At 38.7% G+C, this 197,743-nt stretch carries 181 protein-coding genes, 2 tRNA genes, 1 other RNA gene, 3 pseudogenes and 1 riboswitch; of the genes and pseudogenes, 150 read left to right on the top strand and 37 right to left on the bottom strand.

Annotated elements, in window-relative coordinates:
• Window positions 1–1,194 precede the first annotated feature (1,194 nt).
• The 10 genes from A5849_RS09450 to purB all read left to right on the top strand — a co-directional run bounded on the left by A5849_RS09450 (window position 1,195) and on the right by purB (window position 11,759).
• On the top strand, window positions 1,195–2,481 hold the full coding sequence (locus tag A5849_RS09450; RefSeq protein ID WP_086310058.1) for an ABC transporter substrate-binding protein: 1,287 nt from the start codon (window positions 1,195–1,197) through the stop codon (window positions 2,479–2,481).
• 15 nt (window positions 2,482–2,496) lie between these two features.
• Window positions 2,497–3,384: a carbohydrate ABC transporter permease gene (locus A5849_RS09445; RefSeq protein WP_002313850.1), complete on the top strand. Its 888-nt coding sequence runs from the start codon at window positions 2,497–2,499 to the stop codon at window positions 3,382–3,384.
• A gap of 16 nt (window positions 3,385–3,400) precedes the next feature.
• The gene (locus tag A5849_RS09440) at window positions 3,401–4,237 is read left to right on the top strand and encodes a carbohydrate ABC transporter permease (RefSeq protein ID WP_002292245.1); all 837 of its coding nucleotides are present in this window, start codon (window positions 3,401–3,403) and stop codon (window positions 4,235–4,237) included.
• A 2-nt stretch (window positions 4,238–4,239) separates the two neighbouring features.
• Window positions 4,240–4,863 carry a hypothetical protein gene (locus A5849_RS09435; RefSeq protein ID WP_002309497.1) on the top strand — a complete coding sequence of 208 codons (624 nt, stop codon included), beginning with the start codon at window positions 4,240–4,242 and terminating at the stop codon, window positions 4,861–4,863.
• On the top strand, window positions 4,860–6,152 hold the full coding sequence (locus A5849_RS09430; RefSeq protein ID WP_002309496.1) for a Gfo/Idh/MocA family protein: 1,293 nt from the start codon (window positions 4,860–4,862) through the stop codon (window positions 6,150–6,152). The genes A5849_RS09435 and A5849_RS09430 overlap by 4 nt, the downstream gene beginning before the upstream one ends.
• A gap of 356 nt (window positions 6,153–6,508) precedes the next feature.
• A riboswitch (purine riboswitch) is annotated at window positions 6,509–6,606 on the top strand.
• 114 nt (window positions 6,607–6,720) lie between these two features.
• Window positions 6,721–7,302, top strand: coding sequence for a xanthine phosphoribosyltransferase (locus A5849_RS09425; RefSeq protein WP_002292242.1), 582 nt, complete (start codon window positions 6,721–6,723; stop codon window positions 7,300–7,302).
• Between the two features lie 2 nt (window positions 7,303–7,304).
• The gene (locus tag A5849_RS09420; protein ID WP_002292241.1) at window positions 7,305–8,612 is read left to right on the top strand and encodes a nucleobase:cation symporter-2 family protein; all 1,308 of its coding nucleotides are present in this window, start codon (window positions 7,305–7,307) and stop codon (window positions 8,610–8,612) included.
• 233 nt (window positions 8,613–8,845) lie between these two features.
• Window positions 8,846–9,334, top strand: a complete 489-nt coding sequence (purE, locus tag A5849_RS09410; RefSeq protein ID WP_002309494.1) for a 5-(carboxyamino)imidazole ribonucleotide mutase — start codon at window positions 8,846–8,848, stop codon at window positions 9,332–9,334.
• The gene (gene purK, locus A5849_RS09405) at window positions 9,327–10,451 is read left to right on the top strand and encodes a 5-(carboxyamino)imidazole ribonucleotide synthase (protein WP_002309493.1); all 1,125 of its coding nucleotides are present in this window, start codon (window positions 9,327–9,329) and stop codon (window positions 10,449–10,451) included. Before purE ends, purK begins: the two co-directional genes overlap by 8 nt.
• A gap of 12 nt (window positions 10,452–10,463) precedes the next feature.
• Window positions 10,464–11,759 carry an adenylosuccinate lyase gene (gene purB, locus A5849_RS09400; RefSeq protein WP_002306865.1) on the top strand — a complete coding sequence of 432 codons (1,296 nt, stop codon included), beginning with the start codon at window positions 10,464–10,466 and terminating at the stop codon, window positions 11,757–11,759.
• Window positions 11,760–11,916: 157 nt separating this feature from the next.
• Here purB and A5849_RS09395 read toward each other — a convergent pair whose 3' ends face one another.
• Window positions 11,917–12,294: a hypothetical protein gene (locus tag A5849_RS09395; RefSeq protein ID WP_002309492.1), complete on the bottom strand. Its 378-nt coding sequence runs from the start codon at window positions 12,292–12,294 to the stop codon at window positions 11,917–11,919.
• Window positions 12,295–12,549: 255 nt separating this feature from the next.
• Here A5849_RS09395 and purC point away from each other — a divergent pair, with 255 nt between their 5' ends.
• The 10 genes from purC (at window position 12,550) to A5849_RS09345 (ending at window position 23,361) form a co-directional block, all read left to right on the top strand.
• Window positions 12,550–13,278, top strand: coding sequence for a phosphoribosylaminoimidazolesuccinocarboxamide synthase (gene purC, locus A5849_RS09390; protein WP_002309491.1), 729 nt, complete (start codon window positions 12,550–12,552; stop codon window positions 13,276–13,278).
• Complete coding sequence (purS, locus tag A5849_RS09385) at window positions 13,278–13,532, top strand: phosphoribosylformylglycinamidine synthase subunit PurS (RefSeq protein ID WP_002309490.1); 255 nt, start codon at window positions 13,278–13,280, stop codon at window positions 13,530–13,532. The genes purC and purS overlap by 1 nt, the downstream gene beginning before the upstream one ends.
• Before the next feature lies 1 nt (window position 13,533).
• Window positions 13,534–14,205, top strand: a complete 672-nt coding sequence (gene purQ, locus A5849_RS09380; protein WP_002335014.1) for a phosphoribosylformylglycinamidine synthase subunit PurQ — start codon at window positions 13,534–13,536, stop codon at window positions 14,203–14,205.
• Window positions 14,206–16,428, top strand: a complete 2,223-nt coding sequence (gene purL / locus A5849_RS09375; protein WP_002309483.1) for a phosphoribosylformylglycinamidine synthase subunit PurL — start codon at window positions 14,206–14,208, stop codon at window positions 16,426–16,428.
• Complete coding sequence (purF, locus tag A5849_RS09370) at window positions 16,413–17,852, top strand: amidophosphoribosyltransferase (RefSeq protein WP_002309482.1); 1,440 nt, start codon at window positions 16,413–16,415, stop codon at window positions 17,850–17,852. Before purL ends, purF begins: the two co-directional genes overlap by 16 nt.
• Before the next feature lie 22 nt (window positions 17,853–17,874).
• Complete coding sequence (purM, locus tag A5849_RS09365; RefSeq protein WP_002309480.1) at window positions 17,875–18,927, top strand: phosphoribosylformylglycinamidine cyclo-ligase; 1,053 nt, start codon at window positions 17,875–17,877, stop codon at window positions 18,925–18,927.
• The gene (gene purN / locus A5849_RS09360) at window positions 18,924–19,502 is read left to right on the top strand and encodes a phosphoribosylglycinamide formyltransferase (protein ID WP_002309479.1); all 579 of its coding nucleotides are present in this window, start codon (window positions 18,924–18,926) and stop codon (window positions 19,500–19,502) included. The genes purM and purN overlap by 4 nt, the downstream gene beginning before the upstream one ends.
• A complete protein-coding gene (gene purH / locus A5849_RS09355) occupies window positions 19,499–21,034 on the top strand; it encodes a bifunctional phosphoribosylaminoimidazolecarboxamide formyltransferase/IMP cyclohydrolase (RefSeq protein WP_002313842.1) in 1,536 nt (511 codons plus the stop codon). The genes purN and purH overlap by 4 nt, the downstream gene beginning before the upstream one ends.
• Before the next feature lie 15 nt (window positions 21,035–21,049).
• Complete coding sequence (purD, locus tag A5849_RS09350; RefSeq protein WP_002309475.1) at window positions 21,050–22,324, top strand: phosphoribosylamine--glycine ligase; 1,275 nt, start codon at window positions 21,050–21,052, stop codon at window positions 22,322–22,324.
• A 122-nt stretch (window positions 22,325–22,446) separates the two neighbouring features.
• Window positions 22,447–23,361 (top strand): aldo/keto reductase family oxidoreductase, encoded by a 915-nt coding sequence (locus A5849_RS09345; RefSeq protein ID WP_002309474.1) that lies wholly within the window; start codon window positions 22,447–22,449, stop codon window positions 23,359–23,361.
• A gap of 131 nt (window positions 23,362–23,492) precedes the next feature.
• Here the strand turns inward: A5849_RS09345 and A5849_RS09340 are convergent.
• From A5849_RS09340 to A5849_RS09325, 3 genes and pseudogenes are all read right to left on the bottom strand, one after another.
• Window positions 23,493–25,057: pseudogene (locus A5849_RS09340) on the bottom strand (response regulator).
• Window positions 25,050–26,501, bottom strand: coding sequence for a sensor histidine kinase (locus A5849_RS09330; protein ID WP_002345067.1), 1,452 nt, complete (start codon window positions 26,499–26,501; stop codon window positions 25,050–25,052). Before A5849_RS09330 ends, A5849_RS09340 begins: the two are co-directional and overlap by 8 nt.
• A 13-nt stretch (window positions 26,502–26,514) precedes the next feature.
• A complete protein-coding gene (locus A5849_RS09325) occupies window positions 26,515–27,531 on the bottom strand; it encodes an ABC transporter substrate-binding protein (protein ID WP_002344171.1) in 1,017 nt (338 codons plus the stop codon).
• Between the two features lie 219 nt (window positions 27,532–27,750).
• Between A5849_RS09325 and chvE the strand changes: the two genes are divergently transcribed.
• From chvE to mmsB, 3 genes are read left to right on the top strand one after another with little or no spacing between them, the layout of a single operon-like run.
• A complete protein-coding gene (gene chvE, locus A5849_RS09320) occupies window positions 27,751–28,839 on the top strand; it encodes a multiple monosaccharide ABC transporter substrate-binding protein (RefSeq protein WP_002313837.1) in 1,089 nt (362 codons plus the stop codon).
• 53 nt (window positions 28,840–28,892) lie between these two features.
• Window positions 28,893–30,419, top strand: a complete 1,527-nt coding sequence (gene mmsA, locus A5849_RS09315; protein WP_002313836.1) for a multiple monosaccharide ABC transporter ATP-binding protein — start codon at window positions 28,893–28,895, stop codon at window positions 30,417–30,419.
• A 1-nt stretch (window position 30,420) separates the two neighbouring features.
• Window positions 30,421–31,626, top strand: a complete 1,206-nt coding sequence (mmsB, locus tag A5849_RS09310) for a multiple monosaccharide ABC transporter permease (protein WP_002344173.1) — start codon at window positions 30,421–30,423, stop codon at window positions 31,624–31,626.
• 195 nt (window positions 31,627–31,821) lie between these two features.
• Here the strand turns inward: mmsB and A5849_RS09305 are convergent.
• Window positions 31,822–33,040 (bottom strand): annotated as a pseudogene (locus A5849_RS09305) (IS110 family transposase).
• Window positions 33,041–33,495: 455 nt separating this feature from the next.
• Between A5849_RS09305 and guaC the strand changes: the two are divergent.
• The 24 genes from guaC to holA all read left to right on the top strand — a co-directional run bounded on the left by guaC (window position 33,496) and on the right by holA (window position 61,923).
• Window positions 33,496–34,473: a GMP reductase gene (guaC, locus tag A5849_RS09300; RefSeq protein ID WP_002309467.1), complete on the top strand. Its 978-nt coding sequence runs from the start codon at window positions 33,496–33,498 to the stop codon at window positions 34,471–34,473.
• Between the two features lie 134 nt (window positions 34,474–34,607).
• On the top strand, window positions 34,608–36,032 hold the full coding sequence (locus A5849_RS09295; protein ID WP_002344174.1) for a PLP-dependent aminotransferase family protein: 1,425 nt from the start codon (window positions 34,608–34,610) through the stop codon (window positions 36,030–36,032).
• 461 nt (window positions 36,033–36,493) lie between these two features.
• A complete protein-coding gene (pdhA, locus tag A5849_RS09285; protein ID WP_002309462.1) occupies window positions 36,494–37,603 on the top strand; it encodes a pyruvate dehydrogenase (acetyl-transferring) E1 component subunit alpha in 1,110 nt (369 codons plus the stop codon).
• Window positions 37,604–37,605: 2 nt separating this feature from the next.
• Window positions 37,606–38,583 (top strand): alpha-ketoacid dehydrogenase subunit beta, encoded by a 978-nt coding sequence (locus A5849_RS09280; RefSeq protein WP_002292208.1) that lies wholly within the window; start codon window positions 37,606–37,608, stop codon window positions 38,581–38,583.
• A 24-nt stretch (window positions 38,584–38,607) separates the two neighbouring features.
• Entirely contained in the window at window positions 38,608–40,251 is a 1,644-nt protein-coding gene (locus A5849_RS09275; RefSeq protein WP_002309460.1) for a dihydrolipoyllysine-residue acetyltransferase, read from the top strand.
• 7 nt (window positions 40,252–40,258) lie between these two features.
• On the top strand, window positions 40,259–41,665 hold the full coding sequence (gene lpdA, locus A5849_RS09270; protein WP_002289686.1) for a dihydrolipoyl dehydrogenase: 1,407 nt from the start codon (window positions 40,259–40,261) through the stop codon (window positions 41,663–41,665).
• 162 nt (window positions 41,666–41,827) lie between these two features.
• Window positions 41,828–42,430, top strand: coding sequence for a hypothetical protein (locus A5849_RS09260; protein ID WP_002309457.1), 603 nt, complete (start codon window positions 41,828–41,830; stop codon window positions 42,428–42,430).
• A gap of 200 nt (window positions 42,431–42,630) precedes the next feature.
• The gene (locus tag A5849_RS09255) at window positions 42,631–42,906 is read left to right on the top strand and encodes a UPF0223 family protein (RefSeq protein WP_002292206.1); all 276 of its coding nucleotides are present in this window, start codon (window positions 42,631–42,633) and stop codon (window positions 42,904–42,906) included.
• A 5-nt stretch (window positions 42,907–42,911) separates the two neighbouring features.
• Complete coding sequence (locus tag A5849_RS09250; protein ID WP_002309455.1) at window positions 42,912–43,679, top strand: inositol monophosphatase family protein; 768 nt, start codon at window positions 42,912–42,914, stop codon at window positions 43,677–43,679.
• A 166-nt stretch (window positions 43,680–43,845) separates the two neighbouring features.
• Window positions 43,846–45,675 carry a translational GTPase TypA gene (gene typA, locus A5849_RS09245; RefSeq protein WP_002292204.1) on the top strand — a complete coding sequence of 610 codons (1,830 nt, stop codon included), beginning with the start codon at window positions 43,846–43,848 and terminating at the stop codon, window positions 45,673–45,675.
• A gap of 258 nt (window positions 45,676–45,933) precedes the next feature.
• The gene (gene recQ / locus A5849_RS09240; protein WP_002345069.1) at window positions 45,934–47,733 is read left to right on the top strand and encodes a DNA helicase RecQ; all 1,800 of its coding nucleotides are present in this window, start codon (window positions 45,934–45,936) and stop codon (window positions 47,731–47,733) included.
• An 85-nt stretch (window positions 47,734–47,818) separates the two neighbouring features.
• On the top strand, window positions 47,819–48,121 hold the full coding sequence (locus A5849_RS09235) for a YlaN family protein (RefSeq protein WP_002292202.1): 303 nt from the start codon (window positions 47,819–47,821) through the stop codon (window positions 48,119–48,121).
• A 2-nt stretch (window positions 48,122–48,123) separates the two neighbouring features.
• Window positions 48,124–49,287, top strand: coding sequence for an FtsW/RodA/SpoVE family cell cycle protein (locus tag A5849_RS09230; protein ID WP_002309450.1), 1,164 nt, complete (start codon window positions 48,124–48,126; stop codon window positions 49,285–49,287).
• A gap of 25 nt (window positions 49,288–49,312) precedes the next feature.
• A complete protein-coding gene (locus A5849_RS09225; RefSeq protein ID WP_002309449.1) occupies window positions 49,313–52,741 on the top strand; it encodes a pyruvate carboxylase in 3,429 nt (1,142 codons plus the stop codon).
• Window positions 52,742–52,761: 20 nt separating this feature from the next.
• A complete protein-coding gene (locus A5849_RS09220) occupies window positions 52,762–53,886 on the top strand; it encodes a CAP-associated domain-containing protein (RefSeq protein WP_002309448.1) in 1,125 nt (374 codons plus the stop codon).
• The gene (locus A5849_RS09215; RefSeq protein WP_002309447.1) at window positions 53,867–54,307 is read left to right on the top strand and encodes a YlbF family regulator; all 441 of its coding nucleotides are present in this window, start codon (window positions 53,867–53,869) and stop codon (window positions 54,305–54,307) included. Before A5849_RS09220 ends, A5849_RS09215 begins: the two co-directional genes overlap by 20 nt.
• Window positions 54,297–54,635: a YlbG family protein gene (locus A5849_RS09210; protein ID WP_002309446.1), complete on the top strand. Its 339-nt coding sequence runs from the start codon at window positions 54,297–54,299 to the stop codon at window positions 54,633–54,635. The genes A5849_RS09215 and A5849_RS09210 overlap by 11 nt, the downstream gene beginning before the upstream one ends.
• A 130-nt stretch (window positions 54,636–54,765) precedes the next feature.
• Window positions 54,766–55,323 carry a 16S rRNA (guanine(966)-N(2))-methyltransferase RsmD gene (gene rsmD / locus A5849_RS09205; protein WP_002309445.1) on the top strand — a complete coding sequence of 186 codons (558 nt, stop codon included), beginning with the start codon at window positions 54,766–54,768 and terminating at the stop codon, window positions 55,321–55,323.
• Window positions 55,323–55,814, top strand: a complete 492-nt coding sequence (gene coaD, locus A5849_RS09200) for a pantetheine-phosphate adenylyltransferase (protein WP_002309444.1) — start codon at window positions 55,323–55,325, stop codon at window positions 55,812–55,814. Before rsmD ends, coaD begins: the two co-directional genes overlap by 1 nt.
• Window positions 55,804–56,847 (top strand): SepM family pheromone-processing serine protease, encoded by a 1,044-nt coding sequence (locus A5849_RS09195; protein ID WP_002309443.1) that lies wholly within the window; start codon window positions 55,804–55,806, stop codon window positions 56,845–56,847. Before coaD ends, A5849_RS09195 begins: the two co-directional genes overlap by 11 nt.
• 429 nt (window positions 56,848–57,276) lie before the next feature.
• Window positions 57,277–57,855 carry a helix-hairpin-helix domain-containing protein gene (locus tag A5849_RS09190; protein WP_241694611.1) on the top strand — a complete coding sequence of 193 codons (579 nt, stop codon included), beginning with the start codon at window positions 57,277–57,279 and terminating at the stop codon, window positions 57,853–57,855.
• 179 nt (window positions 57,856–58,034) lie between these two features.
• Window positions 58,035–58,574, top strand: a complete 540-nt coding sequence (locus tag A5849_RS09185) for a ComE operon protein 2 (protein WP_002309439.1) — start codon at window positions 58,035–58,037, stop codon at window positions 58,572–58,574.
• Window positions 58,567–60,840: a DNA internalization-related competence protein ComEC/Rec2 gene (locus A5849_RS09180; protein WP_086310055.1), complete on the top strand. Its 2,274-nt coding sequence runs from the start codon at window positions 58,567–58,569 to the stop codon at window positions 60,838–60,840. Before A5849_RS09185 ends, A5849_RS09180 begins: the two co-directional genes overlap by 8 nt.
• Before the next feature lie 36 nt (window positions 60,841–60,876).
• Window positions 60,877–61,923, top strand: coding sequence for a DNA polymerase III subunit delta (gene holA, locus A5849_RS09175; RefSeq protein WP_002335668.1), 1,047 nt, complete (start codon window positions 60,877–60,879; stop codon window positions 61,921–61,923).
• An 87-nt stretch (window positions 61,924–62,010) separates the two neighbouring features.
• Here holA and rpsT read toward each other — a convergent pair whose 3' ends face one another.
• From rpsT to A5849_RS09140, 8 genes are all read right to left on the bottom strand, one after another.
• Window positions 62,011–62,265, bottom strand: a complete 255-nt coding sequence (rpsT, locus tag A5849_RS09170) for a 30S ribosomal protein S20 (protein WP_002292188.1) — start codon at window positions 62,263–62,265, stop codon at window positions 62,011–62,013.
• Window positions 62,266–62,664: 399 nt separating this feature from the next.
• A complete protein-coding gene (locus tag A5849_RS09165; RefSeq protein WP_002289125.1) occupies window positions 62,665–62,934 on the bottom strand; it encodes a hypothetical protein in 270 nt (89 codons plus the stop codon).
• 244 nt (window positions 62,935–63,178) lie between these two features.
• Entirely contained in the window at window positions 63,179–63,307 is a 129-nt protein-coding gene (locus A5849_RS15225) for a hypothetical protein (protein ID WP_002292186.1), read from the bottom strand.
• Between the two features lie 80 nt (window positions 63,308–63,387).
• Window positions 63,388–63,843 carry a DUF441 domain-containing protein gene (locus A5849_RS09160; protein ID WP_002292185.1) on the bottom strand — a complete coding sequence of 152 codons (456 nt, stop codon included), beginning with the start codon at window positions 63,841–63,843 and terminating at the stop codon, window positions 63,388–63,390.
• A 136-nt stretch (window positions 63,844–63,979) separates the two neighbouring features.
• Window positions 63,980–65,908 carry a heavy metal translocating P-type ATPase gene (locus A5849_RS09155; protein WP_086310054.1) on the bottom strand — a complete coding sequence of 643 codons (1,929 nt, stop codon included), beginning with the start codon at window positions 65,906–65,908 and terminating at the stop codon, window positions 63,980–63,982.
• A gap of 196 nt (window positions 65,909–66,104) precedes the next feature.
• Entirely contained in the window at window positions 66,105–66,938 is an 834-nt protein-coding gene (locus A5849_RS09150; protein WP_002309434.1) for an undecaprenyl-diphosphate phosphatase, read from the bottom strand.
• A gap of 191 nt (window positions 66,939–67,129) precedes the next feature.
• Window positions 67,130–67,834 (bottom strand): histidine phosphatase family protein, encoded by a 705-nt coding sequence (locus tag A5849_RS09145; RefSeq protein WP_002309433.1) that lies wholly within the window; start codon window positions 67,832–67,834, stop codon window positions 67,130–67,132.
• A gap of 23 nt (window positions 67,835–67,857) precedes the next feature.
• Window positions 67,858–68,484, bottom strand: a complete 627-nt coding sequence (locus tag A5849_RS09140) for an MBL fold metallo-hydrolase (protein ID WP_002292180.1) — start codon at window positions 68,482–68,484, stop codon at window positions 67,858–67,860.
• Window positions 68,485–68,811: 327 nt separating this feature from the next.
• On the opposite strand from A5849_RS09140, the gene A5849_RS09135 reads away from it, so the two are divergent.
• Window positions 68,812–71,187 (top strand): ATP-dependent DNA helicase, encoded by a 2,376-nt coding sequence (locus A5849_RS09135; RefSeq protein ID WP_002345073.1) that lies wholly within the window; start codon window positions 68,812–68,814, stop codon window positions 71,185–71,187.
• Between the two features lie 24 nt (window positions 71,188–71,211).
• On the opposite strand, the gene A5849_RS09130 is transcribed toward A5849_RS09135, so the two are convergent.
• Window positions 71,212–71,703, bottom strand: a complete 492-nt coding sequence (locus tag A5849_RS09130; protein WP_086310053.1) for a YajQ family cyclic di-GMP-binding protein — start codon at window positions 71,701–71,703, stop codon at window positions 71,212–71,214.
• A gap of 184 nt (window positions 71,704–71,887) precedes the next feature.
• Between A5849_RS09130 and A5849_RS09125 the strand changes: the two genes are divergently transcribed.
• Window positions 71,888–72,808 carry a YitT family protein gene (locus tag A5849_RS09125; protein ID WP_002316215.1) on the top strand — a complete coding sequence of 307 codons (921 nt, stop codon included), beginning with the start codon at window positions 71,888–71,890 and terminating at the stop codon, window positions 72,806–72,808.
• A 151-nt stretch (window positions 72,809–72,959) separates the two neighbouring features.
• Window positions 72,960–73,304 carry a metal-sulfur cluster assembly factor gene (locus A5849_RS09120; RefSeq protein WP_002292174.1) on the top strand — a complete coding sequence of 115 codons (345 nt, stop codon included), beginning with the start codon at window positions 72,960–72,962 and terminating at the stop codon, window positions 73,302–73,304.
• Window positions 73,305–73,492: 188 nt separating this feature from the next.
• On the opposite strand, the gene A5849_RS09115 is transcribed toward A5849_RS09120, so the two are convergent.
• Window positions 73,493–73,993, bottom strand: a complete 501-nt coding sequence (locus A5849_RS09115) for a GNAT family N-acetyltransferase (protein WP_002292172.1) — start codon at window positions 73,991–73,993, stop codon at window positions 73,493–73,495.
• A 295-nt stretch (window positions 73,994–74,288) separates the two neighbouring features.
• On the opposite strand from A5849_RS09115, the gene A5849_RS09110 reads away from it, so the two are divergent.
• Complete coding sequence (locus tag A5849_RS09110) at window positions 74,289–75,809, top strand: hypothetical protein (RefSeq protein WP_002309428.1); 1,521 nt, start codon at window positions 74,289–74,291, stop codon at window positions 75,807–75,809.
• A gap of 21 nt (window positions 75,810–75,830) precedes the next feature.
• Window positions 75,831–75,914: transfer RNA gene (locus tag A5849_RS09105), tRNA-Leu, on the top strand.
• Window positions 75,915–76,139: 225 nt separating this feature from the next.
• Here A5849_RS09105 and A5849_RS09100 read toward each other — a convergent pair.
• Window positions 76,140–76,766 (bottom strand): LysM peptidoglycan-binding domain-containing protein, encoded by a 627-nt coding sequence (locus tag A5849_RS09100; protein WP_002310878.1) that lies wholly within the window; start codon window positions 76,764–76,766, stop codon window positions 76,140–76,142.
• Between the two features lie 334 nt (window positions 76,767–77,100).
• On the opposite strand from A5849_RS09100, the gene A5849_RS09095 reads away from it, so the two are divergent.
• The 3 genes from A5849_RS09095 (at window position 77,101) to A5849_RS09085 (ending at window position 78,212) form a co-directional block, all read left to right on the top strand.
• Complete coding sequence (locus A5849_RS09095) at window positions 77,101–77,535, top strand: universal stress protein (protein ID WP_002292929.1); 435 nt, start codon at window positions 77,101–77,103, stop codon at window positions 77,533–77,535.
• Between the two features lie 22 nt (window positions 77,536–77,557).
• Window positions 77,558–77,878 (top strand): hypothetical protein, encoded by a 321-nt coding sequence (locus A5849_RS09090; RefSeq protein ID WP_002292931.1) that lies wholly within the window; start codon window positions 77,558–77,560, stop codon window positions 77,876–77,878.
• Between the two features lie 142 nt (window positions 77,879–78,020).
• Window positions 78,021–78,212, top strand: coding sequence for a hypothetical protein (locus A5849_RS09085; protein WP_002292933.1), 192 nt, complete (start codon window positions 78,021–78,023; stop codon window positions 78,210–78,212).
• Window positions 78,213–78,281: 69 nt separating this feature from the next.
• Here A5849_RS09085 and A5849_RS09080 read toward each other — a convergent pair whose 3' ends face one another.
• Window positions 78,282–78,539 (bottom strand): hypothetical protein, encoded by a 258-nt coding sequence (locus A5849_RS09080; protein WP_002292934.1) that lies wholly within the window; start codon window positions 78,537–78,539, stop codon window positions 78,282–78,284.
• A 157-nt stretch (window positions 78,540–78,696) separates the two neighbouring features.
• On the opposite strand from A5849_RS09080, the gene A5849_RS09075 reads away from it, so the two are divergent.
• Both A5849_RS09075 and A5849_RS09070 read left to right on the top strand, forming a co-directional pair.
• Complete coding sequence (locus A5849_RS09075; protein ID WP_002292935.1) at window positions 78,697–78,960, top strand: hypothetical protein; 264 nt, start codon at window positions 78,697–78,699, stop codon at window positions 78,958–78,960.
• A gap of 23 nt (window positions 78,961–78,983) precedes the next feature.
• Entirely contained in the window at window positions 78,984–79,172 is a 189-nt protein-coding gene (locus tag A5849_RS09070) for a hypothetical protein (RefSeq protein ID WP_002288067.1), read from the top strand.
• A gap of 154 nt (window positions 79,173–79,326) precedes the next feature.
• On the opposite strand, the gene A5849_RS09065 is transcribed toward A5849_RS09070, so the two are convergent.
• Window positions 79,327–79,515 carry a hypothetical protein gene (locus A5849_RS09065; protein ID WP_002292937.1) on the bottom strand — a complete coding sequence of 63 codons (189 nt, stop codon included), beginning with the start codon at window positions 79,513–79,515 and terminating at the stop codon, window positions 79,327–79,329.
• A 215-nt stretch (window positions 79,516–79,730) separates the two neighbouring features.
• On the opposite strand from A5849_RS09065, the gene A5849_RS09060 reads away from it, so the two are divergent.
• Complete coding sequence (locus A5849_RS09060; protein WP_002292938.1) at window positions 79,731–80,102, top strand: YxeA family protein; 372 nt, start codon at window positions 79,731–79,733, stop codon at window positions 80,100–80,102.
• Between the two features lie 147 nt (window positions 80,103–80,249).
• Here the strand turns inward: A5849_RS09060 and A5849_RS09055 are convergent.
• The 3 genes from A5849_RS09055 to A5849_RS09045 form a co-directional block, all read right to left on the bottom strand.
• Window positions 80,250–80,322 (bottom strand) — tRNA-Gln (locus A5849_RS09055).
• A 45-nt stretch (window positions 80,323–80,367) separates the two neighbouring features.
• Window positions 80,368–80,796, bottom strand: a complete 429-nt coding sequence (locus A5849_RS09050) for a hypothetical protein (protein ID WP_002292939.1) — start codon at window positions 80,794–80,796, stop codon at window positions 80,368–80,370.
• Window positions 80,797–80,855: 59 nt separating this feature from the next.
• On the bottom strand, window positions 80,856–81,614 hold the full coding sequence (locus A5849_RS09045; RefSeq protein WP_002292940.1) for a C39 family peptidase: 759 nt from the start codon (window positions 81,612–81,614) through the stop codon (window positions 80,856–80,858).
• A 294-nt stretch (window positions 81,615–81,908) separates the two neighbouring features.
• Here A5849_RS09045 and A5849_RS09040 point away from each other — a divergent pair, with 294 nt between their 5' ends.
• Together A5849_RS09040 and A5849_RS09035 are read left to right on the top strand one after the other, a co-directional pair.
• Window positions 81,909–82,106 carry a hypothetical protein gene (locus tag A5849_RS09040; RefSeq protein ID WP_002288059.1) on the top strand — a complete coding sequence of 66 codons (198 nt, stop codon included), beginning with the start codon at window positions 81,909–81,911 and terminating at the stop codon, window positions 82,104–82,106.
• Window positions 82,107–82,211: 105 nt separating this feature from the next.
• The gene (locus A5849_RS09035; protein ID WP_002292941.1) at window positions 82,212–82,694 is read left to right on the top strand and encodes a hypothetical protein; all 483 of its coding nucleotides are present in this window, start codon (window positions 82,212–82,214) and stop codon (window positions 82,692–82,694) included.
• 55 nt (window positions 82,695–82,749) lie between these two features.
• On the opposite strand, the gene A5849_RS09030 is transcribed toward A5849_RS09035, so the two are convergent.
• Window positions 82,750–83,346, bottom strand: a complete 597-nt coding sequence (locus tag A5849_RS09030; RefSeq protein ID WP_002309425.1) for a nitroreductase family protein — start codon at window positions 83,344–83,346, stop codon at window positions 82,750–82,752.
• 386 nt (window positions 83,347–83,732) lie between these two features.
• Between A5849_RS09030 and A5849_RS09025 the strand changes: the two genes are divergently transcribed.
• The 8 genes from A5849_RS09025 (at window position 83,733) to A5849_RS14965 (ending at window position 97,894) form a co-directional block, all read left to right on the top strand.
• The gene (locus tag A5849_RS09025) at window positions 83,733–85,199 is read left to right on the top strand and encodes a peptide MFS transporter (RefSeq protein ID WP_002309423.1); all 1,467 of its coding nucleotides are present in this window, start codon (window positions 83,733–83,735) and stop codon (window positions 85,197–85,199) included.
• A 180-nt stretch (window positions 85,200–85,379) separates the two neighbouring features.
• Window positions 85,380–88,907, top strand: a complete 3,528-nt coding sequence (locus tag A5849_RS09020; protein ID WP_002309421.1) for a PD-(D/E)XK nuclease family protein — start codon at window positions 85,380–85,382, stop codon at window positions 88,905–88,907.
• Window positions 88,904–92,626 carry a helicase-exonuclease AddAB subunit AddA gene (gene addA / locus A5849_RS09015; RefSeq protein WP_002313817.1) on the top strand — a complete coding sequence of 1,241 codons (3,723 nt, stop codon included), beginning with the start codon at window positions 88,904–88,906 and terminating at the stop codon, window positions 92,624–92,626. The genes A5849_RS09020 and addA overlap by 4 nt, the downstream gene beginning before the upstream one ends.
• A gap of 68 nt (window positions 92,627–92,694) precedes the next feature.
• Window positions 92,695–93,036, top strand: coding sequence for a helix-turn-helix domain-containing protein (locus A5849_RS09010; protein WP_002292948.1), 342 nt, complete (start codon window positions 92,695–92,697; stop codon window positions 93,034–93,036).
• A gap of 310 nt (window positions 93,037–93,346) precedes the next feature.
• Window positions 93,347–94,390: a phenylalanine--tRNA ligase subunit alpha gene (gene pheS, locus A5849_RS09005; RefSeq protein WP_002292949.1), complete on the top strand. Its 1,044-nt coding sequence runs from the start codon at window positions 93,347–93,349 to the stop codon at window positions 94,388–94,390.
• Between the two features lie 4 nt (window positions 94,391–94,394).
• Complete coding sequence (gene pheT / locus A5849_RS09000) at window positions 94,395–96,815, top strand: phenylalanine--tRNA ligase subunit beta (protein WP_002309416.1); 2,421 nt, start codon at window positions 94,395–94,397, stop codon at window positions 96,813–96,815.
• 500 nt (window positions 96,816–97,315) lie between these two features.
• Window positions 97,316–97,450, top strand: a complete 135-nt coding sequence (locus tag A5849_RS15220) for a hypothetical protein (RefSeq protein ID WP_002292952.1) — start codon at window positions 97,316–97,318, stop codon at window positions 97,448–97,450.
• Between the two features lie 270 nt (window positions 97,451–97,720).
• Window positions 97,721–97,894 (top strand): hypothetical protein, encoded by a 174-nt coding sequence (locus A5849_RS14965; protein WP_002309415.1) that lies wholly within the window; start codon window positions 97,721–97,723, stop codon window positions 97,892–97,894.
• Window positions 97,895–98,058: 164 nt separating this feature from the next.
• On the opposite strand, the gene trpS is transcribed toward A5849_RS14965, so the two are convergent.
• Window positions 98,059–99,069: a tryptophan--tRNA ligase gene (trpS, locus tag A5849_RS08995; RefSeq protein WP_002309414.1), complete on the bottom strand. Its 1,011-nt coding sequence runs from the start codon at window positions 99,067–99,069 to the stop codon at window positions 98,059–98,061.
• Window positions 99,070–99,322: 253 nt separating this feature from the next.
• Here trpS and A5849_RS08990 point away from each other — a divergent pair, with 253 nt between their 5' ends.
• The 8 genes from A5849_RS08990 to cbpB all read left to right on the top strand — a co-directional run bounded on the left by A5849_RS08990 (window position 99,323) and on the right by cbpB (window position 105,686).
• Entirely contained in the window at window positions 99,323–100,060 is a 738-nt protein-coding gene (locus A5849_RS08990; RefSeq protein ID WP_002309413.1) for an amino acid ABC transporter ATP-binding protein, read from the top strand.
• A 13-nt stretch (window positions 100,061–100,073) separates the two neighbouring features.
• Window positions 100,074–100,889: a transporter substrate-binding domain-containing protein gene (locus tag A5849_RS08985; protein ID WP_002309411.1), complete on the top strand. Its 816-nt coding sequence runs from the start codon at window positions 100,074–100,076 to the stop codon at window positions 100,887–100,889.
• A 12-nt stretch (window positions 100,890–100,901) separates the two neighbouring features.
• Entirely contained in the window at window positions 100,902–101,549 is a 648-nt protein-coding gene (locus A5849_RS08980) for an amino acid ABC transporter permease (protein WP_086310052.1), read from the top strand.
• A 15-nt stretch (window positions 101,550–101,564) separates the two neighbouring features.
• Window positions 101,565–102,221, top strand: coding sequence for an amino acid ABC transporter permease (locus A5849_RS08975; protein WP_002309409.1), 657 nt, complete (start codon window positions 101,565–101,567; stop codon window positions 102,219–102,221).
• Between the two features lie 160 nt (window positions 102,222–102,381).
• Window positions 102,382–103,215: a glutamate racemase gene (gene racE / locus A5849_RS08970; RefSeq protein WP_002316225.1), complete on the top strand. Its 834-nt coding sequence runs from the start codon at window positions 102,382–102,384 to the stop codon at window positions 103,213–103,215.
• Complete coding sequence (gene rph / locus A5849_RS08965; protein WP_002309406.1) at window positions 103,205–104,560, top strand: ribonuclease PH; 1,356 nt, start codon at window positions 103,205–103,207, stop codon at window positions 104,558–104,560. The genes racE and rph overlap by 11 nt, the downstream gene beginning before the upstream one ends.
• The gene (locus A5849_RS08960) at window positions 104,561–105,079 is read left to right on the top strand and encodes a metallophosphoesterase (RefSeq protein WP_002309405.1); all 519 of its coding nucleotides are present in this window, start codon (window positions 104,561–104,563) and stop codon (window positions 105,077–105,079) included.
• Between the two features lie 106 nt (window positions 105,080–105,185).
• Complete coding sequence (cbpB, locus tag A5849_RS08955) at window positions 105,186–105,686, top strand: cyclic-di-AMP-binding protein CbpB (RefSeq protein ID WP_002309404.1); 501 nt, start codon at window positions 105,186–105,188, stop codon at window positions 105,684–105,686.
• A 279-nt stretch (window positions 105,687–105,965) separates the two neighbouring features.
• Here cbpB and A5849_RS08950 read toward each other — a convergent pair whose 3' ends face one another.
• On the bottom strand, window positions 105,966–106,886 hold the full coding sequence (locus tag A5849_RS08950) for a mechanosensitive ion channel family protein (RefSeq protein WP_002345079.1): 921 nt from the start codon (window positions 106,884–106,886) through the stop codon (window positions 105,966–105,968).
• A 125-nt stretch (window positions 106,887–107,011) separates the two neighbouring features.
• On the opposite strand from A5849_RS08950, the gene A5849_RS08940 reads away from it, so the two are divergent.
• The gene (locus A5849_RS08940) at window positions 107,012–108,064 is read left to right on the top strand and encodes a branched-chain amino acid aminotransferase (RefSeq protein WP_002316226.1); all 1,053 of its coding nucleotides are present in this window, start codon (window positions 107,012–107,014) and stop codon (window positions 108,062–108,064) included.
• A gap of 110 nt (window positions 108,065–108,174) precedes the next feature.
• On the opposite strand, the gene fabI is transcribed toward A5849_RS08940, so the two are convergent.
• Window positions 108,175–108,930 (bottom strand): enoyl-ACP reductase FabI, encoded by a 756-nt coding sequence (gene fabI, locus A5849_RS08935; RefSeq protein ID WP_086310051.1) that lies wholly within the window; start codon window positions 108,928–108,930, stop codon window positions 108,175–108,177.
• A gap of 175 nt (window positions 108,931–109,105) precedes the next feature.
• Between fabI and fabZ the strand changes: the two genes are divergently transcribed.
• Window positions 109,106–109,546, top strand: coding sequence for a 3-hydroxyacyl-ACP dehydratase FabZ (fabZ, locus tag A5849_RS08930; protein ID WP_002309395.1), 441 nt, complete (start codon window positions 109,106–109,108; stop codon window positions 109,544–109,546).
• 125 nt (window positions 109,547–109,671) lie between these two features.
• Here the strand turns inward: fabZ and A5849_RS08925 are convergent, their stop codons facing one another.
• Entirely contained in the window at window positions 109,672–110,424 is a 753-nt protein-coding gene (locus tag A5849_RS08925; protein ID WP_002313811.1) for a peptidylprolyl isomerase, read from the bottom strand.
• A 188-nt stretch (window positions 110,425–110,612) separates the two neighbouring features.
• On the opposite strand from A5849_RS08925, the gene A5849_RS08920 reads away from it, so the two are divergent.
• Both A5849_RS08920 and A5849_RS08915 read left to right on the top strand, forming a co-directional pair.
• Window positions 110,613–111,707: a DUF871 domain-containing protein gene (locus A5849_RS08920; protein WP_002309391.1), complete on the top strand. Its 1,095-nt coding sequence runs from the start codon at window positions 110,613–110,615 to the stop codon at window positions 111,705–111,707.
• A gap of 162 nt (window positions 111,708–111,869) precedes the next feature.
• Window positions 111,870–112,805, top strand: a complete 936-nt coding sequence (locus A5849_RS08915; RefSeq protein ID WP_002309389.1) for an alpha/beta hydrolase — start codon at window positions 111,870–111,872, stop codon at window positions 112,803–112,805.
• Between the two features lie 85 nt (window positions 112,806–112,890).
• Here A5849_RS08915 and gap read toward each other — a convergent pair whose 3' ends face one another.
• Window positions 112,891–113,901: a type I glyceraldehyde-3-phosphate dehydrogenase gene (gap, locus tag A5849_RS08910; RefSeq protein ID WP_002309387.1), complete on the bottom strand. Its 1,011-nt coding sequence runs from the start codon at window positions 113,899–113,901 to the stop codon at window positions 112,891–112,893.
• A gap of 288 nt (window positions 113,902–114,189) precedes the next feature.
• Between gap and obgE the strand changes: the two genes are divergently transcribed.
• The 7 genes from obgE to A5849_RS08875 all read left to right on the top strand — a co-directional run bounded on the left by obgE (window position 114,190) and on the right by A5849_RS08875 (window position 121,585).
• Entirely contained in the window at window positions 114,190–115,503 is a 1,314-nt protein-coding gene (gene obgE / locus A5849_RS08905) for a GTPase ObgE (protein WP_002313807.1), read from the top strand.
• Between the two features lie 164 nt (window positions 115,504–115,667).
• Entirely contained in the window at window positions 115,668–116,255 is a 588-nt protein-coding gene (locus tag A5849_RS08900) for a hypothetical protein (protein WP_002309384.1), read from the top strand.
• A 194-nt stretch (window positions 116,256–116,449) separates the two neighbouring features.
• Window positions 116,450–117,391: a ribonuclease Z gene (gene rnz / locus A5849_RS08895; RefSeq protein WP_002313806.1), complete on the top strand. Its 942-nt coding sequence runs from the start codon at window positions 116,450–116,452 to the stop codon at window positions 117,389–117,391.
• Window positions 117,388–118,176 carry an SDR family oxidoreductase gene (locus tag A5849_RS08890; protein WP_002309381.1) on the top strand — a complete coding sequence of 263 codons (789 nt, stop codon included), beginning with the start codon at window positions 117,388–117,390 and terminating at the stop codon, window positions 118,174–118,176. Before rnz ends, A5849_RS08890 begins: the two co-directional genes overlap by 4 nt.
• Window positions 118,177–118,620, top strand: a complete 444-nt coding sequence (locus tag A5849_RS08885; protein WP_002309380.1) for a lipopolysaccharide assembly protein LapA domain-containing protein — start codon at window positions 118,177–118,179, stop codon at window positions 118,618–118,620. It begins immediately after the preceding gene.
• Between the two features lie 141 nt (window positions 118,621–118,761).
• Window positions 118,762–121,059 carry a single-stranded-DNA-specific exonuclease RecJ gene (gene recJ / locus A5849_RS08880; RefSeq protein WP_086310050.1) on the top strand — a complete coding sequence of 766 codons (2,298 nt, stop codon included), beginning with the start codon at window positions 118,762–118,764 and terminating at the stop codon, window positions 121,057–121,059.
• Window positions 121,060–121,072: 13 nt separating this feature from the next.
• On the top strand, window positions 121,073–121,585 hold the full coding sequence (locus A5849_RS08875) for an adenine phosphoribosyltransferase (RefSeq protein ID WP_002295813.1): 513 nt from the start codon (window positions 121,073–121,075) through the stop codon (window positions 121,583–121,585).
• Between the two features lie 221 nt (window positions 121,586–121,806).
• Here the strand turns inward: A5849_RS08875 and A5849_RS08870 are convergent, their stop codons facing one another.
• Window positions 121,807–122,025, bottom strand: a complete 219-nt coding sequence (locus A5849_RS08870) for a hypothetical protein (protein WP_002297436.1) — start codon at window positions 122,023–122,025, stop codon at window positions 121,807–121,809.
• A gap of 177 nt (window positions 122,026–122,202) precedes the next feature.
• Window positions 122,203–122,826 (bottom strand): transcriptional repressor LexA, encoded by a 624-nt coding sequence (lexA, locus tag A5849_RS08865; RefSeq protein ID WP_002309378.1) that lies wholly within the window; start codon window positions 122,824–122,826, stop codon window positions 122,203–122,205.
• A 146-nt stretch (window positions 122,827–122,972) separates the two neighbouring features.
• Here lexA and A5849_RS08860 point away from each other — a divergent pair, with 146 nt between their 5' ends.
• From A5849_RS08860 to A5849_RS08825, 8 genes are all read left to right on the top strand, one after another.
• Entirely contained in the window at window positions 122,973–123,224 is a 252-nt protein-coding gene (locus A5849_RS08860; RefSeq protein ID WP_002309377.1) for a DUF896 family protein, read from the top strand.
• Between the two features lie 101 nt (window positions 123,225–123,325).
• Complete coding sequence (tkt, locus tag A5849_RS08855; protein ID WP_002313803.1) at window positions 123,326–125,323, top strand: transketolase; 1,998 nt, start codon at window positions 123,326–123,328, stop codon at window positions 125,321–125,323.
• Window positions 125,324–125,569: 246 nt separating this feature from the next.
• On the top strand, window positions 125,570–126,463 hold the full coding sequence (locus tag A5849_RS08850; protein WP_002309375.1) for a glucosaminidase domain-containing protein: 894 nt from the start codon (window positions 125,570–125,572) through the stop codon (window positions 126,461–126,463).
• A gap of 141 nt (window positions 126,464–126,604) precedes the next feature.
• A complete protein-coding gene (cysK, locus tag A5849_RS08845; RefSeq protein ID WP_002309374.1) occupies window positions 126,605–127,531 on the top strand; it encodes a cysteine synthase A in 927 nt (308 codons plus the stop codon).
• 240 nt (window positions 127,532–127,771) lie between these two features.
• Window positions 127,772–128,218, top strand: a complete 447-nt coding sequence (locus tag A5849_RS08840) for a Fur family transcriptional regulator (RefSeq protein ID WP_002289542.1) — start codon at window positions 127,772–127,774, stop codon at window positions 128,216–128,218.
• A gap of 270 nt (window positions 128,219–128,488) precedes the next feature.
• Window positions 128,489–129,841, top strand: coding sequence for an NADH oxidase (locus tag A5849_RS08835; protein ID WP_002309372.1), 1,353 nt, complete (start codon window positions 128,489–128,491; stop codon window positions 129,839–129,841).
• Window positions 129,842–130,073: 232 nt separating this feature from the next.
• Window positions 130,074–130,361, top strand: coding sequence for a DUF5960 family protein (locus A5849_RS08830; RefSeq protein ID WP_002309371.1), 288 nt, complete (start codon window positions 130,074–130,076; stop codon window positions 130,359–130,361).
• 149 nt (window positions 130,362–130,510) lie between these two features.
• Window positions 130,511–130,954: a MarR family winged helix-turn-helix transcriptional regulator gene (locus A5849_RS08825; RefSeq protein WP_002335036.1), complete on the top strand. Its 444-nt coding sequence runs from the start codon at window positions 130,511–130,513 to the stop codon at window positions 130,952–130,954.
• Window positions 130,955–130,956: 2 nt separating this feature from the next.
• Here A5849_RS08825 and A5849_RS08820 read toward each other — a convergent pair whose 3' ends face one another.
• Window positions 130,957–132,144, bottom strand: coding sequence for a tetracycline resistance MFS efflux pump (locus A5849_RS08820; RefSeq protein ID WP_002309367.1), 1,188 nt, complete (start codon window positions 132,142–132,144; stop codon window positions 130,957–130,959).
• A gap of 267 nt (window positions 132,145–132,411) precedes the next feature.
• Between A5849_RS08820 and A5849_RS08815 the strand changes: the two genes are divergently transcribed.
• Both A5849_RS08815 and nth read left to right on the top strand, forming a co-directional pair.
• Window positions 132,412–133,110 carry a DnaD domain-containing protein gene (locus A5849_RS08815; RefSeq protein ID WP_002309366.1) on the top strand — a complete coding sequence of 233 codons (699 nt, stop codon included), beginning with the start codon at window positions 132,412–132,414 and terminating at the stop codon, window positions 133,108–133,110.
• Window positions 133,111–133,116: 6 nt separating this feature from the next.
• Window positions 133,117–133,794 (top strand): endonuclease III, encoded by a 678-nt coding sequence (gene nth, locus A5849_RS08810; RefSeq protein WP_002309365.1) that lies wholly within the window; start codon window positions 133,117–133,119, stop codon window positions 133,792–133,794.
• 16 nt (window positions 133,795–133,810) lie between these two features.
• Here the strand turns inward: nth and A5849_RS08805 are convergent, their stop codons facing one another.
• Both A5849_RS08805 and recU read right to left on the bottom strand, forming a co-directional pair.
• Window positions 133,811–136,186 carry a PBP1A family penicillin-binding protein gene (locus A5849_RS08805; protein ID WP_002309364.1) on the bottom strand — a complete coding sequence of 792 codons (2,376 nt, stop codon included), beginning with the start codon at window positions 136,184–136,186 and terminating at the stop codon, window positions 133,811–133,813.
• Window positions 136,176–136,823 (bottom strand): Holliday junction resolvase RecU, encoded by a 648-nt coding sequence (gene recU, locus A5849_RS08800; protein ID WP_002309362.1) that lies wholly within the window; start codon window positions 136,821–136,823, stop codon window positions 136,176–136,178. Before recU ends, A5849_RS08805 begins: the two co-directional genes overlap by 11 nt.
• Window positions 136,824–136,886: 63 nt before the next feature.
• On the opposite strand from recU, the gene A5849_RS08795 reads away from it, so the two are divergent.
• The 11 genes from A5849_RS08795 (at window position 136,887) to A5849_RS08745 (ending at window position 149,378) form a co-directional block, all read left to right on the top strand.
• Window positions 136,887–137,426: a DUF1273 domain-containing protein gene (locus A5849_RS08795; protein ID WP_002309361.1), complete on the top strand. Its 540-nt coding sequence runs from the start codon at window positions 136,887–136,889 to the stop codon at window positions 137,424–137,426.
• A gap of 89 nt (window positions 137,427–137,515) precedes the next feature.
• Entirely contained in the window at window positions 137,516–137,935 is a 420-nt protein-coding gene (gene gpsB / locus A5849_RS08790) for a cell division regulator GpsB (RefSeq protein WP_002309359.1), read from the top strand.
• Between the two features lie 21 nt (window positions 137,936–137,956).
• Window positions 137,957–138,324: RNase P RNA component class B (rnpB, locus tag A5849_RS08785), an RNA gene on the top strand.
• A gap of 157 nt (window positions 138,325–138,481) precedes the next feature.
• Window positions 138,482–139,648, top strand: coding sequence for a class I SAM-dependent RNA methyltransferase (locus A5849_RS08780; protein ID WP_002309357.1), 1,167 nt, complete (start codon window positions 138,482–138,484; stop codon window positions 139,646–139,648).
• 45 nt (window positions 139,649–139,693) lie between these two features.
• Complete coding sequence (locus A5849_RS08775) at window positions 139,694–141,190, top strand: carboxypeptidase M32 (RefSeq protein WP_002309354.1); 1,497 nt, start codon at window positions 139,694–139,696, stop codon at window positions 141,188–141,190.
• A gap of 80 nt (window positions 141,191–141,270) precedes the next feature.
• Window positions 141,271–141,954, top strand: coding sequence for an HD domain-containing protein (locus A5849_RS08770; protein WP_002313797.1), 684 nt, complete (start codon window positions 141,271–141,273; stop codon window positions 141,952–141,954).
• Between the two features lie 495 nt (window positions 141,955–142,449).
• A complete protein-coding gene (locus A5849_RS08765) occupies window positions 142,450–143,640 on the top strand; it encodes a glycine C-acetyltransferase (protein WP_002335037.1) in 1,191 nt (396 codons plus the stop codon).
• A 101-nt stretch (window positions 143,641–143,741) separates the two neighbouring features.
• Window positions 143,742–144,695 carry an L-threonine 3-dehydrogenase gene (locus A5849_RS08760; protein WP_002309349.1) on the top strand — a complete coding sequence of 318 codons (954 nt, stop codon included), beginning with the start codon at window positions 143,742–143,744 and terminating at the stop codon, window positions 144,693–144,695.
• A 63-nt stretch (window positions 144,696–144,758) separates the two neighbouring features.
• Entirely contained in the window at window positions 144,759–146,108 is a 1,350-nt protein-coding gene (locus A5849_RS08755) for an APC family permease (protein ID WP_086310049.1), read from the top strand.
• An 89-nt stretch (window positions 146,109–146,197) separates the two neighbouring features.
• Window positions 146,198–147,616: a dipeptidase PepV gene (gene pepV / locus A5849_RS08750; protein WP_002345087.1), complete on the top strand. Its 1,419-nt coding sequence runs from the start codon at window positions 146,198–146,200 to the stop codon at window positions 147,614–147,616.
• Window positions 147,617–147,836: 220 nt separating this feature from the next.
• On the top strand, window positions 147,837–149,378 hold the full coding sequence (locus tag A5849_RS08745) for an AbgT family transporter (protein WP_002309345.1): 1,542 nt from the start codon (window positions 147,837–147,839) through the stop codon (window positions 149,376–149,378).
• Between the two features lie 39 nt (window positions 149,379–149,417).
• Here the strand turns inward: A5849_RS08745 and A5849_RS08740 are convergent, their stop codons facing one another.
• Window positions 149,418–149,741, bottom strand: coding sequence for a hypothetical protein (locus A5849_RS08740; protein ID WP_002309344.1), 324 nt, complete (start codon window positions 149,739–149,741; stop codon window positions 149,418–149,420).
• A 128-nt stretch (window positions 149,742–149,869) separates the two neighbouring features.
• On the opposite strand from A5849_RS08740, the gene A5849_RS08735 reads away from it, so the two are divergent.
• Window positions 149,870–151,033 (top strand): VanZ family protein, encoded by a 1,164-nt coding sequence (locus A5849_RS08735; protein ID WP_002309342.1) that lies wholly within the window; start codon window positions 149,870–149,872, stop codon window positions 151,031–151,033.
• A 69-nt stretch (window positions 151,034–151,102) separates the two neighbouring features.
• Window positions 151,103–152,452 carry a DEAD/DEAH box helicase gene (locus A5849_RS08730; RefSeq protein ID WP_002309341.1) on the top strand — a complete coding sequence of 450 codons (1,350 nt, stop codon included), beginning with the start codon at window positions 151,103–151,105 and terminating at the stop codon, window positions 152,450–152,452.
• A 44-nt stretch (window positions 152,453–152,496) separates the two neighbouring features.
• On the opposite strand, the gene A5849_RS08725 is transcribed toward A5849_RS08730, so the two are convergent.
• Window positions 152,497–152,928: a GNAT family N-acetyltransferase gene (locus A5849_RS08725; RefSeq protein ID WP_002309339.1), complete on the bottom strand. Its 432-nt coding sequence runs from the start codon at window positions 152,926–152,928 to the stop codon at window positions 152,497–152,499.
• Window positions 152,929–153,318: 390 nt separating this feature from the next.
• Here A5849_RS08725 and alaS point away from each other — a divergent pair, with 390 nt between their 5' ends.
• The 3 genes from alaS to A5849_RS08710 all read left to right on the top strand — a co-directional run bounded on the left by alaS (window position 153,319) and on the right by A5849_RS08710 (window position 158,034).
• On the top strand, window positions 153,319–155,961 hold the full coding sequence (gene alaS, locus A5849_RS08720; RefSeq protein WP_002313789.1) for an alanine--tRNA ligase: 2,643 nt from the start codon (window positions 153,319–153,321) through the stop codon (window positions 155,959–155,961).
• 205 nt (window positions 155,962–156,166) lie between these two features.
• On the top strand, window positions 156,167–156,763 hold the full coding sequence (locus A5849_RS08715; RefSeq protein ID WP_002309336.1) for an ECF transporter S component: 597 nt from the start codon (window positions 156,167–156,169) through the stop codon (window positions 156,761–156,763).
• Between the two features lie 122 nt (window positions 156,764–156,885).
• The gene (locus A5849_RS08710; protein ID WP_002309334.1) at window positions 156,886–158,034 is read left to right on the top strand and encodes a cation diffusion facilitator family transporter; all 1,149 of its coding nucleotides are present in this window, start codon (window positions 156,886–156,888) and stop codon (window positions 158,032–158,034) included.
• Window positions 158,035–158,080: 46 nt separating this feature from the next.
• Here the strand turns inward: A5849_RS08710 and A5849_RS08705 are convergent, their stop codons facing one another.
• On the bottom strand, window positions 158,081–158,485 hold the full coding sequence (locus A5849_RS08705) for a ribonuclease HI family protein (protein WP_002309332.1): 405 nt from the start codon (window positions 158,483–158,485) through the stop codon (window positions 158,081–158,083).
• A 78-nt stretch (window positions 158,486–158,563) separates the two neighbouring features.
• Here A5849_RS08705 and A5849_RS08700 point away from each other — a divergent pair, with 78 nt between their 5' ends.
• A complete protein-coding gene (locus A5849_RS08700; RefSeq protein WP_002309331.1) occupies window positions 158,564–159,013 on the top strand; it encodes an EbsA family protein in 450 nt (149 codons plus the stop codon).
• Window positions 159,014–159,116: 103 nt separating this feature from the next.
• On the opposite strand, the gene A5849_RS08695 is transcribed toward A5849_RS08700, so the two are convergent.
• The gene (locus A5849_RS08695) at window positions 159,117–159,347 is read right to left on the bottom strand and encodes a cold-shock protein (RefSeq protein ID WP_002309330.1); all 231 of its coding nucleotides are present in this window, start codon (window positions 159,345–159,347) and stop codon (window positions 159,117–159,119) included.
• A gap of 182 nt (window positions 159,348–159,529) precedes the next feature.
• Here A5849_RS08695 and A5849_RS08690 point away from each other — a divergent pair, with 182 nt between their 5' ends.
• The 26 genes and pseudogenes from A5849_RS08690 to A5849_RS08570 all read left to right on the top strand — a co-directional run bounded on the left by A5849_RS08690 (window position 159,530) and on the right by A5849_RS08570 (window position 185,653).
• A complete protein-coding gene (locus A5849_RS08690) occupies window positions 159,530–161,200 on the top strand; it encodes a formate--tetrahydrofolate ligase (RefSeq protein WP_002329182.1) in 1,671 nt (556 codons plus the stop codon).
• 173 nt (window positions 161,201–161,373) lie between these two features.
• Window positions 161,374–161,760: a hypothetical protein gene (locus tag A5849_RS08685; protein WP_086310048.1), complete on the top strand. Its 387-nt coding sequence runs from the start codon at window positions 161,374–161,376 to the stop codon at window positions 161,758–161,760.
• Window positions 161,747–162,445, top strand: coding sequence for a CBS domain-containing protein (locus A5849_RS08680; protein WP_002309327.1), 699 nt, complete (start codon window positions 161,747–161,749; stop codon window positions 162,443–162,445). The genes A5849_RS08685 and A5849_RS08680 overlap by 14 nt, the downstream gene beginning before the upstream one ends.
• A gap of 4 nt (window positions 162,446–162,449) precedes the next feature.
• A complete protein-coding gene (gene lspA, locus A5849_RS08675; protein ID WP_002309326.1) occupies window positions 162,450–162,914 on the top strand; it encodes a signal peptidase II in 465 nt (154 codons plus the stop codon).
• On the top strand, window positions 162,911–163,822 hold the full coding sequence (locus A5849_RS08670) for an RluA family pseudouridine synthase (protein WP_002309325.1): 912 nt from the start codon (window positions 162,911–162,913) through the stop codon (window positions 163,820–163,822). The genes lspA and A5849_RS08670 overlap by 4 nt, the downstream gene beginning before the upstream one ends.
• A gap of 235 nt (window positions 163,823–164,057) precedes the next feature.
• Window positions 164,058–164,597, top strand: coding sequence for a bifunctional pyr operon transcriptional regulator/uracil phosphoribosyltransferase PyrR (pyrR, locus tag A5849_RS08665; RefSeq protein ID WP_002295862.1), 540 nt, complete (start codon window positions 164,058–164,060; stop codon window positions 164,595–164,597).
• 13 nt (window positions 164,598–164,610) lie between these two features.
• On the top strand, window positions 164,611–165,894 hold the full coding sequence (locus A5849_RS08660) for a solute carrier family 23 protein (RefSeq protein WP_086310047.1): 1,284 nt from the start codon (window positions 164,611–164,613) through the stop codon (window positions 165,892–165,894).
• A 12-nt stretch (window positions 165,895–165,906) separates the two neighbouring features.
• Window positions 165,907–166,833 (top strand): aspartate carbamoyltransferase catalytic subunit, encoded by a 927-nt coding sequence (locus tag A5849_RS08655; RefSeq protein ID WP_002309323.1) that lies wholly within the window; start codon window positions 165,907–165,909, stop codon window positions 166,831–166,833.
• An 18-nt stretch (window positions 166,834–166,851) separates the two neighbouring features.
• Window positions 166,852–168,132, top strand: coding sequence for a dihydroorotase (locus A5849_RS08650; protein ID WP_002313786.1), 1,281 nt, complete (start codon window positions 166,852–166,854; stop codon window positions 168,130–168,132).
• 4 nt (window positions 168,133–168,136) lie between these two features.
• Window positions 168,137–169,213 carry a carbamoyl phosphate synthase small subunit gene (locus A5849_RS08645; RefSeq protein WP_002309321.1) on the top strand — a complete coding sequence of 359 codons (1,077 nt, stop codon included), beginning with the start codon at window positions 168,137–168,139 and terminating at the stop codon, window positions 169,211–169,213.
• 4 nt (window positions 169,214–169,217) lie between these two features.
• Window positions 169,218–172,403 carry a carbamoyl-phosphate synthase large subunit gene (gene carB, locus A5849_RS08640; protein ID WP_002309319.1) on the top strand — a complete coding sequence of 1,062 codons (3,186 nt, stop codon included), beginning with the start codon at window positions 169,218–169,220 and terminating at the stop codon, window positions 172,401–172,403.
• Window positions 172,404–172,456: 53 nt separating this feature from the next.
• Window positions 172,457–173,233 carry a dihydroorotate dehydrogenase electron transfer subunit gene (locus A5849_RS08635; RefSeq protein WP_002309317.1) on the top strand — a complete coding sequence of 259 codons (777 nt, stop codon included), beginning with the start codon at window positions 172,457–172,459 and terminating at the stop codon, window positions 173,231–173,233.
• Window positions 173,230–174,162: a dihydroorotate dehydrogenase gene (locus A5849_RS08630; protein ID WP_086310046.1), complete on the top strand. Its 933-nt coding sequence runs from the start codon at window positions 173,230–173,232 to the stop codon at window positions 174,160–174,162. The genes A5849_RS08635 and A5849_RS08630 overlap by 4 nt, the downstream gene beginning before the upstream one ends.
• Window positions 174,159–174,872 (top strand): annotated as a pseudogene (pyrF, locus tag A5849_RS15215) (orotidine-5'-phosphate decarboxylase); the annotation flags it as partial. The gene A5849_RS08630 and the pseudogene pyrF, both read left to right, overlap by 4 nt.
• A gap of 9 nt (window positions 174,873–174,881) precedes the next feature.
• Window positions 174,882–175,511 carry an orotate phosphoribosyltransferase gene (gene pyrE / locus A5849_RS15210; RefSeq protein WP_029680876.1) on the top strand — a complete coding sequence of 210 codons (630 nt, stop codon included), beginning with the start codon at window positions 174,882–174,884 and terminating at the stop codon, window positions 175,509–175,511.
• A 452-nt stretch (window positions 175,512–175,963) separates the two neighbouring features.
• Entirely contained in the window at window positions 175,964–176,380 is a 417-nt protein-coding gene (locus A5849_RS08620) for a PTS sugar transporter subunit IIA (protein ID WP_002309312.1), read from the top strand.
• The gene (locus tag A5849_RS08615) at window positions 176,377–176,847 is read left to right on the top strand and encodes a PTS sugar transporter subunit IIB (RefSeq protein WP_002309310.1); all 471 of its coding nucleotides are present in this window, start codon (window positions 176,377–176,379) and stop codon (window positions 176,845–176,847) included. The genes A5849_RS08620 and A5849_RS08615 overlap by 4 nt, the downstream gene beginning before the upstream one ends.
• Window positions 176,848–176,866: 19 nt before the next feature.
• The gene (locus A5849_RS08610) at window positions 176,867–177,646 is read left to right on the top strand and encodes a PTS sugar transporter subunit IIC (protein WP_002313784.1); all 780 of its coding nucleotides are present in this window, start codon (window positions 176,867–176,869) and stop codon (window positions 177,644–177,646) included.
• Between the two features lie 14 nt (window positions 177,647–177,660).
• Complete coding sequence (locus A5849_RS08605) at window positions 177,661–178,473, top strand: PTS system mannose/fructose/sorbose family transporter subunit IID (RefSeq protein ID WP_002309306.1); 813 nt, start codon at window positions 177,661–177,663, stop codon at window positions 178,471–178,473.
• Between the two features lie 52 nt (window positions 178,474–178,525).
• Window positions 178,526–179,503, top strand: a complete 978-nt coding sequence (locus A5849_RS08600; RefSeq protein ID WP_002313783.1) for an SIS domain-containing protein — start codon at window positions 178,526–178,528, stop codon at window positions 179,501–179,503.
• 105 nt (window positions 179,504–179,608) lie between these two features.
• Window positions 179,609–182,338 (top strand): sigma 54-interacting transcriptional regulator, encoded by a 2,730-nt coding sequence (locus A5849_RS08595; RefSeq protein WP_086310091.1) that lies wholly within the window; start codon window positions 179,609–179,611, stop codon window positions 182,336–182,338.
• A gap of 11 nt (window positions 182,339–182,349) precedes the next feature.
• A complete protein-coding gene (locus tag A5849_RS08590) occupies window positions 182,350–182,985 on the top strand; it encodes an HAD family phosphatase (RefSeq protein WP_002309302.1) in 636 nt (211 codons plus the stop codon).
• Window positions 182,986–183,061: 76 nt separating this feature from the next.
• The gene (locus A5849_RS15340) at window positions 183,062–183,340 is read left to right on the top strand and encodes a hypothetical protein (protein WP_073490441.1); all 279 of its coding nucleotides are present in this window, start codon (window positions 183,062–183,064) and stop codon (window positions 183,338–183,340) included.
• A 37-nt stretch (window positions 183,341–183,377) separates the two neighbouring features.
• Window positions 183,378–184,019, top strand: a complete 642-nt coding sequence (locus tag A5849_RS08580; RefSeq protein WP_002288886.1) for a YfbR-like 5'-deoxynucleotidase — start codon at window positions 183,378–183,380, stop codon at window positions 184,017–184,019.
• Window positions 184,020–184,061: 42 nt separating this feature from the next.
• Window positions 184,062–184,754: a carbonic anhydrase family protein gene (locus A5849_RS08575; protein ID WP_002316248.1), complete on the top strand. Its 693-nt coding sequence runs from the start codon at window positions 184,062–184,064 to the stop codon at window positions 184,752–184,754.
• On the top strand, window positions 184,751–185,653 hold the full coding sequence (locus tag A5849_RS08570; protein ID WP_002309299.1) for a LysR family transcriptional regulator: 903 nt from the start codon (window positions 184,751–184,753) through the stop codon (window positions 185,651–185,653). Before A5849_RS08575 ends, A5849_RS08570 begins: the two co-directional genes overlap by 4 nt.
• Window positions 185,654–185,834: 181 nt before the next feature.
• On the opposite strand, the gene efbA is transcribed toward A5849_RS08570, so the two are convergent.
• On the bottom strand, window positions 185,835–187,541 hold the full coding sequence (gene efbA / locus A5849_RS08565) for a fibronectin-binding protein EfbA (RefSeq protein ID WP_002313779.1): 1,707 nt from the start codon (window positions 187,539–187,541) through the stop codon (window positions 185,835–185,837).
• 188 nt (window positions 187,542–187,729) lie between these two features.
• Between efbA and A5849_RS08555 the strand changes: the two genes are divergently transcribed.
• From A5849_RS08555 to A5849_RS08510, 10 genes are all read left to right on the top strand, one after another.
• Window positions 187,730–188,353, top strand: coding sequence for a hypothetical protein (locus A5849_RS08555; protein ID WP_002309297.1), 624 nt, complete (start codon window positions 187,730–187,732; stop codon window positions 188,351–188,353).
• 448 nt (window positions 188,354–188,801) lie between these two features.
• Complete coding sequence (gene trpX / locus A5849_RS08550) at window positions 188,802–189,851, top strand: tryptophan ABC transporter substrate-binding protein (protein WP_002309296.1); 1,050 nt, start codon at window positions 188,802–188,804, stop codon at window positions 189,849–189,851.
• Window positions 189,848–190,729, top strand: a complete 882-nt coding sequence (locus A5849_RS08545; RefSeq protein ID WP_002309295.1) for an ABC transporter permease — start codon at window positions 189,848–189,850, stop codon at window positions 190,727–190,729. The genes trpX and A5849_RS08545 overlap by 4 nt, the downstream gene beginning before the upstream one ends.
• A 2-nt stretch (window positions 190,730–190,731) precedes the next feature.
• Entirely contained in the window at window positions 190,732–191,502 is a 771-nt protein-coding gene (locus A5849_RS08540) for an ABC transporter ATP-binding protein (protein ID WP_002309294.1), read from the top strand.
• Between the two features lie 279 nt (window positions 191,503–191,781).
• Window positions 191,782–192,636, top strand: a complete 855-nt coding sequence (aroE, locus tag A5849_RS08535; RefSeq protein ID WP_002309292.1) for a shikimate dehydrogenase — start codon at window positions 191,782–191,784, stop codon at window positions 192,634–192,636.
• 177 nt (window positions 192,637–192,813) lie between these two features.
• Window positions 192,814–193,977 carry an LCP family protein gene (locus A5849_RS08530; RefSeq protein ID WP_002313776.1) on the top strand — a complete coding sequence of 388 codons (1,164 nt, stop codon included), beginning with the start codon at window positions 192,814–192,816 and terminating at the stop codon, window positions 193,975–193,977.
• Between the two features lie 118 nt (window positions 193,978–194,095).
• Window positions 194,096–194,506: a VOC family protein gene (locus A5849_RS08525; RefSeq protein WP_002299733.1), complete on the top strand. Its 411-nt coding sequence runs from the start codon at window positions 194,096–194,098 to the stop codon at window positions 194,504–194,506.
• Window positions 194,507–194,680: 174 nt separating this feature from the next.
• Window positions 194,681–196,909, top strand: a complete 2,229-nt coding sequence (gene topB / locus A5849_RS08520; RefSeq protein ID WP_047929963.1) for a type IA DNA topoisomerase — start codon at window positions 194,681–194,683, stop codon at window positions 196,907–196,909.
• Window positions 196,910–197,079: 170 nt separating this feature from the next.
• Window positions 197,080–197,364 (top strand): hypothetical protein, encoded by a 285-nt coding sequence (locus A5849_RS08515; RefSeq protein WP_002313773.1) that lies wholly within the window; start codon window positions 197,080–197,082, stop codon window positions 197,362–197,364.
• Between the two features lie 169 nt (window positions 197,365–197,533).
• The coding region (locus tag A5849_RS08510) for an AbrB/MazE/SpoVT family DNA-binding domain-containing protein (protein WP_086310045.1) at window positions 197,534–197,743 on the top strand (210 nt) is incomplete at its 3' end.

Raw genomic sequence — 197,743 nt, 5'->3', positions numbered from 1 at the left:
TCCTACACCTCTACTTCCATTGACATTTTTCAATATACTGTATTCTTATACAGTATATATTTATAAAATCCTCTTTTTTAAAGGCGAATAAAAACCAAGGCTTGCCTTTTTGTTCTGCCTAGGATGAACAACTCAATACTTTCAAGGAAAATTAGATAGTGCTGATTTTTTTCCATTGCTACAAATGCTTCTTGCTTCAATGATGGGAGGATAATTGCGCAAAGAAAAAGGATATCAGACAACCGTCCAATATCCTTGACATAGCTAAATAAGCGTGCCACTCTGCGTATATTATTCCCTAAAAAATCAGAAAAAATAACTAGTAATTCTGTATGAAATTAGGTACAATATACACGTTGATGCACAAGCATTGACTATGGCAACTTGATTGGTCAGTTCCCGCTGACTTTTCAAGCCCCGGTGATTTAGCTGCTACTAAATTGCCGGGTGCCTTTTTTAGTTTTTATTCGTTTTTCATTCTATAGAAAGCGCTTCAATAAATCAAGACATTTTTTTGTTAGAATGCTAATAATAACCTGTCTCTTATACACATCTAGATGTGTATAAGAGACAGGTACTATTTGTTCAGAATTCAAAAAAAGAGAAATTTTTTTGTTTTTTTATCTGTAATGTACATAAGAATAGTTAAAATCTTTTGTTATTATTAGCATTCTAACAAAAAAATGTCTTGATTTATTGAAGCGCTTTCTATAGAATGAAAAACGAATAAAAACTAAAAAAGGCACCCGGCAATTTAGTAGCAGCTAAATCACCGGGGCTTGAAAAGTCAGCGGGAACTGACCAATCAAGTTGCCATAGTCAATGCTTGTGCATCAACGTGTATATTGTACCTAATTTCATACAGAATTACTAGTTATTTTTTCTGATTTTTTAGGGAATAATATACGCAGAGTGGCACGCTTATTTAGCTATGTCAAGGATATTGGACGGTTGTCTGATATCCTTTTTCTTTGCGCAATTATCCTCCCATCATTGAAGCAAGAAGCATTTGTAGCAATGGAAAAAAATCAGCACTATCTAATTTTCCTTGAAAGTATTGAGTTGTTCATCCTAGGCAGAACAAAAAGGCAAGCCTTGGTTTTTATTCGCCTTTAAAAAAGAGGATTTTATAAATATATACTGTATAAGAATACAGTATATTGAAAAATGTCAATGGAAGTAGAGGTGTAGGAAATGAAGAAAAAAATGAGAATCATCTTAGCATTAAGTGTTATATTATTATTCTTGACGGCTTGTGGGCAAGAAGAGGACGACGAAAAAATTACGTTGAACATGGCTTGGTGGGGTTCACAAGTTCGACACGATGCAACGGTAAAAGTAATCGAGCTTTACGAAGAAAAAAATCCTCATGTGACGATCGAGTATGAATTCTATGATTATGAAGGATATTACACAAAATTAGGTACGCTAGCAGCATCAAATGATATCTGGGATATTTTTCAATTAAATAATCAATTTCCTCAATACATCAATCAGATTGAACCATTAGATGAATATGTGGAAAAAGGGATAATTGATGTTTCTAATGCGGATGAATCCTATTTGGCAACGACGATTTACGACGGGCAATTAGTTGGACTGTCCAACGGGGTGAACTCGTTTGCGATTGCTTACAATAAAAATATATTTGAACAATTAGGTATCCCTGAACCTGCTTCCAATTGGACATGGGAAGAATTTGAACAAATCAGCTATCAAATTACTGAAGAATTAGGGATTTATGCTATTTCAAGGTTCGAAGATTTTATAGCTGGCTGTATTATTCAAATACCGCAAGTTGAGAAAGGATTGAATTTTTATAATCAGGAGGATTTATCTAACAGTTTGGGATTCGAAAATCCGGATTATTTAACAGATTTTTTCCAGCTGCGTAAAAATCTGGTAGACAAAGGTGCCCATCCAGAACCGGGTGGTGGAGCTGCAAGTACGACAGATCTGTCTTTTCAGGCAGTTAGAGATAGCGAAGCAGCGATGGTTTTTCTATCAAGTAACCAGTTGACAGAAATTTTGTCAGGCGCTCCTGAAGATATGGAAATTCGATTGATTAATCCTCCTCGCAGAAAAGCAGATGGAGAATCTGGTATTCCATTACGTTCTTCGCAAATGCTGAGTATGGCAAAAAATTCAGCACACAAAGAAGAAGCGGCTAAATTTATTGATTTCTTCCAAAACAGTGAAGAAGCCAATGAGATTTTAAAAGGAGAACGCGGTGTACCAATCATGTCCAATATTCGAGAACAACTCGCTCAGACAGATGATACAACTTTACAAGCGACATTCGACTATTTAGAAATGATATCCGATATGGACAACGGTGAAGTAAATGTTTTTGATAGCGCTTTAAATCCAGAAATCCAAGATCAATACAATCTTTTAGTAGAAAAAGTTATCTATGAAGAAATGACGGTAGAAGAAGCAGCAGAGAGTTTTTATGAGTTTGCTTCAAACGTTCTGGAATAGTAACAGGAGGAAAGCATGAAAAAAGAAAAACTAAAACGATTCATGAATCAAGATAACGTGGTCGGTTACGTATTTGCTTCTCCATTTATTCTAGGATTTCTATTGATAACGGTAATACCGATGATCTTGTCTCTTTATTATTCGTTTACCGATTATCGGCTGGGGAATCCAGTCTCATGGATCGGCTTGGATAATTATATAAAAATGCTAAGTGATGCTCGTTTTTTGAACTCCATCCGAGTCACTTTTCTCTATGTATTCGCCTCTGTGCCTGTGAAACTGATCTTTGGTCTATTGATTGCTTATCTTTTAACGAGAAATATCAAAGGGACGACTTTCTTTCGTTCTTTGTATTATGTACCTAGTTTGATTGGCGGCAGTATTTCTATTGCTCTAGTGTGGCGAGAATTATTTTCTAAAAATGGATTAGTGAATATTTTTCTAGAACGCCTAGGCGCACCAGCACTTTCCTGGTTTGGCGATCAAAAATTGGTCATGATCCCTCTTGTTTTGATGTCTGCTTGGCAATTCGGTTCGGCAATGATCATCTTTGCTGCAGGTATCAAAGAGATCCCAGCCTCGTATTATGAAGCGGCAGAGATCGATGGAGCGAATAAATGGCAGTCGTTTTACAAGATCACGCTACCTCTTCTTTCGCCAATCATTTTGTATAACTTAGTCATGCAGACGATTGCAGCGTTTATGACTTTCACGCAAGCGTTCATCATTACCCAAGGTGGTCCGAATGATGCCACGAACTTTTATGCTCTTTATGTGTATAACCAAGCATTCTCTTTTAATTCTATGGGGTATGCTAGTGCTATTTCGTGGATCATGCTGTTGATCATGGGTGCTGTCACCTTTCTGATTTTTAAATCATCAAAAAAATGGGTCGTTGTGTGAACGGGGGGAGGAAAAAATGAATAAAACAGTAATGAAATGGTTCCAGTACGGGTTTATTTTGCTATTAGGTCTAGTCATGATTTATCCAGTCTTGTGGATGATTGCCGGTTCTTTTAAAACGGATCAAGAGATTCTGAGTGGTTCACTGAATTTGATTCCAGAAACTTTTCGATGGGAAAATTACGCAGAAGGATGGGCAGGTTTTGCTGGAATCTCATTTTTCACGTTCTTTAAGAATTCGTTTGTCATTTCTGCGGTATCAACGATTGGGACAGTGCTGAGCTCGACTTGTATTGCTTACGCATTATCGAGGATCGATTTCAAAGGAAAAAGGTTTTGGTTCGTCGTCATGTTAGTAACGATGATGATTCCTGCACAAGTGATTTTGATTCCGCAGTTTATTATTTACAATCGGCTAAATTTGGTTGGTACGTATGTGCCGCTGATTTTACCGCACTTTTTTGGACAAGCATTTTTTATTTATCAGATCATGCAATTCATGGTCGGCATCCCTAAAGAGTTAGATGAATCTGCGATTATTGACGGATGCAGCAAATATAGTGTCTTTACCAAAATTATTTTTCCTTTGCTAAAACCTTCGATCATCACCACGATTATTATCCAGTTTTATTGGAAATGGGATGATTTTATGGGACCGCTGATCTATTTGAACAAGCCGAGATCTTATACCGTATCGATTGCCATCAAATTATTTGCAGATGCTGGATCTAGCACGACTTACGCCAGTATGTTTGCGATGTCTACGCTGTCTCTGCTGCCGGTTTTTTTGATTTTCTTATTCTTCAATAAATATCTCGTCCAAGGAATCAGTACAAGCGGCTTGAAAGGCTGAAGATGAAAAAGCCAATAGAGGAGATGTTTCTTTACAAGATCAACTACTATTTCTGTCGGATTTTTTTAACCAGTCTTATCAGTCATGGTCTTTTCGCTTTTTTCCTAGGATGTTTTTTCACTTTAGGATTAACGCTTTCTGCTCATGTTGTCTATCTGATTTATTTTTTGATGATGTATCCTGCTTATTATCTATCTGCCCATTATTTGGCGGAAAAGAAGGTAGGTTGGCGGAAAGAAAAAATCAAAAGGTCATGTTTCATTGTTGCGTTGTTTCAGCTGTTCGTTCTTATTTTTGCAGCTGATTGGTATTTGTTCATAGAAAAGGCTGATGCTTGGTATCTGATTCCTTTTCTATTGTGTCTGTTGCTTTTTGTATCCCATGGTTTTTTTAGTACGCTAATTGATGTCTGCAAAGAAGAGAAAGCAGATAGTCTTATTTATTTGATCAAAAGAAATATCTGGCTGTTGTCAAAAAACGTCAAAGGGTTTCTGTGGTATTTCTGTCTTTTGTATGGGCTGTTTTGGTGTATACAATATGATCTGTTACTTACTGCATTGTTGTATCCCGGACTGCCGTTTGTCACAGCATGCTGGTTAAAAGAAAAGGAGAATGAGTTCAAATGAAGAAAAAATATGTACAAGTCGGTCTTGGCGGAAGAGCTCGCTTTTTTTATGAGGCAATTGCCTCTACGTATCATCGAACTTGTGAACTGGTCGGTTTTTGTGATGTGTCTCAAACAAGAATGGATTATGCAAATCGAGTACTTGTGAATAAGTATGGACAGAAGAAAGTAAAGACATGTATGCCATCGCAATTTGAACAGCTACTGGATGATGTACGGCCAGATGAAGTCATTATCACGTCAGTAGATCGAACGCATCATGATTATATCATCCGTGCAATGAGAAAAGGGTATGATGTTATTTGCGAAAAACCTCTGACTATTGATGAGGAAAAAGCGCAAGAAATAATAACTGTTCAAAAACAAACGGGAAGGAATCTGCGAGTCACTTTCAATTATCGTTATGCGCCATATCACACGAAGATAAAGGAACTGCTGGAAAAAGACATAATCGGCGATGTTTTCTCTATCCACTTTGAATGGTTGCTGAATACGCAGCACGGGGCAGATTATTTCAGAAGATGGCATCGAAATAAACACAATAGTGGCGGACTTCTCGTGCACAAATCTACCCATCATTTTGATCTGGTGAACTTTTGGTTGAGTAGCCAGCCAAAAAAGGTATTCGCATTTGGTGGATTGAATTTTTATGGAATGCATAATGCGGAAAAACGCGGAGTAGAAACATTTTACAGTCGATGCTATGGAAGCGAACTAGCCAAAAATGATCCATTTGCTATAGATCTATCAGCCAATGAGGAATTACGAGAAATGTATTTGGAAGCAGAAGAAGACAGTGGATACATTCGTGATCGCAGTGTATTTTCCGATGATATTTCTATTGAAGATACGTTAGGAGTGACGGTCAAATACGAGACCGGTACGATATTGACGTATTCGCTAAATGCGTATATGCCGTGGGAAGGATTCAATGTTTCTTTTAATGGCAGCAAAGGACGGATCGAAATGAAAGTGATCGAAAAGTCCTATATCAACGCTGGTGGAGATAAAAAAGATGAGGGAGCAGCCGTTCTTCAGTCCATCCAGGTCTATCCGATGTTCGGTAAACCCTATGAGGTAATCGTTGAACAAGAAGCAGGTGGACATGGCGGAGGAGATCCACGTTTGTTGGATGATCTATTTGGCGAAGTAAAGGAAGAAGATCCGTGGAATCGAGCAGCAACTCACGTAGATGGTATCCTGTCGATTTTGACAGGAATCGCAGCGAATCACTCTATTGCTTCAGGAAAAGCAGTGGCGATTGACGAACTTGTCAACTTCAAGGAATAAGAAAGAATTTACGAAAATTATTTCCTGTACGTTATAAATCTGTGCGCTATTGCCGTAGATTGTCTTTGGAACACTATTTATTCGAAAAAGGGGTTGTGACACGTTTTTTTTCACAATCCTTTTTGTGTGAAATAGAATTTTTGGATAAATGAAAATAAAAATAACTATTTAAACCCGAACAAAAAAGAGTAATGCATTAAAAAACATTAGATTTTACAAAAAAATAAGTAAACCACGTTGTCAGTTTCAGAAAGTAGTGTTAGACTATTTTCAATATTTGAAACAACATTCTTTATTCAAATATGTCAAACTGCCTTCACGTGCAAAACAGTTGCAAGAAAATGATTTTACACTATTATTAGTTTTACATACCTACTTATATATCGTCATAATATGGATGACAGTTTCTAGCCAGTACCGTAAATGCTGGACTATAAGTAAAAGATTGGCTATTTCACCCTTCTTTTCTTATGATAAAGTGGAGGGTGTTTTTCTTTAACAGAAACATAGTAGGTTTTTGCACAAAAGCGGTTTTTTGGTATTAATAAATGATAAAGGAGCAAATAAAGTGAAAGAATTAGTTGAACGTATTCAAAAAGACGGACGTATATTAGGCGAGGGCGTACTAAAAGTCGACAGTTTCGTCACTCACCAAGTAGACCCTGTATTGATGGAACAAATGGGGCAACGGTTTGCAGAAGTATTTAAAGAACAAGGAATCACGAAAGTTGTGACCATTGAAGCTTCTGGGATCGCACCAGCTTTATTTGCTGCAAAAGAATTAGGTGTTCCAATGATCTTCGCCAGAAAAGCCAAAAGCTTGACGATGGATGAAGAATTATTGACGGCTTCTGTTTATTCTTTTACGAAACAAGTGACAAGTACGATTTCTATTTCTCGTAAATTCTTATCTTCAGAAGATAAAGTATTGATTATTGACGATTTCTTGGCAAACGGACAAGCGGCAAAAGGATTGATTGAATTATGCCAGCAAGCTGGAGCTCAAGTAGAAGGAATTGGGATCGTCATTGAAAAGTCTTTCCAAGATGGACGTCAGTTGCTTGAAGAAATGGGATTGAGAGTCGTTTCTCTTGCACGTATCGCTTCCTTGACGAATGGACAAGTTGAGTTTCTTGAGGAGGACGCATAATCGTGGAAAAAGAAACACAAAATGGAAAAGCCGCGGTTTTAGGGCTGCAGCATCTGTTAGCGATGTATGCAGGAGCAGTAGCGGTGCCTCTTTTGATCGGTACAGGACTAGGCTTTAATCAAGAACAGATGACTTACTTGATTTCAATTGATATCTTTATGTGTGGATTAGCAACATTATTGCAATTGACCGTTAACCGATTTTTCGGAATTGGCTTGCCTGTTGTTTTAGGATGTGCGATCCAAGCAGTAGCTCCGCTGATCTTGATCGGAACTAATGAAGGAGTAGGAGCTATTTATGGATCTATTATCGCTTCAGGTATCTTTGTTGTGTTAGTTTCAGGTATCTTTTCTAAAATCAAGAAATTATTCCCGCCTTTAGTAACAGGAACGGTTATCACCGTTATTGGTTTGACATTGATTCCAGTAGCAATTGAAAAAATGGGTGGCGGTAATGCAACAGCGGCTGATTTTGGTGACAAAACAAATCTACTACTTGCATTTGTGACGATTCTCCTCATTGTAGGTGTGCAAATGTTGGCAAAAGGGTTCATTCGTTCCATCGCGGTATTGATTGGTTTAGTCGGTGGAAGCATCTTAGCTGCTTTCATGGGAATGATCGATCTGAGTGCGATTGGAGATGCACCATTGTTCCATGTCCCACAACCCTTTTATTTTGGTAAGCCAACTTTTGATGTATGGTCGATTTTACTGATGATCATCATTTCTATGGTCAGTATGGTAGAATCAACGGGTGTATATTTTGCGCTTGGGGACATTACTGGAAAGAATGTTGGAGAAGAAGAATTGAAAAAAGGATATCGTGCAGAAGGACTTGCCGTTATCTTAGGCGGTATTTTCAATACATTCCCTTACACAGGCTTTTCTCAAAATGTCGGATTGGTTCAACTTTCGGGAATCAAAACGAGAAAACCTATTTACTTCTCTGCGTTCTTCTTGATTGTTTTAGGATTATTCCCTAAAATTGGTGCGTTAGCACAAATCATTCCTGAGCCGGTACTTGGTGGAGGAATGTTAGTCATGTTCGGGATGGTGGCAGTCCAAGGAATCCGTATGCTGTTGGAAGTTGATTTCAGTAATGATAAAAATCTATTGATTGTTGCTGTTTCTGTTGGATTTGGGCTAGGTTTCAATATTACGCCGACACTATTCAGTCAAATGCCTCAAACATTGCAAATGTTCACTGGCAATGGCATCGTAATGAGTAGTATTACGGCTATCATATTGAATCTGATCTTTAATGGTTTAAAAAAAGATGAAGAAATAGTAGAAGAAGCCTTCAAAAAATAATGAAGTAAAAGAAAAGTTGCGAAACCAGCGTTTTGAGTGAATATCGAGGGTCAGCTGTTTGAATACCATTTATACTAAAAAAAGGATGTGACATCACTTTTGTCACGTCCTTTTTTATGTATTGGATAAACACGAACAATAAAATGGTTTTCTTTATCAATATTCGAAATTTCTTTGACATCAAAAAATACGATTGTTAAAATATGGATGTAGAAAAACTGGGAGGAAAAACAATGACAGCAAAAATCTCTGTGATCATGGGGAGTACTTCAGATTGGGAAACAATGAAAGAAGCATGTCAAATATTGGAAGAATTCGGTGTGTCTTATGAAAAAAAAGTCGTTTCTGCTCATCGCACACCAGATTTGATGTTTGAATATGCACAAGGTGCTCGAGAAAAAGGAATCAAAATCATTATTGCAGGAGCAGGTGGAGCCGCCCATCTACCGGGGATGGTTGCGGCAAAAACAACTTTGCCGGTTATCGGCGTACCGGTCCAATCACGAACATTAAATGGTTTAGATTCGCTTCTGTCGATTGTTCAAATGCCTGGAGGCGTGCCTGTGGCTACTACGGCAATCGGAAAAGCTGGAGCAATTAATGCTGGACTACTTGCGATACAGATGCTTTCCATGTATGATTTAGAATTGGAGGCTAAATTGGCTGAAAGACGTTCAATGTTGGCTAAAACTGTTATAGAAAGTAGTGATCAACTTGGTTAAACCTTTGTTGCCTGGTTCAACGATCGGGATCGTCGGCGGCGGTCAATTAGGTCGTATGATGGCGATTAGTGCAAAAGAAATGGGCTTTAAAGTAGGTGTGCTGGATCCTGTAAGTGATTGTCCAGCCGCACAAGTTGCAGATTGGCACATTGAAAGTGTCTATGATGACACCTTTGCGCTGAAAGAGCTTGCTAGAAGAACAGATGTCATTACCTATGAATTTGAAAATGTCAGTGTAGAGGCGCTAAATGCGATCTTACCCATGTCATTTATTCCTCAAGGGACAGACTTGCTTGCGATTACGCAAGACCGCCTATTGGAAAAATCTTTTTTGGAAACGAACAACATCGTGATTGCTCCTTATGCAACGATCGTCAGTCCGACAGATATCCAAGATGCGATTGACGGGATCGGTTATCCCTGCGTTTTGAAAACCACTCGAGGCGGTTATGATGGCAAGGGGCAGTATGTTTTGAAAAGTCGTGCAGACTTGGCCCCTGCAATGGATCTTTTAAGAGAAGGAACCTGTGTTTTAGAAGCATGGATCCCATTTGAAAAAGAGATTTCGATCATGGTAGCAGGAAATGGACAAGGAGATTTCACAACTTTTCCGGTCGTGGAAAATATCCATCGAAACAACATTCTGCACGAAACGATTGCTCCAGCTGCGATTGATCAGGATGTGATCGAGGAGGCTGAGCGTATTGCCCGTGTGATTGCAGAAGCAGTAAGTCTTTCAGGTGCTCTAGGGGTAGAAATGTTCTTAACAAAAACAGGCGGGTTATATGTGAATGAATTAGCCCCTCGTCCTCACAATTCTGGGCATTATTCTATCGAAGCTTGTTCTATGAGTCAGTTCGATGCCCATATTCGAGGTATTTGCGGCTGGCCATTAGGAGAAAAAGTGCGTCTGACAAGCAATGCAGTGATGGTCAATGTTTTGGGAGAACAACTGTTGGAAAGCTATCGCTTGATTGAGAATAAGCCAGACTGGCAATTCCATTTCTATGGAAAAAAACAAGCGAAAAAAGGTCGCAAGATGGGACATATCACTATCTTGACAGAAGACATCCAGCAAACGCTGGAAGAAATCAAACAAACGAATATTTGGGATTAGAGGAGAAAAAACATGTTAGAACGTTATACACGCCCTGAAATGGGGAATATCTGGACGGAAGAGAACAAATACCGTGCGTGGCTCGAAGTCGAGATTTTAGCAGATGAAGCTTGGGCAGAACTTGGTGAAATCCCACAAGAAGATGTGAAAAAAATCCGTGAACATGCATCATTTGATATCGATCGGATCTTGGAAATCGAAAAATCAACACGCCATGATGTCGTTGCTTTTACACGAGCAGTTTCTGAAACATTGGGAGAAGAAAGAAAATGGGTCCATTATGGTCTAACAAGTACGGATGTCGTAGATACTGCTTATGGCTATCTCATCAAGCAAGCAAATGATATATTACGGGAAGACCTGAAACGTTTTACAGAAATCATTGGCGAAAAAGCAAAAGAACACAAATATACAGTGATGATGGGTCGAACACACGGTGTCCATGCTGAACCAACTACTTTTGGATTGAAACTTGCCACATGGTATTCAGAAATGAAACGGAACATCGAACGATTCGAACATGCGGCAAAAGGAGTAGAAGCAGGAAAAATCTCAGGAGCAGTGGGGACGTTCGCAAATATCCCGCCATTTATTGAAGAGTATGTATGTAAACAATTGGGAATCCGTCCGCAAGAAATCTCTACTCAAGTTCTCCCTCGGGATCTACATGCTGAATATTTCTCAGCGATGGCGCTTATTGCTACAAGTATTGAACGCTTTGCAACAGAGATACGCGGATTGCAAAAGTCTGAAACACGTGAAGTAGAAGAGTTTTTTGCGAAAGGTCAAAAAGGTTCTTCTGCTATGCCACACAAAAGGAATCCAATCGGTTCAGAAAATATGGCTGGTCTAGCCAGAGTGGTGCGCGGACACATGGTCACTGCCTATGAAAATGTCACATTATGGCATGAAAGAGATATTTCTCATTCTTCAGCAGAGCGAATCATCTTGCCTGATACCACGATTTTATTGAATTACATGTTAAATCGTTTTGGCAATATCGTTAAAAATCTAACGGTCTTTCCTGAAAACATGAAGCGGAATATGTCTGCAACATTTGGTTTGATTTATAGCCAACGCGTTATGCTGAAATTGATCGATAAGGGAATGACAAGAGAAGAAGCTTATGATCTTGTTCAGCCAAAAACTGCGTATGCTTGGGACAACCAAGTTCAGTTCCGCCCGCTGTTAGAAGAAGATCCGACCATCACATCGGTCTTATCTAAAGAAGAAATAGACGATGCCTTTGATTATCATCATCATTTGAAAAACGTTGACGTGATATTCAAACGAGTAGGTTTGGAATAAAGAAGAGTGAGTTGCAAAATTTAATTAAAATAGAATAGCAAAAATAACCAAAAAAGAAGCAGATCCGTTAGCGGTTCTGCTTCTTTTAGTTTATTATGTTTTCTTATCAATGATAGGAATAAAGCGACTACCTCTTTATATACAAAAAATAGAGGAATTAAGCGTAAATGGCTTGGCTATTATAACTAAAATGCTGGTTATGGAGATGTTGCAGCAAATTTTCGAGAAAAGTATATTCCATCTCTTGTCCATTAAATAAGATCTGGATACGATAGTGATTTTTGAAAAGTTTCTGCTCGTGGATCTGACTGATTAAAAGTTCGCCTTTGTGTTCTGTTCGATAACGAAAAGTCCTTTTACGGCATTCAGCGCAACGCTTAGCTGCTCGGCGGATTTTCCGAAAGGTATAAAAACTAGTATCTTTATTGCATAAATAAACGTCTTTGATCGACAACAAATCATTATATAGACAGGAACGTTCTTCAGCCGTTAACTCTGATAAAAAAAGCTGACCTTGTTTTATTGCATCTTCCATCGGCAAGTGCCTCCTCGATCCAGTTATCCAAATTTTTAGTTAATTTTAATATACCATCATTATATATAAATGTAAACGCTTGTTGATGAGGGGGATTTTGTACTCACAACAAAACACGAACATTAAAAGAATCTAATGCCTTTAATGTACATATTTATATTGATTTCTAAAAAGATGATTGTTAAAATTCAAAGTGAAAACACGAACAAAAATCGTTGTATTTGCTTTGAATGTAAATAAAAAGGAGAGTCGGACATGGAGAAAAAAGAACTTCTGTACGAAGGGAAAGCCAAAAAATTATATCTTACCTCTGATGAAAACTTGATTTGGGTAGAATACTTAGATCAGGCGACTGCGTTGAATGGCGCGAGGAAAGATCAGATAAGTGGGAAAGGAGAATTGAATAATAAAATCACAAGTACGATTTTCCGCTATCTGACCCAGCGAGGAATAAAAAATCATTTTATTGAACAATTATCTAAAACCGAACAATTAGTAAAAAAAGTACAAATCATCCCTCTGGAAGTGGTGATCCGAAATATTGCAGCAGGAAGTTTCTCAAAACGTCTAGGTGTTCCTGAAGGCAAAAAATTAATCAAGCCAATCGTTGAATTCTACTATAAGGATGATCAGTTGGATGATCCGTTTGTCAATGAAGAGCATATCTATTACTTGCAACTGGCAAAACCGGAAGAAATCAGTGAGCTGAAAACCCAAGCATTAGCTATCAATAAAATTTTGATCGAATTATTCGCTAAGGTTGGTCTGGTTTTAGTAGATTTCAAGCTAGAGTTTGGTCGGTCGAATGAAAAAATATTACTTGCGGACGAAGTAACACCGGATACTTGCCGATTATGGGATGAACATACGAATGAACATATGGACAAAGACGTTTACCGCAGAGGCTTAGGTAATCTGATTCCAGTCTATCAAGAAGTATATAACCGTCTATCGGAACTAACTGAAGAAAAGGAGCGAGTATGATGTATTTCGTAAAAGTTTATGTAACCTATAAAGATTCAGTATTAGATCCTCAAGGAGAAGCAGTAAAAAAAGCAGTCCATCGTATGGGATATGAAACAATCGAAGATATCCGTATCGGAAAATACTTTGAGATACAACTTGCTGATACAGAAGAACCAATCGATACAGTGATTGAAACGATTTGTGATAAGTTGCTTGCAAATGTAAATATGGAAACATACCGATATGAAATCAAAAAAATGGAGGAAGTATAACATGAAATTTGCGGTCATCGTTTTTCCAGGTTCAAATTGTGACGCAGATATGTTATGGGCAGTTCGCGAGATCATGGGCGCTGATGCCGAATTTGTACGGCATGATGAGTCCTCTTTAGAAGGATTTGATGGGGTTTTACTGCCGGGAGGATTCTCCTATGGTGACTATTTGAGATGTGGTGCGATTGCTCGGTTTTCTACAATCATGGAAGAAGTGGTTCGTTTTGCTGAAGAAGGGAAACCCGTATTCGGTACATGTAATGGATTCCAGATATTGACAGAAGCTGGACTGTTGCCAGGTGTACTGAGACGAAATGAGTCTTTGCATTTTATTTGTAAAACTGTACCATTGAAAGTCAATCCTAAGACGGCCTTTACTTCAGAATATGAAGCAGATGAAATAATCTCTCTTCCAGTTGCTCATGGGGAAGGAAATTATTTCTGTGACGAAGAAACACTTGAAGACCTAAAGGAAAATAATCAGATCGTCTTTACTTATAATGACAACATCAACGGCAGCGTGGAAAACATTGCAGGGATTACGAATAAAGCGGGGAATGTGTTAGGAATGATGCCTCATCCAGAACGTGCAGTAGAAGACTTGCTAGGATCAGAAGATGGGAAACGATTCTTTGCTTCCATTTTAAAAAACTTCGGAAAGGTGACCGTATAGATGAAAACATTGAATGAACCGACAGCTGAAGAGATCAAGAAAAAAAAAATCTATGCCGAATGGGGATTGACTGATGAAGAATATCGAATGATCGAAGAAGATATCTTAGGAAGAATGCCTAATTATACGGAAACTGGACTGTTTTCTGTTATGTGGAGCGAACATTGTTCCTATAAAAATTCTAAACCGGTTCTACGCAAATTTCCTACTAGTGGACCTCATGTCTTGCAAGGCCCTGGAGAAGGCGCAGGCATCGTCGACATCGGTGATGGACTAGCAGTTGTCTTCAAAGCAGAAAGTCACAACCATCCCTCAGCCGTGGAGCCTTATGAAGGAGCTGCGACAGGAGTTGGCGGAATCATCAGAGATATTTTCAGCATGGGTGCTCGTCCAATTGCGTTGCTAGATTCATTGAGATTCGGCGAATTAGATAATCCAAGAACAAAATATTTACTAGAAGAAGTAGTTGCAGGTATCGGCGGATACGGCAATTGTATCGGCATACCGACTGTAGGTGGCGAAATTGCATTTGATCCTTGTTATGAAGGAAATCCATTAGTCAATGCAATGTGTGTAGGTTTGATTGAACACAAAGATATCCAGAAAGGGCAAGCTGCTGGTGTCGGCAATTCGATCATGTATGTAGGAGCAAAAACAGGTCGCGACGGCATCCACGGCGCAACTTTTGCCTCAGAAGAATTTAGTCAAGAAGAAGAACAGCAACGTTCTGCTGTACAAGTAGGGGATCCTTTTATGGAAAAGCTACTGCTTGAAGCGTGTTTGGAATTAATCTTGCATCATTCGGATTCTCTAGTAGGTATACAGGATATGGGAGCAGCAGGACTTGTTTCATCTAGTGCGGAAATGGCTTCAAAAGCTGGTTCAGGACTTATATTGACATTAGACGAAGTCCCACAAAGAGAAACTGGAATGACGCCTTATGAAATGATGCTATCCGAATCACAAGAACGGATGTTGATTTGTGTCAAATCAGGAGAGGAGGAAAAAATCCAAGAACTATTTCAGAAGTATGATCTAGATGCAGTCACTATCGGTAAAGTAACAGACGACGGGCAATATCGTCTATATCATCAAGGGAAAGAAGTAGCGAATCTGCCAGTCGATGCGCTGGCTGAAGATGCGCCAGTCTATCATAAAGAGATGAAAGAACCAGCTCGAATCGCAGATTTTCAGCAGTTGGCTCCTTATCAGCCGGTTATTGAAGAACCTGGACAAGTATTGCTTGATCTGTTGCAACAACCGACGATTGCTTCGAAACGTTCAATCTACGAAACTTATGATTCACAAGTACAAACCAATACAGTGGTCTGTCCAGGAAGCGATGCGGCTGTGATGAGAGTCAGAGGGACGAATAAAGCATTAGCGATGACCACAGACTGCAACGCTCGCTATCTCTATTTGGATCCAAAAGTCGGAGGACAAATAGCAGTGGCAGAAGCAGCTAGAAATATCATTGCTAGCGGTGGTAGACCCTTGGCGATCACCGACTGCCTGAACTATGGTTCTCCTGATAAACCAGAAGTTTTTTGGGAATTATCGACTTCAGCTGACGGCATTGCTGCTGCGTGTGAAACGTTAGGAACTCCTGTTATTTCAGGAAATGTCTCTTTATATAATGAAACGGACGGTCAAGCAATCTATCCAACACCGATGATCGGTATGGTCGGATTGATCGAGGAACATGAACATATCACTACTCAAGAATTCAAAAAATCAGGGGATCTAATCTATATATTAGGCAAGACGTTTGCAGATTTTGATGGCAGTGAATTACAAAAGATGCAGCTTGGAAGAATCGAAGGGGTGATTCGAAACTTTGATCTAGCCGTTGAAAAGAAAAACCAGGAGTTAGTATTGACAGCCATCCAAAATGGATTGATTGAAAGTGCCCATGACTGTTCAGAAGGTGGTTTGGCAATTGCACTGGCAGAATCAGCTTTCAAATATCAGTTAGGTTTATCTGTGCAGTTTGGCTTGCCCTCTGCTCAATTGTTTGCAGAAACTCAATCAAGGTTTGTATTGACAGTTGCACCGGAAAACCAGACACGATTCGAAGAAATGATGGGAGATGCTGCTGTTTTAGCAGGTAAGGTGACGGATGAAGCGATAATCGAAATATCAGCAACTGACGGTCAAATCAAAATAGAAACAGCAGTAGCAAGAAAGTGCTGGGAGGATGCAATCGTATGTCTTATGAAGTGAAGAGTTTAAATGAAGAATGCGGAATCTTCGGTGTTTGGGGTCATCCAGACGCCGCTAGTGTGGCATACTTCGGGCTCCATAGTCTTCAGCATCGAGGACAAGAAGGTGCGGGTATCGTGTCCAATGATCGAGGGAAACTCATGGGTCATCGAGATCTGGGTCTACTTTCTGAGGTATTCAAAGATCAAAGAAAATTGCAGCAGTTAACAGGAGAAGCTGCAATCGGACATGTACGTTATGCAACAGCAGGCAATGGAAGTGTGGACAATATTCAGCCTTTTCTATTCAAATTTCATGATCAGTCGATCGGCTTAGCGCATAATGGTAACTTGATCAATGCTCGCTCCCTTAGAAAAGAGTTAGAGGAAAATGGGGCAATCTTCCATTCCAACTCCGATACGGAGATATTGATGCATTTGATCCGACGAAGTGAAGAAACAGATTTTTTAAATAAATTGAAAAGTGCTTTAAATGAAGTCAAAGGTGGCTTTGCCTATTTATTAATGACGGAAACGGCAATGATTGCCGCTTTGGACCCGAATGGTTTTCGTCCATTAGCAATCGGACAAATGAAAAACGGAGCATACGTGATTGCCTCGGAAACTTGTGCATTAGAAGTTATTGGGGCACGTTTTATAAGAGATGTCCAGCCTGGTGAGATAGTGATCATCAATGACGAAGGAATCCAGATTGATTGCTTTACGAAGGACACGCAGCTTTCTATTTGTTCGATGGAATATATCTATTTTGCCAGACCGGATTCAAATATCGCAGGGATCAATGTGCATACTGCCCGGAAAAATATGGGACGGAATTTAGCGAAAGAATCGCCAGTAAAAGCAGACATGGTCGTTGGTGTACCTAATTCTTCTTTGTCAGCCGCAAGTGGTTATGCAGAAGCTAGCGGTATCCCTTATGAAATTGGATTAGTAAAAAATCAATACATTGCCCGAACATTTATCCAGCCGACGCCAGAGCTAAGAGAGCAAGGTGTCCGAATGAAATTATCTGCTGTACGCGGGGTAGTGGAAGGGAAAAAGGTGATCATGGTTGATGATTCGATCGTTCGGGGCACGACAAGCAGACGGATCGTCCATCTTTTGAAAGAAGCAGGAGCAAAAGAAGTACATGTGAGGATTGCTTCTCCTCCTTTGAAATATCCATGTTTTTATGGGATTGATATTCAAACGCGTAAAGAACTCATTGCGGCCAATCATACGATTGATGAAATCAAAGAATGTATCGGTGCCGATTCTTTAGGTTTTTTAAGTGAAGAGGGTCTAATCGAATCGATCGGTCTGGAAAAAGATGCCCCGTATTCAGGATTGTGTATGGCTTATTTCAACGGAGATTATCCGACACCGTTATATGACTATGAAGAAAAATATCAGGAATCACTAAAAGAAAAAGTATCGTTCTTTTAAAAGCAGATCAAGAAGGGAGCATATGAAGCCAATGGCAAATGCATACGCAAAAGCTGGCGTAGATGTCGAAGCTGGATATGAAGTAGTAGAACGGATCAAGAAGCATGTCAAAAAAACGGAACGATTAGGTGTGATGGGCGCTATAGGAGGATTCGGCGGCTGTTTCGATTTATCGGTCTTTCAATTAAAAGAGCCAGTCCTTGTTTCGGGGACCGATGGTGTAGGGACGAAATTAGCAGTAGCAATCGAAGCGGACAAACACGACACGATCGGAATTGACTGCGTAGCGATGTGTGTCAATGATATCTTAGCACAAGGCGCAGAGCCGTTGTATTTCTTAGACTACTTAGCAACGGGGAAAAATGATCCGACACGTTTAGAAAATGTAGTAAAAGGTGTAGCGGATGGGTGTGTTCAAGGAAATATGGCACTGATTGGCGGAGAGACAGCTGAAATGCCCGGTATGTACTCTGGAAATGATTATGATCTAGCCGGATTTGCTGTAGGGATAGCTGAAAAATCTCAATTATTGACAGGAGAAACAATCAACCCAGGAGACGTGTTGCTTGGAATAGCATCTAGCGGAATCCATTCAAATGGGTACTCTCTTGTTCGCAAAATTTTCTTTGAGCAGCAGCAGTTTTCTTTATCATCAAAACTGCCAGAATTGAAAAAAACACTTGGCGAAGTATTACTTGAACCAACGAAAATCTATGTTTCTTCCTTGCTTCCCCTAATCAAAGAAAAGAAAATCAAAGGAGCTGCACATATCACCGGTGGAGGGTTTGTAGAAAATATCCCGCGAATGTTACCAGAATCTATGGCTGCTGAAATCAAACTTGGCACATGGCCGATTCTTCCGATCTTCGGCTGTTTACAAAAATATGGTGAGATTCCTATGATGGAGATGTATGAAATATTCAATATGGGCATTGGGATGGTCTTAGCAGTCGAGGAAGCAAAAGTAAAAGAAATCGTACACGAGATTGAGCAAGCTGGCGAAAAAGTTTATGAAATCGGGAAAGTGATCGCCAAAGAAAAACATCGTGTGGTGTTTACAGGAGAAGAACGATGAGAATCGCTGTTTTTGCTTCTGGAAACGGAAGCAACTTTCAAGCGCTAGCCGATTATTTATCAAAAAAAGGATTGGAAGCTTCGATTGACTGGTTGTTTTGTGATCAGCCTGCAGCATATGTTTTGAAACGTGCAGTCGCATTGGATGTACCGGCAGATTGTTTTTCACCTAAAGAATTTGAATCCAAAAAAGAGTATGAAGAAGCGATTTTGCATAAATTGAAAGAAAAAAAGATCGATTTGATTGTACTAGCTGGATACATGCGAATCATTGGACCAGTATTGCTGGAAAATTATGATAAAAGAATCATCAATATCCATCCATCTCTTTTACCTGCATTCCCTGGTTTGCATGGCATTCGTGATGCATTTGAAGCTGGAGTAAAAGAAACGGGTGTCACAATTCATTATATCGACCAAGGTGTAGATACTGGACCAATCATCCGACAGGAAAAAGTGAGGATCGAACAGGAGGACACGTTCGATTCTTTAGAAGAAAAAATCCATAGAGTAGAACATCGAATCTATCCAGAAGTGATTAGTGAAATTATTGAAAATGGAGGCTATCTGAAATGACAAGAGCATTGATCAGTGTATCAGATAAAACTGGGATTGTAGCATTTGCCCAAGGTTTGATTGAACAAGGAGTAGAAATCATTTCAACAGGAGGAACAAAGCATGCATTGGATCAAGCTGGAATCAAAACGCTTTCGATCGAAGAAGTGACAGGGTTTCCTGAAATGATGGATGGTCGTGTCAAAACACTTCATCCTAAAATCCATGGTGGTCTTTTAGGGAGACGCGATCTCCCTAGCCACATGGAGGCAATGGAGACGGAAAATATCCAACCAATCGACTTTGTTTGTGTCAATTTATATCCTTTCAAAGAAACGATTATGAAACAAGATGTCGAAATAGCAGAAGCTATTGAAAACATTGATATCGGTGGTCCTAGTATGCTCCGTAGTGCAGCAAAAAACCATGAATTTGTCACCGCTGTTGTTGATCCATCTGACTATGAAGAGGTACTTTCAGAATTACGTCAGTATGGGCATACTTCGCTTTCTTTCAGACAAAAACTAGCGGCAAAAGTCTTTCGTCATACTGCTGCATATGATGCACTGATCGCTCAATACTTAACGGATTGGGTGGAAGAAAAAGAACCGGAAAAATTGACACTTACGTATGAACGAAAACAAACTCTTCGTTACGGTGAAAATAGTCATCAAGCCGCTGCCTTTTATCAGTCCGCTCTTCTGGAAAAATATTCGATCGCAGCAGCAAAACAACTCCATGGGAAAGAACTTTCTTATAATAATATCCGTGATGCGGATGCTGCGTTACGGATCATGAAGGAATATGACGAGCCAACGGTAGTCGCCTTGAAACACATGAATCCTTGCGGTATTGGGTCAGCATCTACGATTTTAGAAGCGTGGGAAGCAGCATATGAAGCAGATCCTGTTTCAATCTTTGGTGGGATCATCGTTTTGAATCGAGAAGTAGATCTGCCAACAGCAGAACAGATGCATAAGCTGTTTCTAGAAATCATCATTGCCCCTTCTTATACACAAGAAGCTTTGGAATTACTGCAAAAAAAGAAAAACATCCGATTACTGACAATAGACTTTGCGCAAGAAGAAAGTCAAAATCGAGAAGAAACGGTCTCAGTCTTAGGTGGACTTCTTGTACAAGATCAAGATCTGGCAATGGAAAACGAAGAAGCGTGGAAAGTCGTGACAAAACGTAAGCCAACTCCAGCAGAAGTAAAAGCATTGGCGTTTGCTTGGAAAGCTGTCAAACATGTGAAATCTAATGCGATCGTGCTGGCAAACGAACGTCAGACAGTAGGAATCGGAGCCGGTCAGATGAATCGAGTCGGTTCAGTAAAAATTGCGATTGAACAAGCGCAAGAGAAAATGGAAGGTGCAGTTTTAGCTAGCGATGCTTATTTCCCAATGGATGATTCAGTTGAATATGCAGCCAAACATGGTATAAAAGCAATCATTCAGCCAGGCGGAAGTATCAAAGATCAAGATTCTATTGATATGGCGAATAAATACGATCTAGCAATGGTCTTTACTGATGTTCGGCATTTTAGACATTAGAGAGGAGTCGGATAAATGAACATTTTGGTGATCGGTGCAGGTGGTCGTGAACATGCAATAAGTAAAAAACTTTTAGACAGTCCGAAGGTGGATACTGTGTATTGTGCGCCAGGAAATCCTGGAATGGCAAAGGATGGCATCAATTGTGTCGCTATCAGTGATCAAGATCATTCAGCATTAATTCATTTTGTTAAGAAAGAGGCTATTGATTGGAGTATCGTTGGTCCTGAAGTTCCTTTATTAAATGGAATCGTCGATGATTTTATGGCGGAAGGATTGAAAATCTTCGGTCCGACAAAAGCAGCAGCTCTGATCGAAGGTTCGAAAAGTTTTGCTAAACAATTGATGGAGACGTATCAAATCCCGACAGCTAAATCCAGAAGTTTTGAATGTTACGAAAAAGCAGCAGCGTATATCAAAGAAAACGGTGCGCCAATCGTAGTGAAAGCGGATGGCTTAGCAGCTGGAAAAGGTGTAGTCGTGGCTACAACAGTGAAGGAAGCGCTGGATGCGGCAGAACAAATGTTGAACCAGCATCGATTTGGGAACAGCAGCAAAAAAATCGTCGTAGAAGAGTTTTTGGCAGGAGAAGAATTCTCCCTTTTGGCGTTTGTCCGTGATACCAAGGTGTATCCGATGGTCATTTCGCAAGATCATAAGCGGGCATTTGATAACGATAAAGGGCCAAATACAGGGGGGATGGGAGCTTATTCACCAGTACCGCAAATTCCAAAAAAGATGATTGAAAAAGCTGTGGAAGAAGTTTTGAAACCAGCGGCTTTAGGAATGAAAGAACTAGGACGCTCTTTCACGGGTGTTTTATATGCGGGTTTAATTGCTACGAAGGAAGGACCAAAAGTGATCGAATTTAATGCTCGTTTCGGTGATCCTGAAACGCAAGTCGTTCTTTCTCGGTTGAAGAGTGACTTTGCGCAAGTAATCGATGATTTATTAGAGAATCGTGCAGTAGAGTTAAAGTGGCAGCAAGAAGGATACAATGTAGGTGTTGTGGTGGCAGCTGCCGGTTACCCCGAAGAATATGAGACAGGAATGGTTCTACCAGATTTTCTGGAAGAAGAGCTTTCTGTTTACTATGCTGGAGTTTCCTCAAATAACGGCAAACTAGTTGGAGCAGGAGGTCGTCTTTATTTAGTAGAAGCATATGGTGAGACGATCAAAGAAGCACAGGAAAAAATCTACACCGCGTTAATGGATAAAACGACAGATGGAACGTTTTATCGTACAGATATTGGAGAAAAAGCTGCCAATAGCGAATTGGTCGTGAAGTAAATCAGCTGCTTCCATTTATAAAAAAATACAACAAATATAGTCGGAAGTGTCGATTTTAGTGAAGCCTTTTCATAAAGAGTGTGGTACGCTTTTGTTGTGTATATAAATAAGGAGGAGTTCAGATGAAAAAAATTCAATTAGGTACTTCTGACCAGAAAGTAGCTGCAGTGATCTTAGGCTGTATGCGTATCAACAATGCGGAAGATCCAGTAAAAGTGATTGAGACAGCTTATGAAAACGGCATTGATTTTTTTGACCATGCAGATATTTATGGGAACGGTGAATGTGAAGAAATCTTTGCAGATGCTCTAGCAAAAACATCAATCAAACGAGAAGATCTTTTTATTCAAACAAAATGTGGAATCGTTCCAGGTGTGATGTTTGATTTTTCTAAAAAACATATCATTGAATCTGTGGAAAAAAGTTTGACCCGTCTGAAAATGGATTATGTGGATGCTTTACTTCTTCATCGTCCAGATACATTGGTAGAACCAGAAGAGGTAGCTGAAGCATTTGATGAATTGGAACGATCAGGTAAAGTCCGTTATTTTGGTGTCAGCAATCAAAAACCAATGCAAATCGAATTGCTGAAAAAATATGTTCGTCAACCATTAGTAGCTAATCAGCTGCAATTTGGCTTGAAACATACTGGAATGATCGATCAAGGGATTCATGTCAATATGACAGATGAAGCAAGTATCGACCATGATGGTAGTGTACTTGATTATTCCCGTTTGCATGATATGACGATCCAAGCGTGGTCGCCATACCAGTATGGATTTTTTGAAGGTGTATTTATCGGGAACGAAAAATTCCCTGAATTAAACCAAACATTAGAAGAACTAGCAGCTAAATATCAAACGACACCAACTGGCTTGGCTTCTGCTTGGATTTTGCGCCATCCAGCCAATATGCAAGTAATCGCCGGTACGATGAACGTAGGGCGAATCAAGGAAATCGCTCAAGCATCAGAAATTAATATGTCTCGGGAAGATTGGTACGAATTGTACCGTGCTGCTGGAAACATTTTACCTTAAAAGTTGTCATGCAGGTGAACGGTGCGATCAATTAAAAAGGCGGAATATCTTGAAAGCTATTTTCAGCTTCGAGATATTCCATCTTTTTTTAATTACAACGGGAAAGAGTATCACTGTACGGATTTTATTTATTATTTATTTTTGTTTTCAAGGAAAATCTGTGTCCGATATTCTTTTGGGGAAATCCCTTGTTTTTTCTTAAATAAATAACTGAAATAGTTAGGGTCATTATAACCAATCTCAAAAGCAATATCTGAGATACGATAGTCTGATTGCTGTAATAATTTTTTTGCTAATTCGATTCTTTGTTCTGTCAGATAATCGATGAATGTTTGGTTAAACGATTGAGAAAAAATCGTACTGAAATGAGAGGGGCTTAATGCAACTTGTTGAGCGACCCAAGTTAAGGACATATCTGGATCGGTAAAATTTTCTTTGATAAAATCCAATGCATGGTTCAAAATTGGCTGATATTTGTTCCTTGAAGGCTGTGAGGGCAGAGCAGTTAAGAAAGAAATGAACATATAAACAGTCGAACGGTAAAGCGAATCGTCGGCGCTGATTGCTAAGCGTTGACTGGTGGATGTGCAATGAACCATTTCTTGCGGGATTTCCTTTTCTTTCAGGCAGACATGCTGGAGTAGCTTAGTCAAGACAAATAAACGATATAATCGTGTTCGAGTTGGTGTGCCTTGTGGTTTCGTCAAGTGTTCGATGTACTTAGATACTTCGTTTTTCGATAATGAAGACAAATCAAGTGAGAGATCAAAGTAAAAGACAGAATCAACTGGAAGTTTCGCTTCTTTAATCAAATCCTCATAGCTGATAATTTGATCTTTAAGGGAACTGGCAGTTTCAAGTATCATCTGCGTGATCTCGAAAGATGCAGGTAATTCGCTGATTCTTTCTGCGACAGGACCGATGGCGACAGAAAAATTATTTTTTTGTCCCTTCTCTAATTCATGGACCAACGTTTGGGCTACCTGATAACTGGTCTCGATTACATTTTCTTCAAGAGGATCAACTATTAAAAATTTAATGAATCGCGAGGAAACAGCAGAAAAAATCACTTGTTGATTCTCCCTAAATAAAAACTTCAAATAATCACTGAGATGAGCGTAATCTTCAAAGTCTGTACTGACTTGGTTTGCTGCTAATAATACGGTCATTTTTTTCCCTGCTAAAGAGCGATTGAAAGATTCAGCAAGTTTCAATGTTTCACTGATTGTAAGTGAGCCTTTGAACAAACCGTTCAAGAAATGATTTTTTTCAATTCGAAAACAAGGTCAGAAGAAGGGAGCGTTTCTTTTTGCTGCAAGTCTAAAGCAGTCACTGCTTTTTCTATTGCTTGTTTCAATTCGTTGCTTTTAATTGGTTTAAGTAGATAATCATCTGCCTGTACTTGGATTGCCCCTTTCATATAATCGAAATCGTCGAATCCGCTAATAAATATGAGGCGAGTCCAAGGAAGCAGTTTCCTTGCTTCTTTTGAAAAAGTCAAACCGTCCATGAATGGCATTTGGATATCAGTCAGAATGATATCGGGCTGTAAGTCGATAATCGAAGACAGTGCCATCTCACCATCTCCAGCTTCCCCGACATATGTGATTGGATAATATGAACCAAGGGCAGTTATTTGTTCCCGTAAGTTATTGCGAATGAGGTATTCGTCTTCGATGATAAAAACTTTATACATATTTGTTTCCTCCAATTGTTTTGGGAGATATAGGAATCGTCAGTGTGACAGTTGTCCCTTCTCGGTATTTGCTGTCAATCGTGATAGGTTTTTGATTATTTCCGTAATAGAGAAGGAGACGCTTGTTTACGTTGTAAAGCCCGTAGCCGATACTGAAATCTGAATCGATCCCTTTGGCTAACTCTTTACGTATTTCTGCTAGTTTTTCTGCAGGAATGCCAATACCGTTGTCTATGACTTTGAATTGGATCATTTCGTCGATTTTGCATGCAGTAATACGAATAAATCCTTTGTGACGAACATACTTTGTTCCATGGTACACAGCATTTTCGATCAATGGTTGCAAAATCATCTTTAAAATAGAAACAGGAAAAAGTGTTTCTGGTATATCGATCTTATAGTCAAGCATATGTCTATATCTTATTTTTAAAATGACCAAATAATCATTGATATGGCTGATTTCCTTTTCAAGAGGAATCCAGTCTTGTCCTTTGCTTAAAGACGTACGAAAAAAGCCGGAAAGTGCATGGGTCATAGTCAGAGCTTCTTCAAAGCAGTCTTGTTCGATCAAAGAAATGATGGCATCCAAACTGTTATAAATAAAATGGGGAGTAATCTGAGCTTGCAATACACGAACTTCACTTTGTGCTAAATGGTATTGTTTCAAAGCGTTTTCCCGTAAAGACTGGTTTAGTTCTTCCGCCATTTTGTTCATACTAGCGGTAAGTGTCTGTAGTTCTTGTGTTTCTGGCATGTTTAAACGAAATCCAAGATTTCCTGAAGAAAGCTGTTCGGACATTGTGATCAGCTGATTGATCGGCTCTTGGACCTTTTGTTCTAAAAAGCGACGATTCTTTTTCGCATAGAAAAAAATAGTACTAAGAACCCCCAATTCTACTATTGTTAATAAAATGAGTGAGCGGACAAGCGTCGTATTTTTTTGACTTGCTAAGTCGATTTCCACACGAACAAAGTCCTGTAAAATATCTGACAGTAGTTGAGTGACAGAATCTACCTGATTGATGATCTGTTCATTGGTATCCATAAAATCTTCTGCCAAGATATGATGAATGAGCTCAGTTTGATAATCTTCCAATGTATCGATCGTACGTAACGATACATCTAACGTACTAATTTCTTTAAGTGTATTGGTATTATTTTTGATCTCTCGAATGTCATTCCTAAGTTCTTCTAGGATATTTTCCTTATTGAACTCATCTACGGTTACTTGGCCAGAAATCAAGTCCCACATACTTTCCAAAACTTTTTGATCAACCTTCAAAGCAATTGCATCTGCTTTTTGGATATTTGCGATCGTCTGTTGATAAATCAAAAGCTGTTGCGAATATAACAGTATGCTCAGTAGCAAAGGGATAACAGCAAATAGAAGCATGGCTTTGTTTGCTTGGGCAAAAATCTGTTTTATGCTTAAATTTTTTGTCATGATACTTCTCCAGTCAATAATTTCTGGTTGGGATATTAGCTATATTCTGTTGGGAAAAGACAGTCTCGGAAATAAAAATATCTTTAGGTAGTGTTTTTCCTGTTTGAAGATTTCCAAAATAACGAGTAACGGTATTGGCTACATACCAGCCGACATCAGGTTTACACTCGACTACGCAATTGACGATTCCTGAGCGTAGATTCTCGATCATATCTTCTTGTCCATCAATCGTTACAATGATCAAATCTTCTCCAGGTTTGATTGATGTTTCTTTTATCGCAGCTAAAGCACCGTGAGTCATTTCATCACTATGGCTGTATAATACATCGATTTTGGATAAATCATTTGTTTCTAAATATCGTTTCATCTGGTCTTTTCCTTTCATCCGAATAAAATCACCGACAATTCGGTGAACAATAGTCATTGGAGGTTTATGGTCAATAGTTCCATCTTTTTTTAGGGTTGGTTTACGATTGATTGATTCCAAAAATCCTTCGGAGCGTAGCTTGGTCGGTGTGGAGTTCTCTGAACCAGCAAGTTCTAGGATTCTGATTTCCTGTTTCTTTGAATTTGTGAAGTGATTGCTGACAAATAAACCCGCCCGATTTCCTTCTGCTTTGAAACTGGGGCCGATGTGGGTGACGAAAAGCTCGGGATCATTCGTTTGAATATGTCTGTCGACAAGTATGACAGGGATCTCTGCTCGCTTTGCTTCTTTTAATACAGAGTCCCACCCGGATTCTTGCAATGGAGTAAAAATGATCATATCCACTTTATAGGCAATAAATGTCCGTATATCTTGGATTTGCCGTTCCTGATTCATGTAGCCATTTCGGTAGAGAACTTGGTAATCTTCTTTTTCAAGCGCAGTGATAATTGATTCAGTATGCTTTTTCCGCCAGCTACTCTCCGTTCCTGATTGCGAAAAACCAACGACTAGTGGGTCAGGTGCTTCCTTTGTATTAGGTGTACACCCCATCATTTGGTAAGCGATTACAATAAGGGCTAAAAAAAATAAAACACGTTTCACTTTAGATCACTCCATCTGGATTTGTTAGTACTATCTTATCAGATAAAGGAGAAAATCAAAGTCAAAAGGAATTAATCGAAAAAAATCCAAGAAACTTAAAAAAATCCAAGACAAAAAAAGAACACCTAAAAAATTTAAAGTAAATCCCATAAAAAAATCAATGTTAACGCTTTCTTTATTAGCTATACTCGGTGTATCAATTGAAATGGGGGATAAAAAATGAAAAACAAATTTAGAAAGATTCTTGGGAGTATCGCTATTTTGACCGCAAGCATTCTATTAAGTGCGTGTGGCAATTCAGGATCTGCAGATGATAGTACGGGGTATGTAGGAATCGCTATGCCGACCAAATCAGCAGAAAGATGGATCGCTGATGGGAACAACATGGTCTCAGAATTAGAAAAACTGGGTTATAAAACAGATCTTCAATACGGAGAAGATAAAGTAGAAAATCAAGTAGCGCAAATCGAAAATATGATTACAAAAGGGGTAGATACACTTGTGATTGCTTCTATCGATGGTTCAGCTTTAACTGATGTGTTAGCTAAAGCAAAAGAAGCAGATATCAAGGTAATCGCCTATGATCGTTTACTGATGAATTCAGAAAATGTCGATTACTACGCGACTTTTGATAATTTTGGAGTAGGTGTATCGCAAGCAGCTTATATTGAAGAGCACTTAGGATTGAAAGAAGGAAAAGGGCCATTCACGATTGAATTATTTGGTGGCTCGCCTGACGACAACAATGCACTAATTAATTACAACGGAGTGATGTCTGTTTTACAACCATATATGGACAACGGTCAGTTGATCGTGCCATCTGGACAGACGAGTTTCAGTCAAATCGCTACGCTTCGCTGGGATGGTTCTACGGCGCAAGCAAGGATGGATAATCTGTTAAGCGCAAATTATACTGACCAAACATTGGATGCTGTTTTGTCGCCATATGATCCAATAAGTTTAGGAATCATTTCGTCATTAAAAGGCGTGGGGTATGGGAGTGAAAGTAAACCTTTACCTGTGATTACTGGACAAGATGCGACAGTTGCTGGCGTCAAATCGATCATTGCCGGGGAACAAACACAAACGATCTTTAAAGACACACGTATCTTAGCAAAAAATACGATTGAAATGATCAAAGCAATCAGTGATGGAGAAGAGGTTCCGGTCAATGATACTGAAACTTATGATAATGGGGTGAAAACTGTTCCTACGTATTTAGCAAATACAGTATCTGTCGATAAAGATAATTATCAAGCAGAGCTGATCGACACAGATTATTATAAAGAATCCGATCTGAAAAATTGAGAGGAACCAAACAAGGAACTAAAGAGATCTAAGTCAGAGAGAGGATAAGAATTATGGCGGATTGTATTTTAAAAATGGCAGATATCACCAAAAAATTTTCTGGAATCCGAGCGTTAGATTGCGTGAATCTGATGATTGAACGTGGGGAAATCCATGCATTGTGCGGAGAAAACGGAGCGGGAAAATCAACATTGATGAATGTCTTGAGCGGCTTGTATCCATATGGCTCCTATGACGGGGAAATCTTTTATGATGGAAAGCTGTGTCAATTCAAAGATTTGAAAGATAGTGAAGAAAAAGGCATCGTCATCATTCATCAAGAATTAGCACTAAGTCCTTATCTTTCAGTAAAAGAGAATATTTTTCTCGGAAATGAACAAGCAGAAAGAGGCGTGATTGATTGGGAACTGACAGAAAAGAAAACGTATGAATTGCTGAACAAAGTCGGTTTGTCTATCGACCCGAATCTTCTAGTATCCCAGATTGGCGTAGGGCAACAGCAACTAGTTGAAATAGCTAAAGCATTATCAAAATCCGTCCGTCTATTGATTTTGGATGAGCCTACCGCTGCATTGAATGAAGAAGAAAGCGCGAATTTGCTGAGATTGATCCGAGAGCTGAAAGAGCAGGGTGTAACCTCCATCATTATTTCACATAAGCTGAATGAAATCGTGGATATCGCAGATCGAATCACTATTTTACGGGATGGACAGACGATTGAGACGCTAGAAAATGAAATGATCAGCGAAGAGCGTATTATTCGCGGGATGGTGGGCAGAGATTTAGTTGATCGTTATCCTGAAAGAAAACCGGATATTGGAGAAGTTTATTTTAAAGTAGAAGACTGGACGGTCTATCACCCTCTTGATCAGGAGCGAATCATAAACGACCATATCAACTTGCATTTGAAAAAAGGAGAGATTGTAGGAATAGCTGGGCTGATGGGAGCGGGCAGAACTGAATTCGCTATGAGTCTATTTGGACATTCTTATGGAAGCAAGATATCCGGACGTATATTAAAGGAAGGGGCAGAGATATCAGTTAAGACCGTTCCTTCAGCCATTGCAAACGGACTCGCTTATGTCTCGGAGGACCGAAAATCTTTAGGACTGAATCTGCTGATGGATATTCGGGAAAACGTGACGCTGAGCAGTTTGGATAAAATAAGTCAAAAAGGAGTATTAGATAAAGAAAAAGAAGTAACTGAGGCAGAAAATTTCCGGAAAAAGATGCGTATAAAAACAAACTCCATCCATCAAATTGTCAGTAGTCTTAGTGGTGGGAATCAACAAAAAGTCGTTTTATCCAAGTGGCTGATGACACAACCCGATATTCTTTTTTTAGATGAGCCAACCCGTGGGATAGACGTTGGGGCAAAATACGAGATCTACACGATTATCGAAGAAATGGCAGCAAATGGCAAAGCTGTCTGTCTTATCTCTTCTGAACTTCCTGAAATCTTAGGAATGTGTGATCGGATCTATACGATGAACGAAGGACGTATTACAGGAGAAGTCTCGCGAGAAGAGGCAGATCAGGAAGTCTTGATGAAATTAATGACGAAAGAAGAGGTGGGGTAAGTTGGAACAAGCAAAAAATCTTACGGATAAAAAAGAGAAAAAACTAAATTTGAAAAGTAGAGCAGCTGATCTTTTTGGTCGCTACAGCATGGTGATCATTTTAGCGGGACTACTTATTGCGTTTCAATTGATGACAGATGGTATTTTCTGGCGTCCATTGAATATAACTAACCTTGTTTTGCAAAATAGTCATATATTAGTACTAGCTGCAGGGATGTTATTAGTTGTGCTCTTAGGTCATGTGGATTTGTCGGTAGGGTCAGTGATGGCGTTTGTTGGTGCAATTGCGGGCATGATGATGGTCAATCGCCAAATGAACCCGTGGGTGACAGTCATCACATGTCTTGCAGTAGGCGGGCTGATCGGCGCATGGCAAGGTTTTTGGGTAGCTTATGCTGGGATACCGGCGTTTATCGTGACTTTAGCAGGATTGCTGATGTTTCGTGGACTGACACAAGTTGTTCTAGGAGGCCAATCTCTGGCACCTTTTCCAGCTGTTTTCCAAAAAATGTCTACGGGTTATTTACCAGACTTAAGCGAAGGAAGTAGCCTTCACTTCTTGACATTGATTTTAGGAATGATCATCACCATCGTGTTAGTTGTTGGACAATGGCGAACAAGAAATCGTCGGAAAAATCATTTATTTGAAGTGGAATCTCCAACAGCTTTCTTGGTAAAGGCGGTATTTACAGCAGTCGTTGTACTAGGGATAACTTATATCTTTGCCTCTTATCAAGGATATCCGATCATTTTGATCATTCTCGGTTTGATCGTCGCAGCATATGGGTTTTTGACAAATAAAACAGTAGCAGGTCGCCAGATTTATGCGACGGGCGGAAATCGAAAAGCGGCTGAACTATCAGGAATCAAAACAAAGCGGATCACGTTCTGGGTTTTCGTCAACATGGGAGTCATGGCAGCTTTAGCTGGATTAGTTTTAGCAGCTCGGTTAAATGCGGCGACACCTCAAGCGGGTACTTCGATGGAACTAGATGCGATGGCGGCAGTATATTTTGGTGGTGCTTCGACATCTGGCGGCATCGGAACGATTATGGGGGCGATTGTCGGTGGCTTGGTCATGGGTGTATTGAACAATGGCATGTCGATTTTAGGCGTTGGGGTAGATTGGCAGCAGGCGATCAAAGGGTTGATCTTGCTTTTAGCCGTTGTATTAGACTTGTATAACAAGAAAAAACGGACAACGTAGGAGAACATCGTTTATTCAGAAAAAAGACTGTGACAAGACATTTGTCACAGCCTTTTTCCTACGATTAGTCAAGTAAAAGGTGCAAGAAAAATAGCTCGTAAACGAAAGCGACAAAATCAAGGCACACCAAATAAAGCCCCGTTCGTAAAAAATTTTCGATCTGGGCAAAGAAGTGGTATACTGTAAGTGGTTTAGTTAATGGTCCACTGAGACCGCGTACGCATAGTCGTACTCTGTATGTGCCCTAACTATAGCGTGCATACATTTCAGAAGCTTGTTCATACAAGCAACTGTGGCAACCTTATCTTTCTTAGGGATAGGTTGCTTTTTTAATTTGTAGTAATAATCGACAATATGATTAGGAGCTGCGCGTTGCTGGCGAATCATATTTCGAATGGTGAAGAAAATAATTTTCCGTGCTTTGGGATTACCACGCTTATTGATGCGGTCTTGGCCAGTATACTTACCTGAATGATACCGTCGGATGTCGATTCCGACAAAGGCATTCAATTGTTTATGGGTTTTAAATCGTGTGATATCTCCTAATTCACCGAGCAATAAAGCGGCTGTGAGTGCGCCAATCCCAGGGAACGTTTGGTACAACAAAAAGCAAGGAGAGCCTTCGGCTTTTTTGATCATTTGTGTCGCCAGTGCTTTTTTTTGTTCGAGTAAATCTTGGAGAAGTTCGGCGTAATAGATCGTTTTTTGACAGTGGATACTGTCTTTTTTCAACAGCTGGATAGGCACACTGTGCATAGTGGATGATTTGATCTGCCTTTTGCTCGGCACGATTCGCGGAGATTTTTTTCCGTGTTTCGTTGATCAGTTTATTTTTTATTTTTGTCCGAGTAGATGCCAATACAAAATCTGGATGGGGAAAAAGACGGATCAATGTCAATGCGTAAGGGGTCAGCCTGTTTGAAAAGAACTGTTCAAGCTCTGGAAAAGTCAATTGAAGGCAGTTGTGTAAATCCATGCGCAGACGAGTGATTTTCTTCTCAATTTCTTGATAAAAACGGGCTAAATCGCGCATCTCTAAGTAAAAATTGCTTTGTACTTCTTTTGGCTGACGTTGATTTTTAAGATGAGTCTGTGCGAGCCGGTGGGCATCCGATTTATCTGTTTTCCAACTGCGTAAGGTGCTTTCTTCCATCTGTTTTTTCGCCTCTAACGGGTTTAACAAACAGTAAGAAAAGTGATGATCTTGAAAGAACTTTTCGACTGGTCTGGAATAAATCCCCGTTGCTTCAAAAACAATCAATGGACGTTCAGGCAAGTGCTGGATCTCTTCGAGTAATGCATGAAATCCTCTTTGAGTGTGTTCGATCTCGTCTTCAAATAAGCAGGTGTCGTCTTTGTATAGGACACTGTAGATGTGTCCCATTGAAACATCTAATGCAAGAATGTAAGGCATTTGTTTTCCTCCTTTTTAAGTTTTGAAAGAACTTTACTGCTTCATTTCGATTCCAATTTCCTATACACGGGCTCATGGCCCCAACATACGTAAACCTGATTCTAAAATGACAGTAAAGAAGTTCGGTTTTTGATAGGGACTCGTAGTCCTCAAGGCTTTGTTCGAACTTTCTTTCACTCTTCACTATAATCTAAAAATAGAAAATAGAGGAGAACATCATTCGTCAATGATGTTCCCCTCTAATCTTAGTATGTTTTTCGCTAAAAGCGAACATTCATTGCTTCGTTTGTATAGACTAAAAATAATGTATGTTTTTTTACCATTCGTATAAATTCTCTTTTTGCTCTTGATTTTTTCGCTTAATTGAGTTAAATTACATAGGGCGCTAAAAAAAGCCCTGATTAAATTAATAATGTTCGTGTTTTGCTGGATGTGAACATCAGGAGGATAATGTAATGAAAGTATTTGATTACGAAGATATTCAATTAATTCCTAATAAATGTATCGTAAATAGCCGTTCTGAATGTGATACAACGGTCACATTAGGTAAACATACATTCAAAATGCCAGTAGTGCCTGCCAACATGCAGACGATTATTGATGAAACGATTGCAGAATTCTTAGCGGAAAATGGTTATTTCTATATCATGCATCGGTTTGATGAAGCAGCCCGAATTCCGTTTATCAAAAAAATGAAAAAGCGCGGATTGATTACCTCAATCAGTGTTGGCGTCAAGAAAGAGGAATATTCCTTTATAGAGAAGTTGGCAGAAGAATCGCTAAATCCTGATTATATCACTATCGACATCGCACATGGACATGCTAACTCAGTTATTGATATGATCCAGCATATTAAAAAATATTTGCCTGAAACTTTTGTGATTGCCGGTAATGTTGGTACACCGGAAGCCGTCCGTGAATTGGAAAATGCGGGTGCAGATGCAACAAAAGTCGGGATTGGTCCAGGAAAAGTATGTATTACAAAAATCAAGACAGGCTTTGGAACTGGAGGCTGGCAACTGGCCGCTCTTAGATGGTGTGCGAAAGCAGCTCGCAAGCCGATCATCGCTGACGGTGGGATCAGAACACATGGCGATATTGCAAAATCTGTCCGTTTTGGAGCGACAATGGTTATGATTGGCTCATTGTTTGCCGGTCACGAGGAATCTCCTGGCGAAACAAAAGTCGAAAACGGAATTGTATATAAAGAATACTTTGGTTCTGCTTCAGAATTCCAAAAAGGTGAAAAACGAAATGTTGAAGGAAAGAAAATCTGGATCCAACATAAAGGATCTTTGAAAGATACACTAGTGGAAATGCAACAAGACCTTCAGTCATCTATTTCATATGCTGGAGGAAGAGATCTGGAATCCATTCGGAAAGTTGATTATGTCATCGTGAAAAATTCGATTTTTAATGGAGATACGATCTAAATAATGAGTAAAATATCAGCGGAAGGTTCATAACAGAACCTTCCGTTTTTTATGTTTTGCAAAAAAAGCTTTTCTTTTTTCTCGTAAATTCGGTAAAATCAATAGAAAGAATGGACAACAGAAAAGAGAGGACTATGTGGGGAAAAGTAGAGAAAAAACAAGGACCGATTTATCGTCAAATCATGGAACAGATCATGAGAGAAATCGAAAGTGGAAGAATCAATCCTGGAGATCAACTTGAATCGGAACGAAAACTAGGGCAATTTTTTGGTGTAAATCGTTCCACCGTTGTTCATGCATTGGAAGAACTTAGAGAGCTTGGCGTATTAACAAGTAAACGTGGCAGCGGTTGGTTCGTCAATCAGACTGAATGGGGGAAATTCGCCGTTCCAAGAATCGATTGGCGACGAATGATCTCACCTCGCTATGAACAGACGGATTGGTATGAACAAAAAATAAAAGAAGCAAAGCAGAGCCAAAAAACATTGTTCCTTGACTTATATGCGAGTGAGATGCCAGATGAGCTTTTGCCGAATTTTGAGTTTCCTTCTTATTCTCTTGAAGAAATCTTAGCGGAAGAAAAAGAAATGGATCTTTTAGGCTATACTCCGTTACGTAACAAAATCAAACAGTATTTGGAAAGTAAATTTGAACTGACCTTTTCCCTAAACCAGCTTCTGGTGACTGGTGGTGGTCAGCAAGCAATCTTTTTGATCTTACAAACGATTCTTTCTGCTGGAGAGGGGATAGCTGTAGAGTCACCTTCTTTTTTTTACCGATTACCTCTTTTCAAAGCTTCAGGAACGCGTTTATTTGGGATACCGATGGATGAAGAAGGGATCGACTTAGAAAAACTGAAAGAATCGATCCATAAAAATAAATTGAAAGCAGTGCTGATCAACCCCAATTTTCAAAACCCTACAGGAAAAGTGATGAGTCAAAAGCGACGAGAAAAGCTAGTAGAATTGTGTCGGCAGTATCGGCTTCCAATTATTGAAGACGATGTATTTACGGACCTTTCATTTCTAAACCAAGATGAAGTTCTTCCTATACGAACGATTGATCCGGATAATGTATTATATGTCGGTTCGTTATCTAGAATTTTAGGAAAAACAACGAAAATCGGTTGGTTGATCGGACCAGAGGCCTTTATCTCGCAACTAGCTAAAGCGCAAGAAATGATGGAGTTTTCGATGAACATCCTTACACAAATCACGGCCGCTAATATATTTGATGAAGCAATTGATTTGAAAATGTTGGATGTAAGAAAAAAATTGAAAGAAAAAAGCCAACTGATAAGCATTTGGGCGGAGTCTCAATCGTTTTTCAAGCTTCATTCGATTTTAGGTGGTTATTATGCTTGGATCACTTGGGATGGAAAAAAGCTGGACCCTCAACTAGCAGAAAAAGTAGTAGATTTGGGTCTAGGAATCGCACCAAGTCTACTTTTTGGGCAAGATATAAATGGAATCAGAATCAATTACAGTCGTCTAGATGAAGCCAACATATCGTTGTTTTATTCAAAGATGAAAATTTTAGAACAGTGGTTAACAGAATAATTTCACAAAGTAAAAAGATTAAAGAATATAACAGCTGGGATTTAAATTTCCGGCTGTTTCTTTTTTTTTCGTAAAAAGAAGACGAGGCAAAGTATTAGAGAAAAATACACTCTTTGTATAGCCATTCACGATGTCTTAAGAAAATAAATAGTTGCAGCAAAACTGTATAACACCAGCGTTTCTAAATAGAAACAGATCATTGTAAGTTTGATTAGAAAATAGAAAAAACACAGCCTAAATATAAAACGCTTTCCTAATTGTGATTATATTCACTAAAGCTGTTAATATGCGGATTGACATAATTTCCTTTCATCGTGAAAATTTGTGCTTTTAGCTTGTATTTCTCATAAATCCATGATAATTTATTAATGAAGACGGTTAAATAGTGATACAGTTTTATTCGCTGTTTCAATCGCAGAATGAAGAGATTTTCTTATAGATGAGAGAGGAATGTGTGACAAATGGCAAACAAAAAAGCACCGATCGACTTCCAAGCACTGCTAGATGAAGTCAATGCAGATTTCCCAGTATATCAAGCACTTGATCAAGATGGAAACGTAGTTAACAAAGATTTAGTACCTGATTTATCCGATGATGAACTCGTTGAATTAATGACTCACATGGTATGGTCTCGTGTATTAGACCAACGTTCCACAGCGCTGAACCGCCAAGGACGCCTAGGCTTTTTTGCACCAACTGCAGGACAAGAGGCAAGTCAGCTGGCCAGCGCGTATGCATTTGATAAAGAAGATGTTCTTCTTCCAGGTTATCGAGATGTCCCTCAACTAGTAAAACATGGTTTACCTTTATCCCAAGCATTTTTATGGTCTAGAGGACATGCTGCAGGTAATTCTTATCCAGAAGAATTGAAAGCTCTACCACCACAAATCATCATCGGTGCACAATATGTACAAGCAGCCGGTGTTGCATTAGGTTTGAAGAAACGCAACAAGAAAAATGTTGTCTTCACTTATACTGGTGATGGCGGTTCATCACAAGGTGATTTTTACGAAGCAATCAATTTCGCTGGCGCTTACCATGCAAATGCTGTGTTTTATATCCAAAACAACGGGTATGCGATCTCTACACCTCGTGAAAAACAAACCGCAGCAAAAACACTTGCACAAAAAGCTGTCGCAGCTGGGATTCCAGGTATTCAAGTCGATGGAATGGATCCGCTTGCAGTGTATACTGTATCTAAAATGGCACGGGAATGGGCGATCAGCGGAAATGGACCAGTCCTAATCGAAACACTGACTTATCGTTACGGACCCCATACACTATCTGGGGACGATCCAACACGCTACCGTACAAAAGACACAGATGACGAATGGCAGAGAAAAGATCCATTGATCCGCTTCCGTAAATATCTGACGGAAAAAGGACTTTGGTCTGAAGAAAAAGAAGAACAAGTGATTGAAGCAACTAAAGAAGAAATCAAAGCAGCTATCGCAGAAGCCGACAAAGTTCCAAAACAAAAGGTTTCAGATTTCTTGAAAAACATGTTCGAAGTATCTCCACAATCAATCAAAGAACAAATTGCAATTTATGAAGCGAAGGAGTCGAAATAATCATGGCACAAAAAACAATGATCCAAGCAATCACCGATGCCTTAGCACTTGAACTAGAAAATGACGAGAATGTCGTTGTTTTTGGTGAAGATGTTGGGAAAAACGGAGGAGTTTTCCGGGCAACTGAAGGATTGCAGGAAAAATTCGGAGAAGACCGAGTATTCGATACTCCTTTAGCTGAATCTGGAATCGCAGGGTTGAGTTTTGGGCTTGCGTTGGAAGGATTTCGTCCAGTTCCTGAAATCCAATTCTTTGGTTTTATTTTCGAAGCAATGGATGAAGTAGTAGCTCAAATGGCTCGTACAAGATATCGAATGAGCGGTACTAGAAATCTACCAATCACGATCCGTTCACCATTTGGTGGCGGTGTTCATACACCAGAACTGCATTCAGATAATTTAGAAGGTTTGATTGCCCAGTCTCCTGGTATTCGAGTAGTGATCCCATCAAATCCTTACGATGCAAAAGGACTATTGATTTCTTCTATTAGAAGTAACGATCCAGTTGTTTTCCTAGAACACATGAAACTATATCGCTCATTCCGAGAAGAAGTGCCGGATGAAGCTTACGAAGTTCCTTTGGACAAAGCAGCAGTTACTCGTGAAGGAACAGATGTATCTGTTATCACATACGGGGCAATGGTGCGTGAAGCAATCAAAGCAGCAGATAATCTTGCAAAAGAAAATATCTCTGTTGAAATCATTGATCTTCGTACAGTTGCGCCATTAGATGTAGAAACGATCATTCAATCCGTGGAAAAAACGGGTCGCGTAGTCGTTGTCCAAGAAGCACAACGACAAGCGGGTGTTGCTGCGCAAGTAGTTTCTGAGATCTCAGAACGCGCTATCCTTTCATTAGAAGCCCCAATCGGACGAGTTTCTGCACCTGATACAGTCTTCCCGTTTGGTCAAGCAGAAAATGTTTGGTTGCCAAACGCAAAAGATATCGAAGACAAAGTAAAAGAAATCGCGGAATTTTAAGAAAAGAAGGGACGAAACAAAGTCATGGCTTATCAATTTAAATTGCCGGATATCGGTGAAGGAATTGCAGAAGGTGAAATCGTCAAATGGTTCGTCAAACCAGGAGATACGATTAATGAAGATGATACATTATTAGAAGTTCAAAACGACAAATCAGTAGAAGAAATCCCCTCACCTGTAACAGGAACGGTTAAAAATGTCATTGTTCCAGAAGGTACAGTAGCAAATGTTGGGGATGTATTGGTAGAAATCGATGCACCAGGACACGAAGACAATGAAGGGGACAGTGGTGTAGCCGCAGAATCCCAAACTCCAGCTAACCCGGCTGCTGAACCAACTGTTGATACAGAATCAGCTGGATCGTCAAGCGAAGGAGTCTTCCAATTCAAGTTACCGGATATCGGTGAAGGAATTGCAGAAGGTGAAATCGTCAAATGGTTCGTCAAACCAGGAGATACAATCAATGAAGATGATACATTATTAGAAGTTCAAAACGACAAATCAGTAGAAGAAATCCCGTCACCCGTAACCGGGACAGTTAAAAACGTGATTGTCCCAGAAGGCACAGTAGCAAATGTTGGGGACGTGTTAGTAGAAATCGATGCTCCTGGACACAATGGTGCACCATCAACTAGTGCGCCATCAGCTGAAGCACCAAAAGAAAAAGTGGAAACATCAGGTTCAGCAAGTGTCGTTGAAGCTGCCGATCCCAATAAACGTGTATTGGCTATGCCATCTGTTCGTCAATTTGCCCGCGAAAAAGATGTAGATATCTCACAAGTAACTGCAACTGGAAAAGGTGGCAGAGTAACAAAAGAGGACATCGAAAACTTCTTGACAGGTGGTCCAAGCAGTGCACCAGCGAAATCAGAAGCGCCAGAAGCGGCAGCGCCGAAAGAAGCAGCTGCTGCAGCAGAAAGCAAACCAGCTGCAACAGCAAAACCATTCAAGTCCAACTTAGGAGATTTGGAAGAACGTGTAGCAATGACACCAACACGTAAAGCTATTGCTAAAGCAATGGTCAACAGTAAGCATACAGCTCCACACGTGACATTGCATGATGAAGTAGAAGTGTCTAAACTATGGGATAACCGGAAACGATTTAAAGAAGTTGCTGCTGCAAATGGTACGAAACTTACTTTCTTGCCATATGTCGTGAAAGCTTTAACAGCGACTGTGAAGAAATACCCAGTATTGAATGCATCTATCGACGATGCAAACCAAGAAATCGTTTATAAACATTACTACAATATCGGTATTGCAACTGATACGGATCACGGACTATATGTACCAAATGTGAAAGATGCAGACCGCAAAGGAATGTTTGCTATTGCAGACGAAATCAATGAGAAAGCAAAATTAGCTCATGACGGCAAACTATCTGCAGAAGATATGCGCAATGGAACGATTACGATCAGCAATATCGGATCTGTAGGTGGCGGTTGGTTTACACCAGTCATCAACTATCCAGAAGTAGCTATTTTAGGTGTAGGAACGATTGCACAACAACCAATCGTAAATGCTGAAGGCGAAATCGTTGTCGGTCGTGTGATGAAACTGTCATTAAGTTTCGATCACCGTATCGTAGATGGAGCAACTGCGCAACAAGCAATGAATAATATCAAACGTCTTTTAGCTGATCCAGAGCTATTAATGATGGAAGGATGATAAACAAATGGTAGTTGGAGATTTTGCTGTAGAATTAGATACAGTTGTAATCGGTGCGGGACCTGGTGGCTATGTAGCTGCCATCCGCGCTGCTGAAATGGGACAAAAAGTAGCAATCATTGAAAGAGAGTATATTGGCGGTGTTTGTTTGAACGTCGGCTGTATTCCTTCAAAAGCACTGATAGCTGCAGGACACCATTATCAAGAGTCACTAGATTCTGAAATGTTTGGAGTAACTAGTGAAAATGTCAAACTAGATTTTGCGAAAACACAAGAATGGAAAGAAAACAAAGTTGTTCATACGTTGACTTCTGGTGTTGGTTTCCTATTAAAAAAACATAAGGTTGAAACAATCGAAGGAGAAGCGTTCTTCGTAGATGATCACACACTACGCGTCATTCATCCAGATTCAGCTCAAACTTATTCGTTCAATAACGCAATCATCGCAACAGGTTCCCGTCCAATCGAGATTCCAGGATTTAAGTTCGGAGGACGTGTGTTAGATTCTACTGGCGGATTAGCATTGAAAGAAGTGCCTAAGAAATTTGTGATCATCGGTGGCGGTGTGATTGGTGCCGAATTGGGCGGAGCGTACGCAAACTTAGGAGCAGAAGTAACGATCCTTGAAGGCTCACCACAAATTTTACCAACTTACGAAAAAGATTTAGTAAAATTAGTAGAAGATGATTTCAAGAAAAAAGGCGTAACAGTCGTAACGAATGCAATGGCGAAAGAAGCAGTCGATAACGGCGACAGCGTGACAGTGAAATATGCAGTGGATGGGAAAGAAGAATCCGTTACTGCTGATTATGTGATGGTCACTGTAGGTCGTCGTCCGAATACGGATGATATGGGCTTAGAACAAGCAGGCGTCGAAGTAGGAGAACGAGGATTGATCACGGTAGATAAACAAGGACGTACGAACGTACCTAATATCTATGCCATCGGTGATATCGTTCCAGGGGCGGCATTAGCACACAAAGCCAGTTATGAAGCAAAAATCGCTGCTGAAGCAATCTCTGGCAAAAAAGTAGCTGTAGATTATAAAGCAATGCCGGCAGTAGCCTTTACTGATCCTGAATTGGCTTCTGTAGGTATGACGATCAAAGAAGCAAAAGATGCTGGTATCGAAGCAAAAGCATATAAATTCCCATTTTCAGGGAACGGTCGAGCATTATCGCTTGGTAAAACAGAAGGATTCATCCGTCTAGTTACGACGATTGAAGATAACGTGCTGATTGGTGCACAAATCGGGGGAGTCGGTGCAAGCGATATGGTTTCTGAATTAGCTTTAGCAATCGAATCAGGAATGAATGCTGAAGATATCGCCTTGACGATTCATCCGCATCCATCTCTTGGCGAAATCGTCATGGATGCTTCGGAATTAGCATTAGGCTTGCCAATTCATATTTGATTTGAATAATATAGGCGAAACGCAACTGAGAAATCAGTTGCGTTTTTTTCTTTTTCTGGAAAATAATGGTACGTATTTTTATTACATAAACTGATATCATAAAAAATAAACAGAAATATTTGAGTAATGTAATCCATCAAATGGGAAAGAAGGAAGTTAGAAATGAAAATTCCAGGAACTGAGGTAGGCGCAAGCATCCAAATTGACCCATCGTTATCACTTGATCAACAACCACAAATAGAACAGATTAGACAATTGATTCGTAGAACTGAAGAGCGCTTCTTTGATCATTTGTCTGATTTGTTTGACGCAGATTCCGAGAAATACGCAAAGATTGAAACTATCATGCTCCGAAATGCTAATATCGATGGACCTTCTTTGCTCGAGGTACTTGAGCGTAAAGGTAAAGGAATTGAACGAAGCCAAGTAGTATTTGCAGATGATTCTGAATTGATTTGGTATAAAAAAAATACGATTATAGCGCTTAGAGAACAATCTGATATAGAAGCAAGTAATACATTATGGGAAACATACGCTAAAAATCAAGATCATACCCTTCGTGAAATCATGAACCCTAGCTTTGATAAACTTATCAATGAAGAAAAAATTTTTATAAATAATGGAGTACAAGAAAGGCTAAGAAGGAAAGCAGAACGTCAAATGGAAGAAAAAAACAAAAACGGCCAGACAATCCGAGTGATTAACTCTCAATTACTCGCCAAGAGTAGAAAAACAAGCAATCTTACACGTGATCATCTAAGATAAATCAAGTTTTTTTGGAATTAATACGAAGAAACTTAATAATAGATAAGAATGATAAAAAGGAGTAAGTTTTCAGTCTCCTTTTTTATTTCTTTTTTTATTATCAATAATTTAATTATGTAAACTTGTGATACGACTACTTCTTGGTTTATTACCGTCTCCTATGCTACACTAAAGAAGAATATGAAATAGGAGAGTTGAAGATGCAAGAATATCAGTATCCACTTGATTTAGACTGGACAACAGATGAAATGGTCATTGTAATGAAGATGTGGGAAGATTTGGAACGTGCGAACGAAAAAGGGATAAACAATGAAGCTTTTTTGAAGACCTATCAGCAGTTCAAAACAGTTGTCAAATCCATCGGAGAAGAAAAACGATTGGGTCGGGAATTTGAGAAAGCTTCCGGGTACTCCTTATATCGTACAGTGCAGCAAGCAAAAAAAAATCCAAACAAAACTTTGAGAATGAACGGGTGAGATAAATGGAACAGATGATTGATCATATCAAATCATGGCTTGAAGAAGCTGGTGAGAAAATCCAATCTTCTCAACAAACATTAACGATCTCGCAAAAATCAAATCGAACGGATTTAGTGACAAATGTTGACCGTAACATCCAGAATTTTCTAATCGAAAAAATCCATTCCTATGATTCAGAGGCGAAAATATTGGCAGAAGAAGAAGGGTATAATCAACTAGCAGATCTTGATGGAAGAGTCTTTATCATTGATCCTATTGATGGCACATTGAATTTCGTGATTGAAGGGGAAAATTTTTGTATCATGCTCGCTGTTTATGAATCCGGCGTTGGAAAACTTGGTTTCATTTATGACGTCATGAGAAATGAGCTTTTTTGGGGTGGAAAAGGAATAGGTGTTTACAAAAATGATAGACCAATGCCTAAACCAGCAAATAAATCTTTATCAGAAGGCTTACTTGGTGTGAATAGCTATCTTTTCGGTCATAATAAATATGGAATCCGAGAGATTGCGGAAAGCAGCATGGGAACACGTATGTACGGGTGTGCAGGTCTTGAACTAGCCGCAATCTTGAAAGGAAACCATATTGCTTACATTTCGAACCTCAGCCCTTGGGATTATGCAGCGGGAAATGTCTTATTGGAAGAGTTTGGTATGGTAACAAGCGGTCTTTTTGGCACTCCATTGACCTTTGATAAAAGGGAATACTATTTAGCAGGGACTCCTTGTGCATATGCAGAAATCGCAGACCTTTTGAAAAAAGAAGGCTGAAAAAAGGTAGAAAACATTCACAAAGATGATAAAAACGGGCAAAAGATTAATTTTCTCGAAAAAATGAAAACATTTTACTATATTTCATGAAAAAAGTCTGCTATAATTAGCAGTCGAGTAAAATTTGCCCTGTCATAAAGAACCAATAAAAAAGGAGTTAGTTACATTGAATTATAGAAACGATATCCGTAACGTCGCAATTATTGCCCACGTTGACCACGGAAAAACAACATTAGTTGATGAACTGTTAAAACAATCAGATACATTAGACGCACATACACAATTGCAAGAACGTGCGATGGACTCAAATGCGCTAGAAAAAGAACGTGGTATCACGATTTTAGCCAAAAACACAGCTGTAGACTATAAAGGAATTCGCGTAAATATCATGGATACTCCAGGACACGCGGACTTCGGTGGCGAAGTAGAACGGATCATGAAAATGGTTGACGGCGTCGTGTTGGTCGTAGATGCATATGAAGGAACAATGCCTCAAACACGTTTTGTATTGAAAAAAGCATTGGAACAACATATCACACCAATCGTTGTCGTAAACAAGATTGACAAACCTTCTGCTCGTCCTGAGCATGTCGTTGATGAAGTACTTGAACTATTCATCGAATTGGGAGCAGATGATGATCAGTTAGACTTTCCTGTGATTTATGCGTCTGCACTGAATGGTACGTCAAGCTTATCAGACGACCCTGCAGATCAAGAACCAACAATGGCACCTATTTTTGACACGATCATTGAAAAAATTCCTGCTCCTGTCGATAATAGCGACGAACCATTACAATTCCAAGTTTCATTACTTGACTACAACGATTATGTAGGTCGTATCGGAATCGGACGTGTATTTAGAGGAACAATCAAAGTAGGCGACCAAGTAGCATTAATTAAATTAGACGGAACAGTTAAGAAATTCCGTGTAACGAAATTATTTGGTTTCTTTGGACTAAAACGTCTAGAGATTCAAGAAGCAAAAGCTGGAGACTTGATTGCTGTCTCAGGTATGGAAGACATCTTTGTCGGTGAAACAGTTACTCCTGTGGATCATCAAGATGCGTTACCTATCCTTCACATTGACGAACCAACATTGCAAATGACTTTCTTAGTTAATAATTCACCATTTGCCGGTCGAGAAGGTAAATATGTAACTGCTCGTAAAATTGAAGAACGTTTGATGGCAGAACTTCAAACAGATGTATCTTTACGAGTTGAACCAACAAACTCTCCAGATGCTTGGACTGTTTCTGGTCGTGGAGAATTGCATTTGTCTATCTTGATTGAAAACATGCGTCGTGAAGGATACGAATTGCAAGTATCTCGTCCAGAAGTTATTGAAAAAGAAATCGACGGTGTAAAATGCGAACCGTTTGAACGCGTACAAATCGACACACCAGAAGAATACATGGGTAGTGTCATCGAATCCTTGAGCTTACGTAAAGGTGAAATGCAAGATATGGTCCATACAGGAAACGGACAAATCCGTTTGACATTCTTGACCCCTGCCCGTGGTTTGATCGGTTATTCAACTGAATTCCTTTCAATGACACGCGGTTACGGAATTATGAACCATACTTTTGATCAATATTTGCCAATGCTTCCTGGTCAAATCGGTGGACGTCACCAAGGTGCGCTTGTTTCAATCGATACCGGTAAAGCAACGACCTATTCTATCATGAGTATCGAAGAACGCGGTACAGTCTTCGTAGAACCAGGTACAGAAGTATATGAAGGAATGATTATCGGAGAAAACAGCCGTGATAATGATTTGACTGTCAACATCACGAAAGCAAAACAAATGACAAATGTACGGTCTGCTACTAAAGACCAAACATCTGTTATCAAAAAACCAAAACAATTGACGTTGGAAGAATCTTTGGAATTCTTGAATGATGATGAATATTGCGAAGTAACACCAGAAAGCATTCGCTTGAGAAAACAAATTTTAGAGAAAAATGCTCGTGAAAAAGCATCTAAAAAGAAAAAATAATCTGTAAAAGGATGAAGAGAGAAACCAGCTTGTTATAAAAAATAGCTGGTTTCTTTTTTTGTCCAACTCATTTCTGTGGAGAAGTCATCGTTGTCAATGGACATAAATTCAGAAAATACGCCAAAAGACATTTTAAAGACTTTTAAAGAACTTAACTCCGATGTGTTTTTGTTTCATATCGCACTTATGTTTCACGAGAGGGCCGACTTGTCCTTCGGTGAAAACCGAAGTAAAATGGCAAGGGAAAGGAGCGGGAAGATGAACGACTTATTAAAACAATACTTTGGTTATGATAAGTTTAGACCTGGTCAAAAAGAAATTATCCAGAAAGTCATTGATCAGGAAAATGTATTAGGGATCATGCCTACCGGAAGTGGGAAATCAATCTGTTACCAGCTTCCATCTTTACTATTAGATGGGCTTACTGTGGTTGTATCCCCTTTGATCTCTCTGATGAAGGATCAGGTGGATGCAGCAAATCAATTAGGTATACCCGCCACTTTTATCAATAGCTCGTTAGATGGTTACGAAACAGCTAGGCGCTTCCAAGAAATCGATAGGCAGCAGTATCGTTTACTTTATATTGCTCCAGAACGTTTTATCATGCCGGATTTCATTCAAGCGATGAATCGATGGAACGTCTGTATGATTGCCATTGACGAGGCGCATTGTATCTCTCAGTGGGGGCATGATTTCCGTCCAAGTTATTTACAAATGGCGAAACAGCTAAATCAACTGCCAAATCGACCTGTTATTGTTGCACTGACAGCTACAGCAACTATACAAGTAGCCGCTGACATAAAACGACTTTTAAAAATCCCTGACGGCAATCACATCCAGACTGGTTTTGAACGGGAAAATCTCCGCTTTCAAGTAGTGAAAGACCAAAAAAAAGAACAGTATCTAGTCGAGTATTTGAAAATTAACAAAAATCAATCTGGTATTATTTATGCAGCGACGAGAAAAGAAGTAGACCGAATCTATCATTTGCTTAAAAAATTTGGATTTTCTATAGGCAGATATCATGGTGGCCTAAATGAGAATGAACGAACGGCAATGCAAGAGGCCTTTTTATACGATCGCTTACAGCTAATCGCAGCGACCAATGCATTCGGCATGGGCATAAATAAAAGCAATGTCCGTTTTGTTATCCATTATCAAATCCCTGGCTCTCTAGAAGCATACTATCAGGAAGCTGGTCGTGCGGGAAGAGATGGTCTTTCCAGTGAAGCCATCCTGCTTTTCGCTCCTCAAGATACTCAGGTCCAAAAGTTTTTTATCCAGCAGTCCCAAAGAGAAGAGGAGCAAAAGCAAAAAGAATATGAAAAATTAAAAGCGATGACAGAATACGCGTATATAGAATCCTGTCTTCAGCAATACATCCTAAACTATTTTGGCGAGACAAGCAGTCCGTGCAATCGTTGTGGTAACTGTTTAGATGATAGAGAAATAGTAGAAGTAACGACACAAGCACAGATGGTCCTTTCTTGTTTGAAACGTATGGGGGAGAATTATGGCAAGCAGATGCTAATGAAAGTCTTAGCAGGATCGAAAGAACAAAAGCTGCGAGCCTTAGGGTTTGAACGTTTATCTACCTATGGACTGATGAAAAATCAATCGCAAAAAGAAACGATGCAGTTGATTGAATATTTGATATCGAATGGCTATCTTCTGACCGTTGATGGAGAATATCCTATCTTGAAAGTAACAGAAAGAGGGATCCAAGTATTAAAAGGACAAGAAGCTGTTTATCGAAAGGAACCCAAGAAAGTCCAGCAGCTGTCGGATGAAGAGACCGATACACTATTTGAAGTTTTGCGGGAACTTCGAACGGATCTAGCATCAGAAGCAGGCGTTCCCCCGTATGTCGTATTTTCAGATTCCACCTTGAAAGAAATGAGCCGAATACGTCCATCAAGCAGACTGGAGATGCTTCAGATAAAGGGAGTTGGTCAAAGCAAGCTTGATAAATACGGAGAAGCCTTTTTATCTCGGATAAAAAATATGGATCCTAATGTTCTGGATAAGCAAGAAGGACCATTACGTAAAAATGAATAAAAACAACTGGTTAAATCTGTTTTTTTGCTCCCTATGAAAATGAAATATGTTATAATTGAGGAATTAGAACGGGAGGTAAGCACAGATGGATTCTTTGTCGAAAAAACTTGCGATCCAAGTATTAAATGATGAAGCAGAACGGATCAAACGATTAATCCGAAACCAAAATAACAGTCTCTGTATCTCGCAATGCAAAGCCTTCGAAGAAGTGGTAGATACACAGATGTACGGTTTCTCCCAGCAAGTCGGGTTTGCTGTTCGTATAGGAGTAATCGAAAAAAACGAGGGGCAGCTGATGTTAAGTGAGCTGGAACGAGAATTGAATCAGTTATACAGTGAGGTTTACCAAGAAAATTATGATAAAAAAGAAGTTGGCAAGGAGGAATAGACTTGCCTAAGAAAGTAAAAAAAAGGCATCTATTAGACTATAGTATCTTGATTCCCTATTTGATTTTATGTGTTTTGGGTTTGATCATGGTATATAGTTCTACGTCGTATCTATTATTAGAAAACGGACAAAATCCGTCCGCATCAGTCATTAACCAAAGTATTTTTTGGGTGCTCAGCTTGATTGCTATCGCACTACTCTACAAAATGAAAACAGATGTTTTGAAAAACCAGCGTTTAATCATGGCAGCCATCGCAGTTTTGACGATTTTGCTGCTAATCGTTGTGTTTTTCGGTAAAGAAATCAATGGTGCAAAAGGTTGGCTTCAAATTGCAGGATTTTCGATCCAACCTGCCGAATACCTAAAGATTATTTCTATCTGGTATCTGTCTCTGACTTTATCAAAAAGGCAAAACAGTGTACAAAAAGATTTCCTAGGGACTGTAAAACGTCCACTTGCAATGGTTATCGGACTGACTGCTTTGGTCGCTATCCTTCCCGATTTTGGGAATGCGGCAGTTATCTTTTTGATTATTTTGGTTCTGCTTTTAGCCAGCGGAGTCAATTATGTGTATACTTTGATTGTAGGAGTAGGCGGTTTTTGTTTAAGTACTTTTACGATCTGGCTAATCAATATTACAAACGGAAAAATCTTGCCTGGGCGTTTACAGTATATCTATAATCGCTTTGCTATTTACCAAAATCCTTTCTCGGATGAATTAAATAAAGGCCATCAATTAGTTAACGGCTACTATGCCATGTTCAATGGCGGGTTATTTGGCAGAGGGTTAGGTAACAGTATCCAGAAAAAGGGATTTTTACAAGAAGCACAAACCGATTTTATCTATGCAATCGTAGTGGAAGAGCTCGGAGTGATTATGGGGATTTTGATATTAGCGTTGCTATTCTTTATGATCGTGCGCATTATTCTTGTAGGGATTCGTTCAAGAGATCCGTTCAATTCGCTTTTGTGCATTGGGATCGGCGCAATGTTTTTGATCCAAGTGTTTGTCAATCTGGGAGGAATCACTGGTGTCATTCCTCTGACAGGGATTACATTCCCATTCTTAAGTCAAGGAGGATCCAGTTTGCTGATGCTTTCGATCTGTGTCGGCTTTGTCCTTAACATTAGTGCGGATGAAAAACGCAAGAGCTTAGGTTTATAATAAAAAAAGATGTAGGAGTGGTTCGATGAAAAAAGTTTTAGTTGCTAACAGGGGTGAAATCGCTGTACGTGTATTTCGTGCTTGTACAGAATTAGGAATTAAAACTGTTGGAATCTATGCAGAAGAAGATGAATATTCCGTACACCGTTTTAAAGCGGACGAAGCATATTTAGTAGGACAAGGAAAAAAACCGATTGATGCGTACCTAGATATTGAAGGAATCATCTCGATCGCGAAAGAATGCGGGGCTGATGCCATTCATCCTGGTTATGGTCTTTTATCGGAAAACTTGAATTTTGCGCAACGGTGCGAGGAAGAGGGCATCACTTTTGTTGGACCCAAACTGCATCATTTGGATATTTTTGGAGATAAAATCAAAGCAAAAGCTGCAGCCATCGAAGCAGGAATTGCCTCAATTCCAGGTACAGATGGTCCAATCGCTTCTGTAGACGATGCATTGGAATTTGCTGAACGATTCGGTTATCCGATTATGATCAAGGCAGCTCTAGGCGGCGGAGGTCGCGGAATGCGTGTGGCTCATGATGAAAAGAGTGCAAGAGAAGGTTACGAACGTGCAAAAAGCGAAGCAAAAGCTGCCTTTGGTAGCGATGAAGTGTATGTTGAAAAATACATCGCCAATCCTAAGCATATCGAAGTACAGATTCTTGGTGACACACATGGAAACGTCATCCATCTTTTCGAAAGAGACTGTTCTGTTCAGCGTCGCCACCAAAAAGTAGTAGAAGTAGCGCCTTGTGTCTCTATGAACGAACAGCAACGTCAAAAAATTTGTCAGGCAGCTGTCCAATTGATGAAACATGTTGGTTATGTCAATGCGGGTACGGTAGAATTTCTTGTTGAAGGAGATGATTTTTACTTTATCGAAGTCAATCCTCGCGTCCAAGTGGAACATACGATCACAGAAATGATTACAGATATTGATATCGTGACAACGCAACTATTGATTGCCCAAGGGCTAGATTTGCATAAAGAAATCGGATTGCCTCAGCAAGAAGAAATCAAATTGAATGGGTCAGCTATTCAATGCCGAATCACTACGGAAGACCCGTTGAATAACTTTTTACCAGACACAGGAAAAATCGATACGTATCGTTCACCTGGCGGATTTGGCGTACGTCTGGATGTAGGGAATGCTTACGCTGGCTATGTGGTGACGCCGTATTTTGATTCATTGTTAGTAAAAGTATGTACGCATGGCGCTACTTTTGAAACAGCCATTCAGAAAATGGAACGTTGCTTGAAAGAATTCAGGATCCGTGGAGTAAAAACAAATATTCCATTTATGCTAAATGTCATCACACATCCTGAATTCCAATCAGGAAATGCAAAAACAACTTTTATCGATAGTACAACAACATTATTTGAATTTCCTCGACTACGAGACCGCGGAAATAAAACGATGAAATATATCGGTGAAATTACTGTCAATGGTTTTCCAGGTATCGAAAGTGGCGAAAAACCATTTTATGAAGAACCACGTATGCCTAAAGATCTAATCACAAGAACTGATTACGTAACGGCTAAGAACGTATTAGATGCAAATGGTGCCGATGCTTTGGTCGAATGGATCAAAGGACAGGAAAATTTATTGTTGACGGATACGACATTTAGAGACGCCCATCAAAGTCTGCTAGCAACTCGTGTTCGGACAAAGGATTTCAAGCAGATTGCACGCTTAACGGGAGAAGGTCTTCCTGAACTCTTTTCAAGTGAGATGTGGGGGGGAGCAACATTTGATGTGGCTTACCGCTTTTTGAATGAAGATCCTTGGCAACGATTGAGAAAAATCCGTTCTTTAATGCCTAATACATTGCTGCAAATGCTTTTCAGGGGATCAAATGCCGTTGGGTATTCTAATTATCCTGACAATGTACTGGTGGAATTTGTCAAAGAAGCAGCAGCACAAGGGATTGATGTTTTCCGAATCTTTGATAGTCTGAACTGGACTCCTCAAATGGAAAAAAGTATCCAAGCTGTACGGGATACTGGTAAAATCGCAGAGGCAGCTATCTGCTATACCGGCGATATCAACGATCCAAGCCGAGCAAAATACAATGTTCAGTATTATAAAGACATGGCAAAAGAACTAGAACAACTGGGTGCGCATATCATTGCAATCAAAGATATGGCTGGATTGCTTAAACCGCAAGCAGCTTATCGCTTGATTAGTGAATTGAAAGAAACGACGGATCTGCCAATCCATCTGCATACTCATGATACTAGTGGAAACGGGATTATCACTTATTCCGCTGCTTCAAAAGCAGGAGTAGATATCGTTGACGTAGCAATGAGTGCAATGAGTGGGAACACGAGTCAGCCTAGCATGAGCAGCTTGTATTATGCGCTGGTCAATGGGCCACGGCTGCCAGAAATCACAATTGAAAATGCACAGAAATTGAACCATTATTGGGAAGATGTGCGTATGTATTACAAACCATTTGAAAATGGCTTGAATGCTCCTGAAACAGAAGTATATATGCATGAGATGCCAGGAGGACAGTATTCGAATCTGCAGCAGCAGGCAAAAGCTGTCGGACTAGGTCATCGCTGGGATGAAATCAAACAAATGTACCATACTGTCAATTTGATGTTTGGCGATATCGTTAAAGTAACTCCATCATCTAAAGTCGTAGGAGATATGGCACTATTCATGGTCCAAAATGATCTCACAGAAGAAGACATCTATGAAAAAGGCGAAACACTAAGTTTCCCTGAATCTGTAGTAACTTTCTTCCAAGGAGAACTAGGGCAACCAGTCGGCGGATTTCCTGAAAAACTGCAAAAGATCATTCTTAAGGGCAGACCCGCGTTGAGTGAACGTCCAGGTCTGTTGGCGAAATCAGTCGATTTCAACGAAGTGAAAAAAGAATTGGCAGAAAAAATCGGCTATGAACCAAAACAAGACGAAGTATTAAGTTATTTGATGTATCCGCAAGTCTTTTTGGACTATCAAAAAGCGTACAATCAATTTGGCGATGTTACATTACTGGATACACCAACATTCTTCCAAGGGATACGTTTAGGTGAAACAATCAATGTACAAATCGAACGTGGAAAAACGCTTATCATTCGTTTAGATGAAATCGGAGAACCCGATATCGAAGGAAATCGCGTACTGTTCTTCAATTTGAATGGGCAAAGACGTGAAATCACTATCAAAGATAATTCAATCATCAGTACGGTCCAAACTCGATTGAAAGCTGAACCAACAAATCGAGAACAAATCGGAGCAACGATGTCTGGTTCTGTGCTTGATGTATTAGTGAAAAAAGGGGATAACGTCAAAAAAGGCGACACGTTGATGATTACTGAAGCAATGAAAATGGAAACAGCCATCGAAGCACGTTTTGACGGAGAAGTCGCACATGTATATGTATCTTCAGGAGACACGATTTCATCTGGCGACCTTTTGATTGAAGTGACTGAAAAATAATAAGTGAAAGGTGGGGAAATATGAAAAGACTGGGTTTGTTTTGGCTGATTCTGCTATTAGTTATTGCGGCATTCTATATGGAACCAGTCTTGTTCCCGCCAAAACTTGAAGTGAAGGAAAACTCTGATCAACAACTCTCAAATCAAATGACAACGTGGAAATACCAGGAGCTTAAAGCAACTGGTTTTTCTACTTATATTGGAAAACCGATCGAACAGCTAGAAAAAGATTTTGGACCATCCTATGATCGATTAACTAGTGGGTTTGGTTTTGAAACAAGATATTATGAAAACAAAGCCAGTCATCTCACTTTTGAAGTGAATGTCCAAGATAGCATGGTCACAACTGTTAAAGTACTGCAAACAGGACCTGCTGATATCACGCCGTTTTATTTAGGGATGACGATGCAGGACCTAACAAAGCTCACGACTATCTATACTAATTTCACTTTTGAGTATCATGACACAGAAGTTGGAATCGAACTGATGGAAGAGGATATGAATTATCGTCCACTGATTGCTTTTGATAACGACACTTTTGCTATTTTGTTTTTTGATCAAACAACTAACGGTCTGTTTTCAGTTGTATATTTAGATAAAGATAGTCTTTTGAAACTTTTACCGTATCAAGTGTTTGGTGAAGGTCTCCCACATTATGAAGCAGATAAATCGGCTGACTGGGAATCGATCAATCGCGGTAAAGAACGAAAAAGTACGACTTTACTAAACATGCTTAGAAGAGAAGACGAACTTCCTATATACAACCAACCACTTGCCTTTCAAAACCACAGTCGGCTGCTGCTACATGATTTCTTGACAAAGCCTGAAGAAATCTTGTCAGACGAACGTATGGCTGATTGGCAAAAATCGCTAGGTAGTGGACAAACGATAACGAAATTTTCCTTGACGAATGATGAATTGGAGAAGTTAATCAGTAAACAGAAATTAGAAAATACTAGTGGACTGTTTATTCATCCAGCAATCGACGCTACTTTTTCGTTTTTATATTGGTACAGCGATCCATATAATCATGACCGCTTTATGGATCCGGGAACGGATTCATTAGGCATTGCTTTTTCTAAAGAAAATATGTTAGTCTTATTGCAAGAAGAAAACGGAGAAAGTAGTGATAGCAGTGATCGTTAATGAAGAGCTGTTTCAACTGGAGGATCAATGCCTCCGAGTCGCTGAAATGATAAAAAAGAGTAAAACGATGGCTTCTTATTTCAAACATAAACAATCAATGAAAGCATCTGCAGAAGTCTGCCAATTAAAAGAAGCGTTCCTGTCGCAGAAAAAGGTGTTTGAAAATGTAGCGGCATACGGTGAATATGCACCTGATTACCGTGAAAAAAAACGTGCTCTTCGAAAAGCAAAAAGACAGCTTGATCTGAATGAGCATGTCGCAGCTTTTAGGTATAGTGAAACACAGTTACAAAGTCTGTTGGATCAAATTGTCCAAGCACTTGCTGAAGAAGTTTCTAATGAAATCAAGATAGATGCAGGTAGTCCGTTCTTTGAAACGAAAAAACACTTTGGATGCGGAGGGAATTGTCATGCAAGTTGACAATAGTGAATTTGAAATAATAAAACGACGCGGGCTGATCGTATGGGTCTACAGCTTAAAACAATTAAAGAATCTAAAAAAGTTCGGCTTGTTGCATTATGTCTCAAGAAAAATGAAATATGTCGTTCTTTACTTGAATGAAGAGACATTTGAAGAGACAGAAGAACGAATCCGTAAATTACATTTTGTTCGAAACGTAGAACGTTCTTACCGACCAGATATCGAAATGAATTTTGCTGATAAAATAGGTAATAAAACGGTATTAAAAGAAGAAGGTTTCGAAATCGAAGAGCTGAATACAGAAATCCGATTAGCTGAACATCTTTAAAAATCTCTTATGAGCAGTTTTTTAATAGAAAAATAACTTGGACAACTATCAAAAATTGATCATTGTCCAAGTATTTTTTTGTCTTTTTTTTGGTATACTAGTACCAGTACCATTTCTAAGGAGTGAGTAGATGCGGATAATATCAGGAAATTATGGCGGACGCCGCTTAAAAAGTTTAGCAGGGGCGAATACCAGACCAACTACAGATAAAGTAAAAGAATCCATATTCAATATGATTGGACCCTATTTTGATGGAGAGACAGTATTGGATCTGTTTGCAGGAAGCGGAGGTTTAGCTATCGAAGCCGTATCCAGAGGCTGTAGTCATGCAGTATGCGTAGACAAAAATTACCAAGCGCTAAAAATCATTAAAGAAAACATCGAGATTACGAAAGAACCAGAGAAGTTTACCACAATAAAACTTGATGCGGACAAAGCAATCGAACGGCTAGCAACAGAGAAACAACAATTTGATTACTTGTTTCTTGATCCGCCGTATGCAAAACAAAAAATCATTGATCAAATCCATAAAATGGAAGAACTGGGACTTTTTTCTAAAACCGCAGTTATCGTATGCGAAACGGATAAAACAGTCGAATTGCCAGAATCTGTGGCTGGATTTCATCAAATAAGAAAACAGATTTATGGCATAACAGCTGTGACTATCTATAGAAAAGAGGGAAAATGATGAAACGTGCATTATTCCCAGGAAGTTTTGATCCTTTTACAAAAGGACACTTAGATACAGTGGAGCGTGCGGCTAAATTATTCGATGAGGTGGTAATTGGTGTTTTTATCAATACTTCAAAGAACAGTTTGTTTCCTCCAGAAGAAAGAATGACATTGATTGCAAAAGCTGTGGCACATCTTCCTAATGTAAAAGTCATACATCAGGAAAATCAATTGACAGTGGAAACGGCAAAAGAAATCGGCGCGGATGCCTTGGTCAGAGGAATACGGAGTATCAAAGACTTCGAATATGAACGAGAAATCGCTCAGATGAACCATCATCTAAACGAGGAATTGGAAACGGTGTTCTTATTGGCAAAACCAGAATATAGCCATGTCAGTTCCAGTATTTTAAAAGAAGTACTGCACTTTGGTGGAGACGTGAGCAGTTATTTACCGCCAGTTATCAACGAAGCTCTAGCTGGAAAGCGTGAATCAAATGAAAGCTAAACAATGGTTCAAAACAGTACTGATTATCATATTTGGAATGTTGATCATCGGATTTGTAGTAGTTCCTCTGCCATATTATGTGGAATCACCAGGAGCAACGATTGATCTGAAAGAATTAATTACAGTCAATGACAAAGAAGACAAAGGTTCTGGCTCTTTCTCTCTTACATCCGTCGGTATCAGGCAAGCTACCGGATTTTTGGCTCTAAAGGCTAAACTAGCCCCCTTTGAAGAATTGATTAGTAAAGAAGAATTGACTGGTGGGGCAACAAATGAAGAATATAATCAAATGCAACAGTATTATATGGATTCTTCCCAAAACGCAGCAATCGAACAAGCGTTGAAGCTTGCAGGCAAGCCTTATAAAATGGAATTCAAAGGCGTATATGTCATGAGCGTAGAGAAGACATCGAACTTTTTTGGCAAGCTTTCAGTAGGAGATACAGTAACAAAAGTAGACGGCAAAAGCTTTCAAAGTACAGAAGCATTTATGGATTATGTAAAAAGCCAAAAAGTTGGACAAACAATCGAAATCAGTTATTTGCATAATGGTGAAGAAAAAACAGCTTCTGGTGATCTGATTGAGTTGCCAACAGATAAAAAGGCAGGAATAGGCATCACACTTACTGATCATACAGAGATCGAATCAGATACAGATGTTCGCATTAATTCTGGCTCTATTGGTGGGCCGTCAGCAGGATTGATGTTCACTTTAGAAATCTATGAACAGGTCACTGGTAAAAATTTGCGACATGGTAAGCAAATTGCCGGAACTGGAACGATCAACAGCGAAGGAGAAGTCGGCCGAATCGGAGGAATCGATAAAAAAGTAGCAAGCGCGGATAAAGCCGGTGTAGAGATTTTCTTTGCACCAGATGATACGATCTCAGACGATGTTAAGAAAGAATATCCTGAAATAAAAACCAACTATGAAGAAGCAAAAGCCGCTGCCAAAAAATTGAATTCCTCTATGAAAATCGTACCAGTAAAAACAGTACAAGATGCGCTTGACTATCTAGAGAAAATGAAATGAACCAACTAAAAAAATTGTGAAAAAGCTACTCTGTATCAAGTAATAAGAATAGCTACGCAAAAACAGCTTCTCCTCTTTTGTTTGGATTTATTTACTGCAGATGCAAGCTTTTGAGCTAATTGACTACTATTTATTTTGAATAAGGGATTGTGACATATTTTCTGTCACAATCCTTTTTTTTCGTCAAAATATCTTTCTGCTAAAAAAAAAGAAAAAATTGACGTAATTAGATGTTGAAGGGACGATTTTGTCAGAGCACATTGTTTCTTCGATTTCAAATGAAAGGAGAAATGAATGGTTTTTACTGATCATTCTTTGTAAAAAGAAATAATGATAGAAAAAATCAACAAGAAAATACTCACCTCCCCTAAGTTAATCGTTTTTATGTCTACGGTAGTTCTTATTTTTTGTATAGTCAGTGGTTTTTTATTGTCAAATCTGTTATTTCATAGAGAACCAGAAGAAATCGCTGCAAAAGAAATACTTTCTCCATTTAGTTCCAGTGAAGAAAATCAATTGCCTGAAGGAAATACTGTAGAAGAGGATGCTCGTCCAAAGGTTATGTATACCGATATCAAAGGAAGTGTGAAGGAGCCTGGTATCTATTCATTTTCTTCAGAAGAACGGGTCTATGATGTACTAAAGCGCGCAGGAGGATTATTAGAAGAAGCGGATAGCGATCGAATCAACTTTTCTGCGAAGATAGAAGATCAGCAAGTCCTATATATCCCTGCTGTAGGTGAAGAGCTGCCGGAACATCTTAATCAGTCAGCATCCCCCGAAGGAAAACAGTCTACAGCAGATACCGAGCCTTCAAAAATAAATATCAATACAGCCAGTCCCTCAGAACTCCAGCAGATTCCTGGGATCGGATCAGTCAAGGCGCAAGAAATCATTCGATTTAGAGAAGAAAACGGATCATTCCAGAAAGTGGAAGACTTGCAGGAGATCTCTGGTATCGGTGAAAAGACAGTTGAAAAACTAAAAAACTTCGTTACAATTAAATAGAATGATTCAGAACCAACTGAAAAGAGCAATAAATGGAGGCTAATGGATGACGGACTTCATTTCGGCAGTGAAGCATATGCTCTTTTGTCAGACATGATGATTCGGTATATTTAAAGAATATTTTGTTTAAGCAATGGAGTGCTTTTTTGACCAACTTGAAAAAACGGAGGAATGTAACCATGTTAGAAAAATCTTCAAAACCATGCGATACGAACAAAGAAAAAATTACTGATAAGACTCAAAACAAACGCATTCCCTGGGACCAGTATTTTATGGCTCAGGCGGTATTGTTATCTTTACGCAGCACGTGTACACGTTTAGAAGTAGGAGCGACACTTGTTAGGGAAAAACGGATCATTGCTGGCGGCTATAATGGAGCAGTCAGTGGAGATGTCCACTGCATAGATGAAGGCTGCTATATTGTAGATGGACACTGTTTGCGAACGATCCATGCAGAGATGAACGCGCTGCTACAGTGCGCGAAACTCGGTATCCCGACGGAAGGTTCGGAAATCTATGTCACGCATTTTCCATGTTTAGCTTGTACAAAAGCTTTGCTGCAAGCTGGTGTTAAAGGAATCAATTATCTCCATGACTATCGAAATGATCCGTATGCTCAAGCGTTGATTGAACAATTAGGCATATCTGTACACCAAGTTGCTTTAGACTCGCAGCATTTTTCAAAACTTCAAAATGAATTAACAGGAAAACATGTCTAGCGTTTTAGAAAGGCATGTTCGAAATCGGTTGATTTTTCCGGCAATTACGTCGATGATTATTTGTTTGTTGTATGATACGGACAATTGGATTTATCGTTTGTTTCTTGCCGGAATTTTTTTGTGGTTTTCGCTAAAAGAAGGACGTTTTATCGCGTACTTCTGTATTGTGGGTAGCATAATGGTATCCGTTTCTTATAAGCTACAAGAATATTCATTTTTAGAGGAAAAAGAAACAGCTACGCAAGTGACTTTATCTACAGATACGATTCGTGCGAATGGCAGTTTTTTGACAATGGAAGGAAGATTGTCAGAGAGTAAACAGAAGGTACAGCTTTCTTATCAAGTAAACACCGAAGAGGAATTGAAAACTTGGCTTGGATTCCGAGGGAAGGGGATAGAATTGACAGCTGAAGGCGAGTTTATTTCTCCCGAAAAAAAGCGAAATCCTTATACTTTTGACCAAGAAGCTTACTTCAGGAACCATAGAATCTCTGGTCGATTCCAAATTCAAAGGGTCGAAAAAATCACTATACAAAATCATTGGCGAAATTGGCTCCAGAGAAAAAGAGGTGCTTTTATTTCTTTTGTCCAATCTGAATTTCCGCAAAAAACAAGTGTATATATCAATTCTTTATTATGGGGCTATAAAGATTCAGGTTTCAGAGAATCAGAAGAAATTTTTAGGGAGAGTGGTTTGCTGCATCTATTCAGCCTATTGGGATTACACATCCAATTTTATTTAGGGTGGCTGTATTATTTGTTTCGACGTATCGGATGGCCACTGCACGTCAGCATCATTCCGTTGAGTCTGCTAACTATCTGTTATGTTTCTCTTGCAGGCAGTTCTATTTCTGTCTTGCGTGCTAGTCTGTTGTTTTTATTGCGGTTGCTAGTCAAATTATTGAATAAACGTTACTCCTCTATGGACTTATTTGCGGTTGTCTTTTGGCTTCTTTTGCTATTTGATCCTCGATTTCTTTTTCATGCGGGCGGGCAGCTTAGTTTTTTCATGAGTTTTTTGTTTATCCTGATTTCTTTTGATGGAGATTGGATGAAAAAAACGGCTTCTCATGTCCTATTTACCATGATCACGATGCCGTTGATTGTATGGCATTTTTATGAGTGGCCTCTTTTAGGCAGTCTTTTTACATTACTGGTTGCACCAGTATTCAAGTTTCTTTTTCTTCCTAGTGTGTTCTTTCTGACGCTTTTCAATCGCTGGTTGCCGAGAACCTTACTTTTGCTGATAGAAGAGGGACTGATCTTGTTTGAACGAATGATCGATTCGTTTTCAGGATCGACTCTTGTTATAGGGCGTCTACCTCTTGTGCTATCAGGGGTATATATTTTCGGATTACTGATTTGTATGGATAGATTGAACGAGCAGCCGATGAAACTCTTGTTTTATGTTGGTCTGTTTTCTTTGATGCTATTGACTTTGCCATTTTTACGTTTTTCTTCAACGATCGCTTTTATCGATGTTGGTCAAGGAGATAGTATCTTTTTGCAAAGTCCTTTTCGAAAAGAAACGATTTTGATTGATACGGGGGGGAAGTTACACTTTGAAAGGGAAAAGTGGGCGCAAGGTATTGCACGACCTCCTGCTGAAAGGAATATCGTTCCATACCTAAAAGGACAGGGAATAAGTGTGATCGATAAACTCATCTTGACACACGACGATACGGATCATGTGGGAGAATTGTCCACATTATCTCAGCATTTCACCATCAAAAAAATTTATATTGGCTGGGGCGCTGGACGAAATGAACCGTTGCGAAGGCATTTAACAGAAGCTCAAAAAAATGGCACTAAAATCATTGAAGTCAAACATGGCGACAGGATCAAAGGCTATTATGATCTTTATGTATTGACCCCTTTTGAAAAGGGAGAAGGAAGAAATGAAGATTCAATTGGTTTATGGACGGAATATAACAATAGCCGTTTTTTGTTTTTAGGTGATTTGAATCAAGCGATGGAAGAACAGTTGCTTTCTATTTATCCTAATTTGAAAGCCGACGTAGTCAAATTAGGTCACCACGGTAGCCGCACATCAAGTAATACGGATTTTCTTTCCCGTATTGAAGCGAAACATGGAATTATATCCTGCGGAGTAAATAATCGTTATGGTCACCCTCACAGCGAAGTATTGGAGGCACTAGAAGAAAATCAGATAAGAACATGGCGAACCGATCAGCAAGGAATGATCACCTATCGCTGGCATCCAGTTTTTCATCCTCATGGTCTAGTGGAAACAATGATAGACTAGTAATTCTCATCTTCTCATGGTAGGATAATTTTGAAAGTGGTGAGTAATTTGAGTATACAAGCAGAGTTACAAAAAATACGTAAAGAAAAACTTGCATCTTGTTACTTGATCTTAGGAACAGAAAAGTTTCTCCAAGATCAAGTTCGGGCAGAAATAGTTAAAAAAATCAAATTAGAGGGCGAAGATGATTTAAATTTTTTAAGTTTTGATATGGAAAATGCAAGTTTAGAGGAGGTAGTGGCTGAAGCAGAGACATTGCCGTTTTTCGGAGATCAACGATTAGTATTTGTGGAGAACCCATATTTTTTAACAGGTGAGAAAGTAAACAATGGGATCGAACAAAATACTGATTTACTGACAGCTTATTTGAAAGAACCACTAGAATCGACTGTATTAGTATTTTTTGCACCATATGAAAAGTTGGATGAACGGAAAAAAGTAACGAAACAATTGAAAAAAACAGCAACCATCATCAACGTCCAACAGTTGAATGAAAAAGAAGTACGTCAATATCTGATGAATACCTTAGAGAACTCCTCCATCAAAATGGAACGCAACGCCATTGATTTATTCTTGCGGTTGACTGACTTAGATTTATCCAAAATGATGAGAGAGTTACAGAAATTAATTCTTTATGGACAAAATCAACAGCAGATCACTGTTCGAGAAGTAGAACAATTAGTTCCTAAAACATTGGAACATAATATTTTTGACATGACCCAATATATTTTAAAAGGGAAGACAGAACAAGCCTTGCGTTTATATGAAGATTTAGTCATGCAAGGGGAGGAAACAATCAAAATCAATGCGATTTTACTTTCTCAATTACGTTTGTTTTTACAGACAAAATTTCTTGTAAAGATTGGCTATCAGCAGGCCAATATTGCAGAAACATTAAAAATCCATCCTTACCGTGTAAAACTTGCCATGCAAGAAGTAAGGAAATTCGATGAACAGTTGCTAGTACAATTATTTGATCAATTAGTCGAAATGGATTATCAAATCAAAACGGGGCAAATCGAAAAAGAATTAAGTTTTCAACTTTTCGTTTTGCGCACAGGGCAGTTGTTGAGAAATCGATAGGAAGAAAGAAGAAGCCAAAAGCATGCAAGAATACCGGATGCTTTTGGTTTTTTTGACAAATAAAAAAACCGGCCGAAGCCGATTCTTTTACTTAGCGATTTTTTTGCTTAAACGAGATTTGTCGCGGTTAGCTTTGTTTTTGTGGATTAGACCTTTTGATTCAGCCATATCAATAGCTTTAACAGCTTCTTTATATAACGCATCTACGTTGTCAGCACCTGAAGCTACAGCATCTTCAAATTTTTTGATTGCAGTACGCATAGCGCTTGTTTGAGATGAATTTTTCACATTAGCGTTTTCGCTTGTACGAACACGTTTGATTGCAGATTCAATGTTTGGCATTAGTTTCACCTCCGATAACTTAAGTTCTTACGCGTGTGACCGCATAATTCAACATTCATTATTATACCTAAAGGCAGCGCGCTTTGCAATATGAACATGACAAGTTTTTTTCCTTAACAGTCTTTTATTTAAACTTTTTTATCAGTAAGAACAGATAAATCAAGCTGAAAAAATCAAAAAGACGCTATTGTGGGAGGCAATAGCGTCAAACCAAACTAGATTTTTATTTATCTATTTAAACAAAGATTGAATGGGAATGTTTGGTACTAAGTCATTATATAACAAAGAGAACCGTTTGCAAAGTTTTTTTTGAAAAGGGATACGATTCCCTATTGTTCTTTGTTTTTCTATTAAGAAACTGCAGTTATTTTATAACCAGTCACCTTTGATCGGTAAAGGTTATTCTGGTGTACCGATTATTTTAATATATTCATCAATATTTTTTATCAACATTTTTTTAATGACTAACTGATTTCGACGGTTCCATTTGCCACTTACTTCCAGTACATATTTATTTAGTGGCAAACGTAAGATGTACTTTGCCAAATAGCGATCTTTAAGCAGTCCATTGATCACACGGTCCTCAAGCTGCAAGTTGATTCCAGTCAGCATCATTGGCTGTTCTTGTAAAACATACGTATCAATTAAAAGACCTTCAAAAGTTTCCACAAGCGTCTTCCTTTCTTTCCAAAGTAACCTGAAAACAGGTACTGTTTCTTCCATTTTGATATTCGTTAAAGCGGATGCAATCATTCCTTCTTTTGTCCACTGTAATCTAGTATAACAAAAAAGAGGAGAAGAGCCAAAAAGAAAAAAGTGCATCGATTTCAATAGGGAATCTCATTCGCTCGCTCCTTGTTTAAAAAAAGCTCCTGCATCGCAGGAGCATCCCTATATCATTCTAATAGGTCAATCAAAAAGCAGTATCTAACACATTTTGTATCAAATCAGGAAATAAAAGATAAGCTAAGCCCAGAATCAAAAGTACCGCTAAAAGAAACCAGCCAATTGTTCCTATGAAATACTTCAATTTTTCGAACATTGTATCACCTCGTTGTCAGTATATCACGGATCAGTAAATTGGGGGTATTAAGAATCTCCTAAAAATAGGCAAAATTTGATCTATTTTCCTAAAGCAAATACTTGTAAGATACAATAAGTAATGCCAGAAGCAATGACTGGTCCGGCGGCGATTCCTCTTAAGAAGACAACACCTAAAATCGTGCCAAAAACAAGCGCAACAGTGATTTGCGGATCAGAAGCAATCAATCCTACGCCCTTGGAAGATAAGACAGCCACTAGCCCACCGCAAAAAACAGCTACCCAGCCGATAGGGGATTTAAAGGCTTCTAATAAATCACGTAGACCGATTTCTCCTGTTGCGATAGGGATCAGAATAGCTGCAGTGATGATCGTCACACCAATATTGATTCCTTTGCCTTGAAGCCAAGGGAAAAAGGAACGGGAGGTTGGTATGAGCTTCATAATCAACACAAAAGCTGCCGCTAACATCAGACTTTGATTCTTAGCTAAAATTGCTACAAGTAAAATAATTCCTAAAAAAAGCCAACTTTCCATAAAATATATTCCTCACTTTCTTCGAAACAATCATAACATCTTTTTGGAAAGTTGCAAAAGTAGGAATTCATCCTTCAAGACCTATTCATAAGCTGTTTTTTTCATAAAATAAATAAAATTATAAAAAACACTTCGTTTATTTGACAGAAGACAGCCGCGCTTTGTATAGTGGACAAGACTTACATTTTTTTGAAGAATCAGAAAGAGCAGGTAAAGGTCTTAGTAAACGCAAGCCATTCAGAATAACCAATATTGTGCTTCCTTCGTGTCCTACAACTCCAAGAGGTAGATTTAAAAATTGCAGGAAGTTAGAAGCAATCAACAAGAGAATAACAAGAATCGAAAAAATAATATTTTGTTTGATGATCCGCCGCATTTTTAAAGACAGCCGATGACTGTAGACAAATTTATCTAAGTCATTTTTCATTAAGACGATGTCTGCGATATCCATAGCGGCGTCTGTTCCTTGTCCCATAGCGATACCTAATGAAGCAGCTGCTAAAGCAGGCGCATCATTGACTCCATCACCAACCATCGCATTTACTTGGTAAAGTTCATTTTCTTTTTTGACTAGTTGTGTTTTTTCTTCCGGAGTACAGCTTGCATAGTAATGTTCGATCCCTACTTGTTCAGCAATAGCCTTTGCTGTGCCAGAATGGTCGCCAGTTATCATACTTGTATGGATGTTTTGGGATTTAAAGTAAGAAATCACCTGTTGGGCATTTGCTTTTGGAATATCCAACAGACCTAAAACAGCGATTAACTGTTGATCTTTAGACAGATAGATTACAGTTTTTCCTTGATTTTCTAAACGTTCGATCATTTCCTCAATCTCTTTGCTGATTCTCATCGTCTCAGGATCATAAGCGTGTTTGCCAACTTTCCATTGCGCACCTAAATAGGTAGTTTGTAATCCAAAACCAGTAATTTCTTCTATTGATAGGGATTGGATTGCTTCGGGTATTGTGCAATCGAAATATTGTAAAATCGCATGAGCAAGAGGGTGTGTCGTTTTTTGTTCCATAGCAACAAGAAGTTGTTGTGCCAAATCCTTCTCATCAAAGAAAAAGCTGTCAGTCACAACTGGTTTTCCTTTAGTGAGTGTTCCTGTTTTATCAAAGGCAATCGCTTTTAATTCAGAAAGCTTCTCTAAATGAATCCCGCCTTTGATTAGAATCCCATTTTTTGCAGAATTTGAAAGAGCAGCTAGAGAAGCAGGAGTAGCAGATGCGACAAGCGCACAAGGAGAAGCCACGACTAGTAATACCATTCCTCGATAAAAGCTTTCATCCCAACTCCAACCTAAGAAAAAGTGGGGGAGAAGGATCATTAGAGGCACAGCAAGCAAAATCAATTTTACATAATTGTTTTCGATCCGTTCGATAAATGAAGCTGTTTGAGTTGGCGTATTCTGTGCTTCTTCCACTAATTGGATAATCTTAGCAAAGACGGTTTCGGCACTCGTTTTTGTTACTCGAATCGTAATGGGATTTCCTTGATTCAGCGTTCCTGCAAACATCTCATCTCCTAAATATTTTTCTACAGGTACAGATTCACCGCTTAATGCAGACTCATCGATCGTTGCCTGTGTGCTTTCTAAACAACCATCGATCGGAACAGCCGCTCCTTTAGCGACGAACACCAAGTCATCCACCTTTAATTGCGAAACATCTACTTCTTGCATTTGTCCGTTTTCTTTTAGTAACTGAGCTTTTTGTGGTTGAAGATTCATCAAAGAGGTAATTTCTTTTTGACTTTTATTGGTCGTGTATTCCTCTAATGCACCGCTTAAACAAAAGATGAATGTCAACATTGCTCCCTCAAAGTAATTACCAATCAAACAGGCACCGATAGTAGCTAAAGCCATCAATAAGTCCACATTCAGTGTTCGGTCATTCCACAATTCTTTCAAGCCTTCCGATGTTTGTTTGTATCCACCGATGATAATAGCGCTGATATAAAAAAGTGGGGTGATGGTAAGAGAGAATCGGTCGAAAATAAAACCGGCAATTATAAATAAAAGACAGCCAATTGTTGCTGCAAAAGCTTTTTTCTGATTAGTCATCGTTATCAGTCCTCCTTGTCAAAACAAGGATAGCATAATAACAATGTAATTGATAATAAAAACAGATAAATGAGAACGATAATGGTTATCAGATGGCTATGAAGCTTTATATAGTTTTTATTGTTTATAATAATTATCATTAAAGAAAATAAAAAACCAGAACATTTCTCATACAAGAGAAGTGTTCTGGTTTTTCTTACATTGCGATAAACCAATAACCAATTAAAATGATACCAAGGATAATACGATACCAGCCAAAAGCGGTAAAGTCGTTTTTCTTCAAATAACTTAATAAGAATTTAATAGCTAAGACAGAAACCACAAAAGATACGAATGTTCCTACAAGAAGAACAACAGTTTCTTCCATTTTGAATGAGTTCCCTTCAGCTAAATATTTGACGATCTTCAAGCCGCTTGCGCCAAACATGACAGGAATCCCTAAGAAAAATGAGAATTCTGTAGCGACAAAACGCGAAGCGCCAATCAAGATAGCTCCTAGGATCGTTGCACCAGAACGGGATGTTCCGGGAACAAGTGCCAAGACTTGGAATAACCCAACAAGAAGAGCTGCTTGGTACGTAAAGTCATTCAGCGAAGTCCAACGAGGTGTTTTGTTTTTGTTACGTTTTTCGACAATAATAAAGGCAATACCGTAAACGATCAAAACAATGGCAACGGGTAAGAACTTGTGGAAATTTGCTTCTAACCAATCATCCAAAGGCAAACCAATGATGATGGCTGGTATACAAGCAACGATCACTTTAAACCAAAGTGTCCAAGTATCTTTTTTTTCTATCGTTGATTTACTTGGAGAAAAGGGGTTTAATTTGTGAAAATAAAGAACGACGACAGCTAAGATCGCCCCTAATTGGATAACGACATTGAACATCGACATAAACTGTGAACTGGCATCCAGTTTGATGAATTCATCTGCTAGGATCAGATGACCAGTACTACTGATGGGCAGCCATTCCGTTATTCCTTCAATAATACCGAGAATCACTGCTTTGATAATATTTGCAAAAAACATAAATTCCTTCCTTCCCAATTAAGATACATCTTATAGTATACCGTTATTTTTTGATAAACCCAATCTGTTTTTTAATATTAAGAAAAACTTGAGAAATGAAGCAGATAAGAATACGAAGAGAAAAAAAGAAGACAAAGCCCTCGTTCAGACTTTGCCTTTTATGATTCTCTGTTAAAAATTAAAATATCCCATCATAAAAACGAGTTTCGACTATGTGCTTTCCCGTTTTCGATATAAGACGTATCGTTGATACCAAGGATAGAAAATCGACCGTTTGCATAAGTAACCTTTGTTACACTGCCATTTAAAAGACCAGCACGAACAGGCTGTTTAGGATCGATCAGATTAAGCAAGAAGGCAATCGTCAAACCATGTGATACGACTAAAACATTTCCGCCGCCGTTTTTTTCGCAGTGATGGGCGATATCTTCAAATCCTGTCCACACACGATCTCGTAATGTTTCATAAGTTTCTGCCCATCCAGCCGTATCCAAATTGTATACAGCATTGGCAATTTGTTCAAAAGAAACTTCTGTGGTGAACATTTCATCATATGTTTTAAAATTCAATACGCGAGGGATCACACCCCACATTTCCATGTCATAGCCGCCTTCAAGAGACCCGAAGCACCATTCTCTGATCCGTTTCTCGATAAAATAAGGAATTTCTTTTCCCTTAGAATGTTCTCCTAGAATAATACGGGCAGTTTCGATCGCCCGACCACTGTCACTAGAATAAGCAAAAGAAAAGTCGACATCTTTTAACCCGCGCCCTAAATAATGGATGCCTTCTTGTCCTTGTTTTGTGAGTGGCGTATCACACCAGCCTTGTACGCGTTCGATTGTATTGAACATCGTTTTTCCATGCCGTACGATATAAAGTGTAGTTTCTGTCATTTTATTCTCCTCCTAAATCATTTTTAACGATTGAAAAAAGGATTTGTCCTTTTTTCCTGTTCAATCGTTGTTGCATCACCATGTCCTGGATAGACTGCAAATTCATCAGGTAAAACAAACAGCTGGGTCCGAATACTGTGAAGTAATTGTTCTAAATTTCCTGTATACAGATCGGTTCTACCGATGCTTCCTCTAAATAGGGCGTCGCCAGAAACGACAAAATCATCAAAAATAAAGCTAACGCTTCCGATGGAGTGCCCTGGAGTAGGGACCACACGAAAAGACATGTTTCCTAAAGTATAAGTTTTCATTTCAAATTCATATTCTGCAGGCGAGACAATAATATCAGCAATATCATCATGTCGTCCGAGTCCAGAAAGGTTCAAAATCGGATCACCTAGCCATTTTTGTTCTAGTGGGCTGACATACACCGGGATTTGATAATATGCGCGTAAGGGTTCTACTGCACCAATATGATCATAGTGGGTATGGGTAAGTAAAATCGCTACCGGTTGTTGGTTTGTTTTTTTGATTTCTTGTTTGATTTGTTCCGCATCTTCTCCAGGGTCAATGATCAAAAGTGCTTCTTCGTTGTAGACCAAATAACAGTTTTCTTCAATCATTCCTGTTTTTAATCTTTCGATATGCATGTGCATTCCTCCTTGATAGCCAAAACTTCTTTCATCCATTAGTATAACGCATTCATTGCTAGGAAACAAAAACAGGTACTTATTTCTCTTTACTTATCTGAATTATCAGACTATATGAAAAGTATTTGGATATTCTAAAGAGAAGGAAAGTAAGTTTTCATAGCATTTTAATATGTCCTTGTTACATTAGACCCATCCAAAAATCCAAATTCTATATCCTATATCCCTGCCTAATCAGCAGGGTGTTTTTTTTTATGCTTGAAAAGAGAGCTCTTTTTGCTAAACTAGGCTTTTTCAGGTAATCTTAGAGAGAAAGAGGTGGTGGAAATGATCAAACAGTCAAAAATATCTGTGCGGCACTTAGTAGAGTTTATTTTGCGACGTGGAAGTATCGACAATCGTAAAAAAAGTAGCCATACTGCATTAGAAGGAGCAAGAATCCACCGCAAGCTCCAAAAAGATGCGGGAGAAGACTATGAAAAAGAAGTTTTTTTAAAAACAACAGTTCCATTAGATGAATATCACCTGATCGTTGAAGGCCGTGCAGACGGTATTTTCAAAAGAGACGGTATTTATTATATAGATGAAATCAAAACCTCCGAACCACGATTTGAAGATTTAGAACCAGAACAAGTGGAACTTTTCTTTCATCAAGCAAGGGTATACGCCTATATCTATAGTCAAGAGCATGATTTACAAGAAATAAATCTGCAGTTGACTTACTTTCAGACGGCAGAAGAAGTGATTACGAGAAAGGTCGAACATCAGACAAGAGAGCAGTTAGAAATTTTTTTTAAAAAACTGACTGAAGATTATAAAGAATGGCTTGTTTTTCAAGAAAACTGGCGTACTATACGCAATGCCTCTTTGATGGCTTTGAAATTCCCCCATGATGAGTATAGGAAAGGCCAGCGTGAACTAGCAGTAGCTGCTTATAAAACAATCCGTACGAAACAGAAATTGTTTGTAGAAGCACCTACCGGAACTGGAAAAACAATCTCTACGTTATTCCCCGCTTTGAAAGCTGTAGGGGAAGAAGAGGGAGAAAAGATTTTTTATCTAACGGCCAAAACAATAACTAGACAAGTAGCTGAAGATGCCATGACAGCATTAAAAGATACTGGAGCTGAAATAAAAAGTGTCACTTTGACGGCTAAAGATAAGATCTGCTTTTTAGATGAGACGACCTGTAATCCAGATCAGTGCCCGTATGCCAATGGTTATTACAATCGTATCAACGAAGGATTATGGGATCTTTTGAATCATGAGAATCAGATCACTCGAGAAGTCATCGAAACTTATGCAAGGAAGCATACACTTTGTCCTTTCGAACTATCATTAGATGTCAGTATCTGGTGCGACGTGATCATTGGGGATTACAATTATTTGTTTGATCCCACTGTTTATTTAAGACGTTTTTTTGAAGATGAAAAAAACGAGGATTATCTGTTTTTGATTGATGAGGCACATAATTTGGTGAATCGTTCCCGAGAGATGTATTCGGCAGAACTATCTTATGAAAAAACGAAACGAAGTAAGGAAGCTATACCAAAGGAATTCAAAAAACTCCATCGTCGTTTCAACAAACTATTGAAAGAATTTGATTCGATCCGAGAAATAGCAAAAGAAGATCATTGGGATTATCATCATCAAAAAGCACCGGCTGAATCTTTAGTAAAGGCAGGTTATCAATTAAGCGAAAAAATCAAAGAATGGCTAGCAGAATTTCCTGAGCATCCATCACAAGAACAATTGCTTCCTTATTATTTTGATTTGCTTCATTTTTTGAAGGTCAGTGAATTTTATGATGATCACTATGAAACAACGGTCGAAAAAACGTATCGCGATCTGATAGTAAAAGAGTTTTGTATTGATCCAAGCTTGTTTCTTGAGCAGTCGTTGGATAAAGGAAGAAGCAGTATCCTTTTTTCTGCGAGTTTTTCACCCCTATCTTATTATCAGGAAACACTGGGCGGACAAAAAAGTCTCGCTTACAAACTGCCGAGTCCTTTTCCAGAAGGAAACCAGCAAGTTTTCATCGCAAATTACTTAGAGACGACTTATCGAAAAAGGGAACAAAGTCTGGCACAATTAGTTGAGACAATCCATGCTTTTGCTGATGGAAAGGTCGGAAATTATTTCGTTTTCTTTCCTTCTTATCAATATTTAGACCTTGCGGCGGAAGCATTCAAACAGCAATATCCTGACAGCGATGTGCTGATTCAAGAAACGGACATGAATGAAGAAGAACGCGAACGATTTTTAGCAAAATTCCAATCAGATCCCGATGAAACATTGATAGGATTTTGTGTACTTGGTGGGATTTTTTCAGAAGGAATCGATTTGAGAGGGAACCGATTGATCGGCAGTATGATTGTAGGTGTAGGTTTGCCGCAGATGAATCATGAGCAGGAACTGATCAAATCATATTATGATGAGAAGGAACACCTTGGATTTGCTTACGCTTATCAGCTTCCTGGAATGAACAAAGTCTTGCAAGCTGGTGGTCGAGTGATTCGTGGCATGGCGGATCAAGGAATCGTGGTATTGGCAGATCAACGATTTGCTCGTTTTTCTTATCGACATTTATTCCCACAACATTGGCAAACAGCAAGAGAAGTACGAAGTGTTGGAGAATTGGAAGAAGGAATACAGCGTTTTTGGTCATCCAAAGAAGCAGTAAATCAAAAAAACGAGGGATGACAGATGTCAGCCTCGTTTTTTTCATTAACGATAGTTAGTGAATTGCAACTCGATTGGTAAGTCAAGTTTACGTAATAAAGCAATCACAGCTTGAAGATCATCACGGTTTTTACCTGTCACTCTAATCTGATCTTCTTGGATTTGTGCTTTTACTTTCAGTTTTTCATTTTTGATAGCTGTAGTGATTTTTTTCGCGTTTTCACGATCGATTCCGTTGACAAGATCGGCAGTTTGACGAGCTTTGCCACCTAGCGCGTGTTCCGATTCGGAAAAATGGATATTTTTGATTGGCACATTTCTTTTGATCAACTTACCAAATAATACATCTTTGATCTGTTCGATTTTGAAATCATCATCGCTCAAGACAACTAGATTGCTGTTCTCTAATTTGATTTCTATCGTAGAATCCTTGAAGTCAAATCGATTAGTCAATTCTTTTGTTGTTTGCTGAATCGCATTTTTTACTTCTTCTGTATTGACTTCTGATACAATGTCGAAGCTAGCATCTTTTGCCATAAGAACCCTCCTGATATACGTATAAGTTTACTATACATCTATCTTATCATAGGAATGGGGCAGATTCTTACTTGTTTGCTAAAATTCTTCTCATTTGAGTTCGAAGTATTTTATTTTAATAGATAAACTGTTATTCTTACATTTGGAATAACAAAGTAGAGGAGAGGTGCTTGTGAGCAAAATTATGACTGCGTATCATAAAAATGAAAGATTAAAAAAAATAGTGGTTATTTTGATAACCGGATTGACCGCTGCGGTCGCTTTAAATTATTTTTTGATTCCAGCCAATGTCTTTTCTGCAGGGATGAATGGGATCGCTCAAATCATTTCCTCGCTTTTATATGAATGGTTTCATATCAAGGTAGACACAGGAACATTTATTTTTATTTTGAATATCCCTGTGTTTGTATTAGGGTTCCTCAAAGTAGGAAAACGAGCAACGATCCTTAGTTTTGTGAACGTTGTATGCGTATCAGTGATGACGATGCTACTTCCAGTCGGACAGATCACTGATAATATTTTGATGAATGCCTTAGTAGGCGGTGTTTTATTAGGTCTTGGCGTAGGGTTATCTTTAAAAATGGGCTTTACAACTGGGGGAATGGACATCATCTCTCTTGTGCTTTCACAAACAACTGGAAAAACAGTCGGAAATTACATGCTGATTCTAAATGGGATCATTGTAGTCATCGCAGGCTTCTTCTTTAACTGGGAAAGTGCCTTGTATACGATTATTTCCATTTATGCAATGACTCAAGTGATTGATGCCATCCATACGAGTCATCAAAAAGTAACAGCGATGATCGTGACCGTCAAACCGGAAGAGGTAACAGAAGAACTAGCGAAACGGATGGTACGTGGAATGACATTGCTTCCGTCTGTCGGTGGCTATTCAAAAAAACAAGGAAATATGATCATGATGGTCATCACCCGCTATGAAATGTATGATCTTGATCAGATCGTTCATGAAATCGACGACGATGCATTTATCAATATTTTACCAACTCATTCAGTATTTGGCCGATTTGCAAATGAAAACGAACAAAAAATGTATCGAACAACAGGTGTGTTGCCAGAAATAAAAAATCGTTCACAAAAAAAATGAGGAATCAGTTTTATTTAGAATGAATTTAATGTATTCCATCTAATAAGGACATTTTATAAATTTAAACGAGAATCTTCCTTCTAAATTCTCATTTACAAGTAGTTAAAAAAAGAGTATGATAAATAAAAATCGTGTTAAGGAGTGTCGTACGATGAGCGAAGCAAACCAAGAACGGTCTGCGCAAGAAATAGAACTGATCAAAGAACGTATTCTTGCTGCCTTGGAAATGGTGATCGATCCTGAATTAGGAATCGATATTGTCAACTTAGGCTTGATTTATGATATAGAATTCAATCCTGAAAACGGAGAAACAGTCATCAAAATGACGCTAACAACTATGGGCTGTCCACTAGCCGATATTTTAACAGAATCTATCCATGACGCATTGAAAGAAGTACCAGAAGTAACGAAAGCAGAAGTAAAACTTGTCTGGTATCCCGCATGGACGACCGATAAGATGAGCCGTTATGCACGGATTGCGTTGGGGATTCGATAGGGATCTTGACTGACTAGCTATGAGAAGCAAATAGTAAAAACAAAAAACCTTTTATCCTTTCTAGAAGAAAAGAGATAAGAGGTTTTTTTGTTTATAAAATTTTGTCTGCTATATTAGAAGTTAATCAAATAAATGTGTTCTATTGATAAAGGACATTCAAATCTCTTTTCTTTTGCCATCCATATTTTTTACATCAATTTGATTTTCGTATAGTATTCTTTCTCATCTTCACGATAAATCGTGGCCCCATTTTTTTGCTGCGCCTTAAGACTGCCAAGATTTTTTTTATTTACAGACAAAAGTGCCTCATCGATGCCGATTTTTTTTGCCTCTTGTAGTACTAATGCTAAACCTTGTGTTGCATATCCTTTTTTACGATAGTCAGGGGAGATGCCGTAACCGATATGGCCAGCGCCGTTTCTTAATGATTCGTTCAGTTTATGGCGCAGATTAAAAATTCCTACATACTCATGTCCATCATTTTCCAAAATAAAGACGGTTGCGGGAACGTAATTCTCAGGAAGATCAATACCTAAAGAAGTGTTTTCGCATTTTTTTACATAATCTAAAAATTCAGCAAGTGTATAGCCATAAGCACTGTTGATAAATCCATTCTCGTTTGGTCCGAAGCTAGTTTGCAGCCGATAAGCTTTCTCCAAATCTGCTTCCCATAGTTTGATCAATTTCATCGAATCCGCCTCTTCCTAAGTAAACATATTTTTTCTACTATAGCACTATTTTGGCGAATAGCCATTCTTATTTTTATTTTTTTGTGATGTATCGTATTAAGAATAATTTAACAAAATAAATGATTGCAGATTTTTGTTATTTATTGTATTGTTTTTATAATAGATGAATCCTCGTTATCTTTTAAAAATGATCTTATTGATTGATATTGAAAGTTCAAGATAAATTGAATTTTTAATAAATGTGTTATTTAAAGTTTTTTCGTCCGTTGCTTATGATCACTAGAAAGGAGATCTCGTGAACTACTTTAGCGGTTATAAAAGAATTCCAGAAGGATGGCGGCAAACAGAAGCAAAAAATGATCAGTATCAAAATGAAAGAAGAAGACAGTTGTTGGAGAAAATGCAGCAAAAACAGCTGAATCGAGAGAAAAAGAAGAACAAAGAAACGAAGAAAAAGCAGCAAAATAAAATAGCTACCGATCCCAGAATCGTTCGTTTAAACAATGAAATGAATCAATTGAAGCAAGAATTGAGTAAAGCAAAAAAACAAGTAGCTACTGTGAGCAAGAAAAGAAGAGAGGACAAGAAACACATCAGAGAGCTGTCACAGCAACTCGAACGACAGCACCAACAAGCAAAAGTAGAAAAAGAAGAGATGAGACAAAAAGCCATCGAACAGCAGAGGAAAACAGAACTATTGTATCAAAAATTAGAAGAAGTGGGCTGGGATACAGATAATCACGCACTTCAGGAACTCCAAAAACGTAACCAGATCATCATTTATTTGCTGCAAAAAAATAGCCAAATGCAACATTATCTAGAGAGAATACATAAAGCGTCAGATTTATTAAAGAAAAGAAATGATCGACTGAACAAGAAATTAGAAAAGCTTTCAAATAGAAATGCTACGTATCTGAAAATCATGGAGAAGAAAAAACAAGAACTGCAACAGTTGTATAAAGTCAACCAGCGACAAACAGAACAATTAGCAAAGAAAAAACAAAACTTCGTACAAGCAGCTCCTCAAGATCTGATCCATGCATTGATCCAACAGTTAGATACCCAATCATTTTATAAGTTCAATCAGCTGAACAAGCTGTTCAATAGGTATCAATGGATCTTTGAACAACAAGCGAATAATTTGCAGTATCAAGAAACAAATATTTTTTATGGTTTTGTAGAAATAGAAGAGGACAACATTTATTTCTATGAGGTCAATACGGAGCAAAGAAGACCACTGATAGTAGAAGAGAGCTTTAAACGCAAAGATCTTTTAACAGATGGCATAGCAGTACGAGTACATCAAAAAATAGTAGACGGTCCAGTATATCTAAGGTATTGCTATCCTATCGTTGAACAGAATAAATCAAAAAGAAGAAGCGACAAATATCTAAAGAAAACAAGACAAAAATCTAAACAGTCAAGTAAAAAGCAATTGAGCATAGACGCTGAAAAGTGGGCATCATCACTCAAAATTGCTGTGATCGGGAACAAACAAATAAAAGGATTCGTAAAAGGATTGCAGAAATATGTAGGAGCTGTCGAAAGAATCGATGCATATGAGTACGGGGAGAAAGCACTATTTGAAAGAATCCGTGCTGTTGACTATGTCTATGTTTGCATCGACAGCGTCCCGCATCATGTGACCAATTTTCTGAAAAGTGAAATTGAGCTTATGGAAAAAACAGAATTTTTTTATCGCCCTTCAATAGATGATGGAGTTATTCGGATGAACTATTTGTATTGGTTGCAAGAGGGGAAACGCGTAGAGAAAAAAAAGAACAAAAAATATGTTCTTGACAAAAAACAAATGTAATCCTAAACTAGAACATATGATGCGGCTATGGCGGAATTGGCAGACGCGCTAGCTTCAGGCGCTAGTGAGGGCGACCTCGTGGAAGTTCGAATCTTCTTAGCCGCATAATTTTTATATATACTGAGAAAAGATGTCGAGGGAGAGATCCCATCGGTATTTTTTTATAAAATCTGATATAAAATAGATTTCGGTAAGAAAGTCATAGAAGTAATAGATGAGCAAAAAACTCGCTCTGATGTGACAAAACAACTCAAAAAGAGGCCATGCGATGTATTCTTTCGCATGGCCTCTTCCTATTTTGAATGTGTTTAAACGTTCAAATAATGAATCTTAGTACCAACCGTTTGCTTCCCAGAATGCTTTCGCAGCTTCCCAAGAACCATAACGTGAAGCAACATATTGTTCTGCCACTTTTTCTTGGTTCGCAGCAGAGTAATCACCATTCAAGTAAGAAGAATCTAATTGGTAACGTCCGATGTAACGTCCGTTCGTTGCTGTGTAAGAACCGCTTGATTCTTTTTGTGCGATCCATTCTTTTGCAGCATTCGTGCTTGTTGCCGTTGTTTCTGTTGTAGCAGATTGTGTTTCAGCAACAGGGGCTGCTTGTGTTTCCGTTTGAACCGTTTCTTGTACAACAGGTTGTTCAGCTTGAACAGGTTCAGCTTGGACTGGTGCTTCTTGAACGGCTGCTTGAGGTTCAGCAGCTGCTTGTGTAGAGCCTTCTGTTGGAATCGTTAATTGTTGTCCTGAGTAGATCAGGTTAATGTCAGAAATTGAATTTGATTCTGCAATGGCATTGATCAAGGAGTTGTCACCAACGTATTTTTGAGAAATCGTTGATAGAGTATCACCTGATTGAACGGTATAAGCTTCGTCCGCATGAGCAGTCGTTCCCATGAAGAATGCAGCGCCGGCAGCCAAAGTTGTTCCAAAAAGTAAAGTTTTAAGTGATGTCATGAAAAATCTCCTTTATTCGTTAAAAAGTTTTATTTGTTGTGTTCAACGAGGAATACTTTAACACGTGAAAATATTTCATAGGTAAAAGAAGCATGACAATTTATGACAAATCCACGTTTTTTGTAACAGAATGATGTTCATCTCATGTGAAAAATGATGAGGAAATTCACATAATGCAGAAATAATAGGTTTAGAACAAGAGTTCTGATGAGAACAGAAATGTATAAATAACTTGAAAAAAATTGCTATTAATCATCATTTTATTTACACATTGCGTATATTTTTTGTATTTTTGCTTGAGATGTTACAATAAAAGAAAAAGGAGGCGGTTCCAATGAGTAAGAGATACCAGAACATCATGGTAGCAGTTGACGGATCAAGACAATCGATCAAAGCGTTCGCTGAAGCCCTTGACTTAGCAAAGGACAATGAAGCCCACTTATTTATCGTGTCAATCATCAACAAAGTTGAGCTGACCCATAGTGCCTATGCCTTTTCAAAAATCTATGCAGATGAAAAACAAAGAACAGAAGTAGCCATGCTGAAAAAAATCAATGATGCCAAAGAGTTCGGTATTGCTGAGATCCATGCAATAGTTGAAACTGGAGATCCAAGAAATTTGATTGCCAATGTCATCCCTGGACAAGAAAATATTGATTTGATTGTTATGGGAGCGACAGGAAAAGGAGCGATACAACAAGCACTAGTAGGATCGACCGCTTCTTATGTCGTTTCACATGCCCCTTGCAGTGTATTGGTTGTGAAGTAATTAGATAAGGGAGGAATAGAAAATGGTTCGCCCTCAAGAAGTTCGTGCACCAAAAGAAAAAATAGAAATTTTAGCAATTATTGAAGACGGCACACAAACAAAAAAAGGATACTCGATTGCTTTAATAAAGTGGAAAGGAAAAAAAGGTGTTGCTGTAAGGTGGGATGGAGATAATCAACAAGACAAAGGATTCCCAATCACTGCGAACGGCTACCATCCAGCGTGGTTTGTTCTGCCTGATAAATTTACAGAATTATACAGCTATGATTATGCGAAAACCGTCACATCCCTCAAAGCATTAGACAAATTAGCAGAAGAGCAGCATAAAATGGATGAAAAATAAAAAAGACGAACCAATCAGTCTTTAGAAAACTGACTGGTTCGAGGAGTAAAAAATGAAAAAAGGTTATTTGGGATGAATATAGAATAATGCGTATAGCTTAAATCAAACTTAAAGCCATAAAAAAGGCAAGAGGGTGAGGTAAATGGAAGCAGGAAAAGTTTTACAGGAAGTAAAAGTATTATGTGCAGATAAAAAATATGAAGAAGCAAAAAGTCTGATTGAAAAGAACAAAGAAAATTTGGAAGAAAAATATCCGATTGCACAAGAATTTGTAGAATTAAAACAAGGAACGCTTCTTCACCGATTCAAACATTTTTTTGGTATCACAGAATAGAAAAAAACGATTAAAGATACAGCAAATCTCTGCTGATCTTTAATCGTTTTCTTTTGAAACTGCTAGGATTCAATTCTGATTTTTATATAAAAAATAAATCCAAATGATTAGAAAAACTACTGCAAGCGTCAATTCGATGATGTGTATCACTAATACAGATGTTGTTTCCCAATGTCTAAAAGAAAAAATCTGATAAGTAAAATATACGGCAGGTAAAGAGGCCAGTAAAACTGAAAACTTCTTTTTCGTCCATTTTATGTAATAGAAAAGAATGCTTAGCATAATAAAAAAAGGAATATAAAAAACAAACTGACCGATCGCAATCATACTATTGCCTCCAATAAATAAAGTCCAAGATACAAAATAACACTTTGTGCGTGAAGGCGCAAGCAGCTCTATGGATTTATCCAGTAAAATATGTATTGTTTTTGAATTTATAGGGGAAAATTGCTATAATCAAAGTGAAAGAAGGAGTGGAATTTTCATGGATCATGTAGTGTTAGAAATCGATTTGCATTTAATCAATAATATTCGGGTGATTTACTATGTTGTAAGCAATAGTGTCGAACAACGTGTACTGACGAATAAAATCAATGGTATTTTAGCAAAGAAAGACGTTCACCGATTCAATAACGGTGAAGGTAGTTATTATAGTATCCCAGTAGAAAAAATCATTTATACGACAGTCAAAGTCAGAGAAGATCTGGATACTAAAAAGGCATATGAACCTATTTTTACAACTTATTGATTAACAGCAAATGGAGGAAAAAAATGAATCCATATGAACAACTTATCCAAGATTTGATTGATGGAAAAATCGAAAAAATTGATGTAAAAAGAGAAGAATTGATGGCTTTTCGAGAAGCATGGCTGAAATTGGAGAATCGTAAATATGTGGTAGGAAAAGCATCGCTGAACGGCAATGTGACTTATCATTATGATCCAACACGCTTATTTTAGTAAGGATGATTCAGAAAGAAGAAGGGACTGTGACAAAAATCGTGTCACAGTCCCTTCTTCTGGACAAACGGTGTTCAAGAGACAGCCTATCGGCAATAAGGCTGAACGTCTCTTTCACAACTTCTGATTCCCGGTGTTCCAGAAATGAAAATTCCTACTTATTAAATAGATTTTTGAATTTGTCTTTCACACTGTCGATATTTACGTCTTTTAGAAGATTTTGTGCTTTCTCTTTGTAAGGACCTAGTTGTTCTTTATGTTCTTCGATAAATCGTTTTGCGCCGTCGAAGTTGCCGCCTTTTATCATTTCCTTGACTTTTTGAAATAATTCTTCTTGATTCATTTTGAACACATCCTTTGCCATCAACTTGATTTTTTAACATGGATAAAGTGAGAAAAACTACATTATCCACACCTCCATAATATCAAATAACGATCATTTTTACTAAAAAAACACTTGTTTCTCGCTTCTAAAGTAGGAGAAAAATCTCCAACTTAGGTCGGATGGAATTTTTCTAATTGCCCCATATACTGAATATATAACAAGGAGGTAGAAAGATGAAAGTGATTAAATATTTGATAGGATTGGCGGCGATTAGTGGTATTTTGCTATTTGGACTGAAATACTATACTGAAGGAAGTTACGGGGAAATCCCTGGTATACTTGATCAACTAAATCCATTAGTTGAAAAAGGTGAGGTCTATGTAAAAACACAAAAACCAGAGGAAGTAAATGAACATGGAACGGCAAGGTATGTTCAAAAAGCTGCTAATGTCGATGGAGAAGAGCGTACAATTGAATTTAATGGACTTTCTGTGTTAAAAGAAAATCATTATTTGAAAATCAGCAATAAAGGAGCGCACATAGAAACGTATGAAGAAGTTCCTAGAGAAAAAGTTCCGGAAAAAGCATTAGCAATTATTGGCTAAATTTACTGTATGAGTGCTACAGATTTAATTGTTAATTATAATAAAATTATGTAAACTATATAATAAATAATAAAAATATTCCAAAAACCCCTGAAAAAAGATTAATCTTTTTTCAGGGGTTCATTTTTTATCAACAAGTCCATCAAATTGGGATGGCAGGGTTCGAACCTACAATTGCTTGATTCAGAGTCAAGTGCCTTACCAGTTTGGCTACATCCCATTTATTCAACAAAATAATCATAGCACTTTTCTAAAAAAACGCAAGTTATTTTTCTTGATCAGATAGTTGTTGTTTTACTCGTAAAAGGCGGCGCACCAGTTTCTTTTCCAATCCAGCAGGAAGGGCAATCCGCTCTGCTACTGACAAGACGGAGTCAAGCAAGTGATATTCTTTGACAGGTTCATTCATGATATGGTAAATGTTTGCTAAACGTTCGATATATTCAAAATGGGTGTACTCCGTTCGAGCGATCAGAAATTTTAATAAATCGATTGCTTTTCCATACTCTTGGTCTCCATAATAGACAAGAGCTTGACGATACAGTTTGATTTCTAGTTCATTGAGGGTAGCAGGTCTGCACCGTTCGTTCCACTCATTAATAGAAACTTTACCTTGAACATTTCCTTTGCGGTCACGGACAAAAATAATCGGAATTTCATTTGGATCCATTTTTTTATGAGTGAATTTTTCCATTATCTGTGCTCCCTTCAAAGGTTCGGTATCTAGAGTATAAGGGATTTTTACTTTAATTACTAGCTTTTCTCCAAAGTTAGCATTTGTCCACCCATTGCAGTGAAAATAGCCGAAAAATCATTGATCGGTACTGCTCGATTTTTTACGCCATAGGGGTCGTTGACGTAAATATTTTCTTTGTCGTATCCAGTGACTACACAAGCATGAACAAGTGGAGTGACTCTTACTTCTCCGTTGTTTGTTGTCCAAGTCATAAAATCAGTTTCATCAGGGACTTCAAAATTGATAGTCACGGAAGTCCATACAGGATTTCCTTTAGATAGAGCTTTTTTGATATCATCTAGTTGAGCGTCTGTTTTTGGAAAAGTATGATAATCCGTTTGGACGATTTGTTGAGCAAGAGAGGCAACAGGAGGGACATAGACGCCCATAGCCCAGTCTCCGCCACTGATATCTCCAACAAATCCTTCATTAGGATCGCCGTGAGTCCCGTCTGCATTGAAAACAAGGACGTAATCCAATTGTTCAGCTAACTGGTTTTTAGTCGTTTCATAACCATAAAAAGATAAAAGCATGGAAAGCGAAGTGACCTCGCAGCCATTTTCTAGAGAAGGAGAGTCAAACTGGCTCTCTAATGGAACATCTAGCAAAACTTCTGCTTTCTCTTTTGTCTTTTTCGTTTTTTGTGTTGAACTTTTTTGTGTAGTATTCATTGTATGTTCTGGAGAATGGATATGTAGGTAATAACTTGTACCGCTTAATAAAAGAGTAGCTGTACCTCCTAGAAACAATAGTTTTTTAAATGTTTTTTTCTTCATTGGAAATCTCCCTTTTCAGCTGTTTATCTTTCCTATTATAAGTGTATTTTTATTAGGAAGGGAAGTATTTTATTTAAATATGTAAGAAATAATCAGTTTTTGAGGAATATTATTTATTATTCTAGAAAAAATTCTTCTAGATACAACAGCTGTTTTAATTGTGAAAACGAAAACAGTACGCTATAATGCCTGTAAGGTTGATTTTTGACTGTAAACAAAAAATCAAATAATTAAATCTCCAAAAAATAGCAGTTGTAATATGGAGAAAAGTTCCAGCAGTTTAGGAGGATTTTGATGACGGAAGAAATGATTAATTTAGGAGAACAATATGCATGCAAACCAATTGGCTTTACAAAAACGGTCATTGGTGAAGTTGTATCAAAAATGACAAACTGTGCCGTGGTCAAAGTTGCCCAATGTGCTGCAGAGGATCAAGAGTTATTAGATGAAAAAGCAAGCATGGTTGTTGCAAAATATGATACATTTGAATAAAGAAAATAATTGGACGTGCGGCGTGCTGCAAGTCCAATTTCTTTGAGAAGGTAAATCAGTATTCTTTTCCTGTTTTCAGGAGAAGAAAAAGCGAGGCGAGTTGTCATGGTAACATTTTTTACGGTTCTATTGTTTTTATTCGTTGTTGTTATGTTCTTATTTCTTTGGCTGGTTCGAAAAGAAATTATTTATCGGACTGTTCGGAATCGATGGGTTTACTTGGTCATACCATTCTTAGTAGTACTAGTCGTTTGGTACACACTCATCAGTCAGCCTACAGCAGATGAATTGGCAAAAGGGATTTTGTCAGCGATGATTTTTATTAGTTTTTTGTTGGACAGTCGAGGAATTACAGAAGAAGGGCTTGTCTTGAATAGCTTTGATAAAAAAGGTGTTCCTTTTTCTGAAATCAATAAAATCGTGTTGTACCAACCAAAAGGTTCTAAAATTGTAAAAATGAATTTTTTCCGAAACGGATGGCGGGGACCAATGCTGAAATTTTCTGCATCATTAGAAGAATTAGTTCCATTTTTGTCCCAACGCTTGAACGATGAGGCGGAGATTGATATTATGATCGATCCAGAATAAAAAACAGAGGTTACGACAAGATGTTTGTCACAACCTCTGTTTTTTTCAAGTAAAATTATCCGAATACACGGAAGCGATCTGCATCGTTCATATATTCTTTTTCCCCAGCTGGTGTTTCTGGTGAACCGAATACTAATTGTGAACGTAGTTTCCAGTTTGAAGGGATATTCCATTCTTTTGCAACTGCTTCGTCAATAACTGGGTTGTAATGTTGCAAGTTTGCGCCCAATCCTTTATCAACTAATGCTACCCAAGTGTTCGCTGTTGCGATTCCGTTTGATTGTTCTGACCAATCTGGGAAGTTGTCTGCATATAATTCAAATTGTTCTTGTAGACCTTTTACCACGTCAGTATCTTTGAAGAATAATACTGTACCATAACCATTTTTGAAACCAGCTAATTTGTTTTGTGTATTTGGAAAAGCTTCTGCTGGAGTCAATGGGCGAAGTGCTTCTTCAGTGATTTCCCAAAGTTTTTCATGTGCATCTCCGAAAAGAATAACTGCGCGTGTTGATTGAGCATTGAAAGCAGTTGGGCTTTCTTTAATTGCTTCTTTGATCAAAGCTGTCAATTCTTCATTAGAAAGTGAAACGTTACGTCCTAGATGATAGATTGAACGGCGGTTTTTTAAAGTGTCAGTAAAAGTTGTCATATTAAAATTTCTCCTTTGATTTGCGTTTTGCATTTTTTTAATTGATTACGAAATGAAGTATATCATCTTACAAAAAGTAAGTAAATAGATATGCTCACAAAAAATAAGCGAAGTTCAAAAAACAATTTTGATAAGGGAAATCGTTAGAAAAGGATTTCCTTGGTTATCGCTTTCATTGTTGTGTTTGAGGAATTTTTGCTTATTTGAAAAAAACGTCTGATATATAATTATTAAATCTCTATCTTCTTTTTTTTATGATATTGCCATTAAAAATTACTTGTTTTTATAGAAAATTAGTTTATATTTCTTAAATAAGTTTTTTAGTTAAATTTTTCGGTAAAGATGTATAATATTTTCTGAAAATTTAAAGAATTGGGGTATAGATTATGGAAAAACAGCAAGACAAGGGCTTCTTCGGGCAGCCGAAGGGATTGTCAACTTTGTTCTTCACTGAGATGTGGGAACGATTTAGTTATTATGGTATGCGTGCATTACTTATCTATTATATGTACGATACAGTTGCCAACGGGGGACTTGGATTACCACGAGCAACAGCATTAGCTATCATGTCGATATACGGATCTCTGATCTACATGTCTAGTATCGTCGGCGGATGGGTATCTGACCGAGTGTTAGGAGCAAAACGCACTGTATTCTTTGGTGGAGTCTTCATTATGCTTGGACACATCGTCTTGGCTTTACCATTTGGTGTAAGTACATTATTTGTTTCAATGGCATTGATCATTATTGGAACCGCCTTTTTGAAACCGAACGTTTCTGGCATGGTCGGACATCTTTATTCAAAGACTGATTTGCGAAGAGATGCAGGATTTTCGATTTTTTACATGGGTGTCAACTTAGGGGCGTTATTAGCACCACTAATCGTTGGGACAATCGGTCAAGAATATAACTACCATTTAGGGTTCTCTTTAGCTGCTATTGGGATGTTCTTTGGATTATTACAATACATCATCCAAGGGCGCAAGACATTAGACGGAGTGGGTACAACACCACCGAATCCTTTGACAACTGAAGAACGTAAAGGATTCATCCGTAACTTGATCATCGCACTTGTTGTTATCGTTGCAGTATTCGGTGGCGCACAATTAACTGGTCATTTGACAATCGACTTTTTTGTCAATACAATCAGTGTATTAGGGATTATCTTACCGTTGTATTACTTTATCAAAATGTTGACTTCAAAAGATGTAACTGCTGAAGAAAAACCAAGAGTATGGGCGTATATCCCATTATTCCTTGCAGCAATCATTTTCTGGTCATTACAAGAACAAGGTTCATCTATCTTAGCTTTATTTGCTAGTGAACGTACGCAATCTACACTATTTGGTGTGACGATCCAAGCAAGCTGGTATCAATCATTGAATCCGATTTTCATCTTTATTTTGACGCCGGTATTCGTAACAATGTGGACAAAACTTGGCAAACGCCAACCATCTACAGTAGTGAAATTCTCTCTTGGTCTTTTGTTTGCAGGATTATCATACTTACTATTGATGTTGCCAGGTATGCTTTACGGAACAAGTGGAAAAGTAAGTCCATTGTGGTTGTTGGGAAGTTTCTTCATCGTGGTTATTGCTGAATTGTGTCTTTCACCAGTTGGTTTGTCTGTGACAACGAAATTAGCACCACGAGCATTTGAATCACAAACAATCGCTATTTGGTTCTTAGCTGATGCTTCTTCACAAGCAATCAATGCACAAATTGCACGCTTCTACACACCAGGAACAGAATCTGCCTACTTCGGTATTATCGGTGCAGTAGCAATCGTCGGTGGTATCTTGCTATTTACTGTGAAAGAACCAATCAAAAAACTAATGGGATCTATCCATTAATCAACTCATGAAAAGACAGGAATTGCTTATTTGTAGCGATTCCTGTCTTTTTGCGTATACTCAAAAAAGATAGAAATATCAGAACCATAAAAGTATATAATTTGAAGAATATAGAACAAATGTTCAGTATTTTTTGATATAATAAAGAAGCACCGTATCATGTGTTGAAGGAGGAAAAGCATGTCTTTACAATTTATTCTTGGAAACGGGAAAAAAGATCACCGTCAAGTCTTGATTGACGAAGCATCAGCTTGGCTCGACCAAGATGCAAGCAACCAAGTATTTTTCCTTGTTCCCAATTACAGCAAATTCGAACAGGAACAAGAAATTTTAGCGGAGATGCGAAGAAGAAGCGGGAAAAAAGCTTTCAGCACAACAAATGTTCAAGTATTCAGTTTTTACCGTCTGGCTTGGTATTTGCTGCAACAGACAACCCTTCTTACAGGAAATGAATTATCAGAATCCGGATCTGCGATGATCTTGCGACAGATTTTAGAAAAACATGAGGAAGAATTAACGATCTTTCGCGGAGAAATCAATAAAAGAGGATTTATTCGCCAATTGCAAGAACTCTATAGTGAGTTGCGCACAGGGAATATTCAACCGGAAGACTTGATGCTTTTATTTGGTGATTCACCGAATGCAGAAGACCAGCAACTTAAAATGAAAGACTTGAAGCTGATTTTTTCAGCTTATGACAGCGAATTGACCGAACGTGCACTATCAAATGAAGATGCACTGGCTATACTAGCAAATTATATGCAGACACAAGATTTCACCAACGTCCAATTTATCGTCAGCGGTTTTTCCCGAATCAATGGGCAAGAGTATCAATTACTGCAGGCAATGATGGAAAAGGGGCAATTAGTTGTCGATTTATTGTTGGATCGTCCTTATACAGCGGATCTTCCAGAAGTACTTACGCTCTTTCATGAGACTGGAAAGCTTTATTTCCGTCTTTTTCAAAGTGCGAGAGAACGGAAAGTTCCTATATTAGTAGATCGTTTTGCGCCAGAGCAGAATCGTCCGACAGAGCTTCAGTTGCTGCAAACGATGTGGGAAGAGACTTCCAGCCAAAAGAAAGCAACCGTCCGCAAATTAGGGGAACAAGAGGCTCTCCATTTGTGGGAAGCTGAAAATCCAACTGAGGAAGTCCGACAGCTAGCTGTTGAAATCAGACGGCTAGTCAGTGAAGAAAACTACCGTTATCGTGATATCCAAGTACTGACAAAAAATATGTCCTTATATGGAAATATTCTTCGACCAATCTTTCAAGAAATGGCGATTCCTTTTTATATCGATGAAGAACAAATGATGGAAAATCATCCGCTGATTGAATGGGTCAACAGTCTGTTCGCTCTTGACCGATATTCTTATCGACTAAGTGATATTATGCGTTTTTTCAAGACGGAATTGTTCCTATCGATGGAAACAGAAACCGAACTGGATGAATGGAAACAAGAACGAGATGAATTCAGGAAAAAATTGGACATCACAGAAAATGTTGCACTTGCTTATAATTATCAAGGCACTTACTGGACGCGTGAAAAAGACTGGCAGTTTGTGGCGTATGATTTTGAAGCAGAACAGATTGAAGACGTACAGTATCTGGAAGAACAGTCAAATACGATTAGACGATTATTTCAGAAATCTGTACCTGCATTTTTTAAAAAAATAAAGAAAAGTAAAACAGGTCAAGCGGCCGCAAATGTTTTTTATCAATTTTTGATTCAAAGTGGTGTACAGCAACAATTATTGTTTTGGCGTAATCAGGAAGTAGACAGAGGAAACTTAGAAGCGGCAAGAAACCATGAGCAGACATGGGGAGCGCTGATTGATCTGCTGGATGAATATGTAGTCATTTATGGTGAATCGGCTTTTGACTGGTCTCTGTTCCAAGAAATCATTACGAGTGGTCTCGAAAATCTAAGTTATGGTAAAATCCCTACCGCAATCGACCAAGTGCGAATCAACCGTTTGGAATTAGTTCGACCGAATCAAGCTGCCGTCACTTTTGCATTAGGTTTGAATGATCAAGTGTTTCCAGACCGTAAAGAAACAAAAGGATTGTTGTCCAGTGAAGAACGAGAAGTATTAAATCAAGCTTTGCCAGATGGACAGTTTTTATTCGACCCATCAAAAGAAAGTATCTCTTTTGAGCCTTTCCAAGCCTACCTTGTTTTTCTTTCCGGAACGGATCGATTATATCTTAGCTATGCACAAAGCTATGACACAGATGGTTCACTGAAGATGTCTCCTTATTTGCGCAGAATCACAGAATATTTATCAGTTCCCGTCGAGAGAAAAGAGCATTTGACAATCGAAAGCGATCCTGATTGTTATGTAGGAACTTACAGAAGCGGAATCAATACAGTCAATAGGATTTATCGATTAGCTTTAGATGAAAAGAAACCTGTACCAAAACATTGGCAAAAGCTCAAAGAATTAGTACTGAATTCCTCATGGCGCAATTTTGCTTTACAAATCTTTGAAAGTCAGGAACATTTGAATGTGCCTGTTTCGATGCCAGAAAAAATGGCGGAAGAGCTTTATGGAAAAGAAATTTATACTTCGATTTCACGTATGGAGAATTTTTATAATTGTGAATACAAATACTTCATGCAATTTGGGTTGAAATTGAAAGAACGAACTGTTTATGGTTTGACTCCAGCAGCAACAGGTGATTTTTATCATGAATCATTGGATCGTTTCTTCAAGCTACTGTTTTCAAACCAATTATCCTTAGTGAATATGACCGATGCGCAGCGTAAAGACTTTACTGAAAAAGTGCTGCAAGAAGTGTTCGGAGAACTTCGGTTTGAGATATTGGATAGTTCCGCAAGAATGAACTATATCCGCTATCAGTTAGGACAGACGATCCAAAAAGTAGCATGGGCTTTGCAAAAACAGAGCAAAAATACGGGCATGCATCCTCTTCAGACGGAGATTTTATTTGGTCAGATTGCTGGAGCAAAAGGTATCACAGGTCTGGAATTACCGTTGAGTAATGGTGGAAAACTCCACGTTCGAGGAAAAATCGATCGGATCGATGTAGCTTCTGAACAAGAAGATACTTGGTTAAGCGTTATTGATTACAAATCTAGTGGACGTTCATTCGATGTCACAGAAGCTTATTATGGCATGGCTATGCAATTATTGACGTATCTGGACGTAGCATTGATGGATGCGGTACGTTTGACTGGAAAGGCGGCTGTTAAACCAGCAGGATCATATTATTTACATGTTCATAATCCTGTATTGACGGAGACCGATGATGTAGAGAAGAATACATTGAAAAAATTTAGTTATGATGGCGTTTTTGTCGATGATCCCGCTCTTTTAGAAGTACTAGATCATTCACTGGAAGCAAAAGAACAATCACTGATCTATCCAGTGAAAAAAAATGCGAAAGATGAATACCAAAAAGGTAGTTTCAGCAAAGATAAATTTTTCACGGAAGAAGAACTGCAACTGTTCATGGCGCATAATCGGGAAAATATGCGGTTAGCTGGAGATGCAATCACTTCCGGAGAAATCAAACTGAACCCAGCTTATAAAGATAAACAGCGAATTGCCTGTGAATTTTGTCCATTCAGAAGCATCTGTACGTTTGATGTGATGCTGAAAGAAAATAATTACCACCGTCTGGAGAAAATAGATAAGGAAGAAGCACTGCGCAGAATATTGAAAAGGAGTGAAGAAGAGTGAATCAAATTCCTTTAAAACCGCAAAATGAACGATTTACAGATGATCAGTGGCAGGCGATTTTCGATCAAGGAGATAATTTGTTAGTCTCTGCGTCTGCCGGATCAGGTAAAACTACAGTGCTTGTTCGAAGAGTGATTGAAAAATTAAAAATGGGTTTTGATATCGATGAATTACTGATTGTGACATTTACTGAAGCAGCTGCAAGAGAAATGAAAGAAAGAATTCAAGAGGCATTGCAAGAAGCGGTCAACAGCGAAAGCGACCCTGTACGAAGACAGCATTTTACTAAGCAGTTAGTTTTATTGCCCACAGCGAATATCTCAACCTTACATGCTTTTTGTCTAACAGTTATTCGACGTTATTATTACTTAATTGATATTGATCCGGTCTTTCGCATGTTAACAGATGAAACAGAAACGATCTTGATGAAGGAGGATGTGTGGGACGAGCTGAGAGAAGCACTTTATGCAGAAAATGATGAACGATTTTTCCAATTAACAATGAATTTTTCTAATGATCGTTCAGATGACGGCTTGACGAATCTGGTATTTTCGCTTTATGAGTTTGCCCGTGCCAACCCTGACCCCAAAAAATGGCTAGAACAGTTAAGCGCTAATTATCGTTTGACTGAGGGGCTAGCGAAATCTCGATTATATCAAGAACAAATCCGTCCTTTAGTTTTGGCAGATGTATACCAATGTGTACAATTATATGAACAGATGACTCAGTTAGCACAAGGTGAAGGATTAGAAAAAATGCATGAGCAAGTAGCTGGAGAACAACAGCAGATCAAAAATATCTATGAAGCTTTCTCGCAAGATCGGTTAGAAGATGCTTATGCTAGTTTGGAACAACTGACTTTTTCAACTTTTAAGAGCAGTCGTAAAGCAGAATTGAAAGAAATATCCAATGAAGTCAAGGGCATGAGGGATAAAGCAAAAAAATTGATTCAGCAGATAAGTAAAAGTTACTTTCCTGTTTCACCAAGCCAAATGGAAGAATTAACGGAAAAAGCACTACCGTTAGTCGAAGAAATGACAAAAGTCACGCAAAGCTTTATGGACGGTTTCAGTATGCGTAAACGGGAAAAAGGCGTATTGGACTTCAATGATCTGGAACATCTAGCGTTGCAGATTCTCACAGAAAAAACGAAAGATGCATGGCTGCCAAGTGAAGCTTCAAAACATTATCGAAAAAAATTCAAAGAAGTAATGGTAGATGAATATCAAGACGTGAACCAATTACAAGAAGCCATTTTATACTGGCTAAGAGAACCTGATGATACAAAAGGAAATATGTTCATGGTTGGGGATGTCAAACAATCCATTTATTCTTTCCGTTTAGCAGATCCTAGTTTATTTATCGGGAAATACGAGAATTTTTCAAAGAAAGAAGGCGGACGTCGGATCGTTTTGGCTGAGAACTTCCGCTCTAGAAAAGAAGTCCTTTCTTTTACGAATCTTATTTTTGAACAACTAATGGATCCAGCAGTTGGTCAAATCAATTATGACGAAGCAGCCAAACTGATACAGGGATTTTCAGACTTTCCAGAGAATGAACAGTTTGAGCCAGAAATCATGATCTATGAAAAAGAACAGGAAGAATCAGAGATCGAGATTCCCACTGACGATATACTGGAGGACAAAACAGAAGGCGAACTTTTTATGACAGGACTGAAGATTCGTCAATTGATTGATTCTTCCTTTATGATTTATGATAAAAAATCAAAGAAAGATCGTCCGATAGAATACAGAGACATTGTTCTCTTGACACCTACAAAAAAGAACAACTTAACAATTTTAGAGATTTTCAAAACATTGGATATTCCTTTGGAGATGAATGATGCTCAAAATTATTTTCAAGCGACAGAAATTCGCACGATGATCTCGTTGCTACAATTAATTGACAATCCCTATCAAGATATTCCGCTTGCAGCTGTATTGCGTTCGCCAGTCGTGGGTTTGATTGAACCAGAATTAGCAAGTATCCGATTAGCCGACCGTGCACATACTTACTATGATGCTGTGCTTGCTTATCAAGCATCAAACGAAGATGAATTAGCGGTTAAGCTGGAACATTTTGGCAAACAACTAGATCATTGGCGAGAACTTGCTCGCCGTTCTTCGATCACTGACTTACTATGGGATATCTATTATGAGACGGGATATCTAGAGTATGTGGTCGGTCTGCCAGCAGGGGCACAGAGACAAGCCAATCTTTATGCATTGGTCGATCGTGCCAAAGCATACGAGCAAAGTTCTTTCAGAGGATTATATCAGTTCGTGCGTTTCATTGAAAAAATGCAAGAAAAAGACAAAGACTTAGCAGAACCAGTCATTTCAATAGAAGATAATGCTGTTCGCGTAATGACGATCCACGCAAGTAAAGGCTTGGAATTTCCAGTTGTATTTTTGTTAGATATGACGAAAGAATTCAACTTACAAGACTTACGCAATCGGTATGCTTTTGAAGAAAAACTTGGAGCAGGTATTCGCTATATGGATCCTGAAACACGGGTACTGTATGATACGTTACCATTTCAAGCCATCAAATTGGCAAAGCAAAACAAATTGTTATCGGAAGAAATGCGTAAATTGTATGTAGGATTGACTCGGGCAGAACAAAAGCTTTTCATTGTCGGTTCCTATAAAAATAAAGAGCAAATGATCCAAACATGGTCTGAAGCAGCTGATCATGAGGAGTTGGTTTTTGATCCTGAGCTACGTTTGAAGGGCAGAAGCAGCTTGATGAATTGGATTGGTTACGGATTGATCCGTCATCCTGAAATGCAGAAATACTTAGAGGAAGAAGTTTCGACTTCTCTCCTTCAATATTCAAATGCACAGTTTTCCATTTCATGGATGAATCAGCAATCAATCATTGAACAAAGACAGTTGCTTGCTGAAAAAGAACTGGTTAACTTAGATCAGCAGGTGAAAGAAAAGGAAACTGTATTAGCAGATTCGTTACAAAAACGTCTAGCCTATGAATATCCTTATCAGGCTTCTTCGCAAACCACAAGTTATCAATCTGTATCTGAGATCAAACGATTATTCGAAGATCCAGATGATACACAAGAATCACGTTTGACTCTGGAAAGTAGTCAGACAAAGGCAGCATCTCGTCAATTCCGTTATACGCAAGAACAACTAGCAGAACCAAAATTTTTACAAAAAGATCGGCAAGTGTCGGCAGCTGCTGTTGGAACAGCTACCCATGCTTTATTGCAATTGCTGCCATTAGAGATGCCAACTACAGAGAGCATCAATCAAAAGTTGCAGGAATTAGTAAAGAAACGTTTAATAGACGAAAAGGTCGCAAAAAAAGTAGATGTTTCTTCTATTATATGGTTCTTTCAAACAGAACTTGGGCAACAGTTGATTGCCAACAAAGAAAACGTAAAACGGGAACAACCTTTTTCCATGCTGCTTTCTGCTGATGAAGTATTTCAAGACTATCCAAATCAGGAAGATGAGCTATTGATCCACGGAATCGTCGATGGATACTTAGAAGAAAAAGATCATCTCCATATCTATGATTTTAAAACAGATTTCATTTTACATCCGGATGATCCAGCAGAAATAGACGCAATCGTCCAAAAATATCAGGGACAGCTAAGACTTTACCAACAAGCAATGACAGAAGCACTGAATAAACCTGTAGAAAATGTTTTCCTAATTTTACTTCGAGTGAAACGAATCATAAACATTAATAAATAATTATAATTGAGCAAACTTGACTTATATTTTGTAAGGATTATGCTATACTCTGGGAAGAGGTGAGTATGATGGAGCTAACACAGACAGAATTCGTTTTGTGTCCTAAATTTGAAAAAACGTTCTCTATTTTAGGAAAAAAATGGAACGGATTGATTATCGATGTACTACTCGAAAATGGTCCGCAACGCTTTGTCGAGCTTGCGGCAAAAATCCCGATGGTTAGTGATCGGGTATTGGTCGAACGCTTGAAGGAATTGGAAAAAGAAGGAATAGTCACTCGAAACATTGCCTGTAGTGAAAAAAGCCGTTCAGAATATCTCTTGACTGAAAAAGGAGCAGACTTGCAAAAAGCAATGCGTCAAATACAAGTTTGGAGCGAAAAATGGGTCACAGAGGAAGAATGCGGTTGATTTTGTAAAAAAAATCTTGTAAACTATAGTCCATACGAATAAGTAAAAGAACGATGACGAAAAAGAGTAGTTTGGCTAAACCAGTTCAGGGAGATCTGTCACAGACTGAAAACAGGTCCTGTGTTTGAAAAATGAAGTTCACTTTCCGAGTTCGTCTGATCATTATCAGACCGGCAACTGTCGTTAACGAAGTAAGAGTGCGATGTAAGTTTATTTATCGCAAATTAGGATGGTAACGCGAAGACCTCGTTCCTTAACAGGAATGAGGTCTTTTTGTTTTGTATTTGGAATTTAAAGGAGGAACAAGCACATGTCTTTACAAGCACAATTAGAGAGCTTGAAAGAAGAAACAATCGTCAAAATCACGGCGGCACAAGATTTAAAAGAATTAAATCAAATACGTGTTGAAACGTTAGGAAAAAAAGGACCGATCACAGAAGTATTGCGTGGGATGAAAGATCTAAGTCCAGAAGAACGTCCAAAAGTCGGAAGTTTCGCAAATGAGATCCGAGACCTTTTGACAGAAGAAATAGAGCGAAAAAAACAAGTGTTAGAAGAAGAAGCGTTAAATGCGGCTTTGGCAAAAGAAACAGTAGACGTGACATTGCCTGGTAGAAAAGTAAAGCATGGTACACGTCATATCGTGACACAAATCATGGAAGAAATTGAAGATATTTTTGTAGGTATGGGGTATCAGATCGTGGAAGGTTACGAAGTAGAGTCTGACCATTACAATTTCGAACGGATGAACCTGCCAAAAGACCATCCGGCAAGGGACATGCAAGATACTTTCTATATTTCAGACGAGATATTGATTCGGACACATACTTCACCAGTCCAAGCACGGACAATGGAAAAGCATGATTTCTCTAAGGGTGCTCTACGAATGATCTCGCCTGGAAAAGTTTTCCGCAGAGATACAGATGATGCGACCCACAGCCATCAGTTCCATCAAATTGAAGGGCTAGTTGTTGATAAAAACATCACGATGGGCGATCTTAAAGGAACATTAGAAGTCGTAATGAAAAAAATGTTTGGGGAAGATCGTGAAATCCGTTTGCGTCCAAGTTATTTCCCATTTACGGAGCCATCAGTAGAAGTAGATGTCAGTTGTTTCAAATGTGGTGGTGCCGGTTGTAACGTATGTAAATACACTGGATGGATCGAGATTTTAGGAGCTGGCATGGTGCACCCGAATGTGTTGAAGATGTCAGGAATCGATCCAGAAGAATATTCAGGCTTTGCTTTCGGCCTTGGACCAGACCGCGTAGCTATGTTGCGGTATGGAGTGAATGATATCCGTAATTTCTATCAAAATGACTTACGTTTCTTAAGTCAGTTCAAGGGGGAGTAAGAAGATGTTAGTTTCATATAAATGGCTTAATCGTTATTTGGATTTATCGAATGTAACACCAAAAGAATTAGCGGATAAAATGTCTGTAACAGGAATCGAAGTCGAGGGAATCACGGTTCCAGAAGAAGGCTTGAAAAAAATCGTTGTCGGTGAAGTCAAGGAATGTGTACCACATCCAGATTCCGATCACCTTTCTATTTGTCAAGTCGATATTGGCGAAGACGAACTGTCTCAAATCGTTTGTGGAGCGCCTAATGTGAAGGTCGGAATCAAAGTGATTGTTGCGCTTCCTAACTCACGGATTGCTGGAAATGTGAAGATCAAAAAAGGGAAAATGCGTGGTCAAGTATCAAATGGCATGATTTGCTCGTTACAAGAAATTGGCTATTCAGACAGTGTTATACCGAAAGAATACGCTGAAGGTATCTATTATATGCCACAAGAAGCTGTAAATGGCGATCCAGTTTTTTCTTATTTAGATATGGATGATTCGATCATTGAATTGTCTATCACACCAAATCGTGCAGATGCATTGTCAATGCGTGGCGTAGCTTATGAAGTTGGAGCAATCTATCGTCAGACGCCTACATTCGATGACGAGAAATTAGTAGAATCATCACAACTTGCTAGCGATAAGATCCAAGTGACAGTTGAAGATAAAGAAGTCGTTCCTGCCTATCAAATCCGCATCATTGAAGGAGTAAGAATCCAACCAAGTCCTCAATGGCTGCAAAATCTTTTGATGAATGAAGGCATCCGCCCAATCAACAATGTAGTAGATGTGACGAACTATATTTTGCTTTTATTCGGACAACCACTACATGCATTTGACTACGACAAATTGAAATCAAACGAGATCCTTGTCCGACATGCAAAAGAAAATGAGACATTAGTCACGTTAGATGGAGAATCTCGGAAATTGACAACTGACAATCTTGTCATCACTAATGGCAAAGAACCAGTTGCTTTAGCTGGTGTCATGGGTGGATTAGATTCAGAGATCACGAATGAAACAACAACAGTGGCACTGGAATCTGCTTTGTTTGATCCAATTTCGATCCGTCGTACAGCAAAACAATTTAATTTGCGTAGCGAATCTTCTGCACGCTTTGAAAAAGGGATCAACCATGCAACTGTTGGAGAAGCCAGTGAGGTTGCTGCAGCAATGATCGTTTCTCTTGCAGGTGGGGAAGTTCTACAAGGCGCGGTCAAAGGTTCAGAGATTAAAGCAGAAGACGTATCAGTGAAGATTTCACTTGAACGCATCAATCAATATTTAGGAACATCTCTTGTCGTTAAAGAAGTAAATGAGATTTTTGAAGCACTTGGATTTGGCTATGAAGAAAAGGATCATGTTTATTCCGTAGTCGTACCACCAAGACGCTGGGATATCCAAATCGAAGCAGACATTATCGAAGAAGTTGCTCGTATTTATGGATACGACCAGTTGCCATCCACACTTCCAAGTGGAGAAACGGTTGCTGGAAGCTTGTCAAAAGAACAAGAAACTACTCGTAAAATTCGTACAATCTTTGAAGGAAGCGGATTGAGCGAAGCAATCAGTTATGCATTGACAACAGAAGAAAAATCAAGACAGTTTGTTATAAAAGAAAGTAATATTACACGTTTGGACTGGCCAATGAGCGAAGAACGTTCTGTATTACGAATGAATTTGATCAGCGGACTATTAGATGATATCAGTTATAACACTGCTCGAAAAAATACAGAGATTGCTTTATATGAAATCGGTCGGGTATTCTTCCAAGAAAATGATCCGCGCGCACATCTGCCACAAGAAGTAAAACATGCAGCAATCGCTATTTCTGGTGTTTGGGAAGAAAAAGATTGGCAGACGAAAGCACAAAACGTAGACTTTTTCACCATCAAAGGTCTTTTAGAAAACTTATTTGAACAACTAGGTATCCATGAAGATATCCATTATCAAACAGTGACAGAAATAAAAGAAATGCATCCTGGAAGAACTGCTGCGATTTACCTTGGCGAACAATTTATCGGTTTTGTCGGTCAAGTGCATCCGACAATTGCCAAAAGTTATGATATTCCAGAAACATATGTAGCTGAGTTTGATTTATCTGCTGTAGTGGAAGCTGCTCAAAAAGGAATCGTTTTTGAAGCAGTGACAAAATTCCCAGCAGTCAGCCGGGATATCGCTTTGCTTGTAAAAGAAACTGTGACAAATCAGGAATTAACAGAAGTTATCGATTCTGCTGCCGGAAGATTTTTAACAGATATCCAATTATTTGATGTCTATCAAGGAGAAAACATCGAAAAAGGACATAAATCCATGGCTTATAGCCTGACATTCGTCAATCCTGAAGCAACATTGACAGATGAAGAAATCAATAAAGCAATGGATAAGGTAACAAAAGCTTTGACAGAAACGCTTGGAGCAAGTATTCGTTAAAAGTTAGAAGCAAAATAGTTATCAGTCGTCCATGCTTTTGAAAATGTTTTTTTAAAAACACTTTATATAGAGTAGATACTTGAGCAGATCCATCTTCGGTTCTGCTCTTTTTTATTTTTCAGGTAGATTCCATAAATTTCTAAAATCAGAAAAATAGGTAGTTATCGAGCCGTCGTATTCACAGTGAAAGACTATCAATAACACGGCTATGTAAGTATGAAAAAAAGAGAAGATGAAATTGAAAAGGGAGAGTTTTATTACACAAGTAATTAGATTTTAAATGAACAGGAAAATCATTATTTTTATCGCTAATTTTCAAAGAACAGTTTTGGCTATATACTAATAAGAGGTTTATTGGATAAGAAATCATGACATTTAATCTGCTGAATATGGAAAAATGACCGAGGTGGTAATCCCAACCATTTTTTCTTAGTGTATCATTAATTGAATTTCAGACGTTTTGCACATGGCTACTTCAGAGATTAAAGGAGGTGGTAGTGGTGTTCATGTTAGTTGTTCTTGGTCTTTTATTAATAATCGTTGGTATTCAACTTAGAAGAGGCAAATGGTATGGAATAGTTGCTGGGAATACTTTTAAAGATAAACCGATTGAAGTTCAAAAAAAGGTGCATTAGGAGCTTCATCTATTGCTTTTTTTGTAGGAGGCTTTTTACTAATCGTTTATATTTTAATGTTTTTTGATATTCAAACTAGATTTTTAATCATTCTAGTAATTGTAATAGCGATAGTATATTCTTTGTTTACCTTATATAAATATCTTAAACACTTCATTAAATATGGAGAATAAAGGAACTATTTAGTAAGAAAAGAAATAGTAGAAAATCTATAAAAAACTACCAATAAAAACGAGGGGGACACAGCTTTTGGCCCTTCTTTGACGACAGTTGAACAAAATATCCGCACTTGAAAAAGGGAATGTCACTGAAGCTGTGGTCGCCACTCAGCCGATCAATGAATACGAAGATGCATTGAAAAAACTGATCAACTGTGAAAAGCAGTATACGACACTTCTTGAAGAAACCACTCAAGTGATCGACAAACAAGTCGTCACGGACTAAGAACTGGCCAATTATTTCAACTAAAGTGAAAGTCTCTGATTCTGATTTTGAACATCAAAAAACCGAACGATAGAGAGCGTACGCATGCAAGTAAGCAGCTACTCAACTATTGTTCGGTTTTTTGAGTTTGGTAATGATGTCACTAAGATGGATTCACCGGTGTATTAATGGAAGTAATTGATCCCCATTGCTGATTTTACTTCAGAAAGTGTTTGTGCAGCTACTTTAGCAGCTTCTTCACTACCTTTACGTAAGATTTCCATAACAGCTGAAGGATCTTTTTCCAATTCTTCTCGGCGCGCGCGGATCGGTGCAAATTCAGCTTCCAATACATCAATGAGGTATCGTTTGATCTTTACATCACCAAGTCCGCCGCGGCGGTAATGAGCTTTCATTTCTTCAATTGCTTCTTTATCTGTTCCGAATACATCCAAGTAGGTGAAGACCATATTCCCTTCTACTTGTCCAGGGTCTTGTACATGGATGTGGTTTGGATCAGTATACATACTCATGACTTTTTTCTTTAAGACATCGGCAGGATCGGAGATATAAATACCGTTTCCTAACGATTTACTCATTTTGCCATTTCCATCGATTCCAGGTAATCTACCCATTCCTTTTGGTGGGAATACGCCTTTTGGTTCCACCAAGACTTCACCATATGTATGATTGAAGCTTTGTACAATTTCCTGTGTCTGCTCTAGCATTGGTTTTTGATCCTCGCCAACAGGAACGAGATTCGCTTTGAATGCAGTGATATCTGCTGCTTGAGAAACAGGATAGATAAAAAATCCTGTAGGCACGCTTTCACCGAATTTCTTTTGTTCGATTTCTGTTTTGACAGTCGGATTGCGACGAACGCGTCCTACGCTGACCAAGTTCAAATAATACATGGTTAACTCAGCTAATTCCGGAATTTGTGATTGGATAAATAAAGTAGATTTTGCAGGATCTAATCCCACGGCTAAATAGTCTAAAGCAACTTGCAAGACATTGGATGAAACCTTCTCAGGATTTTTAGCATTATCGGTCAGTGCTTGCATGTCAGCAATCATGACAAACAGTTGGTTGTCTTCATCTGCTTGCATAGCCACTCGGGTTTTTAGAGAACCGACGTAATGCCCTAAATGCAGCTTCCCAGTTGGTCGATCTCCCGTTAAAATAATATTTTTCAAAAAAGACACCTCTTTACGATTTGTAAGTCTGAGCACTTAATATCTTACCGTTTTTCCTGACAAGAAACAACAGTTCCTAAGGAAAAAACAAGGAAAGAGGATAAAATAACTAATAGATTAGAAATGAAAGAAATATTTATGGGAGAATAAACGTTCTAAGAAACTTTACAAATTACTAAACTATCAGATATAATGTATTTTATTATACATCTTTAAAAGAAATCTTACTAAATAATAATGGGAGTGTAATTCTATGGCAATGATTAAATTTGATCACGTGGATAAATATTATGGCAAGTTCCACGCATTAAAAAATATCAATCTCGAATTCGAGAAAGGAGAAGTTGTCGTTGTCATTGGTCCTTCTGGTTCAGGAAAGAGCACGATGCTTCGCTGTATCAATGGATTAGAGACGATTTCTTCAGGCAAGCTACTAATTAATGATGCTGACTTGCATGATAAAAGGACAAAATTGACAGAAGTCCGAAAGAATATCGGCATGGTTTTCCAGCATTTCAATTTGTATCCTAATAAAACCGTTCTGGAAAATATTACATTAGCACCAATCAAAGTGTTAAAGCAAGACCAGGCAACTGCAATCAAAAACGCGGAGAAATTTCTGAAAACTGTCAATATGTTAGATAAGAAAGATTCTTATCCTTCCATGTTATCCGGTGGACAACAGCAACGGGTGGCAATCGCAAGAGGTTTAGCGATGAATCCTGAGATGCTCCTGTTTGATGAACCTACTTCTGCTTTGGATCCGGAAATGATTGGTGATGTATTGGACGTCATGAAAAAATTGGCGCATGATGGTATGTCAATGATTGTCGTGACGCATGAAATGGGCTTTGCCAAAGAAGTTGCGGATCGTGTCATCTTCATGGCTGACGGAGAAGTATTGGAAGATAGCAGAAATGTGAGAGACTTTTTCGAAAATCCAAATGAAGTCCGAGCACAACAATTTATCAGTAAAGTTATCAATCATTGATAGGAGGAAAAAGATGCGCAGGTTTAAAAAGATACGCCTGATTTTCCTTTTAGGCATTGCTTTTCTTGCACTAGCCGGATGTAAAGGAAATGGGTTGGCAAATGAAGATATTTTAGAGCGAAGCAAATCTACCAATGAAATCATCTGGGGTGTCAAATATGATACTCGATTATTTGGAATGATGGATATTGAGAGCAGAACCGTACAAGGGTTTGATGTAGATATTGCAAAAGCTATCACTGAAAAGATCCTTGGTGAAAATGGAAAAGCGGAATTTGTTGAAGTCACTTCTAAAACGCGGATCCCGTTATTGAAAAACGGAAACATCGATGCAATCATTGCGACGATGACGATCACAGATGAACGAAAAAAACAAGTCGATTTTTCAGATGTCTATTTCGATGCTGGCCAAGCTTTGTTGGTAAAGAAGGGAAGCCAAATTAAAAGTGTAGATGATTTGAATGCTTCTACAACAGTTCTAGCAGTCAAAGGTTCTACGTCGGCTGCGAATATCCGACAGCATGCACCAGATGCAAACATTCTGGAATTGGAAAATTATGCAGAAGCATTTACTGCCTTACAATCTGGCCAGGGAGATGCGATGACTACGGATAATGCGATCTTGTTAGGGATTGCAGATGAAAATCCAGAGTACGAATTAGTCGGCGGAACGTTTACTAATGAACCTTATGGAATTGCAATCAACAAAGGACAAGAAAACTTCTTGAAAGCTGTTAACCAGGCGCTAGAGGAAATGCATGCAGATGGCACATACGATAAAATCTATCAAAAATGGTTTCCAAATGAAACTGAAGGAAAAGTAGAGTAAGGGGGAGAGGCAATGAGCGAATTGATACAGACTTATGGACCAATCTTTGTCGACGGGTTCAATATCACATTGTTTTCGAGTGTCTTAGCACTTGTGTTTAGTTTGATTATCGGAACGTTGATGGCAATCTTCCAATTATCAAAGAATAAAGTAGTGAGTACCTTAGCAAAGGCATATGTAGAATTTTTTAGAAACATTCCATTATTGATTATCGTGATGTTTTTTTATGTTGTCGTACCGATTTATTGGTTTAATCTAGACGGATTTCAAGCTGGGACGATTGGATTGACTATCTATACATCCGCTTTTATTGCTGAAACGGTACGTTCAGGGATTCAAACCGTACCAAAAGGCCAAACAGAAGCAGGATTGTCTTCTGGATTTACCTATTCAGAAATTATGCGTTATATTGTTTTGCCGCAAGCATTCAAAATCGTTATTCCGCCATTAGGCAACCAATTTATTAATCTTGTGAAAAACTCGTCTATTTTAGCAATCGTAGCTGGTTTGGATTTGATGTATCAAGGAGACTTGATCGCCAGTGAAACATTCAATACCTTCGATACGTATATCATCGTTGGGTTATTTTACTTAGTTATCACGCTGCCGTTATCTTACTTAATGGTTTATCTTGAGAAAAAATGGGCGGTTCGTTCATAGAAGGAGGGGAAATACATGGATTTTAGCGGCGCTTTTTCATGGATGAATGTCCGTTTTTTATTGGAAGGATTAAAGGTTACTGTTGAAGTTTCATTGTTTTCGATCATTTTCAGTTTCTTGATTGGTGGTCTGGCAGGTGTGATTCGTTTTGCGAACATCCCTTTCTTGTCCAAAATCCTTGGTATTGTGATCGATATCATACGAAATCTTCCATTATTATTGATCATTTTCTTCACTTATTTTGCCTTGCCTCAGATTGGTATTCAGATGAACATCTTCTGGTCCGCTGTTGCAGCATTGACGATCTTTGAATCAGCTATGCTGTCGGAGATTTTCCGAGCAGGACTTAATGCTGTTCCGAAAGGGCAGATGGAGGCAGGATTGTCAACAGGACTGACTTATGTAGAAACGATGCGGACGATCGTCTTGCCGCAAGCATTCAAATCAATGATTCCGGCAATTGTGAGCCAATTGATTTCACTGATCAAAGATACTTCATTAGCAGTAATCATTTCTTTACCTGAACTTTCTCATCAAGCACGTATTATTTATGGACAGAATACCAATTATGTGCTTCCGATGTTCATCATCATGACACTTATGTATTTCGTGGTGTGTTACGCGCTTTCTCTGCTTTCCGGTTACTTGGAAAAGAGACGGTACAGTTATTAATAGATGATTCTTTTAGCGGTTGTGGCAGACTAAAGTCACAACCGCTTTTCCTCTTTCCATTCGAAAAAAGAGAGTTTGATTGTTTTAAGCAAGTGAGAGCACTTGAAAATTCAGGCTAAAAAGTACACAATAGGGAGGATAGAATTTATTGAAAAAAAGGATGATACGATTGACAGATAATCGCCCTATCGGATTTATTGATTCAGGTGTCGGCGGCTTGACTGTAGTAAAAGAAGCCCTGAAACAATTACCGAATGAAAATATTTTATTTGTAGGAGACACAGCACGCTGCCCATATGGCCCTAGACCCGCGGAACAGGTAATCCAGTATACTTGGGAAATGACGGATTATCTGGTGGAGCAAGGAATCAAGATGCTAGTGATTGCTTGCAATACCGCAACTGCGGTTGCTTTAGAAGAAATCAAAGCTGCTCTTTCTATTCCAGTCATCGGTGTGATCCTTCCCGGTACAAGAGCGGCAGTAAAAAAAACACAAAATAAACAAGTTGGCATTATCGGTACGATTGGTACGGTAAAAAGTCAAGCTTATGAAAAAGCATTGAAAGAGAAAGTGCCAGAATTGACTGTGACAAGTCTTGCTTGTCCCAAATTTGTTTCAGTTGTCGAAAGTAATGAATACCATTCATCTGTGGCAAAAAAAATCGTGGCAGAAACATTAGCTCCGTTAACGACTAAAAAAATCGATACATTGATTTTGGGATGCACCCATTATCCATTATTACGCCCCATCATTCAAAATGTAGTGGGTGAAAATGTTCAACTGATCGATTCTGGAGCAGAAACAGTAGGTGAAGTATCTATGCTACTCGATTATTTCAATTTGAGCAATTCACCGCAAAATGGACGGACATTATGTCAGTTTTATACAACAGGATCTGCTAAACTTTTCCAAGAAATAGCCGAAGACTGGCTTGGAATCGGACACCTAAATGTAGATCATATTGAATTAGGAGGAAATAAGGATGCGTCATGACGGGAGAAAAGCCCAAGAGCTTCGTAAACTGGAGCTTCAAACAAATGTTTTCAAATATCCAGAGGGATCGGTTGTGATCCGTTTTGGTGATACAACAGTTATTTGTTCTGCAACAGTAGAGGATTCTGTACCGCCCTTTTTGAGAGAAACAGGAACAGGGTGGGTAACTGCTGAATACAGTATGCTACCTCGAGCAACGAGTACGAGAAATCGTAGAGAAAGCAGCAAAGGGAAACTTTCTGGTAGAACAATGGAAATCCAGCGTCTTATTGGTCGCTCCTTGCGTGCAGTAATAGACTTGGAAAAGCTGGGAGAGCGTAGTATCATCATAGACTGCGATGTGATCCAAGCGGATGGCGGAACTAGAACAGCTAGCATCACTGGGGCATTCGTCGCGTTGAGACTAGCAATTGAAAAGCTTTTAAGAGAAAAGGAATTGTCAGAAGATCCAATTAAAGAGCATCTTGCTGCAGTTAGCGTAGGGATCTTGCCGGATGGGACTTGCGTGACAGATTTGGACTATCAAGAAGATTCCGCAGCACTTGTAGATATGAATCTCGTGATGACAGAATCAGGAAAATTCGTGGAGATTCAAGGAACTGGAGAAGAAGCAACGTTTGATGGAGAACAGTTGAATGAAATGCTCTTTTTTGGAAAAAACGCGATTGAAGATTTGATCAAAGAGCAAAAACATGCTTTGCTAACAGAATTTGCTCAAGATAATGAGCGGATAGAAGAAACAAAAACAATCATCATTGCGACAAGAAATCCAGGAAAAGCAGAAGAGTTTCGAAATATGTTCAAAGAAGCGGGATATCATGTAAAAACATTACTTGACTATCCTGAATTGCCAGATGTAGAAGAAACTGGCAGCACATTTGAAGAAAATGCCCGATTAAAAGCAGAAACGATTGCACAATTACTTGATCAACCAGTCTTAGCAGATGATTCAGGTTTGAAAGTGGATGCATTAGGCGGTATGCCAGGAATCTATTCTGCACGTTTTGCAGGGGAACAAAAAAGTGATGCGGGGAATAACGCCAAATTATTATATGAATTGACAGATGTACCAGATGAAAAAAGAACAGCACAATTCCATTGTACACTAGTATTCGCGGCACCAAAAAAAGATAGCCTTGTAGTAGAAGCGGAATGGCCCGGTCGAGTAGCCCGTATACCATCTGGCGAAAACGGCTTTGGGTATGATCCTTTATTTATCCCAGAAGGTAAGAAACAAACAGCAGCAGAATTATCGAGCGAAGAAAAAAACAAGATCAGTCATCGGGCTCAAGCAATGAAAAAATTGAGTGCCGAGTGGAAACAATGGCTGGAAGGAGAGAGATAGATGCGGTATTTAGTAGTAAGTGATAATCATGGGGACAGAGATATCCTCGTTGACTTAGTAGATCGCTATCGTTCTGAAGTGGATATCTTTTTCCATTGTGGTGATTCGGAATTAGAAGCTTCTGACCCATTATGGGATACATTCCAAGTGGTTCAAGGTAATTGTGATTATGGACCAGGATTCGAACAGAAAAAAGTGATCCAAACTGGTCAGGATACAGTATTCATGACTCATGGTCATTTATCGAATGTCCGATTTGGTTTGACACAGTTAGCAATCGAAGCTCGAGCTGCAAATGCCGATATGGTGTTTTTTGGTCATACCCATCAAATAGGCTGTGAGATGGATCAGAAAATCCTATTTTTGAATCCTGGAAGCATTTCTCAACCTAGAGGCCCGATCCAAATCCCATCATATGCTCTTATTGAAAGTTTAGATGACCAAATTTCTGTTCAATACTATAACCGTGCCCATCAGGCAGTTGAAGAGTTGGCCTTTTCTTTTTCGAGAGAGCGCTGAATAAAAAAACTCTAATTTTTAATAAAAATAAGCTTTATTTTGTGAATTTTGCATCCGGTTTCGGTAAAATAGTAGTGTTGAATGAAATAGAAATGGAGGCCATCAGATGATTGGACCTATAGTAAGAGAAATGCTGCTGGAAAATCAGGAAACGTTTTTGATTCCTGCAGAAAATGTGGCAAATGTTATGTATCATCATCCATTATCCCATGGTTTACTTGTCTTATCGAAGGTCGGTTATTCCAAAATTCCTGTATTAGGAAAAGATGATCACTTTGTAGGACTAGTAAGTTTATCAGATGTGGTCAATAAAATGATTGACTTGCAAACAATCAGCATGGATCCCTTAGAAGGACTAACAGTTGCTGATGTAACAGAAACGGATGTTCCGACGATTGATGAAAATTGGGAACTAGAAGAAGTACTCCATTTGTTAGTTGATTCGCCTTTTTTACCGGTTGTCACAGAAGAACGGGTTTTCAAAGGAATCATCACAAGGAAAGAGCTGCTTAAAGCCGTAAACTTCATGGTGCATGAATTAGAACGTCGCAATATATTGTCTCCAAAAATCGAAGAATTAAAAGAACAAATCGATATTGTGAGCTAAAGAACGAGAAACTGAAAGATAATCAAAAAATAAGTAGAAACAAAAGCGTACCAGTTTTGACTTTATCTTGAAAAAGAGGCTGGGACAGAAGCGTTTAACTCCAAGAAATAAAAAGGAATTCACGAAAATTACTTTTCGAATTTTTGTGAATTTCAGCTTATTTCCGAAGGATTTACTTCTACTTCCGCCGTTTATACGTGTTTAGAGCGTGGGACAAAAGTGTTCTTTACTTTTGTCCCACGCTCTTTTTAGTGAGATCCGTTGCATCGTTTGACCAAATTATTTTCCGACAGCAATTGGACTGTTCGGAATCGTGAACCCAGAAGCTGTCAATTCTTTGACATAGGAGCTCAAAAACTCTTCTTTTAAGGCATATTGTTTTCCGTTCAATGCGTAGCAGACCGTACGAATAGCAAAATTACTATTACCAAGATCCACTAAACCAAATATGGAAGGTTCAGTTTGAAGCTCTTCTTGGTATTTTTCAGCTAATGTATGATTTACTCGATCAATGATCTCATAGATTTTGTCATATCCTTCTTCAGGAACGATCCGGATATCTAAAAGTACTTGCATATTTGCACGAGAAAGATTGCTGATCGTGGTGATGTTTCGATTCGGGATGAAATGGACAGTACCATCCGTTGCTTTTAGCTGAAGGGTACGGATACCAACAGATACGACGGTTCCTTCAATCGTTAAGTTTGATAACTTGATGTAGTCTCCAACATCCATCTGTTGTTCCATGATAATAAAAAATCCGGTAATAACATCACTCATGAACCCTTGGGCACCAAGACCGATCGCCACACCTGCAATTCCGGCACCAGCCAAAAGTGATCCGATCGGTACACCGATAGCAGATAAAATTGCATAGATAAAGAAGAAACCAAGGGTATAATGAAAAATAGTATTTAAAAGACTATGTAAAGTCTTTAAGCGGCTCTCGTTTAGAATGGCTTTTTTAGAATACTGATTAAAAGACTTATCAATCAGATATTTTCCCACACGGTGAAGAATCCAAAAAAGGATGATCAAAAAAACCAGATATAAACTTTTTTGGATAAAGGCAGCCAAAATAGCGTCCCAATCAATCCCGTCCCAAAACCGCTGAAACGCATTTACTTTGCTGACAGCTTGATCTGTCAATGTCTCGCCAGAAGAGTCTGTCGTACCGGCAGTTGCTAATAATGAAAACATAAAATCCTCTTTTCTAAAATTTGATTCTTTCTGTATTGTACCAAGAAGTTTTCAAAAAAGGAAATAGCAAAAATAACTATAATGAAGGAAAAAAGCTGAAAATAAAATGACAAACAATATGGATAATGATAAAATGTGGAGAAAATAACGAAGGTGGTAAATATATGCAAATCGATTGGAATAATTTAGGATTTTCTTATATCAAAACTCCTTGGCGTTTCATTGCCAAATGGAAAGACGGACAATGGGAAGAAGGGGAATTGACAGAAGATAATTACCTGACGATTCATGAAGGCTCTCCAGCGCTTCATTATGGTCAGCAATGTTTTGAAGGTCTAAAAGCTTATCGTCGAAAAGACGGGAAGGTCAATCTCTTTCGACCTGAACAAAATAGTCGTCGGATGAATCAAAGTGCTAGACGCTTGCTGATGCCGATGGTCCCTGAAAAAATGTTCGTTGATGCTGTTAAGCAAGTGGTAAAAGCAAATGAAGCTTTCGTGCCTCCGTATGGAACAGGCGCTACATTATACTTGCGTCCTTTACTGATTGGGGTCGGTGAAAACATCGGTGTCCATCCTGCTCCAGAATACTTATTTGTCGTCTTCTGTACGCCAGTAGGAGCGTATTTCAAAGGTGGGCTAAAACCAACGAACTTTATTGTATCTGATTACGATCGTGCTGCTCCTAAGGGAACTGGCGCAGCAAAAGTCGGCGGAAATTACGCAGCAAGTTTACTTCCAGGAACAGAAGCAAAAGAACTGGATTACTCAGATTGTGTTTATCTTGATCCAGCCACACACACGAAAATCGAAGAAGTAGGGGCAGCAAATTTCTTTGGGATTACGAAAGACGGAAAATTCATCACCCCGCAATCGCCATCTATCTTACCAAGTATCACGAAATATTCTTTGCTGCAATTAGCTGAAGAACGACTAGGACTTCAAGCAATAGAAGGAGATATTTTCATTGATGATCTAGATCAATTTGCAGAAGCTGGTGCATGTGGTACAGCGGCTGTTATTTCTCCAATCGGCGGGATTTATCACAATAACAACCTGCATGTATTTTATAGCGAAACGGAAGTAGGACCAGTAACCAAGCGGTTGTATGATGAATTGACAGGTATTCAATTCGGGGACATAGAAGCACCAGAAGGCTGGATTGAAGTCGTGGAATAATTTCAAAGTAATAAGTTGAAAAAACGTAAAAAAGAAAAAATCAGGAAGAGACTTTAAAAAGTTTTTTCCTGATTTTTATATGTTTTACTTTAAAGAATGCAACAAAAGGGTTATGAAAGATGGACACCTTTGTCAACGTAGATAATATCACCGATGATTCCGCTGGAAAGAGGACTAATCAAGAAAGCACAAACATTACCGACTTCTTTGATCGTTACACCTTGCTGATCAGGCGTACGAGATTCAGATAACTGGATCAGTTTTTGATAGTCTTTAACCCCTGTAACAGCTAATGTTTTGATTGCTCCAGCTGAAATACCATTGACTCGGATGCCTTTAGGTGAAAATTCAGCTGCCAAATAACGGATAGCTGCTTCAAGAGAAGCTTTCGCGATACCCATCATGTTATAATTCGGGATTGCGCGCTCTGAACCTAGATAAGTCATGCTAACGATTCCGCTATTTGGTGCAAGAAACGGTTGTGCGTATTTTGATACAGCAATCAAAGAGTAGCTACTGATATCTTGAGCTAATTGATAGCCGTCTCTGGAAATATCAGACACATTTCCAGACAATTCTTCTTTGTTGGCGTAAGCAACTGCATGGACAAGGCCGTGGATCTCTCCAGCATATTCACCGATGGCATTCATTGCTTTTTCGATGCTTTCGTCGCTAGAAACATCACATTCTACAGTGAATGCTTCTTCGCCGACCAATTTGACTAATGATTTTTTCATTCGTTCATTTTGGTAAGTATAGATAATCTCTGCCCCTTGTTTCAACATTGCTTCAGCGCACCCCCAAGCAATGCTTTTTTTGTTAGCGACGCCCATGATGACGATTTTTTTTCCTTCTAGAAATGACATAATGACTCTCCTTTGTTTCTGATAAAAATTTGATAGTCGTAAAAAATAGAAAATAATAGCTAAAATAACTTCTTGATTTCTTAAATTAAAAAAAGATTGCTAAATATTTAGGAATATGATACTTTGATAGTCAAAGTAATGAAAATGGCAATTGCCTGAAAGAAGGAGTTTAGTTATGTCTTACGTATTATCTGCTACTGAAGTAATGGACTTGATCCCTAATCGTTATCCTATTTGTTATATTGATTATGTAGATACATTAGAACCAGGAAAAAAGATCGTGGCGACAAAAAATGTAACGATCAATGAAGATTTTTTCCAAGGTCACTTTCCTGACAATCCAGTGATGCCGGGTGCGTTGATCCTAGAAACACTGGCACAAGCAGGTTCGATTCTTATCCTAAAATCAGAAGAGTTCCTAGGAAAACGAGCTTATATAGGTGGAATCAATAAGGCCAAATTCCGTCAAAAAGTTGTTCCAGGAGATGTACTGAAATGTCATTTTGAAATCACCAAAATGAAGGGGTCAGTCGGTACAGCGTTATCTGCAGCATATGTAGATGATAAAAAAGTCTGTGAGTGTGAATTCACGTTCATCGTCAACCAAAATGCTTGATCATAAAAAAGTTGTTATAGAAAAATAGAAGGATGCTTACCTGCTTTTTTATGTAAAAAGAAGACGTCTGAATCTAGCACATTTTGTCATATTTGCTAGATTCAGACGTTATTTTTATGTTCTGTTTATTTTGCTTCTTGCAGTATATTGATTTTATCAATTTTTACTTCTTCTTTTGGTTTGTCTGAACTATCTGTTTCGACATTTGCAATAGCATCCACGACATCCATTCCTTCAATCACTTGACCGAAGACAGTGTACTGACCATCAAGGGAAGGATAACCGCCGTTTTTATAAGCATCGATAATCGCTTGAGGGTAATCATCTTTTAAAAGACCATCATGCATGTCATCTGAATTTTGAACGATAAAGAACTGGCTGCCGTTACTATTAGGATCTTGTGAGCGAGCCATAGATAACGCACCTCTTATATTGTAAAGGTGGTTGTTAATCTCTGTCTCAAATCCTTCTCCCCAAATGCTTTCGCCTCCAGTGCCATCGCCTTTAGGATCGCCGCCTTGGATCATGAAATCTTTGATGACGCGGTGAAAAGTCAAGCCATTATAGTAACCATCTTTTGCGTGTGTCATAAAGTTTTCAACTGCTTTAGGTGCATATTCAGGGAATAATTTGATTTTGATTGTGCCTTTATTTGTCACCATTTCGACCAAATCTTCATTTTCAGCTACATCTTTCGTCAATTGTGGCAATTCCAATGCATTCAAATCGACACTACTGGCAGTTGTACTTTCCGCAGTGGATGTACTCTTTGAACTTTCAGCGGATGAACTAGGAGAAGTCGTACTGTTTGCGGAACAACCAGCAAACAATAATGCTGCAGCTAAACTAATACTTAAAATAACTTTATTTTTCTTCATAACTATTCCTTTCCAATTTACTATTTTGTTATCTTTAATGATAACAAAATAGAGGAGAAATACCTACTTAAATTATTGGAATTTATCATTTATTTTAAAAGAAAAAGAAAAGGTGTAGACCATTTGTCTTGTCTTTGCTATAATGTAAGTGGATACAAAAACGAAAAGATGCAGGAGGAAATGGTAATATGGGAAAATTAGGAATCTCGATTTATCCAGAACGATCAACATTTGAAAAGGACAAAGCGTACTTGGATTTAGCTCATAAGTATGGGTATAAACGGGTTTTTACCAGTTTACTGCAAATCAACGACGACAAAGAAAAAGTTCTTTCAGAATTTAAAGAAGTAGTTGATTATGCGAATAGCCTAGGCATGGAAGTAATGGTGGATATCAATCCAGCGTTATTTGAACAGTTGGAGATTTCTTACGATGACTTATCTTTTTTCCATAAGATGGGTGCCTATGGAGTTCGCTTAGATATCGGGTTCACCGGAGCAGAAGAAGCAAAAATGACGCGTAATCCTTTCGGTATCAAAATCGAGATCAATATGAGTTCGGGCACGAATTATGTTGACAACATCATGAGTTATTCGCCAAACACGGATAATTTATTAGGTTCTCATAATTTTTATCCTCATCGATATTCTGGTTTAGGCTACGACCATTTTGTTTTTTGTTCAGAAAAATTTAGAAAATATAATTTGAATACGATGGCGTTCGTCAATTCGCAATCCGCTGAGTTTGGCCCTTGGCCTACACAAGATGGCTTGTGCACACTAGAAGACCACCGAGACCTTGAGATTGCTACACAAGTGAAGCATTTGATCCTTACAGGGCTGATTGATGATATTTCTATTGGAAATGCGTATGCAAGCGAAGAAGAATTGAAAGAAATGGCAGAAGCTTTTAATGCAGATTATCCAACATTGAAAGTAGATACGGAAGAAGGGATTACAGAAAACGAACGAATCTGCTTATTTGACAACCTCCACAGTTATCGAGGAGATCGCTCAGAGTATATCCTTCGTTCGACGATGACTCGTGTATATTATAAAGAAAAAGATTTTCCACCTCATAATACGCGAGATATGCATCATGGTGATGTGCTGATTGATAATGATGGGTATGGTCAATATAAGGGAGAAACACAAATCGCCTTGAAGGACATGAAAAATGACGGACGGGTCAATGTTGTAGGAAGAATTTCTGATGACGAACTGTTCCTCCTTGACTTTTTGAAACCTTGGTCAAGCTTTAAATTAATTGAAAATAAAAAATAGATAATGAGTTGCTGCAGAAATAATCCGCTAGAAATAGCCAGTTATTTCTGCTTTTTTATTTTGTTTTTTTATAGGTTATAAAAATGAACATTGCATAGTAGAGATTCTTTGATTATACTAATTCAAGGTTAGATGAAAAAAGAGAAATGAGATGGATAATTTATGAAACTTTGGATGAAAATCCTTCTAGGCGTTGCCCTAGTTCTAATCGTTGCGCTATTGTTTGCAGGGAATTATTTTTATAATTATGCTGTCGTGCCGTCTGAGAAAGACTTTTTAGATGAAGATACACCAGGTACAACACAGACATCCAAAGAAACGGAGGCACATAAGTGGTTTAGTTCAAAAGAGAACCGAAGCAATTGGACAATCACTTCGAAAGACGGTCTGAAATTATCAGCGATTTATCTTCCTGCTGAAACGAAAAGTGAAAAAACAGCTCTAGTTGCTCATGGCTACATGGGAGATGCTGAAACGATGACCAATTATGCAAAGATGTTCCATGATATGGGCTACAATGTCCTTGTTCCTGATGCAAGAGGGCATGGAAAAAGCGAAGGGGATTATATTGGATTTGGATGGCCAGAGCGTAAAGACTATGTGCAGTGGATCAACAAAGTGTTAGAAGAAAATGGAAACTCGCAAGAAATCGTTCTGTATGGTGTCAGCATGGGGGCAGCAACTGTCATGATGACTAGCGGAGAAAAATTACCAAATAACGTAAAAGCAATTATTGAAGATTGCGGTTATTCTTCTGTCCATGATGAGCTTGCGTATCAGCTAGACGATATGTTTAGTCTTCCAGCATTTCCGCTTATGCAAGTAACGAGTCTAGTGACAAAAGTCCGTGCCGGCTACTTTTTCGGTGAGGCAAGTGCAGTGGATCAATTGAAGAAAAACCAGCGTCCAATGCTATTTATACATGGAGACGCAGACACATTTGTACCATTTGAAATGTTGGATAAGGTCTATCGTGCAACGAAGGGACCAAAAGAAAAGTATGTTGTAAAAGGAGCCGAGCATGCGGAAGCATACAAGACAGATCCTGAAAAGTATCAGCAAGTAGTCCAACAGTTTTTAAGCCAATATGTTCATTGAACTAGTTTAAATGCAAAAGGATAAAAAGAAACAAGCCTTTGACTAGACCCAGTCAAAGGCTTGTTTTATTGTTTGATTTATTAAATTACAAGTTAGCGAATTTTTCTAGTAAGCGAATCATTTGGCAAGTGAATCCGTACTCATTGTCATACCATGCAACAGTTTTGACAAGTTGGAAATCGCCAGCAGTTGTTACTTCTGTTTGGGTTGGGTCAAAGATCGAACCTTGAGTTGTGCCAATGACATCGCTAGAAACGATTTGACGGTCATCATACCCAAATGAAGGATTGTCAACTGTGTGTTTTTTGATTGCTTCATTTACTTGATCAGCAGTTACTTTGGTTTTCAATACTGAAACTAATTCAGTTAATGAACCATCAACGACTGGAACACGTTGCGCATGTCCTTGTAATTTTCCTTGTAACTCAGGGATAACTAAGCCGATTGCTTTTGCAGCACCAGTAGAATGTGGAATAGTGTTGTCAGCAGCTGAACGAGCAGCACGTAAATTACCGCCTCTTACTGGTCCATCTAACAGCATTTGGGTTGAAGTGTAGGCATGGACTGTTGTCATTGTACCAACTTCGATCCCAAATTCATTATTCAAGAAATAAGCCATAGGTGCTAAACAGTTTGTTGTACATGAACCTGCTGAGATGATTCGGTCGTTTTCATCTAATGTATCATCATTGACGTTATAGACGATGGTTTTCATTGCACCAGCTGGGGCAGAAATAACTACTCGTTTGACACCAGCATCTAAATGTGCTTTTGCTTTTTCTTCAGATGTATAAAAACCAGTACATTCTAGTACGATATCTACACCGTTTTCTTTTACCCAAGGGATTTTGCTTGCGTCGGGTTCTGCATAAACACGCGTTGCTTCGCCATCCACTACGATTGAGTCTTCTGTTGCAGTAACTGTGCCAGGATAAGTACCGTGAGTAGAGTCAAATTGCAATAATTGTGCCAACATAGTTGGACTTGTTAAGTCGTTGATTGCTACTACTTCAATATCATCTGATACTTCTTTGATGCGGCGGAAAGCCAGACGGCCGATACGCCCAAATCCGTTAATACCTACTTTTACTGTCATATCAAAAGTTCCTCCTTTATTAGGGGTGCTATGAAACGGCATCCTCAATTAATACAATTAATACACTGTTATTCTGCTACGCAAAGCATATTTTGTCAAAAAATTATACTCGATAGCAGAAAAATGGTTGGAAACCTTACCAAATAATAAAAAAAGAAGAAGGCAATCAATCTTTTTGCTGAAATGATAGACAAAAACAGATTTCACCGATAAAATAAGGAAGACTTTTGTTTATTGTGGAAATTCAGGCAGTCAAATAAATAAATTGAATAATAGGAGGACTTAATTATGTCCATGTTTTTAGATCAAGTAACGATCGATGTGAAAGCTGGCAAGGGCGGAGACGGAATGGTTGCATTTCGTCGCGAAAAATACGTTCCTGACGGCGGACCGGCTGGTGGAGACGGTGGTCGTGGCGGTGATGTCATCTTGGTCGTCGATGAAGGTTTGCGTACATTGATGGACTTTCGTTTTAATCGCCATTTCAAAGCGCAGCCAGGTGAAAATGGAATGAGTAAAGGGATGCACGGCCGTGGTTCAGAAGATACCTATGTGAAAGTACCGCAAGGAACCACTGTCCGAGATGCAGAGACTGGTGCTCTTTTAGGAGACTTAATTGAAAATGGTCAAACACTAGTTGTGGCGAAAGGGGGACGTGGCGGACGAGGAAATATTCGGTTTGCCTCTCCTCGGAACCCTGCACCGGAAATTGCTGAAAACGGGGAACCAGGACAAGAACGAAAAATCGAACTGGAATTGAAAGTATTGGCAGACGTTGGGCTTGTAGGCTTTCCATCTGTTGGAAAATCGACTTTGCTATCTGTGATTTCATCTGCTCGTCCAAAGATCGGCGCTTATCATTTCACGACACTAGTCCCTAACTTGGGAATGGTTACTACAAGTGATGGCAGAAGTTTTGCCGCAGCAGACTTGCCAGGGTTGATTGAAGGAGCTTCGCAAGGTGTTGGGCTAGGTACACAATTCCTTCGTCATATCGAAAGAACGCGAGTTATTTTACATGTGATCGATATGAGTGGGATGGAAGGACGAGATCCTTACGAAGACTATCTTGCCATCAACAAAGAATTATCTACTTACAACTTACGCTTGTTAGAGCGTCCGCAAATCATCGTGGCTAACAAAATGGATATGCCGGATGCACAGGAAAACCTAGTGAAATTCAAAGAACAGCTGAACAAGGAAAAAGAAGACGAATTCGCTGATGATATCCCAGTATTTCCAATTTCTGGAGTGACTCGACAAGGATTGGATGCGTTATTGAATGCTACAGCAGACTTGTTAGAAGTAACGCCAGAATTCCCATTGTACGAGGAAGAACTGGAAGAAGAAACTGTACACTATGGATTCAATCCAGAAGGTCCTGAGTTCCAGATCAATCGTGATTCAGATGCAACGTGGATCTTATCCGGTGAGAAGATCGAAAAATTATTCCAAATGACGAATTTCGATCATGATGAAACGGTAATGCGTTTTGCTCGTCAATTACGTGGTATGGGTGTGGATGAGGCACTTCGAGCACGTGGGGCGAAAGATGGCGACCTTGTCCGTATCGGTGAATTTGAATTTGAATTTGTCGAATAGGCAAACAAATAAAAACAAATACCAAAAAATATAGATTCAAATCTAAGGGGAGTATGGCTGAGGCCATTCTCCTTTTTTATTAGGTAGAAAAGAGTGCTTTTCTTTTCTTATTTTACAATTAAAGGTAAAATAAATAACAAGAAGGTATGAAAGGGGCGTTTTCAATGAGCAAGCGAGTAATCATTTTAAATTTTCAAGTAGAAAGCCAAGCATATCAGGCATTTTCAGAAATCAAAAAACTCCATGCTGTTCGTTCGATCAAAGGAGAACAGATGGCCGTTGTCAGCCATGATCCCAATGGAACCCATCAATTCAAAATAGAAGATTTTATCGACTTTACTGGTAATAACAAATCTTCTACTGGTGGGTTGATTGGTATGTTGGTTGGCGTATTAGGTGGGCCGCTAGGGATTCTATTAGGATGGTTTGCTGGAGGGATGATCGGTGCGACACAAGATGCAAAAGAAATAAAAGATGCTCAGACTGTGTTCGACTTTGTAGGAAATAAAATCGGTGAAGGAGCTACAGGACTGATTTTGATTGCGGATGAAGAAGACAATCGTCCATTGAATCAATTAGTGATGATGGAATTAGGCGGAGAAATCACCCGTTTGGATTATGAAGATGTCGAAAAAGATGTGCATGATGCGAAGGAAGCCGAAAAGCAGGCGAAAGAAGCTGCCCAAAAGACTTGGGAGGACAAACATCCGCAATCTTCCGATGACAATGAGAGTTCCGAATCTTCAAATTAATAAAAACAGCAGAGAATCTCAAAAGGATTCGCTGCTGTTTTTACAATGGAGTTTAAAGGAGTTTAAAGGAGTTTAAAGAAAACGTTATCACAGAAGAACATTATTTTTATTTGAAGCCTTTCTCGACTTACGGTTGATTATCCTATCTTTTTCCCCTAAAATTAAAGAGGAACTTAAAGAAAGTCAGGTAGATTATGGAATTACAATTTTTAGGAACAGGCGCAGGTGTTCCTGCAAAACATAGAAATGTGACAAGCATAGCATTGAAACTTTTAGACGAACGTAATGAAGTTTGGTTATTCGACTGTGGTGAAGGCACGCAAATGCAGATTTTGCGAACGACTATCCGTCCGAGAAAAATCGGAAAAATTTTCATTACACATTTACACGGCGATCATATTTTTGGGCTTCCCGGACTCATCAGCAGCCGTTCATTTCAAGGTGGGGATACGCCATTAGAGATTTACGGGCCAAAAGGGATAGAGGAATACATAAAAGTCTCTTTAGGCATTTCGCAAACACGGTTAAGTTATCCGCTGAAATTCATCGAGTTAAATGAAACAGACCCGATTTTTACTGATCAGCAATTTTCTGTTTATGCAAAAAAACTAAATCATGGAATCGACAGTTTCGGTTATCGTGTGGTTGAACATGATCATAAAGGAGAATTGCAGGTGGATCGTCTGAAAGAATTAGGCATTCCTGCTGGACCACTGTACGGCAAGCTAAAGCAAGGGGAAACGATCCAACTAGAAGATGGTCGGACGATCAATGGAAAAGATTTCGTAGGCCCAAATAAAAAAGGGCGGATCGTGACTATTTTGGGGGACACGAGAAAAACACATAATTCTGTTGTGCTTGCGGAAAACAGTGATATTCTGGTACATGAAAGCACATTTAATAAAGATGAAGCAAGAATGGCGCATAACTATTTCCATTCCACGACTCATCAAGCTGCTGAAGTAGCAAAAGAAGCGCAGGCAAAACGGTTGTTGCTTACTCATATCAGTGCAAGATATTTAGGAAAAGCAGCTCTAGAGCTTGAAAAAGAAGCAAAAGAAGTGTTTGAAAACACAACGATCATGAAAGATTTTGATAGCATTGAGATACCATTTCGTGAGGAGGATGAGGCATGAATTTAGAAGATAAAGTTGTTTTAGTAACAGGTAGTTCAGGTGGTCTAGGCGCGCAAATCTGTTATGAAGCAGCAAAGCAAGGAGCAATCGTTATAAGTTGCGCACGAAGAATGGCATTTGTAGAAGGTGTCAGAGACGAGTGCAGACGCTTGAGTGGCAAAGAGGCTTATGCTTTCAAAGTAGACGTCAGCGATCCTTATAGTGTGGATGAACTATATGAAAAAGTAATGGAAGAAGTTGGACGTGTCGATATTCTGGTAAACAATGCTGGTTTTGGTATTTTCGAGGACTTCCTTACATTCGATCTCGGAAAAGCGTACGATATGTTTGAAGTCAATATCTTAGGAATGATGGTTTTGACACAAAAATTTGCGATCAATATGGCAGAAAGAAGACAAGGACATATTATTAATATCGCCTCAATGGCTGGGAAAATGGCAACTGCAAAATCAACGGTTTATTCTGCCACGAAATTTGCAGTCCTTGGCTTTTCCAACGCCTTGCGATTAGAATTGAAACCACTTGGTGTAGCTGTTACGACAGTAAATCCAGGTCCAATCGAGACAGATTTCTTTGACAAGGCTGATCCAAGCGGAAGCTATTTGGAAAAAGTCGGGCAAATCGTTTTAGAACCTACTAAGTTGGCAAAAATGATTGTCCGCAATATGAGACATCCAAAACGGGAAATCAATCAACCGTTTATTTTAGAAGTTGCATCAAAATTTTATACGCTGTTTCCAACGATTGGTGATTATTTAGCCAGCGGAATTTTTAACAAAAAGTAGGTGGAGGAATTGAAAAAGCAAAGCAATGTGATTCTTGGATTTATCTTAGTTTTGATTATTGTTCTTTTTGCTGTATTGAACAATAAAAATGTCCCTGTAAGTTTTGGCTTCACTTCCTTTTCTGCACCGTTGATCTTAGTGATCATCGGTTCTGCGCTGATTGGTGCACTGATCGTATTCTTGACTGCTTCGGCAACACTATGGCAGCAAAAAAAGCAAATCAAGCAGCTGACTCAGGAAATATCAGAATACCAAACAGATCTGCAAAAGAAAATTGAAGAAGCAAAAGAAGAACAGCAACGCGAGTTTAGAAACGAACGCGCGGAGTTGGAAGCTGCTTACCAGGCGGAATTACAAGCGAAAACAACACAAATCAGTCAATTGAAAGCGCCGGAAGAACAAAAAACGCAAGTACCAAAACAAAGCTTCAATTATTTTGACTAATAGCGATATTTCATAAATGGTCGTATAAAAGATCGGGTCCTGCTGAACATCAGTCTAGCGGATCTGATCTATTTTTATTCTTTCTTTCTGCTTTTTTTTGCTGATTTCCTTTGCTATAATAACTAAGTTAGGAGTGAGAAAGTGAGACAAGCAAATTTTGATTGGAAGTTAAGCGAGACAGAGCCTTCTGAATCCTTTCTCCAAATGATCCGTGAACTGAAATTATCTCCATTTGTCGGTAAGTTACTGTGGCAAAGAGGTTACCATGAGGAAGAGGATATCAACCGATTTTTACATCCAAAGGAACAAGAACTACATGATCCGTATCTGATGCACGATATGGATAAAGCAATCAGTCGAATACAAAAAGCTGTAATCAGTGGAGAAAAAATCCTCGTTTACGGTGATTATGATGCAGACGGAATCACCAGTGCAACGGTAATGAAAGAAACACTGGAATTACTTGGCGCAGAAGTAGAAGTATTTTTGCCAAATCGATTTGAGCACGGGTATGGACCAAATCGATCGGTATACCAAGAAAAGATCGAAAAAGGCATCCAGTTGATTATCACTGTTGATAACGGGGTAGCAGGAAATGATGCAGTAGCATATGCTCAGCAAGCTGGTGTAGACGTGATCATTACAGACCATCACGAACTACCTGAGAAATTACCAGACGCCTATGCGATTGTTCATCCTCGTCATCCAGCGGGGCAATATCCATTTCCAGATCTGGCAGGAGTCGGAGTAGCATTCAAAGTAGCTTCTGCATTGTTGGAAGAACCACCTGCAGAATTTTTGGATTTAGTAGCGATAGGAACAATCGCCGATTTAGTTTCATTGACTGATGAGAATCGAATCCTTGTTTCATTAGGAATCGATGCCATCCATCATTCAGAACGGATAGGACTTCAGGCACTGTTTGAAGAAAGCGGCATAAAAATGAGGGATGCAGACGAAACAACGATCGGCTTTTCGATTGCGCCCAGACTAAATGCCATTGGTCGAATGGGTGACCCGCGACCTGCCGTTTCATTGCTTGCAACGTTTGACGAAGAAGAGGCATCCATTCAAGCAAAAAAATTGAATGAAATCAATGAAGAAAGAAAAGCAATCGTAGAGCAGATAACAGAAGAAGCATTAGCAATGGTCAATAAGGAGAATCATATCCATCTATTGGTAAACCGAGGATGGCATGAAGGTGTTTTAGGTATTGTTGCAGGAAAAATAATGAACGAAACTGGTAAACCAACGCTTGTTCTTACTTTAAAAGAAGACGGATCAGCTAAAGGTTCTGGACGTAGTGTTGAAGCCTTGAACCTTTTTGAAATGCTTGACCAGATGCGGGATCTATTTACTTATTTTGGAGGACATCATGCAGCAGTCGGGTTAACGATGCCAAGTGAAAATGTCACAATACTACAGGAGAAGATGAACCAATATATAGTCGATCGTCAAATCGATTTGACAAGAGGACCTGAATTAAGAATTGATGAAGTGCTACTTCCGAATGAAGTAACAGTAGAGCGTATTGATGAACTAAAATTATTAGCGCCATTTGGTACAGATAATCCTTTACCTCAATTTTTATTTCGGCAAGTCCAAGTAGCGAATGTCAAAAAAATCGGAGCAAACCAACAGCATCTGAAATTTGTCCTTTCCGATGAATCTAGTCAGCTTGATGCGGTCGCTTTTGGTTTTGGAACTCAAGAAGAAGAACTGCTGAATAATCTAGTAGATGTAGTAGGAAAGCTTTCGATCAATGAATGGAATGGACGTAAGAAACCACAACTGATGGTATCTGATTTTGCAGTAGGTGGTCTGCAGGTATTTGATTGGCGGGCAAAACGTTTCCGTGAACAGAGCCGAACATCTGAAGACAGTCTTTATTTAGCTTTTGATTCTTCGACGTTGAAATTCGTGCCGGAGAGCATCCAAGAAACGGCGATTGTTTTCGAAGGAATGGACTTTATACAAGCAGTAATTGAAAAAAGAAAACCGAAATCTCTGGTTATTATGGATTGTCCAGATGATTTAGCAAAGCTGAAAGAAGTCTTTGGGTCTTATTCATTCAATCGTGTTTATCTGATGGGGATTTCACCTGATGAGGCTTATTTGAATGGGGTAGGCACAAGAGAACAGTACGCCAAATTGTTTAAATTGATCCATTCTCAAGAACGAATAGATATACGTCATAAAATAAAAGCAGTAGCTCAATATTTGCGTATCCCTGAAAAATTATTAATTTTTATGATACAGGTGTTTTTTGAATTGAAATTTGTTACAATAGAGAACGGTGTTTTACAAAAAGTCGCCAGCCCAGAAAGTCATCCTTTGACTGAGAGCAAATTATACCAGCAGCGGCTAAATAAAATCAAAGTTGAGGAATTTTTGCTTTTGAGCGATATTCCTACCATAAAGAAATGGTTAACAACCTAGGAGGAAACAAAGAGTGGATTTAAAAGATTATATTGCCAGTATTCCCGACTATCCGTCAAAAGGAATTGTGTTCAGAGATATTTCCCCGCTGATGGCAGATGGTGATGCTTATCGGGAAGCTACGAAGCAAATCGTAAATTATGCAAAAGAAAAACGAATTGATATGGTAGTTGGACCAGAAGCACGTGGGTTCATCGTAGGATGTCCTGTTGCTTATGAGTTAGGAGTCGGTTTTGCACCAGTCCGCAAAAAAGGAAAATTACCTCGAGAAACCATCGAAGTGACTTATGGATTAGAATATGGAACAGATACATTGACATTGCATAAGGATGCCATTAAACCAGGTCAGCGTGTGCTGATTTGTGACGATTTGCTGGCTACAGGTGGAACGATCAAAGCGACAATCGAACTGATCGAACAATTAGGTGGTGTAGTCGTAGGCTGCGCATTTTTAATCGAATTGATGGATCTCCATGGACGCGACAAAATCAAAGGATACGACATTATTACATTAATGGAATATTAAGCAGAAAAAGCGATTTATGATTTATAATTTATAAAGAAGCGATTTTGAAGCGACCCTCAAAAGTCAGATAGGCACTCTGACGCTTGAGGGTCGCTATTTTTTTATAAATGGAGCCAGTCAAAGTCCAGTAAAAGTTCGAAAAAAAGGATGTGACCATTTTTTGTCACACCCTCGTAAAAGTTTAACTTTTTGTCTTTTGAACAATTAGCAGTCAATCCTCATTATGATTGCCTGGATCTGTAGTAGGGTTCATGATAGAAATGATCTTCATGAATTCTGCGCCGCTCAGATTGACGGTACTTCTTTTCATCCCACAACATGAACCACAAAGTAAATAACGGAACAAACACAAGTAAAGCTGGACGTATGCCGAAATTACCAATAATAATACCTAAAAACAAAACAGTTAATACTAAGCCAAGACGTCTCATTGATTTCATGAATTCTCACCTCGTTAATTTATGCGAACAATTGTTCGTATATTTAGTATACGAATATTTGTTCGGTTTGTAAAGAGGGAAGCGATAAAAATTTGAAAGAAGAAGAACTTGGGCGAAAAAAGAGTTTGAGACAATGGTCTCAAACTCGGTTTTAAAAAATTTCTTTTTTAGTACTAATTAATAGATATGACTACGATAAAGCCCTACTACTCGTCCTAATATAGATACTTGATCTAAAATGATTGGTTCGAGTAAGTCGTTTTCAGGTTGAAGACGGAAGTAGTTTTTTTCTTTATAGAATCGTTTGCAAGTCGCTTCATCCTCTGCAGTCATTGCAATGACGATATCACCGTTTTGTGCAGTTTCCTGCTTCCGAACGATCACGTTGTCGCCATCCAAAATTCCAGCATTGATCATACTATCTCCACGAATCGTCAGCATAAAGAGACTGCCTTCTTCAGAAGAAAGATTAGGAGGGATCGGAAAGAAGTCCGAAGCATCCTCTACTGCTAAAATTGGTTCTCCAGCTGTTACTACGCCAAGTACTGGAATAGTTGTTGGACGAATCCCAATCTTTTCTAAACCTTGTTTTGTCAACTCGATTGCACGAGGTTTCGTCGGATCTCTTTGGATAAACCCCTTTTTTTCAAGCCGTGCAAGATGACCGTGAACAGTAGAAGTAGAAGAAAGCTGAACAGCTTCCCCGATTTCACGGACAGTTGGCGGGTATCCTTTTTGGGTTACTTGTTCATGGATATAACGTAAGACTTCAATTTGTCTTGATTCAGTTTGTCGGGCCACAAGGTACACCTTCTTTCACTTGATAAATAAATAGTACCATATAAAAAGCGCTAAATCAAACGAATGTTCGTATTTTATTTAGTTTATCTAGTTGTTTTTTTTTCAGTTTTTATATAATATGAAGGAGAGTAAAAGGAGGGCTGAGCATGCTGTCACCTGAAAAAATAGAGCGGATCAATGAACTTGCACGTAAAAAGAAGGAAAATGGTCTCTCGAAAGCCGAAGAACAAGAACAAATCAACTTGCGTAAAGAGTATTTGGAAGCTTTTCGTTCCGGTATGCGTCATCATATCGAAGGAATGAAAATCGTCGATCCTGAGGGCAATGACGTGACCCCGGAAAAATTAAAAGAAATCCAAAAGAAAAAAGGCTTACACAACCGAAATGACAACTTTTAGTAAAAAATACTGAAAATGATTGCTTTTTCGTTTGACATCTTATAGAATGAGAGTGTAAGAAATAAAGGTAAAAAAAACCTAAATTAATAGGAGGGGTTATTTTGTTTGACAAAATTGACCAACTTGGCGTTAACACAATTCGTACATTAAGTATTGAAGCAGTCCAAAAAGCAAACTCAGGACATCCTGGATTGCCGATGGGCGCAGCACCTATGGCATATGCGTTATGGACAAAACACCTGAAAGTAAATCCAACGACATCGAAAAATTGGGCTGATCGCGACCGTTTCATTCTTTCAGCAGGACATGGGTCAGCAATGTTATATAGTTTACTTCATTTAGCTGGCTATCAAGTGACAATTGATGATTTGAAACAATTCCGTCAATGGGATTCTAAGACACCGGGACATCCTGAAGTCCATCATACAGATGGTGTAGAAGCTACTACAGGCCCATTAGGCCAAGGAATTGCAATGGCTGTTGGTATGGCGATGGCAGAAGCACATCTTGCAGCCACTTATAACAAAGAAAACTTCAACGTAATGGATCACTATACGTATGCAATTTGTGGGGATGGAGACTTGATGGAAGGAGTCTCTCAAGAAGCAAGTTCGATGGCAGGTCATATGAAGTTAGGTAAATTAATCGTTTTATATGATTCAAACGATATTTCATTAGATGGTCCAACTTCAAAAGCGTTCACAGAAAATGTTGGTGCTCGTTATGAAGCATATGGCTGGCAACATATCTTAGTGAAAGACGGAAATGACCTAGAAGCAATCTCTAAAGCGATTGAAGAAGCAAAAGCTGAAACAGATAAACCAACGTTGATCGAAGTAAAAACAGTCATCGGCTACGGTGCTCCTAAAGAAGGAACATCTGCTGTTCATGGTGCTCCTCTTGGTGAAGATGGTATCAAGATGGCTAAAGAAGTTTACGGATGGGATTATCCAGACTTCACTGTTCCCGAAGAAGTAGCTGCCCGCTTCCATCAAACAATGATAGAAGAAGGACAAAAAGCTGAAGATGCGTGGAATGAAATGTTTGCCAATTATAAAAAAGCTTATCCTGAATTAGCACAACAATTTGAAGATGCCTTTGATGGAAAACTGCCAGAAAACTGGGATGCAGAATTGCCAACTTATGAAGTGGGAAGCAGTCAAGCAAGCCGTGTTTCAAGTAAAGAAGTCATCCAAGAATTATCGAAAGCTATACCAAGTTTCTGGGGTGGTTCAGCAGATTTATCAGGTTCCAATAATACAATGGTAGCTGCTGATAAAGATTTTACTCCTGAACATTATGAAGGACGTAACATCTGGTTTGGCGTTCGCGAATTTGCGATGGCTTCGGCTATGAATGGTATCCAACTTCATGGCGGAACTCGTATCTATGGCGGAACATTCTTTGTCTTTGTCGATTACCTAAGACCAGCTGTTCGTTTAGCAGCGATTCAACATACGCCTGTTGTTTACGTTTTGACACATGACTCCGTTGCTGTCGGAGAAGACGGACCAACACACGAACCGATTGAACAATTAGCTTCTGTTCGTTGCATGCCTGGTGTCCAAGTGATTCGTCCAGCAGACGGAAATGAAACACGTGCTGCTTGGAAAGTGGCGATGGAGACTAGTGATGCGCCTACTATCCTTGTATTGAGCCGCCAAAACCTTCCTGTATTGCCTTCTACAAAAGAAGTAGCAGATGAAATGGTCAAAAAAGGCGCATACGTTCTTTCTCCAGCTAAAGGAGAAACACCAGAAGGTATTTTGATTGCAACTGGCTCTGAAGTTGATTTAGCCGTGAAAGCTCAAAAAGAATTGGCAGAAAACGGGAAAGATGTTTCTGTTGTCTCTATGCCAAGCTTCGACCTGTTTGAAAAACAATCTTCTGAATACAAAGAAAGCGTACTTCCTAAAGCAGTGAAGAAACGCGTGGCGATCGAAGCTGCTGCATCATTCGGATGGGAACGCTATGTGGGTACAGAAGGAACAACGATTACCATCGATCATTTCGGTGCATCTGCTCCTGGTGCTAAAATTTTAGAAGAGTTTGGATTTACAGTAGAAAATGTTGTGAATACGTACAATCAATTATCATAGACACCAATCATTGTTTGAATGATAAAGACAGCTGTCTGCAAGTTGGAGGCAGCTGTTTTTTATGTGGTGGTAAGAATAAATCAATGTTACTTTTCGTTTTCTTTTATATTACATTTAAATGACAAAACAAAGAATTCTTCGGATTAGTTTGTGTTTCTTGAGAATTAAAAGTATAATTCAATTAATTAAGTTTGTTTTAAGAAGAGAACTTTTTAGTAAGTTTTTTTATTTTGAGGAGGAATTTGAATGCAAGAGCTGAAGACCCGCAGTGCCCGACACCATAGACCTAAAAGAAACATGGTGATCAATAAAAAAGCGATTGCTCCTTTAATTGGAACGAGTCTTTTAGTTGGGCCGATGATGGTTACAGCGGTACCGCAAAGTGTTCATGCAGATGAACAAGGATCTCAAACAGTTGCTGATCCTCAAGCGTTTATCGATCAAATCGGCTGGTCTGCATCAGAAGTTGCTGCAAGTAATGACTTGTATGCTTCAGTCATGATCGCTCAAGCGTTGTTGGAAAGTGCATATGGTACTTCCGGATTAGCTAGTGCGCCCAATTATAATTTGTTCGGTGTAAAAGGAAGCTATAACGGACAGGTCGTTTATATGGCAACCAAAGAATATGTAAACGGACAATGGGTAACGATGAATGAACCATTCCGAAAATATTCTTCTTATTGGGAATCCTTCCAAGACCACGCAAATGTTCTTCGTTCAACCAGTTTTTCAACAGGCGATTATCATTATGCTGGTGTATGGAAAAGCAATACAACAAGTTTTTATGATGCAACAGCGTACTTGACAGGTCGTTACGCTACTGATCCAGATTATGGAACCAAATTGAACTCATTGATTAATACTTATAATTTAACCCGTTTTGATACACCATCAACTGGTTCGGCGACAACAACAACTACAAGTACAACAACAACAACTACTACGACGACTTCAACGTCATCATCATCGTCGACAACAGGTACGGATACAAATAGTAGTCAAACATATACAGTTGTATCAGGAGATACGCTATGGGATATTGCACAAAAATTTGGCATGTCTGTTGATGATCTAATGGCGAAAAACGGCATGTCCATGTCCAGTTATTCTTTATTAGTCGGACAAGAACTAAACGTGTGATTTAGATAAAAAGGCAAAGAAACGACCATATCTGGTATATCTTTGTCTTTTTTTTTACTAGTCAAAGACGAATCACTCGCCAGAAATGAACAGATTGTATTATGATAAGTAGGGAAGAGCAAAGACAAGGAGGAATTGAAGATGACAGCTATCTATAACTCAGTCACCGAATTGATTGGTAAAACGCCAATCGTCAAATTAAATAAACTCGTACCAGAAGATTCAGCAGATGTATTTGTGAAACTTGAGTTTTTTAATCCAGGAGGAAGTGTAAAGGACCGGATTGCTCTAAGTATGATAGAAAAAGCGGAACATGATGGATTACTGAAACCAGGAGATACTATCATTGAACCTACCTCCGGAAATACAGGAATCGGATTGTCGATGGTAGGAGTCGCGAAAGGATATAAAGTCATTATCGTGATGCCTGAGACGATGAGTATCGAAAGACGTTTATTGATGAAAGGATACGGCGCAGAGTTGATTCTGACGCCTGGTGTGGATGGTATTTCTGGATCCATTAGAGAAGCAGAACGTTTGGCAAAAGAAAATGGCTACTTTTTACCCTTACAATTTGAAAATGAAGCAAATCCTCTTGTACATGAAAAAACGACTGGTCCAGAGATTCATCAAGCCTTTGGAGTAAATGGATTGGACGCTTTTGTCGCAGGTATCGGGACAGGCGGGACAATCACTGGCGCTGGCCGAGAATTAAAACGTGTGTATCCAAAAATCGAATTAGTAGGGGTAGAACCGGCAGAATCTGCCATTTTAGAAGGAAAAGAAGCGGGTCCTCACAAGATCCAAGGAATCGGTACAGGATTTGTCCCTAAAACATTGGATACCTCTGTATATGATAAAGTCCTTTCCGTGACTGGTGACGAAGCGATGGAAACAGCTAGAGAAGTCGGACGAAAAGAAGGGATTTTAGTTGGTATCTCATCTGGTGCTGCAATTGCTGCCGCATTAAAAGTCGCAAAAGAACTAGGGAAAGGCAAAAAGGTATTAGCAGTCGTTCCCGACAATGGTGAACGTTATTTATCTACAGCCCTTTACCAAGAAATGTAAGTAAACTTGTTTCTCTATAAATAGGTTTATGTGGAAGGCTTTTACAGATGAAAAGAGAAAACACAAAAATCTATGATAAGAAAAGAGTTAGTTGAATAGAGACGTAGAATGGTGAACATGACTGTTTTACGTCTTTTTTTCATTAAAATACAATAAAATTGAATTTTCTTTTCATGTTAAGTGGATTTTAAAATGTAAAAATAGTATGATAGGACGAGAATAACAACGTGGGGTGTTTACATGGAAAATAAGTTAGTCGAAGAGGTTATCGAAAAGTTAAAAAAAGAGAACATTCGAATCACACCTCAACGGTATGCGGTTTTAGAATATTTGATTGAACATCATTCCCATCCAACAGCTGATGAGATTTATAAAGCACTTGAACATCGTTTCCCAAACATGAGTGTTGCGACCGTTTACAACAATCTTCGTCTGTTTACTTCGATTGGATTTGTTCAAGAAATGAAGTACGGCGATGCTTCTAGTCGCTTTGATTTCAGCTCAAAGCGTCACTATCATGTGATTTGCGAAAACTGCGGTAAGATCGTTGATTTTCATTACCCAGGGTTAGAAGATATAGAAATGGCTGCGAGTAGGCTGACTGATTTTGAGATTAACGAACATCGGTTGGAATTGTATGGACTTTGTCCAGACTGTAAAGAATCAGCAAAAAAGGCACAAATGTAAAACAGTTTCTACAAGTGTTACACTTAAAAAAGCTGGCTACGTAAAAAAACGCTAGCTTTTTTTATTTTTTTGTCTTTTATTCACAAGGACAAACGTTAAAGTGAATGTTATCACAATGATGATCTTGCTAACAATGGATTTCTATGATTGTAAATGAGTAAAACTACAAATAAACCTTTGTGAATTCACAAGCATTAAACTGTTGTATCCGTTTTATTTCTGTTATAGTAATTTTGTCGAAGGACAAAATGTTAATCGGAGGGACCATAAATGAAAGTAGTAGTAATTGGCTGTACTCATGCAGGTACTGCAGCTGTAAAAAGTATTTTAAAAAATCATCCAGAAGCAGAAGTGACAGTGTATGAAAGAAATGACAATATTTCTTTCTTATCTTGCGGTATCGCACTTTATGTCGGCGGAGTAGTAAAAGACCCAGCAGGCTTGTTCTACTCAAACCCTGAAGAATTATCTTCATTAGGAGCAACAGTTAAAATGGAACACGATGTAACAGACGTCGATACAGAAAACAAAACAGTGACGGCAAAAGATCTGAAAACAGGAGAAACAGAAACGGTTTCTTATGATAAATTAGTAATGACAACTGGTTCATGGCCTATCATCCCACCGATTAGTGGAATTGATGCAAAAAATGTACTCCTATGCAAAAACTACAACCAAGCAAATGAAATCATTGCACAAGCGAAAGAAGCAAAACGTGTAGTAATCGTTGGTGGTGGGTATATCGGTATTGAATTAGTCGAAGCTTTTGTCGAATCAGGAAAACAAGTAACATTGATTGATGGGTTAGATCGCATCTTGAACAAATATCTAGATAAACCATTCACAGATATCCTAGAAAAAGAATTGACAGACCGTGGTGTCACTCTTGCATTAGGTGAAAATGTTACTGAATTCATCACAGATGAAGAAGGAAAAGTGAAACAAGTAGCTACACCAACAGATACATTTGATACAGATATGGTCATTTTATGTGTGGGCTTCCGTCCAAATACAAAACTGATCGAAGGAAAAGTAGAGACACTGCCAAACGGGGCAATCAAAGTAAATGAATACATGCAAACAAGTGATCCAGATATTTTTGCCGCTGGAGATTCAGCAGTAGTCAACTACAATCCAAGTGGCACACAAAACTATATTCCTCTGGCAACAAATGCCGTGCGCCAAGGATTGCTTGTAGGAAATAACTTGACAGAGCATAAAATGGCGTATCGTGGGACTCAAGGAACTTCAGGACTTTATCTCTTTGGCTGGACGATTGGCTCGACAGGAGTGACCAAAGAAAGCGCAACATTGAACGATCTAGAAGTCCAAGCAACGGTATTTGAAGACAATTATCGTCCAGAGTTCATGCCGACTACCGAAAAAGTAATGATGGAGTTAGTTTATGAAAAAGGCACAAATCGTATCGTTGGTGCTCAGTTCATGTCTAAATACGACATTACGCAATCAGCAAATACTATGTCTTTAGCTGTTCAAAATAAAATGACTGTAGAAGATCTTGCTCTTTCAGACTTCTTCTTCCAACCACATTTTGACCGTCCTTGGAATTACTTGAACCTACTTGCACAAGCAGCGCTAGGCGAAATCGAAACAGCACAATAAAGAAAGACAGACGAGAGCGGTTAGGAAAAAGCTGTTTAGTTTTGACTAAATACCGTTTATTTTGGAAAAAGGGTTGTGACGTATTTTTTGTCACGACCCTCTGTCTTTTTGTGAAAAGTACAATTAGTTGTCTTTCTTCGCATTTTTTGTCACAATAAGCAACAAAGATAAAGCTATTACGTAAAAGAACAAGCAGTTTTACTTGAACTTGAAAAGAAAGGTGAGAAAGAAAATGAATAAAGAATATTTTGTCCAACAAGATGCATTTTTAGAAGATTATAAAAATGTTGCGAAGGAGTCGACGATCAATATAGATGAGTTGGCGGAGCAAGTGCTCTCTCAATTGAATGAAACACAAGAGGAATATTATACGATGCCAGCAGAAGATGCGAAAGATAATGCTTCTCATCGTTTTCCTTTCAGTCGGCGTATCTACTCAGATGAAAATGACGGCACATTGAATACGGAGTACACATATGAAGGACAGCCGTATGAACTAGAAACAGAAGATGATGTTTAAACACCGTTTATTCGGAAAAAGGGGTTATGACATTTTTGTCAAACCCCTTTTTTCTTGATTTCATTCTCTTTTTTACTACAAAAATCCTTTTAACTTTGTTGTTTAGGAAACAAAAAAATAATATAATGAAAGAAAAAGAAGGTGTAGAAATGGATAAAAGACAGCTGCTAATAGAAGAATATCTGGAATTAGCTAATGAGATTATTCATCGTAATAAACCAGAAATGGAAAAAGAATTTGCAGGATTTACGCTAAATGAACTAGAAGTGATTGAACATATCGGGAAAATCCCTGATCCTAACGTGACAAAATTAGCGAATGCTAGTTATATGACTAGAGGAGCCATCAGTAAGCTAACAAAAAAACTGATAGCCAGAGGGATCATAAACACTTATCAAAGCGAAGAGAATAAAAAAGAAATCTATTTTCAATTGACGCCAATCGGACAAAAAATAAAGAATAGACACGAGCAACTACATCAAAAATGGGTCCAGCGAGATGCTGCTGTATTTGAAAATATGTCAAAAGAAGAATTTGACACAGTATTTCGTTTTATCGGTCGATACAGAGAATTTATACGAAGAAGCAAATGAAACTAATGTTTTATATTGTAATAATAATAGGCAAAGATTATAAGCAAAAATCCGAATACCGTCGGAAGAACTGGTGCTGCGGCATAAAGCTGTCCTGCGATTAGCGGGCCGATGACGCGCGATAGAGATTGTATACTTTGGGTACCGCCCATTACAAGACCTTGCTGGTTTTCTGAAACAGAATTGGATAGTTGGCCATTGAATACAGGAGTAAAAATAGAATCGCCGAAACCATAACAGATAATCCCAAATAAAAACAAAACCGGCAGTAGAAGAATTCCAGATAATGTGATGAATAGATAGGCGAGGATTTCACTGCACATTCCTATTCTTGTGATCTGCTGTTCTGAAAATTTTTTGAGCAATCGAGGCATAATGAATAATTGTGAGACAATATCCAAGATTCCAATCAAAGAGAAGCTTAAACCAACCAACCCCGCTTTCCACTGAAAGGTGTCAATCGAAAATTGAGAAAAGATAGATTGCAGAGAGCCAGCCGCTAACCAAACAGCAAAACCGACTGTCAATAAAGGAATAACGGATGAAATCTTGAATAATTGTTGTAATTGGTGAAAAGGTCTTACATGGGAGAAACTTAAATCTACTGAACGTTTTTTTATTGGAAGGCTTTCTTGCATAAATGTGTAGCCATAAACGGCATTTAAGAAAGTAAAGAGTGCTCCAATAAATATAGGAACAGAATTTCCCAATTCAGCTAATAGACCACTTATAATAGGACCAAGCGTTGTTCCTATACCGACTAAAGCACCCATCCATCCAAAAACTTTGGTTCTTTCATTAGGTTCCGTGATGTCGGCAAAGTAAGCATATAAGGTGGAGATTTCTCCTGCTGTCAATCCTTCAATGATACGACCAAGGAACAACATCCATATCGAATTTCCTAAACCAAAAATCAAATATCCAATACTTGATCCTAATAAACTGATAATAAGGATCGGACGACGCCCGAAATGATCACTTAAGCTACCGAGAATGGGGGCAGATAAGAAGGCAGCTAGAGCATAAACAGACATGAGCAAAGTGATATAGAAAGCTTGCTGATGTGCGGAGTGGGAATAAGGAAGCACTAAAAAAGGAAGTACAGGACTGACGATAGTAAATCCTAATCCAGTGAATAAGACAGAAATATATCCAAAAACTTTAGAATGTTTATTTGTGAAACTGAACATTTAAAAAACTCCTTTATACAATAATGTTAACTCGGAAACAAAAAAAGTGTACAGTAATTTTGTTTCCTTGTCAACATTATGAGGAGCAGCGAAATCTACTTGACTTATTTATTCCGAAAAGTGAAAATGCACATCAAAAACATAAACAAACAAAAATCAAGTAGACGACACTATAAATCTGACCGATCAGTGAAGCAATAGAAAAGAAACCTGTTCTTGCTTCCCATGTTTTTTTTACGTATACTGTGATTGAGCGGAGGAGAAATCATGTTGAATTTAGAAAAATACTTAAGCGCTGGACAAACAGTCATATCTAATCTTTTACTTAAAAATTATCATAGGATCGGTCTGCAATCTGAAGAATTTTTATTTGTTCTACAGTTGCACATGGCACAGCTTGAAGGAGATACTTTCCCTGATTTGCAGATGATTGCTATAGATATGGGAATCAAACAAGACCAGATTTTTCAAATACTGGATCGTCTCGTAACAAATGGATTTATCAAGATAGAAACGACGATTGTCAATGGTAAAAAAGCAGATCGATATAATCTTTACCCTATTTATGATCAATTAGGTGAGTATTTAAAAACACAAGAAAAAAAATACGAAGAAAAAATACAAGAAAAAGAAATCCAGTCAGTGTATCAATTATTTGAACAAGAATTTGGACGTCCGCTTTCTTCGATCGAGTTCCAGCGGATTGGTCAATGGCTAGAAGAAGACCATTATCAGCCGGAAATTTTGAAGCTAGCACTACGGGAAGCCGTATTGAATCAGGCTTATAGTTTTAATTACATTGACCGCATTTTGCTATCGTGGGAAAGAAAAAATCTACGTACAAAACAGCAAGTAGAAGAAGACCAAAAACGAAGGAAACAGCAACTTCTTCAAAGAGAAGTAGAACAGCCGACTCAACAAGAAGAATTGCCAAAAGTTTCGCTGAAAAATTGGTTGGAGGAGTAGCAGAATATGTTAAGCAAACAAAAGACGATGGAAGCTCTAGAAACGATGTATGAAATGTTCCCAGAAGCACACGGAGAACTGAAACACAATAATCCATTTGAGTTATTGATTGCAGTGATCTTAAGTGCCCAAGCGACAGATGTATCAGTAAATAAAGCAACGCCAGATTTGTTTGCCTCCTTCCCGACACCTGATGCATTAGCAGATGCTTCAATCGATGAAATCATCCTCAAAATAAAAACGATTGGTTTGTATCGTAACAAAGCAAAAAATATCAAAGCGTGTGCGCAGCAGCTGATTGAACGTTTCGACGGACAAGTACCAACGACAAGAGAAGAATTGATGTCTCTTCCTGGCGTGGGCAGAAAAACGGCAAATGTCGTATTAGGAGATGCATTCGGGATACCAGCAATCGCAGTAGATACCCATGTTGAGCGTGTTTCAAAACGACTGAGGATCTGCAAACTAGATGCCTCGGTCATGGAAGTAGAAGAAACACTGATGCGGAAAGTGCCGCAAGAATTATGGGTAAAGACACATCATACACTGATTTTTTTCGGTAGATATCATTGTACAGCAAGAAATCCTAAGTGTGAGGTGTGTCCTTTGCTATCAATATGTCAAGATGGGAAAAATCGGATGCGCCTAAAAGAAAAGACGCTAAAAAAGAAACCACGCCTGTAGACGTGGTTTCTTTTTTCTATCTGTTTCCAGAAGCTGAGGTGCTACTGGATGGTGTATGGTCATTTGCAGCATCCGCTTCGCTAGTTGCTGGTTCACTGGAAGAAGGAAGAGTAGATGAAGACGGCGTCGAGCTTTCTTCAGATGAAGAAGAAGGAACCGTCGTTGATGACGCTGGCTCACTTGTCTCTGCTGTCGTGCTTTCTGTTGAGGACTCAGCGGTTGATTCACTTTGACTAGTAGAGCTAGTTTGAGTCGTCGTCTCTGTTGTTGAGCTTTCAGGAGCCTGGACATAGCTGGAAGAAGGAATAGTTGTTGATGGCGCAACTGTATTTGATTTCACTGTATATTGATCCTTATAGTACAGTTCACCGCCCACACGAATCAAACCGCTTGGCATCTCCCAGTCTGTATTTGTCACGTTAGCTGAAACATATTGCATAAGCTCGCGATAAACATCAGAGGCCACGTGTGACGATTCTGAAGTGACAGGTGTCATTTTCTTGTTGTAACCTGTCCACACGGAAATCGAATAATTTGGTGTATAGCCCGCAAATAGGATATCTGGATATACACCAGAAGAAATACCAAGTTTCGCATATTCGTCATCTGTATAATTTGATGTTCCGGTCTTACCGGCTTGATATAACCCAGCGATTTGCGCATTCGTACCAGTACCTTCAGTGATTGTATCTTTTAAAATGTCTGTGATCATATAAGCTGTTTCTGGAGACATGGCTGTTTTTCCATCAGGTTCATAAGTTTCTTCTGTACCGTCTTGGAAGACGATTTTATTAACATATTGAGGTTTGTAATAGGTTCCTCCATTGGCGAAAGCCGCATAGGCTGCTGCCATTTTTAAGGAAGAAGCTCCGTATTTTGTCCCATCTTGTTCTTCCGTATTACTAGAGATCGCATTCGATTGATGGATCGTGCTGTATTCGATCCCAAGATTTTTTAAGAAAGAAGCCACTTTATCTGAACCGACTTCATTGAATAATTTGACTGCTGGAACATTACGGGATAAGTAAAGTGCTTGGCGTAAAGTAATGGTGCCCATATATTGATTATCCCAGTTTCCTACAGGAGTAGAAGTGCCTTCATAGTTATACGGCGCATCAGTGATAGTTTTTCCAGTAGAATATTTCAAATATTCAAAAGCTGGTCCGTAATCTGTGACAGGTTTCATCGTAGAACCAAAATCACGGGAAGTATTCACTGCTAAGTTGTTGCCTAAAGTCACGTCTTCTGCGATGTGACGCCCGCCAATCTGGGCTTTGACTTTCCCAGTATTTGTGTCGATAAGCGTGGAGGCAACTTGCATCTCGTCGTCTGGATAAGAGACATACTGATCCGTATTGACGATATCATATAGTTTCTTTTGAGCATCCAGATCCAAATTCGTATAAATCTCTAAACCGTCTGTGTAGACATTCTTATCTGTTTTTTCTTGTACTTCATTGATGACTTCTTTGACATAATTATCGACGATCTTAGTGTTGTCATCAGATTGAGTTAGCTCTTGCAAACCATCCGTTACCGGTACATTGACAGCTTGATCATATTCTGTTTGAGAGATTTTTTCGTTTTGAAGCATCGTATACAAAACAGTATCTCGTCTTTTCTTCGCCTGATCGGGATAAACATAAGGATCATAGGCAGAAGGGGCTTGCGGCATTCCAGCAAGCAATGCTGTTTGTGGTAAAGAAAGTTCTGATAGTTTCTTACCAAAGTACATCTCAGAAGCTGTCTCCATCCCGTACAAACCATTTGACATGTACACTTTATTTACGTAGTAGGTCAAAATTTCTTGTTTCGATTTTTTCTGTTCCAATCTTACAGCCATCCACGCTTCTTGAGCCTTACGTTTCAGGGTCTGATCCTCGGCGCTGGTGGAGAAGAAGGAAAGTTTGATCAATTGTTGTGTCAAAGTACTTCCGCCTTGTAGACCGCCAGAGGTGAAATTAGAAAGGGCAGAACCGATGATCCGAATAGGGTCAACCCCGATATGTTTATAAAAACGCCGATCCTCTACTGACACGATCGCATCTTCCAATGTTTTCGGTAATTCATTTGCAGAAATCTTTTCTCGCTTTTCCGCACCTAGATCTTCGAATAATTCGCCATCTTGTGTATATAATTTGGAAGATACGGTAGCGTCCAATTTTTTATCTGTCAATTCGGGTGCATCTTTTGCGTAATACCAGAACAGTCCTACACCTGCTAAAAAGAGGATACAGAAAAACGAGAGGATGCCTAAAAGGATTTTAATAAATAATCCTTTTTTATGTGGTCCAGAAGTCTTCCCAGAACCTTTGCCAGAATTCTTCTTCACACTCTTTTTAGGAGTAGGCTGTTTCTGTCGTCTAGAGCTTCTAGTTTGTTCATTTGCCATTCTTGCTTTCTCCTTCAATAGATAATGTTGATAAATAGAAGTCAACCGCGTCCAAATAAGGAATCCGCGGAGAAATACCAGTTTTGATCTCTATTCCTAGTTCTTCGATCAATGATAAAGGCAGTGATTTGCGTCCTTTTTCCTTTTGAGCATCCCAGTAAGCAATCAAATGAACACTATTCAAATAAAAACAGCGTTTCAATGTCGAAAACCATAATAAGACAAAGCAGACTCCTTTTTGTTCGAGGCATGCTTTCATGTGTTCGATTTGATGGGCATGGAAGTTTTTAAAGGGAAACGATGTTTTGTTCTTGGTTTCTTTTGCTTCAAAGTCCAAGTAAAAGCCTCGATAGACGCCATTATAGTCTGTGGTTGAGGCTTGGGTAAAGTAGGCTTCTTTGATTACAGCAGCGCTTCTCTTAGGATAGTCTACTTTCACGATTTGGATAGGGGTAGGCTTTTTATGGATAACTGCCAACCCGCGGGAAAGATAATACTCATTACTTTCATTGATTGCTTCTTCAAAGCGCATCCCCCGATTGCCGAATTCGGTGATTTGTTTTCTTTTTTCTTGAATTTTTTCGACGGGAGAGGCATTCTTATAATAAGGTTGGCCGTTTGGATAGCGCAATACCATCTTTAATCACACTCCTAGGCCACATTATAGCAAAAAAGCAGATAGAAAGAAAAGGAATCTGAGATGGATAAGTCAAAAGTAATCTATGTGTCTGGGTATCGAAGTTTCGAACTCGGTGTTTTTAAAGAAAATGACCCTAAAATCCAAGTTGTTAAAAATGTTTTAAAAAGGGAACTCCGCCAGTTAGCAGAAGAAGGGGTGGAATGGGTACTTGTCAGTGGGAATTTGGGCGTTGAACTATGGACCGTGCAAACAGTAGCGGAATTGAAAGAAGAATATCCGGAACTTTCCATTGGTATTTTGTATCCTTTTGCTGATTTTGGTAATAACTGGAATGAAGGGAACCAAGAGAAAAAACAATTAGCAGAGCAATTAGCAGATTATGTCGAAGCTGTTAGCCATCAACCCTACCAATCACCTAGTCAGCTAAAGAATCATACTCGTTTTATACTTGAACATACAGTAGGCTGTCTGCTGATCTATGATGAAGAATTCCCTGGGAAAACGAAGTATTTTTTTGAAGATGCACAGAATTACCAAGCGGATCATCCTTACGAAATTCGGCTGATCAGCATGGACGATCTTCAAAATTTTAGTGAATAATCGATATTGTGTTTGATTTATCAACTTTTTTCCTATACAATGAAAAAGGTAGAAATGTTATTACGTAAATGAAAACTAGAGGTGTAAATATGGCGAATTTGGTTTATAGTCCTAAAGACATTTTACAACAAGAATTCAAAACAAAAATGCGCGGCTATGATCCCGTTGAAGTTGATGAATTCTTAGACAATATCATCAAAGATTATGAAACTTACAGCAAAGAACTCCTTGCTTTACAAGAAGAAAACGATCGATTGAGTGCAAAAGTAGCTCAATTATCTAAAACTCAAGGAGCAGCTCAAACACGTGTGCAGCAAACAGAAGTACCGAAGAGCGCAGCAGTAACCAATTTCGATATCTTAAAACGCTTGTCAAACCTTGAACGTGAAGTATTTGGTAAAAAGCTTGATCAACAAGCAAGTGCAGTTAAACCAGCACAACCTAATCCAAATAACTACACAAATGCAGATACAAGCTTAGATGATAATGAAAAAACACGTCAATTTTAATTTTTGACTAATGAATTTGCGGTTTTCGGGTAATCGCGGTCTGACTTGATCAGGCTGAGGAAAGTCCATGCTCGCACAGGCTGTGATGCCTGTAGTGTTCGTGCTTAGCGAAAACATAAGCTAAGGTACTCTTTGGAGTAACGGCAGGAAAACAAGCTAAGGCTTCGGCTATGCTTAAGTATTCTTGAAAGTGCCACAGTGACGAAGCGGCTGGGGAAACCCATCCGGTGGAACGCGGTAAACCCCTCGAGCGAGCAACCCAAACAATGGTAGGGGCGCTTTTTGTTTGGAAGAAGAACAAGACAAAAAGGCAGTACAACTGCAGATAGATGGTTACCACTTTGCTTTTTCTCCCTGGAAAAGCAAAGTACAGAACATGGCTTATAGAAAACCGCAAACATCAGGGAATAAGGTCGTGACAAAAGTATTTTGTTCTTATTACAAAACAGACTTTTGTGTCACCGGTTATTCGGAGTTTGAGTAAAAGCGTGGGGTAGGACTGACTGATGTCCCACCCCCCTTTTTTTATAAATAAGGAGATTATGTATGGAAAAAAACAGGAAATTCAACCTCGTCGCAACTGCGGCAAGCGGTCTCGAAGCACTGGTTGGTAAAGAATTAAGAGATCTTGGAATTGAATGCCAAGTTGAGAACGGACGTGCACGATTTGAAGGAACAATGGAAACAATCGCTACAGCTAATTTATGGTTACGTACAGCAGATCGAGTAAAAATCGTGGTTGGGGAATTCGATGCGTATACGTTTGATGAATTGTTTGAAAACGTAAAAGCATTGCCTTGGGAAGATTTTCTTCCACTAGATGCAGCTTTCCCTGTAGCTGGAAAATCAATCAAGTCGAAACTATATAGTACGCCTGATTGCCAGGCAATCACAAAAAAAGCAATCGTTGAACGTCTTCGCACGTATTATCATCGTCCAGCTTCTGTTCCGCTGACGGAAACAGGCGCACATTTCCAATTGGAAGTAGCTTTGCTGAAAGACCATGTGATGCTAACTTTGGATACGACAGGACCAAGTTTATTCAAACGTGGTTATCGCTTAGAAAAAGGTGGTGCACCATTGAAAGAAAACATGGCGGCCGCGCTTGTGATGCTGACAAATTGGCGGAAAGATCGTCCATTTTATGATCCTGTATGTGGTTCAGGTACGCTTTGTATTGAAGCAGCCTTAATAGGCCATAATATCGCACCAGGATTCAATCGTGAGTTTGCTTGCGAATCTTGGGACTGGTTCAGTCAGGAAATCATGGAAAATGTTCGATCAGCTGCAGAAGAAAAAGCAGATTATGATATTGTATTAGATATTACTGGTTCAGATATCAATGGACGAATGATTGAAATTGCCAAAGCCAATGCTGAAGAAATCGGACTAGGTTCTTCGATTGTCTTTAAACAACAAGCAGTGAAAGACTTCAAGACAGATAAAGAATATGGGGTCATCGTTGCTAATCCGCCATACGGAGAACGACTAGGAGAAGAAGAAACCGTTCGAAAATTATATAAAGAAATGGGCGATGTATTCCGTCCATTAAAAACATGGAGTAAATATATCTTGACTAGCGACTTAGCGTTTGAGGAATTTTACGGACAAAAAGCAACCAAAAAAAGAAAATTGTATAATGGTGCTTTGCGTACGGATCTGTTCCAGTATTGGGGAACTCGTCCGCCTAGAAAAAAAGAGAAAGACGAATAATCTGACTAATTGATTCATTCAATTGGATGTTTGGAGGAATAGGGAATGAAAGAAAAAGAGTTTTTACAAGAAGTAAAAGAAATCAATCTTCTACAACAAGCTTTAGGAATCCTCGATTGGGATACACAAACAGGTATGCCAGAAAAAGCTAGTGAATACCGGAGTGAAGTAGATAGCTATCTTTACAGTATTTATTTTTCAAAAAAGATCGGTCCAAAAATTAAAGAAGCCATTCGCTATTTTTCTGAACATCCGGAAGAATTATCGGAAGTCGGAACGTCCGTTTTTGACAAAGTAAAAGAAGAGTATGATTTAGAACATCGCGTACCGGAAGATCTCATGAGAAAATATACAGCTGCTGTTTCTTCCGCTCATGGTCAATGGCAAAAAGCTAGAGAAACACAACAGTTTTCTGATTTTCAAGAATCATTGAACCAAAATATCGAATTGACAAAACAATTGATACCTTATTGGAAAAAAGAAGAAAAGACAGATTATGATGTTCTACTTAACCAATATGAACCTGGGATGACTGTTGAAATCCTCGATAAGGTATTTGATCAACTCAAAGAAGGAATTCTTACGATCCGCCGTGCGCTCCAAGAAAAAGGGACGGAACCTGAAACAGACTTCTTAAATCGGAGAATGACAAAGGAACAACAGAAGAGATTTGTAGTAAAAGTGATCGAACAACTTGGTTATGATTTTAGTCGTGGTCGTCTAGATGACACTGTCCACCCATTTATGACTGGAATCAATCCAAATGATGCACGGATCACGACACGCTGGAACGAAACAGATTTCAAAATGGCTGTTTTTGGAGTGATCCACGAGGCTGGTCATGGAATGTATGAACAAGACATCGATGATAAATATGCTTATACACCGGTTTATCAAGGCACATCAATGGGTATTCATGAATCACAATCGTTGTTTAATGAGATCATTGTGGGAAGTAGTCGCAGCTTCTGGAAAAAGCAATATCCTTTCTTCCAGGAATGTGCAGAAGGAACATTCGATGATATTCCTTTTGACAAGTTTTATCGTTCATTGAAACATACACAATCAAGTTTGGTTCGTATCGAGGCAGACAGTTTGACTTACCCTCTCCATATCATCATTCGTTATGAAATCGAAAAAATGATTTTCAATGAAGGCGTAGGTGTTGCTGAATTACCTGAAATATGGAATCAAAAATATGAAGAGTATCTGGGAATACGACCAACAAATGATGTGGAAGGTATCCTACAAGACGTTCATTGGTCAGGTGCAAGCTTTGGTTATTTTCCATCTTATGCATTGGGGTACATGTATGCGGCACAATTACTTCATTCTTTGCAGCAAGAAATAGATGTGGAAAATGTTCTAGCGTCAGATGATTACTCTCCAATCAAAAATTGGATGTCAGAGCATATCCATCAATATGGTGCATCTAGAAAGCCAAATCAATTGATTATGGATGCAACGCATGAACCACTTAATCCGCAATATCTGATCGATTACATGAGAGAGCTATATTTCAATGTATATCAAGTAAAATAAAACCTATTTATAAAGATAGCTGGAATTCATCTAATCGATTAGATGTTTTCAGCTATTTACTTAAGAAAGAAGTGGACTGGATGGATAAATTACAAGTAATCGCTGATTATAGCATGGAAAAATTAGCACATGATCAAACGGGACATGGAAGCGATCATACCAAAAGAGTCGTCAAGCTAGCAGAGAGAATTTTGGATACGGAACCGCAGGCAGACCGTTTTGTGACGCTTGCAGCAGCTTACTTGCATGATACGATTGATGATAAAGTCGTTAAAGATGAGAACGAAGCAAAGCAACAGCTTCGTGTATTTCTTCGCTCTTTGCCAATCACAGAGGAACAGATTTCAATGATTTTTGCCATTATCGAAAATATGTCCTTTTCTAAAAATCTCTCTGAAGCAGTCGAACTATCTTTGGAAGGGAAGATCGTTCAAGATGCTGATCGTATCGAAGCGTTAGGAGCAATCGGCATTTTGCGAACTGCTTATTTCGGTGGAGGACATGGACACCCGATTTTTGATTCTGAACTGTATCCACAAACATTCAAGGATAAAAAAAATTACCGAAAAGGCACGACAGTGATCAATCATTTTTATGAAAAACTGTTCTTGTTACCTGATAAAATGAACACTGATTACGGATACAAAGAAGCCAAACGTAGAGAAGGCTTTATGCGTGAATTTTTAGAAGAATTTTTTCTAGAGTGGTCTATTGACGATCCATCTTTCACACCAGAAAATTGGATCAAAAATAACAAAAAATGATGGAGATTGTGACCGAGGAGTTGGCAGGAGAACACCGTTTATTCGGAAGAAGGGACTGTGATAAGACATTTATCACAGTCTTTTTTCAAATTCAATATAAATATTTTGTGAAAAAATGATCAGATAATAAGATTAAAAATTGCTGATAAATAAAGATGAAAGCTTTTTGCTTATTTTTTTATTTTTTATTGGTCTATGCGATAAATAGTTTAAAAATTCAGAATATACTAGATTTTATCTAGTTAGCTTCCATCAATGGTTTTGTTGTGTTTTCTTTCTAGGTAAATCAATATACCACCATTATTTAAAAGTTAACTTTTCATACTATCCAAGTTCTTGGAAAGTAAAAAGATGCAGTAAATAAAAAATATGGTTAAATAACTCTCATAATTAATGTAAGCGTTACCAATCGTGTGGCATACTTGCTTCGTAGATGAATGACAAGATATATGTTTGGGATGTTCTGCAAGACAGATGAATATGGAGGTGGAGACCATGTCTTCCAAAGAGTTAACGACGTATTTGGAGAGAGAATTGGAGCAACTGAAAGAAAAGGGATTGTACAACACGATCGATATACTAGAAAGCGAAAATGGTGCTTGTATCATCGTAGACGGAAAAAAGATGATCAATCTGGCATCCAACAATTATCTCGGGTTTGCCAATCGCAAAGAATTGAAGAAAGCATGTATTGAAGCAACTGAAACTTATGGCGTAGGAGCAGGTGCAGTCCGAACAATCAATGGCTCGCTGAAGATCCATCAACAATTAGAAGAAAAAATCGCAGAATTCAAAGGGACAGAAGCTGCAATCGCCTTTCAATCTGGATTCAACTGTAATATGGGCGCTATCTCTGCAGTAATGACAAAAGAAGATGCTATCTTATCGGATGAATTAAACCATGCATCTATCATTGATGGATGTCGTTTATCCGGAGCAACAATCATCCGAGTCAAACATCAAGATATGGAAGACCTTGAGAATAAAGCAAAGGAAGCCGTAGAAAGTAAGAAATATAAAAAAATCATGTATATCACAGATGGGGTTTTCTCCATGGATGGAGACATTGCACGATTGCCGGAAATCATCCCAATCGCCGAAAAATATGGACTCATCACCTATGTAGATGATGCGCACGGCTCAGGTGTAACTGGAAAAGGTGCAGGAACCGTCAAACATTTTGGATTAAGCGACAAAATTGATATGCAAATGGGTACGTTATCGAAAGCTGTAGGTGTTGTTGGGGGTTATGTAGCTGGTTCAAAAACACTGATTGACTGGTTGAAAGCCAGAAGCCGGCCATTTCTATTTTCTACCTCGCTAACTCCTGGAGCAGCTGCATCTGCGTTGGCTTCGATCTCTTTGATGCAAGAACATCCGGAACTTGTCGAAAAAGTTTGGGAAAATGCTAATTATTTTAAAGAAGAATTGAAAAAAGTCGGCTATAACATCGGTGTGTCTGAAACACCTATCACTCCAGTTATTTTAGGAGATGAAAAAGTGACTCAGACTTTCTCTAAGAAACTGATCGAACATGGGATTTATGCTAAACCAATCGTTTATCCAACTGTTCCTCTGGGGACAGGTAGAATCAGAAATATGCCGACTGCGGAACATACAAAGGAAATGCTTGATGAAGCAGTAGCGATTTATCAAAAAATAGGAAAAGAAATGGAAATTATTTAACTAATTTAGTTTTTTCGCATATTTGAAATTAGAGAACATGTTCACGCATATATTGTTAATCATCTGAATATAGTAGTAAAAAAAGATCAGGGAGGATCATCATGAAAAAAGTATTGGTGACAGGATGTTTAGGACAAATTGGTTCAGAGTTGATCACGCGGCTACGTCAAGAACTAGGCAGTGAAAATGTCATTGCGACAGATATACGCATGCCTGAAGTCATTGGGAAAAACGATATCTTTGAGATCCTAGATGTAATGGATTACGAAAAAATGCGCAGCATAGCAGAACAATATCAAGTGGACACATTGATCCATTTGGCTGCTCTTTTGTCAGCTGTTGCAGAAGCAAAACCACAGTTAGCATGGGATTTGAACATGACTGGGCTGGTCAATGCATTGGAAGTCGCTAGAGAATTCCAGCTGAAATTTTTTACGCCAAGTTCAATCGGCGCGTTTGGTCCAAATACTCCAAAAGATCATACCCCACAAGACACTCTTCAGCGCCCTACAACCATGTACGGGGTAACGAAGGTAGCTGGAGAACTACTATGTGATTATTATTATGTGAAATATGGCGTAGATACTCGTGGTGTCCGTTTCCCTGGATTGATTTCTTATGCGACCTTGCCAGGAGGCGGTACGACAGACTACGCAGTCGATATTTATTATTCAGCAATCAAAGAAGGAAAGTACACTAGTTTTATTGATCAAGGTACATCAATGGATATGATGTATATGCCAGATGCGATCGATGCCATTATAAAGCTCATGAACGCAGACCCTAATCGACTAGTTCACCGAAACGCCTTTAATATATCGGCAATGTCTTTTGAGCCTGAAGAAATCAAAGCATCTATTCAAAAAATCATACCAGATTTTGAAATGGATTACGATGTCGATCCTGTGCGTCAATCGATAGCAGAATCTTGGCCAAACTCACTAGATGTTTCTTGTGCGCAAGAGGAATGGGACTTTTCACCAAAATACGATTTAGATGCAATGACAAAGGATATGTTGGAAAAACTGAGAGAAAAATTAGCAGAGACGGTATAAAACAAGAACTATAGCCAAAAAGGTTTCTATACTTTTTGGCTATGGTATGTAAGGAGGTAAGTAATGGAAGAATATCAAGCCACGCCAATAAAGGAAGTAAAAACGGAAAATGAATTGAAGCGTACGATGGGTTTTTTCACTGCTTTATCGACTGTTATGGGCACAGTGATCGGTGCAGGGGTGTTTTTCAAAGCCGCAAGCGTAGCAGAAGTAACAGGTACCGTCAGTTTGCATATGTTTTCCTGGTTTCTAGGTGGTGTGATTTCTGTTTGTGCAGGACTGACAGGAGCTGAATTGGCAGCGGCTATTCCTGAAACAGGCGGGATGATCAAATATATCGAACGGATTTATGGAAATACAGCAGCATTTTTACTTGGCTGGGCTCAAGTCGTGATTTATTTTCCAGCAAATGTAGCAGCCTTGTCGATCATTTTCGGTACACAGTCCGTCAATTTATTTGATCTTTCCCAGTCGATGATTGTTCCTGTAGCTGTTACAGCTGCTGTATCGATCATGCTGATCAATTTTTTAGGTTCTAAAGCTGGAGGAGCTTTTCAGTCGATTACGCTTGTCTGCAAACTCATTCCTTTGTTTGTGATCGTTATTTTTGGTTTATTCAGACAAGAAGGAGTAGACTTCCAACTGTTTCCGATCCAAGCAGGAGAAAACCTTTCATTTTTCTCTGCTTTGGGAGCTGGCTTACTAGCAACGATGTTCGCATACGACGGTTGGATACACGTAGGAAATATTTCGGGAGAATTGAAAAAGCCGGCGAAAGATTTGCCAAAAGCCATTTCTTTAGGAATCATCGGAATCATGATCGTTTATTTATTAGTAAATGCGGTTTTCTTAAAAACTGCGTCTATCGACGGAGTCGTAGGAAACAGCAATGCGGCAAGTGATGTTGCAAAAATGATTTTTGGCGGCTTTGGTGGAAGACTAGTCACAGTTGGTATCTTGATTTCTGTTTATGGAACTATCAATGGCTATACTCTTACTGGAATGCGTCTTCCTTACGTTATGGCAAAAGAAAACAACCTGCCTTTTAGCAAGCTTTTTGCTAAACTTCATGATAAAACTAAAGTTCCTGTAGCCGCGGGTATCTTAGAGCTAGTCATCGCTATTGGCATGATGATGGTCGGTGGTTTTGATACACTAACAGATATGCTGATCTTTGTCATTTGGATTTTTTATACGATGGTCTTTGTTGGTGTCATCCTTCTTCGTAAAAAAGAACCTGATCTGATTCGACCATATAAAGTTCCAATGTATCCGTTTATCCCATTAGTAGCAATCATTGGAGGAACCTTTATTGTATCAAGCACACTTATCACTCAAACTTTTTTAGCTTCGATGGGGATTGCATTGACACTTGCTGGTGTCCCGTTTTACCTTTATTTGAAACGTAGATAGCAAAAAATGATTTTGAAATTCATTGGAAACAAACTTTTGACCATAAATACCCGTTAAGAAATTAAGTCATTTCTACCAAGGAGGATCTTATGGAAATAAACTGGTTGCAAGAAGCACAAAAGAGAAAAGAGATGTTGCTAGAGGATTTAAGTGAATTGCTACGCATCAATAGTGTAAGGGATATCGAACATCAGACAGATGAATACCCACTAGGTGCTGGTCCTGCTTTAGCATTGAAAAAAGTACTGTCATTTGGGGAAAGAGATGGCTTCAGAGTTAAAAACATTGATAATCTAGCCGGACATATAGAATATGGGGAAGAAACAGCAGAAGCACTTGGTATCTTAGGACATGTAGATGTCGTACCGCCAGGAGAAGGGTGGACAACTGATCCGTTCGAACCAATCGTCAAAGAAGGGAAATTGTTCGCAAGAGGTTCAAGTGATGACAAAGGTCCTTGTATTGCTGCCTATTATGGGATGAAAATTATCAAAGAACTGCAATTATCAACATCGAAAAAAATTCGATTCATTTTCGGAACAGATGAAGAGAGTGAGTGGATAGGTATCCATCATTATATGGAAAAAGAAGAAATGCCAGCATTTGGATTTTCGCCAGATGCCAATTTCCCAATCATTAATGGTGAAAAAGGGATTTTATCTTTCGAGCTGAGTTTTTCTTTGAAGGAAGAAAAGGCAGACAAAATGCAACTGAAAAGATTCTCTTCTGGTTTGCGTGCAAATATGGTACCAAGCGAGGCAATAGCCGTCTTGGAAATTCCTGATTTGGAAAAGTTATCTTCTTTAGAAGCTGGATATACAAAATATCTAGATGACAAAAAATTGAAAGGGACTTTTGAATATAAGGAAGGAGAAGCATCCTTCGTTCTGTATGGAAAAGCTGCACATGCCCAAGAACCAAAATTTGGTATCAATGCGGGAACTTATCTCGCCGACTTTTTGCATCAATATCCATTAGACAGCTCAGGATCTGCTTATCTTTCTGTCATTGCCAATTATCTGCATGAAGACTTTAATGGGCATCGGTTAATGGTCGATTATGAAGATGACGTGATGGGAAAAGTGACTTCAAGTGCTAATGTATTCATTTATCAGCAAGAAGGAGAGAAAAAGATCATTCTTAATATTCGTCATCCAAAAGGGATTACAAAAGAAAAAATTCAAGAATCCTTGCTGACTGTCCTTCAAAATGAATCAGTATCAATTTCGATAATTGGAGATATCAAGACTCCGCATTATGTTTCAGGAGATGATCCATTCATCCAAACATTATTGTCTGTTTACGAAAAACATACTGGGGAAAAAGGTTATGAACAAACAATTGGTGGAGGTACGTATGGACGAATCTTGGAAAAAGGATGTGCGTACGGTAGTTTATTTCCTGGTAGAGAAAATGTAATGCATCAGCCAAATGAATATATGTACGTAGAAGATATCTTGAAAGCAACAGCTATTTACGCTGAAGCAATCTACCGTTTGGTTAAATAAACGTATTCATAGAAAAAACGTTACCAATCAGTCGTAACTATTTTCACACTCGTAACGTTTGTATCCTTCAGTAAAAAAGAATATTCATGAAAGTTTGAAAGATTGCAGAGAATAAGACGGCAATTTCCTTGAAGTAAAGAAGCTTCTAAAAATAAAAATGAACCAGATGATAGAAAAAGCTTGTTTTTCTTTCATCTGGTTTGAAAAAGGAGGAGAATAGATGCCAAAAGAAAAACATTCTAGATTAGATAAAGTGTTAGATACAGTAGAAAAACTAGGGAACAAGGTGCCCCATCCAGCTATTATATTCTTAATTTTGATCGTTATTGTAGGAGTACTGTCTCATATTTTTTATCTAATGGGTCAACACGTTACGTTTGATGCTATTAATGCTGAAACAGGAGCACTAGAGCTTACTACTACACATGTAAAAAGTTTGTTGAGTGGTGAAGGGATCCGTTTTATGTTGACTTCGATCGTCTCAAATTTGATGAGCTTTCAGGCTCTTGGAGTCACTTTAGTGGCGATGGCAGGCGTAGGATTTGCAGAAGAGGTTGGCTTAATCGGTGCGATGATTCGAAAGCTGGTAAAGGTAGTACCAAAATCTAGTCTGACAGCGGTACTAGTACTTCTTGGCGTAATGTCGAGTATTGCCTCTGATGCTGGGTATCTAGTATTGATTCCATTAGGTGCAGCAGTATTTTATAAAGTCGGGCGACATCCTTTAGCAGGTTTATCTGCGGCCTTTGCAGGTGTTTCAGGAGGATTTGGTGTCAACTTAGTTATTACGCCAGTGGATGGAATGCTTACCGAAATATTAAATGATGCAGTACATATCATTAATCCATCCTATTCTGTTGATTTAATGGCAAATTTTTATTTTTCGATTGCATCAACCATCTTAGTAGTGATTGTTTCCACTATCATTAACGAAAAACTCATTGAACCTCGCTTAGGAACTTTCCAAGAAAAAGGAATGATTGCTAACGATGAGATTACCGATGAATCGAAAGGCTTACATTGGGCTTTTTGGGGATTTACAGTGGTACTGGCATTTATCCTGTTGATTACGATACCAAGTGGTGCCCCACTTCGCCATCCTGAAACTGATGAATTGATTGGTTCTACACCTTTTATGGATAGTTTAATCGCTTTGATCTTGATTTCATTTTTGATTCCAGGGATATGTTTTGGAAAGGCAGTTGGAAAAGTCAAATCGAGTTTGGATGTAGTAAATCCGATTATTAAAGTATTCAGCAACTTAGGCGGGATGATTTTCTTATTGTTAATCATTAGCCAATTCATTTCATATTTCAATTTTACTAATTTAGGTACTGTTTGGGCAGTCAATTCAGCCACGATTATTGAAGATATGAATTTGAGCAGCTTAGCCTTGTTACTTAGTTTCTTAGCACTAGCACTTATTCTTGATTTTATTTTAGTGGGAGCGATACCAAAATTTGCTATTTTAACCCCAATATTTGTTCCATTACTCTATCAGTTGGGAGTAGCTCCAGAAGCTGTTTTGGCTGCTTATCGAGTAGCTGATTCTCCTGTCAATATTATCACGCCACTGATGCCGTATTTTGCTTTGATCGTTACATTTGCCACGAAATATCAAAAGAAAACCGGTGTCGGAACGATTATTTCCATAATGCTACCACATGCTGTAAGTCTAACTATCACATGGATCATTTTATTTATTCTCTATTATGTATTCCAGCTACCGCTAGGACCAGGGATCGGTATGCATTTGAATTGAGAAAACAGGCAGAAACCGGGTTCAACCGATTTCTGCCTGTTATTTTGCTTTGCGTAAGAGAAATATTCGGCGTACACCGCGATAAATATTTAATAAAACCAAGCAACCAGAAATGAAAATGGGAAGCCAAATCAGATAGACAGGGTAGCCAATCATTTTAGACAAAGCATGTGGAGTCATTTTATCCATTTCAAAAAGCGCTTGCTGCCAAGTCTGAAGGTTGAAGACAAGCATGAAACCTGAAATAATCAGGAGAATAAATCCTAAATAATGAATCGTAGTTCTTTTTCTTACATAAGCAATTGTTGCATAAAGGAACAGTAAAAAAATAGGTACGCCAAAAACAAAGTACATATTCAGCATCTCGACACCCCCTTTGAGTTTATCTTACTTTACTTTGAAAGAAATGAGAAATAATAGCCTCGTTACTTGCTTGAAACAGCAAAGGACTGCTAAGATAAGGGAGATACAAAGAATCAAGGAGGAGTCACATGGCAAGTTATATCGAACCGATTCGTTTTGCGCTGGTTGTTTTTCCATTTTTAGCCTTAGCGATTTCATCTGTTTTTTTTATTTATGAATATCGAAAGTATGGAACATTTCTAGTAACAAGGGCAGTTATTTTGTATTCCTTTGTTTTCTATTTATTGTGTGCATACTTTCTGGTAATCTTACCACTTCCGGCAAAGGAGACGGTTGCCCAAATGACAGGACCAAAGATGGAGCTGCATTTATTTGCTTCATGGCAACATTTCAGAGACAACACGGTATTGGTATTATCTGAACCTAGTACCTATCTGCCGGCGATGAAGCAGAGTGTGTTTTTGGAACCAGCTTTTAATGTTTTATTACTCATACCATTTGGCATTTATTTAAGATATTATTTCCGGCTTTCCTTTATGAAAACGATGATTGCTAGTTTCTGTCTATCACTATTTTTTGAGCTGACGCAGCTAAGTGGCCTTTATTTTATCTACCCAAGACCATACCGCTTATTTGATGTGAATGATTTAGTGACAAATACATTGGGTGGAATCATTGGTTTTGTTGTTACGCCGTTATTTACATTTATGCTTCCTACGAGAAGACGGATGGATGAACTTTCTTATGAAAAAGGAAAAACTGTCTCGTTGACACGACGTTTGGTCGCTTATTTGATCGACTGGACATTTTTATCTATTGTCAATTTTATCGCAGCGATTTTCTTTAAACTTGCGTTCGATTCAGGGACAGTTACTTCTCATATCTGGTGGCTTTTATTGGAAGTAGGGCTATACTTTATGATTGTACCGTTTATAACCAATGGATGGACACTTGGGAAAAAAATTGTACGCATCCGCTTGGTGGAGCAAGACCGCGAGCGAATTTCTTTGAAAGCATTGATCATCCGCTATGGGTATCTATATTTTCTTTTTTATGGTTTAAGCTGGTTGGGGCAGTTGCTTCAGCAAATCATGAATTCGACAACGAATACGGTGTTGCAGATGAGTGCAGTATTCATTTCTCTCGGTGTCTTGCTACTGCAAGGTATTTTTATTTTAAATATCTTGCTATCATTTTTGAGAAAAAAACGGATTCTGTTTTATGAAAAAGCTAGTCACACATATACCGTTAGCACGATTGCTCAAACAAAGGATGATGATTCTCGAAATTAGCTGAGCAAAAATACTTTGTCTATGTTATAATGCCAAAGTCGTGATAATTTAAAGAGAAGAGGTGCACGAATGAATAATTTTGATATATTTCGCTTCAAACCATTTATCAATGAAGCGTTAGCCGCAAAGGGCTTCAAACAGCCCACAGAGGTCCAGGAACGTTTGATTCCTTTAATTGCAAAAGGAAAAAATATCATTGGGCAATCTCAAACTGGTACAGGAAAAACACATACGTTTTTGTTGCCGTTGTTTGAAAAAATCAATGCAGATAAAGAGGAAGTACAAGTTGTTATTACAGCTCCAAGTAGAGAACTGGCTGCACAAATTTATGAAGCAGCTACACAAATCGCTAAATTTTCTACACCGGAGATCCGTGTTTCGAATTTTGTCGGGGGGACAGACAAACAGCGTCAGTTAAACCGTCTGCACCATCAGCAGCCACAGGTCGTAGTAGGCACGCCAGGTAGAATATTAGACATGATGAATGAACAAGCGTTGAAGATTCACACAGCATTTGCATTTGTTGTTGATGAAGCGGATATGACATTGGATATGGGTTTTTTAAATGAAGTAGACCAAATTGCAAGTCGGTTACCAGAAAAATTGCAGTTCTTAGTCTTTTCTGCCACTATTCCAGAAAAACTGCGTCCATTCTTGCGAAAATATATGGAGAATCCAATCATTGAAGAAATCAAGCCGAAAGCAGTTATTTCTGAAGATATCGAAAATTGGCTGATCTCAACAAAAGGTAAAGATGAGAATCAAATGATTTATCAACTGCTGACGATTGGTCATCCTTATTTAGCAATCGTATTTGCCAATACAAAACAGCATGTGGATGAAATTGCTGATTATTTGAAAAACCAAGGATTGAAAGTAGCAAAGATTCACGGGGACATCACACCAAGAGAGAGAAAACGAGTGATGCGACAAGTACAGAATCTGGAGTATCAATATGTTGTAGCGACTGATTTAGCTGCTAGAGGAATCGATATCGAAGGTGTTTCTCATGTTATCAATGCAGAAATCCCGGAAGATCTGGACTTCTTTATCCATCGTGTCGGACGTACTGGACGTAATGGTTTAAAAGGAACGGCCATTACGTTGTATTCACCAAACGATGAACAAGCCATTGATGCGATCGAGAAATTAGGCGTCTCATTTGAACCGAAAGAAATCAAAAATGGCGAAATCGTTAAAACATATGATCGTAATAGACGTACCAAACGAGAAAAATCAAAGGATGTATTAGACCCAACTCTGATTGGACTTGTGAAGAAGAAAAAGAAAAAGATCAAGCCTGGTTATAAGAAAAAAATCGATTGGGCAATTGCAGAAAAAAATAAAAAAGAACGCAAAATCGAACGCAGACAGCAAAGTCGTATTGCTCGTAAAAATAAGAAAAATTCGCATAAATAAAAAACAAGAGATTGTGACACGCCTTTTGTCACAATCTCTTGTTTTTAAGCGAGACTTTTTTCCATTCCGATACAAAGTACTTCATCTTCAATAAAAGGTTTCGTGCAAGTATGATACCCTTGTTTTTCATAAAAATCTACAGCCGTCATTTCAGCTACTACATAACTAGTCTGACAACCTTCTGACATCGCCCGTTTTTCTGCAGCTTCAAGCAACTGACCGCCTAACCCTTTTCCTCGGTATTCTTTTGCTACGCAAAAGCGTTCTGGCTTGAAGCAAGTAGGTGTTTTCTTTTCATAACGCAATGTGGCTACTGGTCTTTTTTTATCAAGAAATAGATAATAGTTTTGTTGCGGGATATCTTTTCCGTCGAATTCTAGTTCTGCAGGAATTCCTTGTTCTAATACAAAAACTTGATATCTCAAAAAGCAGCTAGCTGCGCGGATCCATTCATCTGCGCCAACTATTTTTTTCATCATATTCCTCCTTATCATGAATAACAGAGATGTATTGATTTCTTTATCCTTATCGTACCAAAAAATATGGAATATGACCAAAAGGAAATAAAAATAGGTAATTGAGATATTGACAGTGATTGACAGAATGCGTATACTTATTAAAGTACGAAAAGGACATGATTTGTTTTTTTAAGACTCACAGAAAATTCTTTCTTGGCTGAAAAAAGAATAGTCACTAATCAAATTGCTCCCTTTTTCTATTTTGGTAGAAATACCGACGCAGCTCAGCGTTATCGAGTTTAAGAGGTAATGATTACACATCATTGCAATCAAGGTGGTACCGCGAGTTTTCGTCCTTGGCTGTAATGGTGTTTTTTTGTATTTAATTTATAGAAAGCAGGTAATGATATGAAACAATTAAGTAGTGCACAAGTTCGACAAATGTTTCTTGATTTCTTCCAATCTAAAGGACATACAATTGAACCTAGTGCGTCTTTGATCCCCGTGAACGATCCAACCTTATTATGGATCAACTCTGGTGTTGCAACATTGAAAAAATATTTTGATGGTTCAGTTGTACCAGAAAATCCAAGAATCACAAATGCCCAAAAGTCTATTCGAACAAATGATATCGAAAATGTCGGTAAAACAGCACGTCACCATACGATGTTTGAGATGCTGGGCAATTTTTCTATTGGTGACTATTTCAAAAATGAAGCCATCCACTGGGCATGGGAATTTTTGACTGATCCAAAATGGATGGCATTCGATCCAGAAAAACTTTATGTAACAGTTTATCCAAAAGATACAGAAGCAAAACGCATCTGGCATGAAGAAGTCGGTCTACCGTTAGATCACATTATTGATGTAGAAGACAACTTCTGGGATATCGGTGCAGGCCCATGTGGACCAGATACAGAAATTTTCTATGACCGAGGAGAAGCTTATAACGATTTAGCAGAAGATGATCCTGAAAACTATCCAGGAGGAGAAAATGAACGTTATTTAGAAATCTGGAACTTGGTATTTTCAGAATTCAACCATAAACCTGATAATACATTTGAACCACTTCCTCATAAAAACATTGATACGGGCATGGGATTGGAACGTATGGTCTCAATCGTTCAAGATGCGCCCACGAACTTTGAGACAGATTTGTTTATGCCTATTATCCACGCCGTAGAAAAGCTAAGCAAACAAGTAAAATATGGTGAAAACCCAGTAACAGATATCTCTTACAAAGTAATCGCAGATCATATTCGGGCCCTTTCATTTGCTATTGGCGATGGTGCATTACCATCGAATGAAGGAAGAGGGTATGTCTTACGCCGTTTGCTTCGTCGCGCGGTCATGCATGGGAAAAAATTAGGTATTGAACAAGCATTCTTATATCGTTTAGTCCCTGTCGTTGGGGAAATCATGGTAAGTTATTATCCTGAAGTACTTCAACAAAAAGAATTTATTGAAAAAGTTATCCGTACAGAAGAAGAACGTTTCAATGAAACAATCAATGAAGGATTGGAAATCTTGAATCAAGTGATCCAAGAAGTGAAAAACGAAAACGGTACGACTCTATCAGGAAAAGACATCTTCAAATTATACGACACATATGGCTTCCCAGTAGAATTAACGGAAGAAGTGGCAGAAGATGAAGGACTGAAAGTTGATCATGCTGGTTTTGAAAAAGAAATGGACGCACAACGTGAACGTGCTCGCTCTGCCCGTAGTACAGAAAAATCAATGGGTGTACAATCTGCTTTATTGACAGATATCAAAGTAGAAAGTAAATTCATCGGATACACGGAGCAAGAATCAGATAGTCAATTATTGGTCATCGTAAAAGGCGAATCTCTTCTGAATGAAATCGCAGAAGGTGAAGCTCAAATGATCTTTGACCAAACACCTTTTTATGCAGAAATGGGTGGCCAAGTAGCAGACCAAGGTTGGATCATGGATGAAGCAGGAGAAATCGTTGCAGTTGTTACAGATGTTCAAAAAGCGCCTAATGGTCAATTTATGCACACAGTAGAAGTAAAAGCACCAATGAGCGAAGGACAAACTTATCATCTATTGATCGATCAATCGATGCGCAACCGTATCATCAAAAACCATACAGCAACCCATTTACTGCACAAAGCATTGAAAGAAGTACTTGGCGAGCATGCAAATCAAGCTGGTTCTTTAGTCGCTCCTGGACATTTACGATTCGACTTTACCCATTTTGGTCAAATCACTTCAGATGAATTAGCTGAAATGGAAAGAATCGTCAACGAAAAAATCTGGGAAGCTATCCCAGTTGAAACAATTGAAACAGATATCGATACAGCCAAAAATATGGGTGCAATGGCTTTGTTTGGTGAAAAATACGGACATGACGTTCGCGTAGTCAATATTGGCGGTTGGTCAATCGAACTGTGCGGAGGCACACATGTAGCAAACACAGAAAACATCGGAATCTTCAAAATCGTTTCTGAATCAGGAATTGGTGCAGGCGTGCGACGAATCGAGGCTGTAACAAGCAAAGAAGCGTATGAACTACTTGAAGAAGAAGAAAAACAACTAAAACAAGTAGCAACAATTGTTAAATCACCTCAATTGAAGGAAGTTGTTTCAAAAGCGGAACAATTGCAACAGCAAGTAAGAGAGCTACAAAAGGAAAATGAACAATTAGCTAGCAAGTTAGCGAATCAACAAGCCGGTGATGTATTCAAGAATCCAGAAAGGATCAATGGAAAAACAATCATTGCAGCACAAGTAAAAGTGAAAGACATGAATCAGTTGCGTCAATTAGCTGACCAATGGAAACAAAAAAATATTTCAGACATTCTTGTTTTAGCAAACGAACAAGAAGGAAAAGTCAGTCTGCTAGCGGCAATGACGAAAGAATCAAATGAAGCTGGACTAAAAGCTGGCGACTTGATTAAAGCAATCGCACCGAAAGTAGGCGGTGGCGGTGGTGGACGTCCAGATATGGCACAAGCTGGTGGGAAAAATCCTGCTGGTATTCCAGATGCACTTAAAGCTGCGAAAGAATGGCTTGCGCAACAATAGACCGTTTATGTTTGATAGAAAAAAACAACTGTTCAATCATTGAACGAAACACGATCATGGGGGCGAAGACAAATAGTCTTGCCCTCATACTTTTTTCGATGGAATAGAAGAGCGCATCTAATCAAATGGTCGATTTCGGATGGTCTTTAGTTGACGAAAGTGACAGAAATTTTTACGATTAGTATAAATAAAAGGGGTGAAAAAAATGAATAGCAGAAATAAAACCTTTCGACTAGTCTTACGTGCTATCTTATTAGCAATCATCATCGTACAAGCTATGGTACCTTGGCTTGGCTTTATTCCATTAGGGTTCATTAGTTTAACGATTATTCATATTACAGTAATTATTGCCGCAGTAGTATTGGGTCCAAAAGATGGGATGGTAATTGGCCTGTTTTGGGGAATTGCTACAATTGTCCGTGCCTACGCCATGCCGACAACGCCATTTGATACATTGGTATTCACGAACCCGATTATTTCGGTAGTTCCCAGAGTGCTTGTTGGCTTAGTAGCTGGTTTGGTTTTCCACTGGATTTATCAAAAAAATAAATCAATAACGATCAGCTCGGTCTTTGCAGGGGTATTAGGTTCATTGGTCAATACAGTCTTAGTGTTAGGATTCATGGGATTATTTTATACAGGTGCAACGGCAGATGCCTATGGTGTAGATTCTGCTCTTTTATTTAAAACCTTAGCAGGAGTTGCAGCAATCAATGGGATACCTGAAGCAATAGGAGCGGGAATCATAACACCATTACTAGCAAAAGCGTTATTTGCAGCAACGCCATTAAAACCAGAATAACGGCCATCTTTGAATGAATAGTAGGACGCATGATAGATGGAAAAAGGAAGAGAGGAGAGGAAAAGAATTGTCCTCTCCATCTTTTTACCTGAGCAACAAGCAAACTAGAAGGGGTAAAAAACTTGGTTAAGAAACAAGAAGAAAAAAAGAAACAAATACCGCAACAGCGGACAAAAAAAGGAGTACTAGCTGGCATATTAGGATTGGTTACGAATCTAATCTTGTTTGTCTCTAAGCTAATGATCGGGCTTTTTTCAGGGAGTGTCTCCATTATGGCTGATGCAGTGAATAGTCTATCAGACACTGCTTCATCTATATTGACTTTGATTGGATTTAAAATTGCTGCAAAGCCAGCGGATCAGGAACATCCTTATGGACATGAACGTTTCGAATATATCAGTGGGTTATTTGTTTCGATCATCATTACTTATGTAGGATTTCAATTTTTAGAGTCATCCGTTGAAAAAATCATCCATCCAGAAAATGTCTCTTTAGCACCCATCGTCTTTTTTGTCCTGATCATTTCCATCTTTTTGAAATTTGCACAAGGAAAAATGTACCAGGTTATTGCACGATCCATTGATTCTGAAACATTGAGAGCTACAGCAACAGATAGTTATAATGATGTCTTTACTACACTGGCTGTATTGCTTTCAGCAGCAATCGAATGGGTAACTGGATGGCGTATCGATGGATATATCGGTTTTGCTTTAGCATTATATATCCTTTATAGTGGTTTAACGATGCTTCGGAATTTTGTATATGAGCTATTAGGTAGTCGCCCAACGTCAGCAGAGATTGAAGAAATGGAAGAACACTTGAATGCCTGCGACGATATACTTGGCTATCATGATTTGCTGGTGCATAACTATGGACCCAATAAACGCTTTGCATCAGTCCACATCGAAGTAGATGAATCAATGAATTTGAATGAAGCACATAAGATTATTGACCTGATAGAAAAAGACTTCAAAAAGTCTTTAGACGTAGAACTTGTCTGTCACTTGGACCCAATGCCTGTTGATAACGAAAAATACTATAATATCTTGCATCAATTAAAGCAAATTCTTTTTGAAACAGGTAGAGGGCTCGATATACATGATTTTAGAGTCATCCATCAAGGGAAAACATTGCAGTTTGACGTAGTTGTTCCTGAAAAATTCCAATTTGATGATACAGAACTCGAAAGAATTTTACGTATTCAAATAGAAGAAAAAATCGGAGATTATCATTTGGAAATCACTTTTGATCACAATTATCTTTTGTATTAAAGACAAGATACTAAAAAGACTCTTTAAAGTTTTTTCTTCGAAGAGTCTATTTTTCTTTTAATTGTTTTTGTAGGGCTTGTCGTGCGAGGTTATCTGCCCCTTTGTTTTTGTTTTCGGGCAACCATTGTAGGATTAACAAGGAAAAGTCGGGCAGAAGTTCTTTGATTTTTTGGAGATAGGGAAGGAAAAGCTCGTTTTTCGTTGTGTTTTTATCGACTGTAGAAACCAGTGTTTTGCTGTCTGAAAAACAGAAAATCGTTTCATTCTGTAAACCCTTATTCTTTAGAAATTCTAAAGTTTTTAAAAAGACTTCGAACTCTGCTTGATGGTTTGTCCCTACAGAAAGGGGAATAGATAGCTGTTCTTGTTTACCTTGATAGACAATCAAGATCCCTCCTCCGCTAGGTCCAGGGTTGCCTTTTGTAGAGGCATCAATGTATACTTTTAACATAAAAAGAGATTCTCCTTTTTGTTCAAATTAATGTTATGGTAAGATTATATCATTACTGAATCGGTGAGAGGTTAGAGAATGAAAAAAAATATTCGATGGCAGCCTGAATTGGCACATACGATCATCTATTGGTCATTGACCTTGATCATTCTGTTTTTTAGTCTGATTCTTTCTTTAGAAAACACAGGTCCGTATTGGAAAAGCAATATTGTTTTAGGTGTTTTTCTTGTTTTTCTATTTCTAGGATGGCGGCGTTCTTTTATTTTAAAATCCAACTCGGTAATCATACGCTATGCTGCTTTTTGGAAAGACCGGGAAATAACTGTCGGACAGATTCGATCTTTGACACCGACTAATACAGGAGTACAAATGACATTGCAAAATGAGAAAGCCCCATCTGTTTTTATGATGCGAAAAAAAGATCAAGTGGTTCTTTTTGATCATCTTGAAAAAAGTGGGCCTAAAGTAGGACCATCTTCTCAACAGCAAAGAAATAATACCCCATATACGAAAAATAGAAAAAGTTAATTTTAAAAAATAGGCCCTGAAGAAATGAATCTTTGTAGGAAAAGAAAAGAGTGAGACGTACGGATCAACCCGTTAAACGTCTCACTCTATTTGATTATCTAAATCAATGTATACTGGATTCGGAAGTGTGAACACTGCCTTTCTTGACATGGGCAGCTTGTGTTCCTCGATTCCCCTCGATGATCTCAAATTCGACCACTTGATTTTCTTCCAAAGTTTTGAATCCCTCTTCTTCAATCGCAGTAAAATGTACAAAAATTTCTTCTGTGTCATCATAACTGATAAAGCCGTATCCTTTTTTGTTGTCAAACCATTTTACAATTCCTGTGGTCAAAGCACTCACGACCTTTCTAAAGTCTGATCATAGCCTTCATTATAAAGAGTATTTATAAGTACGTCAAATAAATTAAAAACCCGTAATTTAATGTTTTTTTTCTGAATAAAACAAGGTATAATTGGCATATCTTAACAAAGAAGGTATTTTTTTTAATAAAGTTCGTGAAAAGGGGTAATCAAATGAAGAGTGATCTGCAAATTTCACAAGAAACAGATCTAGAACCGATTATTGAAGTAGCTAGTAAATTAGATCTTAAGGAAGACGATTTGGAACTGTATGGGAAATATAAGGCGAAAATCAATTTTTCTGGAATCAATCGATCAAAGGATAACGCTGAAGGGCATTTGATCTTAGTTACTTCCATCAATCCAACACCAGCTGGCGAAGGAAAGTCAACAATCACTGTAGGGTTAGGAGACGCGCTCAATAAAATCAATAAAAAATCTGTTATTGCATTGCGAGAACCCTCACTTGGTCCTGTGATGGGAATCAAAGGTGGTGCTGCAGGCGGAGGATATGCACAGGTATTGCCTATGGAAGATATCAACTTGCATTTTACTGGTGACATGCATGCTATCACAACAGCTAATAATGCATTATCTGCTCTTTTAGATAATCATATTCATCAAGGAAATGAATTGAACATCGATGCTCGCCGAGTGATTTGGAAACGGGTAGTTGATCTCAATGATCGTGAACTGCGTAAAGTAATCGTTGGCTTGGGTGGGCCAATCCAAGGTGTCCCAAGAGAAGATGGGTTTGATATCACAGTTGCTAGCGAAATCATGGCTATCTTGTGTCTTGCGGCAGACCTCGAAGATTTAAAGGCTCGTCTTGCAAGAATCGTTGTCGGCTATACATTTGACCGTCAGCCTGTGACTGCTGGAGACTTGAAAGCAGAAGGCGCTCTGGCATTACTGCTGAAAGATGCCATCAAGCCGAATCTTGTACAAACAATTTACGGAACACCAGCTTTTGTCCACGGGGGACCGTTTGCCAATATCGCCCATGGCTGCAATAGTATTTTAGCTACCAAGACAGCATTGAGATTAGCAGATTACGTTGTCACAGAGGCAGGATTTGGTGCAGATCTTGGCGGAGAGAAATTTTTAGATATCAAAGTACCTAACTTGAAAAAAGCGCCGGATGCAGTGGTGATCGTCGCAACAATCCGCGCATTGAAAATGCATGGCGGAATGAAAAAAGATGAACTTAAAAATGAGAATCTTGACGCTTTGAAAATAGGTTTTGCAAATTTAAAACGTCATATACGTAACATGGAACAATACCAACTCCCTGTGATCGTTGCAATCAATGAATTCGTAACAGATACAGATAGTGAACTTACACTGCTGGAGCACTTGTGCGAAGATCAGGGAATCCTTGCTAAAAGAGCAAGTGTATGGGCAAATGGAGCAGAAGGTGGCGTTGATTTAGCAGAAGCTGTGGTACGATTGATTGATAGAAAAGAAGCTGATTACAAGCCATTGTATCTCCTAGAAGAAACGATACAAGAAAAGACTGAAACAATCGTCAAGAAAATCTACGGAGGAAATGGTGTTGTTTTTAGTAAAAAGGCGCAAAAACAAATAGAAGAATTTACGAAAAATGGATGGGATAATTTGCCGATTTGTATGGCGAAAACCCAATATTCATTCTCTGATGATCCTTCATTGCTAGGCGCACCTGAAGATTTCACCATCACCATCCGAGAAATCATCCCAAAAGTAGGGGCAGGATTTTTAGTAGCCTTAACTGGGGATGTTATGACGATGCCTGGTTTGCCTAAAAAACCTGCTGCATTAAATATGGACGTGACAAACGACGGAGAAGTATTTGGTTTGTTTTAAGCTTGATTATAATCTACCGTATACTAAATGACTTTCATTAAACATAAGAGGAGCTGTATTTTGACTACAGCTTCTTTTTTTGAAGGTGTCAAGAGATTAATTGTGTTTGCACTAGGATCATTCTTTTTCTTTATTGTATTTTGAGCTATACTAAAGCATAATAGGAGGGTACGATGAAAACGACATTTATAAGAAAAACCGGTTTTTACGGTATGGGCAGCTCGATTCAATTAAGAATCAATAATGAAAAACGCAGTTTTCTCAATCATGAACAAAAGATAACGCTTGATCTGGAAGTTCCCTTTACGATGCAGGTCACCTTTTATTGGCTAAAAAGCCCCGTTTATACAGTGAAAGAAGCAAAGCCTGTTTATGTGATCACAATGAATAGTTTGATTCTTCAAATCTACCCGTTCTTATTTCTGGCAACTGGGTTGGGGGCCGTTTTCCTACAAAATCTATTTTTCAGTTTTTTTGCAGTTGTCGTGATATTTGCGTTCTTTTTCTATATAAAAAACCGGGCATATTTGATCAAGGAGGAAAATTATGGCAAACTCTGATCTTTTTTTAATCAGTTTCAATCGAATCGAAAAATGGATGAGAGACGAGATGGGAAATGCACGAAACATGGGATTTACCGAACTTGTCAGACGCCTAGCTCAAAGAAAACAATTGATGATCAGAAAATATGAAGATGATCTTTTACAGCTTGCTCAGTTAAGGAATGCAATCGTCCATGACCGAATCGCCGTCGATTTTGTCATTGCAGAACCAAATGATTGGACAGTCAAGCGAATCCAGCTGATCGAACAAGAACTGATACGCCCAGAAACCGTACTACCTCGATTTGCAAAACGTGTAACCGGTTTTGAGCAAGATCTTCCGCTACTTGAACTGTTAAAGATAGTAGCAGAAAAAAGGTATTCACAGTTTCCGTTATATAATAAAGGAAAATTTGTAGCATTGATTACTTTACGGAATATCGGATTTTGGCTAGCAAAAGAAAGCCAAAAAGGTCCTGTTGATTTAACAAATAAACGAGCATTGGATTTGATTATCCAAAATGGGAAGTACACAAATTATCATTTTGTTCCAGCTAAAACACATATTTACGAGGTTGAAGCGATGTTTCGTGAGCAAGGAACTTTGGAAGCCGTACTTATCACTAAAGATGGTAATCCCGATGGTAATCTGCTTGGGATCATACGACCTCGCGATATTTATAAACAAATAGAAAAGGATTGATTTTTTGTTAATTATTTATTGGATATTCAGCGCTCTGCTAGTGGGAGTGGATCAGCTGGTCAAATGGTGGATCACTGATAATTTAGCGCTTGGAGAGACGAAAAGTCTTATACCAGGTATATTGTCACTGAATCATATTCGAAACACTGGAGCCGCATGGAGTATGCTAGAAGGGAAGATGTGGTTCTTTACTATAGTGACACTCATTGCAGTCGTTGTGATTCTCACATTGATGATTAAAAATCGTGAAAAAGGTAATCGCTGGTTCATGATTGGATTGAGCCTGATTCTAGCTGGTGCGATAGGTAACTTTATTGATCGTCTCCGACTTGGCTATGTAGTAGATATGTTTCAAACAGACTTTATGAACTTTCCAATTTTCAATGTAGCAGATGTGACACTTGTATGCGGAGTGATCTGTATATTAATTTATATTATTTTAGATGAAAAGGATCAAAGAAAAAAATGACAGAACTTAAAACAACGATTTATCATGAATCTGGTAGGATCGATAAAGTATTGACTAATCTATTCAGTAATTACAGCCGTTCGCAAATTCAATTGTGGCTGAAAGAACGTGCGGTTTCTGTCAATGGAGAACCAGTCAAAGCAAATTACAAAGTAAAACAAGGAGACGAGATCACTGTCTTGATCCCTGAACCAGAAACATTAGATGTTGTCCCAGAGAACATCCCGTTGACCATTGTTTACGAAGATGAAGATGTCGCGGTAATCAATAAACCCCAAGGAATGGTCGTTCATCCTTCAGCAGGTCATACGCATGGTACAATGGTCAATGCGCTGATGTATCATGTCAAGGATCTTTCTACGATCAACGGAGTTATCCGACCGGGTATCGTCCACCGAATCGACAAAGATACTTCAGGTTTGCTGATGGTTGCCAAAAATGACCAGGCACACGAATCATTAGCTAAGCAATTAAAAGATAAGACTTCTTTACGTAAATATGTTGCTTTAGTCCATGGAGAGATTCCTCACGAAAAAGGCACGATCAATGCGCCAATCGGCCGTTCGAAAGAAAACCGAAAAATGCAGGCGATAAGAGAAGATGGAAAGCCAGCTGTCACGCATTTTACTGTATTGGAACGTTTTGAAGGATTTACTCTAGTTGAATTAAAACTGGAAACTGGAAGAACACATCAGATCCGCGTGCATATGAAGTATATCGGTTATCCGTTAGCTGGAGATCCAGTATACGGACCGAAGAAAACTTTGAAAGGCAATGGTCAGTTTCTCCATGCGCAAATGTTAGGTTTTACGCACCCGACTACAAACGAAAAGATGATCTTTGAAGCACCTCTTCCAGAAGTTTTTGAAAAAACTTTAGAAAAATTAAGAAAAAACATTGCATTTTAATTTAGATAACGGTATAGTAATTAACAACGAAAGCATAAAACTTAATAGAATTCCTTTAAGTTTAGTCCCGTGAGGCTAAGAAGGGTGGGAGCAAGGATACGTATGGTGCGCCATAAAGTAAATTGCTCATTGACATAGTATAGCTATCAGTGTATCAGTATACGCTCAGTCTAAACATTCCTCCTGTCCTCTTAGGGCAGGAGTTTTTTTATGCAAAAAAGTAGGGGGAATGAAAATGCAAGCAAAAGAAGTAGTAGATCAGGTAACGATGAAGCGAGCATTGACTCGAATTACTTATGAGATTATCGAGAGAAACCATAGTATCCAAGATATCGTATTGGTAGGTATCAAAACACGAGGGATCTACATTGCATCAAGAATCGCTGAACGCCTGAAGCAGCTAGAAGATATCGATATTCCTGTAGGAGAACTAGATATCACTTTATACCGAGATGACAAAAAAGAAAATCCAGAAGAACCGGAACTTCATTCTTCTGACATCCCAGTTTCCTTAGAAGGAAAAGAAGTTATTTTGATTGATGATGTTTTGTATACAGGACGAACGATTCGAGCAGCAATGGACGCAGTAATGGATTTTGGCAGACCAAGAAAAATTTCATTAGCAGTCCTAGTAGATCGTGGGCATCGAGAATTGCCAATCCGTGCAGATTATGTTGGGAAGAACATTCCAACATCTCGGGCGGAAGAGATTTTAGTAGAGATGCAAGAGCTTGATGGACAAGATCGCATCATGATTTTGAAAGAGGAAGATTAGAGGAGAGAGAAACATGTCGGAGAAAAAAGGATTTCATAATGATGACGTGGTGTTAGATATCCACGATCGCCCAACCCCAGGACATTGGGTTGGATTAAGTTTACAACACTTGTTCACGATGTTCGGAGCAACCGTGTTAGTACCTATCTTAGTAGGGATCGATCCAGGTATCGCACTAGTCAGTTCAGGACTAGGTACATTGGTGTACTTATTTACTACTAAAGGAAAGATACCTGCGTACTTAGGAAGCAGCTTCGCTTTCATTGCAGCGATGCAGCTTTTGATAAAAACAGATGGTTATCCAGCGATTGCACAAGGAGCAGTCACAACTGGATTAGTCTACTTGATTGTTGCGCTGATCATCAAAAAGATCGGTTCAGCATGGCTAGATAAAATCTTGCCTCCGATCGTCGTCGGCCCAGTCATCATGGTTATCGGGTTGGGACTTGCGGCAAATGCAGCAACAAATGCTATGTATAATCAAGGCACATATGATTTCAAGTATATTGCCGTAGCACTGATCACATTAGGATTGACCATCTTCTTCAACATGTGGCTAAGAGGTTTTCTCGGATTGATTCCGATTTTACTAGGTATTATTAGCGGGTACATCGTAGCCTTGCTGTTTGGAATCGTGGATACTAAGCCAATCGTAGACGCTGCTTGGTTTGCTGTTCCTAACTTTGAGATTCCATTTTTACAATATGAACCAAAGCTATATCTTGGAGCAATCACAACAATGGCGCCCATCGCTTTTGTGACGATGACAGAGCATATCGGCCATCTTATGGTATTGAATAAACTAACTAAACGTAATTTCTTTGAAGAACCGGGTCTTCATAAGACGTTGACAGGTGATGGCTTAGCACAAATCGTAGCAGCCTTCGTTGGTGGACCTCCTGTAACAAGTTACGGCGAAAACATTGGTGTTCTGGCTATCACACGCGTCCATAGCGTGTTTGTGATTGGGGGAGCTGCAGTTTTTGCAGTCGTTTTGGGATTCGTAGGAAAATTAAGCGCTTTGATTTTAAGTATCCCTGGACCAGTCATCTCAGGAATCAGTTTTATCTTGTTTGGTGTCATTGCAGCAAGCGGAATGAAGATTTTGATCGAGAACAAAATCGATTTTGACAAAAAGAAAAATCTGTTGATTGCTTCAGTTATACTAGTAGTAGGAATTGGCGGACTTGTCTTTGAAGTAGGCACATTTACATTGTCGGCAATGGCGTTAGCAACTGTACTTGGCATCGTTTTAAATCTTATCTTACCAGAAACTTCACGAAGCGAAGAAAACTAAGGAGGAAACATTATGATCATCAAATCAGAACGTATCAGTTTAAAGCATTTATTGACCGTTGAGGCACTTACTGACCAAGAAGTTATGGGCTTGATTCGCAGAGGGCAAGAATTCAAGCAAGGGGCTAATTGGACTCCGCAAAAGCGCCAGTACTTTGCTACAAACCTCTTTTTCGAAAATAGTACCCGCACACATAAAAGTTTTGATGTAGCGGAGAAAAAACTAGGGCTTGAAGTGATTGAATTTGAAGCAAGTACAAGCTCTGTCCAAAAAGGAGAAACGTTATACGATACAGTACTGACGATGTCTGCATTAGGTGTAGATGTAGCGGTCATCCGTCATGGTGATGAAAACTATTATGACGAACTGATACAAAGCAAAACCATCCAGTGCTCGATTATTAATGGGGGAGACGGAAGCGGACAGCATCCAACCCAATGCTTGCTTGATTTGATGACCATTTATGAAGAATTTGGACACTTTGAAGGACTGAAAGTTGCCATTGTGGGGGACATCACCCACTCTCGGGTAGCGAAATCCAATATGCAGATGTTGAAACGCTTAGGTGCACAAGTATTCTTCTCAGGTCCTAGAGAATGGTACGACGATGAATTCGAAGTATACGGACATTATATGCCATTGGACGAACTACTAGATCAAGTTGATGTCATGATGATGCTTCGAGTGCAACACGAACGCCATGATGGAAAAGAAAGCTTCTCAAAAGAAGGCTACCATCAGGAATATGGTTTAACAGTTGAACGTGCGAAGAAGCTGCAAAAACATGCAATCATTATGCACCCAGCACCAGTTAACCGCGATGTGGAATTAGCTGATTCATTAGTGGAAGGATTACAGTCACGAATCGTTCAACAAATGAGCAATGGTGTCTTTGTCAGAATGGCAATCTTAGAAGCAGTGCTAAATGGAAAAGCGTAATTATAGGAGGATGGAAAAATGAAAACACTCATTAAAAACGGTCAGATCAATACACGAAAAAATATGACGACACCAGCAGAAATTTGGATAGAAGATGGGCGAATCAAAGCAATCGGTACAGGATTCTCAGAAGCCGAATTTGATGAAGTGTTTGATGCAAAGGGACAATTGATCACACCTGGTTTAGTGGACGTCCATGTCCATTTGAGAGAGCCAGGATTTACATACAAGGAGACGATCGAAGCTGGAACTCGCTCAGCTGCACGTGGTGGTTTTACTACTGTATGCGCGATGCCGAATTTAAATCCTGTACCTGATAAGGCAGAAAAGCTGAAACAAGTATATGACATCATTAGAAAAGATGCAGTTGTGAAGGTATTACAGTATGCGCCAATCACAGAAAATCTGCGAAGTGAGAAATTAGTTGATCAAGAAGCACTGATTGAAGAAGGTGCTTTTGCTTTCACAAATGACGGTGTAGGTGTCCAAACGGCTGGAACGATGTATCTGGCTATGAAAGAAGCTGCGAAAAACAATAAAGCACTAGTAGCCCATACAGAAGACGAATCTTTATTATTTGGCGGTGTTATGCATGCTGGCAAGAAGGCAGAAGAACTGGGTCTTCCCGGGATCTTAAGTGTAACCGAGTCTTCTCAAATCGCCAGAGATCTGTTGCTAGCTGAAGCAACTGGTGTTCATTACCATGTGTGCCACGTATCTACTAAAGAGAGTGTCCGAGTAATCAGAGACGCAAAAAAAGCAGGAATCCACGTAACAGCGGAAGTTTCGCCCCATCATCTTATTTTGATCGATGAAGATATTCCCGAAGATTTCGGCTTTTGGAAAATGAATCCACCGCTAAGAGGACGGAAGGACAGGGAAGCCTTGATCGAAGGTTTGCTTGACGGCACGATCGATTGTATCGCTACAGATCATGCCCCACATGGATTAGAAGAAAAAAGCCAAAGCTTCATGAAATCGCCATTTGGCATAGTAGGAAGCGAAACAGCATTCCAACTGATCTACACTCATTTTGTAGAAACTGGACAATTCACATTGGAACAAGTAATCAATTGGCTGGCAGTTAAACCGGCTGAGATTTTTGGTTTGAATGCAGGAACGCTGACAGTCGGCGCACCCGCTGATGTAGCAATTTTTGATATTACAAAAACTTGCACGATCGATAAAGAAGACTTTTTATCAAAAGGGGAAAATACACCTTTTATCGGCTGGAAAGTAAAAGGTGAAACACAAATGACTTTTGTCAACGGAAAACTTGTGTGGCAGAAGGGAGAATAAAAATATGGAACGTTTGCTTATATTAGAAGATGGAACAGTTTTCGAAGGAAAAGCTTTTGGCGCGGATGCAAATGTCTTCGGAGAAATCGTTTTTACAACAAGTATGACTGGTTATCAAGAAACCATCACCGATCAAAGTTTCAACGGTCAAATCATTACATTTACCTATCCTATGGTGGGCAATTATGGGGTAAATAGAGATGATTATGAATCGATTTCTCCAACATGCAAAGGAGTAGTAGTAAAAGAGCACGCGCGTGTAGCTTCAAACTGGCGAAACCAAATGACGCTAGATTCATTTTTGAAACAAAAAGGGATTCCTGGAATATCAGGTATCGATACGCGCGCCCTTACTCGTAAAATCCGTGAAGTCGGAACGATGAAAGCAAGTATCGTTGATGCTGGAGATTCCTTCGAACATGCATTTGATCAGCTGAAAGCAACCGTTCTAGCAACCAATCAAGTGCAGCAAGTCTCCACTAACAAACCTTATCCAAGTCCAGGAACAGGACGGAAAGTTATCGTCATTGACTTCGGCTTGAAACATAGTATTTTACGAGAATTGAGTAAAAGAAACTGTAACCTCACAGTACTTCCCTATAACACAGATGCCGAGACGATTTTAGCGTTATCACCAGACGGAGTCATGCTGACGAATGGACCTGGTGATCCAAAAGATGTGCCAGAAGCAATCGAAATGATCAAAAAAATCCAAGGAAAAGTACCGATTTTTGGTATTTGTCTTGGTCACCAGTTATTTGCTTTAGCCAACGGTGCAGATACCTATAAAATGAAATTCGGACATCGAGGATTAAATCACCCGGTACGAGAAGTAGCGACCGGAAGAATTGATTTTACTTCTCAAAATCATGGCTATGCAGTCGATGAAGCCACGATTGATTCAGAAAAACTCATCGTAACCCATGTAGAAGTAAATGACGGAACAGTAGAAGGAGTCAAACACAGAGATTATCCCGCTTTCAGTGTGCAGTTTCATCCAGATGCTGCTCCTGGTCCGCACGATGCACTACATTTATTTGATGAATTTATGGAAATGATGGATGCAGGAAAGGAGCAGTAAACAGATGCCGAAACGTACAGATATCAAGAAAATTATGGTGATTGGATCTGGTCCGATCATCATTGGTCAAGCCGCAGAATTTGACTACGCAGGAACACAAGCTTGCCTTGCTTTAAAAGAAGAGGGATATGAAGTGGTTTTAGTAAATTCTAATCCTGCGACGATCATGACGGACAAAGAAGTGGCAGATCAAGTATATATCGAACCGATCACACTTGAATTTGTATCAAGGATTCTTCGAAAAGAGCGTCCAGATGCTCTCCTTCCAACTTTAGGCGGACAGACAGGCCTCAATATGGCAATGGAGCTGGCAGCATCAGGTATTTTAGAAGAATTGAACATAGAACTTCTAGGAACGAAGCTTTCTGCGATCGATCAAGCAGAAGACCGTGATTTATTCAAACAGTTGATGAAAGAATTGAATCAGCCAATCCCCGAGTCTGAAATCGTCAATACAGTAGAAGAAGCTGTAGCGTTTGCAAATAAAATCGGCTATCCCGTCATCGTTCGTCCAGCCTTTACTTTAGGCGGGACTGGTGGAGGCATGTGTGAAAATGAAGAAGAATTACGAATAGTCTCAGAAAATGGATTAAGTCTTTCCCCAGCTACCCAATGTTTAATTGAACGAAGTATTGCGGGTTTTAAAGAAATTGAATATGAAGTGATGAGAGATTCGGCTGATAATGCAATCGTTGTCTGCAACATGGAAAATTTTGACCCAGTGGGTATCCATACAGGTGATTCTATCGTGTTTGCTCCTAGCCAGACATTGTCTGACCATGAATATCAAATGCTTCGTGATGCTTCTCTTTCGATTATTCGAGCACTTAAGATCGAAGGAGGCTGTAACGTCCAACTTGCTCTTGATCCACATAGCTTTAATTATTATGTGATTGAAGTCAATCCGCGTGTTTCTCGTTCATCGGCGTTAGCAAGTAAGGCGACTGGCTATCCGATCGCTAAGCTAGCTGCTAAAATAGCGCTTGGATTAACATTAGACGAAATGAAAAATCCTGTAACAGGAACGACTTTTGCAGAATTTGAACCTGCATTAGATTATGTTGTAGCTAAAATTCCTCGCTGGCCGTTTGATAAGTTTGAAAACGGAGAACGGCTTTTAGGTACGCAGATGAAAGCAACTGGTGAAGTGATGGCTATCGGTCGGAATATCGAAGAGTCTTTATTGAAAGCTGTGCGTTCTTTAGAAATCGGTACACACCATATCGAACTTCCTGAGTTGGCAGACATCACGGACGATGACCTAATCCAAAAAGTGGTTCGAGCACAAGATGATCGCCTGTTTTATGTAGCTGAAGCTATTAGACGAGGGTACACCATAGAAGAATTGGCAGATTTGACAAAAATCGATTTATTCTTTTTAGATAAACTGTTGCATATCGTAGAAATTGAACAGCAGTTGAAACAGCAGCCGTTGGATGACAGGATATTGAAAACAGCGAAACAAAACGGTTTTACAGACAAAAAAGTGGCGGAGCTGTGGGAAATAAGCGAAGAAGCCGTTCGCCAGATGAGAAAAGAAAATGACTTGATTCCTGTATATAAAATGGTTGACACTTGTGCAGCGGAATTCGAATCAAAAACACCTTATTTTTATAGTTCCTATGAATATGAAAATGAAAGTTCACGATCAGAAAAGCCCTCAGTTCTAGTACTGGGATCTGGTCCTATCCGTATCGGACAAGGAGTTGAATTTGACTATGCGACTGTGCATTCTGTCAAAGCAATCCAGCAGGCAGGATACGAGGCAATCATCATGAACAGCAATCCGGAAACAGTTTCTACTGACTTTTCTATTTCGGATAAATTATATTTTGAGCCATTGACCTTCGAAGATGTGATGAATGTGATCGAGCTAGAACAGCCGATAGGAGTAATCGTTCAATTCGGTGGTCAGACAGCAATCAACTTAGCCGAACCTTTGACTACTGCTGGTGTAAAAATCTTAGGGACAACGATTGAAGACTTGGATCGTGCGGAAAATCGTGATTTATTCGAGCAAGCGCTGAAAGAGTTGGATATTCCTCAACCTTTAGGGGATACTGCTACAAGTAAAGAAGAAGCCGTGGTTATCGCTTCGAGAATTGGTTATCCAGTACTTGTTCGTCCAAGCTATGTATTAGGCGGGCGTGCGATGGAAATCGTTGAAAATCAGCGAGATTTAGAAGACTACATGGAACATGCTGTGAAAGCTTCTCCAGAACATCCAGTACTAGTGGACCGCTATTTGCTTGGTGGCGAATGCGAAGTGGATGCGATTTGTGACGGTGAAACAGTACTCATTCCAGGGATCATGGAACATATTGAGCGTGCCGGTGTCCATTCAGGGGATTCAATGGCTGTGTATCCACCTCAAACATTATCTGAATCAATCAAGAAAACGATCGAAGACTACACGATCCGTTTAGCATTAGGTTTGAACTGTGTCGGGATGATGAATATCCAGTTCGTCATCCATGAAAATGAGGTTTATGTGATCGAAGTCAATCCTCGAGCAAGTCGGACTGTTCCATTCTTAAGTAAGGTGACAGGAATTCCAATGGCACAAATTGCGACGAAAGCTATTTTGGGAGAGAAATTAAAGGCACTTGGTTATGAAAACGGACTTTATAAGGAAACAAAAGAAGTCCATGTTAAAGCGCCCGTCTTTTCTTTTACTAAATTGCAGAAAGTCGATACTTACTTAGGGCCTGAAATGAAATCGACTGGAGAAGTAATGGGGTCTGACAGACAATTAGACAAAGCTTTGTACAAGGCATTCGAAGCTTCTGGATTACACTTGCCTGAATATGGAGCCGTATTGTTTACGATTGCGGATGAAACAAAAGAAGAAGCACTAGAGTTGGCTAAACGTTTTACAGAAATCGGCTATAGTCTGATAGGAACGAAACATACAGCTGCCTATTTCGAAAAACATGGTTTGGTTGTTGAAACAGTTGCGAAAATTTCTGAGGAAGCAGCAGAAAAAAATGTAGTCGACTTAATACGAGATGGTAAAACACAAGTGGTTGTCAATACGATTGATAAAGATCGGGGAAATGCTTCTAAAGACGGCTTCATTATCCGAAGAGAAGCAGTCGAACATGGTATTCCGTTGTTTACTTCTTTAGACACAGCAGATGCGATCGTTCGAGTGATGGAATCCCGTGCATTTTCAACCAACCCTATTTAACGGTGTATACATGTTAAGACCGAAAGAAGAAAATCCGTTACAGGAGGGGACAGATGAAACAAGAAATGATGGAAATCGTTCAGCAAAAACAGCTGGCACCAAAGATTTTTGAAATGACATTAAAAGGTGATCTAGTAAAAGAAATGCAGCAACCAGGACAGTTCTTGCATATCCTCGTGCCGCGTGCAGACTTGCTGCTACGCCGACCGATTAGCTTGAATCATATCGATCACGAGACAAATACTTGCCGTATTATCTATCGGGTGGAAGGTGAGGGGACTAGCGTTTTCTCTACTCTTTCTGCCGGAGACTATTTAGATGTTATGGGCCCTTTAGGTAATGGCTTTGATTTATCTGATCTTCATACAGGAGACGAAGTATTTATAATCGGTGGAGGAATCGGTGTCCCGCCTCTGTATGAGTTATCAAAGCAGTTAGTCAAAAAAGGGATCAAGCCAACGCACTTTTTAGGTTTTGCCACACATGAAGTCGTTTATTATGAAAAAGAATTTAATCGTCTTGGAGAAACAAGAATCGCTACTGACGATGGCACATACGGTATGCACGGAAATGTCGGTAATTTATTATTAGGAACGAAGACGAAACCTACAGCAGTTTTTGCATGTGGTTCAAACGGGTTATTGAAGACAGTGGAACAGCTGTTTTCTTCGCATCAAAATGTCCAGTTATCATTAGAATCCCGCATGGCATGTGGGATAGGGGCTTGCTATGCTTGCGTTTGTCATACGCCGGAAGATGAAACAGGAACAAAAAGTGTGAAAGTTTGTGACGAAGGACCGATTTTTAAAATAGGAGAGGTAATTATATGAATGAGAATCCTTTAGCAGTCAAACTTCCTGGCCTAGAATTAAAAAATCCTATCATGCCAGCAAGCGGCTGTTTCGGTTTTGGCAAAGAATATGGAAAATACTATGATTTGAATCAGCTTGGTTCGATCATGGTCAAGGCAACGACTCCAAATGCTCGCTTTGGCAATCCCACACCGAGAGTGGCGGAAACACCATCTGGCATGTTGAATGCGATTGGTTTACAAAATCCTGGTCTAGACGTTGTTATGAATAAACTTCTTCCAGAATTAGAGGAGTACAATGAGTTACCCATCATCGCAAATGTTGCTGGTGCTTGTGAAGAAGACTATGTAGAAGTTTGTAGCAAAATCGGCGAAGCGCCAAATGTGAAAGCAATCGAGCTGAATATTTCCTGTCCAAATGTCAAGCATGGCGGTATCGCTTTTGGAACAGATCCTGACGTTGCTTTTCAATTAACACAAGCAGTAAAGAAAGTTGCTTCTGTTCCTGTCTATGTCAAACTATCTCCCAATGTGACAGACATCGTTCCAATCGCTCAGGCAATCGAAGCTGGAGGGGCAGATGGATTTACAATGATCAATACACTACTTGGTATGCGGATTGACCTTAAGACAAGAAAACCAATTTTAGCCAATCAAACAGGTGGACTATCCGGACCAGCAATCAAGCCTGTCGCTATCCGTTTGATTCATCAAGTGGCAAGTATATCCAATCTTCCAATCATTGGGATGGGCGGCGTGCAGACAGTGGACGATGTTCTTGAGATGTTTATGGCTGGAGCAAGAGCTGTAGCTATAGGGACTGCGAATTTCACCGATCCCTATATCTGTCCTAAACTAATCAAAGAGCTCCCAGTGCGAATGAACGAACTAGGTATTGAGTCACTGGAAAGATTAATCAAAGAAGTGAGAGAGGAACGTGAACGATGAACCAACTAAACCAACGACCAATCATTGCATTAGATTTTTCAACTTGGCAAGAAGTAGAAGACTTTCTTCTTTTTTTCCCAGAAGAAGAAAAATTGTTTGTGAAAATCGGAATGGAATTGTTCTACCAAGAAGGACCTGAAATCGTACGTTATTTAAAAGATGCTGGTCACGATGTGTTTTTAGATCTGAAACTTCACGATATTCCGAATACGGTCGAAAAAGCAATGCGGGGACTGGCAAAGCTTGGTGTTGATGTCACATGTGTTCATGCAGCTGGCGGTATTCGCATGATGGAGGCGGCAATGCGTGGATTAGAAGAAGGAACGCCAGAAGGTGGGAAACGTCCCCTACTTCTAGCTATCACTCAACTTACCTCTACAAGTGAAGAGGAGATGCATGCAGACCAACTAATCGAAGTTCCTTTAGAAAAAAGTGTGATCCATTACGCTAACTGTGCCAAAAAAGCAGGATTAGATGGTGTGGTTTCTTCTGCTTGGGAAGTAGAAGCGATCAAAGAAACGGCGGGAGATGAATTTGTTTGCTTAACTCCAGGGATAAGACCAGAAGGAACAGTCGTAGGAGATCAGACAAGAGTAGTCACACCTTCTCAAGCAAGAGAGATTGGCTCAACTTTCATCGTTGTGGGACGACCAATCACACAGGCAACTGATCCTTATGAAGCATACCGAGCGATTCAAACAGAATGGAGCCAACCTAAAATGAATGTAGAACAAAGTATCGCAAAAGATCTATTAGAGATTGAAGCAGTATTTTTAAATCCAAGTAATCCTTTTACTTGGGCAAGTGGAATCAAAAGCCCCATTTACTGTGATAACCGAATCACGATGAGCTATCCAAAAGTCCGAAAAGAGATCGCAAAAGGCTTAGCAAGAAAAATCAAAGAAGCTTTCCCTGAAGTACAAGTAATTGCTGGAACTGCAACGGCAGGAATTCCTCATGCTGCATGGGTAGCGGAAATATTAGACTTGCCAATGGTCTATATTCGAAGTAAGGCGAAAGATCATGGGAAAGGCAACCAAATCGAAGGGCGTATAGTTGAAGGTCAGAAGATGGTTGTGATCGAGGATCTGATTTCTACAGGAGGTAGCGTCTTGGAAGCAGCTGAAGCAGCAAAAAGAGAAGGTGCAGCTATCCTTGGTGTTGCAGCTATCTTTACGTATGAGTTGCCAAAAGGAAAAGCAAATTTCGAAAAAGCCGAAATCCCTCTTATGACGTTGACCAATTACTCTGTATTGATCGAAGCAGCTTTAGAAGATCGTTATATCGATGAGCAAGAATTAACTCTGCTAAAAGAATGGAAAAAAGATCCTGAAAATTGGCAGTTTTAAGTACAAAAATACTTAGATAATTGAAGAAATAAAGCTATATTATTTTGAATATTTCTAAATTACCATTTCTCTACACCGTTATATTTTTTAAGGATACAGTTTATGTAACTGTATCCTTATTTTTTTCATAACCCTGCATGGATGATTTGGATGAGGAGATACATCCATAAAATACATATGCATGATCTTCAATAGCGCTGATTACACAAAGTATGAACGACTTCAACGAGTCAAAAACAGCCCCTCAACTGTGTTCCTATCCCACAGTCGAGAGGCTATTTTTGTTTTATATATGTAGAAAAGCAGTTCAACACTTTTACAAAATAGATTGAACACTTATCAGTAAATGATAAAAGTGTTGGGAAATAGTTGTAACTATAGCTTTTACAGGCTGAACAGAAGTTGGCACGGTATTTGCTTTATATAAAACTGTCAGCGAGGAGGAAATAAAAATGAATACGATTATTCTAGCTAGTCATGGCGCATTATCTCAAGGTCTAAAACAAACAGCTGAAATGATCTTGGGACCTGCCACTAATATTTATGCATTATCGGCTTATCGCGATGAAGATGAGCCGATAGAACAACAAATACAAAGTATAGTTTCAAAATTAGGAAAAGAAAATCTATTTATTCTCACAGATATCTTAGGAGGAAGTGTCAATAATGAAATGATAGGACTGTTAAAGAAAGAGCCAGCAATACGCTTGATCACAGGAATGAATCTACCCTTAGTGATTTCAATCGCCACGCAAGTTAACCCAATTGCTGCTGCAGATTTAGAATTGATTATCGAAGAAAGTCGGCAGTCATTGATTGATTGCAATCGATTACTAAAAAAATCAAATGAAGGAGGAGATGATCTATGATCAAGTTCATTCGTATCGATCACCGATTGTTACATGGACAAGTGGTGTTTTCTTGGAGTAAATCTTTACAAATCAACCGAATTCTGGTGGTGAATGATGAAGCAGCCAATGATGAATTTAAAAAAATGTCTTTAGAACTATCAAAACCTCAAGGAATCAAACTCAATATATTTACCGTTGAAAATACCTTGACAAAAATATCTAAAATAGAAGCATTGAGTGAAAACATCATGATGATCTTTGGAAATACCAAGGATGTTCGTCAGTTTTGCGAAAGTTACTCAAACGTTAAGGAAATCAATTACGGAGGCATCATAAAAAAAGAAGGATCAAAACAATTCAGTAATGCTATCTTCTTGACTGAAAATGAGATAGAAGATGCGAAAGTACTAAAATCAATGGGCATCAAACAGTTCATGCAACAGGTTCCAACCTCCAAAAAAGAGGATTTGAATACAATGATTTAAAAAGAAAGGAGTTTACGTTATGTTGTTTCAATCGATTGCCTTAGGTCTGGTCGGAATCATGTGCATCTTGGACTCTAGACTACTAGGGAGGATGAATTTTGAACGGCCTTTAATCGTGAGTACGTTAGTTGGGTTAGTATTAGGTGACTTGGAAAAAGGTTTGTTGGTTGGTGCTTCTCTGGAATTGATGTCGCTTGGTCTGGTAAATATCGGAGCAGCAGCGCCACCGGATATGAATATGGCGTCCATTATTGCTACAGCTTTTGCTATTCTATCTGGCTCCAATGCTGAAACTGCTCTGACTATTGCCATTCCAATCTCTGTATTAGGACAAATGCTTGGAATATTGATGCGGACGGTACTCTCAAATCTGACACATTGGGCAGATAATTTAATCAATGAAGGAAAGTTCAGCAGAGCACGACGGATCCACATAATCTATGGTACGGTCTTATATTCACTGATGTATTTTATCCCTATCTTTTTAGCTGTTTACTTTGGAACAGATTTAGTGAAAAATATCGTGAGCAGTATCCCAGTATGGTTGACAAATGGTCTGACTTTAGCAAGCAAAATTTTACCAGCATATGGTTTTGCTTTGTTGTTACAAACGATGTTGACGAAAAAAATGATCCCGTTTTTATTACTTGGTTTTCTAATCACAGCTTACTCCGGATTAAGCATCACAGGTATCGCAGCTTTTGCTTGCATTGTGGCCTTTGTGATGGCACAAGTCAAATTCAATGGTAAAGATAATAGGACAGCAGTAAGCGAACCTGATCCTTTAGATGATTTATAGAAAGGAGTTTTTTTATGACTAAGAAAGATCAAAATAGTTGGAAGTATTGGCAATTTTTCTGGCGTTCGTGGGCAATACAAGCTTCGTGGAATTACGAACGACAAATGAATATGGGATTTATGTATGGTATTGCACCAATCATCGATAAAATCTATGACAAGCCAGAAGACAAACAAAAGAAAATCGATGCTTATGAGCGGCACATGGCTTACTACAATTGTACGCCGCAAACAAGTTCATTCGTTTTAGGACTAACAGCATCTATGGAAGAACAATATGCCGAAGATCAAGAGAATTTCAATCCGGAAACCATCAGTGCTTTGAAGACTTCGCTTATGGGCCCTTTGTCAGGAATCGGAGACTCTTTCTTCCAAGGAACCATACGTGTTTTGGCCTTTGGCTTTGGAATCAATCTCGCTCAGCAAGGTAGTATCTTAGGCCCTATCTTGGCCATTATCATCTCCTTCATTCCGTCCTTTTTCGTTACATATTATGGCGGAAAAATTGGTTATAATACTGGGAATAAATATTTAGCGAAACTGTATCAAGAAGGTTTGATGGATAAAGTGATGTATGTTTGTACGATTATCGGTTTGATGGTCATTGGAGCCATGATTGCTAGTATGATTGGGATCACCACGCCGCTAAGATTCGGCAAGGCGTTTGTTTTACAGGATGTTTTAGATAATATCATGCCCCAGTTGATTCCTTTAGGGCTGACGTTTTTTATGTATTGGTTGTTGCAAAAGAAAGTTCGGACCGGTTTGATGCTCACTATTTGTATCGCTGGTGGTGTTTTACTAAGTTTATGCGGGATTTTTAATTAAGGGACCAACCTAATTTAGGTTAAAAATAAATAGTATGAGGAGGAATTCAAACATGAATTCAACATTAAGTCCAAAAGATATCGTCAAAGAAATCATCGCGAACAAAGAGGTGGAGTCCATCGTATTTGTCGGCTGTGGTGCATCGAAAGCAGATCTATATCCAGCAAAATATTTTTTAGAACAAAACGCAAACAAATTACGTATCAGCCACTTTACGGCAAATGAATTCAATTATGCGACACCTCGCTCGATCAACGATCATACTGTAGTTATTTCAGCTTCATTGGGAGGTACGACTCCTGAAACTGTTCAAGCTAACGCAGTAGCGAAAGAACAAGGTGCCACAGTTATTAGTTTAACACATAGCGTAGATTCTCCGTTAACGAAAGACGCAGACTATGTGATTTATCATCGTTTCACAGAAGATTACGCAGCAAAACTAGAAAAAACAGGTTACTGCTTAGAACTTGCAGTTGAACTACTAAATCAGATCGAAGGATATAAAGACTACGATAAGATGATGGATGGTTTCGACAAAATTTATGATTTGTCGCAAGAAAGTGCAAAGGGAGCACGTCTACAAGCAAAAAAATTCGCCGAACGTTTCAAAAATGAAAAGGTGATATATGTTATGAGTTCAGGAGCGACTCATGAAGTTGCGTATTCCACTTCTATTTGTTTAATGATGGAGATGCAATGGATTCACTCTGGTACTTTCCATTCTGGTGAATTTTTCCATGGTCCATTTGAAATCACGGACAAAGACGTACCATTTATCTTATTGATGAATGATGGTCGTACGCGTCAAATGGATGCCCGAGCACTGACTTTTTTGAATCGTTTCGATGCAAAAATAGAAATCGTAGATGCACTGGATTGGGGACTGTCTGCCCACATTGCGAAAGAGGTTCTTGATTACTTCAATCCATTCGTCATCACAGCAGTATTCCGCGTCTATGCAGAAGAATTAGCTGAAGTACGCCAGCATCCACTGACAAAGCGTCGTTATATGTGGAAATTAGAGTATTAAACTAGAGCTGAGGCCAAGTGCCTCGGCTTTTCTTCCCTTGCATTGAAAAGGGTTTCTTATTCTCGTACAATTGATTGAGCAAGAGTAAATTGGGTGGTGTTGATCATGAACAAAAAAGTAGAAAAATATTTAAAAGAGCTGACAAAAAATTACAGTGAGCATCATGCAGAAGATTTTTCAGCTTTATCAATTAGCGAAAATGTCGGTTTGAATCGAAGTACAACAAGCTTCTACTTAAATCAAGGAATGAAAGAAGGAGTATTGGTCAAGGTCAAGAGTTACCCCGTCTCTTTTTTACATGTTGAAGCTTTAGCTGAACTTGGCATTTTTCACAGAGAATCTGAATATGAAACTTGGGAAGACTTATTTGCAGCAGAAAAAGCCAATGCATTAGAAACGGTGATTGGAGCAAATGGCAGCTTAAGAGAAGCAGTTGATCAAATAAAAACAGCAGTACTTTATCCTGGGAATGGGTTACCTATTCTTTTATCGGGCAATAGCGGTTCAGGAAAAACATTTTTAGCAGAAAAAATCTATGAATATGCTGTAGCAGAAAAGGTCATCCCAAAAGATGCTCCGTTTATCTCTTATAATTGTGCCCAATATTTCAACAATCCTGAACTCTTGTCTTCTGCTTTGTTTGGCCATGTCAAAGGAGCATTTACCGGAGCAGAAAAAGAACATATTGGATTGATAGAAAAAGCTGATAATGGCGTCTTATTTTTGGATGAGGTTCACCGCTTAAGTGATGAAGGGCAAGAAAAGCTTTTTACATTTATGGATACAGGAGAAATTTCACCGATGGGGGACAATGCAATCAGACATAAAGCAAACGTCCGTATGATATTTGCAACAACTGAGAATGTCTATCAAACATTTTTGCCGACCTTTATTCGCCGTTTGCCAGTGATTGTCATGTTGCCGAATTATGAACGTCGTCCGCAATCAGAACGTATGCAACTGATAGACACATTTTTTATCAATGAAGCGAATATTTTGTCAAAACGCATCGATGTAAGTTATCAACTAGTGGACTTTTTGCTTAATAGTGACTTAGAAGGCAATGTAGGGAAGATAAAGAACATCGTGAAATATGTCTGCGGTAGTGCGTACGCCAAAAACCAAAATAGTCTGTCTATTCGAGTTCGTTTGAAGGATCTTCCAACTGAAAATACCATGCAGCTAAAAGAGCAGCTGAAAAAAACGATTAAAGCTTTACCAGACCGCCAATATTTGCCGCATACAGCTAACCAAATCTTTTTAGAATCTTCAGAAGTCAGGCAAATCAGGCAGTTATTTGAAAAAATAGTGCAAATGTATCAAAAAGTTGAAAAGCAAGAATTAATGATCAAAGATTTTATTGATCATACGGTAAATCAAATCAATCATTTGATGGACGAGTTTATTTTTAAAGATAGTTATTCGAAAGAAGAATCATTTTATTCTGTACTAACCTATCAGATACGAGAAACTTTTGATTGGATGCATGAAAACTACGGATTGGAACAAGATGGTAATCGTGTGATTGCCCTAGCACAGTATCTCTACCATAAAAACAACACAGATATGATTGCAGAAAATCATGAATGGCAAAGTGTCAAAGACAAGTTGTTAGAATTGGTTTCGAGTTCCATAGATACTTCTTATTGGTATGCTAAAAAAGTACTAGGACATATTTCTCGACAATTAGATCAAGATGTTAAAGAGGAAGATTTGATTTTTATTTCCTTTTATTTTCATGGGCTGCAGATCACGCTAGGAGAAAAGAAAATCAAGAGTGTTATTTTAGCTCATGGTTATTCTACTGCTAGCAGTATGGCGAACGTAGGCAATCGGATACTGAAGCAGAATATCTTTCAAGCTTATGATATGCCAATCAATATCACGTTAGCTAAAGTAGAAGAACAAGTTATTCGCTTTATCAATGATCATCAAACGGACGCCGGGTTGATTTTATTAGTAGATATGGGGTCGTTGAACGAAATCGGAAAAAAGCTAGCAGATAAAATACGTGGTCCACTGCTGATTATCGATTATGTCTCTACGCCTCTTGTATTGGAGATTGGGCAGTTGATTCAAAGACAAATGTCTATCGCAGAAATCAGCCAAAAAATCGATATAGAAAACAAAGTAAAAAAACAACTAATACTACCAAAAAAAGAAAAAACACAGGCAATCTTAACTTGCTGTTACACCGGAATAGGTTCAGCTACTCAAATACAAGAGATTTTGGAATCTTGTTTAGAAAATCATTGCAAAGAATTGACGATTATTCCGTATGATTACAAAAAATTGCAAAAAAATAAAATGTATGAGGATCCTTTCCAAATATATGAAGTATTGATGATTGTAGGAACAGAAGATCCCAAAATCGAACAGGTTCCTTATATTGGTCTTGATCATTTAATTAACGGTGAAGATGTTGAGAAGTTCATTTCAATTCTACAAGATTATTTTGACATACGTGATAAAGATTTAAAAGAACAGCTGATGTTCAGTTTTTCAATTAATAAAATCATCGAAAATTTAACGATTTTGGACGCAACCAAACTGTTGCGTTTAGTGCAAAGTGCTGTATCCGTAGCTGAGGAAACCTTAGAGATCACTCTATCTAATAGTAAGTTGTTTTTACTATACCTACATTGCTGCTGTATGATTGAACGAATTTTAAGGAAAGAAAGTGTGGATGAACAAGAAGATATAGAGGAATATACGACTCAAGCAGGTGCAGAAATGGAACAGATCCATCGTGCCTTTTTCGAAATAGAGAGTGAGTATACTATCAAGATTTCCACGTTGGAATTACGATTGATTCATGAAATTATTTATGGATAGGAGGAAGGTTTGTGAATTTAGGCATGATTTTTGATATGGATGGTGTCTTAATTGACTCAGAAAATTTTTATTTTGATCGACGTATGCAATTTTTCAAAGAAAAAAACATCCTACCAGGTTCGACGAATAAGTTGGATTTCGTTGGACTGACAGAAAATGGGATTTGGGAAGTATTGGTCTCAGAAAAAGACCAACGAGCTGATCTTAGAAAAGAATACCTTGCGTACCGGGAAAAACATCCTATTGACTTTAAAATAGCACTGCGAAAGGGTGCGGAAGACATCTTGGATTATTTAAAAAAGAAAAGTATCAAAATTGCTCTTGCTTCTTCTTCTCCTCAAAGAGAAATCGACAAAATGCTGACACAGAATGCTTTAGCACCATACTTCGATTTTGTCATTTCAGGAGAAAAGCTATCTAAAAGCAAACCACATCCAGAAATTTATCAAATCGCAGTAAATGCATTGGATGGTAGACATTGCATCGCAGTAGAAGATTCTCCTGTTGGTATTGCGTCAGCAAAAGCAGCTAATTTATATACGATTGCATTAAAGCAAGATCTGCCCCTTGATCAGGCACAAGCAGATATCGTGATTGATGACTTGAACGATATCATTCAAATAATCGAAACTTACGATATAGATTGATTCAACTATCTGAAAAAGATTTAAATGCCCCGAAACTTCGTGAAATTTTTGAACAAGAATCTTAAGCATATAATTAATTGATTGTGAGAAAAAATGGCTATCAATCGATATAAAAACAATCCAAAAACTGATTGCGAAAAGTATCTTTTCATCAGATATGAAAAGAAACTTCTATCGTGATCAGTTTTTGATTTTTGCAAAATTTATTTTGCTAAGACTAAATAGCAGAGAAAAGAGAATAATCTCTTCTCTGCACTCTATTCTATCGAGAGTTTCTCTATTTTTTGGTAAGCGAGCTGTTGCGAAAATGGAAAAGAGCGGAAATGTTGCGAATGTCAGTTATTTAATGATATGATATTCGGAAAAAGAAATCTCAAAGGGAGGTAACTTTTATGGGATTGAATGAATTTATTTTAGGATTGAACAATTTAGAGACGATCACAAGGGCACCTGGTTTTTTTAAATATACGGAGCATACAGTCGCAGCACATTCGTATCGTGTAGCATCTATTGCGCAAGTTCTAGGAGATATTGAAGAAGCAAATGGGCAGCCAATCGATTGGAAACTGCTCTATGAAAAATCACTGAATCATGACTACACAGAACGTTTTATTGGTGATATCAAAACACCAGTGAAATATGCAAGCAAAGAATTAAGAGGGATGCTGCAAACAGTTGAAGAAAAGATGACGGACGAATTCATCAATCAAGAGATTCCAGCTGAGTTCCAAGAAGTTTATCGCCGTCGGTTGTTCGAGGGAAAAGATGAAACTGTAGAAGGAGAACTATTAGCCATTTCAGATAAGGTTGACCTTCTTTATGAGTCTTTTGATGAAATCATCAAAAATAATCCAGAAAAAGTTTACAAGGAGATGTTCATTGAGGCAGTGACGACTATCAAAAGCTTTGAACATCGGCCTTCTGTTCAGTATTTCTTTAAAGAGATATTTCCGGAACTATTGAACCAGGAATTTTATGGAAAAGAGGCGTTTTTAGAAACTGTCTCAACGATTGTAAAGAAAGAAGAAAAATAAAAACGATATGAGATGCAGGGGGAAGTATAGTTGAAAAAGAATATGGATGTCGAATGGGGCTATTCTGGAGACAGAGGTCCGGAAAATTGGGCGAATTTATGTGATTGGTTTGCGAGAGGTGCGGAATTTCCGTTGCAGTCACCTATTCATTTAACAAAAGGTGAAGAAATAAAAATGAAAGGAGAGACACTTTCGTTTCATTATCAAAAGCAACGCTTCACTGACAAGGAATTCAAAAATACGATTCATTTAGTACCTTTTGATCAACTCAGTTATGTAGAGTTCAAGAAAGAACGCTATTATTTGACAGATATTCATTTCCACTTACCATCAGAACATATCATCGACGGGAAACAGGAAGATATTGAGTTTCATTTTGTTCATATGAACAGCAAAAAAGAGAATCTGGTCGTGGGCGTCATGTATCAGTTAATGGAACAGGAAGGTTGGTTTTATAATCAAGAAAATGGAGAGAGATGGAATTTAGAAAAACATGAACACTGGGTAAATCCAGATGTCTTTTTTCCAGAGAAAAAAAGCCATTTTCATTATGTAGGTTCATTGACAACTCCACCTACCAGCGGACCAATCCAATGGTTTGTGATGGATCATGTAGAAAAATTGAACCAAGAGTTTCTTCTACCCTTCAAAGGGCAGTATGCACAGCCGAACAACCGACCAATTCAACCCTTGAATGGAAGAGAAATTTATTATTTTGAGGAGTTTGAGCAATGAATATTCAACAAATGAAATATGTGGTCGCTGTGGCAAATAATGGTAGTTTCAGAGAAGCTGCAAAGAAAATGTTTGTTTCACAACCAAGTCTTTCAGCTGGTATCAAAGAATTAGAGACCGAGTTAGGAATCACGCTATTTACTCGAACGAATCGAGGTGCATATTTAACAGAAGAAGGACAAGATTTCTTAAATCGTGCCGAAAAAATCTTGGTTCAGCTTGATACATTAGAAAGTCACTATCTAACGAGTGAAAAGAGAGAGAATTTTTCAATCGCTGCCCAGCATTATGATTTCTTAGGTCCTTTGACCGCACAGCTACTCGAGGAATTCAAAGATGAAATCAAACAATTTCGGATCATGGAGACGACGACGGCGAGAGTGATCGAAGAAGTCAAAGAGCAGCACAGTGAAATCGGCATTATTTATATGAACGAGCATAATCAAGCTGGTATCAGAAGATATTTGCAACAAGGAGAACTAAGTGGCCGCAGCATTGGAAAATTTAAAACACACATTTTTTTAAGGCATGGACACCCGCTAGCTACACACGCAGAGATCACAAAAGAAGAATTGTTATCTTATCCTCAAGTTCGTTTTACACAGGATGGAAATAATTTTCCGTATTTTTATGAAGACCTTATCGAGATTCCTGATCAAGAAACAGTGATCTATACCAGTGATCGAGGGACTTTGATGAATATCGTTCTTGAAACTGATGCGTACGCTTCAGGGTCTGGTATTGTGATTGGAGGAATTCGTGAGCACTTGCGGTTAATTCCTTTAGCAGAAGGCGAGCTAAATGAATTTTATATCATTTATTCGGCAAAGCGCCCGCTCAGTGAAATCGCTCAAAGATTTATCAAAGAGCTTCCTCGGTTACTGGACCAACAGAATTAAGAAAAGCAGACGGAACATCTGACTGATATTAAGTAGAAAGAACAGCCAAACAAAACAGTTTATTCGAAATAAGGGGTTGTGACACGAATTTTGTCACAACCCCTCTTTTTATAGAAAGCAATTTATAACTGATTGCTTTCTATAAAAAGTACGAAAATATGATTCTAAGAAAATACATTCATTACCCGTTTTGTTTCATAGCTATAATTTTCTCTTCTTCTGGTGTCACGATGACTGTTTTCTGATTTTCATAAATGACGTAACCAGGTTTGGCACCATTTGGCTTGCGGATATGCTTCACTTGTACAAGATCAACTGGTACTTGGGCAGAATATCGATATTTTGAAAAATAGGCAGCTAACTCGGCAGCTTCGGTAATTGTTTCATCTGAAGGTTGATCACTTTTGATGATGACGTGCGAACCAGGGATATTTTTTGCATGGAGCCAATAGTCGGTTTTCTTAGCTGTTTTCATTGTCAGCTGGTCATTTTGAAGGTTGTTTTTACCAACAAGAATGAGCGTTCCGTCAGAAGAAAAGTATTGATCAGGCTGAGATGGTTTCTTTTTCTTTTGTTTTTTCTGTGTCTTCTTTTTCAAATAGCCCTCAGCAGTCAATTCTTCTTTGATTGCTTCGATATCCATCGGACCGGCAATTTCCAGTTGAGACAAGACAGATTCAAGATATTGGATTTCATCTTTGGCTTCTTGGATTTGTTCGCCAATCAACTTAACGGCGTTCTTCAGCTTTTGGTATCGATGAAAATATTTCTGTGCATTTTGATTTGGCGTCAACGCCGGATCTAATGCTATTTTGATTGGCCGGTCTTCTTCATAATAATTAGGTAAAACAACTTCTTTTGCGCCACGTGGTACTTGTGTCAGAAAAGTAGTAAGTAGTTCGCCATCTCTACGGTAATTCTCAGCGTTTTCGGATTCTTTGAGTGTTTGTTCACGTTTTTTCAATTTATTTTTATTTCGTTTTAGTTCATTTTCGATTTTTCGGATCAGTTCTCCGCCTTGTTGTTTTGCCCGATCTTTCTCCGCTTTTTCGTGATAATAGCTATCTAATAATTGACTGAGTGTTGGATAAGTTGTCACAGCAGATGCTTGTTCGGAAAATACCTGATAAACAATCGGCGTAAAGAAATCTTTATTTGTCGTTTCGTAAAAAGTAGGGTCTGGGTGATTGATGATCGATGAGAAAAATTCGTCCCAAACAACCATTTTTTCATTAGGACGTTCAAGCAATCTCTTGGTCAGCTCTTGAGCAGTATCGAAACCGATTCCCTGAAACTGATATTGGATTGCTTTTGGTTCTAGTTCAGTTTGAGAAAGTCGCTGGAAGATTTTTTCTTTATCGGAGCTAAATGGGTTCAAGACCTCTTGTTTTGGCGGAGCAATGTATTCTACGCCGGGAAGCAAAGAACGATAAGTGTTTTGAGAGCTTCCTATGTGTTTGATCGCGTCCAATATTTTTCCAGTTTCTTGATTAACTAAGACGATCGTACTATGACGCCCCATTAATTCAACGATCAATATGATATTCTGTAAATCGCCCAACTCGTTGCGCTTAGCAAAGTGAAAATGGATCACTCGATCGTTTTCGATTTGTTCGATGCTTTCTAAAATAGCACCATCCAAATACTTTCGAAGCATCATCACGAAGTTAGGCGGATTATCAGGATTCTGATAATCGATTTGGGTAATCTGTACACGAGCATAACTAGGGTGCGCAGATAATAATAATCGATGGTTTTTACCGCGTGAACGAATCACCAGCACGATTTCATTTTCATAAGGCTGATGGATTTTCGAGATCCGGCCAGATAGTAACGTTTCACGCAATTCGTTGACCATCGCATGGGTAAATACACCATCAAAGGACATGGTTCATTCCTCATTTCTTTTCATAAGTATATTCATTATAACGAAAAAAAGAAGAAAAACCAATTTGGCCGAATAGTGAAGCAAAAGTCTAGAAAAAATTGGACTAATTACATAAAAAACAGTGTTTTTATCGTTGAAATCCAAATTTTTAGGTATAATAAAAAATAGGAGAAAAAGTAGAAAAGAAGGTGTTTGTTATTTGGGAAGCAGTTAAATCGAGAGTACAAGAAATGAATGATCATTTCTCAGTGTCATTCGCAGAAAATCCAATTAAGTATTTTCGACGTCTTGTGTTTCTGCTCATCTTATCATTGCTACTAACAATTGCGATGTTTTTGTTGCCGGAAAAAATCCGAGAAGAGCAAGTAAATAGTCTCGTTTATTCATCCATACCAACCAGCAAATTAAAACCTTTTGATTACAGTCAAGCGGATCAGAAAATCAAACAAAGCCGAGCGATATCGGTGATGTTCAGCAAACCGAACGGGAAAACCTATCAGGATATGCTGGATGTCTTTAATGACCCTGAGCTTATGGAAGAATTGAATCGACCGATCTTTTATTATCCGATCGTTTATGACGTACATGAACTGGAACAAAAATATAACATACGAACGGATGAAGTGACATTTATTTTCTTTGATGGAGGAAAAGAAGCAAATCGGATAACTGCGGGTAAGGGAGGAATAACTGATTTTGATAAGGAGTTGATCCCTGAGCTGAATCGACTACCGTTAGCCAATATCAAACAATTAGAAGAAGAAATGGATAGAACAGGAACAGCTTCCCCAAATGCCGAGACTGCTAATTGAGTCGTTAACGTGATGAAATGGTGGCTCTATATAGCGCTATTTTTAATTATCAGAACAAGTGATGTTTGATCTTCAAAATAACAAATGAAAAAAATAAAAAATATAGTTGACGAAATTCAAAAATTCGATTAGACTTAAATCAATTCTTAAGGAAAGGGTGACCTGTAATGAACTTATCAAAACGTATTTCAGCAGAGAACAAAAAAAATTGGCGCAGCTGGCGTAGATAAGTTGTATTAATGGTGAAACTTTCCCATAGATACAACTTTTTAGAGTGCATTTCTAAAGCTTGTATCTATGCTAGACATGAACATTGACTGCCGCATAGATCCTATCTATGCGGTTTTTTGTGTAAAGACAATGACCGTTTTGGCCATTGTCTTTTTTTGTAGACTGGATACTTGCCTGATTTTAATAAATAAAAAGTTTGACTTTGCAGGAGGAAAAAATGAAAAACAAACGTTTAATAACAGTTGTAGTAATTATTTTAGTTTATTTAGCAGGTGCATTTATTTATGGAAAAGCCTCAGGAGAAAAAGAAAGTACTTCGACGAACCAGACAAAAAAAACAACAGTTGTCGGGGTATTGCAATATGTGAGCCATCCGGCATTAGATGAGATTTATCGAGGGATCAAAGATGGTCTGAAAGAAGAAGGATTAAAAGAAGGAGAAAATCTTGAAATCAAATTTCAAAATGGACAAGCCGATCAGAGCAAGCTAGCCACAATGAGTCAACAGCTAGTACAATCCGATCCTGATGTTTTGATCGGAATCGCAACGCCTGCTGCTCAATCATTAGCAAACACGACTTCGTCGATTCCCGTTGTATTAGGTGCTGTAACGGATCCTGTGGGGGCTGGATTAGTTGGTTCTTTAGAGAAACCTGGTGGAAACGTGACAGGTGTTTCTGATCAGCCACCTGTTGCTTCACAAATCAAGCTTGCTTCTGATTTGCTGCCAAATGCAAAAAAAGTCGGGATCTTGTATGCTTCTTCGGAAGATAATTCAAAATACCAAGTAGCACAAGCGGAAGAAGCTGCAAAAAAAGAAGGGTTAGAAGCAGTAAAATATGCGGTGCCTTCCACTAATGAGATTGCACAAACGGTACAAGTGATGAGCCGACAAGTCGATTTTATCTATGTTCCATTAGACAATACGATTGCCAATGCTATGCAGACAGTGGTTAAAGAAGCGAATAAAGCAAATATCCCCGTCATTCCTTCTGTTGATACAATGGTAGAACAAGGCGGACTAGCAACAATCGGGATCAATCAATATCAATTAGGGCTTCAAAGCGGTAAGATGGCGGCAAAACTTGCGAGCGGAAAAGAAAAACCGGAAACGACACCTGTTTATATGTTTGATCAAGGGGATACAGTGATCAATCAATCTCAGGCTGATCACTTAGGAATCACTATTCCTCAATCGATGAAAGAAAAAGCCAAAATCATTACAGATGAGTCGCAACAAGAAACATCTAAGGAGGATGACAAATGATCGTATCAGCTATTTCACAAGGCATGCTTTGGGCAATATTAGGATTAGGGATTTTCATGACCTATCGGATCTTAGATTTTCCTGATATGACGACAGAAGGGTCCTTCCCATTAGGTGCTGCTGTCTGTGTGACAGCTATCACTCATGGGGTAGCACCGATTTTAGCTACGTTATTGGGCGTAGGTGCTGGTATGGTAGCAGGACTCATTACAGGGTTACTTTATACAAAAGGAAAGATACCGGTTATTCTAGCAGGGATTTTAGTGATGTCAGGATTGAACTCAGTTATTTTGTTTGTGATGCGAACACCAAATCTATCTTTATTGAATCATCCGATTCTACAAGACAGCTTTCATCGCTTTGGATTACCTGATTACTTTGACACAGTCCTTCTTGGCTTCATCTCTTTGGGCATCTTGATTGCTGTACTGCTATTCTTCTTCAATACAGATTTAGGTCAAGGCTATATTGCGACAGGAGACAACGAAACGATGGCTCGGTCGTTAGGGATAAAAACCGATCGTATGAAAATTTTAGGTTTGACTTTGTCGAACGGTGTCATTGCATTATCCGGTGCGCTGATTGCCCAGAATGACGGATATGCAGATGTAAATAAAGGGATTGGCGTGATCGTCATCGGTCTTGCTTCCATCATCATCGGTGAAGTGATTTTCCAAGAATTGACGCTAGCAGAAAGATTGATTGCTATTGTTGTCGGCAGTATCATTTATCAACTATTGATTTTAGTAGTAATCAAACTAGGGTTTGACACGACTTATCTGAAGTTGTTCTCCGCTATCATCTTAGCTATTTGTCTGATGATCCCGCAATTGAAGAAAGCACTGAACTTAAAAACGGGTTTTGAGAAGGAGGCATAGTAATGACAGATATATTGACAATCAAAAACGGCAGAAAAGTCGTAAACAATGGGATGAATGAAGAGAAAGTACTATTGGATGAAATCAACCTTACAATCAGAGAAGGGGACTTTATCACTGTTCTTGGCGGGAATGGTGCTGGAAAAAGCACACTGTTCAATACCATCGCTGGTACGCTTCAACTCAGTCAAGGATCGATCTCTTTTAAAGATCAGCTGATTACAAAAGATTCAGAAGAAAAAAGAGCACGATTCCTTTCTCGGGTTTTCCAAGACCCTAAGATGGGAACGGCTCCCCGGATGACTGTAGCAGAAAATCTGCTACTTGCACAAAAAAGAGGGCAAAAGCGGAAATTCCGTTTACGTAACTTGAAAAATCAAAAAGAAGATTTTTTCAGACTATGTCAAGAAGTCGGTAATGGCCTAGAACAACATTTGGATACTCCAGCAGGGGAATTATCTGGCGGTCAACGCCAAGCATTAAGTTTGCTGATGGCGACGATCACGGCTCCTGAATTACTGTTATTAGATGAACATACTGCCGCTTTAGATCCTAAAACAGCTAAAGCATTAATGCAGTTAACAAATCAGCGGATCAATGAACAAAAATTGACTTGTCTCATGATCACGCATCGAATGGAAGACGCCTTGAAATACGGAAATCGTCTGATCGTACTCCAAAAAGGAAAAATTGTTCAGGATCTTTCTGAAAAAGAAAAGCAACATTTGACAATGGGCGACCTTTTGCAGTTCTTTGAAGAAGTAGTAGATTGATTTCGACAGAAAGTCTCCTTTCAGTAGAAGGACTTGAAAACTCATTGACATCTTCCTTTGATTCATCCTATACTTAAAACAATAAACAATTGGAACATATTTGGGTGTTTTGTAGGATCACGTAGTCAATGATTTTAACAATTAAATAGAATATTCTTTGCTCTGACAAGTGAACGATGAGAAAAGAATTTGCTACTTTGCCACCTAGACGTTTCGTACTTTTTCGTATCAAACGCTAAGTGGCTTTTTTTATTGAAGTAAGAACAAAGGAGGAATAAGATGATTTCTGGACAAACCAAATTAGCTGGACTCTTTGCTGATCCAGCTTCTCACAGTTTATCTCCATTGATGCACAATACTGCTTTTGAAGCAAACAACATCGATGCGGTGTATTTAGCTTTCAAAGTAAACCCAATGAATTTGAAGCAAGCAGTCGAAAGTATACGAACTTTTGATATGTTAGGTGTGAACCTTTCGATGCCGAATAAAACAGCGGTTATTCCTTATCTGGATGAGGTAAGCCAGGAAGCACAATTGATTGGAGCAGTGAATACGATCGTGCACGAAAAAGGTCGTTTGATTGGCTATAATACCGATGGTGCGGGCTTCATGCAATCCGTACAAGAAGCTGGGATTTCGGTCAAAAAGAAAAAAGTGACTCTGCTGGGCGCTGGAGGGGCAGCAAAGGCAGTCACTGTTCAAGCGGCGTTAGACGGTGCTAAGGAAATTGTAGTTTATAAACGAAACAATCAAACATTCGCTCAAGTAAAAGAAACATTCGAACAACTCAGCTATCGAACTTCTTGTGAGATAAAAGTTCGTGATTTTGCCGATACGTATCAATTAAGAAAAGACTTGAAAGAAAGCTGCCTTCTAGTCAATGCAACAGATATCGGGATGGGAAAGAAAATCGATCAGTCACCGCTCTTAGATATAAACATGATGCATGAGAAACTAGCGGTTTTTGATTTGATTTATGCACCTAGAGAAACACGTTTATTAAAAGAAGCAAAAAAAGTAGGAGCAAAAGGATACAATGGACTTGGCATGTTGATCTACCAAGGAGCAATCGCGTTTGAATTATGGACAAAGGAAAAGATGCCGATCCATGTGATTGAAAAACTGTTTGATTAAAAAAGGATAATAGATAAAGATTTTTTATTCTCGCATAAACGGTCTCAAGAAAAGTAATTCTTTATGTATCGAAGCATTTATTTCGTTATTTTTTATTAAATTATCAAAAAATGATAGGCTTTTGTCGATTGGTTATCGTATCCTTTATTTATCAGTAAGAAACGAGGAGGAACCACAATGAGTCGGATGGATCGCTATAAGGACATCCATAAGAAGGCGAAACCTCTGAAGCGGGATACGGGGAGTATTTTTGCTAGAAGAGAACGAAAACGAACGCGTATGGAAAATGAGGAAGATGCTACCCGTATTTATGAAAGAGAGCAGCACTCATTTGAACATTTGAACCAACACGAACAACAGATATATAGAGATGCACCAAGAACAGAAGAACAACAAAAAAATAAAAAATTTTTCAATCGGCAAAAGAAGAACAAACCGTTGAAATCTCGAAGAAAGCGATCGTGGAAAAAAATCATTCTATCGATTTTGCTTGTTTTGATCCTTTATTCAGGTATCTCATTTTTTATTGGTAAATATGTAGCTGAACATGACACAAGCTTAGAGGCAGCGACTTCAGAAACCTTTCATGGGCAAAAAGCGACAAATGGTGCGCATAATATTTTGATTCTTGGGAGTGATACACGCGGAGAAGATGCTGGACGAGCTGATACGATCATGGTCTTACAGTTGGATGGTCCTTCCCATAAGCCGAAACTGATTTCTTTTATGCGTGACAGCTTCGTTACGATCCCAGGGGTAGGACAAAATAAGATCAATTCAGCTTATGCATACGGAGGAGCCGATCTAGTGCGTCAAACTTTAGTAGAAAATTTTGGAATCAATTGTCAATACTATGCGAAAGTCGATTTCAAATCGTTTGAAAAAGTGATCGATGCCTTGTTCATGAACGGAGTGAAGATCGATGCAGAAAAAGATCTGAATCTGGATGGTGTAGATATTAAAAAAGGGGTCCAGAAGATGGATGGACATGTTCTTTTGCAGTACGCACGTTTCCGAATGGATGAAGAAGGAGACTTTGGCCGTGTCAGACGCCAACAGCAAGTAATGAACGCTATTTTCAGCCAATTGAAGAATCCATTGAATCTGATTCGTGCACCTTATGCAGCTGGTAAAGCTTTAGGGTATACATCCACAGATGTCACTGCTTGGTTCTTGACGAAAAACCTCTTTTCGATTGCACGAGGAGCTGGTGGCATTGATCGAATAAGTGTGCCAGTAGACGGTTCGTGGAATTATGGGCAAAGTGATTATGCTGGTAGCATTCTTGAAATTGATAATCAAATGAATCAATCAGCTATTACAGATTTTTTGAATAAATGATCATAAAAAAGATTAAGAAGAAGTTGCGACAAGGCTTTTGTCATGAATCAATCAAACGATTCACTCGTAAAAAACGCTTTCTTATGATAGATTATAACCAAGAAAGGAGCTGTTTACATTGGATATCTATCTGAACTTCAAAAATGAGTCTCGTGAAGCCATCGCTTTTTATGAAAAAGTTTTTGAGACTGAAGCATCAGGTATCACCACATACGGTGAAATGCCTGGAATAGAACAAATGAACTTGCCAGAAGAAGCAAAAAATCTAATCACGAATGCACGGTTGAACATTTATGATACATTAGTTATGTTTGCAGATACGCCAGAAGGAATTGGTCCTGAATTAGTTGTTGGAAATAATGTTTCTTTAGTCATCCAAACAAGAAATGAAGAGGAAACGAAGCGTCTATTTGAAAGCTTAGCTGAGGGTGGTAAGATTGAGATGCCGCTGGATGCTGTTCCGTGGGCTCAGTTGTATGGGATGGTAACTGATCGATTTGGCATCAATTGGCAGATTAACCAAGAGTGACAGCTAAAGATGAATATTTTCTAGAAACATCAAGCAGCAAACGGAACATCGTTTGCTGGCTTGATGTTTTTTGTGCCTATTTCGACTATACGGTATCTTTTTTTTATTGCCAGATGCGAAAATATGTTCCATAATAGAGAAGTCCGCAAAAAATCAAGTAACGGAGGTCAGAAGATGAAGACGGTGATACTAGCTGAAAAACCTTCACAAGCAAAATCCTATGCCGAAACCTTCCAACAGCGAAAGCGGCATGAAGGGTATTATGAAATCAGCGATCCATTGTTTGCTGGTGAAGTAACCATCACTTATGGTTTTGGACATCTGGTAGATATGGTTGCTCCAGGAGCTTATGAAGAGCGTTGGGCAAAATGGTCTTTAGAAAATTTGCCTATTTTCCCAGAAACCTTCCGTTACGAAGTTCCAAGGGACAAACGTGCACAATTTTCGATTGTAAAGCGAGAGTTACAGTCAGCCAATACCATCATTATTGCAACAGATGGTGATAGAGAAGGTGAAGCCATCGCGTGGTCGATTATTCGTCAAGCAAACGCCTTTTCTAAAGAAAAGAACTATTTACGTTTATGGATCAATTCTCTTGAAAAAGAAGCAATATATGAAGGTTTTAAGAATCTCCAACCTGGAAAGAACTATTTTCCAAAATATAAAGAAGCGCAAGCAAGGCAGAATGCTGATTGGCTGATTGGAATGAACGGAAGCCCATTATATAGCTTACTGCTTCAACGAAAAGGGATTGATGGTAGTTTTTCTCTTGGTCGTGTACAAACGCCGACACTTTACATGATTTATCAGCTGCAAGAAGAAATCAAACACTTCAAAAAAGAAACATACTTTGAAGGAGAAGGTTTAATTACGACAAACAAAGGACAATTTTCAGGAAAAATCGTACCAAAAAAAGCATTTAAAACACAAGAAGAGTTAACAAAGGAAATAGAGAGACTCGGAGCGCATTTAGGTAAGCAAAACGGACGGATTCTTGAAGTTACGAAAAAGGAAAAGAGGTTGCATAGCCCACGTTTATTTTCGCTATCTAGTTTGCAGACAAAGATGAATCAGCTAATGAAAGCAAGTGCTAAAGCCACACTTGATGCTGCTCAAGGATTGTATGAAAGCAAATTTCTAAGCTATCCAAGAACGGATTCCTTTTATATCACAGAAAATGAGCATCAGTATCTGGTTAAACATCTGCAAAACTATAAAAAGTTTTTAGGAATAGAAGAAGTACAGACAACTGAGATCAGAGCAAAGAAACGGTATGTCGATGCGAAAAAAGTTCAAGAACATCACGCAATCATTCCGACAAAGACGATTCCGACTCCTGCACGCTTTGCGAAGCTATCTAAATTACAGCAAGCAATCTATTTGCAAGTCTTACGTACCACTGTGGCTATGTTTGCCGCAGATTATATTTATGAAGAGACGACTGTCACGACGGGTGTACAGCAATTAAAGCTAAAAAGCACCGGAAAGATCCCATTACAGCAAGGGTGGCAGGAAATCTTGCGCATCAAGTCAAAAAAGAAAGAAGCTCAGACGCTTCCTCCTATCGTAGAAAATGAAGAAGCAGAAGTAGAGCTGAAAAGTATGGAGAAAGAAACACAACCTCCGAAACCCTATACCGAAGGAACCTTGATCACAGCAATGAAAACTGCGGGAAAAACGCTGGATAATGATGAAGCGCAAGAAATCCTCAAAGAAGTAGAAGGAATAGGGACCGAAGCTACACGGGCCAATATCATTGAAAATCTTAAGCAGAAACATTACATCGAAGTCAATAAAAACGAAATAATCGTTACGCCAAAAGGAATCACTCTTTGTAAGGCAGTAGCTAATGAACCATTGCTGACAAGTGCAGAAATGACTGCACGCTGGGAAGGATACTTGAGAAAAATCGGTAACCAAGAAGGAACGCCATCTGTTTTTTTAGAAAACATCAAAAAATTCATCTTACATTTATTGGCAGAAGTACCTAATCAAATCGATAAGGTAGATTTCTCAGATGAGATCAGCGGAATACGCCAGATAAAAGCGATGGAGAAGAAAAACGACCAATTAGGAAGATGTCCAAAATGTAAAAAAGGGGTAGTCATGCTTTATCCTAAAATCGCTACATGTTTGAACCCGGAATGCGACTTCAAATTGTGGCCAACAGTAGCTAAAAAGAAGCTGACTAAAACAAATCTCAGAGATTTGCTTTCAAAAGGAAAGACAAGTAAAGTTGTCAAAGGTTTTACTGGTAAAAAAGGGAAATTCGATGCAGTTTTAGTATTAAAAGAAGATATGACGATCGGTTTTTCTTTTCCATGGATCGAAAACAGCGGAACAAAAGCAGTTGATGGAAACAAAGAAACATCAAGAAAAAATAATGAAAACGAAGTAGAGTAAATGAAAACAATGAAATAGCAGAATATTTATTCCGAAAAGTGAGAATATAAATACCAATAAAACCAAAAAATATCAGTCAATCAAGCAAAAATGTTGGGGTAGGCTGATTTTATATAGATAGCAAGGAGTTTTTTTATTTGAAAAAAGTGCATTCATTTTTAAATTATCTTATGGGAGCAATCACGATTGTGGCTGTATACCAAGCATTTCTAAAGTATCCTGATTACGGGACGAAGTTGCTGTCATTGACGCACAATCAAACAGCATATTCACCAACGCTGATTTTATCTACTTTGACTGCAGGAGCTAAAAGCGCTACTTATTTTTTTCATAAAACGACAAGCATGTTGAAGCGAAAGAAACAGCGTAAACAATTGTTGATGGTGGTAGGGGCTATGATCATTATTTATTTCCTACCAGTTATTACACAAGTATTCCATCAATATTTTGGTTAAAAATACGAGAGTTTGTGACAAAAGTCATGTCACAAACTCTTTTAACTTTTTTCTTTTTCGTTTTTCCGTAAGAAAAAGTAAATCAATAGTATATACATTGATTAAATGTATATACTTAGATATAATGTACTTACTATAGAATGATATAGAATATAGAGGGTGGCGAAATATGAAAAAAATGAAAAAGTATAAAATTAGAAAATCCGGCAATAGCGATGTAACAACTATCCCACCAGAAGTAAAAGAATTCATGGGTGTGCAGACGGGTGACGCAATCAGTTATGTTTTTCAATCTGATGGTTCTGTACGAATGATCAAAGCACAAGAAGAACCTGATATTGATTTATTAGTTGATTCGATCATGAATCAATATGAAGAC

Origin of the sequence: Enterococcus sp. 10F3_DIV0382 (genome assembly GCF_002140245.1) — a bacterium.
Classification (GTDB): domain Bacteria; phylum Bacillota; class Bacilli; order Lactobacillales; family Enterococcaceae; genus Enterococcus_B; species Enterococcus_B lactis.
This window is presented reverse-complemented; position numbering and strand designations above follow the sequence as displayed.

Coding starts and splice junctions, on each gene's coding strand:
- A5849_RS09450 (WP_086310058.1), top strand. CDS start 1,195: ATGAAGAAAAAAATGAGAATCATCTTAGCATTAAGTGTTATATTATTA.
- A5849_RS09445 (WP_002313850.1), top strand. CDS start 2,497: ATGAAAAAAGAAAAACTAAAACGATTCATGAATCAAGATAACGTGGTC.
- A5849_RS09440 (WP_002292245.1), top strand. CDS start 3,401: ATGAATAAAACAGTAATGAAATGGTTCCAGTACGGGTTTATTTTGCTA.
- A5849_RS09435 (WP_002309497.1), top strand. CDS start 4,240: ATGAAAAAGCCAATAGAGGAGATGTTTCTTTACAAGATCAACTACTAT.
- A5849_RS09430 (WP_002309496.1), top strand. CDS start 4,860: ATGAAGAAAAAATATGTACAAGTCGGTCTTGGCGGAAGAGCTCGCTTT.
- purE (WP_002309494.1), top strand. CDS start 8,846: ATGACAGCAAAAATCTCTGTGATCATGGGGAGTACTTCAGATTGGGAA.
- purB (WP_002306865.1), top strand. CDS start 10,464: ATGTTAGAACGTTATACACGCCCTGAAATGGGGAATATCTGGACGGAA.
- A5849_RS09395 (WP_002309492.1), bottom strand. CDS start 12,294: ATGGAAGATGCAATAAAACAAGGTCAGCTTTTTTTATCAGAGTTAACG.
- purC (WP_002309491.1), top strand. CDS start 12,550: ATGGAGAAAAAAGAACTTCTGTACGAAGGGAAAGCCAAAAAATTATAT.
- purS (WP_002309490.1), top strand. CDS start 13,278: ATGTATTTCGTAAAAGTTTATGTAACCTATAAAGATTCAGTATTAGAT.
- purQ (WP_002335014.1), top strand. CDS start 13,534: ATGAAATTTGCGGTCATCGTTTTTCCAGGTTCAAATTGTGACGCAGAT.
- purL (WP_002309483.1), top strand. CDS start 14,206: ATGAAAACATTGAATGAACCGACAGCTGAAGAGATCAAGAAAAAAAAA.
- purF (WP_002309482.1), top strand. CDS start 16,413: ATGTCTTATGAAGTGAAGAGTTTAAATGAAGAATGCGGAATCTTCGGT.
- purM (WP_002309480.1), top strand. CDS start 17,875: ATGAAGCCAATGGCAAATGCATACGCAAAAGCTGGCGTAGATGTCGAA.
- purN (WP_002309479.1), top strand. CDS start 18,924: ATGAGAATCGCTGTTTTTGCTTCTGGAAACGGAAGCAACTTTCAAGCG.
- purH (WP_002313842.1), top strand. CDS start 19,499: ATGACAAGAGCATTGATCAGTGTATCAGATAAAACTGGGATTGTAGCA.
- purD (WP_002309475.1), top strand. CDS start 21,050: ATGAACATTTTGGTGATCGGTGCAGGTGGTCGTGAACATGCAATAAGT.
- A5849_RS09345 (WP_002309474.1), top strand. CDS start 22,447: ATGAAAAAAATTCAATTAGGTACTTCTGACCAGAAAGTAGCTGCAGTG.
- A5849_RS09330 (WP_002345067.1), bottom strand. CDS start 26,501: ATGACAAAAAATTTAAGCATAAAACAGATTTTTGCCCAAGCAAACAAA.
- chvE (WP_002313837.1), top strand. CDS start 27,751: ATGAAAAACAAATTTAGAAAGATTCTTGGGAGTATCGCTATTTTGACC.
- mmsA (WP_002313836.1), top strand. CDS start 28,893: ATGGCGGATTGTATTTTAAAAATGGCAGATATCACCAAAAAATTTTCT.
- guaC (WP_002309467.1), top strand. CDS start 33,496: ATGAAAGTATTTGATTACGAAGATATTCAATTAATTCCTAATAAATGT.
- A5849_RS09295 (WP_002344174.1), top strand. CDS start 34,608: ATGTGGGGAAAAGTAGAGAAAAAACAAGGACCGATTTATCGTCAAATC.
- pdhA (WP_002309462.1), top strand. CDS start 36,494: ATGGCAAACAAAAAAGCACCGATCGACTTCCAAGCACTGCTAGATGAA.
- A5849_RS09280 (WP_002292208.1), top strand. CDS start 37,606: ATGGCACAAAAAACAATGATCCAAGCAATCACCGATGCCTTAGCACTT.
- A5849_RS09275 (WP_002309460.1), top strand. CDS start 38,608: ATGGCTTATCAATTTAAATTGCCGGATATCGGTGAAGGAATTGCAGAA.
- lpdA (WP_002289686.1), top strand. CDS start 40,259: ATGGTAGTTGGAGATTTTGCTGTAGAATTAGATACAGTTGTAATCGGT.
- A5849_RS09260 (WP_002309457.1), top strand. CDS start 41,828: ATGAAAATTCCAGGAACTGAGGTAGGCGCAAGCATCCAAATTGACCCA.
- A5849_RS09255 (WP_002292206.1), top strand. CDS start 42,631: ATGCAAGAATATCAGTATCCACTTGATTTAGACTGGACAACAGATGAA.
- A5849_RS09250 (WP_002309455.1), top strand. CDS start 42,912: ATGGAACAGATGATTGATCATATCAAATCATGGCTTGAAGAAGCTGGT.
- recQ (WP_002345069.1), top strand. CDS start 45,934: ATGAACGACTTATTAAAACAATACTTTGGTTATGATAAGTTTAGACCT.
- A5849_RS09235 (WP_002292202.1), top strand. CDS start 47,819: ATGGATTCTTTGTCGAAAAAACTTGCGATCCAAGTATTAAATGATGAA.
- A5849_RS09225 (WP_002309449.1), top strand. CDS start 49,313: ATGAAAAAAGTTTTAGTTGCTAACAGGGGTGAAATCGCTGTACGTGTA.
- A5849_RS09220 (WP_002309448.1), top strand. CDS start 52,762: ATGAAAAGACTGGGTTTGTTTTGGCTGATTCTGCTATTAGTTATTGCG.
- A5849_RS09210 (WP_002309446.1), top strand. CDS start 54,297: ATGCAAGTTGACAATAGTGAATTTGAAATAATAAAACGACGCGGGCTG.
- rsmD (WP_002309445.1), top strand. CDS start 54,766: ATGCGGATAATATCAGGAAATTATGGCGGACGCCGCTTAAAAAGTTTA.
- coaD (WP_002309444.1), top strand. CDS start 55,323: ATGAAACGTGCATTATTCCCAGGAAGTTTTGATCCTTTTACAAAAGGA.
- A5849_RS09195 (WP_002309443.1), top strand. CDS start 55,804: ATGAAAGCTAAACAATGGTTCAAAACAGTACTGATTATCATATTTGGA.
- A5849_RS09185 (WP_002309439.1), top strand. CDS start 58,035: ATGTTAGAAAAATCTTCAAAACCATGCGATACGAACAAAGAAAAAATT.
- A5849_RS09180 (WP_086310055.1), top strand. CDS start 58,567: ATGTCTAGCGTTTTAGAAAGGCATGTTCGAAATCGGTTGATTTTTCCG.
- rpsT (WP_002292188.1), bottom strand. CDS start 62,265: ATGCCAAACATTGAATCTGCAATCAAACGTGTTCGTACAAGCGAAAAC.
- A5849_RS15225 (WP_002292186.1), bottom strand. CDS start 63,307: ATGTTCGAAAAATTGAAGTATTTCATAGGAACAATTGGCTGGTTTCTT.
- A5849_RS09160 (WP_002292185.1), bottom strand. CDS start 63,843: ATGGAAAGTTGGCTTTTTTTAGGAATTATTTTACTTGTAGCAATTTTA.
- A5849_RS09155 (WP_086310054.1), bottom strand. CDS start 65,908: ATGACTAATCAGAAAAAAGCTTTTGCAGCAACAATTGGCTGTCTTTTA.
- A5849_RS09150 (WP_002309434.1), bottom strand. CDS start 66,938: ATGTTTTTTGCAAATATTATCAAAGCAGTGATTCTCGGTATTATTGAA.
- A5849_RS09145 (WP_002309433.1), bottom strand. CDS start 67,834: ATGACAGAAACTACACTTTATATCGTACGGCATGGAAAAACGATGTTC.
- A5849_RS09140 (WP_002292180.1), bottom strand. CDS start 68,484: ATGCATATCGAAAGATTAAAAACAGGAATGATTGAAGAAAACTGTTAT.
- A5849_RS09135 (WP_002345073.1), top strand. CDS start 68,812: ATGATCAAACAGTCAAAAATATCTGTGCGGCACTTAGTAGAGTTTATT.
- A5849_RS09130 (WP_086310053.1), bottom strand. CDS start 71,703: ATGGCAAAAGATGCTAGCTTCGACATTGTATCAGAAGTCAATACAGAA.
- A5849_RS09125 (WP_002316215.1), top strand. CDS start 71,888: ATGACTGCGTATCATAAAAATGAAAGATTAAAAAAAATAGTGGTTATT.
- A5849_RS09120 (WP_002292174.1), top strand. CDS start 72,960: ATGAGCGAAGCAAACCAAGAACGGTCTGCGCAAGAAATAGAACTGATC.
- A5849_RS09115 (WP_002292172.1), bottom strand. CDS start 73,993: ATGAAATTGATCAAACTATGGGAAGCAGATTTGGAGAAAGCTTATCGG.
- A5849_RS09100 (WP_002310878.1), bottom strand. CDS start 76,766: ATGACATCACTTAAAACTTTACTTTTTGGAACAACTTTGGCTGCCGGC.
- A5849_RS09095 (WP_002292929.1), top strand. CDS start 77,101: ATGAGTAAGAGATACCAGAACATCATGGTAGCAGTTGACGGATCAAGA.
- A5849_RS09090 (WP_002292931.1), top strand. CDS start 77,558: ATGGTTCGCCCTCAAGAAGTTCGTGCACCAAAAGAAAAAATAGAAATT.
- A5849_RS09085 (WP_002292933.1), top strand. CDS start 78,021: ATGGAAGCAGGAAAAGTTTTACAGGAAGTAAAAGTATTATGTGCAGAT.
- A5849_RS09080 (WP_002292934.1), bottom strand. CDS start 78,539: ATGATTGCGATCGGTCAGTTTGTTTTTTATATTCCTTTTTTTATTATG.
- A5849_RS09075 (WP_002292935.1), top strand. CDS start 78,697: ATGGATCATGTAGTGTTAGAAATCGATTTGCATTTAATCAATAATATT.
- A5849_RS09070 (WP_002288067.1), top strand. CDS start 78,984: ATGAATCCATATGAACAACTTATCCAAGATTTGATTGATGGAAAAATC.
- A5849_RS09065 (WP_002292937.1), bottom strand. CDS start 79,515: ATGAATCAAGAAGAATTATTTCAAAAAGTCAAGGAAATGATAAAAGGC.
- A5849_RS09060 (WP_002292938.1), top strand. CDS start 79,731: ATGAAAGTGATTAAATATTTGATAGGATTGGCGGCGATTAGTGGTATT.
- A5849_RS09050 (WP_002292939.1), bottom strand. CDS start 80,796: ATGGAAAAATTCACTCATAAAAAAATGGATCCAAATGAAATTCCGATT.
- A5849_RS09045 (WP_002292940.1), bottom strand. CDS start 81,614: ATGAAGAAAAAAACATTTAAAAAACTATTGTTTCTAGGAGGTACAGCT.
- A5849_RS09040 (WP_002288059.1), top strand. CDS start 81,909: ATGACGGAAGAAATGATTAATTTAGGAGAACAATATGCATGCAAACCA.
- A5849_RS09035 (WP_002292941.1), top strand. CDS start 82,212: ATGGTAACATTTTTTACGGTTCTATTGTTTTTATTCGTTGTTGTTATG.
- A5849_RS09030 (WP_002309425.1), bottom strand. CDS start 83,346: ATGACAACTTTTACTGACACTTTAAAAAACCGCCGTTCAATCTATCAT.
- A5849_RS09025 (WP_002309423.1), top strand. CDS start 83,733: ATGGAAAAACAGCAAGACAAGGGCTTCTTCGGGCAGCCGAAGGGATTG.
- A5849_RS09020 (WP_002309421.1), top strand. CDS start 85,380: ATGTCTTTACAATTTATTCTTGGAAACGGGAAAAAAGATCACCGTCAA.
- A5849_RS09010 (WP_002292948.1), top strand. CDS start 92,695: ATGGAGCTAACACAGACAGAATTCGTTTTGTGTCCTAAATTTGAAAAA.
- pheS (WP_002292949.1), top strand. CDS start 93,347: ATGTCTTTACAAGCACAATTAGAGAGCTTGAAAGAAGAAACAATCGTC.
- pheT (WP_002309416.1), top strand. CDS start 94,395: ATGTTAGTTTCATATAAATGGCTTAATCGTTATTTGGATTTATCGAAT.
- A5849_RS08990 (WP_002309413.1), top strand. CDS start 99,323: ATGGCAATGATTAAATTTGATCACGTGGATAAATATTATGGCAAGTTC.
- A5849_RS08985 (WP_002309411.1), top strand. CDS start 100,074: ATGCGCAGGTTTAAAAAGATACGCCTGATTTTCCTTTTAGGCATTGCT.
- A5849_RS08980 (WP_086310052.1), top strand. CDS start 100,902: ATGAGCGAATTGATACAGACTTATGGACCAATCTTTGTCGACGGGTTC.
- A5849_RS08975 (WP_002309409.1), top strand. CDS start 101,565: ATGGATTTTAGCGGCGCTTTTTCATGGATGAATGTCCGTTTTTTATTG.
- racE (WP_002316225.1), top strand. CDS start 102,382: ATGATACGATTGACAGATAATCGCCCTATCGGATTTATTGATTCAGGT.
- rph (WP_002309406.1), top strand. CDS start 103,205: ATGCGTCATGACGGGAGAAAAGCCCAAGAGCTTCGTAAACTGGAGCTT.
- A5849_RS08960 (WP_002309405.1), top strand. CDS start 104,561: ATGCGGTATTTAGTAGTAAGTGATAATCATGGGGACAGAGATATCCTC.
- cbpB (WP_002309404.1), top strand. CDS start 105,186: ATGATTGGACCTATAGTAAGAGAAATGCTGCTGGAAAATCAGGAAACG.
- A5849_RS08950 (WP_002345079.1), bottom strand. CDS start 106,886: ATGTTTTCATTATTAGCAACTGCCGGTACGACAGACTCTTCTGGCGAG.
- A5849_RS08940 (WP_002316226.1), top strand. CDS start 107,012: ATGATAAAATGTGGAGAAAATAACGAAGGTGGTAAATATATGCAAATC.
- fabI (WP_086310051.1), bottom strand. CDS start 108,930: ATGTCATTTCTAGAAGGAAAAAAAATCGTCATCATGGGCGTCGCTAAC.
- fabZ (WP_002309395.1), top strand. CDS start 109,106: ATGTCTTACGTATTATCTGCTACTGAAGTAATGGACTTGATCCCTAAT.
- A5849_RS08925 (WP_002313811.1), bottom strand. CDS start 110,424: ATGAAGAAAAATAAAGTTATTTTAAGTATTAGTTTAGCTGCAGCATTA.
- A5849_RS08920 (WP_002309391.1), top strand. CDS start 110,613: ATGGGAAAATTAGGAATCTCGATTTATCCAGAACGATCAACATTTGAA.
- A5849_RS08915 (WP_002309389.1), top strand. CDS start 111,870: ATGAAACTTTGGATGAAAATCCTTCTAGGCGTTGCCCTAGTTCTAATC.
- gap (WP_002309387.1), bottom strand. CDS start 113,901: ATGACAGTAAAAGTAGGTATTAACGGATTTGGGCGTATCGGCCGTCTG.
- obgE (WP_002313807.1), top strand. CDS start 114,190: ATGTCCATGTTTTTAGATCAAGTAACGATCGATGTGAAAGCTGGCAAG.
- A5849_RS08900 (WP_002309384.1), top strand. CDS start 115,668: ATGAGCAAGCGAGTAATCATTTTAAATTTTCAAGTAGAAAGCCAAGCA.
- rnz (WP_002313806.1), top strand. CDS start 116,450: ATGGAATTACAATTTTTAGGAACAGGCGCAGGTGTTCCTGCAAAACAT.
- A5849_RS08890 (WP_002309381.1), top strand. CDS start 117,388: ATGAATTTAGAAGATAAAGTTGTTTTAGTAACAGGTAGTTCAGGTGGT.
- A5849_RS08870 (WP_002297436.1), bottom strand. CDS start 122,025: ATGAAATCAATGAGACGTCTTGGCTTAGTATTAACTGTTTTGTTTTTA.
- A5849_RS08860 (WP_002309377.1), top strand. CDS start 122,973: ATGCTGTCACCTGAAAAAATAGAGCGGATCAATGAACTTGCACGTAAA.
- A5849_RS08850 (WP_002309375.1), top strand. CDS start 125,570: ATGCAAGAGCTGAAGACCCGCAGTGCCCGACACCATAGACCTAAAAGA.
- cysK (WP_002309374.1), top strand. CDS start 126,605: ATGACAGCTATCTATAACTCAGTCACCGAATTGATTGGTAAAACGCCA.
- A5849_RS08840 (WP_002289542.1), top strand. CDS start 127,772: ATGGAAAATAAGTTAGTCGAAGAGGTTATCGAAAAGTTAAAAAAAGAG.
- A5849_RS08835 (WP_002309372.1), top strand. CDS start 128,489: ATGAAAGTAGTAGTAATTGGCTGTACTCATGCAGGTACTGCAGCTGTA.
- A5849_RS08830 (WP_002309371.1), top strand. CDS start 130,074: ATGAATAAAGAATATTTTGTCCAACAAGATGCATTTTTAGAAGATTAT.
- A5849_RS08825 (WP_002335036.1), top strand. CDS start 130,511: ATGGATAAAAGACAGCTGCTAATAGAAGAATATCTGGAATTAGCTAAT.
- A5849_RS08820 (WP_002309367.1), bottom strand. CDS start 132,144: ATGTTCAGTTTCACAAATAAACATTCTAAAGTTTTTGGATATATTTCT.
- A5849_RS08815 (WP_002309366.1), top strand. CDS start 132,412: ATGTTGAATTTAGAAAAATACTTAAGCGCTGGACAAACAGTCATATCT.
- nth (WP_002309365.1), top strand. CDS start 133,117: ATGTTAAGCAAACAAAAGACGATGGAAGCTCTAGAAACGATGTATGAA.
- A5849_RS08805 (WP_002309364.1), bottom strand. CDS start 136,186: ATGGCAAATGAACAAACTAGAAGCTCTAGACGACAGAAACAGCCTACT.
- recU (WP_002309362.1), bottom strand. CDS start 136,823: ATGGTATTGCGCTATCCAAACGGCCAACCTTATTATAAGAATGCCTCT.
- A5849_RS08795 (WP_002309361.1), top strand. CDS start 136,887: ATGGATAAGTCAAAAGTAATCTATGTGTCTGGGTATCGAAGTTTCGAA.
- gpsB (WP_002309359.1), top strand. CDS start 137,516: ATGGCGAATTTGGTTTATAGTCCTAAAGACATTTTACAACAAGAATTC.
- A5849_RS08780 (WP_002309357.1), top strand. CDS start 138,482: ATGGAAAAAAACAGGAAATTCAACCTCGTCGCAACTGCGGCAAGCGGT.
- A5849_RS08775 (WP_002309354.1), top strand. CDS start 139,694: ATGAAAGAAAAAGAGTTTTTACAAGAAGTAAAAGAAATCAATCTTCTA.
- A5849_RS08770 (WP_002313797.1), top strand. CDS start 141,271: ATGGATAAATTACAAGTAATCGCTGATTATAGCATGGAAAAATTAGCA.
- A5849_RS08765 (WP_002335037.1), top strand. CDS start 142,450: ATGTCTTCCAAAGAGTTAACGACGTATTTGGAGAGAGAATTGGAGCAA.
- A5849_RS08760 (WP_002309349.1), top strand. CDS start 143,742: ATGAAAAAAGTATTGGTGACAGGATGTTTAGGACAAATTGGTTCAGAG.
- A5849_RS08755 (WP_086310049.1), top strand. CDS start 144,759: ATGGAAGAATATCAAGCCACGCCAATAAAGGAAGTAAAAACGGAAAAT.
- pepV (WP_002345087.1), top strand. CDS start 146,198: ATGGAAATAAACTGGTTGCAAGAAGCACAAAAGAGAAAAGAGATGTTG.
- A5849_RS08745 (WP_002309345.1), top strand. CDS start 147,837: ATGCCAAAAGAAAAACATTCTAGATTAGATAAAGTGTTAGATACAGTA.
- A5849_RS08740 (WP_002309344.1), bottom strand. CDS start 149,741: ATGCTGAATATGTACTTTGTTTTTGGCGTACCTATTTTTTTACTGTTC.
- A5849_RS08735 (WP_002309342.1), top strand. CDS start 149,870: ATGGCAAGTTATATCGAACCGATTCGTTTTGCGCTGGTTGTTTTTCCA.
- A5849_RS08730 (WP_002309341.1), top strand. CDS start 151,103: ATGAATAATTTTGATATATTTCGCTTCAAACCATTTATCAATGAAGCG.
- A5849_RS08725 (WP_002309339.1), bottom strand. CDS start 152,928: ATGAAAAAAATAGTTGGCGCAGATGAATGGATCCGCGCAGCTAGCTGC.
- alaS (WP_002313789.1), top strand. CDS start 153,319: ATGAAACAATTAAGTAGTGCACAAGTTCGACAAATGTTTCTTGATTTC.
- A5849_RS08715 (WP_002309336.1), top strand. CDS start 156,167: ATGAATAGCAGAAATAAAACCTTTCGACTAGTCTTACGTGCTATCTTA.
- A5849_RS08705 (WP_002309332.1), bottom strand. CDS start 158,485: ATGTTAAAAGTATACATTGATGCCTCTACAAAAGGCAACCCTGGACCT.
- A5849_RS08700 (WP_002309331.1), top strand. CDS start 158,564: ATGAAAAAAAATATTCGATGGCAGCCTGAATTGGCACATACGATCATC.
- A5849_RS08690 (WP_002329182.1), top strand. CDS start 159,530: ATGAAGAGTGATCTGCAAATTTCACAAGAAACAGATCTAGAACCGATT.
- A5849_RS08685 (WP_086310048.1), top strand. CDS start 161,374: ATGAAAACGACATTTATAAGAAAAACCGGTTTTTACGGTATGGGCAGC.
- A5849_RS08680 (WP_002309327.1), top strand. CDS start 161,747: ATGGCAAACTCTGATCTTTTTTTAATCAGTTTCAATCGAATCGAAAAA.
- A5849_RS08670 (WP_002309325.1), top strand. CDS start 162,911: ATGACAGAACTTAAAACAACGATTTATCATGAATCTGGTAGGATCGAT.
- pyrR (WP_002295862.1), top strand. CDS start 164,058: ATGCAAGCAAAAGAAGTAGTAGATCAGGTAACGATGAAGCGAGCATTG.
- A5849_RS08660 (WP_086310047.1), top strand. CDS start 164,611: ATGTCGGAGAAAAAAGGATTTCATAATGATGACGTGGTGTTAGATATC.
- A5849_RS08655 (WP_002309323.1), top strand. CDS start 165,907: ATGATCATCAAATCAGAACGTATCAGTTTAAAGCATTTATTGACCGTT.
- A5849_RS08650 (WP_002313786.1), top strand. CDS start 166,852: ATGAAAACACTCATTAAAAACGGTCAGATCAATACACGAAAAAATATG.
- A5849_RS08645 (WP_002309321.1), top strand. CDS start 168,137: ATGGAACGTTTGCTTATATTAGAAGATGGAACAGTTTTCGAAGGAAAA.
- carB (WP_002309319.1), top strand. CDS start 169,218: ATGCCGAAACGTACAGATATCAAGAAAATTATGGTGATTGGATCTGGT.
- A5849_RS08635 (WP_002309317.1), top strand. CDS start 172,457: ATGAAACAAGAAATGATGGAAATCGTTCAGCAAAAACAGCTGGCACCA.
- A5849_RS08630 (WP_086310046.1), top strand. CDS start 173,230: ATGAATGAGAATCCTTTAGCAGTCAAACTTCCTGGCCTAGAATTAAAA.
- pyrE (WP_029680876.1), top strand. CDS start 174,882: ATGAATGTAGAACAAAGTATCGCAAAAGATCTATTAGAGATTGAAGCA.
- A5849_RS08620 (WP_002309312.1), top strand. CDS start 175,964: ATGAATACGATTATTCTAGCTAGTCATGGCGCATTATCTCAAGGTCTA.
- A5849_RS08615 (WP_002309310.1), top strand. CDS start 176,377: ATGATCAAGTTCATTCGTATCGATCACCGATTGTTACATGGACAAGTG.
- A5849_RS08610 (WP_002313784.1), top strand. CDS start 176,867: ATGTTGTTTCAATCGATTGCCTTAGGTCTGGTCGGAATCATGTGCATC.
- A5849_RS08605 (WP_002309306.1), top strand. CDS start 177,661: ATGACTAAGAAAGATCAAAATAGTTGGAAGTATTGGCAATTTTTCTGG.
- A5849_RS08600 (WP_002313783.1), top strand. CDS start 178,526: ATGAATTCAACATTAAGTCCAAAAGATATCGTCAAAGAAATCATCGCG.
- A5849_RS08595 (WP_086310091.1), top strand. CDS start 179,609: ATGAACAAAAAAGTAGAAAAATATTTAAAAGAGCTGACAAAAAATTAC.
- A5849_RS08580 (WP_002288886.1), top strand. CDS start 183,378: ATGGGATTGAATGAATTTATTTTAGGATTGAACAATTTAGAGACGATC.
- A5849_RS08575 (WP_002316248.1), top strand. CDS start 184,062: ATGGATGTCGAATGGGGCTATTCTGGAGACAGAGGTCCGGAAAATTGG.
- A5849_RS08570 (WP_002309299.1), top strand. CDS start 184,751: ATGAATATTCAACAAATGAAATATGTGGTCGCTGTGGCAAATAATGGT.
- efbA (WP_002313779.1), bottom strand. CDS start 187,541: ATGTCCTTTGATGGTGTATTTACCCATGCGATGGTCAACGAATTGCGT.
- trpX (WP_002309296.1), top strand. CDS start 188,802: ATGAAAAACAAACGTTTAATAACAGTTGTAGTAATTATTTTAGTTTAT.
- A5849_RS08545 (WP_002309295.1), top strand. CDS start 189,848: ATGATCGTATCAGCTATTTCACAAGGCATGCTTTGGGCAATATTAGGA.
- A5849_RS08540 (WP_002309294.1), top strand. CDS start 190,732: ATGACAGATATATTGACAATCAAAAACGGCAGAAAAGTCGTAAACAAT.
- aroE (WP_002309292.1), top strand. CDS start 191,782: ATGATTTCTGGACAAACCAAATTAGCTGGACTCTTTGCTGATCCAGCT.
- A5849_RS08530 (WP_002313776.1), top strand. CDS start 192,814: ATGAGTCGGATGGATCGCTATAAGGACATCCATAAGAAGGCGAAACCT.
- topB (WP_047929963.1), top strand. CDS start 194,681: ATGAAGACGGTGATACTAGCTGAAAAACCTTCACAAGCAAAATCCTAT.
- A5849_RS08515 (WP_002313773.1), top strand. CDS start 197,080: ATGGGAGCAATCACGATTGTGGCTGTATACCAAGCATTTCTAAAGTAT.